This window comes from Streptomyces zhaozhouensis (assembly GCF_900230195.1).
Lineage (GTDB): Bacteria > Actinomycetota > Actinomycetes > Streptomycetales > Streptomycetaceae > Streptomyces > Streptomyces zhaozhouensis.
The window spans coordinates 169348-398082 of sequence record NZ_OCNE01000002.1 but is presented as its reverse complement, the minus strand read 5'-3'; the positions used below and the strand labels follow the sequence as shown (position 1 = coordinate 398082).

At 73.5% G+C, this 228735-nt stretch carries 189 protein-coding genes, 1 tRNA gene, 3 pseudogenes and 1 riboswitch (2 of these 194 cut by a window edge); of the genes and pseudogenes, 101 read left to right on the top strand and 92 right to left on the bottom strand.

Translation table 11 applies throughout. The features are described 5' to 3' along the window. Positions 1–701, bottom strand: the 5' portion of a protein-coding gene (locus tag CRP51_RS04940) for a D-2-hydroxyacid dehydrogenase (protein WP_097229730.1). The gene continues 271 nt to the left of window position 1, outside the view; 701 of the gene's 972 nt are visible here — the first part of the coding sequence; the start codon lies at positions 699–701; the stop codon falls past the left edge of the window. A gap of 170 nt (positions 702–871) precedes the next feature. Between CRP51_RS04940 and CRP51_RS04935 the strand changes: the two genes are divergently transcribed. Next, complete coding sequence (locus tag CRP51_RS04935) at positions 872–1786, top strand: maleate cis-trans isomerase family protein (RefSeq protein ID WP_097229729.1); 915 nt, start codon at positions 872–874, stop codon at positions 1784–1786. Between the two features lie 8 nt (positions 1787–1794). Continuing rightward, the gene (locus CRP51_RS04930; RefSeq protein WP_097229728.1) at positions 1795–2529 is read left to right on the top strand and encodes a maleate cis-trans isomerase family protein; all 735 of its coding nucleotides are present in this window, start codon (positions 1795–1797) and stop codon (positions 2527–2529) included. Positions 2530–2731: 202 nt separating this feature from the next. Here CRP51_RS04930 and CRP51_RS04925 read toward each other — a convergent pair whose 3' ends face one another. Next, on the bottom strand, positions 2732–3133 hold the full coding sequence (locus CRP51_RS04925) for a site-specific integrase (RefSeq protein WP_097229727.1): 402 nt from the start codon (positions 3131–3133) through the stop codon (positions 2732–2734). A gap of 125 nt (positions 3134–3258) precedes the next feature. Beyond that, on the bottom strand, positions 3259–5010 hold the full coding sequence (locus tag CRP51_RS04920) for a putative bifunctional diguanylate cyclase/phosphodiesterase (RefSeq protein ID WP_097229726.1): 1752 nt from the start codon (positions 5008–5010) through the stop codon (positions 3259–3261). Positions 5011–5359: 349 nt separating this feature from the next. Here CRP51_RS04920 and CRP51_RS04915 point away from each other — a divergent pair, with 349 nt between their 5' ends. After that, positions 5360–6577: a M6 family metalloprotease domain-containing protein gene (locus CRP51_RS04915; RefSeq protein WP_245880370.1), complete on the top strand. Its 1218-nt coding sequence runs from the start codon at positions 5360–5362 to the stop codon at positions 6575–6577. A 61-nt stretch (positions 6578–6638) separates the two neighbouring features. Here CRP51_RS04915 and CRP51_RS04910 read toward each other — a convergent pair. The 3 genes from CRP51_RS04910 to CRP51_RS04900 form a co-directional block, all read right to left on the bottom strand. After that, positions 6639–6712, bottom strand: a tRNA-Lys gene (locus tag CRP51_RS04910). A gap of 128 nt (positions 6713–6840) precedes the next feature. Further along, positions 6841–7197 (bottom strand): DUF8844 domain-containing protein, encoded by a 357-nt coding sequence (locus CRP51_RS04905; protein WP_097229725.1) that lies wholly within the window; start codon positions 7195–7197, stop codon positions 6841–6843. 20 nt (positions 7198–7217) lie between these two features. Continuing rightward, entirely contained in the window at positions 7218–8150 is a 933-nt protein-coding gene (locus tag CRP51_RS04900; RefSeq protein WP_097229724.1) for a phosphatase PAP2 family protein, read from the bottom strand. A gap of 181 nt (positions 8151–8331) precedes the next feature. On the opposite strand from CRP51_RS04900, the gene CRP51_RS04895 reads away from it, so the two are divergent. Beyond that, positions 8332–8937 (top strand): histidine phosphatase family protein, encoded by a 606-nt coding sequence (locus CRP51_RS04895; protein WP_097229723.1) that lies wholly within the window; start codon positions 8332–8334, stop codon positions 8935–8937. Between the two features lie 23 nt (positions 8938–8960). Here the strand turns inward: CRP51_RS04895 and CRP51_RS04890 are convergent, their stop codons facing one another. Then, a complete protein-coding gene (locus CRP51_RS04890; protein ID WP_097229722.1) occupies positions 8961–10367 on the bottom strand; it encodes an NsdA family TPR-like regulatory protein in 1407 nt (468 codons plus the stop codon). Positions 10368–10541: 174 nt separating this feature from the next. Between CRP51_RS04890 and CRP51_RS04885 the strand changes: the two genes are divergently transcribed. Together CRP51_RS04885 and CRP51_RS04880 are read left to right on the top strand one after the other, a co-directional pair. After that, positions 10542–10916, top strand: coding sequence for a hypothetical protein (locus CRP51_RS04885; RefSeq protein ID WP_097229721.1), 375 nt, complete (start codon positions 10542–10544; stop codon positions 10914–10916). 84 nt (positions 10917–11000) lie between these two features. Next, positions 11001–11864, top strand: a complete 864-nt coding sequence (locus CRP51_RS04880; RefSeq protein WP_097229720.1) for a spermidine synthase — start codon at positions 11001–11003, stop codon at positions 11862–11864. 322 nt (positions 11865–12186) lie between these two features. Here CRP51_RS04880 and CRP51_RS04875 read toward each other — a convergent pair whose 3' ends face one another. Genes CRP51_RS04875 through CRP51_RS04860 form a run of 4 tightly spaced genes read right to left on the bottom strand, consistent with a single transcriptional unit; the run spans position 12187 to position 16950 of the window. Continuing rightward, a complete protein-coding gene (locus CRP51_RS04875) occupies positions 12187–13605 on the bottom strand; it encodes a GH1 family beta-glucosidase (protein ID WP_097229719.1) in 1419 nt (472 codons plus the stop codon). A 57-nt stretch (positions 13606–13662) separates the two neighbouring features. After that, complete coding sequence (locus tag CRP51_RS04870) at positions 13663–14586, bottom strand: carbohydrate ABC transporter permease (RefSeq protein ID WP_097229718.1); 924 nt, start codon at positions 14584–14586, stop codon at positions 13663–13665. Then, a complete protein-coding gene (locus CRP51_RS04865) occupies positions 14586–15611 on the bottom strand; it encodes a carbohydrate ABC transporter permease (protein WP_097229717.1) in 1026 nt (341 codons plus the stop codon). The genes CRP51_RS04870 and CRP51_RS04865 overlap by 1 nt, the downstream gene beginning before the upstream one ends. Positions 15612–15624: 13 nt before the next feature. Continuing rightward, complete coding sequence (locus tag CRP51_RS04860; protein ID WP_097229716.1) at positions 15625–16950, bottom strand: ABC transporter substrate-binding protein; 1326 nt, start codon at positions 16948–16950, stop codon at positions 15625–15627. Between the two features lie 237 nt (positions 16951–17187). Between CRP51_RS04860 and CRP51_RS04855 the strand changes: the two genes are divergently transcribed. The 3 genes from CRP51_RS04855 to CRP51_RS04845 all read left to right on the top strand — a co-directional run bounded on the left by CRP51_RS04855 (position 17188) and on the right by CRP51_RS04845 (position 22150). Beyond that, positions 17188–18225: a LacI family DNA-binding transcriptional regulator gene (locus tag CRP51_RS04855; protein WP_097229715.1), complete on the top strand. Its 1038-nt coding sequence runs from the start codon at positions 17188–17190 to the stop codon at positions 18223–18225. A gap of 238 nt (positions 18226–18463) precedes the next feature. Next, on the top strand, positions 18464–19519 hold the full coding sequence (locus CRP51_RS04850) for a WD40 repeat domain-containing protein (protein ID WP_141514549.1): 1056 nt from the start codon (positions 18464–18466) through the stop codon (positions 19517–19519). A 36-nt stretch (positions 19520–19555) separates the two neighbouring features. Next, positions 19556–22150: a PQQ-binding-like beta-propeller repeat protein gene (locus CRP51_RS04845; RefSeq protein ID WP_097229713.1), complete on the top strand. Its 2595-nt coding sequence runs from the start codon at positions 19556–19558 to the stop codon at positions 22148–22150. A 210-nt stretch (positions 22151–22360) separates the two neighbouring features. Here the strand turns inward: CRP51_RS04845 and CRP51_RS04840 are convergent, their stop codons facing one another. After that, a complete protein-coding gene (locus CRP51_RS04840; protein WP_097229712.1) occupies positions 22361–23755 on the bottom strand; it encodes a glycoside hydrolase family 6 protein in 1395 nt (464 codons plus the stop codon). Between the two features lie 583 nt (positions 23756–24338). On the opposite strand from CRP51_RS04840, the gene CRP51_RS04835 reads away from it, so the two are divergent. After that, a complete protein-coding gene (locus tag CRP51_RS04835; protein ID WP_097229711.1) occupies positions 24339–26411 on the top strand; it encodes a glycoside hydrolase family 48 protein in 2073 nt (690 codons plus the stop codon). 326 nt (positions 26412–26737) lie between these two features. On the opposite strand, the gene CRP51_RS04830 is transcribed toward CRP51_RS04835, so the two are convergent. After that, the gene (locus CRP51_RS04830) at positions 26738–27565 is read right to left on the bottom strand and encodes an SCO2400 family protein (RefSeq protein ID WP_097229710.1); all 828 of its coding nucleotides are present in this window, start codon (positions 27563–27565) and stop codon (positions 26738–26740) included. 235 nt (positions 27566–27800) lie between these two features. Here CRP51_RS04830 and CRP51_RS04825 point away from each other — a divergent pair, with 235 nt between their 5' ends. The 6 genes from CRP51_RS04825 (at position 27801) to CRP51_RS04800 (ending at position 32952) form a co-directional block, all read left to right on the top strand. Further along, on the top strand, positions 27801–28619 hold the full coding sequence (locus CRP51_RS04825) for an SOS response-associated peptidase (protein ID WP_097229709.1): 819 nt from the start codon (positions 27801–27803) through the stop codon (positions 28617–28619). A 356-nt stretch (positions 28620–28975) separates the two neighbouring features. Then, positions 28976–29623, top strand: a complete 648-nt coding sequence (locus CRP51_RS04820; protein WP_170970439.1) for a sigma-70 family RNA polymerase sigma factor — start codon at positions 28976–28978, stop codon at positions 29621–29623. Next, positions 29620–29943, top strand: coding sequence for a mycothiol system anti-sigma-R factor (gene rsrA, locus CRP51_RS04815; RefSeq protein ID WP_097229707.1), 324 nt, complete (start codon positions 29620–29622; stop codon positions 29941–29943). The genes CRP51_RS04820 and rsrA overlap by 4 nt, the downstream gene beginning before the upstream one ends. A 251-nt stretch (positions 29944–30194) precedes the next feature. Then, positions 30195–31187, top strand: a complete 993-nt coding sequence (locus CRP51_RS04810) for a tetratricopeptide repeat protein (RefSeq protein ID WP_097229706.1) — start codon at positions 30195–30197, stop codon at positions 31185–31187. Between the two features lie 129 nt (positions 31188–31316). Further along, complete coding sequence (gene def, locus CRP51_RS04805) at positions 31317–31940, top strand: peptide deformylase (protein WP_097229705.1); 624 nt, start codon at positions 31317–31319, stop codon at positions 31938–31940. A 277-nt stretch (positions 31941–32217) separates the two neighbouring features. Continuing rightward, entirely contained in the window at positions 32218–32952 is a 735-nt protein-coding gene (locus CRP51_RS04800; RefSeq protein WP_097229704.1) for a D-Ala-D-Ala carboxypeptidase family metallohydrolase, read from the top strand. 138 nt (positions 32953–33090) lie between these two features. On the opposite strand, the gene CRP51_RS04795 is transcribed toward CRP51_RS04800, so the two are convergent. The 6 genes from CRP51_RS04795 to CRP51_RS04770 form a co-directional block, all read right to left on the bottom strand. After that, on the bottom strand, positions 33091–34140 hold the full coding sequence (locus CRP51_RS04795; RefSeq protein WP_097229703.1) for a ribonucleotide-diphosphate reductase subunit beta: 1050 nt from the start codon (positions 34138–34140) through the stop codon (positions 33091–33093). Next, positions 34137–36524 carry a ribonucleoside-diphosphate reductase subunit alpha gene (locus CRP51_RS04790; RefSeq protein WP_097229702.1) on the bottom strand — a complete coding sequence of 796 codons (2388 nt, stop codon included), beginning with the start codon at positions 36522–36524 and terminating at the stop codon, positions 34137–34139. Before CRP51_RS04790 ends, CRP51_RS04795 begins: the two co-directional genes overlap by 4 nt. 127 nt (positions 36525–36651) lie before the next feature. Next, positions 36652–36758: riboswitch (adenosylcobalamin-variant (AdoCbl-variant) riboswitch) on the bottom strand. 167 nt (positions 36759–36925) lie between these two features. Further along, a complete protein-coding gene (locus CRP51_RS04785; protein ID WP_097229701.1) occupies positions 36926–38347 on the bottom strand; it encodes a DUF2079 domain-containing protein in 1422 nt (473 codons plus the stop codon). Positions 38348–38457: 110 nt separating this feature from the next. After that, positions 38458–38664, bottom strand: coding sequence for a YbdD/YjiX family protein (locus CRP51_RS04780; RefSeq protein ID WP_097229700.1), 207 nt, complete (start codon positions 38662–38664; stop codon positions 38458–38460). After that, positions 38661–40835, bottom strand: a complete 2175-nt coding sequence (locus tag CRP51_RS04775) for a carbon starvation CstA family protein (RefSeq protein WP_097229903.1) — start codon at positions 40833–40835, stop codon at positions 38661–38663. The genes CRP51_RS04780 and CRP51_RS04775 overlap by 4 nt, the downstream gene beginning before the upstream one ends. A 225-nt stretch (positions 40836–41060) precedes the next feature. Then, the gene (locus tag CRP51_RS04770; RefSeq protein WP_097229699.1) at positions 41061–41822 is read right to left on the bottom strand and encodes a GntR family transcriptional regulator; all 762 of its coding nucleotides are present in this window, start codon (positions 41820–41822) and stop codon (positions 41061–41063) included. A 274-nt stretch (positions 41823–42096) separates the two neighbouring features. On the opposite strand from CRP51_RS04770, the gene CRP51_RS04765 reads away from it, so the two are divergent. From CRP51_RS04765 to CRP51_RS04745, 5 genes are all read left to right on the top strand, one after another. Beyond that, entirely contained in the window at positions 42097–43356 is a 1260-nt protein-coding gene (locus CRP51_RS04765) for an extracellular solute-binding protein (protein ID WP_097229698.1), read from the top strand. A gap of 73 nt (positions 43357–43429) precedes the next feature. Next, on the top strand, positions 43430–44413 hold the full coding sequence (locus CRP51_RS04760; RefSeq protein WP_097229697.1) for a carbohydrate ABC transporter permease: 984 nt from the start codon (positions 43430–43432) through the stop codon (positions 44411–44413). Continuing rightward, on the top strand, positions 44410–45222 hold the full coding sequence (locus CRP51_RS04755; RefSeq protein WP_097229696.1) for a carbohydrate ABC transporter permease: 813 nt from the start codon (positions 44410–44412) through the stop codon (positions 45220–45222). Before CRP51_RS04760 ends, CRP51_RS04755 begins: the two co-directional genes overlap by 4 nt. A gap of 6 nt (positions 45223–45228) precedes the next feature. Beyond that, positions 45229–46800 carry a glycoside hydrolase family 3 protein gene (locus tag CRP51_RS04750; protein WP_097229695.1) on the top strand — a complete coding sequence of 524 codons (1572 nt, stop codon included), beginning with the start codon at positions 45229–45231 and terminating at the stop codon, positions 46798–46800. A gap of 117 nt (positions 46801–46917) precedes the next feature. Beyond that, on the top strand, positions 46918–47970 hold the full coding sequence (locus CRP51_RS04745) for an SIS domain-containing protein (protein ID WP_097229694.1): 1053 nt from the start codon (positions 46918–46920) through the stop codon (positions 47968–47970). A 21-nt stretch (positions 47971–47991) separates the two neighbouring features. On the opposite strand, the gene CRP51_RS04740 is transcribed toward CRP51_RS04745, so the two are convergent. Beyond that, positions 47992–48747, bottom strand: coding sequence for an SDR family oxidoreductase (locus CRP51_RS04740; RefSeq protein WP_097229693.1), 756 nt, complete (start codon positions 48745–48747; stop codon positions 47992–47994). A 105-nt stretch (positions 48748–48852) separates the two neighbouring features. On the opposite strand from CRP51_RS04740, the gene CRP51_RS04735 reads away from it, so the two are divergent. Both CRP51_RS04735 and CRP51_RS04730 read left to right on the top strand, forming a co-directional pair. After that, complete coding sequence (locus CRP51_RS04735) at positions 48853–49485, top strand: TetR/AcrR family transcriptional regulator (protein ID WP_097229692.1); 633 nt, start codon at positions 48853–48855, stop codon at positions 49483–49485. 293 nt (positions 49486–49778) lie between these two features. Further along, positions 49779–51272 (top strand): sensor histidine kinase, encoded by a 1494-nt coding sequence (locus CRP51_RS04730; RefSeq protein WP_097229691.1) that lies wholly within the window; start codon positions 49779–49781, stop codon positions 51270–51272. 258 nt (positions 51273–51530) lie between these two features. Here the strand turns inward: CRP51_RS04730 and CRP51_RS04725 are convergent, their stop codons facing one another. Continuing rightward, positions 51531–51788: a WhiB family transcriptional regulator gene (locus tag CRP51_RS04725; RefSeq protein ID WP_019433310.1), complete on the bottom strand. Its 258-nt coding sequence runs from the start codon at positions 51786–51788 to the stop codon at positions 51531–51533. A 335-nt stretch (positions 51789–52123) separates the two neighbouring features. Beyond that, on the bottom strand, positions 52124–53092 hold the full coding sequence (locus CRP51_RS04720; RefSeq protein ID WP_097229690.1) for a diacylglycerol/lipid kinase family protein: 969 nt from the start codon (positions 53090–53092) through the stop codon (positions 52124–52126). A gap of 60 nt (positions 53093–53152) precedes the next feature. Between CRP51_RS04720 and CRP51_RS04715 the strand changes: the two genes are divergently transcribed. Further along, complete coding sequence (locus tag CRP51_RS04715) at positions 53153–53584, top strand: hypothetical protein (RefSeq protein WP_097229689.1); 432 nt, start codon at positions 53153–53155, stop codon at positions 53582–53584. Positions 53585–53596: 12 nt separating this feature from the next. Here CRP51_RS04715 and CRP51_RS04710 read toward each other — a convergent pair whose 3' ends face one another. The 3 genes from CRP51_RS04710 to CRP51_RS04700 all read right to left on the bottom strand — a co-directional run bounded on the left by CRP51_RS04710 (position 53597) and on the right by CRP51_RS04700 (position 55690). Further along, positions 53597–54481 (bottom strand): RNA polymerase sigma factor SigF, encoded by an 885-nt coding sequence (locus CRP51_RS04710; RefSeq protein ID WP_439333123.1) that lies wholly within the window; start codon positions 54479–54481, stop codon positions 53597–53599. Between the two features lie 47 nt (positions 54482–54528). Next, complete coding sequence (locus CRP51_RS04705) at positions 54529–54942, bottom strand: ATP-binding protein (protein WP_097229902.1); 414 nt, start codon at positions 54940–54942, stop codon at positions 54529–54531. Between the two features lie 271 nt (positions 54943–55213). Further along, positions 55214–55690, bottom strand: a complete 477-nt coding sequence (locus CRP51_RS04700) for an NUDIX domain-containing protein (RefSeq protein ID WP_097229687.1) — start codon at positions 55688–55690, stop codon at positions 55214–55216. 210 nt (positions 55691–55900) lie between these two features. Here CRP51_RS04700 and CRP51_RS04695 point away from each other — a divergent pair, with 210 nt between their 5' ends. After that, on the top strand, positions 55901–58330 hold the full coding sequence (locus CRP51_RS04695; protein WP_097229686.1) for a HelD family protein: 2430 nt from the start codon (positions 55901–55903) through the stop codon (positions 58328–58330). Positions 58331–58430: 100 nt separating this feature from the next. Here CRP51_RS04695 and sodN read toward each other — a convergent pair whose 3' ends face one another. Continuing rightward, positions 58431–58826: a superoxide dismutase, Ni gene (gene sodN, locus CRP51_RS04690; RefSeq protein WP_097229685.1), complete on the bottom strand. Its 396-nt coding sequence runs from the start codon at positions 58824–58826 to the stop codon at positions 58431–58433. 233 nt (positions 58827–59059) lie between these two features. On the opposite strand from sodN, the pseudogene CRP51_RS29315 reads away from it, so the two are divergent. Beyond that, a pseudogene (locus tag CRP51_RS29315) lies at positions 59060–59266 on the top strand (S24/S26 family peptidase); the annotation flags it as partial. Positions 59267–59352: 86 nt separating this feature from the next. On the opposite strand, the gene CRP51_RS04680 reads toward CRP51_RS29315, so the two are convergent. Then, entirely contained in the window at positions 59353–60021 is a 669-nt protein-coding gene (locus tag CRP51_RS04680; RefSeq protein WP_245880369.1) for a CGNR zinc finger domain-containing protein, read from the bottom strand. Between the two features lie 111 nt (positions 60022–60132). Between CRP51_RS04680 and CRP51_RS04675 the strand changes: the two genes are divergently transcribed. Continuing rightward, positions 60133–60891, top strand: coding sequence for a class I SAM-dependent methyltransferase (locus CRP51_RS04675; protein ID WP_097229683.1), 759 nt, complete (start codon positions 60133–60135; stop codon positions 60889–60891). A gap of 52 nt (positions 60892–60943) precedes the next feature. On the opposite strand, the gene CRP51_RS04670 is transcribed toward CRP51_RS04675, so the two are convergent. Further along, positions 60944–62143 carry an NAD(P)-dependent malic enzyme gene (locus CRP51_RS04670; RefSeq protein ID WP_281259632.1) on the bottom strand — a complete coding sequence of 400 codons (1200 nt, stop codon included), beginning with the start codon at positions 62141–62143 and terminating at the stop codon, positions 60944–60946. A 610-nt stretch (positions 62144–62753) separates the two neighbouring features. Here CRP51_RS04670 and CRP51_RS04665 point away from each other — a divergent pair. The 3 genes from CRP51_RS04665 to CRP51_RS04655 are packed head-to-tail and all read left to right on the top strand — an operon-like array spanning position 62754 to position 65503. Further along, on the top strand, positions 62754–63704 hold the full coding sequence (locus tag CRP51_RS04665) for an ABC transporter substrate-binding protein (RefSeq protein WP_097229682.1): 951 nt from the start codon (positions 62754–62756) through the stop codon (positions 63702–63704). 31 nt (positions 63705–63735) lie between these two features. Then, positions 63736–64716, top strand: a complete 981-nt coding sequence (locus tag CRP51_RS04660; protein WP_097229681.1) for an amino acid ABC transporter permease — start codon at positions 63736–63738, stop codon at positions 64714–64716. Positions 64717–64750: 34 nt separating this feature from the next. Further along, positions 64751–65503: an amino acid ABC transporter ATP-binding protein gene (locus CRP51_RS04655; RefSeq protein ID WP_097229900.1), complete on the top strand. Its 753-nt coding sequence runs from the start codon at positions 64751–64753 to the stop codon at positions 65501–65503. A gap of 170 nt (positions 65504–65673) precedes the next feature. Here CRP51_RS04655 and CRP51_RS04650 read toward each other — a convergent pair whose 3' ends face one another. Continuing rightward, positions 65674–66213: a GNAT family N-acetyltransferase gene (locus tag CRP51_RS04650; protein WP_097229680.1), complete on the bottom strand. Its 540-nt coding sequence runs from the start codon at positions 66211–66213 to the stop codon at positions 65674–65676. Positions 66214–66453: 240 nt separating this feature from the next. Between CRP51_RS04650 and CRP51_RS04645 the strand changes: the two genes are divergently transcribed. After that, positions 66454–67416, top strand: coding sequence for a zinc-binding dehydrogenase (locus CRP51_RS04645; protein WP_097229679.1), 963 nt, complete (start codon positions 66454–66456; stop codon positions 67414–67416). A 200-nt stretch (positions 67417–67616) separates the two neighbouring features. On the opposite strand, the gene CRP51_RS04640 is transcribed toward CRP51_RS04645, so the two are convergent. The 3 genes from CRP51_RS04640 to CRP51_RS04630 all read right to left on the bottom strand — a co-directional run bounded on the left by CRP51_RS04640 (position 67617) and on the right by CRP51_RS04630 (position 69792). Continuing rightward, positions 67617–68537, bottom strand: a complete 921-nt coding sequence (locus tag CRP51_RS04640; RefSeq protein WP_097229678.1) for a PadR family transcriptional regulator — start codon at positions 68535–68537, stop codon at positions 67617–67619. Position 68538: 1 nt separating this feature from the next. Then, the gene (locus CRP51_RS04635; RefSeq protein ID WP_097229677.1) at positions 68539–69399 is read right to left on the bottom strand and encodes a DUF4097 family beta strand repeat-containing protein; all 861 of its coding nucleotides are present in this window, start codon (positions 69397–69399) and stop codon (positions 68539–68541) included. A gap of 210 nt (positions 69400–69609) precedes the next feature. Beyond that, positions 69610–69792, bottom strand: a complete 183-nt coding sequence (locus tag CRP51_RS04630) for a DUF6104 family protein (RefSeq protein WP_097229899.1) — start codon at positions 69790–69792, stop codon at positions 69610–69612. Between the two features lie 311 nt (positions 69793–70103). Here CRP51_RS04630 and CRP51_RS04625 point away from each other — a divergent pair. From CRP51_RS04625 to fxsT, 8 genes and pseudogenes are all read left to right on the top strand, one after another. Then, positions 70104–70493, top strand: a pseudogene (locus CRP51_RS04625) (CU044_2847 family protein); the annotation flags it as partial. Between the two features lie 20 nt (positions 70494–70513). Next, positions 70514–72610: a VMAP-C domain-containing protein gene (locus CRP51_RS04620; protein ID WP_097229675.1), complete on the top strand. Its 2097-nt coding sequence runs from the start codon at positions 70514–70516 to the stop codon at positions 72608–72610. Between the two features lie 129 nt (positions 72611–72739). Then, entirely contained in the window at positions 72740–73813 is a 1074-nt protein-coding gene (locus tag CRP51_RS04615; RefSeq protein ID WP_097229674.1) for an AAA family ATPase, read from the top strand. 6 nt (positions 73814–73819) lie between these two features. Next, positions 73820–77113 carry an SAV_2336 N-terminal domain-related protein gene (locus tag CRP51_RS29910; protein ID WP_097229673.1) on the top strand — a complete coding sequence of 1098 codons (3294 nt, stop codon included), beginning with the start codon at positions 73820–73822 and terminating at the stop codon, positions 77111–77113. Between the two features lie 169 nt (positions 77114–77282). Next, a complete protein-coding gene (locus CRP51_RS04605; RefSeq protein ID WP_097229672.1) occupies positions 77283–77483 on the top strand; it encodes an FxSxx-COOH-like cyclophane-containing RiPP peptide in 201 nt (66 codons plus the stop codon). A 156-nt stretch (positions 77484–77639) separates the two neighbouring features. After that, positions 77640–78818: an FxsB family cyclophane-forming radical SAM/SPASM peptide maturase gene (locus tag CRP51_RS04600; RefSeq protein ID WP_097229671.1), complete on the top strand. Its 1179-nt coding sequence runs from the start codon at positions 77640–77642 to the stop codon at positions 78816–78818. Continuing rightward, the gene (locus CRP51_RS04595; RefSeq protein ID WP_245880368.1) at positions 78815–80173 is read left to right on the top strand and encodes an aKG-HExxH-type peptide beta-hydroxylase; all 1359 of its coding nucleotides are present in this window, start codon (positions 78815–78817) and stop codon (positions 80171–80173) included. The genes CRP51_RS04600 and CRP51_RS04595 overlap by 4 nt, the downstream gene beginning before the upstream one ends. A 113-nt stretch (positions 80174–80286) precedes the next feature. After that, entirely contained in the window at positions 80287–83301 is a 3015-nt protein-coding gene (gene fxsT, locus CRP51_RS04590; protein WP_097229670.1) for an FxSxx-COOH system tetratricopeptide repeat protein, read from the top strand. Between the two features lie 18 nt (positions 83302–83319). Here the strand turns inward: fxsT and CRP51_RS04585 are convergent, their stop codons facing one another. Together CRP51_RS04585 and CRP51_RS04580 are read right to left on the bottom strand one after the other, a co-directional pair. Beyond that, on the bottom strand, positions 83320–83754 hold the full coding sequence (locus CRP51_RS04585; RefSeq protein WP_097229669.1) for a VOC family protein: 435 nt from the start codon (positions 83752–83754) through the stop codon (positions 83320–83322). Positions 83755–83877: 123 nt separating this feature from the next. Then, positions 83878–84792 carry an AraC family transcriptional regulator gene (locus CRP51_RS04580; RefSeq protein ID WP_097229668.1) on the bottom strand — a complete coding sequence of 305 codons (915 nt, stop codon included), beginning with the start codon at positions 84790–84792 and terminating at the stop codon, positions 83878–83880. A 75-nt stretch (positions 84793–84867) separates the two neighbouring features. Here CRP51_RS04580 and CRP51_RS04575 point away from each other — a divergent pair, with 75 nt between their 5' ends. Then, complete coding sequence (locus tag CRP51_RS04575; protein WP_097229667.1) at positions 84868–85872, top strand: SDR family NAD(P)-dependent oxidoreductase; 1005 nt, start codon at positions 84868–84870, stop codon at positions 85870–85872. Positions 85873–85979: 107 nt separating this feature from the next. On the opposite strand, the gene CRP51_RS04570 is transcribed toward CRP51_RS04575, so the two are convergent. The 6 genes from CRP51_RS04570 to CRP51_RS04540 form a co-directional block, all read right to left on the bottom strand. Continuing rightward, positions 85980–89732, bottom strand: a complete 3753-nt coding sequence (locus tag CRP51_RS04570; RefSeq protein WP_097229666.1) for a multifunctional oxoglutarate decarboxylase/oxoglutarate dehydrogenase thiamine pyrophosphate-binding subunit/dihydrolipoyllysine-residue succinyltransferase subunit — start codon at positions 89730–89732, stop codon at positions 85980–85982. A 340-nt stretch (positions 89733–90072) separates the two neighbouring features. After that, positions 90073–91122 carry a sensor histidine kinase gene (locus CRP51_RS04560; RefSeq protein ID WP_097229897.1) on the bottom strand — a complete coding sequence of 350 codons (1050 nt, stop codon included), beginning with the start codon at positions 91120–91122 and terminating at the stop codon, positions 90073–90075. Between the two features lie 43 nt (positions 91123–91165). Beyond that, positions 91166–92005 (bottom strand): response regulator transcription factor, encoded by an 840-nt coding sequence (locus CRP51_RS04555; protein ID WP_097229664.1) that lies wholly within the window; start codon positions 92003–92005, stop codon positions 91166–91168. 132 nt (positions 92006–92137) lie between these two features. Further along, on the bottom strand, positions 92138–92872 hold the full coding sequence (locus CRP51_RS04550; RefSeq protein ID WP_097229663.1) for a spermidine synthase family protein: 735 nt from the start codon (positions 92870–92872) through the stop codon (positions 92138–92140). Between the two features lie 43 nt (positions 92873–92915). Then, the gene (locus CRP51_RS04545; RefSeq protein ID WP_097229662.1) at positions 92916–93812 is read right to left on the bottom strand and encodes a lysozyme; all 897 of its coding nucleotides are present in this window, start codon (positions 93810–93812) and stop codon (positions 92916–92918) included. A gap of 288 nt (positions 93813–94100) precedes the next feature. Further along, positions 94101–94898, bottom strand: a complete 798-nt coding sequence (locus CRP51_RS04540; protein WP_097229661.1) for a protein phosphatase 2C domain-containing protein — start codon at positions 94896–94898, stop codon at positions 94101–94103. Between the two features lie 274 nt (positions 94899–95172). On the opposite strand from CRP51_RS04540, the gene CRP51_RS04535 reads away from it, so the two are divergent. Both CRP51_RS04535 and CRP51_RS04530 read left to right on the top strand, forming a co-directional pair. After that, positions 95173–97869 carry a sensor histidine kinase gene (locus CRP51_RS04535; RefSeq protein WP_170970432.1) on the top strand — a complete coding sequence of 899 codons (2697 nt, stop codon included), beginning with the start codon at positions 95173–95175 and terminating at the stop codon, positions 97867–97869. Further along, positions 97866–98387, top strand: a complete 522-nt coding sequence (locus CRP51_RS04530) for a roadblock/LC7 domain-containing protein (protein WP_097229659.1) — start codon at positions 97866–97868, stop codon at positions 98385–98387. Before CRP51_RS04535 ends, CRP51_RS04530 begins: the two co-directional genes overlap by 4 nt. A gap of 59 nt (positions 98388–98446) precedes the next feature. Here CRP51_RS04530 and CRP51_RS04525 read toward each other — a convergent pair whose 3' ends face one another. From CRP51_RS04525 to CRP51_RS29905, 3 genes are all read right to left on the bottom strand, one after another. Further along, positions 98447–98863 (bottom strand): type II toxin-antitoxin system death-on-curing family toxin, encoded by a 417-nt coding sequence (locus tag CRP51_RS04525; protein WP_212615835.1) that lies wholly within the window; start codon positions 98861–98863, stop codon positions 98447–98449. A gap of 21 nt (positions 98864–98884) precedes the next feature. Next, a complete protein-coding gene (locus CRP51_RS04520; RefSeq protein ID WP_097229657.1) occupies positions 98885–99082 on the bottom strand; it encodes a hypothetical protein in 198 nt (65 codons plus the stop codon). A 245-nt stretch (positions 99083–99327) separates the two neighbouring features. After that, positions 99328–99894 carry a TetR/AcrR family transcriptional regulator gene (locus CRP51_RS29905; RefSeq protein ID WP_097229656.1) on the bottom strand — a complete coding sequence of 189 codons (567 nt, stop codon included), beginning with the start codon at positions 99892–99894 and terminating at the stop codon, positions 99328–99330. Between the two features lie 99 nt (positions 99895–99993). Between CRP51_RS29905 and CRP51_RS04510 the strand changes: the two genes are divergently transcribed. Next, complete coding sequence (locus CRP51_RS04510) at positions 99994–100737, top strand: alpha/beta fold hydrolase (protein WP_097229655.1); 744 nt, start codon at positions 99994–99996, stop codon at positions 100735–100737. Between the two features lie 75 nt (positions 100738–100812). On the opposite strand, the gene CRP51_RS04505 is transcribed toward CRP51_RS04510, so the two are convergent. The 4 genes from CRP51_RS04505 to CRP51_RS04490 all read right to left on the bottom strand — a co-directional run bounded on the left by CRP51_RS04505 (position 100813) and on the right by CRP51_RS04490 (position 104118). Continuing rightward, positions 100813–101871, bottom strand: coding sequence for a C40 family peptidase (locus tag CRP51_RS04505; protein ID WP_097229654.1), 1059 nt, complete (start codon positions 101869–101871; stop codon positions 100813–100815). A 108-nt stretch (positions 101872–101979) separates the two neighbouring features. Then, on the bottom strand, positions 101980–102315 hold the full coding sequence (locus CRP51_RS04500) for a DUF8847 domain-containing protein (protein WP_245880367.1): 336 nt from the start codon (positions 102313–102315) through the stop codon (positions 101980–101982). A 32-nt stretch (positions 102316–102347) separates the two neighbouring features. Then, entirely contained in the window at positions 102348–103076 is a 729-nt protein-coding gene (locus CRP51_RS04495) for a TetR/AcrR family transcriptional regulator (RefSeq protein ID WP_097229653.1), read from the bottom strand. A 103-nt stretch (positions 103077–103179) separates the two neighbouring features. Further along, positions 103180–104118 carry an AurF N-oxygenase family protein gene (locus tag CRP51_RS04490; RefSeq protein WP_097229652.1) on the bottom strand — a complete coding sequence of 313 codons (939 nt, stop codon included), beginning with the start codon at positions 104116–104118 and terminating at the stop codon, positions 103180–103182. A 247-nt stretch (positions 104119–104365) separates the two neighbouring features. Here CRP51_RS04490 and CRP51_RS04485 point away from each other — a divergent pair, with 247 nt between their 5' ends. After that, positions 104366–104884, top strand: coding sequence for a GNAT family N-acetyltransferase (locus CRP51_RS04485; RefSeq protein ID WP_097229651.1), 519 nt, complete (start codon positions 104366–104368; stop codon positions 104882–104884). A gap of 16 nt (positions 104885–104900) precedes the next feature. On the opposite strand, the gene CRP51_RS29095 is transcribed toward CRP51_RS04485, so the two are convergent. Next, a complete protein-coding gene (locus CRP51_RS29095; protein ID WP_212615826.1) occupies positions 104901–105152 on the bottom strand; it encodes a tetratricopeptide repeat protein in 252 nt (83 codons plus the stop codon). Positions 105153–105230: 78 nt separating this feature from the next. Here CRP51_RS29095 and CRP51_RS04475 point away from each other — a divergent pair, with 78 nt between their 5' ends. Then, positions 105231–105944 carry a TetR/AcrR family transcriptional regulator gene (locus CRP51_RS04475; RefSeq protein WP_097229650.1) on the top strand — a complete coding sequence of 238 codons (714 nt, stop codon included), beginning with the start codon at positions 105231–105233 and terminating at the stop codon, positions 105942–105944. Beyond that, on the top strand, positions 105941–106840 hold the full coding sequence (locus CRP51_RS04470; RefSeq protein ID WP_245880366.1) for an alpha/beta fold hydrolase: 900 nt from the start codon (positions 105941–105943) through the stop codon (positions 106838–106840). Before CRP51_RS04475 ends, CRP51_RS04470 begins: the two co-directional genes overlap by 4 nt. Before the next feature lie 99 nt (positions 106841–106939). Here CRP51_RS04470 and CRP51_RS29090 read toward each other — a convergent pair whose 3' ends face one another. Then, positions 106940–107098: a hypothetical protein gene (locus CRP51_RS29090; RefSeq protein WP_212615824.1), complete on the bottom strand. Its 159-nt coding sequence runs from the start codon at positions 107096–107098 to the stop codon at positions 106940–106942. Between CRP51_RS29090 and CRP51_RS04465 the strand changes: the two genes are divergently transcribed. From CRP51_RS04465 to CRP51_RS04435, 7 genes are all read left to right on the top strand, one after another. Beyond that, positions 107075–107440, top strand: a complete 366-nt coding sequence (locus CRP51_RS04465; RefSeq protein WP_212615822.1) for a TetR/AcrR family transcriptional regulator C-terminal domain-containing protein — start codon at positions 107075–107077, stop codon at positions 107438–107440. The two genes, CRP51_RS29090 and CRP51_RS04465, sit on opposite strands and share 24 nt — an antisense overlap. A 203-nt stretch (positions 107441–107643) precedes the next feature. Continuing rightward, positions 107644–108405 (top strand): DeoR/GlpR family DNA-binding transcription regulator, encoded by a 762-nt coding sequence (locus tag CRP51_RS04460; protein ID WP_097229648.1) that lies wholly within the window; start codon positions 107644–107646, stop codon positions 108403–108405. Further along, the gene (gene pfkB / locus CRP51_RS04455) at positions 108402–109361 is read left to right on the top strand and encodes a 1-phosphofructokinase (protein WP_097229647.1); all 960 of its coding nucleotides are present in this window, start codon (positions 108402–108404) and stop codon (positions 109359–109361) included. The genes CRP51_RS04460 and pfkB overlap by 4 nt, the downstream gene beginning before the upstream one ends. A gap of 76 nt (positions 109362–109437) precedes the next feature. Beyond that, positions 109438–111591, top strand: coding sequence for a PTS fructose transporter subunit IIABC (locus CRP51_RS04450; protein ID WP_097229646.1), 2154 nt, complete (start codon positions 109438–109440; stop codon positions 111589–111591). A 46-nt stretch (positions 111592–111637) separates the two neighbouring features. Continuing rightward, positions 111638–111901 (top strand): HPr family phosphocarrier protein, encoded by a 264-nt coding sequence (locus tag CRP51_RS04445; RefSeq protein ID WP_097229645.1) that lies wholly within the window; start codon positions 111638–111640, stop codon positions 111899–111901. 2 nt (positions 111902–111903) lie between these two features. Further along, a complete protein-coding gene (ptsP, locus tag CRP51_RS04440) occupies positions 111904–113562 on the top strand; it encodes a phosphoenolpyruvate--protein phosphotransferase (protein WP_097229644.1) in 1659 nt (552 codons plus the stop codon). Between the two features lie 496 nt (positions 113563–114058). Continuing rightward, complete coding sequence (locus tag CRP51_RS04435) at positions 114059–115132, top strand: glycoside hydrolase family 5 protein (RefSeq protein ID WP_097229643.1); 1074 nt, start codon at positions 114059–114061, stop codon at positions 115130–115132. A 31-nt stretch (positions 115133–115163) separates the two neighbouring features. Here the strand turns inward: CRP51_RS04435 and CRP51_RS04430 are convergent, their stop codons facing one another. Then, positions 115164–116345 carry a site-2 protease family protein gene (locus CRP51_RS04430; protein WP_245880365.1) on the bottom strand — a complete coding sequence of 394 codons (1182 nt, stop codon included), beginning with the start codon at positions 116343–116345 and terminating at the stop codon, positions 115164–115166. 127 nt (positions 116346–116472) lie between these two features. Here CRP51_RS04430 and polX point away from each other — a divergent pair, with 127 nt between their 5' ends. Continuing rightward, positions 116473–118194: a DNA polymerase/3'-5' exonuclease PolX gene (polX, locus tag CRP51_RS04425; RefSeq protein ID WP_097229642.1), complete on the top strand. Its 1722-nt coding sequence runs from the start codon at positions 116473–116475 to the stop codon at positions 118192–118194. A gap of 73 nt (positions 118195–118267) precedes the next feature. On the opposite strand, the gene CRP51_RS04420 is transcribed toward polX, so the two are convergent. The 3 genes from CRP51_RS04420 to CRP51_RS04410 form a co-directional block, all read right to left on the bottom strand. After that, entirely contained in the window at positions 118268–119542 is a 1275-nt protein-coding gene (locus CRP51_RS04420; RefSeq protein ID WP_097229641.1) for a phosphoribosyltransferase, read from the bottom strand. A 171-nt stretch (positions 119543–119713) separates the two neighbouring features. Further along, positions 119714–121015: a histidine--tRNA ligase gene (gene hisS / locus CRP51_RS04415; protein WP_097229640.1), complete on the bottom strand. Its 1302-nt coding sequence runs from the start codon at positions 121013–121015 to the stop codon at positions 119714–119716. A gap of 349 nt (positions 121016–121364) precedes the next feature. Continuing rightward, positions 121365–122258 carry an alpha/beta fold hydrolase gene (locus tag CRP51_RS04410; protein WP_097229639.1) on the bottom strand — a complete coding sequence of 298 codons (894 nt, stop codon included), beginning with the start codon at positions 122256–122258 and terminating at the stop codon, positions 121365–121367. A gap of 94 nt (positions 122259–122352) precedes the next feature. Between CRP51_RS04410 and CRP51_RS04405 the strand changes: the two genes are divergently transcribed. Then, complete coding sequence (locus tag CRP51_RS04405) at positions 122353–124035, top strand: hypothetical protein (protein WP_245880364.1); 1683 nt, start codon at positions 122353–122355, stop codon at positions 124033–124035. Between the two features lie 257 nt (positions 124036–124292). Here CRP51_RS04405 and CRP51_RS04400 read toward each other — a convergent pair whose 3' ends face one another. From CRP51_RS04400 to CRP51_RS04370, 7 genes are all read right to left on the bottom strand, one after another. Next, complete coding sequence (locus CRP51_RS04400; protein WP_097229638.1) at positions 124293–126317, bottom strand: ATP-binding protein; 2025 nt, start codon at positions 126315–126317, stop codon at positions 124293–124295. Positions 126318–126387: 70 nt separating this feature from the next. Then, positions 126388–127218, bottom strand: coding sequence for a transferase (locus tag CRP51_RS04395; RefSeq protein WP_097229637.1), 831 nt, complete (start codon positions 127216–127218; stop codon positions 126388–126390). Then, the gene (locus CRP51_RS04390; RefSeq protein WP_097229636.1) at positions 127215–128480 is read right to left on the bottom strand and encodes a glycosyltransferase family 4 protein; all 1266 of its coding nucleotides are present in this window, start codon (positions 128478–128480) and stop codon (positions 127215–127217) included. Before CRP51_RS04390 ends, CRP51_RS04395 begins: the two co-directional genes overlap by 4 nt. A 362-nt stretch (positions 128481–128842) precedes the next feature. Further along, a complete protein-coding gene (locus CRP51_RS04385; RefSeq protein ID WP_439333116.1) occupies positions 128843–131281 on the bottom strand; it encodes a phosphoketolase family protein in 2439 nt (812 codons plus the stop codon). Beyond that, positions 131278–131682 (bottom strand): ChaB family protein, encoded by a 405-nt coding sequence (locus tag CRP51_RS04380; protein WP_097229635.1) that lies wholly within the window; start codon positions 131680–131682, stop codon positions 131278–131280. The genes CRP51_RS04385 and CRP51_RS04380 overlap by 4 nt, the downstream gene beginning before the upstream one ends. Positions 131683–131790: 108 nt before the next feature. Next, positions 131791–132096, bottom strand: coding sequence for a helix-turn-helix domain-containing protein (locus tag CRP51_RS04375; RefSeq protein ID WP_097229634.1), 306 nt, complete (start codon positions 132094–132096; stop codon positions 131791–131793). Positions 132097–132691: 595 nt separating this feature from the next. Further along, positions 132692–133828 carry a Fic family protein gene (locus CRP51_RS04370; RefSeq protein WP_097229633.1) on the bottom strand — a complete coding sequence of 379 codons (1137 nt, stop codon included), beginning with the start codon at positions 133826–133828 and terminating at the stop codon, positions 132692–132694. Between the two features lie 153 nt (positions 133829–133981). Between CRP51_RS04370 and CRP51_RS04365 the strand changes: the two genes are divergently transcribed. The 3 genes from CRP51_RS04365 (at position 133982) to CRP51_RS04355 (ending at position 136293) form a co-directional block, all read left to right on the top strand. After that, the gene (locus CRP51_RS04365) at positions 133982–134353 is read left to right on the top strand and encodes a hypothetical protein (protein ID WP_141514547.1); all 372 of its coding nucleotides are present in this window, start codon (positions 133982–133984) and stop codon (positions 134351–134353) included. A gap of 235 nt (positions 134354–134588) precedes the next feature. Beyond that, positions 134589–135188 (top strand): hypothetical protein, encoded by a 600-nt coding sequence (locus CRP51_RS04360; RefSeq protein WP_141514546.1) that lies wholly within the window; start codon positions 134589–134591, stop codon positions 135186–135188. Next, a complete protein-coding gene (locus CRP51_RS04355; protein WP_097229630.1) occupies positions 135181–136293 on the top strand; it encodes a DUF262 domain-containing protein in 1113 nt (370 codons plus the stop codon). The genes CRP51_RS04360 and CRP51_RS04355 overlap by 8 nt, the downstream gene beginning before the upstream one ends. 120 nt (positions 136294–136413) lie before the next feature. Here the strand turns inward: CRP51_RS04355 and CRP51_RS04350 are convergent, their stop codons facing one another. Beyond that, positions 136414–137850 (bottom strand): glycoside hydrolase family 30 protein, encoded by a 1437-nt coding sequence (locus CRP51_RS04350; protein ID WP_097229629.1) that lies wholly within the window; start codon positions 137848–137850, stop codon positions 136414–136416. A gap of 485 nt (positions 137851–138335) precedes the next feature. Between CRP51_RS04350 and CRP51_RS04345 the strand changes: the two genes are divergently transcribed. The 10 genes and pseudogenes from CRP51_RS04345 (at position 138336) to CRP51_RS04300 (ending at position 150302) form a co-directional block, all read left to right on the top strand. Then, on the top strand, positions 138336–138944 hold the full coding sequence (locus CRP51_RS04345) for a TetR family transcriptional regulator (protein ID WP_281259628.1): 609 nt from the start codon (positions 138336–138338) through the stop codon (positions 138942–138944). Between the two features lie 289 nt (positions 138945–139233). Then, a complete protein-coding gene (locus CRP51_RS04340; RefSeq protein WP_439333115.1) occupies positions 139234–141663 on the top strand; it encodes a PQQ-dependent sugar dehydrogenase in 2430 nt (809 codons plus the stop codon). A 5-nt stretch (positions 141664–141668) separates the two neighbouring features. Next, a pseudogene (locus CRP51_RS04335) lies at positions 141669–143048 on the top strand (ThuA domain-containing protein); the annotation flags it as partial. 258 nt (positions 143049–143306) lie between these two features. Beyond that, complete coding sequence (locus CRP51_RS04330; protein ID WP_097229626.1) at positions 143307–144428, top strand: inositol-3-phosphate synthase; 1122 nt, start codon at positions 143307–143309, stop codon at positions 144426–144428. Further along, entirely contained in the window at positions 144425–145282 is an 858-nt protein-coding gene (locus CRP51_RS04325; RefSeq protein WP_097229625.1) for an SCO3242 family prenyltransferase, read from the top strand. Before CRP51_RS04330 ends, CRP51_RS04325 begins: the two co-directional genes overlap by 4 nt. Then, on the top strand, positions 145279–146157 hold the full coding sequence (locus CRP51_RS04320; RefSeq protein WP_097229624.1) for a sugar phosphate isomerase/epimerase family protein: 879 nt from the start codon (positions 145279–145281) through the stop codon (positions 146155–146157). The genes CRP51_RS04325 and CRP51_RS04320 overlap by 4 nt, the downstream gene beginning before the upstream one ends. Continuing rightward, the gene (locus CRP51_RS04315) at positions 146157–146783 is read left to right on the top strand and encodes an EboA domain-containing protein (protein WP_097229623.1); all 627 of its coding nucleotides are present in this window, start codon (positions 146157–146159) and stop codon (positions 146781–146783) included. Before CRP51_RS04320 ends, CRP51_RS04315 begins: the two co-directional genes overlap by 1 nt. Then, positions 146783–147640: a TatD family hydrolase gene (locus CRP51_RS04310; RefSeq protein ID WP_097229622.1), complete on the top strand. Its 858-nt coding sequence runs from the start codon at positions 146783–146785 to the stop codon at positions 147638–147640. The genes CRP51_RS04315 and CRP51_RS04310 overlap by 1 nt, the downstream gene beginning before the upstream one ends. A gap of 11 nt (positions 147641–147651) precedes the next feature. Next, entirely contained in the window at positions 147652–148836 is a 1185-nt protein-coding gene (gene eboE / locus CRP51_RS04305) for a metabolite traffic protein EboE (protein ID WP_097229621.1), read from the top strand. Between the two features lie 83 nt (positions 148837–148919). After that, positions 148920–150302, top strand: a complete 1383-nt coding sequence (locus CRP51_RS04300; protein ID WP_097229620.1) for an alkaline phosphatase family protein — start codon at positions 148920–148922, stop codon at positions 150300–150302. 145 nt (positions 150303–150447) lie between these two features. Here CRP51_RS04300 and CRP51_RS04295 read toward each other — a convergent pair whose 3' ends face one another. The 3 genes from CRP51_RS04295 to CRP51_RS04285 are packed head-to-tail and all read right to left on the bottom strand — an operon-like array spanning position 150448 to position 153771. Continuing rightward, entirely contained in the window at positions 150448–152877 is a 2430-nt protein-coding gene (locus CRP51_RS04295; protein WP_245880362.1) for an ATP-binding protein, read from the bottom strand. Further along, positions 152874–153509, bottom strand: a complete 636-nt coding sequence (locus tag CRP51_RS04290; RefSeq protein ID WP_099459285.1) for a DUF6879 family protein — start codon at positions 153507–153509, stop codon at positions 152874–152876. Before CRP51_RS04290 ends, CRP51_RS04295 begins: the two co-directional genes overlap by 4 nt. After that, positions 153502–153771: a hypothetical protein gene (locus tag CRP51_RS04285; RefSeq protein ID WP_097229619.1), complete on the bottom strand. Its 270-nt coding sequence runs from the start codon at positions 153769–153771 to the stop codon at positions 153502–153504. The genes CRP51_RS04290 and CRP51_RS04285 overlap by 8 nt, the downstream gene beginning before the upstream one ends. Before the next feature lie 242 nt (positions 153772–154013). Here CRP51_RS04285 and CRP51_RS29300 point away from each other — a divergent pair, with 242 nt between their 5' ends. After that, a complete protein-coding gene (locus tag CRP51_RS29300; protein ID WP_245880361.1) occupies positions 154014–154736 on the top strand; it encodes a barstar family protein in 723 nt (240 codons plus the stop codon). Positions 154737–154750: 14 nt separating this feature from the next. Here the strand turns inward: CRP51_RS29300 and CRP51_RS04275 are convergent, their stop codons facing one another. Continuing rightward, positions 154751–155401 carry a response regulator transcription factor gene (locus tag CRP51_RS04275; RefSeq protein WP_170970430.1) on the bottom strand — a complete coding sequence of 217 codons (651 nt, stop codon included), beginning with the start codon at positions 155399–155401 and terminating at the stop codon, positions 154751–154753. After that, positions 155392–156537 (bottom strand): sensor histidine kinase, encoded by a 1146-nt coding sequence (locus CRP51_RS04270; protein ID WP_245880360.1) that lies wholly within the window; start codon positions 156535–156537, stop codon positions 155392–155394. The genes CRP51_RS04275 and CRP51_RS04270 overlap by 10 nt, the downstream gene beginning before the upstream one ends. 213 nt (positions 156538–156750) lie before the next feature. Between CRP51_RS04270 and CRP51_RS04265 the strand changes: the two genes are divergently transcribed. Continuing rightward, positions 156751–157368, top strand: a complete 618-nt coding sequence (locus CRP51_RS04265) for a DedA family protein (protein ID WP_097229618.1) — start codon at positions 156751–156753, stop codon at positions 157366–157368. 103 nt (positions 157369–157471) lie between these two features. On the opposite strand, the gene CRP51_RS04260 is transcribed toward CRP51_RS04265, so the two are convergent. Next, positions 157472–158467 (bottom strand): arabinan endo-1,5-alpha-L-arabinosidase, encoded by a 996-nt coding sequence (locus CRP51_RS04260; RefSeq protein WP_097229617.1) that lies wholly within the window; start codon positions 158465–158467, stop codon positions 157472–157474. A 203-nt stretch (positions 158468–158670) separates the two neighbouring features. Between CRP51_RS04260 and CRP51_RS04255 the strand changes: the two genes are divergently transcribed. From CRP51_RS04255 to CRP51_RS04235, 5 genes are all read left to right on the top strand, one after another. After that, positions 158671–159342, top strand: coding sequence for a helix-turn-helix domain-containing protein (locus CRP51_RS04255; RefSeq protein WP_245880359.1), 672 nt, complete (start codon positions 158671–158673; stop codon positions 159340–159342). A gap of 97 nt (positions 159343–159439) precedes the next feature. After that, positions 159440–160174, top strand: coding sequence for an HAD family hydrolase (locus CRP51_RS04250; protein WP_245880358.1), 735 nt, complete (start codon positions 159440–159442; stop codon positions 160172–160174). An 80-nt stretch (positions 160175–160254) separates the two neighbouring features. After that, positions 160255–162696, top strand: a complete 2442-nt coding sequence (locus CRP51_RS04245; RefSeq protein WP_097229885.1) for a glycoside hydrolase family 65 protein — start codon at positions 160255–160257, stop codon at positions 162694–162696. A gap of 252 nt (positions 162697–162948) precedes the next feature. Beyond that, positions 162949–164148 carry an AAA family ATPase gene (locus CRP51_RS04240; RefSeq protein ID WP_097229614.1) on the top strand — a complete coding sequence of 400 codons (1200 nt, stop codon included), beginning with the start codon at positions 162949–162951 and terminating at the stop codon, positions 164146–164148. Further along, on the top strand, positions 164145–164813 hold the full coding sequence (locus CRP51_RS04235; RefSeq protein WP_097229613.1) for a DUF4276 family protein: 669 nt from the start codon (positions 164145–164147) through the stop codon (positions 164811–164813). Before CRP51_RS04240 ends, CRP51_RS04235 begins: the two co-directional genes overlap by 4 nt. Positions 164814–164829: 16 nt before the next feature. On the opposite strand, the gene CRP51_RS04230 is transcribed toward CRP51_RS04235, so the two are convergent. The 4 genes from CRP51_RS04230 to CRP51_RS04215 form a co-directional block, all read right to left on the bottom strand. Further along, a complete protein-coding gene (locus tag CRP51_RS04230) occupies positions 164830–165720 on the bottom strand; it encodes a universal stress protein (RefSeq protein ID WP_097229612.1) in 891 nt (296 codons plus the stop codon). Between the two features lie 156 nt (positions 165721–165876). Further along, positions 165877–166263 (bottom strand): nitrite reductase small subunit NirD, encoded by a 387-nt coding sequence (locus tag CRP51_RS04225; protein WP_097229611.1) that lies wholly within the window; start codon positions 166261–166263, stop codon positions 165877–165879. After that, positions 166260–168812, bottom strand: a complete 2553-nt coding sequence (gene nirB / locus CRP51_RS04220) for a nitrite reductase large subunit NirB (protein ID WP_439333122.1) — start codon at positions 168810–168812, stop codon at positions 166260–166262. Before nirB ends, CRP51_RS04225 begins: the two co-directional genes overlap by 4 nt. Before the next feature lie 226 nt (positions 168813–169038). Beyond that, positions 169039–170295 (bottom strand): NAD(P)/FAD-dependent oxidoreductase, encoded by a 1257-nt coding sequence (locus CRP51_RS04215; protein ID WP_097229609.1) that lies wholly within the window; start codon positions 170293–170295, stop codon positions 169039–169041. A 535-nt stretch (positions 170296–170830) separates the two neighbouring features. On the opposite strand from CRP51_RS04215, the gene CRP51_RS04210 reads away from it, so the two are divergent. Next, complete coding sequence (locus CRP51_RS04210) at positions 170831–171367, top strand: GNAT family N-acetyltransferase (protein ID WP_097229608.1); 537 nt, start codon at positions 170831–170833, stop codon at positions 171365–171367. A 22-nt stretch (positions 171368–171389) separates the two neighbouring features. Here the strand turns inward: CRP51_RS04210 and CRP51_RS04205 are convergent, their stop codons facing one another. Then, positions 171390–172274: an NmrA family NAD(P)-binding protein gene (locus tag CRP51_RS04205; RefSeq protein ID WP_107500832.1), complete on the bottom strand. Its 885-nt coding sequence runs from the start codon at positions 172272–172274 to the stop codon at positions 171390–171392. Positions 172275–172354: 80 nt separating this feature from the next. Between CRP51_RS04205 and CRP51_RS04200 the strand changes: the two genes are divergently transcribed. Together CRP51_RS04200 and CRP51_RS04195 are read left to right on the top strand one after the other, a co-directional pair. Continuing rightward, entirely contained in the window at positions 172355–173299 is a 945-nt protein-coding gene (locus CRP51_RS04200) for an AraC family transcriptional regulator (protein WP_097229607.1), read from the top strand. A gap of 30 nt (positions 173300–173329) precedes the next feature. Beyond that, complete coding sequence (locus CRP51_RS04195; RefSeq protein ID WP_097229606.1) at positions 173330–173833, top strand: GNAT family N-acetyltransferase; 504 nt, start codon at positions 173330–173332, stop codon at positions 173831–173833. A 49-nt stretch (positions 173834–173882) separates the two neighbouring features. Here the strand turns inward: CRP51_RS04195 and CRP51_RS04190 are convergent, their stop codons facing one another. The 4 genes from CRP51_RS04190 to CRP51_RS04175 form a co-directional block, all read right to left on the bottom strand. Next, entirely contained in the window at positions 173883–175346 is a 1464-nt protein-coding gene (locus CRP51_RS04190; RefSeq protein WP_245880357.1) for a bifunctional phosphatase PAP2/diacylglycerol kinase family protein, read from the bottom strand. Positions 175347–175487: 141 nt separating this feature from the next. Beyond that, a complete protein-coding gene (locus tag CRP51_RS04185; protein ID WP_141514545.1) occupies positions 175488–176786 on the bottom strand; it encodes a hypothetical protein in 1299 nt (432 codons plus the stop codon). A 200-nt stretch (positions 176787–176986) separates the two neighbouring features. Beyond that, positions 176987–177355 (bottom strand): cupin domain-containing protein, encoded by a 369-nt coding sequence (locus tag CRP51_RS04180; protein ID WP_097229603.1) that lies wholly within the window; start codon positions 177353–177355, stop codon positions 176987–176989. Positions 177356–177416: 61 nt separating this feature from the next. Continuing rightward, positions 177417–179564, bottom strand: coding sequence for a molybdopterin oxidoreductase family protein (locus tag CRP51_RS04175; protein WP_097229602.1), 2148 nt, complete (start codon positions 179562–179564; stop codon positions 177417–177419). Between the two features lie 182 nt (positions 179565–179746). On the opposite strand from CRP51_RS04175, the gene CRP51_RS04170 reads away from it, so the two are divergent. The 4 genes from CRP51_RS04170 to CRP51_RS04155 all read left to right on the top strand — a co-directional run bounded on the left by CRP51_RS04170 (position 179747) and on the right by CRP51_RS04155 (position 184370). Next, on the top strand, positions 179747–180475 hold the full coding sequence (locus CRP51_RS04170) for a sirohydrochlorin chelatase (protein WP_097229601.1): 729 nt from the start codon (positions 179747–179749) through the stop codon (positions 180473–180475). Positions 180476–180509: 34 nt separating this feature from the next. Further along, a complete protein-coding gene (locus CRP51_RS04165; RefSeq protein ID WP_097229600.1) occupies positions 180510–181805 on the top strand; it encodes a deoxyguanosinetriphosphate triphosphohydrolase in 1296 nt (431 codons plus the stop codon). A gap of 142 nt (positions 181806–181947) precedes the next feature. Next, complete coding sequence (locus CRP51_RS04160; RefSeq protein WP_097229883.1) at positions 181948–183315, top strand: NAD(P)/FAD-dependent oxidoreductase; 1368 nt, start codon at positions 181948–181950, stop codon at positions 183313–183315. A 59-nt stretch (positions 183316–183374) separates the two neighbouring features. Beyond that, positions 183375–184370 carry an Acg family FMN-binding oxidoreductase gene (locus tag CRP51_RS04155; RefSeq protein WP_097229599.1) on the top strand — a complete coding sequence of 332 codons (996 nt, stop codon included), beginning with the start codon at positions 183375–183377 and terminating at the stop codon, positions 184368–184370. A gap of 464 nt (positions 184371–184834) precedes the next feature. Here CRP51_RS04155 and CRP51_RS04150 read toward each other — a convergent pair whose 3' ends face one another. Next, positions 184835–186577 carry a pyruvate dehydrogenase gene (locus CRP51_RS04150; protein WP_097229598.1) on the bottom strand — a complete coding sequence of 581 codons (1743 nt, stop codon included), beginning with the start codon at positions 186575–186577 and terminating at the stop codon, positions 184835–184837. Between the two features lie 193 nt (positions 186578–186770). On the opposite strand from CRP51_RS04150, the gene dnaG reads away from it, so the two are divergent. Then, positions 186771–188720 carry a DNA primase gene (dnaG, locus tag CRP51_RS04145; RefSeq protein WP_097229597.1) on the top strand — a complete coding sequence of 650 codons (1950 nt, stop codon included), beginning with the start codon at positions 186771–186773 and terminating at the stop codon, positions 188718–188720. 86 nt (positions 188721–188806) lie between these two features. Beyond that, positions 188807–189913, top strand: a complete 1107-nt coding sequence (locus CRP51_RS04140) for an RNA polymerase sigma factor (RefSeq protein WP_097229596.1) — start codon at positions 188807–188809, stop codon at positions 189911–189913. 129 nt (positions 189914–190042) lie between these two features. On the opposite strand, the gene CRP51_RS04135 is transcribed toward CRP51_RS04140, so the two are convergent. From CRP51_RS04135 to CRP51_RS04125, 3 genes are all read right to left on the bottom strand, one after another. Continuing rightward, entirely contained in the window at positions 190043–191467 is a 1425-nt protein-coding gene (locus CRP51_RS04135; protein ID WP_097229595.1) for an FGGY family carbohydrate kinase, read from the bottom strand. A gap of 166 nt (positions 191468–191633) precedes the next feature. After that, entirely contained in the window at positions 191634–192851 is a 1218-nt protein-coding gene (locus CRP51_RS04130; protein WP_097229594.1) for a cation:proton antiporter, read from the bottom strand. A 149-nt stretch (positions 192852–193000) separates the two neighbouring features. After that, a complete protein-coding gene (locus CRP51_RS04125) occupies positions 193001–193480 on the bottom strand; it encodes a cation:proton antiporter regulatory subunit (RefSeq protein WP_097229593.1) in 480 nt (159 codons plus the stop codon). A gap of 176 nt (positions 193481–193656) precedes the next feature. Between CRP51_RS04125 and CRP51_RS04120 the strand changes: the two genes are divergently transcribed. The 4 genes from CRP51_RS04120 to CRP51_RS04105 all read left to right on the top strand — a co-directional run bounded on the left by CRP51_RS04120 (position 193657) and on the right by CRP51_RS04105 (position 197966). Further along, a complete protein-coding gene (locus CRP51_RS04120) occupies positions 193657–194487 on the top strand; it encodes an ArsR/SmtB family transcription factor (protein WP_342749002.1) in 831 nt (276 codons plus the stop codon). Next, complete coding sequence (locus CRP51_RS04115) at positions 194484–196046, top strand: MFS transporter (RefSeq protein WP_170970429.1); 1563 nt, start codon at positions 194484–194486, stop codon at positions 196044–196046. The genes CRP51_RS04120 and CRP51_RS04115 overlap by 4 nt, the downstream gene beginning before the upstream one ends. Before the next feature lie 87 nt (positions 196047–196133). Then, the gene (locus CRP51_RS04110; RefSeq protein WP_097229591.1) at positions 196134–197318 is read left to right on the top strand and encodes a sensor histidine kinase; all 1185 of its coding nucleotides are present in this window, start codon (positions 196134–196136) and stop codon (positions 197316–197318) included. A 3-nt stretch (positions 197319–197321) separates the two neighbouring features. Beyond that, positions 197322–197966, top strand: coding sequence for a response regulator transcription factor (locus CRP51_RS04105; RefSeq protein ID WP_212615820.1), 645 nt, complete (start codon positions 197322–197324; stop codon positions 197964–197966). Between the two features lie 41 nt (positions 197967–198007). On the opposite strand, the gene CRP51_RS04100 is transcribed toward CRP51_RS04105, so the two are convergent. Continuing rightward, complete coding sequence (locus CRP51_RS04100) at positions 198008–198814, bottom strand: phytanoyl-CoA dioxygenase family protein (RefSeq protein WP_097229590.1); 807 nt, start codon at positions 198812–198814, stop codon at positions 198008–198010. A gap of 253 nt (positions 198815–199067) precedes the next feature. Between CRP51_RS04100 and CRP51_RS04095 the strand changes: the two genes are divergently transcribed. From CRP51_RS04095 to CRP51_RS04080, 4 genes are all read left to right on the top strand, one after another. After that, positions 199068–199787: a FadR/GntR family transcriptional regulator gene (locus CRP51_RS04095; protein WP_097229589.1), complete on the top strand. Its 720-nt coding sequence runs from the start codon at positions 199068–199070 to the stop codon at positions 199785–199787. 96 nt (positions 199788–199883) lie between these two features. Further along, complete coding sequence (gene dgoD, locus CRP51_RS04090; protein WP_097229588.1) at positions 199884–201029, top strand: galactonate dehydratase; 1146 nt, start codon at positions 199884–199886, stop codon at positions 201027–201029. Positions 201030–201117: 88 nt separating this feature from the next. Next, on the top strand, positions 201118–201750 hold the full coding sequence (locus tag CRP51_RS04085; RefSeq protein ID WP_097229587.1) for a bifunctional 4-hydroxy-2-oxoglutarate aldolase/2-dehydro-3-deoxy-phosphogluconate aldolase: 633 nt from the start codon (positions 201118–201120) through the stop codon (positions 201748–201750). Beyond that, entirely contained in the window at positions 201747–202715 is a 969-nt protein-coding gene (locus CRP51_RS04080; RefSeq protein WP_097229586.1) for a sugar kinase, read from the top strand. The genes CRP51_RS04085 and CRP51_RS04080 overlap by 4 nt, the downstream gene beginning before the upstream one ends. Before the next feature lie 34 nt (positions 202716–202749). On the opposite strand, the gene CRP51_RS04075 is transcribed toward CRP51_RS04080, so the two are convergent. Then, a complete protein-coding gene (locus tag CRP51_RS04075) occupies positions 202750–203415 on the bottom strand; it encodes a TetR/AcrR family transcriptional regulator (RefSeq protein WP_097229585.1) in 666 nt (221 codons plus the stop codon). A gap of 124 nt (positions 203416–203539) precedes the next feature. On the opposite strand from CRP51_RS04075, the gene CRP51_RS04070 reads away from it, so the two are divergent. Continuing rightward, complete coding sequence (locus CRP51_RS04070; RefSeq protein ID WP_097229584.1) at positions 203540–204472, top strand: SDR family NAD(P)-dependent oxidoreductase; 933 nt, start codon at positions 203540–203542, stop codon at positions 204470–204472. Between the two features lie 731 nt (positions 204473–205203). Here the strand turns inward: CRP51_RS04070 and CRP51_RS04060 are convergent. The 3 genes from CRP51_RS04060 to CRP51_RS04050 all read right to left on the bottom strand — a co-directional run bounded on the left by CRP51_RS04060 (position 205204) and on the right by CRP51_RS04050 (position 212428). Beyond that, a complete protein-coding gene (locus CRP51_RS04060) occupies positions 205204–208248 on the bottom strand; it encodes an alpha-mannosidase (protein ID WP_097229582.1) in 3045 nt (1014 codons plus the stop codon). 168 nt (positions 208249–208416) lie between these two features. Beyond that, positions 208417–210612: an ROK family protein gene (locus CRP51_RS04055; RefSeq protein ID WP_097229581.1), complete on the bottom strand. Its 2196-nt coding sequence runs from the start codon at positions 210610–210612 to the stop codon at positions 208417–208419. Positions 210613–211126: 514 nt separating this feature from the next. After that, the gene (locus tag CRP51_RS04050; protein ID WP_097229580.1) at positions 211127–212428 is read right to left on the bottom strand and encodes a YeeE/YedE family protein; all 1302 of its coding nucleotides are present in this window, start codon (positions 212426–212428) and stop codon (positions 211127–211129) included. A 353-nt stretch (positions 212429–212781) separates the two neighbouring features. Here CRP51_RS04050 and CRP51_RS04045 point away from each other — a divergent pair, with 353 nt between their 5' ends. Then, complete coding sequence (locus CRP51_RS04045; RefSeq protein ID WP_097229579.1) at positions 212782–213198, top strand: DnaJ family domain-containing protein; 417 nt, start codon at positions 212782–212784, stop codon at positions 213196–213198. 282 nt (positions 213199–213480) lie between these two features. On the opposite strand, the gene CRP51_RS04040 is transcribed toward CRP51_RS04045, so the two are convergent. Together CRP51_RS04040 and CRP51_RS04035 are read right to left on the bottom strand one after the other, a co-directional pair. Next, positions 213481–214296, bottom strand: a complete 816-nt coding sequence (locus CRP51_RS04040; RefSeq protein ID WP_097229578.1) for an LAETG motif-containing sortase-dependent surface protein — start codon at positions 214294–214296, stop codon at positions 213481–213483. 198 nt (positions 214297–214494) lie between these two features. Further along, positions 214495–215877 carry an MFS transporter gene (locus CRP51_RS04035; RefSeq protein WP_245880390.1) on the bottom strand — a complete coding sequence of 461 codons (1383 nt, stop codon included), beginning with the start codon at positions 215875–215877 and terminating at the stop codon, positions 214495–214497. A gap of 450 nt (positions 215878–216327) precedes the next feature. Here CRP51_RS04035 and CRP51_RS04030 point away from each other — a divergent pair, with 450 nt between their 5' ends. Further along, positions 216328–216783, top strand: a complete 456-nt coding sequence (locus CRP51_RS04030; protein ID WP_170970428.1) for a MarR family winged helix-turn-helix transcriptional regulator — start codon at positions 216328–216330, stop codon at positions 216781–216783. A gap of 15 nt (positions 216784–216798) precedes the next feature. On the opposite strand, the gene CRP51_RS04025 is transcribed toward CRP51_RS04030, so the two are convergent. Together CRP51_RS04025 and CRP51_RS04020 are read right to left on the bottom strand one after the other, a co-directional pair. Beyond that, complete coding sequence (locus CRP51_RS04025) at positions 216799–217608, bottom strand: alpha/beta fold hydrolase (RefSeq protein WP_097229575.1); 810 nt, start codon at positions 217606–217608, stop codon at positions 216799–216801. A 94-nt stretch (positions 217609–217702) separates the two neighbouring features. After that, positions 217703–218224, bottom strand: coding sequence for a DinB family protein (locus CRP51_RS04020; RefSeq protein ID WP_097229574.1), 522 nt, complete (start codon positions 218222–218224; stop codon positions 217703–217705). A gap of 271 nt (positions 218225–218495) precedes the next feature. Between CRP51_RS04020 and CRP51_RS04015 the strand changes: the two genes are divergently transcribed. The 5 genes from CRP51_RS04015 to CRP51_RS03995 all read left to right on the top strand — a co-directional run bounded on the left by CRP51_RS04015 (position 218496) and on the right by CRP51_RS03995 (position 223733). Next, positions 218496–219443 (top strand): carbohydrate ABC transporter permease, encoded by a 948-nt coding sequence (locus CRP51_RS04015; RefSeq protein WP_097229573.1) that lies wholly within the window; start codon positions 218496–218498, stop codon positions 219441–219443. Between the two features lie 12 nt (positions 219444–219455). Continuing rightward, positions 219456–220370 carry a carbohydrate ABC transporter permease gene (locus CRP51_RS04010; protein ID WP_097229572.1) on the top strand — a complete coding sequence of 305 codons (915 nt, stop codon included), beginning with the start codon at positions 219456–219458 and terminating at the stop codon, positions 220368–220370. A gap of 37 nt (positions 220371–220407) precedes the next feature. Then, entirely contained in the window at positions 220408–221784 is a 1377-nt protein-coding gene (locus CRP51_RS04005; RefSeq protein ID WP_097229571.1) for an ABC transporter substrate-binding protein, read from the top strand. 93 nt (positions 221785–221877) lie between these two features. Further along, positions 221878–223101 carry a sensor histidine kinase gene (locus CRP51_RS04000; protein WP_245880356.1) on the top strand — a complete coding sequence of 408 codons (1224 nt, stop codon included), beginning with the start codon at positions 221878–221880 and terminating at the stop codon, positions 223099–223101. After that, positions 223089–223733, top strand: coding sequence for a response regulator (locus CRP51_RS03995; RefSeq protein ID WP_097229570.1), 645 nt, complete (start codon positions 223089–223091; stop codon positions 223731–223733). Before CRP51_RS04000 ends, CRP51_RS03995 begins: the two co-directional genes overlap by 13 nt. Before the next feature lie 85 nt (positions 223734–223818). Here CRP51_RS03995 and CRP51_RS03990 read toward each other — a convergent pair whose 3' ends face one another. Further along, a complete protein-coding gene (locus tag CRP51_RS03990) occupies positions 223819–224901 on the bottom strand; it encodes a GlxA family transcriptional regulator (RefSeq protein WP_245880355.1) in 1083 nt (360 codons plus the stop codon). 70 nt (positions 224902–224971) lie between these two features. Between CRP51_RS03990 and CRP51_RS03985 the strand changes: the two genes are divergently transcribed. Next, positions 224972–226279 carry an MFS transporter gene (locus tag CRP51_RS03985; protein ID WP_245880354.1) on the top strand — a complete coding sequence of 436 codons (1308 nt, stop codon included), beginning with the start codon at positions 224972–224974 and terminating at the stop codon, positions 226277–226279. A gap of 115 nt (positions 226280–226394) precedes the next feature. On the opposite strand, the gene CRP51_RS03980 is transcribed toward CRP51_RS03985, so the two are convergent. Further along, complete coding sequence (locus CRP51_RS03980) at positions 226395–227945, bottom strand: tryptophan halogenase family protein (protein WP_097229568.1); 1551 nt, start codon at positions 227943–227945, stop codon at positions 226395–226397. 200 nt (positions 227946–228145) lie between these two features. Beyond that, on the bottom strand, positions 228146–228735 hold the 3' portion of the coding sequence (locus CRP51_RS03975; RefSeq protein ID WP_097229567.1) for a TetR/AcrR family transcriptional regulator. The gene runs 151 nt beyond the window's last position; 590 of the gene's 741 nt are visible here — the last part of the coding sequence; its start codon lies off the right edge, out of view; the stop codon is at positions 228146–228148.

The window sequence follows — 228735 nt, the reverse complement described above, 5'->3', positions numbered from 1 at the left end:
ACGTGCGCGCCCCGGCCGATGTTGATCAGGTGGGCGGTCGGCCGCATCAGCGCCAGGGTCCCCGCGTCGAACATGCCGGTGGTCTGCGGGGTGAGCGGCGCGGCGCAGATCACCCAGTCCGCCTCGGGCAGCAGTTCGGGGAGTGAGTCGGCGGCGTGCACGCGGCCGAAGGCCGGGTCCCGCTCCCTGGCGCGCCGGCCGACCAACTCGACCGTCACGCCCAGGGTTTGGAGCAACGCCCCGATCCGCCGCCCGATCGGGCCCGAGCCGACGACCAGGGCGTTGCTGCCGTAGACCTTTGCCGTCTCCCGGTGAACCCAGCGGTGCTGGTCCTGCGCGGCCCAGGTTCCCCGAAAATCCTTTGCCAGAGCCAACACCAAACCGGCGACATATTCGGCGATGGGGCGATCGAAGACACCACGGGCGTTCGTGATCACGGTGTCGGATTCCAGCAGTTCTGGAAAGAGCAGCCGGTCCACTCCGGCGCTTGCCGTGTGCACCCAGGTCGGGCGAGGGCCCGGCCCGGGCCAGGCGTGTCGAACGGCGTCGGACAGGAAGTCCCAGACGAGCAGGACGTCTGCCTCCGGCAACCGTGTGGCCAGCGACGGCGCGTCGCTGATCAGCACCTCGGCACGGCCTTCGAGCCGGTCGAGGCGGGGTGGTGGATCGTCGTCGAGAACCAGGACACGAGGTGCGGTCATGAGGGAGAAACCGTTCCGAAACGAATGGCTGTTTGATTGGCATGGCGAGGATTGACCACGCTAGGAACCGGAACTACCTTCGTCAACGAAGGCATCTGCGAAAACCAGTATCCCGGCCGGGGTTTCCCCCTCCCCCAAGCCGCCCCTCCGTTGTGAATCGGGGTCCCGACATGGATGTCTCCTTTTTGGGCGGGCCGCAACCGCAGCGCGGTGTCGGAGTCGTCGCACCCTTTGATTTCGCCCTCGACCGCGAGCTGTGGCGTTGGGTTCCCGACGACGTCTCGCTCCATCTCACCCGTACCCCGTTCGTCCCCGTCGAGGTCAGTCTCGACCTCGCCCGGCTGGTCAGCGAGCACGAGACGCTCCGCGAGGCGGTGCGCGCGCTGATCGCCGTCAGCCCCGAGGCCGTGACCTACGCCTGCACCTCGGGCAGCTTCGTCGGCGGCCTCGCCGGGGAGCGCGCGATGGCCGAGGCCATGACCCAGGCGGGCGACGTACCGGCGTGCACGACCTCGGGCGCGCTGCTCAGCGCGCTGCGCGAGCTGGGCGCGAAGCGCGTCGCCGTGATCACCCCGTACACGAAGTCGGTCACCGACGCGCTGGAGGACTATCTGCGGGAGGCCGGCATCCAGGTCTGCGGGCGCAGCTATCTCGGTCTGACCAGGGAGATCTGGCGGGTCGGCTACCGCGACGTGGTGGACATGGCGCGCGAGGCGGTGCACGAGGCGCCGGACGCGCTCTTCATCAGCTGTACCAACCTCCCCACCTACGACGTGATCCCGCAGCTTGAGGCCGAGCTGCGGATGCCGGTGGTCTCGGCCAACCAGGTGACCATGTGGGCCGCCCTGCGCCAGCTCGGCAAGGACGCGGTCGGCCCCTACCAGGCGCTGCTGGATCCGGCCGCGCGGCGCGGCCCCGCCTCGATGGCGCCGCTCCCGCCCGTCGTGGACGGCGCGCTGCCGGGCACGGCGCTCCCCGAGCCGGCCCTGGCCGAGGCGGTGGAGCCGCCGCAGGGCTACCAGGAGGGCTTCCCCGATCCGTTCGGCGACGCGCTGCCGGACGTCTTCCCCGACGACGAGAGGTGAGGTGACGGATGGTCGCGAAGGTTGGCTTCCTGTACCCGGGGTACTCGGCCGAGGACGACTTCCCCCGGCTGGAGGCCATGCTGAACGAGGCGGGCGCCGACGTGCGGCTGCCGCTGGTCCACACCGACATCGGCACCGACGCGCACCGGGTCGACGCCCTGCTGGAGATGGGTTCCGTCGACCGGCTGACGGCGGTGCTGGGCGAGTTGACGGAGGGGCGGGGCGTCGACGCGGTGGTGTGGGCCTGCACGTCGGCCAGCTTCGTCTTCGGCTTCGAGGGCGCGCGGGAACAGGTGCGCCGGCTCTCCGCGGCCGCCGGGCTGCCCGCCTCCTCGACCTCCTTCGCGTTCGCCCGCGCGGTCGCCGCGCTGGGAGTGCGGCGGGTGGCGGTGGCCGCCACCTATCCGGAGGACGTGGCCGGGCTCTTCGCCGACTTTCTGAAGGCGGCCGAGATCGAGGTGGTCGCGACGCGCGGCAGTGGGATCATCACGGCAGCGGAGGTCGGCACGTGGGGGCGCGAGGAGGTGCTGCGGCTCGCGCGCGCCGGTGACGACCCGGGCGCGGAGGCGGTGCTGCTGCCGGACACCGCGCTGCACTCGGCGGCCTGGGTGGCCGAGCTGGAGGCGGAACTGGGCAAACCGGTGCTGACGGCGAACCAGGTCACGGTCTGGGAGGGCCTGCGCCTGCTGGGCCACCGCCCGGTCTGCCCGCCCCTCGGCACGCTGTTCGCCGCGCGGGGCTGAGGCCCGCCGGGTCTCAGGGGCGCGGGGAAGGACACGGCGCGTGGGTGGGCGGGGGTCGGTCGACCACGGCGCCGGCCGGTTTCGGCGGGGTGTCGGACGCGGCCCGACGCCTGGTCGCTCGCGCGGTTCCCCGCGCCCCTTGTGGGGGGCGGCGTTCGCGGCCGTGCGCCGGTGACCATGGGTTGGTGGCGGGCCCCGGTCCTCACGCCCCTTCGCGGTGCCGCTTGCCGGCCGTGCGGAAGGCGTGGATGGCCTGGCCGTGCTCCTGCGCGCCCCGCACCGCCTCCTCCCAACTCAGCGCGCGTAGACGTTCGTTGCCGGCCCCGAAAAGCGGCCCCGTGGCGCGGTCGGCCATCAGCGGCGCGAGCAGCGCGAGGGAACGCGCGCCGAGCGCGACCGGCCCCGCCGTGCTCCCCGTTCCGGTCCTGACGATCCGGCCGCCGGCGAGGTCGACCTCGCGCACGTCGAGCGAGAGCAGGTCGAGCACGCGGATGTCCGTCTCCCACAGCAGTTGCCAGAGCGCGCGGTGCAGTACGGGGATGGAGTCGTCCGCGAGGAGGGCGTCGCATCTCTCCGGGGTGATGCTTTCGGCCATGATCTTCATGGATGGGCAGTATTCCGCCATCGCCCGGCCCCGTACAGGGGTTGGGGCTGGCGTACTCCCGCCCTGGCGCGCGCCCGGCGCCGGCGGGCGTCCGGTGCCGGCGGGCGTCCGGTGCCGGCGGGCGCTCAGCGGCCCGCCAGCATCGCCGCCAGATGCTCCGGCGGCAGCGGCCTGGCGTAGTGCCAGCCCTGGCCCGTGTCACAGCCGATGCGCCGCAGCCGTTCCGCCTGGGCCGGGCCTTCGACGCACTCGGCGGTCACCGTGAGGCCCAGTTTGTGGGCGAGCTGGACCAGGGAGGTCACGATGGTCTCGTCCGCCGGGTTGAGATGGCGCGCGGTGCGGAAGCCGCGCACGAACGTGCCGTCCAACTTCAGCGCGCGCACCGGGAGCCGGCTGAGGTAGGCCAGGTTGGAGTAGCCGGTGCCGAAGTCGTCGATGGCGATCCGCACGCCCATGTCGGAGAGCGCCTGGAGTGCCTGGAGCGGACGACCGGCGGAGCCCATCACGTCGGACTCGGTCAGCTCCAGTTGGAGGAGCCCGGACGGCAGTCCTGACTCGCGCAGCGCGCAGGCCACGTCGTTGACCAGGTCGGAGTCCCAGACCTGCCGGACGGCCACGTTGACGGAGACGAAGAGCGGCGGTCCCGGGTGCTCAAGCTGCCAGCGGCGCGCCTGGCGGCAGGCCTCGTGGAGCACCCAGCGGCCGAGCGGGACGATCGCGCCGTTCTCCTCCGCCAGGCCGATGAAGCGGTCCGGGCTCAGCGTGCCGAACTGCGGATGCCGCCAGCGCACCAGCGCCTCCGCGCCGCGCACGATGTCGTCCGCGAGCCCCACGATCGGCTGGTACTCCAGGGTGAACTCCTCGCGCTCCACCGCGTGGCGGAGAGTGGAGGAGAGCGACTGGCGGGTCATCCGGTGCGCGTTGCGCTCGGGGTCGAAGAGCGTCCAACGGGCCTTGCCGTCGGCCTTGGCCCAGTAGAGCGTGGTGTCGGCGGCCTGCATCAGGTCGGTCGGGGTCGTGGTGGCGCATTCTCGCTCCACGACGCCGATGCTGGCCGAAACCGCCAGGCGCTGGCCGGCCAGGTCGAAGGGGTGCTGGAGCGCGGCCAGCATCGCGCTGGCCAGCACGGTCAACTGCTCGGTGCTGGTCGAGCTCTCCACCAGCACCGCGAACTCGTCCCCGCCGAGCCGGGCCACCAGATGCCCCCCGGCCCCGCTGGCGCACTCGGTCAGCCGCTGGGCCGCCGCGCTCAGCAGCTGGTCGCCGACCCGGTGGCCCAGGGTGTCGTTGACGGCCTTGAAGCCGTCCAGCCCCAGATAGCACAGCCCGATCCGGCCGGTGGCCGAGTCGGCGAGGGCGTGGGTGAGCCGTTCGAAGAAGAGGGCGCGGTTGGGCAGCCTGGTGACCGGGTCGTGCATCTGGATGTGGCGCAGGCGTTCCTTCAGCTCCCGGCGTTCGCTGATGTCCGCCACCGTCAGCAGCGCGACGGTGCGGCCGCCGCCGGTGGGGGTGACGGTGATGTCGGCCCAGAGCGTGTGGCCGTCGGTGTGCTTGATCCGGCGGGTGCAGCGCAGCAGCTCCCGGTGGCCGGTGAGCACCGCGCGGTAGGAGCCCTGGGTGCGGTCGTCGATGCCGATGCCGGCGAGCGCGTCCGCCGAACGCCCCGCCAGCTCCTCGGGCCTGACGCCCAGCAGCGCGCCGAGCGCGGGGTTGGCGGAGATGATCTGCCCCGATCTGCCGAGAAGCGCCATCGGCAGCGCGGCGATGCGGAAGACCGCCTGATAATCCCTATGCGCCTCACTCTCCGTAATGGCATGGGGAGTTGCGGCGAGGCCGCCTCCGGGGATCTGGCCCGGTCCTTTGGGGGGTCCGTTCACCGCTTGCTCCGGAAGGGGATGGGGCGCCCGCGGACGGTGCCTTCGGGCACTCCCCGGCTGCCCGCATGGCGTATCCGCGCTGGAAATGTGCCGATCATAGAGGTTCGGGAGTGGGCTGAGCCAGTGCCCGACGGGCCTGTCTCGATTCCCAGAAAGTGCCTCCCCGACAAGTTTTCGACCAGTTGATCGTTTCTGCTCGGCGGCTTTCTTTCAACGATCATTCGGGACTGTCGTTCACGTGGAGTAATCGAAACTCCGTTACCTGACCGGGCTAGCGAAACAGGGCGAACCACTCCAAAAACAAACAAGGTGGACTCGGCGTACCACAACGGCACGACGGGAGGTCGCAGTGCGCCGTGACCATCGCCGCCCAGCGGCCGTCCTGACCGCGCTCGCCGCCCTGCTCGCCACCACGATGACCGCCGCCCCCGGAACCGGGGCGCTCGCCGACGAGCCGTGCGGGCTGCCGCGCTCGGCCGCCGTCCACCACTCGCTCGGGCTGGACAGCTGGAACGACGACTATCCGCGCCCGGTGGGCACCGTCCGCGCCGTGATGCTGTTCCTTTCCTTCCCCGACACCGAGCCCCGACTGAGCCCCGGGCGCATCGCCGAGGACTACTTCCCGGCCACGACGGAGTACTTCGACCGCTCCTCCTACGGAAGGCTCTCGCTGGAGACCGAGGTCGTGGAGGAGTGGCTGGAGATGCCGGCCGACTCCGTCGACTACGGCATACAGCGCGACTGGCCCGCCGAGCAGCGCGCCGACTACCTGCACGACGCGCTGTCGGTCATCGCCCCCGCGACGGATCTGGCGGCCTACGACGTGGTCTACCTGGTCGCGGACCCGGACGCGCCGGGCGTCGACTCCGACGCGACCAAGGTGGTCAACTTCAACTCCCCGATCACCGTCGGGGAGGCCGAGATCCGTCGTCTGGTGACCGTCTTCGAAAACCGCCGCCCCGACCGCAACGTGCTGGCGCACGAGACCGGCCACGTCTTCGACCTGCCCGACCTCTACAACCGGCCGACGGAGGGCAGCGGCGACTGGGACACCCATGTGGGGGACTGGGATCTGATGGGCAGCCAGTTCGGACTCGCCCCCGACCTCTTCGGCTGGCACAAGTGGAAGCTGGGCTGGCTGGACCCCGAGCACGTCGCCTGCGTCCGCTCCTCCGGCACCAGCCTGCACACGCTCCAGCCGCTGGGCGCCCCGCTGGACGAGCGCGACCCGGCCGCCGACACCCGGATCGCCGTGGTGCGCACCGGCCCCTCCGAGGCGCTGGTGGCCGAGGCGCGGACGCCGATCGGCAACGACAGGTCGCTGTGCACCAGGGGCGTCCTGCTCTACCGGGTGCGGGGCGACGTGGCCTCCGCCGAGGGCCCGGTGCGGGTGATCGACGGGCACCCGGAGTCCGACGCCTGCCACGGCACCTCGGTGCACCCCCGGCTGGCCGACGCGCCGCTGGAGACCGGCGAGAGCTATGTCGACGCGTCGTCCGGGGTGCGGATCGAGGTGGGGGAGCGGACGTCGAGCGGCGGCTGGCACATCAGGGTGGACAAGGAGTGAGCGCCGGACCCCGAGCATGGGGAAGGCCCCCCGGTCTGTCGACCGGAGGGCCTTCATCAGGTGCGCCGCCAGGGACTCGAACCCCGGACCCGCTGATTAAGAGTCAGCTGCTCTAACCAACTGAGCTAGCGGCGCCTGCTGACGTCGTAGACATTAGCACTCCGAACCGGTGAAGCAAAAATCGGTTCCCGAGCCGGCCCACGAGACGTTTGCCCAGCCCACGGGGGACGCCGCCGCAGCGGCCCGCACGGCACCCGTCGGCCTCACGCCCGCCGTCCCCGCAGCTTCCGACCGAACTCGATCATCTTCACCGCGTAGTCCTCGGTCCAGCCCGCGCGGTCGGCGATCGCCGCCGCGTTCCACGCGTCGAACCGGGCCGGGTCGGCCAGCTGCGCGGCGGCCAGCGCCTGGTACTCCACCGAGCGGTCGGCGGCCTGCTGGAAGGCCGTCGCCAGCTCGGTGGAGCGGTCGAGCAGCTCGCGCGGGTCGCTGATCGACTCCAGCGAGAAGAAGTGCTCCTCGTCGGCACGCTCGTCCGGCGGCTCGAAGAAGAGGGCGGCGGGACGACGGTACCGGGGCGGTGTGCCGGAGGGCTCGCGGCCGGGGCCTGGGTCGGACATGCGGCGATCAGCCTCCTGGTTCAGGACGGCGGAGTCAGATGGCGTTCCTGTGCGGTCGACGATCCATTGTGCCGCGCCCTGGGGATCGCCGACGAGACTCCGGGGGCGCTCGCGCCGGCCTGGTCGTCCGTCTCACGCCGGCGCGGGCGCCGGGCGTCCTCGTCGATCGTGGGCAGCGTGCCGTAGTCCGGGGCGCTCTCGCCCCGGTCCCAGCCGAAGCGGGCCCGTATCCGTGCCGACACCAGCAGCGCCGGACGGGCCAGCAGCAGCCCGGCCACCATCACCGTCACCCCGGCGACCGCGTCCAGGAAGTAGTGGTTGGCCGTGCCCATGACGACCATGACCGTGATCAGCGGATAGCCGACGGCCGCGGCGCGCAGCCACCGCGAGCGCCGCCCGTAGTGCCAGAGCGCCACCCCGCACCACACCGCCCAGCCCACGTGCAGGCTCGGCATGGCCGCGTACTGGTTGGTGAGGTCGCCCATCCCGCTGGGCGCGCTCGCGTCGTCCGCCCACCAGCCCCAGTCGCTGTACTGCGCCAGGCTGTCCACGAAACCGTGTCCGCCGGGCAGCAGCCGGGGCGGGCTGGTCGGCATCAGCGTGAAGCCGACCAGGCCCATCATGGTCGAGATCAGCAGCCAGGTCCGCATCAGCCGGTAACGCGCCGGGCGCTGGTGGTAGAGCCACAGCAGCACCAGCGGGGTCACCAGGTAGTGCAGGGAGGCGTAGGCGAACGAGGAGGGGATGCCCAGCCAGGGCTCCTGGGTGAACAGCTCGTTGAGCGGCTCCTCCGCGTGCAGCCACAGCGCCCGCTCCAGCCGTAGGATGCTGAGGCCGTTCTCCACGGCCGTCGTGACGTCTCCCCGCGCCAGCAGTCTCGCTCCGGAGTAGGCCCCGTAGGCCACCAGGATCAGCAGCAGCTCGGTCCACCAGCGTGGCCGCTGTTTGGGCATCGGCGGGAACTCCGGATCATCTCGTCTTCGACTGTTGGACAGACGTGCGTCAGTTAACCGTAAGGCGAACCGCTACGGGAGAGACGCCGAGGAGCTCTTCCCGGTTGCGTGAGGAATGATGTGAGACGTGTGGGACGTGAGCGCTCGCGTTCCTCCGCACCCGCCCCACGAGAGGAACTCCATGGCCCCGCGCATCCTGTTGGTCCGACACGGGCGGACGGCCTGGTCCGTCTCCGGACGGCACACCGGACTGACGGATGTCCCCCTGCTCGACGAGGGGCGCGCGCAGGCCAGGGCGTTGGGCGAACGGCTCCGGCGCGCGCCGTGGGACGGCCTGCCGGGGGCGGAGGTCCGCACCAGCCCGCTGAGCAGGGCCGCCATGACCTGCGCGCTGGCCGGCTTCGGCGACCGGGCCACCGCCTGGGACGCGTTGCGGGAGTGGGACTACGGGCAGGAGGAGGGCCGCACCACCGAGGAGATCGCCCGGGACCGCGGTGGTGACTGGGTCATCTGGCGCGACGGCGTGCGCGGCGGCGAGTCCATGGCGCGGCTGGCCGAGCGCGCCGACGAGGTGGTCGCCTGGGCGCGCGGCGTCGAGGGGGACGCCGTGGTCTTCGCGCACGGGCACATCCTGCGCGCGGTGGCGGCCCGTTGGCTCGGCCAGGAGGTCGACTTCGCCGCCCGGCTGAAGCTGGACGCGGCGGCGCTCTCCGTTCTCTCCCTGGCCTACGGCGAGCCCGCGCTGGAGAGGTGGAACGACACCGCGCACCTGACCGGATCCGACTGAGGCGACGAGGCGCCGCCGGGGCCCTACGCGCCGACGGCGCGCTGCCGTTCGATGAACGGGGCGACGGCCCGCTCCCTGCGCGCCGGCCTCAGCCGGGTCGCCGTGTCGGCGAGCAGTTCGGTGATCCGGGTGGAGCGGACCCCGGACATCAGGTCGAGGGTCCGCTGGCCCGCGGCCGCGGCCTCCTCCGGCCGGCCGGACCTGGCCAGGAAACCGGCCAACTCGGCCGAGTAGAGCGCGATGTTGCGGGCGAAGTGCGGGTCGCTCAGGGCCACCCGCACCGCGCGCCCGGCGCACTCGGCGGCGCGCGCCCAGTCGCCGAGCAACGCCCAGCACTGCCCCTCCAGACTGGCGAACTCGCCGTCGCCGAAGAACGACATCCACTCCGGGGTCATCGCGACCGACCCCCGGGCGTAGGCCTCCCCGGCCCGCTCGATCGCCTGCCGCACGTCGGCGCGCTCCCCCATCCCGGCCCAGCCGGCGGCCTCGCGCAGCGCCAGCAGGGAGCGCAGGCGCTCCGAGCCGACCACCTCGGCGGCGCGCGCGCCGGCCTGAGCGGCGCGCACCGCCTCGCGCGGGCGCCCCGTGTCCCTGGCGAGAAAGGCCAGATTGCAGAACGCGTGCGCCTCCAGCGCCGGATCACCGCTCACCCGCGCGGTCGCCAGCGCCTCCCCGTAGTAGGAACGGGCCTCCGCCCAACGGCGCGAGTCGTGCGCGAGCCAGCCGACGGAGAGGGCCAACTCGCCCGTGTTCGAGTGGAGTTCGTCGTTGACCGAGGAACGCCTCGCGCCGAGGTCCAGCAGCTCGTAGGCGGTCCGCAGCGCCTCGCCGGCCGGCCGGTAGAGCGCCAGCGCCCCGTGCTGGTCGTCGAGCAGCCGGATGTCGCGCACGGCCTCGCGGACCCGGGCGACCTCGGCGGTCCCCGGCCGGGTTCCGGCGGCTGAGGCAGGGGGCGCCGGGCCCAGGCCCGCGAGGGACGCGATGGCGGCGGTGCCGCCCGTCATGAACGCACGACGCAGCACGTCGCTCTCCTCCGTGTCGTGGGTGTGCCCGCCCGGGGGCGTGCCCTCGCGCCCGCGCGCGGGCGACGGTGGGGCGGCTGTGGGGGTGGTGTTCGGCTCGGCACGTGGTGGGGGGACGGCGCGCGCACCGCGTCCTCGGACCGTCTGGCGTGGCGCGAAACCGAGGTCGGTCAGGGTGCGTCCCGGGAACATATGAAGAAATACCCGTTCGTACGCGTAGTTAGGGCACCGAATCTCGCCCGCTTCCACACGTCCCACATAGCGCGCGTCGCAGGAGACCCGCTCGCCGATCTCCCGCGCCGCGCGCCGCACCGCCGCGGCGAACTCGCCGGGGGAGAGCCCGCCGCGCAGCCGGCGGAACGTCTCGTTGGGGGTGGCCGACCGGGACGGGGGTGATGACCTCGCCATGACGGCGAAGGTACCGGCTGTAGCGGTACGGGCACCGGGAGTTGGGGAGTGGCGTCACCCGCGCTCGTGGATCTGCCATGAACTGCCATCCAAAGGAGGGGATCCCGGCCGTAGCCGTTGACAGGGGTCCGCCGTTAGACATGCGCACCCGACAGCACCCCTGGAGGAGGACCCATGGCGGACACCGGCGACGCGGCCTGCGACGTGGTCACGGTTCCGGCGCGGCAAGGACTGGAAGCCGTCGACCTGCTGCGCCTTCGGCACGGGGTGGGCCCGGTGCTGCACGACCGGGAGAGCGACACCCTGGGCTTCCTGGTCCCCCCGGGCACCGCCGCCCGGTGGAACCTGCCCGGCAGCGCCTGCACCAGGGCGGGCGCGGCGGCCCCCGTCGCCGGCGGCCGGCCCTGGGCGAGGGGCAGCGGCTGGCTGGTGCCCCCGGAGGGCGCCGTCGCCCGCTCCACGGAGCCCGAGCGGCTGCGGGCGGCCATCCACGAGGCGGTCAACACGCTGGCGGTCGTGGACCGTTGCGGCGGCACCGCGCACCACTGAGCCGAACGGCGCGCGGCCGGCCCGCGCGCCGGGCGTGCGCGCCCCCGGTATCAGGACCCCCGGTTCCCGGGGGAGACTGGGGCCGTGGCGGGAAGACGAGCGCGGCGGTCGGCGGACCGGGGACAGGTGACCGAGACGGTGGACGGCGGCGAGGCCCGCCTGGTCCCCGACCCGGACCGGGAGGACGCCTGGGAGCTGCTGATCGACGGCGCCCCCCAGTCCCATGTCGACCTCGCCGACCCCACCCGGCTGGCGTTCGAGTACCAGCGCAGGCTCGGCCATCTCGTCGACCTGCTCGCGCCGCCGGGACGGCCGGTGCGGGTGCTCCACCTCGGTGGTGGCGCGCTGACCCTGGCGCGGTACGTGGCGGCGACCAGGCCGCGCTCCGGCCAGCAGGTGGCCGAGCCGGACGCGCGGCTGACCGCGCTCGTGCGCGGGCGGCTGCCGCTACCGGACGGCGCGCGGGTGCGGGTGCGCGCCCTTGACGCCAGGGAGGCGCTGGCCAGGGTGCCCGAGGGCTGGGCCGACCTGGTCATCACCGATGTCTTCGCCGACGCCAGGACCCCTGCGCACTGCGCGAGCGTCGAGTTCCTCGACGCCGTCAGGACGGTGCTGGCCGCGGGCGGTTGGTACGCCCTCAACTGCACGGACGGGCCGCCGCTCGCCCACCTGCGGGGGCAGGCGGCGACGCTGCTCGCCAGGTTCCCCGAGGTCTGCCTGATGGCCGAGCCGGCGGTGCTGCGCGGCCGGCGCTTCGGCAACGGCGTGTTCTGCGCCGCCGACCACCCGTTGCCGGTCGCCGAGCTGACCCGCAGGTCCGCGGGCGACCCGTACCCCGCGCGGCTGCTCACCGGGCGTGAGCTGGTGGACTTCACCGGCGGCGCCGCCGTGGCCACCGACGCCACGGCCCGGCCGTCACCGCCCCCGCCGGACGGGGTCTTCCGCTGATCCACCGCTGGTCGGGGGCGGTCGGGCGGGCGTTGTCAGACCCTCGTGTCACAGTGTGTGACCAGATGGCGTGTGACTGCGACAGGGGTGGGACATGGGCGCGTGGAGCCTTGACGGGATGCGGCGGGCGTGGCGCCGGGGGAGGCGGCCGCTGCCGCGGAGGGTCCGCCCCGCGCGGACGTGCGGCGGCCCCCGGCCCGGCCGCGCGGGGCGCGGCGCGGGGCCGGGGGCCGGTGTCCCCCGCCCTCCTTCCCGAGGGGAAGGCATCCGGGGTGGGCGGGGGAGGCGCGGCGCCGTCCCCGGCGCCCGCTCCGGGCCGGCGTCAGCCGGCGGCCGGCAGCCGGCCGGAGCCGACCACCTCGGCGTACCAGCGGGCGCTCGCCTTCGGGGTGCGGCGCAGCGTCTCGAAGTCCACGTGCACGACCCCGAAGCGCTTGCTGTAGCCGTACGCCCACTCGAAGTTGTCCAGCAGCGACCACAGGAAGTACCCGCGGACGTCGACGCCGAGCCCGATGGCCTGGTGCACCGCGTCCAGGTGCCCGTGCAGGTAGCCGATCCGGTTCGGGTCGTGCACGGCGCCGTTGGCGTCCACCTTGTCGTCGAAGGCGGCGCCGTTCTCCGTGACGTAGAGCGGCAGGTCGGGGCGCTCCGCGCCGAAGCGGCGCAGCAGGTCCGTCAGGCCGGTCGGGTCGACGACCCATCCCATGTCGGTGCGCTCGCCCGCCGCCAGGTGGAACTCGACGGACTCCGACCCCACCCAGGGCGAGTGCTCGGACGCCCCGTGGCCGTCGTTGCGCGGCGCCTTCCGGCCCCCCACGGGGGCCGAGACCACGGTCGGGTTGTAGTAGTTGAGCCCGAGGAAGTCGATCTCCTGGTGGATCGTGGCCTCGTCCCCGTCCCGCACGAAGGACCAGTCGCTGATGTGCGCGGTGTCCTCCCTGAGGTCCTCCGGGTAGGTGCCGTGCAGCAGCGGGTCGGTGAAGATCCGGGTGTGCAGCGCGTCGATCCGCCGCGCCGCGTCCAGGTCCTCCGGCGCCTCGGTGCGGGCCCTGATCACGCCGGGGTTGACGGTGATCCCGACCTTCGCGTCCGCGGGCAGCGTGTCGCGCAGCGCCCGCACGCCGAGGCCGTGCGCGAGGTTGAGGTGGTGGGCCGCCTTCAGCACGGACTCCGGCTCGGTCCGGCCGGGCGCGTGGACGCCGGAGCCGTAGCCGAGGAAGGAGCTGCAGAAGGGCTCGTTGAGCGTGGTCCACATCGAGATGCGGTCGCCCAGCGCCGAGGCCACGAGCTGGGCGTACTCGGCGAAGCGCTCGGCGGTCTCCCGCGCCGGCCAGCCGCCGGCGTCCTCCAGCTCCTGGGGCAGGTCCCAGTGGTAGAGGGTGATCGCCGGGGTGATCCCGCGCTCCAGCAGCCCGTCGGCCAGCGACCGGTAGAAGTCCAGCCCGCGCTGGACGGCCGGGCCGCGGCCGGTCGGCTGCACCCGGGACCAGGAGACGGAGAAGCGGTAGGCCTTCAGGCCCAGCTCGGACATCAGGTCGAGGTCGTCGGCCCAGCGGTGGTAGTGGTCGCACGCCACGTCGCCGGTGTCCCCCTGGAAGACCTTCCCCGGCGTCCGGCAGAAGGTGTCCCAGATGGAGGGCGTGCGGCCGTCCTCGTTGGCGGCCCCCTCGATCTGGTAGGACGCGGTCGCCGATCCCCACAGAAAGTCGGCCGGGAAGACCCGAGGTTGTTTTTCAGACATGGAAGCGCTCCCATTCTTGCTCGTGGAGAGGGTGTCGAAGCGGGGCTGGCGGGGTGCTCAGCCCTTGAGTGCGCCGTGCATGATGCCGCCGACGATCTGCTTGCCGAACAGCACGAAGGCGACCAGCAGGGGCAGGGTGCCGAGGAAGGCCCCCGCCATGATCACGCCGCGGTCGGGGACGTAGCCCTGGCCCAGCCCCGTGAGGGCGACCTGGACCGTCGGGTTCTGCTGGGTGAGCGCGATGATCGGCCAGAAGAACTCGTTCCACGCCGCCACGAAGGTCAGCATCCCGAGCACGGCCATCGCCGGCCGCGCCGCCGGGAAGACGACGTGCCAGACCACGCGCAGGCTGTTGGCGCCGTCCACCCTGGCGGCCTCGATCAGCTCGCTCGGCAGCGCCTGTACCAGGTACTGCCGCATGAAGAAGACGCCGAAGGCGCTGACCATCGTCGGCAGGATCACGGCCTGGAGCTGCCCGGTCCACTCCAGCTCGGCGATCGCCATGAAGAGCGGGACGACGGTGAGCTGGGGCGGAACCATCATGGTGCCGATGACCAGCAGGAGCAGCAGGTTCTTCGCGCGGAACCTGAGTTTGGCGAAGGCGAAGCCGGCCAGGGTGGCGAAGAGCACGGTGGAGACGGTGATGGTGCCGGCCACGAAGATCGTGTTGATCATGGCCGTGCCCATGTGGGCATCGGTCCAGGCCGTCTCCAGGTTGCTGAAGAGCCGCCCGCCGAACCAGAAGGGCGGGGTCGGCTCGGCCAGCCGTGCGTTGCTGTGCGACGCGGCGATCGCCGACCAGAGCAGCGGCAGCACCGAGCCGAGCGCGAAGACGGCGAGGATGACATAGGACAGCCAGCCGGCGCGCAGATGGCCGCCGGCGCGGCCGGCGCCGCCGCCGCGCTTCCGGCCGCCGCGTCCGGGCGGCGGCGGGTCCAGCTCTTCCGCCGTGTCCGGGGTGATGACGGGTGCCGTGGCCATCACGCCTCCTCGCCGTTGCTCTTGCCCACCAGCCGGGTGAGCACCCAGTAGAGAAGCCCGATGACGATCAGCAGCAGGAACATCGTCCAGGCGATGGCCGCCGCGCGACCGAGATGGAGGTTGAACCAGCCGGTCTCGTACATGTAGAGACCGAGCGTCTGGTACTGACTCTGCGCGCCACCGTTCTCGCTGCCCGCCAACAGGTAGGGCTCACCGAAGAGCTGGGTGGCGCCGATGGTGGACACCACCACGGTGAAGAGGATGGTCGGCCGCAGCGCCGGGATGGTCACATGGCGGAACTGCTGCCAACGCGAGGCCCCGTCCAACGAGGCGGACTCGTAGAGGTCGTTGGGCACCGCCTGCATCGCGGCCAGGTAGATCAGGGTGTTGTACCCGGTCCAGCGCCAGATCACGATCGTCGAGATGGCGAACTGCGAGGTCCAGGTGCCGGCCTCCCAGTTCACCGGGTCGATGCCCACCAGGTCGAGCGCCCAGTTGATCATGCCGTAGTCGCGCCCGTAGAGCATCGCGAAGACGAGCGTGGCCGCCGCCACCGAGGTGGCGTAGGGCGTCAGCATGGCCACCCGGAACGCCATGCTGCCGCGCATCCGGTAGTTGAGGACGTGCGCGAGGCCCAGGGCCATCAGCAGCTGGGGCACCGTCGAGATGATCCCGATGGTGAAGGTGTTGCGCAGCGCGTTCCAGAAGAACTCGTCGTTCCAGAGACGGGAGAAGTTGTCGAAGCCGACCCACTCCATCTCGTTCGGGTTGACCATCGACGCCTGGTGCAACGCCGCCCAGCCGGTGTACAGCAGGGGAAAGAGTCCGAAGGCGGCGAAGAAGAGGAAGAAGGGGGAGATGAAGGCGTATGGGCTGAACTTGAGGTCCCACCGGTACCAGCGCGAGCGGCGTTCGATCCGCTTCCGCTCCTGGGGGGACGGCCCTTCGGCCTTGCCGGAATCGGGGCGCGGGGCCGCGCCCCCCGTGGTGGCGGGGGGCGCGGCCGCGGCGTGCTCAGTGGTCATCTACCTGTCCAGGTCATTCCGCGAGGGCGTTGTCCAGCTGGCTCACGACGCCGCTCCAGGCGTCGTCGGAGGAGAGCCCCTGCTGTTCCAGCGCGACCAGACCGTTGGTGATGTTCTCCTGGATCACCTGGTCCTGCGGGCCGATGACGGTCGTCGGGATCTCGGCCGAGGCCTGCGTGAAGATCTCGCCGATCGGGGCGTCCTGGAAGTACTCGTGGGTGGCCTCCAGCACCTCCGGCAGCTCGTGCGCCGCGGCGGAGCTGGGGAAGCTGCCGCGCTCGGTGAAGAGCTTGGCCTGCTGCTCGGGCGCGGTCAGCCAGGCGGCGAGCTTGACGGCCTCTTCCTTGTTGTCACCGGCCTCGGGCACGCCGATGAAGGAGCCGCCCCAGTTGGAGGGCGCGGGGGACTGGGCGACGTCCCAGACGCCGGCGCCGTTGTCGCCCGCCTCGGACTGGATGTAGCCGAGCATCCACGCGGGGCAGGAGGCGACGGTGGCGAACGCGCCGTTGGCGAAGGCGGTGTTCCACTCGTCGCTGAACTGCTGCTGCTGGTCGGTCAGTCCCGCCTCGGCGGCCTGGACCGACAGGTCCCAGGCGGTCTGGACGGACGCGCTGTCCTGGTAGTTGACCTCGCCGTCGGCGCTGTAGTAGCGCTCCTCGTAGGCGTTGACCACGGCGTTGAACATGCCGCCGGCGCCGTCGAGATAGGCCACGTCCTCCGGCCCGTTGGCGGCGAACTCCTCGCCCACCTCCAGATAGGACTCCCAGTCGGCGAAGAGCGCGCTCACCTCCTCGCGGTCGGTGGGCAGCCCGGCCTCCTCGAAGTAGTCGGTCCGGTAGCAGATGCCGGTCGGGCCGATGTCGGTGCCGAGTCCGATCACCCGGCCGTCCTCGGTGGTCGCCTGGTCCAGCTTCCAGGGCAGGAAGTGCTCGGTGTCCACGCCCTCGTGCTCGGAGAAGTCGACCCAGCGGGCGTTGAGGTCGCCGGTCATCTCGGCGATGTTGCCGACCTCGATGGCCTGGATGTCCATCAGCCCGCTGTTCTGCGCGAGGCGGGTGCGGAGCTGGGCTATGTAGTCGCCGTTCTCGGTGATCGAGTCCTGGGTGATGGTGACGCCGGGGTTCAGCTCCTCGTACTCCTCGTACAGCCCGGCCTCCTCGAAGCCGAACTGGCCGAAGACGCCGATGCTGATCTCCACGTCGCCGTCGCCACCCCCGTCCCCGTCGTCGCTGCCGCAGCCGGCGAGGAGGCCGGTGGCGAGGGTCGCGGCGGCGCCGAGGGCGAGCACCCTCGCGCTTCGGCGAAGTGGCCGGTGAGTGGTGCGTGCTCTGTCGCGCATGACGGATCGTCCTCCTGGCGCACACATGACGTTGCCTCCCCGGCCGGTGCTGCGCTTGTGGGGGTCGGGCCCGGGCTTGGAACGTGCGGGTTCTTGTAATGTTTCGGGCGCGTGGGAGCGCTCCCAGTTGTGATGGGTTGAAGGCTTCCTGAGCCCTCGGCGAGTGTCAAGTCATAGAACAGGTCGCTTCGGTATCCGTGATGTAGTTGGATTCCGGGGCGCAAACGGGAGGAACCGATGGCAGTGACAAGGCGCGGCATGGGCCGCGACGGAAGGCCGACGCTGGAACAGGTCGCCGCCCGCGCCGGGGTGGGACGGGGCACGGTCTCGCGCGTGATCAACGGGTCACCGCGCGTCAGTGAGCGCACGCGCGCGGCCGTTCAGCAGGCCATCGCCGACCTGGGGTACGTGCCGCACCGCGCGGCGCGGGCGCTGGCCGCCAACCGTTCGGACGCGATCGCCCTGGTCGTACCCGAGGCCGAGACCCGCCTGTTCGCCGAGCCCTACTTCTCCGGGATCATCCGGGGCGTGAGCGCCGAGTTGGCCGACACCGACATCCAGCTGCTGCTGACACTGATCCGCACCCCGAAGGAGCGGCAGCGGTTCTCGCAGTACGCGGCCAGCCACCGGGTGGACGGCGTGCTGCTGGTCTCCGTCCACGGAGACGATCCGATGCCCGACCAATTGGCCGAAATGGGCATCCCCGTGGTGATGAACGGACGGCGTTCCTCGGACGAGCTGGTGCCCCACGTGGACTGCGACAACGTCGGCGGTGCGCAACTGGCGGTGGAGCACCTGCTGGGGCGGGGACGCTCCACGGTCGCCACCATCACGGGCCCCTCGGACATGTACGTGGCCAGGTGCCGGGTCGACGGCTACAAGGAGGCGCTGCGCGCCGCCGGGCGGGACCCGGACGAGGACCTGATCGCCAAGGGGGACTTCTCCGAGGAGAGCGGGCACGCCGCCATGCACAAGCTGATGCGCCGCAGGCCCGAGCTGGACGCGGTCTTCTGCGCCTCCGACCTGATGGCCATCGGAGCCCGTCGCGCCCTGCGTGAGCTGGGCCGTTCCGTTCCGGGTGACGTCGCGCTCGTCGGATTCGACGACTCCTCGCTGGCCCGCCACATGGACCCGGCGCTCACCAGCGTGCGGCAGCCGATGGAGGGCATGGGCCGCGCGATGACCAGGGCGCTGCTGGCGGAGATCGGCGACTCGGGCCCCGACCGGCCCCGGCTGGTGCTCCCCACCGAGCTGGTGCGGCGGGGCTCCTCCTGAGGCGGGCGCCGCGCGAGCCACGGTCCCAGGGGCGGCGTCGCCGCGTGGCCGGCCGGCCCGTCGGCGGTCCCGTCGTGCGCGTGGCGCCGAGGCGTCGTGCTGGCCACATCCGTGCGGTGACGTTGCGATGGCACCGCTCCCACGCAGCACTTATCGGCCATGTCGGGGCCGTTGCCGGTAGCCAGAAGGTTGTGCAAGGGGGCATCGACTGTCGGTGCCTCGGTCTATGGTCCCTTGCATGGCTGTTCGACAACTCTGTGCGCCCGGCGATCTCGATCTTCGCCGGCCGTTGCCCGGGCGGCCCGCCGCGGCGCAGCGGGTCACGGCGGTCGCGGCCACGTCCGGGCTCTCCCGGGTCGCGGTGGCCACTTCGGCGCCCTGGTTCCCGGGCCTCGCCGAGCTGATGGTGCTCGCCCCGGACGAGGGCGGCCCGCCGTTACGTCTTCCCATGGCCCGCCGGCCGCGTGGCGCGGTGGTGCGGGATCTGCTCTTCAGCCGTGGCGGCCGGGCGCTGACGGTCTCGCTCGGCGGCAGCGAGGAGCAACAGCTGGGCCAGTTGGCGCACTTCACGCTGGAGCCGACGCCGGTCGAGCGCTGGCGGCGCGCGCTGAGCCGGCCGGTCTACGCCGCCTTCGGCGAGTGCGGCGGTCTGCGGCTCGCGGTCAGCGGGGACGGCGAGGTGGTCGCGGGCTGCGACCAGGCGAGCCGTTCCGTGCTGGCCTGGTCGGCGACCGACGGCTCCCGGCTGGTGGACGGCGCCGCCGAGCCGCCCCCGGTCGGCGGCAGCGAGGCGGTCGCGGTCGACACCGACGGCTCGCGGCTCGCGTTCCGGCTCTGCCGGCCCTACGAGCGCGCCCCGGACGGCGGCGTCGCCGTACTCACCCAGGACGGCGGCGCGTTGCGGGTCCTGGCCACGGGGCTCGACTGGTGCGCGGGGCTGGTCTTCGCGCCCGACGGCACGCGGCTGATGGTGGTCGGCACGGCGGACGGCACGGCGGAGGCCGTGCTCCTCGACCCGGCGCTGCCTCCCGGCGCGGAGGTGGTCGAACGGCGGCGCCTGGCCGCGCTGCCCGCCGAGGCCGCCCACCAGACGCTCCGCCCGGTCTGGGGCGCGGCCGGCCCCAGGGCGGCCCTGCGCGTCGACCGCACCGTCACGGTCTGGGACCTGGCCGGCGGCGGCCCGCTCCGTTCCGTCTCCGACCTGGGCCGTTCCACGGCCTGGGCGCTCACCCCGGACGGCCGCGCCCTGGTCGTCGCCTCCCCGGCCGAGATACGCGGTCACGACCTCGGCTGACCCCTGACTTCGCCCGCCGAACCAAGGACGGACGTCATGAACGCCTCCGACCCCCCACCGCCCACCACCCCCCGCTCCCGGGCCGAAGGCCCCGAGGGGCACGGCACCTCGAAGGCTCCGCCGGAGGAGGCCGTGCGGGCGCTGCTGGCCGAGCGGCCGAGCGAGCGGACCTGGTGGGAGGTCTGCCGGCTGCTGGAGCTGGTGCCGCCGGAGCGGCTGGCCGCGCTGCGCGCCGAGGCGCTGCGGTGGCCGGCGGCGCAGCGCCCGATGCCGGACGCCTGGTGGGCGCGGTGGACCTCGGGGGACATCCGCCCGCACCACGCGTTCGCCGGCACCCGCGCGCTGGGGCGCCTCGACCACGTGGAGACCGGCACGGTCGACCACCCGGTGGCCGAGGACTGGGCGGAGGAGGACGATCCGGCGACGGCGCCCCCGGTGGTGCTCCCCCCGGCCCACGCCGCCGACCAGCCGGGGGACGAGGCGCGCACGGCGTACTTCTACAACGGCGCCAGCGCGGTCGCCGCGCCCGCCGGGCTGCGCTGGCTGGCACTGGCCGCCGCGGCCGAGTGGCATCACAACGGCGGGGACATCGCCCGCTGGGAGACCACGCGGGACGCGCCGCTGGTCTGGTATCTGGACGGCACGCAGTTCCACGACGAGTGCTACGACCTGCAACTCTCCCCGGACGGACGCCTCCTGGTGGCCGCCGTCGAGGGCGCCTGGCACGCCTGGTCGGCGGCGAGCGGCGAGCGGCTGTGGCGGGTCAGGCCGCACGCGGCCGAGGGCGCCGAGCACGCGGAGGAGGGCCCGGCCCCCGAGGAGGCCGAGGTCAGCATGGACGACCTGGTCCGCTTCGGGTTCTCGGCCGACGGGCGGCGGCTCGCCGTCGGCACCGGCAGCTCGGACGTGGTCGCCGTGCTGGCCGCGGAGACGGGCCGGGTGCTGCTGCGGCTGGCGGGCGACGACGCGTTCGGCCCGGTCGCGCTGGACGCCGCGGGCGAGTTGCTGGCCCACGCGGCGCCGGCGGGGCGGGTGGTGCTGCGATCCGTGCCGGACGGCAGGGTGCTGGCCGTCGCCGACACCGGCCTCAGCTCGATCGCCGCGCTGGCCCTGGCACCGGAGGGCGAGGGGCTCTTCGTGGTCGGCGGCGTGGTGGGCGGCGCTCCCGAGCGCGCCGGCATCGGGACGACGGCCCGGCCGGCGGCCCGTCGGCTGACCGTGGAGCGGGACGGCGACCGTTTCGCGTTGGTCGGCCAACCCCTGCTGCGGCCCGGCGAGTTCACCGAGGGGCTGGACGCGGACTCGCCCGCGGCGGCGATCTCCGCGCGGGCCTGCTGGACGCCGGGCGGCCCCTACGGCTTCGTCGGGGCCGACTTCGGCTCGCTGCTCTTCGACGGCGCCGGCCGCACGCTGTGGGCCGATCCGGGCAACGCCATCGGGGCGTTCACCCCGGACGGCCGCGCGCTGGTGGTGGTGCAGGAGGAGATCGACGTCTGGTTCCTCGCCGGTCTCGAACGGCCGGAGGAGGAGGTGCCGGCGGAGGAGCCGGCGCCCGGCCGGGTGCTGCTCGCCGGACTGCCGCCCGCGCTCGCGGGCCCGGTCCCGGCCGGCGCCGGCGAGCCGGCCGAGCTGCCCTGCTCCCACTGGTCGGTGCGGGTCGCCGCCGTGGCGGACGGGGCGCGGGCGCTGGCCTTCTGCGCCAAGCTGGACCGGGACTCGGTCGGCCGGCCGCAGGTGCTGTGCCGCTGGCCGGCCGGCGACGCGGGTGAGGGCCCGCCCAGCATCCGTCTGCTGCCCGAGGTCCCCGGCTCCTCCTACCTCTCCGACCTGGCCTTCGCCCCGTCGGGCGAGGTGCTGGCCCGCGGCCTGCTGGGCGACGAGTCGGCGCTGGCCCTCGACGAGGTGGACACCGGCACCACCCGCTGGGTGTACGCGCTGCCCCCGGACTCCTGGGACGAGGAGGAACGGCTGCGCGTCGCGTTCAGCGCCGACGGCTCGCGGGTGGCGCTGGCGGCCCATGTGACCGGCCGTGTCGTGGTGTTGGACGTGCGGGGTGGGAAGCCGCTGCTGTCGCTGACCGAGTCGGCCAGGGAGACGGTCTCGTGGCGGGGCGCCCGGGTGGACATGGCGGCGCTGGACGCCCCGGGGGAGCGGGTCGCCTTCGGCGTGCGGGACGCGGCGAGCCGGGTGGTGGTCCGCGAGGTGGCAGGCGGCGGCGCCGTGCCGGTCACAGCTCCGGCCGGGTTGCGGCAGGTCACGGGGCTGGCGTTCGCGCCCGACGGCCGGACGCTGGCCGTCGCCGGCGCGACCCACAGGGGGCACGCGGGGCTGTGGCTGCTGGCCGTCGGGCCGGGAGCGGGCGGCGCGGCGGTGCCGCCGGTGACCGCGGTCCGCGACCTGCCGATGTTCGACCAGCCGGACGGTCAGCTGGTCTGGTCGGCTGCCGGGCCCCGGGCGTACTTCCCGGGCAGTCACGGCTGGGGCGCGGTCTGGGACGCGGGGGCGCGGCGGACGTGGGCGGAGATACCGTTCGGCTGCGCCGACGGCGGCGTGGCCCTCTCGCCGGACGGCGGGACGCTGGTGACGGTGACCCAGTTCGGCGCCCGCCGGTGGCCGTCGCCGCCGTCCTGAGCCGGCGGGCGCGTCCGCGGAAACGTTCACCTTCTGAAGCCGAGGAGCCCGCGACGCGCCGGGACGCACCGCGCCCCCGCTGCCGGCAGGGCAGCGGGGGCGGGCGCGTGGGGGGCTCTCGGTGGTGTGTGCGCCACCGGGACCCGGGGGGCCGGTCAGTCACCGGGCCGGACCCCCGGGGCATGGGTCACACGGTGATCGACGGGTCGATCACAGCGGGGGGTAGGCGTTGGCCAGCAGCTCCTGGAACTGCGCGGAGAACCAGTGCCCGGAGATCGGGGCGTCCGCCAGGGCACCCGACATGTTGTTGTTGTTGCGCGGGTTCCCCTCGTAGGTGGGGTCGCACATCCGGTCGAAGCCCTTGCCCTCGTCGTTCGGGATCTCCTCGCTGGAGCCGTCCGACTCACCCGGGGGCTTGACCCACACGTAGGCGTCGATGCCCGCGGCGGGCGCGACCTCGGGACGCTCGCCGATGCCGGCACCGGCCTGGTTGCACCAGTTGCCGGCGTGGATGCGCTGGTCGACGCGGCTGCCCTCGACATACGCGTTCACGTCGGTCTCGGGACCGGGCCCGCTCGGACGGTCAGGACCGCCCCAGCCGCTGCGCGAGGTGTCGATCAGCATCCCGATGTCCGAGTTGAAGCCCTGGGAGACCAGTTCCTCGCGGAAGCCCTGGGCGAAGGACTGGTTGTCGACGTAGTAGTTCCAGTCGACCCAGTCGCTCTCCCGCACCGTGGTGCCGTTGATGGTGTCGTCGATGCTGTAGTACGGCTCGACCGTCGGGCCGAAGTTGGCCGTGTTGACGATGAAGCCGTGCACGTCGTCGACGGTGGCGCCGCCGGTGGTGGCGGCCTCGGCGAAGAGCTGGGCCGAGGGGCCGAAGTTGTTGTCCCAGCCGAGCCAGCCGTAGTGGCCGGCGTCGACGTAGTTGTAGACGTTCTCGATGGCGCCCAGGGTCTCCAGCGCGTACGCGACGCCGTTGACGTAGTTGCCGTTGGCCAGCATCTCGTCGCACTCGGGCGTGGCGGTCTCGCGCGGGCTGACGTTGGTCACCAGGTTGGGCAGCGAGTCGATCTCGATGACCGTGACGATCCGCAGGTCGGCGTAGGCCGGGTCGCCGATGATCTCGGCGATCGGGTCGATGAACTCCGACTGGTAGCGGTCGAGCTCGTCGGGTCCCAGCTCGCCGTTGGAGGCGAGCGCGGAGCAGTCGCGGCCCGGCAGGTTGTAGATCACGACCTGGAAGACGAAGTCGTCGTGGCCCTCGGCCTGGACCAGCGCGTTGTCGAGGTGCTCGCGCAGACCGGTGCTGTTGCCGGCCGAGCCGCCGTCGATCGCGGCGATCCGGTCCAGCCAGACGGCGGTCGGCTGGTCGGCGATGGCCTCGCCGCCAGGCTCGGAGGCGGCGTTGGCCGACCAGTCGGGGTTCACGTAGACACCGGCGCCCTCGTACGGGTTGTCCACCCGTTCGAGCGGCCGGGCGTCGTCGTCGGCATTGGCCGTGCCGAGCGTGCCGAGCGTCATCACTCCGGCGCCCAGCAGGGCGCCCGCGACGAGCGCGGTCCGCTTCCTGGCGCGGTGACGTGGGGGGTTGGTGCGGCTCATTGCGGTGCTTCCTCCAGATGGTTGCGTCGGCCCGACCGAGGTGCGGGTCGTGCCGTCGTGCGTCAGGTAAGGAAGGGCGAACCGGTGGGCTCACCGGACCCGTGCCGTGTCGGCGGGAACGGTCGCCGGACGACGTGTTCAGGGCGCCGCCGGGACCCGTGCCCGTCGCACGCCCACGTGTCCTCCCGGTGAGGCCGGTCGGAGGGCCGAAGGGGACCTCCGCTGTGCCGCCGCCCGCCGGGGGCGGGTCGGCGACGGATGGCCGAACACTCGTGGTGGCTGGTGGGGTGGTGGGGGACAAGGGGGTGCACTCGGAAGCGGCTCCAGTTCGTCCGGCGCCCGTCCTCGGCGCCTCGATCGGCTTGGGACCGCTCCCACTGGTTGAAGGGACCGTAGGGCAATCAACCCCCTCTCGCCAAGGGGTCGTTCAAGAATTCGCCGCTGACCTGCCGCTTCATCATGGGGTTTTCCCGGGGGGTTGACGTGTTCAGGTAATGCTCGGATTCTTGGGAGCGCTCCCACTGGCCTGTGCGCGTCACCCCGACGGGCACCTTCTTCCCCCTCCGAGCCGCGAGGAGGTTCGATGCGAATCCACCGTGGATCTCCCATCGGGACTTCAACAAGAGCGAGATCACGCAAGAAGAGCCGCCGCCTCTGGGTCGCGGGTGCCGTGGCCCTGTCCCTGCCGCTCGGGCTGACCGCCGCGGGCAACAGCAACGCCAGCCCGTCGGCCGCCGGGGACGGCGTCGGCACGACGCAGTACGAGGACGAGTTCCTGGAGTTGTACGAGAAGATCAAGGACCCGGCCAGCGGGTACTTCTCGGCCGAGGGCATCCCCTATCACGCGGTCGAGACGCTGATCATCGAGGCCCCGGACCACGGTCACGAGACCACGTCCGAGGCCTACTCCTATCTGATCTGGCTGGAGGCGCAGTACGGCCAGGTCACCGGCGACTGGGGGCCGTTCAACGACTCCTGGGCGCTGATGGAGGAGTACATGATCCCCGGCGCCGCGGATCAGCCGACCAACAGCTTCTACGACCCCTCGTCCCCGGCGACCTACGCGCCGGAGTCCAACGACCCCTCGAACTACCCGGCGCCGTTGGACCCCAACGTCCCCGTCGGCGAGGACCCGTTGGCGAACGAGCTGTCGTCCACCTACGGCACGGACGACATCTACGGGATGCACTGGCTCCAGGACGTGGACAACGTCTATGGCTACGGCAACACCCCGGGCGACCCGTGCGGCGGCAACGCCGAGGGGCCGTCGTTCATCAACACCTTCCAGCGCGGTCCGCAGGAGTCGGTGTGGGAGACCGTTCCGCACCCGTCCTGCGACGACTTCAGCTTCGGTGGCGAGAACGGCTATCTCGACCTGTTCACCGACGACGCGGCGTACGCCACCCAGTGGCGGTACACCAACGCGCCGGACGCCGACGCCCGCGCCGTGCAGGCGGCCTACTGGGCCAACCAGTGGGCCTCGGAGCAGGGCAACCAGGCGCAGGTCGCCGAGACCGTGGAGAAGGCGGCTCAACTGGGCGACTATCTGCGGTACTCGATGTACGACAAGTACTTCAAGCAGGTCGGTGACTGCGTCGGCCCGACCGAGTGCCCGGCAGGCAGCGGCAAGAACAGCTCGCAGTACCTGATGTCCTGGTACTACGCCTGGGGCGGCGCGCTGGACACGTCCGCCGGCTGGTCCTGGCGGATCGGCTCCAGTTTCAACCACTTCGGCTACCAGAATCCGCTCGCCGCCTACGCGCTCTCCTCGGACGAGGCGCTGGTTCCCGACTCGCCGAGCGCGGGCGAGGACTGGGGCGCGAGCCTGGACCGGATGGTCGAGTTCTACCGCTGGCTCCAGTCCGCCGAGGGCGGCATCGCCGGTGGCGCCAACAACAGCTGGGACGGCGCCTACGGCGAGCCCCCGGCCGACACCTCGACGTTCTACGGCATGTGGTACGACGAGGACCCGGTCTACCACGACCCGCCGTCCAACGAGTGGTTCGGTATGCAGGCGTGGTCGATGCAGCGCCTGGCCGAGTACTACTACGAGTCGGGCGACGAGCTGGCCGGCGAGGTGCTCGACAAGTGGGTCGCCTGGGTGCTGCCCGAGGTGACCGTGGGCAACGGCGCGGACTTCGCCATCCCGGCGACGCTCTCCTGGTCCGGCCAGCCGGACACCTGGGACCCGGCGAACCCGGGCGACAACGCCGGCCTGCACGTCGAGGTCGTCGGGCACTCGCAGGACGTGGGCGTGGCCGGTTCGTTGGCGAACGCGCTGGCCTTCTACGCCGCGGCGAGCGGGGACACGGCGGCCCAGGAGACGGCGGCCGGGCTGCTGGACGCGCTGCTGGCCAACTCCGACGACATCGGGGTGGCCACCGAGGAGACGCGGGAGGACTTCAGCCGCTTCGGCGACGAGGTGCACATCCCGTCCGACTTCAGCGGCACGATGCCGAACGGCGACGTGATCGAGCCGGGCGCGACCTTCGAGTCGCTGCGTTCCTTCTACCAGGACGACCCGGACTGGCCGCAGGTGGAGGAGTACCTGAACGGCGGCGAGGCGCCGACGTTCACCTACCACCGCTTCTGGGCGCAGGCGGACATCGCGATCGCGCTGGCCACCTACACCAACCTCTTCGGCGAGGAGGCGTAGCGGAGCGCGGCGGGCCGCGGGCGCCCGCGGCGGCGTCCGGAGCGACCGGGTACGTCGCGGTCCGAGCGCGGTAAGTCGCCGAACGGAGCGGGTAAGTGACGGAACGAGGCATGAACCGGCTCCGAGCGGCGTAGCCTCTCTGACGGAGGTGTAGCCGGCGGGGGACGGGACGCGCCCGCGTGCCCCGGTCCCCACCGGCTCCACGTACCACCGAGGGCCCTGGTGAGAGCGCACCAGGGCCCTCGGCCTCGCGCACCAAAGCGGGGGCGCGCGCCAACTGGCGCGCGCCCCCGCTTCCTTCGCGCGGCGCTACGGGCGCCTCGGTGTCACCAGCACCACCACAGGACGCAGGAGTCGTCGTCCTCGCCGCCGCCCTCACCCGGGTCCTCGCCGCCGTCGTCCGGGGGCGTGGTCGGGTCGGGTTGCGGGGGAGTCGGGTCGCCGTCGCCCTCGCCCGGGTCGCCGGGGCCGGGGTCCTCGGGGGCGTCGGTGGGGTCGGTCGGCTCGACGGTCCCGCCGTGCTCGGTCGGGGGCGGCTCCTCCGACTCCTCCTCGCTCTCCTCACCGGGCTCCTCGGCGGCGGTCCGCTCCTCTTCCTCGTCCTCGTCCCGGCTCTCGGTGGCGTCCGACGCGGCGGCGTCGATGGTGGCGTCCTCCGTCCCGCCGTCCGCGGGACCGCCGGCCTCGGGGCTCGACGGGTCGTCGTCCGGCGCGGACTCCGACTCGGAGGCCGACGGCGAGTCCCGCGCCTCCACCTCTTCCCGCTCGGACTCGCTGGTCGGCATCACCACCTCGCCGACCTCGGCCACGGCCACGCCCAGCACCACCAGGCCGAGCACGCCGGCTATCAGATAGCGGCGGCGCCCCGGGCCGCTGGCCGCATGGCTCGCGCGCCGGCGCGGGCGCCCTGCGGGCGCGCCCCCGGCCTCCTCGCCGGCGGCGGTGGGCGGCGCGGCGGTCTCGCCGCCGGCCCGCGCGCGTTCGCGCCGCTCCCGGCGCCCGCCGGTCGCCGGCGGGACGGCGGCGGGCTCGGTGGCGGCGGCGCGGTCCGCGCCGGCCTCGTCCGCCCTGCCCGGCCACGCGGCCAACTCCCCGCAACCGGGGCAGATCAGCGCGCCGTTGATGTGGCGGCGACACGTCTCGCAGTAGTCCATGGCTCCCCGTTTCGTTGCGATGGACCAGTGGGGGTTTCGAACACCCTAGCGTCGTGGAAGCGCGTCCACGGGACGGCGACGAAACGGCCACGCGAGCCCCCTCAGCCGTCAACTCCTTCTCCGCATACCGCCGTTCTCCGCGTCCCGCCGCGCAGGCCGGTCGCCGCCCACCCTCCGGGGGCGGTCCAGGGCGCCCGGGACCGATTGTCGGACCCCGCCGCTACCCTTGGGCGCCATGTGTGGACGGTATGCGGCGAGCCGACGGCCCGAGGACCTGGCCGGCCTCTTCGACGTGGGGCTGGTGGACCCGGGCGAGCCCCTCCCGGCGGACTGGAACGTGGCGCCCACCAAGGAGGTGTACGCCGTCCTGGAGCGTCCGGTGCGCGAGCGCGGCCCCGAGCCGGTGCGCCAGTTGCGCAAGCTGCGCTGGGGGCTGGTCCCCTCCTGGGCCAAGTCCCCCGAGGGCGGCGCCCGGATGATCAACGCCAGGGCCGAGACCGTCCACGAGAAGCCGTCCTACCGCCGCCCCTTCGCCGCCCGCCGCTGCCTGCTCCCGGCCGACGGCTACTACGAGTGGGTGACCGGTGACGCCGAGCGCACGGAGGAGGAGAAGGGGAAGCGCAAGCGCCCGCGCAAGCAGCCGTACTTCGTCACCCCGGTGGACGGGGCGGTCATGGCGCTCGCCGGGCTCTACGAGTTCTGGCGGGACGGCACCCTGCCCGACGACCACCCGTCGGCCTGGTGGGCGACCTGCACGGTGGTGACCACGGAGGCCGAGGGCGCCCCGCTGCCGGGCCGCGCCGAGGGGGACGAGGGGCCCCGCACCCTGGCCGACATCCACCCCAGGATGCCGCTGGCCCTGCCGCCGGACCGCTGGGACGCCTGGCTGGACCCGGCCGCCAGGGAGCCGGAGGCGATACGCCCGCTGCTGGCCCCGCCGCCGCCCGGCTCGTTCCGCGCCTACCCGGTCTCCACGGACGTGAGCAACGTGCGGAACAACGGCCCCGAGCTGGTCGCAGAGCTGCCGGGCCCCGAGGAGGTCACCCTCTTCTGACCCGCGCGGGCCGGCGACGCGCGGGTCAGTGACGCGCGGGGCAGGCGAGCCGCGCGGGCCGGGCGGGGGCGGTCCCGTCCGGGGCCGCGGAATACCCCGGGCGGGTTCGGCGTTGACGTGCGGGACCGACCGCACCCGAGCCTCGCCCGAGGGCGAGAGAGGGAGACCGCCAGATGGGTTCCATCGCCTGCCCGTCACGTCCCGCCGAGCAGCGCACCCCGCGCGCCAGCGAGGTCGACTGGGCGACGCTGCGGCTCGCCGCGGAAGGGGCCTCCGCGTCGGCGGATGGACCGGTTCGTCGTCTATCCTCCCAGTCGGGCGAGCCCGCGTTCGGGCTCGGCGCCTACACGAGGGAGGTGGGTCAGGTCACCGGCACCGACGACGGCGTGTCCCGGGAGACAGCGGCGGCCGAGGAGTCCGAGGCCGAGCGTAACGCGCGGTTCGAGCGCGACGCCCTCGGCTACCTGGACCAGATGTACTCGGCGGCCCTGCGCATGACGCGCAACCCGGCCGACGCCGAGGATCTCGTCCAGGAGACCTACGCCAAGGCGTACGGCTCGTTCCACCAGTTCCGCCGGGGCACCAACCTCAAGGCGTGGATGTACCGCATCCTCACGAACACCTTCATCAACTCCTACCGCAAGAAGCAGCGCGAGCCGCAGCGCAGCGCGGCCGAGGACATCGAGGACTGGCAGCTGGCCAGGGCCGAGTCGCACATGTCGACCGGCCTGCGCTCCGCCGAGTCCCAGGCCCTCGACCACCTGCCGGACTCGGACGTGAAGCAGGCCCTCCAGGCGATCCCCGAGGAGTTCCGCATCGCGGTCTATCTCGCGGATGTCGAGGGCTTTGCGTACAAGGAGATCGCCGACATCATGGGTACCCCCATCGGCACGGTGATGTCCCGGCTGCACCGTGGCCGGCGACAGCTGCGCGACATGCTCCAGGACTACGCGCGGGAGCGCGGCCTGGTTCCCGCCGGGGCGCAGAAGGGTTCGGAGTCATGACCGGCGAGGAGCCGCGTCCCTCGGACTGCTCGGAGGTGCTCGACCACCTCTACGAGTATCTCGACCACGAGATGCCCGACGGGGACAGCGACAAGATGCGCGAGCACATCGACGACTGCTCTCCGTGCCTGGAGAAGTACGGACTGGAGCAGGCGGTCAAGCAGTTGGTGAAGCGCTGCTGCGGCCAGGACGACGTGCCCTCCGATCTCCGGGCCAAGGTGCTGGAGCGGATCGACGCCATCAGGGACGACGAGCGGCGCGCGGCGGAGCCGGACGGGGAGCCGGACTGCCGGGAGGCCCAGAACCGCCAGGAGGCGTAGCCCCCGGTCCGAGGCCCCGAGACCCTTAGATCCCATGCCCGCCCGGGGCGCGCACGACCGCGCGCCCCGGGCGGGCGGCGTTCGGTCCCGGTCACCCCGCTGGACTTCCGCCCCCCTGCGCCGTCTCGCGCGAGACCGCTCGCTGACCCATGCTGTGAGCAGGCGGCACTCCCCCCATGGTTGGATGCGGTGCGGGACGGACAGGAGAACTGTGAAGTGCAGGCTACGAGGCGGGAATCAGGCGGGACACCGTGAGGATCTTCGGCAGGGTGCGGCAGCGTCCGTCCACGGACTGGCGGCTGGCCACCAACCGGGCTTTCACCCTCATCGACGACGGTCGTTACGAGGACGCGGACGCGCTGCTGACCCGCGCCGCCGACCTGGAGCCGTGGCTGTCGGAGTCCTGGTTCAACCTCGCGCTGCTCCACAAGTTCCGCCACGACTGGGAGCAGGCCCGCTCCGCCGGGCTGCGCGCCGTCGCGCTGCTGGAGCGGGACGCGGGCGCTCCTGACTGGTGGAACGTGGGCATCGCCGCGACCGCGCTCCAGGACTGGCCGCTGGCCCGCCGCGCCTGGCAGGCGTACGGGCTGCCGGTGCCGGCCGGCTCGTCCGTCGCCGACGAGCCGCGCGGGATGGAGCTGGGCGGCGCCGCCGTGCGGCTCTCGCCCGAGGGCGAGGCCGAGGTGGTCTGGGGCCGGCGCCTGGACCCGGCCAGGATCGAGGTGCGGAACATCCCGCTGCCGTCCTCCGGCCGCCGCTGGGGCGAGGTGGTGCTCCACGACGGCGTGCCGCGCGGCGAGCGGACCACGGGGGTGGGCGGCGGCTCGGCCGTCTTCCCCGTCTTCGACGAGATAGAGCTCTGGGCGCCCTCCGCCGTCCCGACCTGGGTGGTGCTGATCGAGGCGGCCACCGAGGAGGACCGGGACGCCCTGGAGCGGCTGGCCGCCGACGCGGGATACGCGGCCGAGGACTGGTCGTCGTCGGTCCGGCTGCTGTGCCGGTCGTGTTCGGAGAGCCGGATGCCGAGCGAGGAGGGCGACGGCATGGCCCAGCACGACCCGCACGACCACAGCGTTCCCGGCCGCCCCGGGCCGCTCGGCCACACCGGAGCGGGCGCCCTGTGGTCGCCCGAGCGCGAGTGCGGGATCGCCGCGCCCAGCGGTCTGGTGCGCGGGCTGCTGGACGGCTGGGTTAACGACCGGCCGGAGGCGCGGACCTGGCGGGATCTCGAAGAGGTCTGCTGAGCCCGCCCGTTGGGACGCTCCCGCCGCCCGTCCCGGGGAGCGGAGCGGCACCGTCCCGCGCGCCGTAAGCTTGTCCCGGCAGTGCGGGGGAGGGCCCCGCGGGCGACACCGAGAGGCGAACGGCGGACCATGGCGGAGCAAGAGACCGACGAGCGCGAGTTCATCGACGACACCCAGGACGCCGGTGAACGCGAGCGGGCGCACCGGGAGCGGGGGACGGTCCGGCCCATCACGGTGGTGGGGAACCCGGTGCTGCACCGCGAGTGCGCCGATGTCACCGAGTTCGACGAGGGTCTCGCCGCGCTGGTCGACGACATGTTCGCCAGCCAGCGCGCCGCGTCGGGCGTCGGCCTGGCCGCCAACCAGGTGGGGGTGGACCTCAAGGTCTTCGTCTACGACTGCGAGGACGACGAGGGCGTGCGCCACGTCGGCGTCGTCTGCAACCCCGTCCTGGAGGAACTGCCCGCCGAGCGCCGGGTGCTGGACGACAACAACGAGGGCTGCCTCTCGGTCCCGACCGCCTACGCCGAGCTGGCCAGGCCGGACTACGCGGTGGTGCGCGGCCAGGACACCAGCGGCAAGCCCATCCTGGTGCGCGGCACGGGATACTTCGCCCGTTGCCTGCAGCACGAGACGGACCACCTCTACGGCCGGCTGTACCTGGACCGGCTCTCCAAGCGGGAGCGCAAGAACGCCCTGAAGCAGATGGCCGAGGGCACCCCCCGCTACGAGACCGTGCCCAACGAGAGCTGAGCGGCCGAGAACTGAGCTGGCCGAGAGCTGGGCTGGCCGAGGGCCGGGCGGCCGAGAGCCGAGTGGTGCCCCGCGTCGGACGCGACCGGCGCGGCGCGCGCGGTGGCGTCCTGAGGGGGCGGAACGGGACTGATCGGGGGGCTTCGGGCGGTACCGTTCCTTCCGCTTCCGGGGCGTCCGCGGTTGTTCAACCATCGGCGCCCCGGAGGGAGTTGACGCGCGTTGACCGCTGGGGCACTCTCGTTGCGTCTCTCCACACTTCCTTCTCGGAGGCAGCATGTTCAGACGCATGGTGAGAGTCGTTCTCACCGTTGTCATGATCGCATCAGCAGCGCTGGTCGGTACCGTGGCGACGGCCGGAACGGCGCAGGCCGACGGCTGCTACACCTGGAACCGCACCCTCAGCCAGGGCAGCAGCGGCGAGGACGTCCGACAGCTCCAGATCCGCGTCGCCGGATACCCCGGCTACGGCTCCGTCCTGGCCATCGACGGCGAGTACGGCCCGGCCACGGCCGCCGCCGTCACCCGCTTCCAGCAGGCGTACGGCCTGGGTGCCGACGGCATCGCCGGCAACCAGACCTTCAGCAAGATCTACTCGTTGCAGGACAACGACTGCACCCCCATCCACTTCACCTGGGGTGAGATGAACCGGTGCAACTCCGACTGGTCAGGCGGCGCGGTCAGCGCCAGCGCGGCCAGGAACAACGCGCTCCAGGCCATGTGGAAGCTGGAGGCCCTGCGCCACGCCCTCGGCGACCGCCCGCTGAACACCAGCAGCGGTTTCCGTTCCTACGCGTGCAACAGCGCGGCCGGCGGCGCCTCCAACAGCAACCACCTCTACGGTCGTGGCATCGACCTGGTCGGCTCGCCGACCTTCTGCCAGATCGTGCAGCAGGCGCGCTACCACGGCTTCAACGAGATCCTGGGCCCGGGCTACCCCGGTCACAACGACCACGCCCACCTCGGCACCCAGAGCGGCCGCTTCTGGTCGGCTCCCAGCTGCGGCATCTGAGCCACGCCGCGCCCCGAGGGGCCCCGGCGGGCCGACGGGACGAGAACGGCCGTGCGGCCGGCGTGACCTCACGCCGGCCGCACGGCCCGTTCGACGGTCGGGGCTCTCCGAGGCCGGGGTCCTCGGAGGCCGGGGTTCTCAGAAGTCGTCGTCGAAGGAGACGTTGCCCTCCACGGCGACCTGGTAGGCCGAGGGGCGCCGCTCGAAGAAGTTGGTCAACTCCTGGACGTCCTGCAACTCCATGAACGAGAACGGGTTCCGCGAGCCGTAGATCGGCTTGAGCCCCAGCCGCGCCAGCCGCTGGTCCGCCACGCACTCCAGGTACTCGCGCATCGACTCGGTGTTCATCCCGGCCAGCCCGTCGCCGCACAGGTCACGCGCGAACTGCAACTCGGCGTCGACCGCCTCGCGCAGCATCTCGGTGACCTGCTCGCCCAGCTCCTCGTCGAAGAGGTCCGGCTCCTCCTGGCGCACGGTGTCCACCACGGAGAACGCGAACTCCATGTGCATACTCTCGTCCCGGAACACCCAGTTGGTGCCGGTGGCCAGCCCGTGCAGCAGGCCGCGCGAGCGGAACCAGTAGACGTAGGCGAAGGCACCGTAGAAGAACAGCCCCTCGATGCAGGCCGCGAAGCAGATCAGGTTGAGCAGGAAACGCCGTCGGTCCGCCTTGCTCTCCAGCCGCGTCAGGTCGTCCACCGAGTCGATCCAGCGGAAGCAGAACTCCGCCTTCTCCCGGATCGACGGGATGTTCTCCACCGCGGCGAACGCGGCGGCCCGCTCGTCCGGGTCGGGCAGATAGGTGTCCAGCAGCGTCAGATAGAACTGGACGTGCACGGCCTCCTCGAAGAGCTGCCGCGACAGGTACAGCCGCGCCTCCGGGGAGTTGATGTGCTTGTAGAGGGTGAGCACCAGGTTGTTGGCGACGATCGAGTCACCGGTCGCGAAGAACGCCACCAACCGCCCGATCAGGTGCTGTTCCCCCGGCGAGAGCTTGGCCAGGTCGGCCACGTCCGAGTGGAGGTCGACCTCCTCCACCGTCCAGGTGTTCTTGATGGCGTCCCGGTAGCGCTCGTAGAAGTCCGGGTAGCGCATCGGGCGCAGCGTCAGCTCGAAGCCGGGGTCCAGCAGGTTCTTCCGGCCGGCGGCCGCGTTCGGCTGTTCGGGGTTCTGGGTGGGGACACTCACTGGCACGCCTCGCAGGACTCGGGGTTCTCCAGGGAGCAGGCGACGGCCTGCTCGGGGACGGGAAGCGGGTCGCCGCCGGCGGCGGCGACCGGGGTGGGCGGCGGGGCCGTCGTGGCGGCGGAACGCGCGGACTGCGCGATCCGGGTCGCCGGCCGCGACCGCAGGTAGTAGGTGGTCTTCAGGCCGCGCTTCCAGGCGTACGCGTACATCGAGCTGAGCTTGCCGATGGTCGGCGAGGCCATGAAGAGGTTCAGCGACTGGCTCTGGTCCAGGTACGGGGTGCGGTCGGCCGCCATGTCGATCAGCGCGCGCTGCGGGATCTCCCACGCCGTGCGGTACAGCTCCCGCACCTCGTCGGGCAGCCCCGGCACCTCGGCCACCGAGCCGTTGCCGGCGCGCAGCGCCTGCCGGGTCGCCTCGTCCCAGCGGCCCAGCCGCTTCAACTCGGCGACCAGGTAGGTGTTGACCTGGAGGAACTCGCCGCTGAGCGTCTCGCGCTTGAACAGGTTGGAGACCTGCGGCTCGACGCACTCGTAGACGCCGGCGATCGAGGCGATGGTGGCGGTCGGCGCGATCGCCAGCAGCAGCGAGTTGCGCATCCCCACCCGGCCGATCCGCTCGCGCAGCGCCTCCCAGCGCTCAGGCCAGCCGGCGCTCGCGTCGGCGTAGTGGTCCGGGTGCAGCACACCCCGCGCGGTGCGGGTGTCCTCCCACGCCGGGTGCGGGCCGTGGCGCTCGGCCAGCTCGGCGGAGGTCTCGTACGCGGCGAGCATGATCCGTTCCGCGATCCGGGTGGACAGCTCGCGGGCGGCCGGTGAGTCGAACGGCAGCCCGAGCCGGAAGAAGACGTCCTGGAGGCCCATCACGCCCAGGCCGACCGGCCGCCAGCGGGAGTTGGAGTTCTCCGCCTGCTCGGTCGGGTAGAAGTTGATGTCCACCACGCGGTCCAGGAAGAGCACCGCGGTCCGCACGGTGGCGTCCAGCCGCTCCCAGTCCATCCCGCCGTCGTCGCCGAGGTGCGCCGCCAGGTTGACGCTGCCCAGGTTGCAGACGGCGGTCTGGTCGTCGTCGGTGACCTCCAGGATCTCGGTGCACAGGTTGGAGCTGTGCACCACGTTGCCCGGCCTCGCGGTCTGGTTGGCGGTGCGGTTGGCGGCGTCCTTGAAGGTCATCCAGCCGTTGCCGGTCTGCGCCAGGGTCCGCATCATCCGCGCGTACAGCTGCCGCGCCGGCACCTGGCGCTGCGCCAGCCCCTTCGCCTCGGCCGCGCGGTAGGCGGCGTCGAACTCCTCGCCCCACAGGTCCGTCAGCTCCGGCACGTCCACGGGGGAGAAGAGCGACCAGTCGGCGTCGGCGTCGACCCGCCGCATGAACTCGTCCGGGATCCAGTGCGCCAGGTTCAGGTTGTGGGTGCGCCTGGCCTCCTCGCCGGTGTTGTCGCGCAGTTCGAGGAACTCCTCGATGTCCGCGTGCCAGGTCTCCAGGTAGACGCAGGCCGCGCCCTTGCGCCGGCCGCCCTGGTTGACGGCGGCGACCGAGGAGTCCAGCGTGCGCAGGAACGGCACGATGCCGTTGGAGGCGCCGTTGGTGCCGCGGATCAGCGAACCGCGGGCGCGCACCCGGGTGTAGGAGAGGCCGATGCCGCCGGCGTGCTTGGAGAGCCGGGCGACCTGGTGGTAGCGCTCGTAGATCGAGTCCAGCTCGTCGGCGGGGGAGTCCAGCAGATAGCACGAGGACATCTGCGGGTGTCGGGTGCCGGAGTTGAACAGCGTCGGGGAGGACGGCAGATACGCCAGCGAGCTGGTCAGCCGGTACAACTCGGCGACCTGCGCCAGCGCGTCGGCCGAGTCGTCCGGCGCCAGGCCGCAGGCGACGCGCAGCAGGAAGTGCTGGGGGGTCTCGATCACCTTGCGGTGCAGCGGGTGGCGCAGCAGGTAGCGCGACTGGACGGTGCGCAGCCCGAAGTAGCCGAAGCGGTCGTCCGCGCCCTCGGCCACGGTGCGGGCCAGCAGCGCGTTCAACTCCTCGGCGTGGGTGCGCACGAACGCCGCGGTGGTGTCCCCGATCAGCCCCTCCCGGTGGCCGACCGCCACCGACTCGGCGAAGGTCACCGCGCCCTGGCCGGCGGCCTCCTCGCGGATCGCGAGGGTGAGCAGCCGAGCGGCCAGCCGGGAGTACGAGGGCTCCTCGGCGATCAGCCCCGCCGCGGCCTCGATGGCCAACTCCCGCGACTCGGCCGCGTCGGAGCCGGGATGGCGGCCCCGGGCGACGGCCGCGTCGACCCGCGCGGGGTCGGTGGCCGGAAGGTCGGCGGTGAGGTCGGCCAGGGTGCGGGTCAGTGCCGCTGAGGCCGGCTCTGCGGGGGCGGCGGGTGCGATGGTCACTCGGTGCTCTCCCTCGGATCGGTTGGCTCCGCGGGAGGGACGAGCGACATGCGGGCACGGCTGTGCCAGGCATGGCTCAACCGCACCGCGTCCCTCGGCCCAGCCCTCGGGGCTTGGACGTGATCAGCCGTCGGCAGGCACTCGGACTCGTCAGGGCAGCACGAAGCAGGCCATGACACACCGTTGCGGGACAGTTCCGGATTCGCACCGGATTCCCCTGCGTGACAGCGAGGTCGAGCATACATCTTGTGTCGCGTTCAACGAGCAGCCCCATATGTTGTGTTGTCTGTCTCGTTGCAACGGTGAGTTCCCTGCGAACGCTCGGGCCGCTCCGTGCCGCCCGGGCGCCGGGCGGCGTGTGCGGTTGCGACGGGCCGCGCGGGCGACACGCCGGGGCCGGGTCACTCCCGCCGGAGCACGAAGTACCCGGCGCCCTCGGCGAGCACGGTGTAACGGGCCTCCGGGTAGAGCTGCGCGGCCCGTCGCACCATGCCGTCCCCCGTCCTGCCGGGGTCGTGGTACGCCAGATACTCGGGCGCGGCGACGCCGGGGTCGCCGATCCAGAAGACCCGGCAGCGCCCGGTGAGTCGCGCGATCGGCCGGACGTTGGCCGCCACCTCCGCGCCGTCGGGCACCGCCCGGAGCACCCGGTCGCCCTCCTCGGCCACCGCGCCCGGGCGCCAGGTCTCCGCCTCGGTCAGCTGCGCGGCCGGCAGCGAGGGCAGCAGCGCCAATGTCGCCCCCAGCAGCCCCGCCGGCAGGAAGCGCGCGTAGTCCCGCAGCCAACGCGTCGGCGCGCCCTCCACCGAGGCCAGCGCGTCGACCAGCGCCAGGGCCAGCACGGGCATCAGGACCGCGCTGTAGTGGAAGTCCGTGCCCCAGTAGTGCGCCTCGTGCGAGACGAAGCGCCAGCCCAGCGTCGGCAGCGCCACCAGCAGCAGCGGGGAGCGCAGCGCCAGCAGCCCGCTGGTCGGCAGCAGCAGCCACAGCAGCGTCTCCGCCTTCGTGCCGGCGCCGGCCCACAGCGCCGCCCACGGGCCGCCCCCGCCGCCGTCCTCGCTGAGCTTGGTCCAGTAGTCGTAGCCGCCCAAGGTGTTGAACGAGGGGATCAGCACCCCAAGCGTCAGCGCGCACAGCGCCGCGCCGAGTGCCGCCACCCCGCACGCGGCGCGCGCCGCCCGGGGCGCCCGCCCGCGCGCCCGCCACGCGACCACCAGCGCGATCGCGGCCGTGGTGAGCCCGAGGTCCTCCTTCACCAGCACTAGCGGCAACGCGTACAGCAGCGCCGCCCGCCACCGCTCGCGCAGCAGCGCCTCCAGCGAGAACGCGATCAGCGGCACCGCGAAGCAGATCTCGTGGAAGTCGAAGTCCACGGCGCGCTGCACGCCCCAGGAGAGCCCGAAGACCACGCCGACGGTCAGCCCGCGCACCCGGCCGAGCAGCCGGACGCCGGCCCTGGTCACCGGCACCGCGGCGAGCGCGAAGAGCGCCGCCTGCGCCACCAGCAGCGTCACCGGGGACGGGAAGACCCGGTAGAACGGGGCGAGCAGCGCGGTGACCGGGCTGAAGTGGTCGCCCAGAATGAGGAAGTCGGCGCCCTTGAGGTCGGCCACCGGCCGCCGCAGCTCGGCGTAGGACCGCACGGCCTGCTCGAATATCCCGAGGTCCCAGGAGCGGGTGCGCAGGTCGCGGTAGCGGCCGACGGAGAGCACCGCGTAGACCGCGAAGAGCACGCCGGCCAGCACGTACGGGTCACGTGCGCCCGCCCGCGCCGGCCGCTCCGCGCCGACCGCGTCCGCCCGTTGCCGCTCGATGGTCGCCATGCCCGTTCCCTCGCCCTCCCGATCCCGCCAGGACGAACGCTAGGACAGCGGGGGCCCCGCGCGCGCCCCGGCCCCCGGACCGGGGCGGTCCGGGGGCCGGGCGGGCCGGGTCAGCAGCAGCCGTGGTGCGCGGTGGGGTCCGCGTACTTGCGGTCCGTCCGCCACTTCTCGAACTCGCGGCGGCTGAGCACCTTCGCCCCCGGGTCCTCGCGCTCGGCGCGCTCCCGGTAGCGCGCGTAGGCGTTCTCGCCGGTCAGCTCGGTGACATACCAGCGCACCCAGGACAGCGCCCGGCGCGGAACGGCCAGCACACTCATCGCCCGTCCTCCCTCGTGTCCGCGCGCCCCGTGCCGGCGCCTCCCGTTCCGCCGTCCTCGGCGTCCGGCGCGTCCCCGGCGGGCTCCGCGGGGAAGCCGCCGCCAGGACCGAGGCCGGCGCGCGCGAGCTCGGCCTTCTCCTCCCTGGTGGCGACGAGTTCGGCCGGCGCGACCAGCCGGGACCTCACGTAGGGCGCCTCGTGCAGCCGCACCGTCTCCGGCGAGCTGACCGCCTTCAGCGCGACCCGGAAGGCGTCGAGGAAGACGACCACCACCAGCAGCGCCAGCGTGCCGGTGAGGACGGCGTCGAGCGTCGCGTTGTTGACGATGGTCCGCATCTCGCCCATGTCGGAGGCGCCCGGCAGCAGCTGACCGGAGTCGATGCCCTCCTGGTACTGGTCGCGGCGGGCCAGGAAGCCGACGGCCGGGTCGCCGGAGAAGACCTTCTGCCAACTGGCCGTGAGCGTCACCACGGCCACCCACGCCATCGGCACGGCGGTCACCCAGGCGTACTTCAGCCGGCCGGACTTGATCAGCAGCACCGTGCACAGCCCCAGCGCCAGCGCGCCCAGCAACTGGTTGGAGATACCGAAGATCGGATAGAGCGTGTTGATGCCGCCCAGCGGGTCGTTGACGCCGACCCACAGCAGCCAGCCCCACAGGCCCACCACCGCCGCGCTGGTCAGCAGGATGCCGGGCAGCCAGCCGGTGGAGCGGAAGCGGCTCATTTTCGGGTGGGTGCTCGCCAGCGCGTCCTGGAGGATGAAGCGGCCGACCCGGGTGCCGGCGTCGATGGCGGTCAGGATGAAGAGCGCCTCGAACATGATGGCGAAGTGGTACCAGAAGCTCATCATGGCCTCGCCGCCGAGGATGTCCGAGAAGATCGCGGCCAGGCCGAGCGCCAACGTGGGCGCCCCGCCCGTCCGGGAGAGCAGCGAACCCTCCTCCACGGACTCGGCGGCGGCGGTCAGTTGTTCGGGTGTGACCACGAAGCCCCAGGACGTGATCGTCTCCGACGCCGCCTGCACGGTGTCCCCGATGACCGCCGGGGGCGCGTTCATCGCGAAGTAGACCCCCGGGTCCAGCACGCAGGCGGCGGTGATCGCCATGACCGCCACCGAGGACTCCATCAGCATCGCGCCGTAGCCGATGCTGCGGACCTGGGTCTCCTTCTGGATCATCTTGGGCGTGGTGCCCGAGGAGATCAGCGCGTGGAACCCGGAGAGCGCGCCGCAGGCGATCGTGATGAAGACGAACGGGAAGAGCGAGCCGGCGAAGACCGGCCCCTCCCCGTTGCCGGCGAAGTCGGTGACCGCCTCCATCTGGAGCGTCGGCAGCGTGAAGACCAGGGCCAGCGCCAGCAGCCCGATGGTGCCGATCTTCATGAACGTCGACAGGTAGTCGCGCGGCACCAGCAGCAGCCACACCGGCAGCACCGAGGCGGCGAAGCCGTAGATCACCAGCCAGACGACCAGGGTGCGCGGCGACAGGGTGAACGTGTCGGCCATCCCCGAGTTGGCGACCCAGCGGCCGGCGACGATGACGAACAGCAGCAGCGAGACGCCGACGACGGTGACCTCCGAGACCCGCCCGGGGCGCAGATAGCGCAGGTAGACGCCCATGAAGAGGGCGAGCGGGATGGTCATGCCGACCGAGAACGTGCCCCACGGCGACTCGGCGAGCGCCTGCACCACGACCAGCGCCAGCACCGCCAGCAGAATGATCATGATGCTGAAGATGGCGACGACCCCGGCCACGCCGCCCACCGGGCCGATCTCCTCGCGGGCGATCTGGCCGAGGCTCTTGCCGTCCCTGCGGGTGGAGAAGAAGAGCACCACCATGTCCTGGACGGCGCCGGCGAAGATCACGCCGACGATGATCCAGATCGTTCCCGGCAGATAGCCCATCTGCGCCGCCAGCACCGGACCGACCAGCGGTCCCGCGCCGGAGATCCCGGCGAAGTGGTGGCCGAGCAGCACCCGCCGGTCGGTCGGCTGGTAGTCGAGCCCGTCCTCCAGCCGTTCGGCCGGGGTGGCCCTGGTGTGGTCGGCCCGCAGCACCCGGCGGAGGATGAAGCGGGAGTAGAAGCGGTACCCGATCGCGTACGAGCCGAGCGCGGCGGCCACCATCCAGGCCGCGGAGACGTCCTCCCCGCGGGCGAGGGCCAGCATGGCCCAGCCGATCGCGGCGACGACGGAGACGACGCTCCAGATGACGATCGAACGTGGTCGCGCCTGGCGCGCCGCCTGCCTGAGGAGTTGCACGTTTACTCTCCCGCGTCTACCGGCCGGTTCTGCCTGACTGATGCGGGAATCTAGGCCACGCGAGCCCCGTTGACCATGGGGTGTGCGGCGCTCCGTGCGCGTCCGTGCGGGCGGCGCGCGGGCGCGGGCGGCTCAGGAGGGCGTCGGGCGCTCCAGGTTGGCGACGAACTTGTAGCGGTCCCCCCGGTAGACGGAACGCACCCACTCGACCGGCTCACCGCCGGTGTCCCGGGAGTGCCGCGAGAGCATGAGCATCGGCAGCCCGACGTCCGTGCCCAGCAGCCCGGCCTCGCGCGGGTTGGCCAGCGAGGTCTCGATGGTCTCCTCGGCGTGCGCCAGATGGACGTCGTAGACCTCGGCGAGCGCGGTGTACAGCGAGGTGTAGCGCACCAGGCTCCGACGCAGCGCGGGGAAGCGCTCCTGCGAGAGATGGGTGGTCTCTATGGCCATCGGCTCGCCGCTGGCCAGCCGCAGCCGCTCGATCCGCAGGACACGCCCGCCCTCGGGTAGACCCAACAGGCGGCTCAGCCGCTCGTCCGCGTTGATGTAGCCGATCTCCAGCAGCTGGGAGGTGGGCTCCAGGCCCTGTGCGCGCATATCCTCGGTGTAGGAGGTGAGTTGCAGGGTCTGCGAGACCTTGGGCTTGGCGACGAAGGTGCCCTTGCCCTGGATGCGTTCCAGGCGGCCCTCCACCACCAGCTCCTGCAAGGCCTGGCGCACGGTGGTCCTGGAGGTGTCGAACTCGCTCGCCAGTGAACGTTCCGGCGGCACCGGAGTGCCGGGTGGCATGGTCTCCGTCATCTGCTGAAGATGACGCTTGAGGCGGTAGTACTTCGGGACGCGTGCCGTCCGAACCCGGTCGGCGGCGTCCGTCGCACCCGGTTCGCTGGCCATGTCCCACCCCTCCGACGCGTTGTTTTCTGCCGTCACCGGCTCCTCCGAAAGATCGCAGCTGACATCGTGGCACGGGCCGGTCCTAGCCGCCGCCCCAGGGCAGATGTCGGTCCGGTAACGGACCCGCCCGGGGGGCCGTCGGCCCTTGACACCCTTCCTGGTCTGGTCCAGGCTCCGGTCAACTGGTCTAAACCTCTTGTCTACACCACTATCGCGACGGCCGCCCCGCGCCACCACCATGTGTACGGGTTCCGGCACTGAGAAGGAGGGTGACGTGAAGCGCAAGCTGATCGCTGCTATCGGCGTGGCCACCATGGCGGCCACGGTCGCCGCCTGCGGTTCCGGCGACGACGGCGGAGGTGGCGGCAGCTCCGACGCCATCACCGTCTGGCTCATGGACGGCTCGGCCCCCGAGGAGTGGGTCGACGAGCTGAACGCCGCCTTCGAGGAGGAGCACGGCGTCACCGTCAACGTCGAGATCCAGCAGTGGGACGGCATCCAGGACCGGGTCACCACCGCGCTCTCCGAGGACGGCACCGTCGACGTGCTGGAGATCGGCAACACCCAGACGGTCGGCTACGCCAACACCGGCGGCCTCGCCGAGCTGGGCGACCTGGCCGGCGAGCCGTGGAACGAGGCGATGCTGGAGTCCGCCGAGGTGGACGACACGCTCTACGCGGCACCGTGGTACGGGGCCAACCGCGTGGTGATCTATGACAAGGGCATCTGGGAGGAGGCCGGCGCCGAGGTGCCCACCACGCGCGAGGAGTGGATCACCGCGCTGGAGACCCTCCAGGAGAACACCGATGCGGAACCGATCTACCTGCCAGGACAGAGCTACTACGTGATGGGCGGATTCGTCGCCGACGAGGGCGGCAGCTTCGCCGTCGAGGACGGCGACGGCTGGGCCGGCGCGCTGGCCACCCCCGAGGCGCAGGCCGGCATGGAGTTCTACGCTCAGCTCCAGGAGTTCTCCAACGCCCCCGCCGAGATCGACGAGGCCGAGCCCCAGCAGTCCGTCGACATCGTGCCCAACGGCGAGGTCGCCTCCTGGATCGGCCTCGGCTGGGAGGCCGCCGGCGCCGTCGCGGCCATCGAGGAGCAGGGCGGCGAGGCCGACTTCGGCTACTTCCCGATCCCCGGCGAGACCGCCGACCAGCTGGGCCACGTCTTCCTCGGCGGCTCCAACCTCGCCGTCTCCGGCCGCGCCGGGAACTCCGAGATGGCCAACGAGTGGCTGGCCATGGCCACCTCCCAGGAGTGGGCGCAGAAGTTCGTCGACGCCAACGGCGGCGGCGTGGTGCCCAACCGCACCGACGTCACCGCGACGCCCGAGGAGGGCAGCTTCGCCGAGGCCATGGTCGCCTCGGCCGACGTCGGCTACCTGCCGCCGCTGACCACCGGGTGGGCCAACGTCGAGACCGACCCCAACCCGATCAAGGAGCTCATGACCAAGGCGCTCAACGGCGAGGACTACCAGGCCGCCGCCGGCGAGGCCGACTCCGAGATCACCGACCGCATCAACCGCGAGTAAGCCCACCCCAGGGGGTGCCGTCGTCCGCCGACGGCACCCCTCGCCCTTGTTCGCCACCCGAGGGAAGACACGCATGACCGTGCACATCGAGGAAGCACCGGCACCACCACCCCCGGTCAAGGGCACCCGGGGCTCCGGGGATGACCGCCGCCCCCCGCGCCGGAGAGTGCCCTCGGGCCTGGTGCCCTACCTGCTGCTCGCCCCCGCAGTGATCGCGATCCTCGCGGTCCTCGGCTACGCGCTGTTCAGAAACGTGCTGATCTCCCTCCAGGAGTTCGGCCGGAAGCAGCTGATCTCGCGCACCACCGAGTGGACCGGGCTGGACAACTACAAGGCGGTCCTGGAGAACGAACGTTTCTGGGACTCGCTGGTCCGCACGTTCCTCTTCATGGCCGCCAACGTGGTCCTGATCATGATCATCGGCACCCTGCTGGGGCTGCTGCTCAACGCGCTCGGCAAGAAGATGCGCCTGGTCCTGGCGGTCTCACTGGTCGCGGCCTGGGCGATGCCGGTCATCGCCACCACCACGGTCTTCCGCTGGCTCTTCGACACCCAGTTCGGCGTCGCCAACTGGCTGATGCGCACCCTCGGCTTCTCCGGCTACGACCAGCACAACTGGTTCGGCAGCGGCTTCTCCACGCTGACCATCGTCACCCTGCTGATCGTCTGGACGTCCGTCCCGTTCGTCGCCCTCAACCTCTACGCGGGGCTGACCACCGTCAGCGGCGAGATCTGGGAGGCCGCGCGGATGGACGGCGCCTCCTCGACGCGGATCTTCTGGTCCATCCTGCTGCCGATCATGCGGCCCTTCTTCATGATCACCACGTTCCTGGAGATCATCTGGGTCTTCAAGGCGTTCGCGCAGATCTACGCGATGAACGGCGGCGGACCCGACCGGCAGTCCGAGACGCTTCCCGTCATGGCCTACGTCGAGGGCATGGGGCAGAACCAGTACGGCATGGCCGCCGCGATCTCGGTGCTGACGCTGGTGATCCTGATGATCGCCATGTCCTTCTACTTCCGGCTGATCCTCAAGCAGGAGAAGGAGAACTCATGAGGAAGCTCTGGCTCAACGGCACGGCCCTGGTGCTGTCCGTGCTGTTCATCTTCCCGGTCTACTGGATGCTCAGCACCTCCTTCAAGGACAACTCCCAGGTCCTCACCAAGGACCCGGTCTTCTTCTTCACGCCGACCTTCGACCACTACTCGACGGCCACCGGCGTCGACCTCTTCTGGACCTACGTCGCCAACAGCTTCGTGGTCACCGTCGGCGCCGTGCTGCTGGCCCTCCTGGTCGCGCTGGCCGCGAGCTTCGCCATCGCCCGGATGGAGTTCCGGGGCCGCCGGGGCATGGTGATCGCGGTGATGATGGCGCAGATGGCCCCCTGGGAGATCCTGATCATCGTCGTCTACCTGAACGCCAGGGACGCCGAGATGCTCAACAGCCTGGTCACCCTGACGCTGATCTACTTCGTCATGGCGCTGCCCTTCACCATCTGGACGCTGCGCGGCTTCATCGCCGCCGTGCCGAAGGAACTGGAGGAGTCGGCCATGATCGACGGCTGCAACCGTGCCCAGGCCTTCCTCCGGGTCATCTTCCCGCTGCTCGCCCCCGGCCTGATGGCCACCTCGCTCTTCGGCTTCATCGCGGCGTGGAACGAGTACGCCATGGTGCTGGTGCTCAACAAGTCCCCCGAGGCCGCCACCCTCCCGCTCTGGCTCACCCAGTTCCAGACCAACTTCGGCAACGACTGGGGTGCCACCATGGCCGCCTCCACGATGTTCACCGTCCCTGTGCTGATCGTCTTCCTTGTTCTCCAGCGACGGGTCACCGGCGGGCTCTCCGCCGGGGCCGTGAAGGGATAACGCTCCATGACCACCGTGGTACCCGACTCCGACACCCTCACCAGGGACGCGCTGGCCGTTCTGCAACCCACCTTCGCCGGTACCCACCGCGCGCCCGACTGGCTGCTGGCCCAGCTGGAGAACGGGATGACCGGCGTCGGGCTCTTCGGCAGAAACGTGGTCTCCACCGAGCAACTCGCCGAACTGACCGCGCACCTGCGCGAGGCACGCCCCGACGTGCTGGTGGCCGTCGACGAGGAGGGCGGGGACGTCACCCGTCTCGACGTGCACGGCGGCTCCTCCGTGCCGGGCAACCACGCGCTGGGCAGCGTGGACGACCCGGACCTCACCCGCGAGGTCGCCGCCGAGATCGGCCGCAGGCTCGCCGCCTGCGGGGTCAACGTCAACTGGGCGCCGTCGGCCGACATCAACTCCGACCCGGAGAACCCCGTCATCGGCGTCCGGTCCTTCGGCGAGGAGCCGGGCCTGGTCGCCCGGCACACCGTCGCCTACGTGGAGGGACTCCAGTCCGCCGGCGTCGCCGCCTGCGTCAAGCACTTCCCGGGGCACGGCAACACCAACGTCGACTCGCACCACGCGCTGCCGCGCATCGACATCGACCTGACCACCCTCCACGAGCGGGAACTGGAGCCCTTCCGCGCGGCGATAGCCGCCGGCAGCCGCTGCGTGATGAGCGCCCACATCCTGGTGCCGGCGCTCGACCCCGACCGCCCCGGCACCCTGAGCCCCGCCGTGCTGGGCGGCCTGCTGCGCGCCCCGGTCGCCGAGGGCGGCCTCGGCTTCGACGGGCTGATCTACACCGACGCCATCGAGATGCGGGCCGTCGCCGGCACCCACGGCCTGGAGCAGGGCTGCGTCCTGGCCGTCGCGGCCGGCGCCGACGCGCTGTGCATCGGGGGCACGCCCTCCGACGAGGCGGAGGTGCTGCGCCTGCGCGACGCCCTGATCAACGCCGTCCGCTCCGGCCAACTGCCCGAGGAGCGTCTCCACGACGCGGCCGAGCGCGTCCGCGCCCTCGGCCGCTGGACCGCCACCGCGCGCGCCCACCCCGCCGCCGCCCCGGAGGTGAGCGGCATCGGGCTGACCGCCGCCCGCCGCGCGGTGCGCATCAGCCGGGCCGAGGACGGCCCGCTCCGGCCGCTGACCGGGCCGGCCCACGTGGCCACCCTCAGCCCGGCGGCCAACATCGCCGTGGGGGAGGAGACCCCCTGGGGCCCCGGCGCCGAACTGACCCGACTGCTCCCCGGCACCACCGTCAGCGCCCACGCCGCCGCCGACGCCCAGCGCGCCGGCTCGGCCGGGCTGGCCGAGGAGGTGCTGGCGGCGGCGGGGGAGCGTCATCTGGTCGCGGTCGTCAGGGACCGCCACCGGCACACCTGGATGGCCGACACCGTGACCGAACTCGTCGCCGCCCGCCCCGACACCGTCGTCGTGGAGATGGGCGTCCCGCACGCGGCGCCCGTCGGCGCGACCCATCTGGCCACCTACGGCGCGGCCCGCGTCTGCGCCCAGGCCGCCGCCGAGGCCCTGACCGGTCACCGACCCGACCAGGAGACGCCCTCGGCCCTGCCCGGTTAGGCCCCGCACGCCCGGCAGCCGCTGCCGCCCCCGCGCCCCTGCTCCAGGGCGCGCGGGGCGCCGCCCCCTGCCCTTCCCGCACTCCGTCCGCACCACTCCGGCTGGGAGAACCACACGATGTCCGCGACCGAGCCAGGCCGGCTGATGCTCGCCGAGATGACCGAACAACCCGCCGTGCTGCGCCGCCTGTTGCAAGACGGCGCACCCCGCATCGCCGAGGTGGCGCGGGACATCGCGGCGCGTCGCCCGCGCTTCGTCCAACTCACCGGGCGTGGCACCTCCGACAACGCCGCGCTCTACGCCAAGTACCTCCTGGAGATCGAACGGGGACTCCCCTGTGGTCTCACCTCCATGTCCACCACCACCGCCTACGGCGCCAAGCCGGACCTGCGCGACGTGCTGGTGATCGCCGTCAGCCAGTCCGGCGGCTCGCCGGACCTGGTCGCCTCCACCACCGCGGCCCGCGAGGCCGGGGCCATCACCCTCGCCGTCACCAACAACCCGGACTCCCCGCTGGTCGCCGCCAGCGAGTACGCCATCGACGTGCTCGCCGGACCTGAGAAGGCGCTTCCCGCCACCAAGACCTACACGGCCGAGCTGCTGGCGCTCCATCTCTTCGTCACCGCCCTGGGCGGCGATGACGGCACCCTGGCCGCGGCCCGGCTGCCCGAGCTGGCCGAACGGGTCCTCGCCCGCCAGGACGAGGTGCGCTCGCTCGCCGCCCGCTACCGCTTCGCCGAACGCATGGTCCTCACCTCCCGCGGCTACGGCTATCCGACGGCCAGGGAGGCCGCGCTCAAGCTGATGGAGACCAGCTATGTGCCGGCCCTGGCCTACTCCGGCGCCGACCTGCTCCACGGCCCGCTGGCGATGGTGGACAACATCTTCCCGGTGATCGCGGTGGTCCCCGACGGCCGCGCCGGCGAGGCGCTGCGCCCCGTGCTGGAGCGGCTCACCGACCGGGGTGCCGACCTGATGGTGGTCGGTCCCCGGAAGGCGCTGACCGGGGCGTCGGCCGGCTTCGCGCTGCCGACCGACGACCTTGCCGAGGAGCTCCAGCCGATCCTGGAGATCATGCCGCTCCAGCTTCTCGCCTACGAGGTGACCCGGGCCAGGGGCCAGGACCCCGACGCCCCTCGCGCCCTGGCCAAGGTCACCGAGACCCACTGACCCGGCCTGCCCCGGGAGGAGTCACAGCAGCGTCCCTCCGGTGGCGTCGATCGACTGGCCCGTCACCCAGCGGGAGTCGGCCGAGGCGAGAAACGCCACCACGTCCGCTATGTGTGCCGGGCTCCCCACCTCGCCGAGCGGCGACAGCTCCGCGATCGCCGCTCGGCTCGACGGGTCGTCCAGAGCGAGCCGTGCGTTCATCTCCGTGTCGACGATGCCGGGGGAGACCGCGTTGACCGTGATCCCTCGCGGGCCCAACTCCCTTGCCAGGGCAGCCGTCAGGGCCTCGACGGCGGCCTTGGTCATCGTGTAGGCGACCAGGTCGGGCATCATCCCGGGGCGCTGGGCCGCCCCGGAGGAGAGGGTGACGATCCGGCCGCCGTCCCGCAGCCGGGAGAGCCCCTGCTGGATGACGAAGAACGGGGCCCGCACGTTGACCGCGTGCAGCCGGTCGAACTCCTCGCGATCGGTGCCGGCGATCCCGGCCGTGCCGGCGATACCCGCGTTGTTCACCAGGATGTCCAGACCGTCGGCCTCCTGGTCGAAGGCGGCCCAGAGCGCCTCGGCGTCCCCCGGCTCCCCGAGCCGGGCGCGCAGCGCGAACGCGCTGCCGCCCGCCGCCTCGATCGCCGCGACCGTCTTCTCTGCCGCCTCCTTCCGCTCCCCGTAGTGGACCGCGACACGCGCCCCGTCCCGTGCCAGCCGCTCGGCGATGCCCCGTCCGATGCCCCGGCTGCCCCCCGTGACCAGTGCCGTCCTGCCCTTGAGCGTGCTCATGAGACACACCTCTCCCCTGGAATCCCGCTACCTGGAAATAGCTAGTGATCGCTACAGAAAGAACCGTAGCAGCACTTCTGGAAGAGGCGCTATAGAATTCGGCGCATGGTCACCCGATCGCGTGGACGCCCCCGCTCCTTTGACCGCGACACCGCGCTGGAGCGGGCCACCCATGTCTTCTGGCGGCACGGCTACGGGGCCACCTCGATCTCCGACCTCACCGCCGCCCTCGGCATCGGGGCCCCCAGCCTCTACGCGGCGTTCGGGGACAAGCGCACCCTCTTCGAGGAGGTCGTGGCGCACTACGTGGAGACCTACGGCTCCTTCGTCGGTCAGGCCATGGCGGAGGAGCCGACCGCCCGCCGGGCCGTGGAGCGGGTGCTGCGCCGGGCGGCGGACGAGTACGCCGTGCCGGGCCGCCCCGCCGGCTGTCTGATCATCTCCGCCGCCACCAACTACCAGGACTCCGACCGCGAGATCGCGGAGAAGCTGCGCGTCGTGCGCGAGGGGAACGCCCGCGCCTTCAGCTCCCGGATCAGGGTGGACATCGCCGCCGGCGTGCTGCCCGAGGACGTCGACGCCGACGCGCTCGGCCGCTACGCGGGGGCCGTGATGCAGGGGATGAGCCAGCAGGCGCGGGACGGCGCGGGCGCCGAGGAGCTGCGGTCGGTGGCGGAGCTCGCGATGCGCGCGTGGCCGGCGGAGCTGCGGGAGGAGCCGGAGACGCCGGCGGGGTGATGCCCCGGGGCCACCCACGGGCCGCGGCACCGAAGAGGGACCCTCAACCCTCTTGGCACCGCAGCCCGGAGCGATATGGGCCCGGGACGCCGTCAGGGCAGAGAGCGCCGGGCCCCGCTCTGCCCTCCTGTGCGGGGAGGACAGAAGTCCGAGGTTCCCTCATTCTGGACCGCGCGGCTCCCATGTGTCCATGCTCTGAACGGACTTCCCGCCCGTTTTCGTCGTTCCCCGTCACAAGTTGATCACAAGGCGCATCCGAACCGTCTCAAGGCGTACGCCGGTAAGCTCCAGGTGTGCCCTCCATGAACGATCTCGTACGTCAGCACACCGACCTGGGGACCGGAGACCTGGAGTGGCTGCACCTCCTCGTCTCCGAGTGGCAGCTCCTCTCCGACCTCTCCTTCGCGGACCTGGTCCTGTGGCTGCCGACCGAGGACGGCACCCGCTACGTCTCCGTCGCCCAGATGCGTCCCAACACCGGTCCCACCTCCTACCAGGACGACATGGTCGGCCACCTGGTCCCCAGGGGCCGGCGCCCGCTGCTGGACGTCGCGCTGGACGAGGGACGGATCGTGCGCGAGGGCGATCCGGAGTGGCGCGAGGAGGTGCCGGTGCGCGTGGAGTCGATCCCGGTGCGCAGGGAGGGCCGGGTGCTCGGGGTGATCGCGAGGAACACCAACCTGCTGACCGTGCGCACCCCCAGCCGGCTCGAACTCACCTACCTGCAGAGCGCGTCCGACCTCGCGCAGATGATCGCCGGCGGCGCGTTCCCGTTCCCCGGGCAGCAGGTCGGGATGGACCGGGCGCCCCGGGTCGGCGACGGCTTCATCCGGCTGGACGCCGAGGGCACCGTGCAGTACGCCAGTCCCAACGCGCTCTCCGCCTACCACCGGCTGGGCCTCGCCGCCGACCTGGTGGGGCTGCCGCTCGGCCCGACCACCGCGGACCTGGCCCCCACCCGGGGGCCGGTCGACGAGTCCCTGGTGAAGCTGGCCAGCGGCTGGGCGCCTCGGGAGACCGAGATCGAGGGCGCCGACTGCGTGATCCAACTCCGCGCCATTCCGCTCAAGCCGAAAGGCGAACGGATCGGTTCGTTGATACTTCTGCGCGATGTGACCGAGTTGCGGCGCAGGGAACGCGAACTCATCACCAAGGACGCGACCATCCGGGAGATCCACCACCGGGTGAAGAACAACCTGCAGACCGTCGCCGCGCTGCTGCGCCTCCAGGCGCGCCGCATCGGCGCGGCCGGGGACTCCAACGCGCGGGCCGCGCTGGAGGAGGCGGTGCGCCGGGTCGGCTCGATCGCCATCGTGCACGAGACGCTTTCACAGAACCTCGACGAGCGCGTGGAGTTCGACGAGATCGCCGACCGGGTGATCGCGATGGTCGCCGAACTCTCCCCCGAGGGACGGGTGGTGGGCCGCCGCAGCGGGCGTTTCGGCATTCTGGACGCGGAGACCGCCACGCCGCTCTCCATGGTGCTCACCGAGGTGCTGCAGAACGCGCTGGAGCACGGCTTCGGCCCGGGGGAGCGGGGCGCCATCGACGTGCTGGCCTCCCGCACCGACGTGCCGCGCGGACCGAGCCGACTGCTGGTCACCGTCGAGGACGACGGCCGGGGGCTGCCGGAGGGGTTCGACCCGCGGGGCGGGGGCAACCTCGGGCTCCAGATCGTGCGGACGCTGGTCGAGGGGGAGTTGGGCGGCCGCTTCGACATGCTGCCGGCCGAGGGGGGCGGCACCCGGGTGATCCTCGATCTGCCGCTGCAACCCGAGAAGCGCTGAAGGGTGAAGATCCGGCGCCGAGTTGACGAGGCGCCGCGTTGACGGTTTCCGGTGGCGCCGCGTTGACGGTCGCCGGGGCGCGTGGAGTTGACGTGGCGTCGGATTCGTCCGTCCGGGGATCGCGCGGGCAGCACTAAGCCCCGGCGTCCTGGCCGGTGTTCGGCCGGACGCCGGGGCTCATCACGTCCTACGCGATGTGCACCGACGGTGGTGCGGGTGCTGCGGCTCGCGGCAGCGAAGGTGGTGGCGGTGAGCCTGTCAGGCGGTGGCCTTACGCGCCCGGTTGCGAGCGGCGCGACGCTTCATCGCACGGCGCTCGTCCTCGCTCATGCCGCCCCAGACGCCGGAGTCCTGACCGGACTCCAGAGCCCACTGCAGGCACTGCTCCATCACGGGGCAGCGGCGGCAGACGGCCTTGGCTTCCTCGATCTGCAGCAGCGCGGGACCGGTGTTGCCGATGGGGAAGAAGAGCTCGGGGTCTTCCTCGCGGCAAACGGCGTTGTGACGCCAGTCCATGTCTGCTCCATCTCCTGCATGTGGCAGTTACATTGCTTGTGAATGTGAACGCTTTCACGAATCCCCCCACGAGGGAAGAGTGTCGACAAACGTCACTCTGGGTGAGGGCCTCACTGCGATCCCGAAGGACGAGGAGGAAGGATTCGGGCTCTCAAGGGGGCCTTGGGGTTTGGCCGTCCCGATCGCCATGAAGAGACTCGCAAACCTCGGCGGCGGATACAACCCCTTCCGAGAAGTTTTTTTTGAATCCTTGGTGTCGCCTAGCTCACAACCCTAATTCCCTTGGGTGGAGTCTGCGCTAAACGTTCGACTACAAGGACTTTTGGCGCTTCCGCTCACACAATCACACGCAGTGCACGGCGCACGCCTGTGAAGGAGACGCTGTTTCGCAGTCCCAGGTGGTCACCATCAAGCTGAAACGGCAGTGGCACCTGCGATTGCAAGGTGAACTCCGTTTCGTCATGCAACGACACCACATGTCGGCCATGTGGGCCTCGATCCGGGCTTGAGCGCAGGAGCTGGGTGCCGTAGCGGGTGACGGCGGCGGAGGAGAGGCGGGAGAGGCCGAGGACGTCGAGCGCGGTGTCGAACGACGCGCGGGGGGCCGCGTACATCGGCTTGTTGCCCAGGAAGGTCCAGGGCGCCGTGTTGCAGACTATCGACAACACCAGTCCCTCCACCGGCTCCTGGCCCTCCCGGCGCAACACGATGCTGCCCTGGGTGCGTTGGCGGTCGCCGAGGAACTGCCGCATGGCCTGGCGCACGTAAAGGGCGTGTGTGGAACGTTTGCCGCGCTCGCGCTGCCCCTCCACGCGGCCGATCACCCCCGCGTCGAACCCGTACCCGGCACAGAAGGTGAACCAGCGGCTCGGCACCTCCGCGTCCCGCGTGCCCGGTGTCCCGCCGGCGAGGCCGAGGCCGATGGTGCGCTCGGAGCCGGCGTGCAGCGCGTCCAGCAGCGCCCCCGTGGCCTCCACCGCGTGGTTGGGCAGGCCGAGGGCGCGGGCGAAGACGTTGGTCGAGCCGCCGGGTACCACGGCGAGCCTCGGCAGGTCGCCGTCGGGGTCCGGCCCGTTGTGCAGCAGGCCGTTGACCACCTCGTTGACGGTGCCGTCGCCGCCGAGCGCGATCACCACGTCGGTGCCGGCCTCCGCCGCCTCGCGGGCCAGCCGCCGCGCGTGGCCGCGGTACTCGGTCGCGGCCACGTCCAGCTTGAGATCGCTGGCGAGCGCGTGGGTGAGTACGTCTCTGGTCCGCGCGCTGGTGGTGGTGGCGACCGGGTTGACCACGAGAAGAGCGCGCATGGGTGCAGGGTACCCAGGTCGCGCCCCGGGCGCGGCGCGGGTGCCTTATACCCTGGCCGGGTGAGCGAGACGAGCGCGCGGGACACGGAACGGACGGACGCCGAACGGCCACGCAGGGTGGCGGTCGCCGCCGCCGTCTGCGGGGCGCAGGGGGCGGTGCTGGCCGCGGTGGGGGCGGTGATCCTGGTGCTGGCGATCGTCGGGGACCCCGGAGACCTCACCCAGGCGATCGGCGGGTCGGTGACGCTGCTGGCGCTCGCCGTGGTGCCGCTGGTCGCCGGCCACGGACTGTGGCGGCTGCGCAGGTGGAGCCGGGGGCCTGGGGTGATGGCGCAGCTGCTGGCGCTGCCGATCGCGTTCACGCTGCTCGGCAGCGGCGGGGGCTGGGTGCTGGCGGCGTTGCCGCTGGCGGCCTCGGCACTGCTGGTGCTCGGCTGTCTGCTGAGCCCGACGGCGACCGAGGCGCTCGGCGTGGGACCGCGCTCCGCCTGAGGCGGGCGGCGCCTACTCCTCCACCAGGAGCTTCTCCCGGAGCTGGGCCAGGGTGCGGGCCAGCAGCCGGGAGACGTGCATCTGCGAGATGCCGACCTCCTGGGCGATCTGCGACTGGGTCATGTTCCCGAAGAAGCGCAGCAGCAGGATCTTCTTCTCGCGGGGCGGCAGCTGCTCCAGCAGCGGCTTGAGCGACTCGCGGTACTCCACGCCCTCCAGGGCGTCGTCCTCGGCGCCCAGCGTGTCGGCGACCGCGGGGGACTCGTCGTCGGTGTCGGGGACGTCGAGCGAGAGGGTGCTGTAGGCGTTGGCCGACTCCAACCCCTCCAGGACGTCCTCCTCCGAGATGTTCAGCCGCTGGGCCAGCTCGTGCACCGTGGGGGCGCGCCCGTGCTGCTGGGACAGCTCGGCGGTGGCCTGGCTGAGCGACAGGCGCAGCTCCTGGAGCCGGCGCGGCACCCGCACCGCCCAGCCCTTGTCCCGGAAGTGGCGCTTGATCTCGCCGACCACGGTGGGGGTGGCGTAGGTGGAGAACTCCACGCCGCGATCCGGGTCGAAGCGGTCGACCGACTTGATCAGGCCGATGGTGGCGACCTGCGTGAGGTCGTCCAGCGGCTCGCCGCGGTTGCGGAAGCGGCGGGCCAGGTGCTCGACCAGCGGCAGGTGCATCCGCACCAGGGTGTCGCGCAGCTCGGCGCGCTCCGCCGAGCCCTCGGGCAGGGTGCGCAGCTCGACGAAGAGGCCGCGCGCCGCGCTCCGGTCGTGGGGGTCGGGCGCCACCCTGCGGCGCGCCGGCTGCGACGCCTCGACGTGCGTGCGCGCGTGCTCGACATCGGTCTGGCCCGGAATGGTCGCGCCGGCCGGCTCCTGGCGTGCCGCGCGCGCTGTCTGCTCCAGCTCGTTCACCTCGGCCTCCTCGTCCCGTGGCGGCCCCTGGGCGCCGGTCACGGCGCTCCGGGGGCGGCGCCGCGCTTCTTGTGCAGGCTGATGCTGACCGTCCTGTCCTCGGCGACGGCCGACTCGACCTCGCCGGCGAGCGCGGTGAGCACCGTCCAGGCGAACGTGTCGCGCTCCGGGGCGTGGCCCTCGGTGGTCGGGGCCGAGACCGTCACCCGCAGGGCGTCACCGACGAGCGTGAAGACGCAGTCGAGAACGCTGCCGGGGATGGCCTGCTGGAGCAGGATGGCGCACGCCTCGTCCACCGCGATGCGCAGGTCCTCGATCTCGTCGAGGGTGAAGTCCAGCCGGGCGGCGAGCCCGGCCGTGGCCGTGCGCAACACCGACAGATAGGCACCAGCGGCCGGCAGCCGGACTTCGACGAAGTCCTGCGTTCCGGGCTCACCTGGGAATGGGGACACCCTCACCTCCACAGAGACTCACAGTTCGTGGGCGTTCCCGGGCACCGTCCGGTGCCCTGGCCGCCCTGCGACGCTACCGCGATCCACCGCGCGCTGTCGCCTGCCAGGGAACGCGGCCGACCGACCTGACCACCTCAGCGGCATCACTCATCGTAGTGCGCTCGGTGCGTAGTGTGCCCGGTGAGGCGGCGTCAAATCCCCTGTCGGCGACAGATGTTGTGCGTGATCATCACGGTGGTCGTTGATCGTACTGCCCCGCCGGGGCGCCGTGTCACGCCCACCCGAGCTGGGTGAGCCCCACCCCGCCGCTCAGGCAGCGCTCGATGACGCGGTCGGAGCGGAAGACCATCTCCTCCGGCAGGGCGCGGGTGTCGACCCAGCGCACCTCGGAGTGCTTGGCGGGTTCGACGTTGCGCGCCTCGCCGCTCCAGGTCTCGGTCAGGAAGATCACGGTGAGGAAGCCGTTGGGCGCCTCGGCCCCGCGCGCGGCGTGCAGCACGTGCGCGATCCGCAGCGACGACTCGTCCACGACCAGCCCGGTCTCCTCGTGCAACTCCCGCACGGCGGCGGTCGCGACGGGCTCGCCCGGGTCGCACTTGCCGACCGGGAGGTCCCACTCGCCGGGCGCGAACTTGGCGTGCGGTCCCCGCCGCAGCAGCAGCACCCGCCCCTCGGCGCGGTCGTGCACGAGAACGGCGGCGGCGAGCATCGTCATGGACTGGACGGCGGGCGGCAGGGGCTGCGACATGCGCCCACAGTAGGGCGCGCGGGCGGCCGGAGGGGAGCGGTTATCCCAGGCCGGGGCGGCCTGGGGGGAACAAAGGGAGGAACGAAGGGGGAACAGAAAAGCCGCCCCTTGCGGATGCGGCGAATTCCTCGCTATATTGCGTCGTTTGGTGTGCTCGCATTGCGGACACATGTCAACTCCCGAGGAAATTCTAGCGAATAGGGGGTCGCTTTGTCAAGCGACGCGGAAAGCCCGGAGATCGCGGCGGAACAGGCTTATGTCGACGGCCTCTATCTCCGCCTCGACACCCTGCGGAACGAGACGGCGGAACGCCTCGACGCGACCCTGGCCAGCACCGGTCTCACCCATCAGGGCCTGGCCGAACGCGATCTGCGGGCAAGCGAGTTGGCCGCCGGGCTGGCCCGGCTCGACGCCGTCGAGAGCGGGCTGTGCTTCGGTCGGCTCGACCTGGCGGACGACGAAGGCACCGGTTCGTCCGGCACCGCGACCGAGGAATCCGCGGCCACGGACAAAACGGGGGCCGCCGGCGCACACGGAACCGCGCACCCGGCCTCCGGCGAAACCCGCGCGGAATCCGTGCCGGTCAGGGAACGGCGTTATGTCGGCCGCCTCGGACTTCGCGCCGACGACGGCGAGTTCACCCCGTTGCTCATCGACTGGCGCGCCCCCGCCGCGCGGCCGTTCTACGTGGCCACCGCGCTGCACCCGGACCGGGTGCGCAGACGCCGGCACATCCGCTCGCGCGGGCGGCGGGTGACCGGTGTGTGGGACGAGGACTTCTCCGGCGGCGCCTCCGAGGTCAACGGCGACGCGGCCCTGCTGGAGGCGCTCACCGCGGCCAGGACCGACCGGATGAGCGACATCGTGCCCACCATCCAGGCCGAGCAGGACGAGGTGATCCGCGCCCACCACGCCGGGGTGCTGGTCGTCCAGGGCGGCCCCGGCACGGGCAAGACCGCCGTCGCGCTGCACCGGGCGGCCTATCTGCTGTACACCAGGCGCGAACGGCTGGCCAGGAGCGCGGTGCTGGTCGTCGGGCCCAACCCCACGTTTCTCTCCTACATCGGCGACGTGCTGCCCTCGCTGGGCGAGACGGGCGTGCTGCTGGCCACCGTCGACCGGCTCTTCCCCGGGGTGACGGCCCGGCGGACGGAGTCCCCGGCGGGTGCGGTCACCAAGGGGCGGCTGGCGATGGTCGAGGTGCTGGCCTCGGCCGTCGCCGACCGGGGGCGACCGCCTGGGGAGGACCGCGTGCTCCTCGTCGACCGGCAGCCGCTGACCGTCCCGGCCGCGCTGAGCGCCCGGATCGCCGCGCGGGTGCGGGAGTCGGGGCTCCGGCACAACGAGGCGGCGCCGTTCTTCCGGAAGCTGCTGCTGGACGCGTTGGCCGAGCGGGTCGCCGCCCGCTACGGCCGGGACGTGTTCGACGACGCGCCGCTGCTCACCGAGGCCGACCTGGTCGAGATCCGCGCCGAACTCGCCGAGGACGCCGACGTGACGGCGCTCGCGGACGAGCTGTGGCCCACGCTCACCCCGACCGCGCTGCTGGCCGGGCTCTACGCCTCCGAGGAGCGGCTGGCCGCCGCCGCGCCCGAGCTCTCGGCCGCCGAACGCGCGGCGCTGCACCGGCCGGAGGCGCCCGCCGGCTGGACGGCCTCGGACGTTCCGCTGCTGGACGAGGCCGCCGAGCTGCTGGGGCCCGTGCCGCCGGGCGCCCCCGACCCGGCGGAGGCGGAACGCGCCGAGGCGGTGCGGCTGGCGCGGGAGGCGCTGGAGGTCGCCTACGGCTCGCGCGAGGCCCAGTCGGAGAACGCGGACGAGGCCGAGGAACTGGCCGCCTGGGACGTGGTGGACGCCGAGGCGCTCGCCGAACGGCAGGCCGAGACCGACACCAGGAGCGCGGCGCGGCGGGCGGCGACGGACCGCACCTGGGCGTTCGGGCACGTGGTGGTGGACGAGGCCCAGGAACTCTCGCCGATGGCGTGGCGGCTGCTGATGCGGCGCTGCCCCACGCGGTCGATGACGCTGGTCGGCGACATCGCCCAGACGGGAGAGGCGGTGGGCGCGCCCTCCTGGGACGCGGTGCTGGCGCCGCACGTGGGGGAGCGCTGGCGGCTGGCCGAGCTGAGCGTCAACTACCGGCTGCCCGCCGAGATCGCCGAGGTCGCGGCCGGGGTGCTGGCCAGGATCGACCCGGCCCGCCGCGCGCCGCGCGCCGTGCGGTCCGGCGGCGAACGGCCCTGGTGGCGGCGGACCGGGGACGCCACGCCGGCCGGCCTGGCCGCGCGCGGCGCCGCGCTGGCGGCGGCGGAACACGCGGCGCTGCCCGAGGGGCGCGTCGCGCTGCTGGTGCCCCGCTCGCTGCTGCCGGTGACGCGGCGCGCGGTGGCGGCGCTGGCCGGGGCGGGGGAGGTGGCGGTGCTCGATCCGGGCACCGCGAAGGGGCTGGAGTTCGACGTGGTCCTGGTCGTCGACCCCGAACGCATGGTGGCGGAGTCCCCGCGCGGACTCAACGACCTCTATGTCGCCCTCACCCGCTCGACCCGCCGCCTCGGGCTCCTCCACCCGGTCCCGCCCGGGGCGCCCGCCACCGCGCCGGCCGGCCTGACGGGGCTGACGGAGGTGCGCGACGGGGAGTGAGGACGCGCGGCCGTCCCACGGGGTGCGGGCGGGGCCCGGAAACGCCCGCACCCGGCGCGCGGACGCGGGCCGGGTGCGGGGGTGGGAAGGCGTGGGGCGGTCAGCCCTTCTTGGTCTCCCAGAAGATCTTGTCGATCTGGGCGATGTAGTCGAGCGCCTTCTGGCCGGTCGCCGGGTCGGTGGAGCCCTTGGCCGCGCTGAGGGCCTTCAGGGTCTCGTTGACCAGCTGGTGCAGCTCCGGGTACTTCTCGAAGTGCGGGGGCTTGAAGTAGTCGCTCCACAGCACCGAGACGTGATGCTTCGCCAGCTCGGCGCGCTCCTCCTTGATGACGGTGGCGCGGGCGCGGTAGTGGGGGTCGTCGTTGGCCTGGTACTTCTCCTGGACGGCCTTGACCGACTCGGCCTCGATGCGGGCCTGGGCCGGGTCGTAGACGCCGCACGGCAGGTCGCAGTGCGCGCTGACGCTGACCTTGGGGGCGAACAGGCGGGAGAGCATAGAGCTGTCCTTCCTCGTGATCGTCTTCTCCCGGGCGAGGTTACTCCGTGCAGGGGCGGTTTTCTCGGCCGACCCGATCCGCGCGGTGGGGCCTAGGCCGAAAGTCCGGGGCCCGCCGGGCCCCGGGGCGGAGGGTGGCGGCGCGTGACGGGAGGGAAGGATGGGGGCGCGGTGGACATGCGATCACCGGAGGCAGCGGGGACCATGGCTCAGGAACGACGAGTGAGGACGCGATGAGGCTTGGGCTGGCGGAGGTCTACAACCCTTCGATGCTGCCCACCCTGTATCCGGGCGACCAGTTGCTGCTCGCCTACGGTGCGCGCGTGCGGCCCGGACACGTGGTGGTGCTCCGTCACCCGTTCCAGCACGATCTGCTGATCGTCAAGCGCGCCGCCGAGCGGCGGGACGCCGGGTGGTGGGTGCTCGGCGACAACGCGTCGGTGACCAACGACAGCCGGGAGTTCGGAGCCGTTCCCGACGGGCTGCTGGTGGCCAGGGCGGTGCTGCGGCTGCGTTCGCCGCTGGCTCAGCGCTCGCCCGCCGGGCCGGAGGTCTCCGCGCCGGCGGTGGGGCGCGTGGGCGCGTTGGCCGGCGCGTTGGGGCGGTTGCCCTCGGCGGTGCGCCCGCTGACGGCGCGTTCGCGGCGTTTGCGCGCCCGGTAGGCGGCGACGTTGGCGCGGGTGGCGCAGCGGTCGGAGCAGTAACGCCGGGAACGGTTGGTCGATGTGTCGACATAGGCGTTGCGGCAGGGGTCCCCCTCGCAGATGCCGAGGCGGTCGGCGCCCAGCTCGGTGAGCTGCACGGCGAGGCCCATGCAGGCGGTCGCCGCGTAGCCGGCGGTGGCGTTCGACGGATGCTCGGCCAGGTGCAGGTGCCAGCGCGGGCGGCCGGTGTCGTCGAGGAAGTCGTGGCCCGAGATCTGCGGGCTGACCGGGTACTCCAGCAGCAGCGCGTTGAGCAGGTCGACCGCGCCCCGCTCGTCGCCGTCGGCGGCGGTGGTGAAGACCGCGCGCAGCCGGGTGCGTACCCCGCGCAGCCGGGTCACGTCCGCCTCGGTGGCCCGCCGCGCGGCCTGCCGGGCCTCGCCGAAGAGGTCGCGCACGGCCTCGACCGAGGTCAACGCGTCGGCGCCGCGGTGCGGCTGCTCGGTGTTGACGAGGCGGACGGCGAAGTCGGAGTAATGGGTCAGTTCCAATTGTGTTCCTTACCCGGCGAACCTATAGTCGTGATCGGCCATGGTAATGGGTCGCCTCCGAAGTCGGCCCTTACCGCTGGCCTCAGCCGTCCACGGCCTCAGGGAGGGGCGATGACCGACTGGTCGATCTGGCAGAAGAGTTGGGACCGGCAGCAGGAGTGGTACCTGCCGGACCGGGAGGAGCGCTTCCGGGTGATGCTGGACGCCGTCGAGGCGCTGGTGGGCGACCGGCCCCGGGTGCTCGACCTGGCCTGCGGCACGGGCAGCATCACGGCGCGGGCGCTGCGCCGCTTCCCCGGCGCGGTCAGCGTCGGCGTGGACCTGGACCCCGCGCTGCTGGCCATCGCCGAGGGCACCTTCGCCGACGAGCCGCGCGCGACCTTCGTCACCGCCGACCTCACCGACCCCGACTGGGCGCGGGCGCTGCCGCACGACTCCTACGACGCGGTGCTCACGGCGACGGCGCTGCACTGGCTGACCGAGGAGCCGCTGCGCGCGCTCTACGGGCGGCTCGCCACGCTGGTGCGCCCCGGCGGTGTCTTCCTCAACGCCGATCACATGCCGCACCGCGAGGCGCCCGCTATCGAGGCGGCCGTCGCCGCGTACGAGTCGGCCAGGCGGGAGCGGGAGAAGGCCGACGGCAGGGACGACTGGGCCGACTGGTGGGCGCGGGCGGCCGCGGCCCCCGAGCTGGCGGAGGCGACGGCCGCCCGCTTCCGGATCTACGGCGACCCGGCCCGGGGAGATCACGCGGACGGGCGGATGTTCCCGCTGGAGTGGCACGTGCGGGTGCTGCGCGAGGCCGGCTTCCGTGAGGCGCGGGCGGCGTGGGCCTCCCTCAGCGACATGACGGTGCTGGCCTTGCGGTAGCGGTCCGCCGCCGCGTGTCCCCCGGCCCGGCCGGGGGACACGCGGAACGGCCTCAGAGCCGCGCCACACCCTCGGCCCGCGCCGCGTCGGCCACGGCCGCGGCCACCGCGGGGGCCACCCGCTCGTCGAACGGCGAGGGGATCACCCGCTCCGGGCTCAGCTCGTCCGCGACCACCGCGGCCAGCGCCTCGGCCGCCGCCAGCTTCATCCCCTCGGTGATCCTGGTCGCCCGCACCTGGAGCGCCCCGGCGAAGATGCCGGGGAACGCCAGCACGTTGTTGATCTGGTTCGGGAAGTCGCTGCGCCCGGTGGCCACCACCGCCGCGTGCCGGGCGGCGACCTCGGGGTGCACCTCCGGATTCGGGTTGGCCATGGCGAAGACGAACGCGCCGGGCGCCATCGTCGCCACCGCCGACTCGGGGACGGTGCCGCCGCTGACCCCGACGAACACGTCGGCGCCGGCCAGCGCGTCGGCGAGGGAGCCGGTGCGGCCGTTCGGGTTGGTGGTCTCGGCCAGCTCGCGCTTGATCGCGGTCAGGTCCTCCCGGTCGCGGGAGACCACGCCGCGCCGGTCGCAGACCACGACGTCGTCGACCCCGGCGCCCAGCAGGATGCGGGCGATGGCGACGCCGGCGGCGCCGGCTCCGGAGATCACGACGCGCAGCGCGGCGAGGTCACGGCCGGTGAGCCGGACGGCGTTGCGCAGCGCGGCGAGGGTCACCACGGCCGTGCCGTGCTGGTCGTCGTGGAAGACCGGGATGTCCAGCCGCTCCTGGAGCCGCCGTTCGATCTCGAAGCAGCGGGGCGCCGAGATGTCCTCCAGGTTGATCCCGCCGAAGGAGGGCGCCAACCGCGCGACGGTCTCGACCAGTTCGTCCACCTCGCGGCAGTCCAGCGCCACCGGCACCGCGTCCACGCCGCCGAACTGCTTGAAGAGGATGGCCTTCCCCTCCATCACCGGCAGCGACGCCTCCGGGCCGATGTCGCCGAGGCCGAGCACCGCGCTGCCGTCGGTGACCACGGCGACCGTGCCGGACTTCCAGGTGTAGTCGTCGACCAGCTCGGGTCGTTCCGCGATCGCCTCGCAGACCCGGGCGACGCCCGGGGTGTAGGCGAGGGAGAGGTCGTCGGCGTCGCGCAGCGGCACCGTGCCCGCGACCTCCATCTTGCCGCCGCGGTGCAGGGCGAAGACCGGGTCGAGTCCGGGCTCCGGCAGCTCGTCGGCGGGCGGTCGCGGGGAGACGCGCGGCAACTGCCCGCGCGGGTTGATGAGCTCCGATGTCACTTCGGGTAACCCCTTTGTCCAACGTCATCGTCTGAGGGCGGCCGCTCTCCGGTCGGAGCGCGGGCGGGCACCGCGTCCGCCGTGCGCCCCGGCAGTTGGCTGTCGGCGCGGCCGTGGTGCGGACGCCGGGCGCTTCGCACAGGCGCCCAGGTCCCCGGGTGAGGGGTGTACCGCACGGTTCTACCCGATCAGGCGGCGCACCGACGAACACTTTCGCTTTCCGCTGGAAAACGTCGTGGAAGCGAGGGTGGTTGCGGCGCGCGTCCGTCGGGCGACCGGATGGCGTCCGAACCCTGGTGGGGACTGATCAACGGGGTCCTCGCGTGACGCATGTCTCAGTGGTCGTCGAGCCGGAACGGGAGGCGGCACAAGCGACCTTCAGTGAAGCGAAGTTGTCCTTTTCCGATCACCGGTGTTCATTGTCCGTTATCCGATCTTGATCTACCGACCGGTTCCGTTTCGGATTCGGATGGCAAGATGTCCTGTCACTGAACGCGCGACCGGCGCTCAGACTGTCGTGACACCCGACGACGCGTGCCCGGCCCCCTCGGTACCCCCGCTTCAGGAGGAACACGCCATGACCGCTCGCCTTACCCGTCGCTCACGTCTGGCGGCGGCCGGAGCCGTCGCGGCGGCCGGCGTACTGCTCCTCGGCGCCTGCGGCGACCAGACCGACGACGCCGACAGCGGCTCCGGCGGCTCCGGCAGCGGTGGCGGCGGCGAGTCGGGTGAGGCGGCGGGCGAGCTGTTCGACCTGCTCCCGCAGGACATCCAGGACGCCGGCGAGATCAAGGTCGGCTCCGACATCGCCTACGCGCCCATCGAGTTCATCGACGAGAACGACGAGATCGCCGGCATCGACCCCGACATCGGCGCCGCGCTCGGCGAGGTGCTCGGCGTCGACTTCGTCTTCGAGAACGGCACCTTCGACGGCCTGATCCTCGGCCTCAACAACGGCCGCCACGACGTCATCATGTCCGCGATGACCGACACCGCCGAGCGCCAGCAGGGCGTCAGCGAGGACGCCGAGGGCGGCGCGGACTTCGTCAACTACTTCCAGGCCGGCTCCGCCCTCCTGGTCGCCGCGGACAACCCGGAGGGCGTCGAGTCCGTCGACGACCTCTGCGGGCTGAGCGTCGCCGCGCAGCAGGGCACCGCCAACGAGGCCGTGATCGAGGCCGCGCAGGAGAACTGCGACGAGCCGATCGAGCCGGTGATCAACGAGGTCGACAGCGAGTCGATCACCGCGCTCCAGAACGGCCGCGCCGACGTCGTCGTCACCGACTACCCGGTCGCGCTCTACAACGAGCTGACGGCGGGCGGCGGCGACCTCTTCACCGTGGTCGGCGAGCAGATCGACGCCGCGCCCTACGGCATCGCCGTCTCCAAGGAGAACACCGAGCTGCGCGACGCGCTCCAGGCCGCCGTCCAGGAGATCATCGACAACGGCGCCTACGCCGAGGTCCTGGCCGAGTGGAGCGCCGAGGCCGGCGCCATCGAAGAGGCCACCGTCAACGCCGGCGAGTGACCGCGACCGACAGCCAGCGAGGGCGATCCCCGTGTCAGATTCGCACGACAGCCTGTCCAAGAAGCCGGCGGACGAGCCCGGTTCGGGTGGCGGCGGCGTGAAGGAGCGGGTGCCGCCGGAGGCCATCCGCGCGGTGCCGGTGCGCCACTGGGGCCGCTGGATCGGCGTGGCGGTGGTGTTCGCACTGCTCGCCGCGCTCTTCCAGGCGTTCCGCGGCGCCGACATCAACTGGGACGTGGTGGGGGAGTTCCTCACCTACGACACCATCATCGAGGGCGCCGGCAAGACGCTGTGGATCACGCTGCTCTCGATGCTGCTCGGCGTCGTCCTCGGCGTGGTCCTGGCGATCATGCGCCTCTCCGGCAACCCGGTGCTCTCCGGCGTCGCCTGGGGGTACATCTGGTTCTTCCGCGGCACCCCGGTGCTGGTCCAGCTCTTCCTCTGGTACAACCTGTCGTTCGTCTTCGAGACCGTGAACCTCGGTTTCTACAAGGACGAGATGAACGACTTCATGACGCCGTTCCTCGCGGCCCTGCTGGGCCTCGGGCTCAACGAGGCGGCGTACATGGCGGAGATCGCCAGGGCCGGCATCCAGTCCGTGGACCGGGGGCAGACCGAGGCCGCCCACGCGCTGGGCATGAACAACGGCAGGACGCTGCGGCGGATCGTGCTCCCGCAGGCGATGCGGGTCATCATCCCGCCGACCGGCAACGAGTTCATCAACATGCTGAAGACCTCGTCACTGGTCTACGCGATCCAATACACCGAGCTGTTCCGGGCCGGCAACACGATCAGCACCCGAAACCTCGCGGTCATGGAGATGCTGATCGTCGTCACGGTCTGGTATCTGATCCTGACCACGGTGTTCAGCATCGGTCAGTACTACTTGGAGCGGTACTTCGCCAGGGGCAACGAACGGGTGCGGCCCCCCACCCCGCTCCAGCGGGCCCGCGCGTGGCTGACCGGCCCGCGCCGACAGCGTCCGGGCCGCGGCCCGGCCGGAGGAGTGTGAGCCGATGGGCACGACGACGAACTCCTCGTCCCCGATGGTCAAGGCCGAGCGGGTCTACAAGAACTTCGGCCCCGTGCAGGTGCTCAGGGGCATCGACCTGGAGGTCAGCCCGGGGGAGGTCTGCTGCGTGGTGGGGCCCTCGGGCTCCGGCAAGTCCACGTTGCTGCGCTGCGTCAACCACCTGGAGAAGATCAACGCCGGCCGGCTCTGGGTCGACGGCGAACTGGTCGGCTACCGCCAGCGCGGCGACAAGCTCTACGAGATGCGCGAGCGCGAGGTCGCGGCCCAGCGACGCGACATCGGGATGGTCTTCCAGCGCTTCAACCTCTTCCCGCACATGACGGCGACCGAGAACGTCATGGAGGCGCCCGTCCAGGTCAAGGGCCTGAAGCGGGCCGAGGCGCGGCAGCGCGCCGAGGAGCTGCTGGCCCGGGTCGGGCTCGCCGACCGGATGGCCAGCTACCCCTCGCAGCTCTCCGGCGGCCAGCAGCAACGCGTCGCCATCGCACGGGCGTTGGCGATGGACCCCAAGCTGATGCTCTTCGACGAGCCCACCTCCGCGCTCGACCCCGAGCTGGTGGGCGAGGTGCTCGACGTGATGCGGGCGCTGGCCGAGGACGGCATGACCATGATCGTGGTGACCCACGAGATGGGCTTCGCCAGGGAGGTCGGCGACACCCTCGTTTTCATGGACGACGGCATGGTGGTCGAGGCCGGCGACCCGCGCGAGGTGCTGGCCAACCCGCGTCAGGAACGCACCAGGGCGTTCCTCTCCAAGGTGCTCTAGGGGCAAGGCGCTCTGAACGCGCGGTGCTCCGGGCGCGCGGTGCCCTGAACGCGTGGTGGTCCGGGCGCGCGGTTCCGAACGGCGCCCGGTAGCGGGCCGTGCGCGGCCCCGGGCGCCGGCGCGCCGCTCGTTCCGGGGCCGCGCCCCACGGGGCGCGGGCCGTCGGCGACTCAGCCCAGCGGGATCGCCCACGCCGCCAGCGCGGCGCCGTCCGGCGGGGTCAACTCCCCGGCCTTGCTCCAGCCCAGTGACGGCAGCGCGCTGAGCGCCAGCCCGTTGCCCGGCTCCACCAGGAGCAGCGCGACCGAGGCCGAGACGCGGGAGAGCAGCTCCCGCTGCAGTCGCCCCGCCAGGCCCTGGCCGCGCCGCCTGGGGTGCACCAGCAGCTCGGTCACCACGAAGATCCGACGGTGCTCGGCCAGTTGCGGCAGCGCCTCGGGGCGTTCCCGGAACCGGTCCCACCAGTCGTCCTCCCGCTCCGCGAGAAAGCCGTAGGCGCAGCCGGCCGGCCCCGGGTCGCCGGCCAGCATCAGGTCGAACTCGGGGCGCTGGACGTCGTGGTCGACGAAGCGCCGCAGAAAGCCGGCGCGGTCCGGCGGCGCGGCGTCGGGCGACGGATCGCGGTGGGCGGCGGCGTACAGATCCGCGATCTGCTCGCGCTCCGTCTCGGCCTGCCACCGGCTCAACCGGCGCAGAAACAACGTGCCCATCTCGGTCCCCCTGATTCTCCCCGGGCCACAGAAGTCCTCGGGGCCCACGGAGTCGACGCGGGTTACGCGTCAACGGTCCGCGCGTGCGCGGGGCGCACGGGCGGACACCGGAAAGCCAACGGAAGGAGCCATCTTCCCACCGTACGGCGGCGACGGGAACGGCGACCGCGCCCGACGGCCCCGGGCGCGACCGGCGTGTGGGGGCTGGTCCCCCGCGCGCGCGGCGGCTAGCGTGCGGGCATGTTCGCCGCCTATGCCGCCGACTTCGACGCCGACCGACCGCTGAACGCGCTGCGGTTGGGGGAACGCCCCCGCCCGGAGGCGCGGGAGCACTGGGCGGTGGTGCGGGTGGCCGCCGCCTCCCTCAACCACCACGACCTGTGGACGCTGCGCGGCGTCGGCCTCCGGCGGGAGGCGCTGCCGATGATCCTCGGCTGCGACGCCGCCGGCGTCGACGAGGACGGCAACGAGGTCGTGGTGCACTCGGTGATCGGCGCCACCGGCCACGGCGTCGGGCCCGACGAACGCCGGTCGCTGCTCTCCGAGCACTACCAGGGGACGCTGGCCGAGTATGTCGCCGTGCCCCGCTGGAACCTGCTGCCCAAGCCGCCGGAGTTGACCTTCGCCGAGGCGGCCTGCCTGCCCACCGCCTGGCTGACCGCCTACCGGATGCTCTTCAGCCGCGCCGCGGTGCGTCCCGGCGACAGCGTGCTGGTCCAGGGCGCCGGCGGGGGAGTGGCCACGTCCGCCGTGATCCTGGGCGCGGCCGCGGGGCTGCGGATGCTGGTCACCAGCCGCGATCCGGCGAAGCGGGAACGGGCGTTGGCGCTGGGCGCCGAGGTCGCGCTGGCACCGGACGAACGCCCGCCGCACCGGGTGGACGCGGTGCTCGAGACGGTGGGCGCCGCCACCTGGCGCCACTCGGTGCGCGCGCTGCGACCGGGCGGCACGCTGGTGATCTCCGGCGCGACCTCGGGGCAGGCGCTGCCCGAGTCCGAGCTGAACCGCGTCTTCTTCCTTGAACTGCGGGTCGTCGGCTCCACGATGGGCGACCGTGACGAGCTGGCGGGCCTGCTGAACTTCTGCCGGTCCAAGGGCGTCAGGCCGCTGATCGACTCGACCCTGCCGCTGGACCGCGCGGACGAGGCGCTGGCCCGGATGGAGCGAGGCGAGCTCTTCGGAAAGCTGGTCCTCACCGTCTGAACCGTGCCTCGGAACCGTGCCTGAGCCGTGCCCGAACCGCGCCTGGACCGCCTCCGCGCCGAGGCGCCGATAGAACCGTGCGGTCTCGGAGCCCGGGCCGCCGGGGCCGGCAACTCGCTTCGGGGCGCGGTGCGTTGCGTGTCTCGGGACGTTAGGCTGGAAGGGCCCGGTCGGGAGGGGCAGCGGCCCGAAGGGATCGGCTAGCCGTGCGGGGAGCGCAGCAGGGCGGCCAGGTGGGCGGAGGCTATCGAGAGCTGGTGCCGCGCCTCGCGCAACTGCTCCTGGCTGACGCCGTGGTCCCTGGCAGCGTCCCGCACATCGTCCCGGAAGCGGTCCAGCAGCCGCTCCAACTCCCGCGCGGGATCGGCGACGGCCTCCTCGCCCCCCTCGGGCGAGGCATCCTCGGCTCCGGGCGTCCCGGCGGACCAGCCTCCGGCGGGGGCCCACGTGGCGCGCGGCTCGCCGGGGCTCTTCCAGCCGGAGAACTCGGCGCTCAGCCCGTCCAGCCCGGCCCGCACCGCGCCCGGCCAGTCGCCCGCCGTGGCGCGGGAGCGCACCCGCTCCTGGATGCGGCGGGCCGCCCGCTCGAAGTGCTCCTGGCCGACCTGCCCCGGCCACTCCGCCCCGCTCGGCGCCTCGGACTCCCGGCCCTCGGGCGTCGCGCGGGCCTCCTCGGCACCGGTCGTCGCGCCGGCGCCCGCGCGACCCGGGCGGCTCCGCCGTCCCCCGGCGGCGAACTCCTCGGCGCCCGCCCGACCGACCTCGGACCGCAACTCGCGCACCGAGTCGCTGACCTCCTCCCTGAGGCCCGCGGCCAGCGCGCTCAGCGAGTCCCGCAGCTCACGCTCCAGTGCCGTCAGCTCCTCGGTGCGGCCGGCCAGCTCGCGCTCGCCCTCGGGGGTCAGCGAGTAGACCTTCCGTCCGCCCTCCTCGGTGTGGCTGACCAGCCCCTCCGAGGCCAGCTTGGCCAGCCGGGGGTAGACCGTGCCGGCCGAGGGCGCGTAGAGCCCCTGGAAGCGTTCCTCCAGCAGCCGGATGACCTCGTAGCCGTGGCGGGGCGACTCCGCGAGCAGCTTGAGGAGATAGAGCCGGAGCCGGCCGTGGCCGAAGACGGGGGGCATCTCAGACGTCCTTACGCAGGGAGGAGGGGGCGGAGGGCTCGGGAGCGAACCCGGGGTGGCGCAGCAGCGTGATCCCTCCGGAGAGGGAGGCCAGGCTGACCGAGCCCGCCCCCGAGCCGATCCGGCCGGAGAGCGATCTGGTGCCGCGGGACCCGCCTCGCAGTCCCGGCAGGGCGCAGGTGACCGCGCCGCTCAGGGTGCTGCCGGTGACCGTGGCGCCGGGCTGCTCGGGGAGCCGCAGCGCTATCCGCCCCGACATGGTGCTCAACCTGATGTCGGGCGGGGTGGTGGCGCTGGCGTGCTCCACCAGCAACTCGCCACTGACCGTGTCCGCGCGCACCGAGGGGCAGGTGCCGTCGACGACGGCCAGCGAGCCCGAGACCGACTGGGCGCGCAGCGGGCCGCTCAGCCCGAGCGACTCGACGGCGCCCGAGACCGTGTCCACGCTGACCCGGCCGGAGAGCCCGACCAGGGTCGTCTCCCCGCTGATGGTGCTCACCGAGACCGGCCCGGCCAGCCCGCCGAGCGTCACGTCCGCACTGACCGAACCCGCCGTCAGCCGGCAACCCCTGGGCAGCGAGAGGGAGACCACCACGGAGCGGCGCCCCCGCCGGTGCGCCAGCCAGGGCAGGAAACCCTGCCACGGAAGGTCGTGATACCCCACCACCAGCCGCTCGCCGTCCAGCCTGACCAGCAGCGGCGGGCCGGAGACCGCGCCGACCTCGACCCGGGCGACCGGATCGTCCGTGCCCACCACGTTGACCGTGCCGCCCATGACGCGCAGCTCCACCTCCGCGACCGGGTCGTCGCTGAAGGAGAGCGTCCTCGGCTCGGCGATGGACCACTCGTCGTTCCGCGCCATCGCGCCTCCCCGCCTCGGTCCGGCCCACGCGAACGGGCCGATATATCGCATTCCTCCGAAGACGATATATCGCGTGTGGGGAACGTCAAGGGGCGGACCCGCCTTTCCCGGCCTTCACGAGGGCGGACGGTTGCGCGCGCCTGCGTGTGCGCCGGGCGCACACCACGGGCAGTCGTGTCGTCCGCCCGTCCGCCCCCCCCCGCGGCGCGTCTACGCGTCGTCGTCCTCGTCGTCCAGCCGGGCCAGCCAGGTCGCCAGCCGCTCCACCGGCACCTCGAAGTCCGGGTTGAGGTCCACGAAGGTCCGCAGCTGGTCGGCGAGCCAGTCGAGGGTGACCTCCTCGCCGCCGCGCCGCTGGGCGAGTTCCTCGATGCCTCGGTCGGTGAAGTACACGTCGTGCTCCAACTCCAGGGTTCCGTCGGGTGAGCGGGTGGGTCCGCCGGGGAAAGTCTGCGACAGCGCGGCGGGGTGGGGGTGAGCGGGGTCTCGCTTCCCGGGGAGGGCGGCTTGGCGCCGGGGCGGTCGTGGTGGGGAACCGCCCGCCGGCCCATGGGTGTTCGCGCGGCCCCCGCGCCCGTGGCGGGGGCGGGCGGGCGCGGTGCGTCCCGCCGGTGCCGGCCCGGAGGGGAAGGCGGTTGTCCAGGATAGGCAACTGTCGGTGGCAGCCGGTAACCTGCCGGCACACGAAGTGACGGGGGGTCAGCATGAGCGGCGAGGTCACCAGGGTCACACTCCCGGACGGGACACCGGTGTGGGCCCGGATCTCCCCCGGCGCGGGCGCCGGCGCGGAGCCCGCGGCCGTGCCCGAGCAGCAGCCGCGCGGCGGCTATGTCGACACCGGCTTCGTCGACAGCGGCTTCGCCCAGCGCGCGGCGGCACAGGCCGCCGCACAGATGGACAGCCTCCGCGACCTGATCGGCGGCGTCGCCGCCTCCGTCGCCGACGGGCTGCGGGACGCCAGGCCCGACGAGGTCAGCGTCAGCTTCGGCATCGAGTTGACGGCCAAGGCCGGTCGGATCGTCGGACTGTTGGCCGAGGGGGAGGCCAAGGGCGCCCTCACGGTCACCCTCACCTGGCAGGGCGCGCCCCCGCCGCCGCGTGGCCGGGACGCCACATGACATGGGGGGACGAGGGGGGCGCACGGCACCACGACGAGAACGCCTTCGAACTCCTCGCGCCGCTCGTCGCCGCCGCCACCGTACGCATCCATCCACCGCCGACCGGGTATGCCGAGGGCGAGCCGCTGCCTCCCCCGTGGGGCAGCGGGTTCTTCGTCGCTCCCGAGTGGGTGCTCACCTGCGCCCATGTGGCCCTCTCGGGAGGAGGCGCCCAGGGAGGGAGGCGCGAGGTGGGGCTGACCTTCAGAGGTGTGGACCGCCCGGTGCCCGGCCGTGTGGAGTGGGCCCGGCCCGAGGCGGCGCCGTGGGAGGGCGGGATGTGGCCGGCCCCCGACCTGGCCCTGGTCCGGCTTCACGCGCCGCCGCCCCCGCCGCCCGAGGGGCCGGGCTGCGTCTGGCTGAGCGAGCGCACCGCCCGGCTCTTCACCCGTGAGGAGGTCGCCTTCTTCGGGGCCGCGGAGGTCGCGGGCCAGGTGGTGGACGTCAGCGGCCGGTGCACCGTCAAGGGCGAGCTCGGCTCCGAGGGACTGCTGCGCCTGGGCAACGAGGACGAGGTGCTGCGCGGGATCTCCGGCGGCCCGCTGGTCGACCTCGCGCGCGGCGAGGTGATCGGCGTGGTCAAGGGCCGCAGGGCCGGGCAGGACGGCGGGCTGGCCACCTCGGTCATCCAGCTGCGACGGCTGCCGGCGCCGGCCGGACCCGTGCTCGGGGTCGGGGACGACCTCTACCAGGCCGTCGTCCACGGCCACGACGCCCACCACGCCGAGCGCCATCTGGGCGCGGACTCGGGCCAGCCCACCTGGACCGACGCGCAGAACCAGCTGCCCGGTGCCCCCGGTGTCCTCACCCCGGGACAGCGGGTCAAGCTGCTCGGCCTGTTGGCGGCGCTGCCGCCGCCGGTCTCGACGCCCCGGCTTGACGCGCTGGTCGGTGAGCTGCGCGGCCGGCCGTACGAGGGGGCGCTGCCCGCGCCGCGTGGCTGGCGGGACGGGTTCGGCCTCCTCCACGAGCTGCGGGGCGAGTTCGCCGGGCTGGAGGCGGTGCTGCGCTACGCGCTCCACGCGGCCACCGACGAGCGCCCCTACCCGGCGAAGCCCGGCACGGAGAAGCGGCTGCTGGAGTGGGTGCACGCGGTGGCGGAGGACGCGCCCTCGCTGCCGCGCCGGGTCCGCACGCGGCTGCGGCTGGAGGAGGAGGCCAGGCTGGCCCGCGCGGACCCCTGGTCGGCCACGCTCCAGCCGTTGGACGTGGACTGGCTGGACGCCGCCGCCCCGGTGGTGCGGCTGGACTCGCTCGCCGTGCTGGAGCTGGACTCCCGTTTCTGGGAGGCGAACGGCTACGACTGGCGGGTCTGCGCCAGGCCGAGCGGTCGGAACGACCCGATCGACGGGGCGACCGAGGTGGGCGACCTCAGGCGGCCCCCGGAGCGGCTGCTCGCGGCGCTGGTCGAGGCGTTCAGGCGGGGCGACGAGCCGGGCTCGCCGGTGCCGCTCCAGGTGGCGGTGCCGTACTCGCTGCTCCAGGTCCCGTTCGACCAGTGGCGGTTGACGCCGGACGGGCCGACCCTCGGGGAGGTCAGGCCGGTGGTGGTGCGCTGCACCGACCCGATGCCGGGCGCCGAGGACGGGGAGGAGCTCGCGACGCTCCGGCGGGCGCGCTGGGCCGCGGCGCACGAGGGGCGGCTGGTGGCGGACGTGCTCGACTGCCACGGCGGGCTGCCGCGCGCGCTGCCCGAGCGGGCGGCGCTGCTGGGCAGGGAGTTGACGACGGTTCCCGTGCTCTGCCGGGCGCCGGCGGTCGGCGGCGAGCCGGCCGCGCTGCACCGGGTCATGGCCAGCGGGTTCAACGTGATCCTGTGGCAGCGCGAGCTGGCCGCGCGCGATCCCTCCTGCGAACACCTCCACGGCTCGCTGACGAGGTTGGTCGGCGGCGGGGCGTGTGACCGGCTGCTGGAGAGCCTCTGGCGGATGCGCGAGGCGGCCGGGACCGCTCCGGACGGGGTGCCGTCACCCTCCTGGATGAGCGACCTCGCCCTGCTCTACGGCGAACCGGAGGGCGAGATGCCCGAAGAGGATTTCCTGGAGGCGCCGTGACGGCCCGGCGGGCGAGGTTGACGCGAACCGGTCGCATCCCCTGGGCGCGGCCCCCCGCCCCGGCTACGGTCGGGAGCGTCGGAGGCCGGGCGATCAACGACACGGCCCAGTACCGACGAGGAGGACGCGGTGGCAGTCTCTGAAACCAACGGTCAGGAAGGTCCCGCCGGACGCGAGTCGGCGGGCGGCGAGTGGCTGATCTACCGGGGCACGGGCGAGCGACACGAGGGCATCCGCGCGCTGCCGAAGCCGCCCCCGTGGCGTGACTTCGACGGTGGCGGCCACCCGTTGGTCGCGCCGGGACCGGACACCGACAGCGTCTCGGCCCGCCGGCTGGGCGCGTTCCGCCATCTGGCGGAGATGCACCGGCCGAGCGCCGAGGAGCTGGAGATCATAAACGCGGCGCTCTATCTGCGCCGCCCCCTGCTGGTCACCGGAAGCCCGGGCACGGGCAAGAGCACCCTGGCCCACTCGGTCGCGTTCGAGCTGGGGCTGGGCCGGGTGCTGCACTGGCCGGTCGTCAGCCGCAGCCGGCTGGAGGACGGGCTGTACCACTACGACGCGATCGCCCGCCTCCAGGACGCCCAGATCGCGGCGAGCGGACGGGCCGCCGGGCTCTCCTCGGCCGCCGTGCCCGGCGGCATCGGCAGCTATCTGCGGCTGGGCCCGCTCGGCACGGCGCTGCTGCCCACGGCGAAGCCGCGGGTGCTGCTCATCGACGAGCTGGACAAGAGCGACATCGACCTGCCCAACGACCTGTTGAACGTGTTGGAGGAGGGGGAGTTCACCCTTCCCGAGCTCCAGCGGATCGCGGAGCGCGAGCCGGAGGTCGAGGTGCTGACCGACGACGGCGCCAAGGTCACCGTCCGGGAGGGCAGGGTCCGCTGCCACGCCTTCCCGTTCGTCGTGCTGACCAGCAACGGCGAGCGGGACTTCCCGGCGCCGCTGCTGCGCCGCTGCATCCCGCTGCGGTTGGGCCGGCCCGACCACGAGCGGCTGGCCACGGTGGTCAGGGCGCATCTGGGGGATGACCTGACCAGGGTCGGGGAGGATCTGATCAGCCGCTTCCTCGAGCGGTCCCGTACCGAACAGCTCGCCACCGACCAGTTGCTGAACGCCATCTACCTCACCCACCACGCCGAGCTGCCCACCCGCGACCGACTGGCCGACATGCTGATCCAGCGCCTCGACCAACCCAGGTAGGCACCCATGTCCCACGCGGCCCGCCCCGACCGACTGGCGTCCCTGGTCGCCGCCCTGCGCGGCGCCGGGTTCGACCCGACGTGGAAGGACCTGTCCGACGCGCTCTGGCTGGCCCAGTACACCCGGGGCGGCGCCGAGGAGGCGCCGGGGGACCCGGGGGACGGGTGGAGTGCGCGCCACGGGCACGAGCCGGCGCGCGAGCGGGCGCGAACGGAGGCGGAGGAGCGCACGACGGAGAACGAGCGCCCGTCGGAGGCCGGGGAGGAGGAGCGGCCCGCCGGCCCCGGCCGGCCGCCGCGCGCCGACGACGAGACGGTCTCGCTCTACGCGGACCCGGGGGAGCCCGCCCGCCGGGACGCGGCCCGGCCGCGCGGCGAGGCGCTGCCCGTCGGCGTGCCCGAGGCCAGGGCGCTGCCGGGACTGCTCGCCATGGAGCGCGCGCTGCGCCCGCTGCGCCGCTACACCCCGCCGACCGGGCCGCCGCGCCGCCCGCACCGGGGGCTGGTGCTCGACGAGCCGGAGACGGCGCAGCGCACCGCGCGCGCCGGGGGGCTGCTGACGCCGGTCTTCCGCGCCGAGCCGCGCGGGCACACCGAGCTCCAGTTGCTGATGGACGCCGCGCCCGCGATGCGCGTCTGGCAGCGGATGCTGGGCGAACTGGCCGAGGTCTTCGGCAGGTTGGGCGCGTTCCGGGACATCCAGGTGCACTATCTGCACCGTTCGCCCGACGGCAGCCCGGCGGTCAGCCGCAGGTTCGACCCGGAGGGCGCCGCGCTGCGCCCCGCCAGGCAGCTGGGCGACCCGACGGGCCGGCGGCTGACCGTGGTGGTCAGCGACTGCGCCGGACCGCTGTGGCGGGAGGGCACGGCGCACCGGCTGCTGTACGGGCTGGCGCGGCACGCGCCCGTCGCGGTGGTGCAGCCGCTGCCCCAGCGGCTGTGGCCGCGCACCCGGCTGCCCGCCAGCAGCGGCACGCTGCTGCGCGAGCCGGGGCCGGCCGGCTCGGTCCGGCTGCGCTTCCTCGCCGAGGGGCTGTCCGCCGCCCGCCCGGTCCCCGCGCGCGCCGTGCCGGTGCCGCTGCTGCCGCCGACGGCCGCGGCGCTCGGCGCCTGGGCCGGGCTGCTGGCCGGCACGGGCCCCGGCCGGGTGCCGGCCGCCGTCGGCTGGGCCCGCGCCGACCAGCCGGCGGCCGGCCGACCGCGCGCCCCCGGCGGGGGCCGGTCGGCGGCCGAGGCGCTGGCGCGCTTCCGCGCCTCGGCCTCGCCCGGCGCGGTCAGGCTCGCCGTCTATCTGGCGGCGGCGCCGCTCTTCCTGCCGGTGATGCAGCTGATCCAGCGCACCATGCTGCCCGACTCCGGCCCCTCGGAGCTCTCCGAGGTGCTGCTCGGCGGGCTGGTGCGCCGGCTGGACGAGCCGCCGCCCGGCTCGCCCTCGGACGGGCTGTGGTTCACCTTCGTCGACGGGGTGCACGAGGCGCTGCTGACCGAACTGGGCCACGACGAGGCCCTGCTGGTGCTCAAGCACTGCTCCGGCTATGTCGCCAGGCGCTTCGGCGACGCCGGGCCGAACTTCCCGGCCCTGGCGCTGGCCCAGTTGTCCGGCGCGGAGAGCGGGGAGGCGCGCGCCCTCGCCGAGGCGGCCGGGGCGGACGAGGAGGGGGCGGCGCTGCCCCGCCCCTTCGCCGAGGTGGCGGCGAAGGTGCTGCGCCGCTTCCTGCCGGTCGCCCCGCTCCCGCCGCGCGAGGAGGGACGGGAGCGGGAGACGCCGTCCCGGGTGGTCGGCCGCGCCAGGGAGCTGACCGCCGCCTACGAGGAGGACGGCCAGGTCCGCCATCTGCTGGCGGCCGTCGGGTTGTTGCGGCACGCGGTGACGGAGCGGCCGGATCCGGAGCTGTGGGCCGACCTGGCCGAGGGCCTGCTGCGGCTGTGGCGGGTCCAGCGCGACGGGGAGCTGCTGGCGGAGGCGGAACGGGCGGCGCGCACGGCCGCCGCACACGCCGGCTCGCACCGGGGGCGCACGGTGCTGGCCCGGGTGCTGCACGCGGCGGCCGGGCGGCGGCGGGCCGCCGGGGACACCAGGGGCGCGCTGGAGCTGTGGCGGCTGGCGGACCGGGAGTTCGCCGCGGTGCAGGCCACGCCGGGGCTCGACCGGGAGGCGGCGCTCGGCGTCACGCTGGACCGGGTCGAGGTGCTGACCGCGCAGTGGCGGCTCGGAGGGGACAGCGCGCTGTTGCAGGAGAGCGTGGGCATCGTGGAGGCGGTCGCCGACGCCTGGCCGGCGGACGAGCCGCAGCCCAGCGGGCTGTGGCTCGCGCACGGCCGGGCGCTGCTGCTGCTCGCCGACGCGGCGCGCGGCGGGGAGCGGGTCGGGGTGCACGCCGGTCAGGCCGCCGACTCGCTGCGCCAGGGCTGTCGGGCGTTGGAGAGCGAGCGCGCGCCGGCGCGTGTGCGGGTGCGCGCGCTGCTGGACCTGGTGGACGCGCTGCTGCGCACCGACCAGGAGTGGCGCGAGGCGGACGGGGTGATCCAGGCGGCGGAGCGGCTGGCCGACGACCCGGCGACGCGTTCCGCCTGTCTGACCCGGGCGGGGCGGCTGGCGATCCGCGCCTTCGAACGGGACGGACAGGTCGCGGAGTTGGAGGCGGCGGCGGCCAGGTTCGAGAAGGCGGGCCGGCTGGTCTCGCGCGACCGCCCGGAGTACAGCGCGCTGATCGAGGAGTGGGGCGCCGCGCTGCTGCGCCGCGCGGACCGGGAGGACGGCGCGCCGTTCGTCTCGCGCGCGGTGCGGGTGCTGCGGGACTGCCGGATGGAGACGGCGGCCGACGATCCCCGGCTGCCGGCGCGACTGCTGCTGCTGGGGCGGGCGTTGACGACCCGGTACCGGGACGCGGTGGACATGGTCGACCTGCGGGAGGCGGAGCACCTGTTCCAGCGGGCGGCCCGGGGGGCCGGCGAGCCGCTGACCAGGGCGCGCGCGCTGCTGGAGCTGGGGGACACCCACCGCCGGGTGTTCCGGCACACCCGGGGCTTCGAGCGGCTCGACCTGGCGGCCGAGGCGTATCGCGCGGCCGCCTCCGCGGCCCGCGCGGCGGAGGCGGACGCGGTCGACCCGGCGGAGCCGGTGCGGCTGGCGGCCACCGCGCTCCACCAGCGCGGCGCCGTCTTCGAGACGGCCCGCCGGCCGCTGGCCGCCGGCGACGCCTACCGCGCGGCGCTCCAGCAGTGGCGCCGGCTGCCGGACGAGGAGAAGTCGGGCGCGGAGACCGTCGCCCGGCTGGAGGCCCTGCTGCGGGAACGCTGAGCCAGCCCGCCGTCTCCGTTCCGGCCCGCTCCGCGCCCCGCTCGTGCGCCCGGCGCGCGCCGCGACCACCCGCCGTGCCGCGCGCCCCGCGCCCGGCCCGTTTCCTCCGCCGGGCGCCGGGGAATCCCCGTTGGGGGGTCCGGGCGTGGCAGAGGCGTGGGGAGGCGGCATGGCGACGGGTGCGCGGGAGGCGGTGGCCTCGGGGGGACTGCCCGAGTTGCCCGATCTGTTGGCGTTGAGCCTGGCCGAGGTGCGGCGGATGGATCATCCGGTGCTGGAGTCGCTCCTCGCGGAGCTGCGCGAGCGGCTGGCCCATCCTCGCGAGACCCTCTGGGACTTCGACGAGGCGCCGAAACGGCAGGACTGGTAAGTTCGCTCGCTTTCGGTCCACTTGCGACCGTTGCCCGACCGGAAACGACCGGTGGGGTTTTTGTTCTGCCCTCCCTCGGAAGGGTCTTCCTCCAGGACGGGAGGCCGGTACGGACGAGGCCCGGAAGGGCACGAGGCCCGGAGGGAAGGGACGCCCATGGAGGCCACGACCCGGGCCCCCGGCCCGGCGGAGCGGGAGCCCGCGCCCTTCCGCCAGTTCGTCGTCAAGGTCAACAGCCGCTGCAACCTGGCCTGCCGCTACTGCTACATGTACTTCGCCGCCGACGACGGCTGGCGCCGGCAGCCCGTCGGCGCCTCCCCCGAGACCCTGGACCGGACCGCCCGGCGCGTCGCGGAACACGCGGCGACCCACCGGCTGCCCGCCGTCTCGCTGGTGCTGCACGGCGGCGAGCCACTGCTCACCGACCCCGCCGAGCTGGGCCGGTTCGTCGACCTCGTCCGCGCCCTGGTCCCCGCCGGCTGCCGGGTGCTCGCCACCGTGCAGACCAACGGCACCCTGCTGACCGCCGAGCGGCTGCGGGCGCTGGCCGCCCACCGGATCGCCGTCGGGCTCAGCCTGGACGGCGGACGCGCGCACCACAACCGGCTCCGCGTCGACCACGCCGGCCGCCCCGCCTGGCCCGCCCTGCGCCGCGCCGCCCGGCTGCTGGCCGCGCCGGAGCACCGGCCCGGCTACGCCGCCGTGCTCAGCGTGATCGATCCCGAAAGCGACCCGATCGAGGTCTACCAGTCGCTGCTGGCGCTCGACCCGCCCGCGCTGGACCTCCGCCTGCCCCACGGCAACTGGACCGCACCGCCCCCCGGACTCGAAGGCGCCCGTCCCGACACCGCGCGCCCCACGCCCTACGCCGACTGGCTGATCGCCGTCTTCGACCGCTGGTGGGCGTCCGACCGCCGGGTGCCGATCGCCCTCTTCGACGAGTGCCTTGCCGCCCTCCTCGGCCAGCCCACCTCCGGCGGCCTGTTCGGGCTGCACCCGTTCAGCGCCGTGGTCGTCGAGACCGACGGCTCCATCGAGCAGATCGACGCGCTCAAGACCGCCTACCAGGGCGCCGCCGGCACCGGACTCCACGTCGCCACCGACCCGTTCGACGCCGCCCTGCGCCACCCGGGCGTCGCGGCCCGCCAGTCGGGACCCGACGCGCTCGCCCCGAGCTGCCGCGCCTGCCCGCTCCTCGACGTCTGCGGCGGCGGCAACCACGTCCACCGCTACCGCGCGGGCCACGGCTTCGCCAACCCCTCGGTCTACTGCGCCGACCTGGCCCGCCTGATCCGGCACGTGGCCGACGCGCTGCACCGGGCGGTGTCCCCGTGACCGGGCCCGCGCCCCTGGACGGCGACCAGTTGGCGCAGCTCGGCCGCACCGAGGGCGCCCCCACCACCCTCGCCGCCCTCGCCGCCGGCCAACACACCCACCGGATGCTGCTGTTGCGCGTGCTGCTCGACGCGCTGCCCGCCGCGCCGGCGCGCGCCGCCACGCTCGCCGGGGAGCACGCCGCGCTCCTCGAAGGCGCCGAGCGGGCCGCGCCCGAGGCCGCCCGCCGCGTGCTCTTCTACCCGCTGACCGGCAGCTGGGCGGAACGCTGCGCCCACCGCCTGGCCACCGGCGCCGGCCGGGACGCCACCCGCGACCTCGCCCACCTCGGGGGCCTGGCGGCCGCCGCCGCGCTCCGCGCCGGGCTCGACTTCCGCGTCCGCGTCTCCGTCGACGGCGGCCGGCTCGCGCTGCCCACCCTCGGCGCGCTCGACACGCCCACCTCAGGCCACGCCGAACTGGCCGCCCGCCACGACCGGTTGACCGTCCGACTCCCCGGCGAGGCCCCCGTCGTCCTCCGCCCCGACCCCGCCGGCCACTGGCGCTCCACCGACCCCCGCTGGCGCGCCCTGCACACCCTGGACGGCGGACCCCGCCCCGTGCTGCTGGACGACCTCGACCCCGGGCGTCCCGCGCCCGCCCGCGCCGCCCTCCCCGAGGACGGCCCGCCGCGCCACGCGCTGCGCCCCGCAGAACGCGACCACTGGTCCCGGCTGTGGCACGAGGCGCTGCCGCTGCTGCGCCTCGGCGGGGCGGCCCGCGCCGCCGAACTCGCCCTGCTCAGCTGCATCGTTCCGCTGCTGCGCCCCACCGGCGGCCACGGCGGGCACACCAGCTCCACCAGCGCGGGCGCGTTCGGCGCCGTGCTGGCCAGCACCCCGCCCAGCGCCGCGCTGCTGGCCGCGGGGCTCACCCACGAGTTGCAGCACGCCAAGCTCGCGGCCGTCGGCGCGCTCAACCCGCTGCACCACCAGGACGACACCCCCCGCCACTGGGCGCCGTGGCGCCCCGACCCCCGCCCGTTCGACGGGCTGCTGCACGGCGCCTACGCGCACCTGGCGCTCGCCGGCTTCTGGCAGTCCCTCGCCCTCGGTCTTGAGGAACCGGGGGCGCGCGACCGGGCGTGGGCCGCCTACTGCCGCTGCCACACCCAGGTGGGCGCCGTGCTTCCCACGCTGCGCGCCGCCCGCCGACTCACCGACGACGGACGGACGTTCCTGGCGGCGATGGCCGAACGGCACCGGCGCCTGGCCTCGCCGGAGCCGCCCCGGGGCCATCTGGTGCGCGCCAGGGCGTACCTGGAGACCGCGTGGGCCGTCTGGTCCCGGCAGCACGCTCGTGGCACGGTTACCTGACAGTCCGGCGGTGTATGTTTCCACGGGGGAGCTGACGAGGCGTCGGGCGACCCCGGACACCACCAGTCGTCAGCAGCGTGCGGGTCGGTCGGGCGACCGCCGAGGGAGGTTCCGTGCAAGGTTCGGCTCGTGTCACGCCCCCGCAGGCGGAGGACCGCCGCATCACCATCAGCCACGCCGGGTACAACCGCGCCTGGGCGGTGTGGATCGCCGACCGGCTGGAGCGCTACGGCTGGCAGGTCGCGTTCCAGCGCTTCGACCTGCCGTCGGGGACGCCCGTCCACGAGGCGCTCAACGACCTGCTGTTGGTCCAGGGACGCATCCTGGTGGTGCTCAGCGACTGGTACTTCAAGCTCGGTCCGCGCACCGACCAGGAGTGGAACGAGGCGCTGCGCGCCGTCGTCGCCCCCAACTCGGCCCGTTTCCGCGCCGTCTCCGTCTCCACCGCCCCGATGCCCACCGCCTCGGCCGCGTTCGGCGGCACCACCGAGCTGTGGGGCCTGGGCGCCAGGGAGGCCGAGCGACGCCTCGCCCAGCTGGTCGGCGTGATCGAGGCGCGCGACCCGGCGCTCGACACCCTCAGCGGCGCGCGCTCCCCGCGCTTCCCGATGGAGCTGCCCCGGGTCTGGGGCGGCGTCCCCCGCAGGAACACCCGGTTCACCGGCCGGGAGCGGCTGCTCCAGGCCATCCACGACCAGGTGCAGGGCGCCGAGCCCGGCGCCGGGGTCGTCACCCTGCTCGGCCTCTCCGGCGTCGGCAAGACGCAGGTCGCCGCCGAGTACGTGTGGCGCTTCTCCTCCGCCTACGACCTGGTGTGGTGGGTCCCCGCCGACCAGCGCGGCACGCTCCGCCAGCGGCTCGCCGAGCTGGCGCCCGCGCTCGACCTCACCACGGGCCACGAGTACGGCGAGCGGCTGCGCGCCGTCGGCGACGCGCTGCGCAGGGGTGACCCGCACTCCCGCTGGCTGGTCGTCCTGGACGGCGCCGACCGCCCCGACACCATCGACGACCTGGTGCCCGCCGGCCCCGGCCACGTGCTGATCACCTCGCAGAACCGCGAGTGGGGCGCGTACAACAACACCCATCTGCTGTCCGTCCCCGTCTACGACCGCGAGGAGTCCGTGGCGTTCGTCCGCCGCCGGGCGCCCCGCATCGGCGGCCAGGACGCCAACCTGCTCGCCGAGGCGCTCGGCGACCTGCCGCTGGCCCTCGACCAGACGGCCGGCTGGCTCAGCGACTCCACCATGACCGTCCAGGAGTACGTCGGCCTGCTGCGCGACGACGAGGACATCGAGGCCGGGCTGCGGGTCGCCGTCGACTTCGACGTCACCTATCCGACGACCTTCTCGATAATGCTCAACAAGCTGCGGGAGGCCGTCCCCGAGGCCGTCGAGCTGCTGCGGCTCTGCGCGTTCTTCGCCCCCGGCGCCATCCCCGTGCAACTGCTGCGCGACATCCCCACCGAGCATCTGCCGGAGCAGCTGTCCGGGATGATGTCCGACCCCCTCCGGTGGAACACGGCGACCAACAAGCTCGTCCAGTACTCGGTCATCCAGTGGGACCCGCCCAACACGGACGAGAACCCAGAGGCCGCCGGCACCATCCATCTGCACCGCATGGTCCACAAGACCGTCCGCTCCGGGATGTCGGAGGCGGACCGCGAGGTGTTCTCCCGCGCCGTGCGCCGAGGGCTGGCCAACGCGGACCCCGCCGTCCCCTCCGACACCCGGCACTGGGCCAGGTACGCCAGGATCGTGCCGCACCTGGACGCCTCGGGCGCGCTGCACAGCCGGCACGGCGAGATGCACCGGCTCATCGCCAACTGCCTGCGCTACCTGTACCTGGCCGGCGAGTACACGGCCGGCATCCAGCTCGCCGAGCGCACCGAGCGCGCCTGGCGCGAGGTCTACGGCGACGGGCACGAGCTGCTGCGCGAGCTCGCCTCCCAGCACGCCACGCTGCTGCGCGCCACCGGCGAGTACGCCCGCACCGAGCGGATCAACCGCGGCCTGCTGCAACGCCTGGAGCGGGAGAACGCGGGCGACGCGCTGGAGGTGCTGCGCGTGCTGGAGGGCCTGGGCGCGGACCTGCGCGGCCTCGGCCGCTACGAGGAGGCCCTGGAGGCCAGCGAGCGGGTGCTCGCCGGCCGCGTGCAGATGATCGGCGAGGAGGACTTCCGCACCCTCAACTCCCGCAACAACCTGGCCGTCACCCTCCGCCTCCTCGGCCGGTACAAGGACGCGCTCCGCGAGGACCGCCGCACCCTCCAGGTCCGCCGCGAGGTGCTGCGCGCCAGGAACAGCTCGACCCTCTCCTCCGAGACCAACCACGCCATCGACCTGCGCCTCCTCGGCCGGTACGCGGAGGCCCAGTCGGTCCAGGAGCCCAATGTCGAGATGCAGCGGGTCGTGATGGGCCCCGACCATCCGCAGACGCTCGGCGCCGAACTCAACCTGGCGCTCTGCCTGTTGCGCTCGGGGGAGCGCGAGGTCGCCAACGAGCGGCTGGCCGACCTGCTGGAGCGCGCCGAGCGGGTGCTCGGCGAGGTCTCGCCGGCGACCCAACGGATCGCCGTCTGCTATGCGTTCGTGCTGCGCGCCCACGGCCGGCTCGACCTGGCGCGCGCCATCGGCGAGCGCGTCGTGGACCGCTACCGCGCCGCGCTGGGCCCCGACCACCCGTACACCATCGGCACCCTGGCCAACCACGCGCTGCTGCTGCGTGCCGCCGGCGAACGGGAAGAGGCGCTGGCCCTCAACGAACAGTGTCTGATCCGGATCACGGAGGCGCTGGGCCCCGACCACCCCTGGCGGCTGGGCGTCGCGCTCAACCTCAGCGCCGACCGGAACCTCGCGGGCGACGTGGAGAGCGCCGCCGACCTCAGCCGCGACACGGCCCGCCGGGCCGCGGCCCACCGCTCGCTCGGGCGGGACCACCCGCTGACGCTCTCCTGCAAGGTCGCCCACGCGACCGACCTGCGCAACCTCCGGCAGCGCGCCGACGCCGACCGCACGGAGCAGGAGGCGCTCTCCGGGCTGATCAGCAGCCTCGGTTCGCAGCACGTCCACACGGTCAGCGCCCGCGCGCGGGTCCGCCCCTTCTGGGACTTCGAGCCGCAGCTGACCTGAGCCCGGGGGCGCCCGACGTCAGTCCAGACAGAACTCGTTGTCCTCGATGTCCCGCATCACCAGGCACGACTCGTTCTCCTCGTCGGCCTCCAGCAGCCGCACGCGCTCGGCGCCGAGCGGGAGCAGCCGGGCGCACTCGGCCTCAAGCGCCGCCAGCCGCTGCTCGCCGACCAGCCCGGTGCCGACCCGCACGTCGAGATGGAGCCGGTTCTTGGCGACCTTCTCCTCGGGCACGCGCTGGAAGAACAGCCGCGGCCCCGCGCCGGTCGGATCGACGCAGGCGAACGCCGCCCCCCGCTGCTCGGCCGGCAGCGACCGGTCGTACGCGTCCCACGACGCGAAGCCCTCGGGCGGGGGCGGCACGACGTATCCCAGCACCTCGCACCAGAAGCGCGCGACGCGCTCGGGCCGCGCGCAGTCGAAGGTGATCTGTACCTGTCTCAGCGTTGCCATCCGGCCATCGTAGGGATCCGACGGGCGGCCGTGCCGGGGGTTTTCCCGGCCGGGACATCGCTCGGCACCGCCGGCCGCCAGCCGCCAGCCGTGAGCCGTCAGCCGCCAGGCGCCCGCCGCCCGTCAGGCGCCGCTCCCGCGCCGGGCGTGCGCGCGGTAGCGCAGTGGCGGCTCGCCGACCTCGCGGCGGAACGCGGTGCTGAAGGCGCTCTCCGACGCGTAGCCGAGGGAGGCGGCCAGGGCGCCCACCGACTCCTCGCCCTCGCGCAAGGCACGCCGCGCCAGCAGCATCCGCCAGCGGACGAGATAGGTCAGCGGCGGCACCCCCGCGACCTCCCGGAAGCGGGTGGCGAACGTGGTCCTGGACATGGCCGCCGCCCGCGCCAGCGTCTCCAGCCGCCACGCCGTGCCCGGCTCCGCGTGCATCAGCCGCACCGCGGGCAGCAGCCGTGCGTCGGTCAGCAGCCGGGGCCAGCCCGGGGGCAGCGCCGACCGGCCGAGATGGACGCGCAGCAGGTCAAGCACGAACAACTGGGCGTGCTGGCGCAGCGCGAACGCCGCGCCGAGCTGGTCGGCCGTCATCTCCGCCAGCAGCAGGTCGAGCCGGGCGCGCAGCGGGACCGCCGTCGACGCGGCCCTGATGTGCGCCACCGGCGGCAGGGCCTGGCCGAGCAGCGAGCGGCCGATCGCGTTGAGCGCCACATGGCCGCCGAGGAGCGTGTCCGCGCCCTCCTCGGCGACGGGCGCGTGCCGCGGGTCGGCGACGTCGATCTCGCGGGGGACGCCGTCCGCCGGGCCGCCCCGCATCACGAGGCGTCCCGGGCCGTTCAGCACCGCCACGTCGCCGGCCCCCAGCACGAGCGGCGCGTCCGCGCCGTCCGCCGTCAACTCGACCCGGCCGCGCGCCAGCGCCACGAACTTCAGGATCTCGCCGAACTCGCCCCGCGCCACCCACGCGCCCCGGGCGGTGAAGCCACTGGTCATCACGGCCTGGACCGCGACCAGGTCGAGCACCTCGGACATCGGGTCGCTCCGCATGGCCCGAACGATCGCGAAGAAAAGGTGAACTGTCAATTATTCACAGTCCGTCGCGCGTTTTCTAGCGTGAGGGACATGAGTGAGAAACAGCGCCCTCTGGGCTCCGGCTTCACCCCCGCCTCCACGGCCCGGGAGGTGCTCGCCGGTGTCGACCTGGCCGGCCGGAACGTCGTGATCACCGGTGGCCACGCGGGCATCGGGCTGGCCGTCACCACCGCCCTCGTCGAGGCCGGCGCCTCGGTGACCTCCGTCTCCCGCGACCCGGACCGCGCCGCTCGCGCCCTCGCGGGCCTCGGCGGCTCCCTCGGCGACGCCCCCGGCACGGTCGCGACCGACCGGCTCGACCTCCTCGACCCGGCCTCCGTCGACGCGTTCACCGGCCGCTGGCTCGCCACCGGCCGCCCGCTGCACATCCTGGTCAACGGCGCGGGCGCCCCGGGACCGCCGGAGCGCACCGTCGACGCCCGGGGGTACGAGGTGCAGTTCGCGACCAACCACCTCGGCCACTTCCAGCTGACCCGGGGCCTGCTGCCCGCGCTGCGCGCCGCGCGCGGCGCCCGCGTCGTCAACGTCACCTCGGGCGCCCAGCGGCTCACTGGCATCCGCTGGGACGACCCGCACTTCACCACCGGCTACGAGGCCCACCTCGCCTACGCCCAGTCCAAGACGGCCAACGTGCTCTTCACCGTCGAACTGGACCGCCGCTGGGCGCCCCACGGCATCCGTGGCTACGCGCCGCACCCCGGCATCGTGGTCGGCACCGCGCTCAACGGCGCCGCGGGCGAGGAGAGCCTGCGCGCCATGGGACTGATCGACGCGGAGGGCCGCCCGATCATCGACCCCGCCAGGGAGCGCAAGACGCCGGAGCAGGGCGCCGCCACCATCGTGTTCGCCGCCGCCAGCCCGCTTCTCGCCGGCGTCGGCGGCGTCTACCTGAGGAACAGCGACATCTCCGAACTCGACGACGAGGACCGGCCGTTCGACCCGGTCGAACCCGTCTCCACCGTGATGTCGCGCTCCCTGGACCCCGAGTCCGCCCAGCGGCTGTGGGCGTTGAGCGAGCAACTGACCGCCGCGTGACCTGAGCCGCCGCCACCCGGGCGGGGACCACGGAGAACGCGGAAGGGGGCCACCGCCGATCGGCGGTGGCCCCCTTCCGCGTGACTCCTACGCGGCCGTGGCGCCCGTCAGAGGTCGAAGACCTCGTTGACCAGGGCCTGCTGCTCCGCCTGGTGACGCTTGGCCGAGCCGACAGCGGGCGAGGACGAGGCCGAGCGGGTCACCGGGCGCAGCCGGCCGCCGGGGATCTCGACCTGCTCCGGCAGGTTGAGGGCGACGAACGGCCAGGCGCCCTGGTTGGCCGGCTCCTCCTGGGCCCACACCACGCTCTCGACGTGCGGGAAGCGGGCCAGCTCGGCGCGCAACTCGTCGCTGGGCAGCGGGTAGAGCCGCTCGAGCCGGACCAGCGCCACCTCGTCCGCGTTCCGCTTCTCCCGCTCGGCGGCCAGGTCGTAGTGGACCTTGCCGGCCGACAGCACGACCTTGGTGACCCGCTCCGGGGCCGCCACGTCGTCGCCGATCAGCGGACGGAACCCGCCGCTGGTGAACTCCTCGGCGCGGGAGGCCGCCGCCTTCAGCCGCAGCATGGACTTCGGGGTGAAGACCACCAGCGGCTTGTGGTGCGGGTTGTGCACCTGCCAACGGAGGAGGTGGAAGTAGTTCGACGGGAGGGTCGGGGCCGCCACCGTCATGTTGTTCTGCGCGCACAGCTGGAGGAAGCGCTCGATCCGGGCCGAGGAGTGGTCCGGGCCCTGGCCCTCGTAGCCGTGCGGCAGCAGCAGGGTGACGCCCGAGGTCTGGCCCCACTTCTGCTCCGCCGACGAGATGAACTCGTCGATCACCGTGGAGGCGCCGTTGGCGAAGTCGCCGAACTGGGCCTCCCACATCACCAGCGCCTCGGGCCTGGCCAGCGAGTAGCCGTACTCGAAGCCCATCGCCGCGTACTCGCTCAGCAGCGAGTCGTACACGTTGAACCGCGCCTGGTCGGGCGCCAGGTAGAGCAGCGGGGTGTAGTCCTCGCCGGTCTTCCGGTCGATCAGCACCGCGTGCCGCTGGCCGAAGGTGCCGCGGCGGCTGTCCTGGCCGGCCAGCCGGACCGGGGTGCCCTCCATCAGCAGCGAGCCGACGGCGAGCAGCTCGCCCATGGCCCAGTCGATCGCGCCCTCCTCGACCATCGCCGCGCGCCGTTGCAGCTGCGGCAGCAGCCGGGGGTGGACCGTGATCCGCTCCGGGATGTTGACCTGGGACTCGGCGATCCGCTTGACCACCTCGGCGGAGACGCCGGTCTCCACGGACACCGGGAACTCGGGCATCGGCACCGGGACCTCGGCGGGGGCCGGGGCGTCGGTGGCGTCCCGCACCTCCTTGAAGACCTTCTCCAACTGGCCCTGGAAGTCCTGGAGCGCCTGCTCCGCCTCCTCCAGCGTGATGTCGCCCCGACCGATCAGCGACTCGGTGTAGAGCTTGCGCACCGAGCGCTTCTTGTCGATCAGGTCGTACATCAGCGGCTGGGTGAACGACGGGTTGTCCGTCTCGTTGTGCCCGCGCCGCCGGTAGCAGACCAGGTCGATCACGACGTCCTTGTTGAACGCCTGCCGGTACTCGAACGCGAGCCTGGCCACCCGGCAGACCGCCTCCGGGTCGTCGCCGTTGACGTGGAAGATCGGTGCCTCGATCATCCGCGCCACGTCGGTGCAGTACGTCGAGGAACGCGCGGCGGCGGCCGTGGCCGTGTACCCCACCTGGTTGTTGATCACCACGTGGATGGTGCCGCCGGTGCGGTAGCCGCGCAGCTGCGACATGTTGAGCGTCTCGGCCACCACGCCCTGACCGGCGAAGGCCGCGTCACCGTGGATCAGGATCGGCAGCACGGTGAAGTCCTTGCCGCCCCGCCCGATGATGTCCTGCTGGGCCCTGGCCACGCCCTCGACCACCGGGTCGACGGCCTCCAGGTGCGAGGGGTTCGCGGTCAGCGAGACCTTGATCTGCTCGCCGGAGAGACCGGTGAAGGTGCCCTCGGTGCCCAGGTGGTACTTCACGTCGCCCGAGCCGTGCATCGACTTGGGGTCGAGGTTCCCCTCGAACTCGCGGAAGATCTGCGCGTAGGACTTGCCCACCACGTTGGCCAGCACGTTCAGCCGGCCGCGGTGCGCCATGCCGATGACGGCCTCGTCCAGCTTGTCGCCGGCGGCCTCGTCCAGCACCGTGTCGAGCAGCGGGATGACCGTCTCGCCGCCTTCGAGCGAGAAGCGCTTCTGGCCGACGTACTTGGTCTGCAGGAACGTCTCGAACGCCTCGGAGGCGTTCAGCCGGCGCAGGATGCGCAACTGCTCCTCGCGCTCCGGCGCGGTGTGCGGGCGCTCCACCCGGTCCTGGATCCAGGTGCGCTCGCGCGGGTCCTGGATGTGCATGTACTCGATGCCGGTGGTCCGGCAGTACGAGTCGCGCAGGACGCCGAGAATGTCCCGCAGGGCCAGCACCGACTTGCCGGCGAAGCCGCCGACCGCGAACTCGCGCTCCAGGTCCCACAGGGTGAGCCCGTGCTCGTTGATGTCCAGGTCGGGGTGGCGGCGCTGCTTGTACTCCAGCGGGTCGGTGTCGGCCATCAGATGGCCGCGGACCCGGTAGGAGTGGATCAGGTCGAAGACCCGGGCCGCCTTGGTGACCTCGTCGTCGTGGTTGACGTCGATGTCGCGGTTCCACCGGATCGGCTCGTACGGGATCCGCAGGGCCTCGAAGATGTTGTCGTAGAAGTCGTGCTCGCCCAGCAGGAGCTGGCTGATCTGGCGGAGGAACTCGCCGGAGGCCGCGCCCTGGATGACCCGGTGGTCGTAGGTGCTGGTGAGCGTCATGACCTTGGAGATGCCCAGGCGGTTGAGCGTCTCCTGGGAGCTGCCCTGGAACTCGGCCGGGTACTCCATGGCGCCCACGCCGAGGATCACGCTCTGCCCCGGCATCAGCCGCGGCACCGAGTGGACGGTGCCGATGCCGCCGGGGTTGGTCAGCGAGGCGGTGACGCCGGAGAAGTCCGCCATCGTCAGCTTGCCGTTCCGCGCCCGGCGCACGATGTCCTCGTACGCCTGCCAGAACTCGAAGAAGGTGAGCGTCTCGGCCTTCTCGATGCCGGCGACGACCAGCTGGCGGTCGCCGTTCTCCTTGACCAGGTCGATGGCCAGGCCCAGCTTGACGTGGTCGGGCTTGACCAGCGTCGGCTTGCCGTCCTTCTCGGTGTACGAGTGGTTCATGGCCGGCATGGCCTTGATCGCCTGCACCATCGCGTAGCCGATGAGGTGGGTGAAGGAGACCTTCCCGCCCCGGGCGCGCTTCAGGTGGTTGTTGATCACGATGCGGTTGTCGAAGAGCAGCTTCACCGGGACCGCGCGGACGGAGGTGGCCGTCGGCAGGTCGCGGGAGGCGTTCATGTTCTTCGCGACGGCGGCGGCGGGGCCGCGCAGCGTCACCAGCTCGGGGCCCTCGGCGCCCTCGGCCGCGGGCTGGGCCGGCTTGGCGGCCGGCTTGCTCGCGGCGGGCTTCGCCGGGGACTGCTTCGCGGCGGGCGCGGGCTTCGCGGGCGCGGGCTTCGCGGGCGCGGGCTGGGCCGGCTTGGCGGCCGGCTTGGCCGCGGCGGGCTTCGCCTCGGCCTTGGGCCGCTCGGGGGTGGCCGAGCCGTCACCGGTCGACGGCGCCGCAGAGGTGTCGCCTCCCGGCTTGTAGTCGGCGAAGAAATCCCACCAGGCACGGTCCACGGAGTTCGGGTCCTGGAGGTACTGCTGGTAGATCTCGTCAACGAGCCATTCGTTGGCTCCGAAACCGGACGCGGAGTTCTTCCGCTCTTCCGGGTCGGCGTCAACGCTTGAGGTGTTCGGGGACTGTGGCGACACGGCGGCAACCGCCCTCTTCCGCTTCGCAAGGTCATGGACAGCGGAAATCAAGGCTACGCCCCCCCGTGCCCGTGGCGCAGTCCGCAGCAGCCAGACGTGGCCTACACCACACGGAAACCCGTGTTTCGCGTCAAGAAAGCACGGGAATTGCATCAGGTTTGGTGGGAACAGGCAACAAAATGGCAACGACCCGACCCGGGTCGAACAGGAGCACGGAGACCCCGCGCTCAACTGCGGCAACGCCGCCGCACGCCGTCGCGCGCCGGGTGGCGCACGCCGAGCACACCCGGCGCGCCCGAGGTGAACGGGCACCCCGGGGGGCGTTCACCGCGACCCTACGTCAATTATTTGCCTGCGCGTTACCCGGCAGGGTGAGTCGAATGTGACAGCCCCGGCGGGACTCGGCGACGCCGATCGTCCCGCCGTGCAGGTCGACCGCCCAGCGGGCGATCGCCAGGCCGAGGCCGGTGCCGCCGTCGTGGGCCTGGACGCCGTCGATGGTGCCCCGGCCGAAGCGCTCGAAGACCAGGTCCCGCTGGTCCTGCGGGATGCCGGGACCCTCGTCGCGCACCTCGAGCACCAGCCCGCCGCTGCCGCCGCCGGGGCGGGCCACCACGGTCACCTGGCCGCCCTGGGGGCTGTGCTTGACCGCGTTGTCCACCAGGTTGGTCACCACCTGGTCCAGCCGCTCCGGATCGGCCGTGGCGCGCAGTGAGCCGGGGGACACGTCGAGCCGCAGCCGGACGTCGGTGCGCGCGTGGCCGCGGCCGAACGACATCCGCGCGTCGGCGAGCACGGTGGTCAGATAGGGCTCCACCCGGAAGTCCCTGGCCTGGAGCGGCACCACGCCGTTCTCCAGCCGGGACAGGTCGAGCAGCTGTTCCACGAGCCGGCCCAGCCGCTCGGTCTGGCGCAGCGCCGTCCCCATGGTCTCGGGATCGGCGTCGGAGACCCCGTCGACCACGTTCTCCAGGACCGCGCGCAGCCCGGCGATCGGGGTGCGCAGCTCGTGCGAGACGTTGGCCACCAGCTCCTTGCGCTGCCGGTCGGCGGCCTGGAGGTCGGCCGCCATCCGGTTGAAGGCGTGCGCCAGGTCGCCCAGCTCGTCCCTGCGGGCCACCCGCACCCGGCGCTCGTACTGGCCGCGCGCCATCGCCCTGGCCGCCGAGGTCATCTCCAGCACCGGGGAGGCCAGGCCCTGCGCGACGAACTGGGTGACCAGCAGCGACGCGATGATCGCGATGATCGCGATCACCTGGAGACCGATGTCCGACCGATACGCCAGCAGCAACAGAACGGTCGTGATCCCGACCGAGATGATCACCAGGCCGCCAAGCGCGGCCTTCACCGATCGGAAAGGGTCGAGCGGGCGCAGCACCCGCCACAGCATGTGGCCGTAGCGCCGCGCGGTCGACTCACGCTGCACGCTCAGGTCAGCCCTCCGCGGCGGCCTGGCCGCGCGGGCTGCCCTCGCCGGCGAACCCGGGCGGGGTCTCCAGCGCGTAACCGACGCCGTGCACGGTCCTGATCCGCTCGGCCCCGATCTTCCGGCGCAACGCCTTCACATGGCTGTCCACCGTGCGCGTCCCCGAGGCGTCCGCCCAGTCCCAGACCTCGGCCAGCAGCTGCTCCCTGGTGAGCACCGCGCGGGGGGAGCGCGCCAGGCACATCAGCAGGTCGAACTCGGTCGGCGTCAGATGGATGTCCTTGCCGGCGGCCCTGACCCGGCGCTGGGTGCGGTCGATCTCCAGGTCGCCGAGGCGGACGCTGCCCGGCCTCGGCGTGGTGGCGGCGACCGCGGCCCGCTCGATCCGGCGCAGCAGCACATGGGACCTGGCGACCAGCTCCCGCATGGAGAACGGCTTGGTCATGTAGTCGTCGGCGCCGACGCCGAGCCCGACCAGCATGTCGGTCTCGTCGTCCCGCGCGGTCAGCATCAGCACGGGGACGGGGCGTTGCGACTGCACCCGGCGGCAGACCTCCAGGCCGTCGAAGCCCGGCAGCATCACGTCGAGGATCAGCAGGTCGGGGTGCCAGGCGCTGGCGGTCTCCACGGCGGCGGGGCCGTCGGCCGCGGTCTGCACCAGGAAGCCCTCGGCGCGCAGCCGGGCCGCGATGGCCTCGACGATGGTGGGGTCGTCCTCGACGACCAGCACGCGCCGCTGTGCCCCCGGGGTCGCCACGGTCGCTTGGTGGGGACCGCTCCGCTCCGCCGTCTCCGGCTCGGTCGGGCCGCCCACGGGCGACGGCTTCTCCTGGTGCTCTCGGTCCATCGGCGCAGTCCTGGTTTCTGTTGGAGTCATCTGTCCCGCCCCCGGGAATCGCGTGATGCCAGACGGCTGGTTACTGGCGGTTCGCCCCCTGAGGGGCTGCACAGCAGCGTAAAGCGGAAACTCGCGCCCCGGCTACGCGGACCGGCTGGCGGATTGATGGCTGGCGAGAAACAGCACGTCGGGAACACCTCGGGCAACGGGCACCTCTTCGGTGCCGACCCGATCGAATCCGGCCATTCGCAACCTGTCGGGAAAAGTCGGCGAGTCTTGTGCGGACCACACAACGAGCACCCCGCCCTCGCGCAGCGCGGCGCGGCAGGCGGCCAGCCCCGCGGGGGAGTAGAGGCCGTCGTTGTCCTCGGTGACGGTCCAGTCCGGACCGTTGTCGATGTCCAGACAGAGGGCGTCGTAGCGCGCGGGGTGCTCGCGCAGCCGCGTCAGCAGGTCGCTCTCGACGAGGGTGACCCGAGGGTCGTCGAGCGCGCCGGCCGAGTGGGCGGCCAGCGGGCCCGCGCGGTGCCAGTCGACCACCGCGCGCTCGCGTTCCACCACCTCGATCGCGGCCCAGCGCGCGTCGGCCGCCGCCTCGGCGAGCGAGAAGCCCACGCCCAGGCCGCCGATCAGCAACCGGGGTGCGGGCGGCGGCGCTTGGCGGCCGGCCAGCTCGTCGAGGGCGGCGCGCACCAGCAGCCGCTCCGAGGCACCGTCCGAGGTGTCCATCAGGAAGCAGCCGTTGGCGATGATCTGGAGCAGGTCCCCGTGGCGGCGCAGTACCACCTCGCCGTGCGGCCCTTCGCGCCGCTCCAGCACGACGGGCCGGTCGTCGGCGCCGCGCGGGGCGCCCGGGGGGACGGGTGTGGGTGCCATGCGGGCCATGATCCCGCACGGCACCCACCCGGTGCGTGGCCGGTCAGCCGTCGGCCAGCGCCTGGAGCCGGTCCATCGAGCCGTTGAACTGGTTGTGGTCGCCCACCGTCGGGCCCGTCGAGGTGTACTGCCAGAACGTGTGGAAGTCCCAGCCGGCCGGCAGCGTCCCCGGGGTCGAGGCGTACCTGGCTATCCACAGCGGGTTGGTCGCGCCGAAGCCCGCGTGGTCGCCGGTGCACTGCTTCCACCAGTCGGTGGTGGTGTAGATCACCACGTCCCGGCCGGTGTGGGAGCGGTAGGTGTCGCTGAAGTCCCTGATCCAGTCGACCATCGCCGAGTGGCTCAGGCCGTAGCAGGCCGAGCCGTACGGGTTGTACTCGATGTCGAGCACGCCGGGGAGCGTCTTCCCGTCGGCCGACCAGCCGCCGCCGTTCGACGCGAAGTACTCCGCCTGGTCGGCTCCGCCGGAGGCGTTGGGCAGCGCGAAGTGGTACGCGCCCCGGATCATCCCGACGTCGTGGGAGCCGTCGTACTGCTGCCCGAAGTACGGGTTGCGGTAGCCGGTGCCCTCGGTCGCCTTGACATAGGCGAAGCGGACACCGCTGTCCCAGAGCGTGGACCAGTCCACGTCGCCCTGGTGGCTGGAGACGTCCACGCCCTCGACGGTGGCCGTCGGGCTCACCTCGGGCGGCGCGAAGGTCTGCTGGTCGCCCTCGTGCGCGAGCAGGGTCGAACCCATCGAGGCGGACCCGAAGTCCGGGTGCGCCTGCGGGTCCTCGTCGTGGGCCGCCGCCGGTCCCGGCGCGGCCAGCAGCAGCGCCAGCGCGACGCCGAGCGCGACCGCGAGGGACAGGAGGGGGGTGCGGGTGGGGTGGGGGATGGGGGAGGAGGAGCGGCGGCGGGCGGACCCGCCGTGCGCCCCCGGGTCGGTCAGGGGCATGAATGTGCCTTCCGAGAACCGTGCGAAGGGGGGACAGAGGGAGCGTCAACGGCCCTGCGCTGTGGCCATGTCAACGTCCCAATTCGACGGTAACGCGGGTAGATCGGGTCAGGAAGGGAAAACCGGCGCAGCTCTGCCCCGGGGGCGCTGAACGACGTGAAAGCCGGTGCGTGGTCCGTGTCGCCGGATCAACTTGCCACGGACGCGCCCCCGTTGGCGCCGCGCCCACCCCGGGCCGTGCCGCGCGTCGGAACGCCGTGGCCGTCGGCCGCCGGTCGTCGGCCGCCGTCAGAGCGTCAGCAGGACGGCGGTGGCGTCGTCGTGGGCCTTGCCCCGGGGGAACGCGGCGCCCTCCGGGTCGGCGGACTCGGCCGCGCGCACCTCCTCGATCACGCCCCCGGGGCCGCGCGCCTTGAGCGACGCGAGCAGCGCCGCCCAGTCCCCCAGCCGGAAGGTCTCGGTCCAGCGGCCCACCCCGTCGGTCAGCGCGGCCAGCGTCCGCACCTCGTGCCTGGGAGCGGCGCCCACCACCGCGTGCTCGGCGACGGCCGGGTCGGCGGCGGCGGTGAAGAAGCCGCCGGGCGCGTTGCGCAGCGACTCGACGAACGCGGCGCGCTCGCCCCGGGGCAACGCGCGCGCCCGGGGCCGCACCTGGTCCAGCCGGGTGTCAAGTACCGGACGCACGAGGCCCGTTGGCGCCTCGACCAGCAACGCGGAGTCGGAGAGCACCAGATGCTCGACCCGCGTCGCGTCCCAGCGCGCGCACACCACGGTGGCCTGCGGTGTACGTCGGTGAGAAAGGTCACAGGTGCCCCGGTGGGCGTCCGCGGTGCGGGAGATGGACTCCGCCAGCGCGTCGCGCAACGTCGGGGCCGGAGTGCGGGCGAGGGCCCGCAGCAGCGTGCCCCCGAGACGCGCGGAGAACCACGCGACCCCGTGTGCGCACCCGAAATCCCCCCGGGGCGCCGTCACGCCGTCCAGCACCACCAGCGCCCCCTCGCCTGCCTCGGTGGGCATGGCCACGGCGGCGAAGTCCTCGTTGGGCTGTCCGGGGGTGCCCGGCTCGGTGGCCGACTGGATGCGCATGTCCAACAGTCTGCCGTAGAGTGGCATTTGCTGGTGTTTGGCGGGAGATGAGCCGATAGACGCCCAGGCGAAGCTGATCTTGCCAGGAGCGCGGGAGGAACACCAGCGAAAACCAGCCGAAGTCATCGAGCGGGTGCCCCGACCAGGTGACGTGAGCTTGTCCGCCAACTCCGGGGTGTTGTTCACTCCTTCGGGTGGCGGGGCCGGTGGGGCCGCCTCCGCCCCGGTCGGCGCTGGCAGGGTCGGAGCCGAAGTGACAGGAATGCGAGCACAGGTGCGGAAGACGACATCGCGGGACGAAGGTGGTTCTGCCCCTTCCACACTCCCGGCCGCCGGCCAGCGGTCCCACGCCGCCCGCCGCCGTCGCGCCCGGGTGCGCACCCGGCTGTTGATCGCCCTGCTGCTGACCGCCATCGCCGTGCTCCTCGCCGGCGCCCCGGCGGTGACCGACCGGGTCCAGGCGCTCGACGAGGGCCAACAGCTCCTGGACGACTCGGCGTTGGGCGAGCGCGCCCTCTCCCTCTCGCACATCCTGGCCGACGAGCGCGACGCCCTGGTGGTCGCCGCCGCCGGCGAGCAGGCCGACCGTGACGCCGCGCTGACCGACGACGCGGAGGCCCGTGCCGACCGCCGGGTGGCCGAGCTGCGGGACGCCGTGGACCCGGAGCTGGGCGAGCACCTGGACGCGCTCCCCGGGGAGCGCGAGCGGGCGCTCGCCGGCGAGTCCACGCCGGTCGAGATCCACCGCGCCTACACGGCGGCCGTCGAGGGCCTGGACGGGATGCTGCGCGCCGTCAGCCGTTCCGCGCCGTCCGACGCGGTCAGCCCGACCAGTGACGCCCTGCCCGACCTGGCCCGCGCGGTGCACGCCGCGTCGGCGACCAGGGGCCTGCTGCTCGCCGCCCTGGTGGGCGACGGCGAGCAGGGTGAACTCACCGGTCTCGCCCAGCGGGAGAACGTCTCCGAGACCGCCGCGCTCGCCGACTTCCTGGCCATCGCCGACCCCGAGGGCGGCGACGCCTACCGCTCCACGGTCGCCGGCGGCGACAGCGAGGCGGCCGAGGAGTACCTGGCCGTCCTCACCGACGCCGCCACCCTCGACGCCGCCGACCGCGCGCTCGACCCGGCCGAGGTCGACGAGGCGCTGATGGCGCGCGTCGGGCTCCAGCGCGGGGTGCTCGCCTCGCTGGTCACCGAGCACACCGAGGCCGTCGAGACGCTGCGCGACGACGAGTTGACGTCCTTGCTGGTCACCTCCGGAGTGGTGGCGGTCGCGCTGCTGCTGGCGCTGGCGGTGAGCGTGCAGTCGGCGCGTTCGCTGACCCGGCCGCTGGCCGCCGTGCGGCTCGGCACCCGGCGGGTCGCCGCCGACCCGGTGCACCAGGAGCCGGTCCGCTACACCGGCAGGGACGACGAGTTCGCCGAGGTGGTCGCCTCCGTGAACGCGCTGCGCGAACGGGCCGGTGAGCTCCAGCGGCAGGCCGCCCAGGCCGAGCGGTCCAGCGGCGGGCTGCGCGCCGAGCGCGACCGGCTGCTGGCCGAGCAGCGCGAACTCACCGCCAGGATGGCCGCGTTGCACGGCGCGGTGCACGGCATGTTCGCCCACCACGCGCAGCGGCTGCTGGACCTCGTCGAGGAGCAGCTCTCGGTGATCGAGGGGTTGGAGGAGCACGAGACCGACCCCGACCAGCTGGCGGTCCTCTTCTCCGTCGACCACCTCGCGGCCCGGATGCGGCGGCACAGCGAGAACGTGCTGCTGCTGGCCGGCGCCGAGCCGGTCCGGCTGCTGACCGCGCCGATGCCGCTGATCGACGTGGCCAGGGCGGCGGTCAGCGAGATAGAGCGCTACGACCTGGTGGAGACCGTTCCGCCGCCGCCGACGAGGATCGCCGCGCACGCGGCCAGGGACATCAGCCATCTGCTGGCCGAGCTGTTGGACAACGCGGCCGTCTCCGCCCCGCCCGGCACCCGGGTGCGGCTGGCCGGCCACTGGCAGGCCGACGAGCTGCTGCTGACCGTCGAGGACGAGGGCCGGGGCCTGACCGAGGTCCGGCTGGCCGAGTTGAACGCGCGGCTCGCCGACCCGGTGACCCCGCCGCCCGGCGCGGACGGCGGGAACGGCCAGCACATCGGCATGGGGCTCTACACGGTGGCCAGGCTCGCGGCCCGGCACGGGCTGCGGTGCCGGCTGGTGGCGCGCCCGGCGGGCGGGACCACGGCCGAGGTGCTGGTGCCCGGCGCGCTGGTGCACTCGGTGACCGAGTCGACGGGCTTCCCCGCCGACTCCCTGGCCGGTCCGGCCAGCGGCGCCCACCCGACCATCCCGGCGGCCAGGACCGGCGCGACGCCGGTCGTCGTCCCCGAGGCCGACACCGGCGCCCACCCGACGCTCCAGCCGGGACCGACCGCGTCCACCACCGGTCAGCACCCCCTGGCCGGCCACCCCGACGCCGGCTACGGCGAGCGTGCGCCCTACGGCGACCGGACGGGGTACCAGGACGGGCCCGGCTACGGGCAACGTCCCTACGGCGACGCCGGGTTCGGCGAGCAGGGCCCCGGCGACCCGACGGCGAGCGGCCAGTGGCCCGTCGGCCGGGTGCCCGAGGGACCCGCCACCGGCGGCCTGCCGGTGCGCGGCGCGGCCCCTGGCGCCCCCGAGCACACCCGCGCGCCGGACTCCGCGCCCGTGGTGACGGGCAGCGGCCTGCCGGTCCGCACCCGCGTCGCCTCGGCCGGCAACGGCGGCCAGGACACCGGCAGGAACCGCACGGTCGACCCCGACGAGCTGCGCCGCCGCCTCGGCGGCTTCCAGCGCGGCGCCAGGGAGGGCCACCGCGACGCGGCCCTGGAGGGGCCAGGCGAGTTGGGCGGGGAGGGTCCCGCCCCGGTCGGCCACCCCGATCAGGGGGCGGGGCCGGCGGAAGGACCCGGCGAAGGGCCCGGGCGCTACGGAGAGGAACAGCCGTCATGAGCTCGGGGACCGGAACGCGGCAGCAGGAGGACGTCAGCCGTGGCGGGCGCGACCTGCGGTGGCTGCTCGGCAAGTTGGTGGACGAGGTGCCGGGCGTCCGTTCCGTCGCCGTGGTCTCCACCGACGGACTGCCGCTGCTCTCCTCGGAGTCGGAGGCCGACGGCGCTCCCGCCACGTTCGGTTTCACCGGCCCGCCGACCCCGCGCTGGCCGGGCGGCACCCCGAGCGGTGCCGCCGCCGACCTGGCCACCGTCGTCTCCGGCCTCGGCTCCCTCACGGGGGGTGCCGCCGAGCTGATGGACGGCGGGCAGGTCAAGCAGACGCTTGTCGCCATGGAGACGGGGAACCTGCTGGTGATGGCGATCTCGGACGGTTCGCTGCTGGGCGTCTACACCGACCCGACCGTCGACATCAGCGTCGTCACCTACCAGATGGCCCGCCTGGTCGGCCGCGCCGGCCACCTCCTCACCCCCGAGGTCCGCGCGGAACTCCGCCAGGCCACCAGCCCCCACCGGTAGCGGGCCGCACCCGGACCGGGCGGGAGCGACACGTCACGAGGCGGCGCGGGCGGACGGCGTCAGTCCGTCGGCCCGGCCGGGACGCCGGCCGGCGCCGACGCGTCGCCCTCGTCGAGCGCGAACCGCCTCAGGCGGGAGGCGATCGCCGGATTCGACAGCTCGGCTTGCGCGGCGGCCAGCACCAGTTCCTCGGCCGCGTCCTCGTCCAGCGGCTCCGCCAGGGGGTGGCCGTTGAGGTCCAGGAAGTCGATGGCGGAGGCCCAACCGGTCCGCTTGTTGCCGTCCACCAGGCTGTAATTACTGGCGAGGGAGTGCAGGAGTGCCGCGGCCTTCTCGAACGGCGTGGGGTATGCGTCCTCGCCGAACACGCTGGACTGGGGGCGGGCCACGGCGCTCTGCAGCAGCCCCCAGTCGCGCACGCCGACGGGGGTGCCGTAGCTGATCCGCGCGATGTGGAGGATGTCGTCGGCGTCCAGGTACTCGGTGATGACGCGTCCCTACTTGGTGGCGAGGCGCTCGTTGAGCCCGGCGGAGATGCGGGCCGTCCTGACGGCGGCGGCGGTCACCCTGCGCCGGTGGGTCTCCGCGAGGACGGCGTCGTGCACGAGGGTCTTGAGGCTGACGTTCTCCCTCGCGGCCTGCCTCCGGAGAGCGGCCATCTCCTCTTCGGTGAAGGTGATGTTCAGCGCCGGCATGGTCCGCGCTCCTCTCCGGTACCTGTGACGGTACCTTTCCAGGTCCCCGGCTACACCGCCTCCCCGAGCGGTGCCACGCTGGCGGGGCGAGCCCGTGCGCGGCAGCGCGGGAGCGACACGTCACGAGGCGGGGCGGGCGGACGGCGTCAGTCCGTCGGCCCGGCCGGGACGCCGGCCGGCGCCGACGCGTCGCCCTCGTCGAGCACGAACCGCCTCAGGCGGGAGGTGCGGTCTCCGCGCGCCCCTCACCGCCGGTGGGCGCTTGTGCCGCCCGGTGGCGGGGTGAGCCCCGTGCGCAGCAGCGCGAGATAGCCGGCGGTGGCGGCGGGGCGGCGTTCCTCCGGGTGTTCCCCGACCGCGTGGATGAGTCCGCAGAGCAGCTTCAGCAGGTTCTCGCCGGTGAGGGCGGGGGCCGGGTCGAGGCGGGCCAGGAGGCGGGAGACCGCCGTGGCCAGGTCGATCTTGGCCTGGTGCAGCGACTCGGTCTCGTCGTCCCCGGTGATCAGCACGTCCATCAGCCCGGGGCGGTCGAGGGCGGCCGTCAGCGCCGTGTCGAGGAAGTCGATGAGCGCGTCGGCCGGGTCGGGGCGGGTCTCCGCCTCGGCCGCCGCGCTCAGCAGCGCGCGGACGGACTCCTCGAACACCGCCTCCCGCATGGCCCGTTGCGTCGGGAAGACCCGGTAGACCGTGCCGACGCCGACGCCGCAGCGGCGGGCGAGTTCGTTCAGGGTGACGGCGGTCTCGCCCTCGGCGACGGCGTGGCAGGCCTCGGCGAAGATCCGCTGCCGGTTGCGGGCGGCGTCGGCGCGCATGGGTCTCCTCGTGGACGGAAAGCGCAAGTGGATAGCGTATCGGTTTGCTGGTACGGTGAAACGGATAGGTAATCTACTTCACTGATCCCTGGAGCTTCCATGACCGTCGTGTTGGTGCACGGAGTACCGGAGACCCCATCCCTCTGGAACGATATCCGGGCGCGGATCGGCCGCCCCGCCACGGCTCTGCGGCTGCCGGGCTTCGGCTGCGGGCATCCGCGGGAGCTGGCGGACAAGGACGCCTACGCGGACTGGTTGGTCCGGGAGCTCCGCGCCCTGGAAGGCCCGCTGGACCTCGTCGGCCACGACTGGGGCGGCCACCTGGCGATGCGGGTGGTCTCCGCCCACGACGTCCCGGTGCGCAGCTGGGTCTCCGACGTGGCGCACGGCTGGCACCCCGACTACCGGTGGCACGAGGCCGCCACGCTGTGGCAGCGCAGCCCGGAGGGCGAGGAGTCGCTGGCCTCGCTGCGCGTCGACTCGCCGGGGCCCACCCTCGGCGACCACCTCACGCTCCGGGGGATGAGCCCCGAGCTCGCGAAGGAGGTCGATGAGGTCCACGACCCGGGGATGAGCGCCGCCGTGCTGGCGCTCTACCGTTCGGCCACGCCCAACCTGCACGCCGACTGGGGCCGCGCGTTCGACCGTCCCGCCGCCGCGCGGGGGCTGGTGCTGGTGCCCACCGAGGACCCCATGGCCCGGCCGGACCTGGACGGGGAGGTGGCGGAGCGGGTCGGCGCCGAGACCGTGGAGCTGGACGGCCTCAGCCACTACTGGATGCTCCAGGACCCCGCCCGCGGCGCCGACGTGCTGAAGCGCTTCTGGGCTTCGCTCGACGACTGAACGGCGCGCGCGTGAGGGCCGCGTCGCGGGCCCCGGTCGGCGGTCGCTCGCGCGGCCGCGTCCCCCGCGCGGTGCTCAGCCGGCCTCGGGGCGCACCGCCCCCTTGACCGGCGCGTGGGCGAGCGGGGTGACCGCGATGTCGCGGCCGGGGGCCGGCGGGTGGACCACGGTGCCGTCGCCCGCGTAGAGCGCGGTGTGGCTGGCGTCCTCGTGGTAGATCACCAGGTCGCCGGGGCGCAGCTCCTCCAGCGGGACGCGGGGCAGCAGTTGCCAGCTGCGGGCGCTGGTGCGGGGGACGGTCACACCGACGTGTTCCCAGGCGCGCAGCGCCAGCCCCGCGGGGTCGAACGCGTCGGGTCCCGCGGCGCCCGCCTCGTAGGGTTTGCCCCGCTGGTCGAGCGCCCACGCCAGCGCCCGCGCGCCCGGCGAGTCCGCCGCGCCGTCCGGGGCGTCCCCGTCCTCCGCCGGCCGGTGGGCGGCGAGGAACTCGCGCTGCCCGGCGGCGGTCTCGCGTTCCTCCCACGCGGACAGTTCGCTCCGCTGCTCCCCGCTCAGGCCGGCGAGCAGCCCGGCCACCTCGTTCATCCGCTCGTGGGCCGCGTCCCTGCGGTCGCGCTGCTCCTCGGCGAGCCGGCGCTCCTCCTCCCATGCCTCGTCGGCCTCGGCGGCCAGGGCGTCGGCCTCGTGCTCGGCCTCGGCGAGCCGGCGGACCTCCGCCAGTTGCCCGGCGGCCGCCCGGCGGGCCACCGTGGTGTCGTGCAGGGCCCGCGCCGGCTCCTCGTCGGTGAGCAACAGGCGGAGCACGGGCGGCAGTTCGGGCGAGCCGCCGGTGCGGTACTCGGCGGCGGCCAGCCTGCCGGCCGTGCGGCGGGCGCCGGCCAGCTCGCCCCGGGTGTCGGCCAGCCGGGCGGTGAGGCGTTCCACCTCGGCGCGCTGCTCGGCGAGGCGTTCGCCGGTCTCGTTGTACGCCTCGGTGGCGGCGCCGGCCTCGTGGTAGAGCTCGCGCAGCTCGGTCAGCAGGGCGGCGGCCTCGGCAGGCTGGCCGGGCGGCCGCTCGGCCGCCGCGGCGGGGCCGGTCGCCAGGGCGGTGGCGGCCACCAGCAGCGCGGCGCTCACGACGGTCCCTCGGGGCATCAGGCCACTCCTCTCGCCGTCGCGCCACCCTCGGGCGGGATCGGCGCAGCGATGGTGTGCATGGCCTCGCGCCCCGCGCACGCCGGGAGGCGCGAACGGGTGGTCGCGCTACTCCGGGGTGCGGTCCGAGCCCGGGTGCCCGCCCTCGACATCCCCGGTGTCGCCCTGCCCGCCGGCGCGCAGACGTCTGCGGTAGGCGCGGGAGGGAACGCCGTCCGGGTCGTGGACATAGCGCCAGCCCTTGGGCAGCCGCAGCCGGCGGGTGTGGCCGGCCGCTTCGAGGTGGTAGACGTGCACCGCGCTCAGCGCGCCGTCGTCCCCGCCCTCGTCGGCGGGAACGGGCACCTCGTAGACCTTCGGCGGGCGGCCCGTCGCGCCCACCAGCACCGGAAGCGTCTCGCCGTCCAGCGGCCCGCCGACAAAGGAAGTCTCCACAGCTCGCACCGGGGCAGCCTATGCCCCGGCGCGTCCCCGGCTCAGGCGCCGGTGGGTTCGGCGGCCACCGCGTGGGCCGCGCGTTCCAGCAGGGTGGCCACCCGCCCGTCCGGCGGCTCCAGCGCGGCGGCCGAGCGCAGCACCCGGGCGGTCTGCCGGTCGTGCGCCGAGGTGACCACCAACTGCCCGACCAGCAGGTCGACCAGGTAGTCGCGCAGCTCGGCCAGGCCCAGTTCGCCCTCGTCCAGGGAGATCAGCGACATCGCCTCGACCGAGCTGATCCACGCCCGCACGGCCACGCGCAGCCACGGCCCCGGCCGGCTGACGTCCATGTGTCCCAGCACCGCCTGCGCCGCCGCGCGTCGCACGCCGTCCACGATCGCCGTGGTGTGCGCCGTCTCCACCACACTGCCGCCGCGCAGCAGCGCCGAGAAGCCCTCGCCGTGCTCGCGGACGAACGCGAGATAGCGGTCGAGGCCGTAGCCGAGCCGTTCGCTGAGCGGACCCTCGGCCGGCACGTCGAAGCAGGCGGAGAGGCGCTCCGCCGCCTGCTGCAACGCCGCCTCGTAGAGCTGCTGCTTGCCGCCGGGGAAGTAGCGGTAGACCAACGGGCGCGAGACCTCCGCCAGTTGGGCCACGTCGTCGAGCGAGACCTCCTCCGGCGCGTTCCGCGAGAAGAGGCGTAGCGCGGTCGCTATCAGCTGAGCGCGGCGCTCGTCCACGGTCAGGCGGCGGTAGGCCGGCACGTGTGGTGGGTGAGGGCCGCTCATGCTCCGCAGGGTAACCGGCCCGTCGTCGGAAGCGCTTCAACGCCCGTCGGCGGGACGCCGGTTCAGGCCAGGGTGGTGCCGATCCCGGCCGGGCGGGCGCGGTTCAGGCCAGCAGGCCGGAACTACGCCACATCCGGCGCGCCGCTCCGCGCATGACGCCGATGTCGTCGAGGAAGTCCGTCAGCCGCCGCGCGCCCTCTCGCATCACCTCGCGCCGGTGCGCGCTCGCCCGCGCCTGGGCGACGGCCTCGCGCCGGTCGAGACCCACGTTGGTGTACACCTCGGGGTTCACGAACGCGACCGAGAAGACGCGGGCGAACTCGCCGCTGGTGAGCCGGGTCAGTTCCCGTTCCCAGCGCGGTGCCGAGAGCATCTGGCGGCGCAGCTCCTCCCTGGCGTACCGGACATGGCGCGCCTCCTCCACCACGTGGATGCGGGTGACACCCCGGATCAGCGGCTGCACCCGCTCGTCGGGGAAGGTCAGCCGCTGCATCCAGTCCAGCACCTCCTCGCCGAGCAGCGTGGCGACGAAGGAGCCGGGGGTGGTGGAGACGGTCTTGAAGACGCGCGCCAGATTGTGGTGCAGCGGCCCCGGCGGGTAGTTCGGGGTGCCGCCCTGGGAGATCACCCGCGCGAACATCATCGAGTGCCGGCACTCGTCGGCGATCTCGGTGAGCGCGTAGCGCACGTGGGCGCTGGTCGCGGACTTGTCGTAGATGTGGCGGACCAGCAGCTGCATCAGGATCAGTTCGAACCAGATGCCCAACGAGGCCAGCGCCGCCGCCTCGTGACGGGAGAGCGCGACGCGCTGCTCCTCGGACATCCGGTACCAGAGCGGGGTGTCGTAGAGCGAGACCAACTCGGGCGGCCAGAACCAGAGTCCGTCCTGCCAGGGCTGGTCCCAGTCGAGGTCTCGGTCGGGGTCGAAGGAGTGTCGAGCCGACGCCGCGAGCAGTCGCTCGGCCACCTGCTCGCGGTCCTTGAGCGCGCCGAGCGCGTCCCGCGGCGTCGTGACGTCGGCCAGGTCACCGGAGGAAGTCATGACTTTATGAGACTGGCCGTCAACAAGCCCGTCAATGGTGCGCGCGTGACTTGTTACGCACGGGTAGCCGCCGGCGCCATGTGGGACGGCGGTCCTCGCGCTCGGCGGCTTTATCGACCTGACGGGGGCGGGCGTCGCTCTTATGCTGTTCGGCGCGCTGGTGGTGACGGTCTTCGCCGACCTGGAGTTCCTCGCCCACCGGCGCGCCGCCGCGTCCGCCTGACCCTCGCCCCCGAAACGGAGCCCCGTGAACGACGACGCCTGGACCACTCGCCCGGAGACCCCGTCCGACGCGGAGGAGGTCCGCCGGATCAACCTGGCGGCGTTCCCCACCGCGGGCGAGGCCGACCTGGTCGAGGCGCTCCGCGCCGACGGGGAGGCGTGGCTGCCGGGGCTCTCCTGGCTGGCCGAGGCGGCGGACGGCACGGCCGTCGGTCACGCACTGCTCACCCGCTGCCGGGTGGGCGGCGCGCCCGCGTTGGCGCTGGCGCCGGTCGCGGTGCGGCCCGAGTGGCAGCGCACGGGGGCCGGTTCCGCGGCGGTGCGGGCCGCGTTGGCCGCTGCGCGGGAGCGCGGCGAGAACCTGGTGGTGGTCCTCGGCCACCCCGAGTACTACCCCCGGTTCGGCTTCCGCCGTGCGTCGGAGCGCGGCGTGCGGGTCGCGTTCGACGTCCCCGACGAGGCGCTGATGACCCTGGCGCTCCGCCCCGAACTCCCCGCCCCCGCCGGGACGGTCACCTACCCGCCGGCGTTCGGGGTCGCCTGAGCGCCCGGCGCCCGTCTCAGGCCGGCTCCTCGTCGAGGAGCCGTCGGTAGAGGGAGACGTTCCGGAGGCGGAGGACCGTGTCCGGATGGTCCGGCCCCAGGGTCGCTTCCAGGACCGCCACCCATCGCTCGGCCATCGCCAGGGCCTCGACGCGGCGGCCCAACGCCCAGTGCGTCGTGGCGAGGTTGCTCAGGCACGCGCCGGTCGTGGGGTGGCCGGGGCCGAGTGTCGCCTCGGAGACGGCCACCGCGCCCGGGGCGGTGGTCACGGTGCGCTGGTCGACGCGCGCGCCGTCCCCGAGACGGCCACGCCCGTGTCGTCCCCGACATGCTTTAGGATACGGATCGTGTCGTATCGAAATGAGGAGCCCGGCCGTCCCCGGCGTGGCCGGCCGCGTGACGAGGGCCTGGAGCAGCGCATCCTGGCGGCGGTCGTCGAAATGCTGGGGGAGTCGGGGTACGAGGGCGTCACCTACGAGGAGGTCGCGCGGCGCTGCGGGGCCTCCAAGGCGAGCCTCTACCGCCGCTGGCGGCACAAGCGGGAGATGGTGGTCGCGGCCCTGCGCTCCGGCCCCGCCCGGGAGGGCGCGTCGCGGCCGATCGACACCGGAAGCCTGCGCGGGGACCTGCTGGCCCTCTGCCGCCGGCTCGACCGCACGATGCGGGCGGCGGACAGCGGGACCGCGATGCTCCTGCTCCAGGCGGGACTTGAGGACCCCGAGCTGTGCGAGGCGATCGAGGAATCCGTCGGCCCCACCGGCGCGCGGTTGCCCCGGCGGGTCGTGGACGCCGCCGTGGCCCGGGGCGAGCTGCCGGAGGGCACCGACCCGTTCCCCTTCGAGGAGGTCGTCGGCGCGGCCCTGCTGCTGCGCCGGGTCAACGGGCTGCCGGCCGGCGAGGACTACCTCGCCGCGCTGGTCGACACGGTCGTGCTGCCGGCGCTGCGGGCGACCGCGACCGCCGGAGGCCCGCTGCCCGCCGGAATCTTCTCCGGCGCCCCGGCCCCGCATGTCCCCCGGGCGCCCGCGCGCCCCACCGAGAGCAACGAGGAGCACCCGTGACCACGGACCCCGGGCCCACCGCCCTGACCATCGAGGGATTCGACTACCGCGACCTGCCGGGAGCCGACGGCGTGCGGCTCAACGTCGCGGTCGCGGGCGAGGGGCCCGCCGTGGTGCTGCTGCACGGCTTCCCCCAGACCCACTACATGTGGCGGCACGTCGCCCGCCGGCTCGCCGCGGAACACACCGTGATCGTCCCCGACCTGCGCGGCTACGGTGCCAGTGACAAGCCGTCCGGCGCCGACCCCGACACCTACGCCAAGCGCACGATGGCCCGCGACATCGTGGGCGTCGCCGCCGCGCTGGGCTTCACGCGCTTCGGCCTGGTCGGCCACGACCGGGGCGCGCTCGTCGCCGTCCGCGCGGGCCTGGACCACCCCGAGGCCGTCGCCTTCCTCGGCATCCTGGACGTGCTGCCCACCCTGGACACCTGGGCGGTGCTGCGCGGAGTGGACGCCAAGGTCGCCTGGCACCTCTACCTGATGGCGCAGCCCGTGGGGCTCCCGGAGAAGATGATCCGCGCGGTCGCGCCCGAGTTCTTCGCCTCGTTCCTCGACGCGTGGGACCCCGCCGGGACGACGTTCACCGCGCGGGAACGCGCCCACTACGTCGACAGCTCCGTCGCCGCCGTCGACTCCATCGTGGCCGACTACCGCGCCACGGCCGGCGTGGACCTGGAGACGGACCGCGCGGACCGCGAGCGCGGCGCCGGGCTGGCCATGCCGGTGGCCGTGATCTCGCAGGACTGGGGCGCGCGGCTGGGCTTCGACGCCGCCTCCCTGTGGGGGAGCTGGGCGCCCGACCTGACCTACCAGGCGACCGGTTCCGGCCACTTCATGGCGGAGGAGAACCCCGAGGAGATCGTCGCCTTCGTCCGGGACCTGGCCGCCCGCTGAGCCCTCCGGGGGCGGGGCGCGCGACCACGGCTCCCGCCGGTCCGGTGCGCCCCGTCGTCCGCTGGGGGTGCCCTGCGGGTGCGTGCCCCGTGCCCCGCCTCAGGACCGCACCTCCTCGGCGTCGGCGCCGTCGACCGGCGCGGCAGCCGCCGTCCGGGGCCGCGCCGGCCCCGGCGGCAGGGGGATGGTCAGCAGGGGCACCAGCGGCACGGCGCCGGACAGCCAGAACGAGCGGTGCAGTCCCTCGGTAACGCTCACGGCGGTCCGCACGACCAGGGTGACCACGGCGACGACGACTCCCGCGCCCTGCGCCGCCTGCCGTACGCCGAGGTCGGCCGCTTCCCCGAGGTGGTGGAGCTGGTCGGCGCCTACGGTCCGCACCGGGTGGTGCGCGCCCTGGCCGACCCGCTCGGCCGGCTCACCCTCGCGGGGCGGCTGGCCGCCGACGAACCGGCCCTGGCCGCCGAGCAGTTGATGGCGCTGCTGATCGGCCCGATGGAGGCGCGCTCCCGGATGGGCACGCGGGTCGTCCCCGGCGACGAGTCGCGCGAGGTCGCGCGGGCGGCGGTGGCGACCTTCCTCCGCGTGTACGGGCGGTAGCCCGCGCCGCGCGCGCCGTCGGCCACCGGGCGGGCGCGGCCGCCGTCGGTCCGGTGTGCGCCGGGTGGGCCGTCCCCGGCCGGCGGCGGGTCGCGCCCCTTCCCGGCCGGGGTGCGATGTCCGAGTCTGTTTACTTTCCCGGTGTCGAGGCGTACTGTCGCCGACACCAACAGACTCAGGCATGGAAGCGGGCGCAAACCCACATGTACGCAGCGGAGCGTCAGCAGGAGATCCTGCGCCTCGCCGAGCAGGCGGGGCGGGTCGACGTGCTGTCCCTGGCCGAGGCGTTCCAGGTCACGGCCGAGACCGTGCGGCGTGACCTGAAGGTGCTGGCCGGGGCCGGGCTCGTGCGGCGGGTGCACGGTGGCGCCATTCCCGCCGGCGGGCTGGACATCGAGCCCGACCTCGCCGCGCGCGACACCGTCTCCGTCGCGGAGAAGGACCGCATCGTCCGCGCCGCGCTCGCCGAACTCCCCGCCGAGGGCAGCGTGATCATCGACGCCGGCACCACCACGGTGCGGCTCGCCGCCGCGCTGCCGGGCGACTGCGCGTTGACCGTGGTCACCCACGCCCTGCCGCTCGCCGCCCGGCTCGCCGACCACCCGGGCATCGCGCTGCACCTGGTCGGCGGGCGGGTCAGGCACCGCACGCGGGCCGCCGTCGACGCCTGGGCGCTGCGCGCCTACTCCGAGATCAACGCCGACCTGCTGCTGCTCGCCACCAACGGCTTCTGCCTCGACGGCGGCCTGACCACCCCCGACCTCGCCGAGGCCGCCGTCAAGCGCGCCATGGTCGCCGCCGCCGGGCGCACCGTGCTGCTGGCGGACTCCGCGAAGTTCGGGCAGCGCCACTTCGCCCGCTTCGGCGGCCTCGGCGACGTCGACCTGCTGGTCACCGACGGCGGCCTCGGCGACGCGGACGCCGCCGCCATCGAACGAGGGGGAACGGAGGTGGTCCGCGCGTGATACTCACCGTCACCCCCAACCCCAGCCTGGACCGCACCTACGAGGTGCCGGCGCTGCGCAGGGGCGGCCTGCTGCGCGCCGAGGGCGACCGGGTCGAGCCCGGCGGCAAGGGCGTCAACGTCGCCCGCGCCGTCGCGGCCGGCGGCGGCGCGACGACGGCGGTGCTGCCGCTCGGCGGCGCCGAGGGCGCGCTGCTGGCACGGCTGCTCGACGGGCGCGGGATCGACGTGGTGGGCGTGGAGCTCGCCGGATCGACGCGGGTCAACGTCACCCTGGTCGAGCCCGACGGGCTGCTCACCAAGGTCAACGCCCCCGGCCCGACGCTGAGTCCTGCCGAGGCGGACGCGCTGCTGGAGACCGTGCGGGCCCGATCGGCCGACGCCGAGTGGATCGCCTGCTGCGGCAGCCTGCCGCGCGGCCTGGGCCCCGCCTGGTACGCGGAGCTGGTCGCCCGCGCCCACCCGGCCGGCGCCCGGATCGCGTTGGACACCTCGGGCCAGGCGCTCGTCGCCGCCCTCGCGCACCGCCCCGACGTGGTCAAGCCCAACGTCGACGAGCTGGCCGAGACCGTCGGCCGACCGTTGCGCACGGTGGGGGACGCGGCGGACGCGGCGCGCGAGCTGCGCGCCCGGGGCGCGGGAGCGGTGCTCGCGAGCCTGGGCGCGGACGGGCAACTGCTGGTCGAGGCCGAGGGCACGTACTGGGGGCACGCGCCGGTCGCCGCCGTCCGCAGCGACGTCGGTGCCGGCGACGCCTCGCTCGCCGGGTTCCTGGCGGCGGGCGGCCGGGGCCCCGGGGCGCTGGCGGCGGCGGTCGCGCACGGAGCGGCGGCCGTCGGGCTGCCGGGCAGCGCGATGCCGACGGCGGCCGACCTCGCGCCCTCGGCCGTGGTCACCACGGCCGACGTGCCCGTGGACCGGCCGCTGACCGCCGGCCAGGGCGGGGGAACGACGTGAACGAGGCCCCGGTGAACGGGATCGCGCTGAACGGGGTGCGGAAGTCCGAGCACGACAGCGAGCAGAGGAGCCCGCGATGGCCGAGTTGATCGTTCCCGAGCTGGTCGAACTGTCCCTGACGGCCGACAGCGGCCAGGCGGCGGTACGCGCGCTCGGCACCCGGATGGCGGAGGCGGGGCGGGTCGCCGACCTGGAAGCGTTCCTCGCCGACGTGGCCGCGCGCGAGGCGCGGATGCCCACCGGCCTGGAGGGCGGGATCGGCATCCCGCACTGCCGCAGCTCCCAGGTCTCCGAGCCGACGCTGGCGTTCGGCCGCAGCCGGGACGGGATCGACTTCGGCGCCCCGGACGGGCCCGCCGACCTGGTCTTCCTGATCGCGGCGCCGGTCGGCGGCGACCGCGACCATCTGGCGATCCTCGCCGAGCTGGCCCGCCGCCTGATGCGCCCGGAGTTCACCCGGGCCCTGCGCGAGGCGACCGACCCGGCCGCCGTCGCGGCCCTGATCCGCGGCGAGCGCCCGGGGGAGCGGGACGCGGGCCCGGGGGAGGGAGACGGCGACGCCGGGAACGGGACCCGGCCGCCGGAGATACCGGAACGTGCCGAGCCACCGCGCCCGCCCGCCGACAGCGAAACCGCCGCGTCCGAGGCCAAGCCCGGTCCCGAGTCCGCGTCCGCGCCCGGCGCGGGAGACCCGTCCGCGCCCGGCGCGGGAGAGCCGTCCGCGTCCGAGGCCGCCTCGGACGCATCGCGCCCGTTCCGGATCGTGGCCGTGACCTCCTGCCCCACCGGCATCGCCCACACCTACATGGCGGCCGAGTCCCTGGAGCGGGCCGGCCGGGAGGCCGGGGTCGAACTGGTCGTGGAGACCCAGGGATCCGGCGGCTTCACCCGGCTCGACCCGGCGCTGATCGCCGGGGCAGACGCCGTGATCCTCGCCCACGACGTGGAGGTGCGGGAACGGGAACGGTTCGCCGGGAAGCCGACCGTCGATGTCGGCGTGAAGGCCGCCGTCAACCGCGCCCCCCAGCTCGTCGAGGAGGCGCGCGCCGCCGCCGCGCGCGAGGGCAGCGGCGCACGCGCCCCCGAACCCGCCGCGCGCCCCGCGCTCGCGCCCGGCGCGGGCGAGGGCTTCGGCTCCCGGCTGCGCCGCTATCTGATGAGCGGCGTCAGCTACATGGTCCCGTTCGTCGCCGCCGGCGGCCTGCTGATCGCGCTCTCCTTCGCGATCGGCGGCCACGAGATCGCCGACGCGCCCTCCGTCGCCGACCACTTCTCCTGGCTGGAGGGCGACAGCTGGGCCGCGCTCTTCCACCAGATCGGCGGCGCCGCGTTCGGCTTCCTCGTCCCCGTCCTCGCCGGCTATATCGCGTTCGGCATGGTCGACCGACCCGGTCTCGTCCCCGGCTTCGTGGGCGGCGCCATCGCCGTCACCATCGAGGCCGGCTTCCTCGGCGGCCTCGTCGCCGGCCTGCTCTCCGGCCTGGTCGTCATGGGCGTCCAACGCGTCGGCGTCCCCCCGTCGTTGCGCGGCGTGATGCCCGTGCTGGTGATCCCGCTCGTCGGTTCCGCCGTCGTCGGCTTCCTGATGTTCGTCGTGGTCGGCGAGCCGCTCGCCGCCCTCCAGCGCGAGCTGACCGACTGGCTCGACGGCCTCTCCGGCTCCAACGCGGTGCTGCTCGGCGCGGTCCTCGGCGCCATGATGTGCTTCGACCTGGGCGGACCGCTCAACAAGGTCGCCTACGCCTTCGCCGTCGGCGGCCTCGCCGAGGCCGGGGACGGCAACCTGCGGGTGATGGCCGCCGTCATGGCCGCCGGCATGGTGCCGCCGCTGGCGATGGCGCTGGCCACCGTCGTCCGGGCCCGGCTGTTCACCCGCACGGAACGGGAGAACGGCAAGGCCGCCTGGGTGCTGGGCGCCTCGTTCATCACCGAGGGCGCCATCCCGTTCGCCGCCGCCGACCCGCTGCGGGTCATCCCCTCGGCGATGGCCGGCGGCGCCCTGACCGGTGCCCTCTCCATGGGCTTCGAGGCCACGCTGCGCGCCCCGCACGGCGGCGTCTTCGTCGTCCCGCTGATCGGCTCGCCGTTCCTCTACCTGGTGGCGATCGCCGCCGGCACCGCGCTCAGCACGGCACTGGTCGTGCTCCTCAAGTCCCGCCGTTCCCCGACCGGTTCACCCGTCGCCGAGACCGAGGCCGCCCGCCCCGAGGCGGTGCCTGAGACCGCGTGACCGCACCCCGGGGCCGCGCCCCGGGCCCCGACCCAAGGAGTGAGAGATGCCCCAGCGCACCGTGGCGATAGGCGCCGCCGGCGGCCTGCACGCCCGCCCCGCCGCCCTGCTGGTCCAGGCCGCCGCGAACCAGCCGGTCCCCGTCACCCTCGCCCGCGAGGGCGGCGACCCGGTGGACGCCCGCAGCCTGCTCTCCGTGCTGGCGCTCGGCGCCGGGCACGGCGAGCGGGTGGTGCTCGCCGCCGAGGGCGAGGGCGCCGAGGCGGCGGTCGAGGCGCTGGCCGCGCTCGTCGCGGCCGGGGACGAGTGACCGTGGCACGCGTCATCCCGGGCGTCGGCGTCGGCGGCGGAACGGCCGAGGGGCCGGTCGCCAGGATGGCCGCCCCCCGGCTGCCGCCGCCGCCCCGCGCCGTGCCGCCGGAGGAGGCGCCGGCCGAGGCCGCGGCCGTGCGCGCCGCGCTCCGCGACGTCGCCGCCACGCTGGAACGGCGGGCCGCCCCGCTGACCGGCGCCGCAGCCGAGGTGCTCGAAGCGCAGGTCATGATGGTCAACGACCCGGCCCTCGCCGACCTGGCCGAAGCCGAGGTGCGCGCCGGCTCCGACGGGACGCGCGCGCTGACCGCCGCCTTCGGCTCGTTCCGCGCCGCGCTGGAGGCCGCCGGCGGGCTCTTCGCCGAACGCGTCGCCGACCTCGACGACCTCCGCGACCGCGCCGTCGCCGCCCTCCTCGGACTGCCGGTCCCCGGCCTGCCGAGCCCGGGCCACCCGCATGTCCTGGTCGCCACCGACCTCGCCCCCGCGGACACCGCGCTGCTCGACCCCGAGCAGGTCCTCGCCCTGGTCACCGAGGAGGGCGGGCCCACAGGACACACCGCCATCCTCGCCCGGGGACTGGGCGTGCCGGCCGTCGTCGCCTGCCCCGGCGCGAGCGAGCTGACCGAGGGGCAACGCGTCCTCGTCGACGGCGGCGCCGGCACCGTAGAACCCGACCCCGCGCCCGCACGCGTCGCCGAGGCCGCCGCCCGCGAACGGCAGCGCCGCCGGACCGCCACCGCACTGAGCGGCCCAGGCCGCACCGCGGAGGGGCACCGGGTGGCGCTGCTGGTCAACGTGGGCGCGCCCCGCGAACTCCGGGCCGCGGCCGAGGCCGACAGCGAGGGCGTGGGTCTCTTCCGCACCGAGTTCCTCTTCCTCGACCGCGCGCAGGCGCCCTCCGTCGAGGAGCAGACCGCCGCCTACGCCCGGGTCTTCGCCGCGTTCGCCGGTCGCCGTGTCGTCGTCCGCACCCTGGACGCGGGCGCCGACAAACCGCTGCCGTTCGCCACCGCGCCCGACGAGCCCAACCCGGCGCTCGGCGTGCGGGGGCTGCGCACCGCGACCCGCGACCCCGGGCTGCTGGACGACCAGTTGACCGCGCTGGCCAGGGCGGCCGAGGCCAATACCGCCGAGGTGTGGGTCATGGCCCCCATGGTCTCGCTGCCCGCCGAGGCCGCCGCCTTCGCCGCCCGCGCCCGCGCGTACGGGCTGCCGACCGCCGGAGCGATGGTCGAGGTGCCCGCCGCCGCGCTGCGCGCCGAACTCCTCGCCGCCGACTGCGACTTCCTCAGCATCGGCACGAACGACCTCGCCCAGTACACCTTCGCCGCCGACCGCACCCTCGGCGGCCTCGCCGAACTCCTCGACCCCTGGCAGCCGGCGCTGCTGGACCTCGTCCACCGGACGGCGACGGCCGCCGGGCGGCTCGGCCGCCCGGTCGGCGTCTGCGGCGAGGCGGCGGCCGACCCGGCGCTCGCGCTGGTCCTGACCGGCCTCGGCGTCACCAGCCTCTCGGCGGCGCCGGCCGCGTTGCCCGGCCTGCGCGCGGCGCTGGCCGGGCACACCCTGTCCGACTGCCGCGAGCTGGCCGAAGCGGCCCGCACCGCCCCGGACGCGGCCACGGCCCGCCACCACGTGCACGCCGCGCTCGGCTGACCGGCGCGCCCCCGCCCGGCAGGGGCTCCGCGCCCCCAAGCCGTCCGCCGGCCCGAAAGGGGCGCGGGGAACTGCGCGAGCAACTGTCCACATGCCCGCGGTCGAGTACTCACCGCGCCCGCCCGCCACGGTGGTCGCCCCCGCCCCGCCCGGCAGGGGCTCCACGCCCTCAAGCCGCCCGCCGGCCCGGAAGGGGCGCGGGGAACTGCGCGAGCAACCGTCCACATGCCGGCAGTCGAGTACTCACCGCGCCTGCCCGCCACCGTGGTCGCCCCCGCCCCGCCCGGCAGGGGCTCCGCGCCCGCCCGCCACCGCTGTCGCCCCGGCCTAACCCCGTAGGGCCCCCGCCGTGAATGCACCGTTAGCACCCGGTACGCCACCCGTCGAATCCATTCGACGGTTTCCGGCGCCTTGACACCGCGTCAGGCCCGATGGCGTGATGGACGACGCGCATGGGAGCGCTCCCAGTCCCCGATGACTCGATGAGGAGACGACCATGAACAGCAGCAAGGCAAGTAGCAAGGCAAGTAGCAAGGCAAGTGCCAAGGCAAATACCAAGGCAAGTACCGCGAGGCGCGTCGGAGTCGCCCTCGCCGCCGGCGTCGCCGTCACCCTGGGTGCCGCGCTCTCCGTGCAGCCGGCCACCGCGGACGAGCCGGGCGCGCGGGCCGTCGGGCTGCACGTCGAGAACGGCCGGCTGGTCGAGAGCACCGGCAACGACTTCGTGATCCGGGGCGCCAACCACGCGCACGCCTGGTTCACCGACCAGCTCGGCGCGTTGGGCGACATCAAGGAACTGGGCGCCAACACCGTGCGGGTGGTACTCAGCAGCGGCCACCAGTGGGAGCAGACCACCCCCGACCAGGTCGCCGGCATCGTCTCCGAGTGCAAGGCCAACCGGCTGATCTGCGTGCTGGAGGTCCACGACACCACCGGCTACGGCGAGCAGTCGGCGGCCGTCTCGCTGGACGCCGCCGCCGACTACTGGGTCAGCGTCCTCGGTGAACTCCAGGGCGAGGAAGACCACATCATCGTCAACATCGGCAACGAGCCCTTCGGCAACACCGGTTACGAGGCGTGGGCCGCCGACACCACCGCCGCGATCGGCAAGCTGCGCGACGCCGGGTTCGAGCACACGATCATGGTGGACGCCCCCAACTGGGGCCAGGACTGGACCGGGACGATGCGCGACGGCGCCCAGGACGTCTACGCCTCGGACCCGACGGGCAACACGATCTTCTCCATCCACATGTACGGGGTCTACAACGCGCCGGGCGTCGTCGAGGAGTACCTGAACGCGTTCGTCGACGCCGGACTGCCCATCCTGGTCGGCGAGTTCGGGCACAACCACTCGGACGGCGACCCGGACGAGGACGCCATCATGGCGACCGCAGAGCAGTTGGACCTGGGCTACCTGGGCTGGTCCTGGAGCGGCAACAGCAGCGAGGTCGGCTATCTCGACCTGGTGAACGACTTCGACCCCGCCCAGCTCACCGAGTGGGGCGAGCGGCTCTTCCACGGCGAGAACGGTGTCGCGGCGACGGCCGAGGAAGCCACGATCTACAACTGAGCGACCGGGGCCGCGGCGGCGCGGCGCGCCATCAGCCGGCCGGTTGCCGGCGCCCGCCGGTGGTGAGCCGGCTAATGGTGCGGTTGACGTCGGAGGGCGAGACGATCCCGAGCAGCCGCGGCGCACGCCCGTCGCCGCCGTCCGGCCGCCCGTTCCGGTCGATGACCAGCACGCGGTGCTCGGGGCCCGGGTCGAGGCTGGGCAGCAGTTCGGCGAGGTCGCCGTCGGGCGGGGTGGTGCGCACCTCGTCCAACGGGACCATGATCTCCGCGACGGTCAGGGCCCGGTGCTTCTCGACGGGCACGTTCCGCAGCATCTCCCGGGTGACCAGGCCGACGGGCGTGCCGTCCCGGCCGACGACCGGCAGCGCCGGGTGGTCGAGCGCGGGCCCGGTCTCCGACAGCAGCCCGCCCACGGTCTCGTCCGCCGGCACGGTCGTCGGGCCCGGCGTCATGCTCTCCCGCACCGGCACCCCGGCGAGCAGTTGCCGCGTCCGCGACGCCTGCCCCTCCAACGCGGCGGCGCCGGCCACGAACCAGCCGACCAGCGCCAGCCAGACCGCGCCGAACGCGCCCGTCCACAGGAACACCACCAGCCCGACGATCACCAGCAGCCAGCCGAACGCCTGCCCCGCCGTGCTGGTCTGGGAGATGGCGCGCGGCCGGTCGCCCGAGCGACGCCAGAGCGCGGCGCGCAGCACCCGGCCGCCGTCGAGCGGGGCGGCGGGAAAGGCGTTGAAGAGCGCCAACAGGAAGTTGATCACCGCGAGCCAGGCCGTGACCTCCACCAGCGGCCCGGCGTCGGCGGCCACCAACACCCAGGTCAGCACGGTGAAAAGCACCCCGAGCGCCAGGCTGGTCGCCGGCCCCGCTGCCGCGATGCGGAACTCGGAGCCCGGGTCCGGCGCCTCCCGCCGGGTGCGGGTCGCGCCGCCGAGCAGCCACAGCGTGATCTCGTCGACCGGCACCCCGGAACGCCGCGCCACCAGGGCGTGCGCCAGTTCGTGGACCAGCAGCGACGCCCAGAACAGCAGCCCGGCCAGCAGCGCGAGCAGCGTGTAGCCGAGCGGGCTCCGATCGGGGTAGGCATCGGGCAGCCGCTCCGCGCCCAGGCCGAGCGCGATCACCGCGAAGAGCACGGCGACGCTCCAGTGCACCCCGACCCGCACGCCGGCGATCCGGCCCAGCCAGAAGGTGGCCCGCACCTCGTTCACCCGCCTCACCGTGTCCGCGAACGTCAGGTCGGCGCGCCGAGTACCCGCCCGCGCCCCGGTCATGCGCGGTGCCAGGCGCGGGCCGTTCGCCGTGCCGGTCGGCTCGGGGCTTCCTACACTCGACGGTATGGCCCGTGCCAACGACGAGGTCGAGGCGCTGCTGCGGGAGTACGCCGACCTCCTCGCCATCACCGGCGGAGGCGCGTTCAAGCAACGCGCCTACGAACGCGCGGCCCGCGCCGTCGGGGGGCACACCGGCGACATCGGCGCGCTGGACGCGGACGGCCTGCGGGAGATCCCCGGCGTGGGCGCCTCGATCGCCGACAAGATCGAGGAGTATCTGCGCACCGGCCGGGTCCCGGCCGTCGAGCGGGCCAGGTCGTCGGTCCCGCCGGGCGTGCGGGCGCTGCTCGACGTGCCGACGCTCGGACCGAAGAAGGCGATGACCCTCTACCGCGAGCTGGGCGTCTCCTCCGTGGACGAGCTGGCGGCCGCCGTGCGCGAGGACCGGCTGGCGGGACTCGCCGGCTTCGGCCCGAAGGCGCGGGCGAACCTCGAACGCGGGCTCGCGGTGCTGCGCGCCTCCGGCGGGCGGATCGCGCTGGACGTGGCGCTCGCCGTCGCCGAGGAGACGGTCGCCGCGCTCGGCGCGGCGCCGGGCGTCACGCGCTGCGCCTACGCCGGCTCGGTGCGGCGGATGCGGGAGACCATCGGCGACGTCGACGTGCTGGCCGCCGCCGAGGACCCCGAGCCGGTGATGGCGGCGTTCGTCGAGCTGCCGCTGGTCGCCGAGGTGGTGGCGCGCGGCCGGAAGAAGACCACGGTGCGCACGGTCGACGGCCTCCAGATCGACCTGCGGGTGCTGGGCGAGGAGTCCTGGGGCGCGGGGATGATCTACTTCACCGGTTCCAAGGCCCACAACATCCGGCTGCGCGAGAGCGCCGTCCGGCGCGGGCTGAAACTCTCCGAGTACGGGCTCTTCGACGCCGAGACCGGGCGGCGGCGGGCCGCCGCCGACGAGGAGGAGGTCTACCGGCGGCTGAGGCTGCCGTGGATCCCGCCGACGCTGCGCGAGGACCGGGGCGAGATCGAGGCGGCGGGGCGGGACGCGTTGCCCCGGCTGGTCACCGAGGCGGACCTCAGGGGCGACCTGCACAGCCACACCGACCTGACGGACGGTGTCGCCCCGCTCGCCGAGATGGTCGCCGCCGCCGCGCGGCGCGGCCTGCGCTACTACGCCGTCACCGACCACGCGCCCCAGCTGCGGATGCAGCGCATGACGCTGGAGAAGGCCCGCGCCCAACGCGAGGAGCTGCGTCAACTGGCGGGCCGGCACGGTCGGTTGAAGCTGCTGCACGGCACGGAGCTGAACATCGACCCGGAGGGGAACGTGGACTGGCCGGCCGAGGTGCTCGCCGAGTTCGAGGTGTGTGTGGCCTCCATCCACTCGCACTTCGACCTCGACCGGGACGCCCAGACCCGCCGCCTGCTGCGGGCCTGCGAGAACCCGCACGTGCACATCATCGGCCACCCCACGACGCGGAAGTTCGGGCGCCGCACGGGCGTCGACGTGGACCTGGACGCGGTCTTCGCGGCCTGCGCCCGCACCGGCACGGCGCTGGAGATCAACAGCCACCCGAACCGGCTGGACCTCGACGACGCGCACATCCTGCGCGCGCGGGAGCACGGGGTGCGTTTCTCGATCGACTCCGACGCGCACGCGCCGGCGCACCTGGGGCATGTCCGGTTCGGCGTCGCGCAGGCCCAACGGGGGTGGCTCACGCCGGACGACGTGATCAACACCTGGCCCCTGACCCGCCTCCGCGGGTTCCTGCGCGGAGGGCGTTGACGGGAGCGACCCGTCACGTGCGTGGCGTGGGTGGGTTGTCGGGTGGGCCCGGTCCTCGCGTCCCTTCGGGGGTTCAGGTGCCGCCCGGAGGGCCGAGGTGGGTGAGGAACCAGTCCCTCGCCAGGGCCGTCACCTCGGACAGCGCGCCCGGCTCGGGGAAGAGATGGGTCGCGCCGGGGACCACCTCCAACCGGTGCGGGCAGCTCAGCGACTGCTCGGCCGCGCGGTTCAGCTCCAGGACCCGTTCGTCGTTGCCGCCGACCACCAGCAGCGTCGGGCAGCGGACCTCGGACAGCCGACGGTCGGCCAGGTCGGGGCGTCCGCCCCGGGAGACCACCGCGCCCACGGGCGACGCCGGGTCCGCCGCCGCCCACAGCGCCGCGCCGGCGCCCGTGCTGGCGCCGAAGTAGCCGACGCGCAGCCCGTCGTGGGGCGCGCCGTGGGCCCGCACCCAGTCGGTGGCGTGCGCCAGCCGTTCGGCGAGCAGGCCGATGTCGAAGACGTTGGCGCGGTCGGCCGACTCCTCCTCGGTCAGCAGGTCGAGCAGGAGGGTACCGAGGCCGGCCTGGGCGAGGGCCTCGGCGACGAACACGTTGCGCGGGCTGTGCCGCCCGCTGCCGCTGCCGTGCGCGAAGACCACCACGCCGCTGGCCCCGGCCGGCAGGGTCAGCTCGCCGGGCAGCGTCACCTCGCCGGCGGGGATCTCCACCGCACGCGCCCCGCCGCGCCGCAGCAGCGCGACCACCTCCTCGTCGGTGGTCTGCGCGAAGTCCGCGTAGAACTGGCCGACGGACAGGAAGTCGTCCACCGCCTGCGGGCAGACCAGCTCGTCGGCCGCGTCACCGATCCGCCGCGCCCAGTCGGCCGGCGCCACCGGCACCGCCAGCACCACCCGGGCCGCGCCGCGCTCCCGCGCCGCGTGGCACGCCGCGCGGGCGGTCGCGCCGGTCGCGAGCCCGTCGTCGACGACCACGACGGTGCGGTCCGCGACGGAGATCCGGGGGCGGTCGCCCCGGTAGGCGTGGGCGCGCCGGTCGAGTTCGCGGCGTTCGGCGGCCTCGACCTCGTCGAGCGTCCGCTCGTCGATGTGGGCGCCGCCCACCACCTGCTCGTTGACGACCCGGGGCCCGTCCTCGGCGACGGCGCCCATCGCCAGTTCCGGCTGGGCCGGCAGGCCGAGCTTGCGCACCACGGCCACGTCCAGCGGGGCGCCCAGCGCGGTGGCGACCTCGGCGGCGACCGGCACGCCGCCCCTGGGCAGCCCCAGCACCACGACGTTCCGCCCGCGCAGTGCCGCCAGCTCGCCGGCCAGCCGTCGGCCCGCCTCCCGCCGGTCAGCGAAACGCATCCCTCCACCTCCTCGGTCGCGGGGAGTCCCGTTCCCCCATCGAACCGCGTGACCACCTCCGGCGCCCGTCAAACGCCGTCAGCCGGGGGAGACCGCGCCCGAGGCGCCGGCCAGGAAACGACGAACTCCCCGCGTTCGGCGGGGAGTTCGTCCGGTCTCGACGCGCGGGGCCTACGGCGCGGGGGAGGCCAGCACGGCCGTGACCCGGTCGGCCAGCTCGGCCACCGGCACCTCGTGCTGCTCACGGGTGGCGAGGTTCTTGACCAGCACCGCCTCCCTGCGCCACTCGTCCTCGGCGACCACCACGGCGACCCGCGCCCCCAGGTGGTCGGCCGCCGACAGCTCCTTGCTGAGCTTCCGCGGCTCCAGCGGCGTGGTGGTGCGCACCCCGGCCCGGCGCAGCACGCCGGCCATCCGCCGGGCCTCGGCGGTCAGCGACTCGCCCAGCGGGATCACCACCGCGTCGGCCTGCGGCCTCGGGGCGGGCAGCAGCCCGTGGGTCTCCAGGAAGTCCTGGAGCGTCACGTCGCCCACCGCGAACCCGATGCCGGGCACCTGCTGCCGGGTGAAGAGCCCCGCCAGGTCGGCGTACCGGCCGCCGCCGAAGAGCGCCCTGCGGTTCTCCGGGTGCAGGTCGAAGACCTCGAAGACGGTGCCCGTGTAGTACTGGAGGCCGCGCACGATGAACGGGTCGAACGTGACCAGCTCGCGCGCCTCGCTGTTGAGCAGCCGCACCACGTGGGAACGCTCGGCCACCTCGGCGGGCACCGCGCGCAGCACCTCGTCGCCGCTGCCCAGCGTCTCCGCCAGCAGGTCGAACTGGGCCGACGTCAGCGACAGCTTCTCCGCGTCCTCGGCCAGCTTCTCGCGGGGGTACTTCTCCCAGCGGTCGACCAGCGAGGACACCTCGGCCAGCCGGTCGCCCGGCACCTTGACGATGTCCCGCAGGATGCTCTCCAGCAGCACCCGGTCGCCGACGCGCAGCGCCCACATGTCCCGGGTGGCGCCGAGGGCACCCATCATGTCGTGGATCAGCTCGAACAGCTCGATCTCGCTGTTGACGCTGTCGGAGCCGAAGATGTCCACGTTGATCTGCCAGTGCTCGCGCAGCCGGCCGCGCTGGGGGCGCTCGTAGCGGTGGCAGATGACATGGCTGTACCAGCGGACGGGGAGTTGGAGGCTGCCGAGGTTGCGCGCGATCATCCGGGCGGCCGAGGGCGTCATCTCCGGGCGCAGCGCCAGCCGCCGACCGCCGCGGTCGGTCAACGCGTACAACTGCTGGTTGGCGATCTCCTCGCCCGACTTCGCCTCGTAGATCTCGGCCGGCTCCAGAATGGGGCCGTCGTAGCGCCCGAATCCGTAACTCTCGATAACCTCGAAGAGCGGATGGAAGAACTGCTGCCTGACGGACATCTGCTGCGGCAGAAGATCTCTGGTACCGCGATAGGGGGTGGTCGGGAGCAGGTCCGTCACCGCACGATCCTTCCAGGGTGAGTTGAGAAGTCTCACGCTAGCAGACCGGACGGGCGCCCACGAAGTCGCTTCCGGCCGCCCCCTCCCCGGCCCCGCAAGGCCGGGGAGGGGGCCGGTCGGCCGTCTCGGACACCGGACCCCCGGGCGGCGGCCGGCCCCGGGAAACGGCCCGGGAAACCCGCACGGGAATGCCGTGCCGGAAAGCCGTTGCGGAGCGGTTTCGGAACGCCCGCGGAAACGCCCGCGGAAACGCGTGCGGAAACAGGTGCGGCGATGTGCGCGGAAACGCCTGTGGTGCGTCCGGTGAATGAATTCCGGAATTCCCTTCGGCCGCGGAACAAGACTGAGCTCAGTGCGTCTCGGTGAGGATTTCGTTCTCCCGTAGAAAGGAAGTCACGGCGGCGGCGAGTTCGGCCGGCGCGTCGTCGTGCACCCAGTGGCCGGCGCCGGGGAAGTCGACGCGGGTGGTGTCCGGGCGTGCCGCGACCATCGCGTCAGCCAGCGCGGACGGCAGCAGCGAGGAGGCGGTGCCGTGCAGCAGCAGCGCCGGGCAGTCCGAGCCCCGCCAGTCGGCGGTCCAGTCGCCGACCCCGCCGGCCTGTACCTCGGTCATCACGTCCCAGTCGAAGAGCAGCCGCCAGCCGTCCCCCTCGGGGTCCGGCTCCGCGCTGCGCAGGAAGTACCCGGCGTCCGGCACCCCGCGCCGTTCGATCGCCGCGCCCAGCTCGGCCCTGCTCGCGGCCCGGCGCGGCCAGCCCGCCACGTCCAGCGCGGGGTGCGGCACCTCGGGGCGCCGCATCAGGTGGCCCACGTCCTCCACCACCAGCGCCTTGACCAACTCGGGGTGACGCGCCGCGAGTTGATAGGCGGTGATGCCGCCGAGCGAGTGGCCGTAGAGCACCACGGGCCCCACCCCGAGCGCCCGCACCAGGGCGGCGGCGTCCGCCACGAAGGCGTCGCGGCCGTAGCCGTCGGCGACGGGTTCGCTGTGGCCGTGCCCCCGCTGGTCGGGAGCGACCAGCCGCACCCGGCCGGCGAGGTCGGCCGCCAGCCGGGTGAACTCGGCGCCGCGGCCGAACGTGCCGTGCAGCGCGACCAGCACCGGCGCCCGCGCCGGCCCACCGGAGTCCACGACCGGCACCCGCCGGCCCCCCACGTCGATCGTCCCCGTCGTCCCCGTCGTCCCCGTCGTCCCCGTCGTCCCCGGCGTTCCCGTCGTCTTCTTCGTCTCCGTCGTCCCCATGCGCTCACGGTAGTCCCCGGCGGTCCGCGCCTCGGCGGGGCCCCGATTGGCTAACCTTGCCTCCGCCTCGCAGCCGTCCCATCGGAGCCCCGCCGTGTCCTTCCTCCGCGCCGCGTCGCGCCGCCGTGCGCCCGCGCGGCAACAGGCGGGCCCGGTCGAGGTGTTGGGCGTGGTGCGCAACCTGACGTCGGCGACCAGGCTGCTGGACGTGCTGCCGCTGCTGCGCGCCGAGGACGGGATCACCGTCTCGTTCACCGTCAATCCGGGCTCGACGTTCGACGGCGGGCTGGCCGAGTATCTGACGCGGCAACGCGGCACGGTGCTGCCGTGGCGGGAGGCGACCCGCCGTCGCTTCGACCTCGTCGTGGCGTGCGCCGTCAACCGTTCGATGCGGCGGCTGAGTCGGCCGCTCGTCGTGCTGCCGCACGGCGCCGGCTACAACCGGCTGACGCACCGTTCCACCGGAGACGCCACCTCGTCCGCCGGACTCTCGCCGCGCGAACTGCTGCACCGGGAGCGGGTGGTGCCCGACGTGATCGGGCTCTCCCACGAGGAGCAGTTGACCCGGCTGGCCGTCAGCTGCCCGGCGGCCCTGCCCCACGCGCGCGTCGTCGGGGACCCCTGCTTCGACCGGATGCGCGCCAACCTGGACTGGCGCGACCACTTCCGCGAGCCGTTCGGCGCGACCGGCGGGCGGCGGCTGGTGGTCATCAACTCCACCTGGGGCCCTCACTCGTTGATCCGCCGCCACCCCGACCTGCCGCTGCGGCTGACACACGCGCTGCCGGTCGACGAGTACGTGGTGGCGCTGGTGCTGCACCCCAACGTCTGGTCCGACGACACGCCGTTCGGCGTGGACCGCAGGTTCCGTGCGGCGCGGGACGCCGGGCTGCGGCTGGTCAGCCCGGAACGCGGCTGGCAGGCCGCGCTGATCGCCGCCGACCTGGTGGTCGGCGACACCGGCTCGGTCAGCTTCTACGGCGCCGGACTCGGCCGGTCCACGCTGCTGGCCGCCAGCGGCGAGGAGGAGTTGGACCCGCGCTCGCCGATGCACGCGTTCGGCGCGGCCGCGCCCAGGCTCGACCCCGAGGGCGATCTGCTCGCCCAGCTGAGGGATGCCGAACGGGCCGAGGGAGCCAAGGAGTTGCTGCCGGTGACGGAGCGGGCGTTGGGACTGACCGACCGTTCGGCGCCGGCGCTGCAACGCCTCTTCTACGAGCTGCTGGGTGCCCGCGTCGTCCCGCCGGCCGACGATCCGCGCCCCGCCCGCTACCCGGACCCGACGCCGGACGGCGGGCCGGGACCGACGGCCTTCGACGTGGTGGGCCGGCTGGTCGGCGACGACGTGGTGGAGGTGGCCCGCCACCCGCTCGACCCGGCGCGCGTGGGGGCGCGCGGCTTTCTGGCCGTGCTGGCGGAGGAGGGCACGCGCTCCCCGGCGGCGCAGACCGCGGAGGTGGCGGCGCGCCGCCAGCCGCACGGCGAGCTGCCACCGGAACGTTGGCTGCGGGAACGGTTCGCCGCGCAGCCGTGGCTCTCGGTCGCGGTGGCGGCGCTGGGGCCGGGACGGCATCTGTTCCGGCTGCGGGACGGCACGTTGGCCGAGGCGCGGGCCGTCGGCGGCTGGGCCGCGCCCGACCCGGTGCTCGACCCGCTGCTGCTGGGCGCGGCGCTCCAGGTGGCGCTGGAGGCGGGGCGCCCGCCGGCACGCTGGGTCGAGGGGCTGACGCTGCGCACCGGCGACGCGGAGACGCGGCTCGCGTTCCGCGGTCTTTAGCCGTGGCCCGGGTGGCGGTCTGAGGGGCGCGGGGAACGGCGCGGTGCATTTGTGGCGGGGGTTGGTCGACGACGGTGCTGGCTGGTCCGGGTGGGTGGTCGGACTCACCCCGGTGGTGGGTTGCTCGCGCAGTTCCCCGCGCCCCTTCCGGGCCGGTGGGCGGTCTGAGGGGCGCGGGGAACGGCGCGGTGCATTTGTGGCGGGGTGCGGACGACAGCGAAAGTGGCACCGACGCGGCGGGTGGTCGCCCCCGTTACTCAGCCCGGCGGCACGCCGGCCCTGCGGCTCGCCTCGGCCAGCCGCGCCGCGACCCGCGCGGCGGCCTCCGGCCCCCGCGCCAGCTCCGCGAGCGTCAGCAGCGCCGCCCGCGCCTTGGACCACAGGCCGAGGCGTTCGGCGAGGCCGGCCGCCGCCTCCAGCGCGGCGGCGGCCTCCGTCGCCCGCCCCGCCGCGCGCAGCGCCTCGCCCCGCACGATGCCGATCCGCGCGTGCAGCGCGGCGTTCCGTTCGCCGGGCACCCGGGCCAGCGCCTCGTCCAGCTCGGCGAGCGCGGCTTCCGGCCGGGCCAGGTCCAGCAGCGCGCCGGCCAACTGGTAGCCCTGCACGGCCATGCCGCGCTCGTCGCCCGCGTTGGCGTCCTTCGCGGCCCGGAAGTGCGCCGCCGCCTCGGCCGGGCGCCCGACCGCGCGGGCCAGCACACCCCTGGTCTCGTGCAGCACGCCGCGCAACTGCCGCTGCGGAACCGCCGTGAGCAGCGCCTCCGCCGGCTCCAGGGTCTCCTCGGCCGCCGCGTACTCGCGCAACTCGACGCGGGCGCGCGCCAGTTGATTGATCATCCGCAGCTCGGCGTCCGGCCGTCCGGCCCAGCGGGCCGCCACCACGCCGAGCCGGTGGGACTCGATCCAGTCCCCGTACGGCTTGCGGCTGTGGTAGTACGCCCACAGCGCCTGGCACATCAGCCACACCCGCTCGTGGCGCCCGTCCTCGGCCGCCGCACGCAACAGCGCCAGCACGCCGGCGTGTTCGCGTTCCATCCAGGCCAACGCCGCGCCCGACGTGGACAGTTCGGGGAGGACGGCCACCTCCGGGCGTGGCTCCTCGCCGGTCAGCCGGAGCCGTTCGCCGAGCACCGCGCGGTCGACCAGTTCGCAGACGGCCAAGGCGAAGGCGGAGCCCGCCTCCCGCACCGCCGCCCGCTCACCCGCGTCCGGCAGCGTCGCCGCGTGCGCCCGCACCTCGTCGTGGAACGCGTAGTGTCCCGGCGCCCGTTGGCTGACCAGCCGCGCGGCCTCCAGCGCCGCCAGACCCGCCGCCGCGTCCTCGCCACCGAGGCTCAGGGCCAGCTCGCGCGGGAACGTCGGCCCCGGCAACGCGCCCAGCAGCCGGTAGAGCCGGCGCGTCGCGGGCGGAAAGCTCGCGTGGACCCGGTCGAACGCGTCCCGCATCGTGGTCCGCCCTCCCTCGCGGGTCAGCTCGGCCACCACCCGTTCCACGCCGGCGCCGGAGCCGTCCAACAGCCGTTCCCCCACCGCCCGCAGCGTCAGCGGGCGGCCCTCGCACACCCGCAGCAGCCCGCCGAGCGCCGCTTCGCCGACCTCGCTCTCGTCCAGCCAGGAACGCACCAACTCCCGGCAGGCCGCCGCGTCAAGACCGCCCACCGGTACCGGGCGCGCGCCGTCCATCCGCAGCGTCCCCAGCGGGCGGCGGCTGGTGACCAGCACCATCCCGTGGCGCGGCAGCAGGGCGCGGACCTCGGAGGCGTGCTCCGCGTTCTCCAGCACCAGCAGCAGCCCGTGGCGGCCCGCCGTGGCGGAACGGTAGACGGCGGCGCGCCCGGCCGGGTCGGCCGGCACGAAGTCGGCGCCGACGCCCAGCCGCCGGGCCAGGCCGGCGGCCACCGAGCCCAGGTCCACGGCGCCGCCCCGGCGGGCGTCGGCGAGGTCGACGTGCAGCTGCCCGTCGGGGAACCTCTCGACCCGCCGGGCCGCCCACTCGTAGCTCAGCGCCGACTTGCCCATCCCGCCGTCTCCCGAGAGCACCAGCAGCGTCGGGCCGCCGGCGCCCTCCCGGCCCCGCGCCAAGGCGGCATCGAACGCGGCGTCCAGCGCGGCGAGTTCGGCGGTCCGGTTGACGAAGCCGTGGGCGGGCCCCGGCACGTCCCGGGGGACGGGTGGCCGTTCGCGGTGCACCACGGTGAGCTGCTCGACGACCCCGGCCTGGATGTGCGGCCCGAACACCGTCCCGCTGCTCTGGTTGTGGACCCGCCCGTCCCCGCCGCTCATCGCCGCGCCCTCCCCTTCGTCGATGCCGTCCGCCGGACGCCCGGCGGGAGCCTTCCCGTCCCACAGGGTGTCAGTCGCCGGGCGACACCTGGATCGACAGGTCGTTGTCGATCGTGAAGTACGGCCAGAACACGGACGAACCCAGCGTCGCCTCCGGGTAGACGAAGACGGCCTTGCGGTCCGCGACATCGTCCAGCAGCCGCGCCGCCCGCACCGGGCGGGCGTCGGCGGCCGGCCGGACGAAGACGTTCCACACCGCCGTGGCGCCCGCCTCGGTCGGCAGCGCCCGGTAGTCGGCGGTGAACGTGAACGTGCCGTCCTCGCCCGGCTCCAGCGCCGCCTCCCGCTCCGGGCCCTCCTTGCCCCGGCGCCGCAGCACGGCGGCGGCCCCCGGCCCGAACTCGGCGCCCAGCAGCCGCCCGCGCACCGTCACCCCCTCCGGCGTCGGCCGCACCTCGTCCACCTCGGCGTGCCCGGCGCGCTGCCAGGCACGTACCGCGAGAAAGCCGTCCTTGGTGCGGTAGGGCAGCCGCACCCGCAGCACGCCGTCCGACAGCAGCGGCGCGACGGGCGCCGTCGGCGCCAGCGCGCGCAGGTCACGCAGCCCGGGAAGCAGCCGCAGCCGGGGCCGTTCGGCGTCGGCCAGCACATAGGCGTCCCAACGGCCCTCGCGCAGCCGGGGGTTGGGACCGATCTCGGCCCGCCAGCGGCCGGGCGTCTCCTCGACCTCGACCAGCTCGACGGCGTGCCCCGTGGTCTCCTCCTCGCCCTTCTTCGGCCGCAGCCGCAGCAGCAGTTGGGGCGCGGTGGCCTCGGGCAGTTCCAGCTCGAAACGGAGCCGGCCCTCGCCGTCGACCCGGCAGTCGACGCGCGGCGCTTCCTCGACGGTGGCCTGGCTCAACGGTTGCTCCTTCGAACGGTGCGCATGGTGGAGACCGCGGCGGCGAACGCGGCGTCCCTGACCAGATGGCCGCGGTTGACCAGTCGCGCGCCGACCCTGGCGCCCAGGGAGGCACGTCGCCGGCCGCTCGCCTTGACCTCGTGCAGCTCGGTGAAGAGCCGCTCCGCCTGCTCGATGATCGGAACCGGGTCGTAGCGCCGCGAGTTGACCAGTGCGCCCTGGCTCATCGAGGCCCGCAGCTGGTCGTTCTGGACCAGGTCGAGCAGCGCCTCGCCGAGCGCGTGCTGGTCACCCACCGGTACCAACCGGCCGTCCTTCCCCGGGGTGATGATCTCCGCCGGCCCGTGCGGGCAGTCGGTGCTCACCACGGGCAGCCCGCAGCGCATCGCCTCCACCAGCGTCATCCCGAACGGCTCGAAGCTGGAGGTGGAGGCGCCGATCGAACCCTTCACCCACTCGGCCTCCATGGCGGGCGCGGCCCCCATCAGGAAGACGTTGTTGTACAGGCCGAGTTCGTTGATCAGGGCGCGCAGCCGGTCGCGCTCCTCGCCCTTGCCGTAGATCCGCAGCTGCCAGTCGGGCCGCTCGGCGGCGACCCGGGCGAACGAGCGGATCAGCAGGTCGTAGCGCTTCACCCGGACCAGCCGCCCGGCGGCGACCACGATCTTCGCGTTCGGGTCGGCGGGCGGCAGCGCCGGCGGCGGCACGCTGTTCGGCAGCGCCTCGACCCGCACGCCTGGCAGCCGCATCTTCCGCTGGTAGGTGGCGGCGTCGGCGTGGGTGACGGTCGTCAGGGCGTCCAGCCGCGGATAGACGCGGCGCATCTCGTTGCGCAGGCCCGGCGGGTGGTTGTCGAGCGTCAGATGCTCCTGGCCGACCAGCACGGCCTCGCGCGGCCCCTGGAGCGCGAGATGCACGTTGAGCCCCGGGCGGGTGCCGATCACCACGTCCGCTTCGAGCGTGGCGAGGCAGTGGGCGATCCGCTCGTCCGTCAGGGCGCTGTACTGGCTGTAGCGGTACTCGGCGGCCGGGAAGACCCGGGCGGGTCTGAGGTGCCGTGGATCGTCCCGTTCGGTACGCAGGTCGACCAGCGGGCGCAGGCGCACCCGGGGGTCGAGCGAGAAGTTGGGCTCCTCGCGGTGGCGGAGGATGGAGATGATCTCCACCTCGTGGCGCGGGACAAGGGCCTCGGCCAGGTTGAACGTCGTCCTGATCGTGCCCCCGATCCCGTACGCGTTGTGCAGCAGGAACGAGATCCTCATACCGGGTTCGACCTCCTGAGAAGCCTCGTGGGTTGCCGGTGACGGAGTGACGCTCGTCACGTGCCGCGTGCCCGCGTGCGGCGAACGGTTCACCGGGACGTTTTCGCGAACTCATCAACGAGCGCCCCGCCCCGAAGATGCGCCCCCGCCGGGGGCTTAACCGGAACGACGCCCGTCTGACCCGGGGCACCGTTGTCGTCTTTCCCTCGCCGTGGACGCACCGCGCGGTTCCCCGTGCCCCCGGGCCGCCCACCGGCGGTGAAGGGGCGCGGGGAACCGCGCGAGCAACCGTCCACGGACTGACACCCGACAACCCACCGTGCGGTCCGGGCACCGCTGTCGTCCGCCAGCCGCCCGCAGGGCTACAGCGCTCCCCAGCGCCAGTCCGCGACCTCCGGCAGGTCCGTCCCGTGCTCCGTGACCCAGCGCCCGTGCCGGAAACGGGCCTCCGCCATCCGCTGCCGCAGCCGCGCCGCCCGCACCGCGAGGCCGGGAACGCGGTCGATGACGTCCATCACCAGCCGGTACCGGTCCAGGTCGTTGCGGACCACCATGTCGAACGGCGTGGTCGTCGAGCCCTCCTCCAGATAACCGCGCACATGCAGCTGAGGGTGGTTGTCCCGGTGGAAGGTCAACCGGTGGATCAGCCACGGATAGCCGTGGTACGCGAAGATCACCGGCCGGTCGCGGGTGAAGAGCGCGTGGTAGTCCCGGTCCGACATGCCGTGCGGATGGTCCTCCGGCGCCATCAGCCGCGCGATGTCCACCACGTTGACGACCCGCACCGCCAGCTCCGGCAGATGCCGCCGCAGCAGGTCGGCCGCCGCCAGCACCTCCTGCGTCGGCACGTCGCCCGCGCACCCCAGCACCACGTCGGGCTCCCCGCCGCCCGCGCCCCCGCCGCCGGCGGAGCCCTCCGTTCCGGCCCACTCCCAGATCCCGGCGCCCGCCGCGCAGTGCGCCCGCGCCGCCTCCAGGTCCAGCCAGTCGTAGCAGGGTTGCTTGCCGGCGACCACCACGTTCACGTAGTCCCGGCTGCGCAGCACGTGGTCGGCCACGGCCAGCAGCGTGTTGGTGTCCGGCGGCAGATAGACCCGTACCACCTCGGGCGCCTTGTTGAGCACCTGGTCGACGAAGCCGGGGTCCTGGTGGGAGAAACCGTTGTGGTCCTGCCGCCAGACGTGGGAGGTCAGCAGGTAGTTCAGCGATGCCACCGGCCGCCGCCAGGGCAGCCGGCGCGCGGTGCGCAACCACTTGACGTGCTGGTTGGCCATCGAGCCGACGATGTGCGCGAACGCCTCGTAGCTGGAGAACATCCCGTGCCGGCCGGTCAGCAGATAGCCCTCCAACCAGCCCTGGCAGAGGTGTTCCGAGAGCACCTCCATCACCCGGCCCTCGTGGGACAGGTGCTCGTCCACCGGCAGGATCGCCGTCTGCCAGGTCTTCTCCGTCGCGCGGTAGACGTCCTGGAGCCGGTTGGACGCCGTCTCGTCCGGGCCGACCAGCCGGAAGTCGCGGCGTTCCGCGGTCGCCGCCATGACCCGGGCGAGCAGGCCGCCCAGCACCTTCGTCGGTTCATGGCTGCCCGCGCCGGGCGACGCGACCTCGACCGCGCACTCCTCCAGCGCGGGCAGCGGCAGCGCGCGCAGCAGCAGTCCACCGTTGGCGTGCGGATTGGCGCCCAGCCTGCGCTCCCCGGTGGGAAGCCCCGACAGCACGGCCGCCGTCGGCCCGCCCTCCTCGTCGAACAACTCCTCGGGACGGTAGGAACGCAGCCACTTCTCCAGCTCCGCCAGGTGCGCCGGGTTGCCCCTCGGGTCGGCCAACGGGATCTGGTGCGCCCGCCAGGTGCCCTCCACGGGCAACCCGTCCACCTCGGCCGGCCCGGTGAACCCCTTCGGCGTGCGCAGCACGATCAGCGGCCAACGGGGCCGTGCCCGCACGCCCTGATGGCGCGCCGCCCACCACACGTCGGCGATCCGGTCCAGCGCGGTGTCCAGCGCAGCCGCCAACTCCCGGTGCACGACGGCCGGTTCGTCGCCCGCCACATAGAGCGGGTCGTGCCCGACGCCGCGCAGGAACTGGTCGAGCTCCGGCTCGGGGATCCGGGCCAGCACCGTCGGGTTCGCGATCTTGTAGCCGTTGAGATGCAGAATCGGCAGCACCGCGCCGTCGTGCACCGGGTCGAGGAACTTGTTGGCGTGCCAGGACGCGGCCAGCGGCCCCGTCTCCGCCTCGCCGTCCCCGATCACGCAGGCCACCAGCAGGTTCGGGTTGTCGCAGGCGGCGCCGTACGCGTGGGCCAGCGAGTAGCCCAGCTCGCCGCCCTCGTGGATGGAACCCGGCGTCTCCGGCGCCACATGGCTCGGCACCCCGCCGGGGAAGGAGAACTGCTTGAACAGCCGCGCCATACCCGCCGCGTCCCTGGTCACGTCCGGGTAGGTCTCGGTGTAGCTGCCGTCCAGCCAGGAGTTGGCCAACGGCGCCGGCCCGCCGTGCCCCGGGCCCCAGACCGCGAGGGCGTCCAGGTCCCGTTCGACGATCGCCCGGTCGAGATGCGCGTGCACCAGGTTCAGCCCGGGGGTGGTGCCCCAGTGGCCGAGCAGCCGGGGCTTGATGTGCTCGGGCCGCAGCGGCTCCCGCAGCAGCGGGTTGGCCAGCAGATAGATCTGGCCGACGGAGAGGTAGTTCGCGGCCCGCCACCGCGCGTCCAGCGCGGCGAACGTCTCCTCGTCCGGCAGCGCCACCGGGGCGTGCCCCCCGGCGGGCGCCTCCCGCCGGGCGGCCTCGCCGGTGGTCAACGGGACCTGGCCTGGCGGGTCGCGCGCCGGTTCGCCGCCTTGACGGCGTCCAGCAGCTCGCGACGGTCCATCCGGGAGCGCCCGGGAACGTCCAGCCGCTTGGCCATCTCGTACAGGTGCGCCTTGGTGTCCTTCTCGTCCACGCCCTGCCCGCTGCGCCCGCCGACCTGACGGGGCCTGGCGGACCGCGGGTCGGACGGCGCCTTCCGGCCGCGCTCCTTGCGCTCCCAGTGGTCGCCGACCTTCTCGTGCGTGTGCTTGAGCGCCCCGTAAGCGACCCGCTGGGCGCGCTGGCCCCTGCCGTACTCCTTGATCGCGTTGTCGTGCGCCTTCACCCAGGTGCGCTGCGCGCTGTCCGGGGAGCGCTCCAGCGTCGAGGGCATGTCCTTCCGTCCCGGCATGGCCGATCACCTCCTGGTACGGGCCCGGTCCTCGTGAGGACCTGGCACGGGCCGGCGCCGGGTACCCGCGACGGGCGGAACGAAACGGGTCCGCCGCCGCGGGCGGCGTCAGGTGGCGTGCGGGGTGAGCGTGATGCGCGAACCGTTCGCGTCCAGGGAGACGTTCAACACGCCGTCCAGCGCTCTCACCAGCCGGTGCAGCGGTTGCAGCGTGGGCAGGGACCCCCCTCCCTCGATGCGGGCCACCTGCGGCGGCGTCATCTCGGCGCGCTCGGCCAGGTCGGCCCGGGACAGGCCGAGCTCGATCCGGCGGTCGTGGATCAGCCGACCGAGCTCGGTGGCGAGGAGGGCGTCCAGTTGCTGCTGGTCGTACTGGGCCGGGTCGGCCGCTGGCGGCCCCTGGCTCTGGCTCATTCCGTCTCCCCTGTCGGCCGTCCGAGGCACCCGATTCCCGGGAACCACGGAGAGACGATGCCTCCGCCCGCATCCCTTCCTCCAGCCTGCCCGGCGAGATTCATCCGTTCGGACTGCGGACGGCACACGGGCGGTGACGGCGGCGGGGCGCCTTTCTGCGCCAGGGCAGGCAGCGCGGGGCTACCGTCGTGCCCACGGGGCCGCGCCTTCGCGGCCCTGACAGCCCGGGGAGGGAGCCTCTTGTGTACACGGACGCCGCCGGCGCCGTTGAGCGAGCGGACGGTGAACAGGCCGCGATCTCCCAGGTGGACGCCTCGCTGCCGCTCGGTTTCCTCGGAACGGAGGACGCGCCGAGGCAAGGGACTTCTCTGCGTACCTTGACCGAGGCCGCGCACTTGCTCGCGCCGCTGCGCTGGCACGCGGCGGTGGAGTTGGGAGTGGAGGACGAACTGGGCTTCGACGAAGACTCCCTGCTCAGCACCCTGTGCACCGGCGTGTTCCGTCGGCGTCAGGTGAGTGATGGTTCGTCGTGCCCGGACGGCGAGTGCGATGCAGGCGTCCCCTCGTCGTCGGCGCCAGCGGCCTTGCGGCCGACTCACCGCCGGTACGGGTACACGAACGGCTCGGTGGATCGCCGTACCGATTCCTGGACGGCGCGGGTCCTCGGTCCCGCTGTGTAGAACCGCCCCCGTGCCTCGCCGTGTTGTTCCAGCCAGTCCGTACGGACCAGTTCACGTATGTCGCGCGTGGACTGTTGCAGACTGAGTTCCGCGTCGGACTGGTAGACGGGGCGTCGAACGCGGCTGCCGAGAAAGGCCGGCAGCAACGCGACCGCCACTCGTTCGTCCAGCCCCGCCTTCTGCGCTTCCTCGGTCAGCGCCTGCCACGCCCGGGTGTAGAGGTCCAGGCGCCGTTTTGCCTGCTGTGCCTGAACGTGGTGCCCGGTGAGACAGAACTTGATCCATGCGGAGGTGTCCGCCCGCGGACTCCACTCAGGGCCACCCGTCTGCCGCAATACCTCGTAGTACCCATAGGTGTTCTGACCGTGCCCGAGCCATTCCTCGATAGACGAGAACTCGGCTGGCATCAGCTCCTCGCGGGAGAAGACAAGCGTGGACAGGGCGCGCGACATGCGCCCGTTTCCGTCCGCCCACGGATGGATCTTGACCAGGTTCAGATGAGCCATGGAAGCCCGCACATGCACGGGCAGATCCAGGTCCCCCTCGTTGAGCCAGGCGATCAACTCGTCCATCAGTTGCGGCACCTGTTCACTCGCCGGTGCGGTGTAGATGGGGACGAGTTCGTCTTCGGGGCTGGAGACGTAGACCGAACTTCTCCGCAGTCGTCCGGGACGCTTCTGGGCATGGTGCTCCTGGACCATGTAGTGCAGGCCATTGATGAGGCCGAGGTCGTAGCGGAACTCCGCGTCCGCGTCGGACAGGGCGAGGATGTACGTCATCGCCCTCTGGTAACCGTCCAGCTCCCTGCGGGTGGCGTCGCTGGTCTCCAGGGGTTCCTCTCCCGCCATCAGATCCTCGACGTCGTCGACTGTCGCCGCGTAGCCCTCGATGGTGTTGGACCCCGCGATGGCGCGGGCGGTGAGATTCCGACGCAACTGCTTGGACCACCTGCGCGGCGTGCGCAGCAGATGGCGTAGTTCATGGCGCATCTCCGCGATGTCGTCCAGGGCTCGCCGGTCGGCGTCGTCGAGAGCGGGGGGACGGTAGAGCACGGTTCGATGACACCATGATTGTGTCATCGAGGCAATATGGCGTCCCTCACCCCGTGTCGCCCCTGCCTTCCGCGACGCCGCCAGCTGGCGCCGGTTGCGGTATCGCGGAGCTCTTACAGTTGCTGTGCGGAGTCCATCGAGTGAGGCGGCGGCGTGCCCCGACGAACCAGCGGAAGGGCGGTCCGCCGCCCCGTCGGCATCTTTGTCGCGGACGTACGGGTGCTCCGCCTCTACCCGGACGGCACGGTCCTCGACGTGCTGGTCAAACCGGCCCCCGGGCCCGGTCAGGCCGCCGCTATCGCGCGGTGGCTGCGCCCGGACAACCCCATGCGCGGCGTCCACCGCGGCACGTACAGCCTGCGCGGCAAGCGACTGTCGTTCACGACGCGCGGCCATCTCCACGACGGACCCGTCACGGTCAACGGCATGTGGCGCGGCGACGAGCTGCTGCTCGACATCACCGACGGTGGGCGGACGGTGAAAGCGCGCCGCTTCCGGCGCATCGACAGCGGGTCGCTTCGCTGAGACGGATCCTGCCTCTCTCCAAAGCTGCCCACCTGCGGTGTTGCGGAGAGGGAGGGGGTAGCCGAGTAGATCAGACCCGCGAAGTGATGAGACCGGCTAGGATCTTTGCGCGATTGGCAGGGGGTACGGCGATCGCGCGGCCGAGGCGATGGTTGCCGATTCATTAATCTCGATCAGGACTGCGCAGGTGCTGGGTCATGGCATGTGCATGTTTCAGACTCGCCGAGGGGGCGCAATGGATCATGTTTCGGGGTTACCTGAATTTTGGAAGGAATTCAGTTCTCTGGGGCAGGAAGTCGACTACTTTGTGACTGCCCGACTGTTCGACGGAACGCCCGCGGTCTGGCCTCAAGAGCTCAGCTATGTCAAATGGCGGCATCTGGTCGCGACCGAGCTCGGTGTGGACCCGATGGCCGTTCAGCTGGTGGGAAGTGCTCGCCTAGGATACTCAATGAACCCTAGGAAGGGCTTTCGCAAGTTTAATTCCCGCTCTGACCTGGACATCGCGATAATCTCGCCAGAGTTATTTGACAAGGCGTGGCGTGAGCTTCGGGTCATCATCGAGGACGAGGTCTTCTCTGGGCAGAAGAGCTATCTTCGCAAGCTGGTGTTCGAGGAGTGCATCGCCCTTGACGTCGTGTTGCCGCGGCTTTCCTTTGGTGAGCAGTGGTCACGCTCCAGAGATCTGTTCGTGCAAGATCTCGGTGGGGCTTTCAGGGGGCGCGAAGTGAACTACCGGCTCTACCGCAACCACGGGGCTCTGAGGAACTACCAGGTCAAGAGTGTGAACATCGCGCGTGATCGCGCGATCGAGGAGGGCGTACACCATGGCTGATCACGGTCTGAAGTTCGAGATCGAGTCGAAGACGGTGGCGGAGTTCCGGTCGTTGGACAAGTCTGGAGAGCTGATTCTTCAGCCGGAGTACCAGCGTCAGGCCGTTTGGCCTGAACGAGCCAAGGTGTCCCTGATGGAGACCATCCTTCTGGGGTACCCGATTCCGGAGATCTACCTCTCGTATGAGACGTCTCCGGAAGGAGAGCAGACTGCTTCCGTTGTCGACGGTCAACAGCGCCTCACCTCCCTTCTGGGGTTCTTGAACAACAAGTTCCCGTTGGACGGGCTGGAGGACGAACAGCTGCGCGAGAAGTTCGAGGGCAAGTTTTTCAAGGAGCTTCCCGACGATGTGCGCCAAGAGTTCTTTCAGTATCGTTTCCCGATTCGACGCCTGTCCAACCTGGCGGACGAGTTCGTCCGAGCAGTCTTCGCTCGCGTCAACAGGGTCAACATGGTGCTGACCGAACAGGAGCTCAGGAACGCTCTGCTGCCGGGGCCGTTCAATGATTTCCTCAAGGACTGCTCGGCCCACGAGATCAGTTCGCTGTCCGGTGTTTTCAGCGGGGAGCGCCGCAAGCGGGGAGGTGACCTGGAGTTCTATGCGGAGGTCTTCGGCACCTGCATCTTCGGGCTGTCCAACAAGAAGGCCGAACTCAATGAAAGATACGACAAGATCTCTTCGGACTTTGAGGACTACCGGGATCGTGCCGCGGAGTTTCTCAAACTCCTGACGTATCTCGGTGACACTGTCAAGTGGGTGGGCAGAACGCGATGGTCCAACATCGTCGACATGTTCACGCTACTGCACTCCTCATGGGGGCTGCGCGAAGATCTTTACGGTGCTGGCCAGGGTCGGGCAACACAGGTCCGTGAGCTTCTCGATCTCTTCCAACGTGCGGTCTCGGTGAGGAAACGGAAAGGGGAGAACGGTGAGGCCGCGGGTCTCCTGGAGTCTCTTGCGGCCATGACCGGCATAACGGTCACAGAGGCCGAGAGCGTCGTGGATGACTATACGTCCGGAATTCGGAATTCGTCTGATCTCGGGTCACGTCGCGTTCGTTCTCAACAGCTGACGTTTCTTCTCTCCAAGAAGCTCGCCAGCTGACGCCTGGAACGCCCGATGGCTTGCCCCCACCCCAGGCGGGGGGTGGGGGCGCCGGTCGCGTCGGACCGTTCGGGTCTCGGTCAGATCCTCCCTGCGTAGGTCAGGTCGCCCGGGTGCCGGTCAGAGCGTCCAGGTGTAGGTCGCCACCGCCCCCGCCGGGAGGGCGTCCGTGAGGGAGGCGCCGTCGTCCGTCAGGGAGAAGTCGCGGGCGGTGCCGCTCGTGTTGACGACATAGGCGACGCGGGTGCCGTCGGGGTTCTCGAAGACCACGTTCTGGAGGCCGCCGGGTCCCTCGCTCGTGGAGTCGAGGCGGCGGGCGCCGGGGTCGAGGAACTTGGTGAGGTGGCCGAGGACGTAGAACTCGGCGTTGCGGGTGACCTGGTCGCCGGCGATCTCGACGACGCCGTTGCAGCGGGTGTCGCAGTGGCCCTGATGAGGGCCGCCCCGGGCGTCGAGGGCGAGGTTCCAGGTGATGACGGTCTCGCCGCCGTGGCGCATGTTGCGGACCACCAGGTTCTCGGCCTGCCAGCGCAGCGTGTCCGCGAAGGTGGCGGACGGGTCGTCGCTGTCGGTGCCCGAGCACTCGGTGAAGAAGACGCGCTCGCCGGCCGCCACCAGCTCGCCCTGGGCCTCGGGCTGCCCGCCGTAGCAGTGGAACGCGGCGCCGGCGACCCGGTCGAGGTCGGAGGTCGCGCCCAGCACCTCCAGCGGGTAGCCGGGCTCGTCCCAGTTGTGGTCGTAGGCGAAGACACGGGTCGGCAGCCCCGCCTCGGTGAGCGCGCCGTCCAGCACCCGGAGGAAGTCGGCCTGTTCGGAGGCGCTCATGGAGGTGGACGGGTAACTGGTGGCGAAGAGCGGTTCGTTCTGCGCGGTCAGGTCGCTCAGCTCGATGCCGGCGTCGCCGTAGGCGCGCACCGCCTCGACCAGGTAGTCGGCGTAGTCCTCGTAGTGCTCGGGGAGCAGCGTGCCGCCGTTGAGGGAGCCGCCCGACTTCATCCAGGCCGGCGGGGACCAGGGGCTGCCCATCAGGCGGATCTCCGGATTGCGGGCCAGCGCGTCGTTCAGCACCGGGATGATCAGCTCACGGTCGCGGTCGATCGAGAACTGCCCTGGGGTGTCCTCGTAGGTGTAGAAGTCGCCCGCGTTGAAGTCGGTGCTGCCCAACGGCTGGCGCAGATAGCTCAGCCCGATGCCGTCGCCGTCCCGGGAGAAGAGCGCGTCCAGCAGCGCCTCGCGCTCGCCGTCCGGCAGCGACTGGACCAGGCCGGCCGCGGCCTCGGTCACCGAGGCGCCGGCACCGCTGAACTCCTGGTGACGCTGGCGGCCGTCGACCCAGATGTCGGTGGCGGCCGGCTGGTCGTCGAAGGCGAGTTCGCCGCGGTCGGCGAGCCGGTGCTGTCCGTCCGGCGTGGTCAGCCACGCCCGGGCCGTGCTCGGCGCGGCCTGCGCCGAGGTGCCGGCGACCACGCCGAGGCCGCCGGCCAGCAACGCGCCCGCGGTCAGCCCCAGCAGGCCGACGCGCAGTGGTGAACGGTGTCGTGCGAGGGCGGTTCTCATGTGCGGCTCCCTGAGGTGGACCCGGAGGTGGGGGTGGGGGATCGTGGCGGGGCGTCGGCCCGATGCCTGAGGCCCCGTTGTCGAGGCCCCGTGCCTGAGGGCCGATGCCGGGTGGCAGGGCGGTGGACAGCTGGCAGCTGACCGGTCGGTGGACCAGCCGTCCCCGTGGTAGCGACCACTGGCAGCGACCACAGCGTCCAACCACCGCGACTGACCACTGACCACCGGTACCGACCACCGGTACCGACCATCGGCACCAACCACCGGTACCGACCACCGGTACCAACCACCAACCACCGCAACTGACCACTGGCACCGACCAGTCGGCGCCCCGTCAGCAGAGAGGTAAGCAGACTGACTGACCAGTTGGTAGGTCCGCAACAGGATCCGGTGGTTCCGGAACCTGGGTGCGCCGCCCGGCCGGTCGTAGACTGCGGACGCCCGACCCGGGGCCCGGAGCGAGAACCCCAAGGCAGGAGCCGGTCATGTCCTCAAGCGCGCCCGCCCGCGCCCAGGGTGCCCAACGGCGGGACGACATTTTGCGCATCGCCATGGAGACCTTCGCGACACGCGGCTACCACAACGCCTCGCTGGCCGAGATAGCCGAACGCTCCGGCCTCACCCAGGCCGGCGTGCTGCACCACTTCCGCACCAAGGCCGGCCTGCTGACCGGGGTGTTGGAGCTCCGCGACAAGTCGGACATCGAGGCGCTGGGCGACGGCCGTCCCCGGGGTCTTGGGATGCTGCGACACCTGGTCGACACCGCGCGGCTGAACGCCGAGCGCGCCGGGATCGTGCGGCTCTACACCGTGCTCTCGGCGGAGAGCGTGACGGAGGGCCACCCGGCGCAGGAGTACTTCCGCGGCCGCTACACGGGGCTGCGCGCCATCGTGGTCGCCGCGCTGCGGGAGGCGGTGGACGCGGGGGCGGTCGCGCCGACCCTGCCGGTGGAGAGTGTGGCCAACGGGATCATCGCGGTGATGGACGGGCTCCAGGTCCAGTGGCTGCTGGACCCGGGGGCCGTGGACATGGTGGAGACCACGGAACGGGTGATCACCGCGCTGATCGGGGTGCGGCTGCCACCCGAGGGGTGAATTCCCCCGCGCGCGGGGGAGATACGGGGTGTACGCGCTCATAGCGGGGGCGCGCGCCTCGCCCTGCCCGCTTACTTTGTCCGGCACGTGGATGAAGTTGTGCCAGCTTGTTTCAAAGGGGTTTCCAGTTAGGGAGAAAGTCGTTACCGTCCCTGTGGTGTACCGGTCAACTACGAACAGCGCGGTCGTCCCCCTCACCTGACGGCCGCACCGTTCACCTGGCGCGACGGCGCGCGCCTGTGCGACAGCCTCACCCCCCACCCCCGTGCGCTCTAACGGAGGAACGCTCGTGCACAGGAGACTCAAAGCCGTACTCGCGACCGTGGCGGGCATGACGCTCGCCTCGGCGGGTGTGGTGATCAGCCAGCAGACGGCGACGGCGGCCGAGCCGCCGCCGCTCGAGGAGTTCCAACAGGTCGAACTCGCCAAGGGCGAGGCCGAGATGGGCGAGCCGATGACGCTCGCCGTACTGCCCGACACGTCCGTCCTCCACACCTCCAGGGACGGCACGCTGCGGCTCACCGACGCCAACGGACTGACCCGGGTGGCGGGCGAGATCCCGGTCTACAGCCATGACGAGGAGGGTCTCCAGGGCGTCGGGGTCGACCCCGACTTCGAGCAGAACCGCCACATCTACCTCTACTACGCGCCGCCGATGGAGACCCCCGCCGGCGACGCCCCGTCCGACGGCACCGCCGAGGACTTCGCCCCCTACGACGGCGTGAACCGGCTCTCCCGCTTCACGCTGAACGAGGACGGCACCCTCGACAACGGCAGCGAGGTCGAGATCCTGGACGTGGCGGCCAGCCGCGGCCAGTGCTGCCACGTCGGCGGCGACATCGACTTCGACGCCGAGGGCAACCTCTACCTGACCACCGGCGACGACACCAACCCGTTCGCCTCCGACGGGTTCAGCCCGATCGACGAGCGCGCCGACCGCAACCCGGCGTTCGACGCGCAGCGTTCCGCCGCCAACACCAACGACCTGCGCGGCAAGCTGCTGCGCATCCACGTCGAGGACGACGGCAGCTACACCATCCCCGAGGGCAACCTCTTCCAGGAGGGCACCGAGGGGGCGCGGCCCGAGATCTACGCGATGGGCTTCCGCAACCCGTTCCGGATGAGCGTCGACCAGGCCACGGGCGACGTCTACGTCGGCGACTACGGTCCCGACTCCGGCACCGCGGACCCCGAGCGCGGCCCGTCCGGGCAGGTGGAGTTCAACCGGGTGACCGAGCCCGGCAACTTCGGCTGGCCGTACTGCGTCGGCGACAACGAGGCGTACATCGACTACGACTTCGAGACCGGCACCTCCGGGGAGTCCTTCGACTGCGCCGCCCCGGTCAACGACTCGCCGCACAACACGGGCCTGACCGAGCTGCCGCCCGCGCAGCCCGCCTGGATCCCCTACGACGGCGACTCCGTCCCCGAGTTCGGCGACGGCTCCGAGTCCCCGATGGCGGGGCCGGTCTACCGTTACGACGCCGACCTGGACTCCGAGCGCAAGTTCCCGGAGTCGCTGGACGGCACCTTCTTCGCCGCCGAGTTCGGCCGCCAGTGGATCAAGGCCGTGGAGCAGGACGCGGACGGCAACGTCTCCGGCATCCACGACTTCCTCTGGGAAGGCACCCAGGTCATGGACACCGCCTTCGGCCCCGACGGCGCGCTCTACGTCCTGGACTACGGCACCGGCTACTTCGCCGGCGACGAGAACAGCGCCCTCTACCGCATCGACTACACCGCGGGCGTCAGCGCGCCGGTGGCGAGGGCCAGCTCCGACGTCACCTCCGGTCAGACCCCGCTGGAGGTCGCGTTCAGCTCCGAGGGCTCGACCGACCCGGACGGTTCCGAGCTGACCTACGCGTGGGACTTCGGTGACGGCGGCACCTCCGAGGAGGCCAACCCGACCCACACCTTCGAGGAGGCGGGCACCTACAGCGTGGTGCTGACGGTGACCAACGCCGCGGGCGCCACCGGCAACGCGTCCGTGCAGGTCGTGGCCGGCAACACCGAACCCGAGGTCAACCTGCTGCTGCCGGGCGACGGCGCGCTGGTCGACTTCGGCGACGCGGTGCCGTTCGAGGTGGAGGTCACCGACGCCGAGGACGCGGAGATCAACTGCGAGGACGTGACCGTCACGTTCATCCTCGGCCACGACTCGCACGGCCACCCGCAGACCTCGGCCAACGGCTGCTCCGGCACCCTCCAGACCCTCGCGGACGGCGAGCACGACCCGAACGCCAACATCTTCGGGGTCTGGAACGCCGAGTACACCGACGCCGGTTCCGGCGACGCCCCGCCGCTGACCGGCAGCGACGAGGTCGTCACCCAGACCAGGCAGCGCCAGGCCGAGCACTTCGGCGAGGCCGAGGGCCCGACCGCGGTGAGCGTCGAGGCCGCCCACGGCGGGCGCGCGGTCGAGGTCACCGACGGCGGCTGGATCTCGTTCGAGCCGTACCTGCTGGACAACGCGACGGAGTTCACCGCCCGCGTCGCCTCCGACGGCGGCAGCGGCACCGTCGAGGTGCGCGCCGGAGCCCCCGACGGCGCGCTGCTGGGCAGCGTCGAGGTCGGCGACACCGGAGGCGCGGAGACGTTCGAGGACGTCACGACGGAGCTGGCCGACCAGCCGGCCGAGTCCACCACGCTCCACCTGGTTTTCACGGGTGGCACGTTCAACCTGGACGACTTCACCTTCAGTACCGGAAGTGAGGAGTGAGAGCGTTGAGTGACACGACCCGCACCACCCGGTTGCGACGAGCCGGCTTCCTGCTCGTCGGGGGCGCCCTGTGCGCCACCGCGCTGCCCGCGATGTCGGCCGGGGCCGCCGAGGCCCCCGACCGCGCGGGGCAGGAGACCGCGGCCGATCCGTTCGACGTACTGGTCTTTTCCAAGACCGCCGGGTTCCGGCACGACTCGATCGAGACCGGCATCGAGACGATCACCGAGCTGGGCGAGGCCAACGACTTCACGGTGACGGCGACCGAGGACTCGGCGCTGTTCACCGAGGAGAACCTGGCCCAGTACGAGGCCGTCGTCTTCCTGTCCACCACGGGCGACGTGCTCGACGACGCGCAGCAGACCGCGTTCGAGGGGTACATCAACAACGGCGGCGGCTACGTCGGCGTCCACGCCGCCGCCGACACCGAGTACGACTGGGAGTGGTACGACGGCCTGGCCGGCGCCCTCTTCGACAGTCACCCGCAGATCCAGCAGGCGACCGTCAACGTCGAGGACCACGACCACCCGGCGACCGCGCACCTGGGGGACACCTGGGAGCGCACCGACGAGTGGTACAACTACCGCACCAACCCCAGGGAAACCGCCCGCGTGCTGGCCTCGCTCGACGAGTCCTCCTACGAGGGCGGCAACATGGAGGGCGACCACCCGATCGCCTGGTGCAAGGAGTACGACGGCGGCCTCGCCTTCTACACCGGCGGCGGCCACACCATCGAGTCGTTCGCCGAGGAGGACTTCCGCCAGCACCTGCTGGGCGGCATCCAGTACGCCGCCGGCCAGACCGACGCCGACTGCTCCGTCGAGGGCGAGAACCCGGAGGAGCCCGAGTACACCTCGATCTTCGACGGCACCTCGACCGAGGGCTGGACCCAGGCCGGGCCCGGCGGGTTCGAGCTGGACGCCGAGGAGGGCACGCTGACCAGCGTCGGCGGCATGGGCCTGTTCTACTACGAGGCCGAGGCGTACGAGAACTTCTCGCTGCTGCTGGACTGGCGCCAGATCGGTGACTCCAACTCCGGGATCTTCCTGGGCTCCCCGGTCTCCGACGACCCGTGGGACGCGGTGGACCAGGGCTACGAGATCCAGATCGACGACACCGACGTCCCCGAGCGGACGACCGGCTCCGTCTACACGTTCCAGTCGGCCGACATCGAGGCCAGGGACGCCGCGCTCAACCCCAACGGCGAGTGGAACACCTACGAGCTGCGGGTCGAGGGCGACCATCTCCAGATCTTCCTCAACGATGTGCTGATCAACGACTTCACCTCGACCGAGGAGAACCGTAGCCTGGCGGGACACATCGGGCTCCAGAACCACGGCGACGAGGACACCGTGCAGTTCAGGGACGTCCGCGTCGCCGAGCTGACCGCCACCGACTGCCAGCACTGATCCCCCAGATCCGACCAACCGGTACCCCGACTGGCACCACCCCACGACTCCGTCCACCGCCGCGAGGGGCGGCGGGGACGGAGGCCGGCCCCGCGCGGGCCGGAGGGTGACGGCAGGGGCGGAATCGCCGAACCCGCCCCGCGCCGCCGCCTCGCGCGTTGCCCGGTCACGCCGCACACGTGGCCGGGCACCGCGCGCCCTTGCCCCTTCCGCAGCTGCACAGAAAGCCGCGACATGACAACAGAACCCCTGAAACGCGTCGGAGTCTGGCTGATCGGCGCCCGGGGCTCGGTGGCCACCACCACCGTGGCCGGCCGCGCCGCCCTCGCCGCCGGACTGCACCCACCCACCGGACTGGTCACCGCAGGGCCCGCGTTCGCGGGGGCCGGCCTGCCCCCGCTGGAACAGCTGGTGTTCGGGGGCCATGACACCCACCCCACCCCGTTGCCCAAGCGCGCCGAACAGCTCGCCGAGGCCGGGGTGCTGCCGCACGGGCTGCCGTCGGCCGTCGCCGACGAACTGGCGCGCGTCGACGCCGAGATCCGCCCCGGCGGCCCCCAGCCCGACGACCCGCGCTCCGACGAGCAGCTGGTCGACGCGTTCGCCGCCGACATCGCCGCCTTCACCACGGGCCACGGGCTGGCCCGCACCGTCGTGGTGCACCTGGCCAGCACCGAGCCGATGCCGGCCGCCGGCGACGCCCGCGCCCCGGCCAGCGCGCTCTACGCCGCCGCCGCGATCACCGCCGGCGCCTCCTACGTCAACTTCACCCCCGCCACCGGGATGCACGCCGAGGGGCTCGCCGCCCGCGCCGCGGCCGCCGGGCTGCCGCACGCCGGGCGGGACGGCAAGACCGGGCAGACGCTGCTGCGGGCCGTGCTGGCACCGATGTTCGCCCAGCGGGAGCTGGCCGTGCGCGCCTGGTCCGGCAGCAACCTGCTGGGCGGCGGCGACGGCGCCACCCTCGCCGACCCCAGGGCCGCCGCCGCCAAGAACGCGGGCAAGGCCAGGGCGCTGGCCGACAACCTGGGCAGCGAGCCCGAGGGCGAGACCCACATCGACCATGTGCCGGCGCTCGGCGACTGGAAGACCGCCTGGGACCACGTCGCGTTCGACGGGTTCCTCGGCACCCGGATGGTGCTCCAGACCATCTGGCAGGGCTGCGACTCCGCGCTCGCCGCCCCCCTCGTCCTCGACCTGGCGCGGCTGCTGGCCCGCGCCCACGAGCTGGGCCACGCCGGGCCCGTGCCAGGTCTCGGCTTCTTCTTCAAGGATCCGGACACCGATCCGCCGGGGCTCGCCGAGCAGTACCGCGAGCTGCTGGCGCTCGCCGACCGGCTGGCTGGCCGCTCGTGACCGGCGGCAGGGCCCGCGCCTGGGTGGAGCTGGTGCGCGGGCCGGCCGCGCTGACCGTGCCGGGCGACGCCCTGGCCGGCTCGGCGGCCGGCGGGGCGCCGGCCCGCAACACGGCGCTGGCCATCGGGAGTTCCGTCTGCCTCTACTGGGCGGGCATGGCGCTCAACGACTGGGCCGACCGCGCCGAGGACGCCCGCGACCGGCCGCACCGGCCGCTGCCGTCCGGCCGTGTCGCGCCCGCCGCCGCGTTCGGCGCCGCCGCCGGCCTCACGGCCGCCGGCCTGGCGCTGGCCGCCGCGGGCAACCGCGCCCAACTGGCCACCGCCTCCGCGCTGGCCGCCACCGTCTGGGCCTACGACCTCAAGCTCAAGCACACCGCCGCGGGCCCCGCCGCCATGGGCGCCGCCCGCGGCCTCGACCTGCTGCTCGGCGCCGCGGGCGCCGGCCGCGTCGCGCCCGCCGCGCTGCCCCCGGCGGCGCTGCTCGCCGCCCACACCACCGCCGTCACCCATGTCTCGCGGAACGAGGTCGACGGCGGCGACCGGACCGCGCCGCTGGCCGCGTTGGCCACCACGGCCGGCGTCGCCGCCGTCGTCAGCCGCCCCGGGCCCGAGGCCGGCACGGCCCGCGGCTGTGCCGCCAGCTACCTGCTGACGGCCGCGCCCGCGCTGACCCGCGCCGCCGGCCGGCCCACCGGCGAGCACACCAAGGCCGGCGTCGTCGCCGGCCTCCAGGCGCTGGTGCCGCTCCAGGCCGGCCTCGCCGCCCGCGCCGGCGCCCGCGCTCCCGTTCCCGTGCTGCTGACGCTGCTGGGCGCGGCGCGGCGGCTGTCCAGAAAGGTCAGCCCCACATGAGTCCCGGCTTCCGCCTGGCGTACGGCACCAACGGCCTCACCGACCTGCGCCTGGACGACGCCCTCGCCCTGCTGGCCGACCTCGGCTACCGGGGCGTCGCGCTGACCCTCGACCACATGCACCTCGACCCGCTCGCCCCCGACCTGGCCCGCCGCACCGAGGCCGTCGCCGCCAGGCTGGACCGGCTCGGCCTCGCCGTCGCCGTCGAGACCGGCGCCCGCTACGTCCTCGACCCGCGCCGCAAGCACAGCCCCAGCCTGCTCGACCCCGACCCGGAGGCCAGGGGCCGGCGGATCGCGATGCTCACCGACGCCGTGCGCGTCGCCGCCGACCTCGGCGCCACCGCGCTGCACTGCTTCAGCGGCCACCGGCCGGAGGAGACCCCCGAGGAGGTGGCCTGGAGCCGGCTCGCCGACTCCTTCGCCCCGCTGCTGGACGCCGCCTCCGGGGCCGGCGTCCCGCTCGCCGTCGAGCCCGAGCCGGGGCACCTGCTGGGCGACCTCGCCGGCTTCCACCGGCTGCGCCGCCGCCTCGACTCGCCCGAGGCGCTGCGCCTGACCCTGGACATCGGCCACTGCCGCTGCCTGGAGCCGGCGCCCGTCGCCGACTGCGTCACCGAGGCGGGTCCGTGGCTGGCCCACGTCCAGATCGAGGACATGCGGCGCGGGGTGCACGAGCATCTGCCGTTCGGCACCGGGGAGATCGACTTCCCGCCGGTGCTCGCCGCCCTCGCCGGCACCGGCTACACCGGGCTGGTCTCCGTGGAACTGCCACGTCACTCGCACGCCGGACCCCAACTCGCGGCAGAATCGATCCAGTTCCTGGAAGCCGCGCTCACCGACACCCGGATGAGCAGTCGTTCGGAGGTCCCCTGATGGACTCACCCACCCTGCCGCAGGCCCTGGCCGCGCTCCGCGCCGAGCTGGTCGAGGCCGTGCCCCACGAGGCCGCCGAGTGGCTGGAGGCGACCCTCGGCTGGGCCGCCGACGCGGACTGGGAGTCCTCGTTCTCCGTCGCCACCCGCCGCGTCGGCCGCGCCGCGCTGCCCGGGTCCGGGATGCCGGCCGCCGACGCGGCCCGGGTGCTGCTGCTGCACGCGGCCGACGCCGACCTGGCCACCGTCACCCGCCTCTACCAGCAGGGCGACGCCGCCGAGCGCCGCGCCGTGCTCCAGTCGCTGTCCTATCTGCACCTGGGGCCCGAGGCCGTCCCGCTCGTCGAGGACGCCCTGCGCACCAACGACACCCGGCTGATCGTCGCCGCCGTCGGCGACTACGCCGCCGCCCACCTGGACCAGCACCAGTGGCGGCACGCCGTCCTCAAGTGCGTCTTCACCGGCGTCCCGCTGACCGCCGTCTCGGGCCTGGCCACCCGCACCGACGCCGAGCTGCTGCGGATGCTCGCCGACTACGCCGCCGAGCGCGAGGCCGCGGGACGCCCCGTCCCCGAGGACGTGCGCGAGGTCCTCGCCGCCCAGCCGCCGCACCCCCAGGAGCCCTGATGCGCATCTTCGACCCGCACATCCACATGTCCTCCCGCACCACCGACGACTACCGCGCCATGCGGGACGCGGGGGTGCGGGCGCTCGTCGAGCCCGCGTTCTGGCTTGGCCAGCCGCGCACCAACGTCGGCAGCTTCCTGGACTACTTCGACGCCCTCCTCGGCTGGGAGCCGTACCGGGCCGCGGAGCACGGCATCACCCACCACTGCGCGCTGGCCCTCAACCCCAAGGAGGCCAACGACCCGCGGTGCGTCCCCGTGCTGGCCGAGCTGGACCGCTATCTGCGCAAGGACAGCGTGGTCGCGGTCGGCGAGATCGGCTACGACTCGATGACGCCCGCCGAGGACGAGGCGCTGGCCGCCCAGCTCCAGCTCGCCGTCGACCACGAGCTGCCCGCCCTGGTCCACACCCCGCACCGCGACAAGGTCGCCGGCGTGGCCCGCACCATCGACGTGGTCAGGGAGTCGGCCCTGCCCACCGACCGGGTGCTGCTGGACCACCTCAACGAGACCACGGTCGCCGCCGCCAAGGACAGCGGCTGCTGGCTGGGCTTCTCCGTCTATCCGGACACCAAGATGGACGAGACCAGGATGGTCCGGTTGCTGCGCGAGTACGGGCCGGAGAAGGTGCTGGTCAACTCGGCGGCCGACTGGGGCAACAGTGACCCGTTGAAGACCAGGAAGGTCGGCGAGGCCATGCTGGCGGACGGCTTCAGCGACGACGAGGTGGACCTGGTGCTCTGGCGCAACCCGGTGGCGTTCTACGCTCTCAGCGGGCGCCTCGACCTCGGCGAGCGGCCCGAACGCGACGACTACGCCGGCAACGTGCTGCGGCGCGGGGCGCCCGCCGACAGCTGAGAGGGACACCTGTGCGCTTCCGACACCCCAGTGGTGGGCTGATACACCTCGCCTACTGCACCAACGTCCACCCCGCCGAGACCCTTGACGGGGTCCTCGCCCAGCTCAGCGAGCACTGCGCACCCGTGCGCCGTCGGCTGGGACGGGAGCGCCTCGGCATCGGCCTGTGGCTGGCCGCCGACGTGGTCAAGGCCCTGAGCCGCGACCCGAAGGCGCGCGCCACGCTCACCGAGGCGCTGCGCCGGGAGGGCCTTGAGGTGGTCACCCTCAACGGCTTCCCGTACCGGGGCTTCGGCTCGGCGAAGGTCAAGCACCGCGTTTACCAGCCGGACTGGACCACGGACGCCCGTCGGGAGCACACCCTCCAGCTCGCGTGTCTGCTCGCCGGGCTGCTGCCCGACGACGTCACCGAGGGCACCATCTCCACCCTGCCGCTGGCCTGGCGCACCCCCTACGACGCGGCGGCGGAGGCGGCCGCCGTCCAGCAGCTGAACCGGCTCTCGCGCGAGCTGGACCTGCTGGCCAGCGGCAACCGCCGGCAGATCAGGGTCGCCCTGGAGCCGGAGCCCGGCTGTGTGATCGAGACCACCGACCAGGCCGCCCGGCTGCTGACCGGTTCCGAGGCGCCGCCCACCGACCGGATCGGGCTCTGCCTGGACACCTGCCATCTGGCCACCGCGTTCGAGGACCCGGACGAGGCCATCGACCGGCTGGTGCGGCAGGAGGTCCCGATCTACAAGGCGCAGCTGTCGGCGGCCCTGCACGCCGAGCACCCGGAGCGGCCCGAGGTGCGCCGGGCGCTCGCCGAGTTCGTCGAGGAGCGCTTCCTGCACCAGACCAGGGAACGCGCCCACGACGGCACCGTCACCGCCCGTGACGACCTGGACCTGGCGCTGGACGGCGAGAAGCCGCTGAGCGCCTCCGGGCCCTGGCGGGTGCACCATCACATCCCGCTGCACGCGAAGCCGCCGGCCCCGCTGTCCACCACGCTGCCGGTGCTGCGGCAGTCCCTGGCCAGGCTGGTCGGCGGGCGGCGGCCGCTCACCCGGCACCTGGAGGTGGAGACCTACACCTGGCAGGTACTCCCGCCCGAGCTGCGCCCCACGGACGCCGACCAGCTGGCCGACGGCATCGCCGCCGAACTCTCGCTGGCGCGCGACCTGTTGACCGATCTCGGCCTGAAGGAGGAGGCGTGAGCCGCGGCCGGCGTCCCCACGCCGGCTGATCTCCCCGGAGCCGTCACGCACCGAGCCGTCACGCACCGAAAGGAAGTGCTGCCATGAGCCGCCGACTGGTGGTCATCGACGTGGTGGGACTCACTCCCGAACTGCTCGACCACATGCCCACGCTCAAGGCGGTCGCCGCCGCCGGCTCCCAGGCGCCACTGGGCACCGTCCTCCCGGCGGTGACGTGCTCCGCGCAGGCGACGTTCCTCACCGGCGAACTTCCCTCGGGCCACGGCATCGTCGGAAACGGCTGGTACTTCCGCGAGTTGGGCGATGTGCTGCTGTGGCGGCAGCACAACGCCCTCGTCGGCGGCGAGAAGATCTGGGACGCCGCGCGCAGGGTCGATCCCGAGTACACGGTGGCCAACGTCTGCTGGTGGTACGCCATGGGCGCCGACACCGACTACACCGTCACGCCCCGGCCGATCTACCACGCCGACGGCAAGAAGGACCCCGACTGCTACACCAGGCCGCCCGAGCTGCATGACGAACTCACCTCCCGCTTCGGCGAGTTCCCGCTCTTCACCTACTGGGGGCCGACGGCGGCCATCGACTCCTCGCGGTGGATCGCGCACGCCGCCCGCCGCATCCTGACCACCCGGCAGCCCGACCTGACCCTGGTCTACCTGCCGCACCTCGACTACGACCTCCAGCGCTTCGGCCCCGACTCCCCGCAGGCCAGGGCCGCCGCGGCCGAACTCGACGGCGAGCTGGCCCCGTTGCTCGACGCGGCGCGGGCGCAGGACGCCACGGTGGTCGCGCTCTCCGAGTACGGCATCACCCCCGTCAGCCGCCAGATCCACATCAACCGCAGGCTGCGCGAGGCCGGGCTGCTCGAGGTCTACACCCAGGCCGGGATGGAGTACCTGGACCCCTGGGTCTCCCGCGCGTTCGCCGTCGCCGACCACCAGGTCGCCCACGTCTACGTGCGCCGTCCGGAGGACCTGGAGCCGGCCCGCGAGGCGCTGAAGGACCTCCCCGGCATCGCCGAACTCCTCGACGACGAGGGCAAGGCCGCCCACGGCCTGGACCACCCGCGCGCCGGCGACCTGGTCGCGGTCGCCGACGAGGACTCCTGGTTCACCTACTACTACTGGCTGGACGACGCGGACGCGCCGGACTACGCCCCCACCGTCGAGATCCACCGCAAGCCCGGCTACGACCCGGCGGAGCTCTTCCTCAACCCGGAGGACCGCATGGTCAAGGCCCGCGCCGGGGCCGCCCTGGTCCGCAAGAAGATCGGGATGCGCTACCGGATGAACGTCATTCCCCTCGACGGCGCCCAGATCCGCGGCAGCCACGGCCGCCTCCCCACCGACCGGCGCCACCAGCCGGTGCTGATCTGCTCCGACCCCGAGGCGCTGAACGGCGACGAGGTCGCGGCGACCGAGGTCAAGTCGCTGCTGTTGCGGCTGGCGGGGGTGGACAAGGAGTAACGCGCGGCGCGTCGGCGGTCGCGGCCGCCTCCCACTCGGCTGAAGGCGGCCTCGGGGCGGCCGGCGCGGCCTCCGGCCGGTCGGCGTCGATCAGCAGGGCAAGCCCGCGGTGCCGGCCGACCGTGATGAAGGCGCTGCCGGCCGGCTACCCCGACTCCGGCGCCACCCGCGCGCGCAGCTCCCGGGCGCGGGGGTCGTCGAAGGCGGCGGTCAGCCGCAGCACTTCGGTCCGGCAGTGGTGGGACTCCTCGGGGTGTGCGGCGTCCAGGGCCGCGGCCAGCCCCTCCAGGGCCAGGGCCTCGTGCCAGGCGTCGCCCAACTCCCGGTGGGCGGCGGCGGCGCGGCGGTGGAAGGCGGCGGCGTCCTCGGGGCGTTCCATCCGCGCGTAGACACACCCGGTGCCGTGCCAGGCGAGGGCCTCGCGGCCCCGGTCGCCGAGCCGGCGGTGGAGCACCGCCGAGCGTTGGTAGGACTCCAGCGCCGGCCCGTACGCGCCGAGGGCGCGCTCCGCGGCGCCGAGCGCGAGCAGCCAGTAGGCCTCCAGCGTGTGGTCGCGCAGCTCCAGCGCGATCTCCACGGCCTCCCGCGCCGCGTCCAGGGCCGGCCCGGGCTCGTCGCGGTCGAGGTGGACGGCGCTGAGGACGGACAGCGCGTCGCCGACGCTCGCGGCGCGGCCCCCGGCGCGGTGCGCCGCGAGGGCCGGGCCCACGTCGTCGGCGGCCGCGCCGAGCAGGCCGGCGTCCCAGCGGGCCCTTCCCCGGTTGGCGAGGAGGATCGACTCCCAGCGTTCGTCGCCTACCTCCCGGAACACGTCCAGGGCGTGGTGGAACGCCCGCTCCGCCTCCGCCAGTCGCCGCCCGCGCAGCTCCAGCAGGCCGAGCAGGTTCCACGACAGGGCCTCGCCGCGTGCGTCACCCAGCTCGCGCCAGACGGCGAGCGCCTCGCGGTGCCGGGCGCGGCTCTCCTCGGGCCGGTTGAGGCGCCGGCAGGCGGTGCCCAGGCTGTCGAGGAACCATGCCTCGCGCGGTCGGTCGCCGGCCCGCCGGGCGGCGCCGAGGCCGAGCGCCCCGACGGGCAGCCAGTCGGCGGCCGGCGCGGACGGCGGCTGCGCGTCGTACCACACGGCCGCCAGCCGCCAGGCGAGGCCGTGCCATCCGGCTTCCCCGGCGGACCGCACGGCGGCCGGGACGTTGGCCCGCTCGCGTTCCGACCACTCCACGGCCTGGTCGTAGGTGGTAAAGACGAGTGGTCGCGCCGCGTCGTCGCACGGCGGCAGGGGGACGGGTGCCTCGTCCGGCTCGATCCATCGGCGAGCCGACTCCGCCGTGTGCAGATACCAGTTGACCAGTCGACGCAGGGGGTCGGTGGACGCCTCGTCGACCGGTTCCTCCCGCTCCTCGCGGGCCAGGCCGGCCGCGTACACGCGCAGCAGATCGTGGAACGCGTACCGGTCGGGCCCGGTCTGCTCGACCAGGTGCGCGCCGACCAGCACGTCGAGCGTCTGCCGCGCCCGGCGCACCGGGAGGTCGGCCAGCGCGGCGACGGCGCCCGCGCCGAAGTCGGGCCCCGGATGCAGACCCAGCAACCGGAAGACCCGGGAGGCGTCGGCCGGCAGGGCACGGTAGGACCAGGCGAAGACCGTCCGCACCGCTTCCGCCTCCTCCTCGTCGCCGGAGCTGAGCGCGTCCCACAGCGCCGAGCCGTCCCGCAGCTCGTCGATCAGCTCCTCCAGCCGCATGTGGGGGCGGCTCGCCGCCCGTTCCGCCGCGATGCGCAGCGCCAGCGGCAACCTGGCGCACAGTCGCGACAGTTCGGCGAGTGCCTCCTCGCCGTCCTGCCGCCGGAACCCGGCCGTCACCACGCGCAGCAGCGCCACGGCCTCGCTCTCCGGCAGCATCCCCAGCGTGAGGCGGTGCGCGCCGTCCCTTATGGCCAGCCCGGAGAGCCGGTTGCGGCTGGTGACGACCGTCAGGCAGTGCTCCCCGCCGGGCAGCAGCGGACGCACCTGGCCGACGGTGGCGGCGTTGTCCAACACGACCAGCACCCGGCGGTCCGCCAGCAGCGACCGGTAGAGGTCGGCCGCCGCCTCGCCGTCGGACGGGACGGCGTCGGCGGGAACCCCCAGCGCGGGCAGAAAGCGCCGCAGCGCCTCCTCGGCCGTGACGGGTTCGCGGGGGTCGTAGCCGCGCAGATTGATGTACAACTGCCCGTCGGGAAAGCGCTCCTTGACCCGGTGCGCCCAGTGCAGGGCGAGCGAGGTCTTGCCCGCGCCCGCGGTGCCGGCGATCACCCAGACGGAGACGGCCGTCGGCTCGCCGTCCCGCTCGGGCAGGACGGCGTCCAACTGCCCCAGCTCGTCCGCTCTGTTGACGAACCCCCTGACGTCCCCCGGCAGTTGGCGCGGGGCGGGGGCGCCCCGCGCGCGTTCGTCGTGTTCACGGTGGCTCTCACGGTGGCCGTGGAAGTGCACGCCGCCACTGACGCTCCCCGCCTGCACCGTGTCGCGGGAGGTCCCGGAGAGTTCCGCGTGGGTGTCGCGGCGGGGCGCGCTCTCGCCGTGCGCCGGCTCGTTCACCCCTGTCCCTGCTCGGGGAAGGGCGAGGGGAGGTGGGCCACATAGCGGTCCACGTAGGAGACCACGTCCTCGCCCTCCTCGTAGAGCCCCTGGATGAATGCCGTCCAGCGCCCGATCAGTTCGGGGTCGGTGTAGCGGCGGCAGCCGTCCAGCACCCCGGCGTCGGTGTAGAGCACCTCGTAGAGCACCAGGTCGCCGAGGACGACGACCTCGGGAAGCGGGCCGGCCGGCTCCCACTCCCGCACCCGGTCCGCCCCGATGACCCGGATGCCCTTGCCGGCCTTCGCCTGCACCCGCAGCGCGTGCGACTCCCACTGCATGTAGGGGGTCAGGGGCTCCTCCACCACCCGGACGCGGTGGAACGGGGCGCGGCGCTCCTCCTCGCGCCGCGCCGCGGCGAGCCAGTCGTCGTGCTCCGCCTCCAGCAGTCGCAGCGCGTCCTCCCAGCGGCCCTCGGTGAGCGCGTCCCGGCTGGGGTCGTCCTGCTCCTCGAAGTGCTGGAGGCGTTCGAACTTCCAGGAGGAGCGGTCACGCACGGCGTTGTCGATTTCCGCGAAGTCGGCGCGGTAGGGGTCCAGGGCCAGACGCGTCCCCAGGGCCGGGTCGAGGCGCAGGTCGGAGGAGTCAGTCATCGGGGATGTCCTTCTTCGCCAGCCGCATCATGCGGCCGGGGATGATCACGAGGCGTTCGTCCGAGGCGACGGCCACCCCTTCGGGGAGGCGCGCGCGGTAGGTCTCGGTGTGGTCCCGGCCTATCACCGCGACGTCCCCGTTCTCCAGCTCCCAGATGTCCGGGCAGCCGTTGTGGTCCTTCGAGTCGCCCGTCTCCGCCGCCGAAACGCCTAACCGGCGCGCGAACCCCGCTGACGTGTCGACTTCCCACCCTCGGTCCATGACCGTCTCCCCGCCGTCGCCATCGTTGCCGTCGTTGTCGTCGATGCCCGTGTCCGTACGGTAGCGAGCGCTTTCGGGGGCGACAACGTGTGAAGTCGGCCATCGGGAGGAGGCAGGTGACCTGTGCATATGCCAGATGGGCCGCGCCTCCGGAGGCCCTCGAACTCACGCCCGGGAAGTATGCGTTGACGTGTCTGATTGACGCGTGCGGCGTCGGCCGCCGAGCCGGCAGAATGAGGCGCATGTGTGCGTTGGCCGTGCGGCTGAGGGACCCGGGGACCGGGGCGGCGTGGGTCGAGGCCGGTGCGGTCGAGGGGCTGTTCGAGGCGGGGGCGGCGGGCGGTCGCGGCGGGGAGCGGGAGCTGTCGCTGCGCGGGGTCGTCGGGCCGGTCGTCGGGCCCGGCCGGCTGGGGCCGGCCGAGGTGGCGCTGCTGGACGACGCCGGCGCGGTCCTCGGCGCCTACCCCGTCGAGGCCGTGACCGTCGGCCCGGTCGACGGCCGTGACGCGGTGGTGCGTTGTTCCTTCCACCGGTTCCCGCACCCGGCCGCCGGCGCGGTGTGGCAGGAGTGGGCGCGCGCGTTCCCGTCCGCGCCGGGGGGCTGGGCGACGGGCGGCGCGGAACACCGCGCGGGGTGGCTGGAGGTGGCGCGGCTGCACGCGGCCACGCCGGGGGCGCGCGCGGGGGAGCGCGGCGGCGGGACATACGGCCTCGACGGCCGCGCCCTCGTCGACCGCGCCGCGCTCTACTGCGCGCTCGGCGAGGCGGTCAAAGGCCCCGGCGGCTACTACGGCGCCAACCTCGACGCCCTCCACGACTGCCTGACCGGCGGCTCCGGCCCGCGCCCCCCGTTCACCCTCCGTTGGCACCACGCGGCCGTGGCCCGTGCCCACCTCGGCGAGGAGTACGCCGACGCCTTCGCCGCCACGCTGCGCGAGGCGGGCGTGGAGCTGGCGCGGGGCTGAGCCCGTCCCGGCGGTCAGGCGCCCAGATAGCGGAGCACCGCCAGGACGCGGCGGCTGTGGGTCGCCGTCGCCGTGTCGGTGAGGCCGAGTTTGGTGAAGATGGCGTTGACGTGCTTCTCCACCGCGCTGCGCGAGACGAACAGCCGGGCGGCGATGGCGGCGTTGGTGTGGCCCTGGGCCATCTCCGTCAGGACCTCGCGTTCGCGGGCGGTCAGGGCGTCGAGGGAGCGCTGCTGGCCGCCCCTGGCCAGCAGTTGGCGGACCACCTCGGGGTCGAACGCGGTGCGGCCGTCCGCGACCCGGGCCAGCGCGTCGAGGAACTCCTCGATCTCCACCACCCGGTCCTTCAGCAGATAGCCGACGCCCTCCGGCGCACCCGTCAACAGCTCGGTGGCGTAACGGCGTTCGACGTACTGCGAGAGCACGAGCACCCCGACCTCCGGCCAGCGCGCGCGGATGGCGAGGGCGGCGCGCAGCCCCTCGTCGCGGTGGTCGGGCGGCATCCGGACGTCGATCACCGCGACGTCGGGGGGTTCTGCGGCGACGGCCGCCAGCAGGGCGTCGGCGTCGCCGACGGCGGCCAGCACGTGGTGGCCCTCGTCGGCGAGGAGCCGGGCCAAACCCTCGCGCAGCAGCGTCGAGTCGTCGGCGAGTATCAGTCGCATGGCAGCTCCGCGGTGATGACGGTGGGCCCGCCGGGCGGGCTGTGGACGTCGAGCCGGCCGTCGAGCGCGGCGACCCTGCGGGCCAGGCCGAGCAGCCCGCCGCCCGCCGGGTCGGCGCCGCCGCGCCCGTCGTCGGCGACCCGCAGCGTGAGCGGTTCCGCCGCGCCGCCCGTGACGGTCACGGTGACCTCGGCGGCGTCGGCGTGCTTGACCGCGTTGGTGACCGCCTCGCAGACCACGAAGTAGCCGGCGGTCGCCACCGGGCGCGGGGGCTCGGTCACCGGGGTGTGGCGGAGCCGGACCGGCAGCGGACAGCGTTCGGCGAGGGTCTCCAGCGCGGCGCCGAGGCCCGCCTCGTCCAGGACGGTCGGATAGACCCGCCAGGCGACCTCGCGCAGCTCGGCCAGGGCGAGGGCCGCGTCCTTCCTGGCCTGGCCGAGGTGCTCGGCGGCCCGCTCGGGCGAGCGCTGGGCGCGGCTGAGCGCGAGGCCGAGGGCGACCAGCCGCTGCTGGACGCCGTCGTGCAGGTCGCGTTCGATACGGCGGCGTTCCTCCGTGATGGCCTCGACGACTCCGGCGCGGCTGTCGGCGAGTTGGGTGATCCGGTGGCGCAGCGCCTCCCGCTCGCTCGGCCCGAGGAAGTGGTGGGCCAGCCGCGTCTCCACCCCGACCAGCGCCGACACGCCCAGCACGGTCAGCGACGCCAGAAAGGTCCCGCCGATCCCCGAGGGAACCGTCGCCAGCGGGGAGCCCAGCGCCCACCCCCACAGCAGCAGCGATCCGTAGCCGAGGCCGATCACCAGCGTGGCCAGCGTCAACGCGCCCAGCACCGCGAGCCCGACGCGGCAGCTGAGATAGGGCAACGCGCGGTGGGCGGGCCAGCTCCCGGCGATCTCGGCGCCCAGGAAGCGGATCAGCCGGGCGCGTTCCAGCCGGGCGGCGCGGACGGTCAGCGCGGTGAACGGGGGAGTCGCCGTGCCGCGACGGGCGCGTCCCGCCCAGCCGAGGAGGACGACGGGCACCAGCGCCAGGCCGGTGACGACGCCGGTGGCGACGCCGGCCAGCTCCCCGAGCAGGCGACGCGACCGTGAGCGTGACCGGGGACGTGACAGGGTGGGTGGGCGCTTCTCTCGCACCCCTGGACGGTAGGCGAAGCGGGGCGTGGCCGGTACTGCGGAGAACCACACGGTGATCGCGGAGAACCACACGGTGAGTCATGGGGTGGTCCGCGTGGCGTTCCGGGTCGGGGGACTTGTAGCGTCTCCCATGTGATCGTATCCTCCGCAACTCACCAACTCGCTTCCTCGGCCGAGGACCCGGGCGGCATCGCCGGGTGGGCCACCGACCTGATGGAGGCGATGGGGGCCCCGGGCGCCGGCCTGGCCATCGCCCTGGAAAACCTGTTTCCTCCGCTGCCCTCCGAGATCATCCTGCCGCTGGCCGGCTTCACCGCCAGCCGGGGCGACATGGAACTGTGGGCCGCGCTGCTGTGGACGACGATCGGCTCGGTGGTGGGCGCCGTGGCGCTCTACTGGGTGGGCGCGGCGCTGGGGCGTGACCGGTTGATCGCGATCGCCGAGAAGCTGCCCCTGGTGAAGATCGCCGACATCGAGAAGACGGAAGCCTGGTTCGCCAAGCACGGCAACAAGGCGGTCTTCTTCGGTCGGATGATTCCCATCTTCCGAAGTCTGATCTCCATCCCGGCCGGGGTGGAGAAGATGCCGCTGCGCACGTTCCTGGTGTTGACCACGGTCGGCAGCGCCATCTGGAACAGCATCTTCGTGGTCGCCGGCTACCACCTGGGCGAGAACTGGGAGGAGGTGACCGACTTCGTCAGCGTCTACTCCAAGGTCGTCCTCGTGGCGGTGGTGTTGGGGCTGATCGGTTTCATCGTCTACCGGTCCACGCGCCCGGGTGGCGGCAGGCGCCGGGCCAAGGCCGGGCAGGAAGCCGGCCAGGACGACTGACGGCCGACGTCCTCTCGCGGGAAGCACGCGGTGTGGGGTGTTCGCCCCGGGAGAAACCCGGGACGGACACCCCACGCGTGTGCCAGGGGCCCGGTCGGGGGCGTCAGTAGGCGACGGGCCAGCCGCTGCTCCAGTCCAGCAGGTTGACGCCGAGCTTGGGGGCGCCGTTCTCCTGGCCGTCGTAGTAGTGGTAGACGAGCAGGTCGCCGTCGGAGTCGTTGAGCACGCTCTGGCCGCCGGGGCCGATCCACCCGTCGTGGCTCTCCAGCACGAACGTGCCGCCGCCGTCGCGCAGGTCCACGCCGTCGGCGTCCAGATAGGGGCCGGTCGGGCTGGTCGCCCTGCCGACCCGGACGCGGTATGTGCTGTCGGTGCCGGCGCAGCAGGTGCCGTAGGAGTTGAACAGGTAGTAGTAACCGTCCCGTTTCACCAGCGCGGGCCCCTCGATGCCGCCGTCGGCCGAGGCGAGGCTGTGCAGCGCGGTGTCGCCGGGGAACTGTTTGCCGGTCGCCGGATCGATCTCGATCAGCTTGATACCGGTCCACCACGATCCGAAAGCCAGCCACCAACGGCCGTCGTCGTCCACCATCAGACTCGGGTCGATCGCGTTGTAGTCGTCACCGGCGTCGGTGCGGTGCACCATGCCCTGGTCGTCCCAACTGCCGGGCAGCCCCGTCGGGCTGGTGGCCAGGCCGATCGCCGAGGTGTTCTCGCCGAAGTTGGAGATCGCGTAGTAGAGGTGGTAGCGGCCGTCGTGGTACGAGACGTCCGGCGCCCACGGGTTGCGGTCCGGGGAGATCTCGCCCCACCAGTCCTCGGGCGCGGTGAACGCGGAGCCGGCGTCGGTGAACGCGGTCCGGTCCGTCGAGATCCGCGCCTCCAGGAGCTCGTTGGAGCCGTAGACCACATAGCCCTGGTCGGTGCGGACCATCGACGGGTCGTGGATGCCGACGTCACCGGTGACCAGCCCGGGCGGCGGGTAGGCGGCGGAGGCCGTCGGCTGCCACAGCAGCAGCGCGCAGGCGAGACCGAGCAGTGCGGCGAGGGCGGCGCGGGTCGCGCGGGTCGCGCGCCCTGCGCGCGTGGTGGGGAAACGCACGGGGTCTCCTTGTCCGGGTGGAGGTGCGGCGCCCTGTGGTCGCTCCCGCGACGGAGAACGTTGCCGGGCGGGTGTCGGATGTGACGGCCGTCACAGTTCCGCCCGGCGGATGGTCGCTCGCGCCGTCCCCCGTGCCCCTTCCGGGCCGGTGGGCGGTCCGTGATCAACGAGCGGTGGAGGCCGGTTCCGGGGAGGCTGAGGGGGTGGAGAACCATCGCACGGACGTCGGGCGCAGGATCGCGCTGCGGCGCGAGCAGCTGGGGCTCGACCGCTCCGCGGTCGCCGAGCGGGCCGGGGTCGCTCCCGAGTACCTGCGGTATCTGGAGGAGCGGCCGGCCTCGCCGAGCTACGCCTCGTTGACCAGGGTGGCCCGCGCCCTGGAGACCACGGTCGCCGAGCTGATCGGCGGCCCCCCGCCGAGCGGCGCCGCCCCGCCGGAGGTCAGCAACCGGGACGCGCTGGCCGAGTTGGACGAGGCGACCTGCTGGGAGCTGCTGGCCGGTCACACCGTCGGCCGCGTCGCCGTGGCGACGGACGGCGGTCCCGCGATCGTGCCGGTCAACTACGCGCTGGACGACCACACCCTGGTCTACCGCACCGCGCCCGAGACCTCGCCGGCGCGTGCCGCGGAGGCGGAGGAGCTGGCGTTCGAGGTGGACCACCTCGACGAGGCGCAGCGCGTCGGCTGGTCCGTGCTGCTGGTGGGGCCGGCGCGGCGGCTGGCCGACCCGGGCGAGGTCAGCGCGTTGACCGAGCGCCTCGCCGCGGCCGGGGGCGACCCGGCGGGGACCGAACCCTGGGTCGGCGGGGAACGCGACCTGTGGGTGCGGCTGACCCCGCACCGGGTCACGGGCCGCCGCGTGACCCTCGTCTGACGCCGGGGCCACCCGTTTGCGGGGCCGCCGCCGGCGGGTTCCCATGGAAGGAACGCCACGGCGCTGCCGTGGCCGACCAGGGAGGCGGTGGTGCCCGGTGACTGCGACCGTGCCGGACCTGTGGGAGTGCCATGCGGTCATCTTCGACACCGACGGGGTGATCACCGACTCGGCCTCGGTGCACGCCGAGGCGTGGAAGGAGGCGTTCGACGAGGTCCCCGGCGTGGACCCGCCGTTCGACGCCGAGGAGGACTACCGGCGCCACGTCGACGGCAAGTCCCGGCTGGACGGCGCCGCCGCGTTCCTCGCCGCGCGCGGCATCGAACTGCCGGTGGGCGACGTGGAGGACCCGCCGGGCACCGAGACGGTCTGCCAGGTCGCGGCCCGCAAGGAGGAGGCGTTCATGCGGCGCCTCCACGCGCGCGGCGTGGACGTCTTCGCGGGCACCGTGCGGCTGTTGAACAAGCTGCACGAGGCGGGCGTGCCCTGCGCCGCCGTCTCCTCGTCGCGGCACGCCCGGGACCTGCTGGCCAGGGCGGGCGTCCGCTCGCTGCTGGGCACGGTGGTCGACGGCAACGACATGGCGCGCCTCGAACTGCCCGGCAAGCCGGACCCCGCGCTCTTTCTGGAGGGGGTGCGCCGGCTGGGCTGCGACCCGGCGACGGCGGCCGTCGTCGAGGACGCCCTGGCGGGGGTGGAGGCCGGGCACCGGGGCGGCTTCGGGCTGGTCGTCGGCGTCAACCGCACCGAGACCGAGGGCGGCGCCCACGAGCTGAGCGAGCACGGTGCCGACCTGGTCGTCGACGATCTCGCCCGGCTCGTGCGGAGGTGACCGGCGTGGCGAGCGGCATGGACGCGCGCGAGCCGCACCGGTCCAGGGGGCCGGAGGAGCGGACCGGACCCACCGAGCCGATGGACCGCTGGGCCGCCTGGTCCGAGGAGGAGCGGCAGATCGACGGCTGGGAGTGGGAGTACGAGGGCTACGACCCGCGCGAGGAACGGCTGCGCGAGGCGCTCTGCACCCTGAGCAACGGCTACTTCTCGACGCGCGGAGCCGCCCCCGAGACAGCGGCCGGCCCCGCCCACTACCCGGGTACCTACGCCGCCGGCCTCTACAACCGGCTGACCTCCACCCTCGCGGGCCGCCGACTGGTGCACGAGGAGATCGTCAACCTGCCCAACTGGCTCCCGCTGCGCTTCCGCGTCCACCCCGACGAGGGCGCGACCGGCGAGTGGTTCACGCCGGACCTGTACCCGGAGGGGCTGCTGCGCTATCACCAGTCGCTCGACCTGCGACGCGGGGTGCTCACCCGGGAGATGCGGCTGCGGGACCCGCACGGCCGGCACCTGAACGTCACCCAGTCCCGGCTGGTCTCCATGGCCGACCCCCATCTGGCGGCGCTGCGCACGGAGTTCAGCGCCGAGGACTGGACGGGGTCGATCGAGGTGGAGTCCGCGATCGACGGGCTGGTCGGCAACACCGGCGTCGCCCGTTACCACGATCTCGCCGGCCACCATCTGACCGAGCTCGGCACCGGCGCCGAGGAGCCGGACGTGGTGTGGCTGCGCTGCCGCACCAGCGCCTCCGACGTGCGGATCGTGCTGGCCGCCCGCACCCGTGCCACCCCGCAGGGGCCGCCGGAGGCGACGCACGACCGGCTGACGGACTTCCGCGCGGCGCAGCGCGTGATCCTGCCGCTGGGCCCCGGACGGCCGTTGACCGTGGAGAAGGTCGTGGCGCTGCACACCTCGCGGGACCGGGCGATCGTCGGACCGCTGCCGGCCGCGTTGGAACGGGTGCGCCTGGCGCCCGACTTCGACGGGCTGCTGGCCGACCACGCGGCGGCCTGGGCGCGGCTGTGGCGGCGCGCGGACCTCCAGGTGCCGGGGGAGCCGGGGCATGTGCTGCGGGTGCACATGTTCCACCTGTTGCAGACGCTGTCGCCGCACAGCGCGGAACTGGACGTGGGCGTCCCGGCGCGGGGGCTGCACGGCGAGGCGTACCGGGGGCACGTCTTCTGGGACGAGCTGTTCGTGCTGCCCTATCTCAACCTGCACTTCCCCGAGCTGTCGCGGGCGTTGATCGGCTACCGCCACCGGCGGCTGCCGGCCGCGCTGCGGGCGGCGGCGGAGGCGGGGCGCGAGGGCGCGATGTACCCGTGGCAGTCGGGTTCCGACGGCCGCGAGGAGACGCCCGAGGTCCATCTCAACCCGCGCTCCGGCCGCTGGCTCCCCGACAACTCGCGCCTCCAGCACCATGTGGGCTCGGCGGTCGCGTACAACGTGTGGCGTTACGGGCAGGCCACCGGCGACACGGAGTTCCTGCACACCGAGGGCGCCGAGATGCTGACCGAGATCGCCCGGTTCTGGACGGCGATCTCCGAGTTCGACCGGGGCGAGGGCCGTTACCGCATCCGGGGCGTCGTCGGGCCCGACGAGTACCACGAGGCGTACCCGGACGCCGAGCGCGCCGGCCTGGACGACAACGCCTACACCAACGTGATGGCCTCCTGGACCCTCGCCCGCGCCGCCGAGCTGCTGCGCACCATGCCGGTCTCGCGCCGCGCCGAACTGGCCGACCGCGTGGGGCTGTCGGACGCCGAGCCGGAACGCTGGGACGAGGTCTCGCGACTGCTGCGGGTCCCGTTCCACGAGGGCGTGATCAGCCAGTTCGACGGGTACGGCGAGCTGGCCGAGCTGGACTGGGAGGGCTACCGCCGCCGTTACGGCGACATCAGGCGGCTGGACCGGCTGCTGGAGTCCGAGGGCGACTCCGTCAACCGCTACCAGGCGTCCAAGCAGGCGGACGTGCTGATGCTCGGCTATCTGCTGACGCCGGGCGAACTGACCGAGCAGTTCGCCCGGATGGGATACGAACTGACCGAGGAACGGTGGCGCGCCACCGTCGACCACTATCTGCGGCGCACCAGCCACGGCTCGACGCTCAGCGGAGTCGTGCACGCCTGGGTCCTGGCCAGGGCGCGGCACGCGGACGCGTGGTCGTTCGTCAAGGAGGCGCTGGCCAGCGACGTCGCCGACATCCAGGGCGGCACCACGGCGGAGGGCATCCACCTGGGCGCGATGGCCGGCACCCTCGACCTGGTGCAGCGCGGGCTGACCGGACTGCGTTCCGAGGACGGCGCGCTGTGGCTCGACCCGTCGCCGCTGCCGCAACTCCAGGAGTTCGGCTTCTCGTTGCGCCACCGGGGGGTGGGGCTGCGGTTGCGGATGCGGCCGGGACAGCTGTGGGTCGGGGTCCCGCCGTGGGAGGAGTACCCGGTGCGGTTGGTGCTCCCCGACCGCACGGTCGACGTCGCCCCCGGCGAGGACACGGCCATCCGCCTGCCGGACTGACGCCTGCCGGACTGACGCCTGCCGGACTGACGCCGGCCGCCGGCCGCTGGGGCCGCTGCCGCGTCGTCGTCCGCGGCCCGTCACCGAGCACGCGCGGCTTCCCGCGCCCCTCGGCCGGCACCGCGGTCCACTGGGGTGAACGGGGGCGCGGAGAACCGTCCGCCGGCTGACCGGCAAGCCCTACGATGTTGATCAGCAGGCTCAGCGGTGTCACCGTTGGGGGTTCGGCCACGAGCATGACGAGGAGCTTCCATGCGGCCACCCGTGATTGAGTCGATCAAGGTCGAGAACTACCGGGTTCTTCAGAGCGTCGAGATCAAGAAGCTGAAGCCCTTCACGGTGCTGGTGGGTCCCAACGGGAGCGGGAAGTCGACGCTCTTCGACGTGTTCGCCTTCATGGAAGCCTGTTTCACCTCCGGAATCCGTCATGCCTGGGACAAACGAGGTGGGGCGCGCCAGTTGCGTTCCCGTGGCGCGAAGGGGCCCATCGCGGTTCAGATCTCCTATCGCGAGCAGTCGGACAGCAAGCTGCTGACCTACCGTCTGGAGATCGACGAAGAGCGCGGCCGGCCGGTGGTAGCCCGAGAATTCCTGCGCTGGACTCGGTCGGCAGGGCCGGGGCGTCCCAGTCACATCCTCGACTTCCGGCAGGGCGCCGGATACTTCGCGGACGACGAGACCGGGGTGAGAACCCAGGAGCATCTCGACGGGCCGGACAAACTCGCCGTGAACGCGTTGGGGCAGTTCAAGTCTCATCCCCGAGTTGCTGCGCTGCGCCGGTTCATCTCCGGTTGGTATCTCTCGTATCTCTCTGTCGCCGAGGGGAGGAAGTCTCCTGCCGCGGGGCCGCAGGAAAGGCTGTCGCAGTCGGGGGACAACATCAGCAACGTTCTGCAGTATCTGAGTGAGAATCACCCCGAGCGGCTGCGGTCGGTCACGGAGGCCCTGCGGGACACGGTGCCGGCGCTGGAGAGCGTCGAGTACCGGACGTCACCGGACGGGAGGCTGGTTCTCTTCGTCAAGGACGCGCCGTTCGACGAGCCGGTCCTGGCCAGTAACGCCTCCGACGGAACTTTGAAGCTGCTGTCCTATCTGACGCTGCTGTACGACCCCGACCCGGCGCCCTTCATCGGCATCGAAGAACCTGAGAACCACCTGTATCCCTCGGTGCTTTCCGGCCTGGCCCACCAGTGCCGCCAGTCCAGCGAGCGCTCGCAGGTGTTGGTCACCACGCACTCGCATGACTTCATCAATTCGTGTCGGGCCGACGAGGTGGTCGCCCTCTACCGCGGCGCGGACGGATACACGCGTGTGGTGCGCCCCGACGCCATTCCGTTGGTGAACGACATGCTGGAGCACGGAGCGCTGTTGGGCTCGCTGTGGCAGGAGAACTACTTCGACGAGTTGCCAGAACCGCGTACCCCCGTCAATGACCTCGGCCCGCAGTCATGAGCCGCAAGGCATCGGGTCCCTCCCGGAGCCGCAGGTCGCGCTCTTCTCTGCTGCTCGAAGTCCTAGTGGAGGAGGAGTCGGCAAGTGAAGCCCTGAAGCCGCTCCTGTCCAGAATTCTGGCGGGATGGGAAGTGCGAGTCAGGGTGCATCCGTTTCGGGGGAAGCCGGATCTCCTGAAGAAGCTTCCGAACAGGCTTCGGGGATATGCCGCGGCGCGTCGGCGCGGGGAAGACATCCGCGTGGTGGTTCTCGTGGACAAGGACGGCGACGACTGTAAGGCACTCAAGCAGCAGTTGGACGTGATAGCCCGAAAGGCGGGTCTGGTGCCACGGGTGGCGAAGGGGGCTGACGGCGCGTTCCACGTGCTGAACCGCATCGCGTCACGCGAGCTGGAGAGCTGGTACTTCGGGGACTGGGATGCCGTTCGCGAGGGGTTCACGAAGGTACCCGCCGAGCCTCCCAGGGCCTACCGGGGGAACCCGGACGTGCCGGCGGGGAAGTGCTCCGATGCCTTCGAGCGGGTGCTCCGTTCATGCGACACGCGGATCGCCTCCAAAACGGAGTGGGGGAGGCGGATCGGTCCTCATCTGGACTGTGCGGGGAAGAACAGGTCGCCCAGCTTCCGCGCCTTCGTGGACGGCGTCCGCGACATCGTCTCCCGCTGACCACCCGGCGGCGCACTCAGTCCCCGTGGGGCACCACCGCCACCGGGGTGCGGGCGTGGTGGATGGCCGCGTGGGTGACGGGGCCGGCGCGCATCGCCAGCAGGGGGCGGCGCGTGCGGCGGCCCGTGACCAGCAGCGCCGCGTGGAGGGAGCCCGCGTCCAGCAGCACCTCGGCCGCGTTGCCGTAGCGCACGTGCTCGATCACCGGCACGCCCGGGTACCGCGCCCGCCAGGGCGCCAGCACCCCGACCAGTTCCTCGCCGCGCTGCGCCTGGAGGTCCGTGTGCTCGCGGGTGCCCTCGAACTCCTCGGGCGGCGTGGAGCCGAAGAGCGACGGCGTGCCCCAGGCCCGCACCGCGCGCACGGCCGCGCCGCGCGCCGAGGCCATCGAGAAGGCGAACTCCAGCAGCGTGGCGGCCGGTTCGCCCAGGTCCTTGAGGCCGACCACGATCTCGTCGCCCTCGGTGTCCTCGGCGGGCGCCAGGTCGTTGGGCCCGTCGTCGGGCCCGGAGCGGACCAGCACGACGGGGCGCGTGGTGTGGGTGATCACCGGCAGCCCGACGGAGCCGAGCAGGAAGCCGGCGACCGGGCCGTGCCCCCGCGTGCCCAGGACCAGCAGCTCGGAACCGGCGGCCTGTTCCACCAGGCCGGCGGTGGCCATCTCCGGCAGCAGCTCCGTGGTGATCGTCAGCTCCGGGTGCCGGCCGGCGACCTCGTCGCGGTGGTCCTGGAGCAGCCGCTGGGAGGCGGGCTCGTCGGGAACGGGCGGCGCGTACAGCGGTTCGTTGATCCAGGCGTGCACCAGGTGCAGGGGCAGTCCGCGACGCACCGCCTCGCGGGCCGCCCACTCGGCGGCGGCCCGGCTGTGCCGGGAGCCGTCCACGCCGACGGTGATGGGGCGGGTCATGGCGTACCTCGAATCTCGCCTGTTGCGACGCATCTCGCCTCGGTCACGGCAGCGGCGGCGGGCCCACGGCGGGTACCCGCCCTCCGTGCCACTCTCCCGCGCCGCGCCGCGCGGGGCGAGCCGGGCGGGTCCGCCCGGGGCACACCGGCCGCCGCGTCAGCGCAGCCGCACCGGGTGGACGGGCAGCGCCAGCGCCGGGTCGTCGGGGGCGTCGAGGCAGACCCCGGTCGCCAGGTCGAAGCGCTGCTTGAGCAGCGGCGAGGCGACGAAGGGCCGCCGTTCCGCGCCCGCCGAGCCCAGCAGGCCCCGGGAGATGACGTAGGCGCCGGTGAACGGATCGCGGTTGCCGACGGCGTGCGCGTCGCCGTGCCGGTCGACGAAGACGGCGGCCTGCTCGCCGTCCGGCAGCAGCACGGCGACGCCGCGCCCCGGGACCAGCGCGCCCGGCGCGCAGACCGGGACCCACGCGCCGGCGTGGCCGATCTCCAGCAGGGGCGACGGGGCGGGATGCGAACGGGTGAGGGGCGCGAGGGCGGTGGTCATGACGGGTTGCTCCCTTCGAGGGTGCGGACCGGGAGGGTGGGCCCGGCCAGCACGGTGAGGTCCGGCTTGTGCTGGTCCCGTTCGGGAACGAACCGGACCGAGGGGTCGGGCGTGCCGGGCGCGTTGACGAACGAGACGAAGCGCGCGAGCTTCTCCGGGTCCTCCAGCGTCCGCGCCCACTCGTCCCGGTAGGCGGCGACGTGCGCGGCCATCTGCGCCTCCAACTCGTCGCAGATGCCGAGCGAGTCGTGGACCACCACGTCCCGCACGTGCTCCAGCCCGCCGCCGATCCGCTCCAGCCACACCGAGGTGCGCTCCAGGCGGTCGGCGGTGCGGACGTAGAACATCAGGAACCGGTCGATCAGCCGCACCAGTTCCGCGTCCGACAGGTCGCGGGCCAGCGATTCGGCGTGCCGGGGGCTGGCGCCGCCGTTGCCGCCGACGTACAGGTCCCAGCCGCCGGCGGTGGCGATGATCCCGAAGTCCTTGCTCATCGCCTCGGCGCACTCCCGCGCACAGCCGGAGACGGCCGACTTCAGCTTGTGCGGTGCGCGCAGCCCCCGGTAGCGCAGCTCCAGGTCGATGGCCATCCGCACGCTGTCCTGCACGCCGTAGCGGCACCAGGTGGAGCCGACGCAGCTCTTCACGGTGCGCAGCGCCTTGCCGTAGGCGTGCCCCGACTCGAAGCCGGCCTCGACCAGCCGGGCCCAGATCGCGGGGAGCTGATCGACGCGGGCACCGAACATGTCGATCCGCTGGCCGCCGGTGATCTTGGTGTAGAGGCCGAAGTCCCTGGCCACCTCGCCGATGACGATCAGCTTCTCGGGGGTGATCTCGCCACCGGGGATCCGGGGCACGATCGAGTAGGAGCCGTTCTTCTGGAGGTTGGCCAGGAAGTGGTCGTTGGTGTCCTGCAACGCGGCCTGCTCCCCGGCCAGCACATGCCCGTCGGCGCCGATCGCGGGCGCCAGCGAGGCGATGATCGAACCGACCGTCGGCTTGCACACCTCGCACCCCTCGCCGCCGCGCGCCTCCGGCCGGCCGTGCGCGTCGAGCAGCGCGCGGTGCGAGGTGAGCCGCAGGCTGGCGACGATCTCGAAGAGCTCCTGGCGGGTCTGGGCGAAGCAGCCGCAGAGCCCGTTGTCCACCGCGATCCCGCCCGCCGCCAGCTCCGCGTCGACCAACTGGCCGACCGCGCGCACGCAGGAGCCGCAGCCGCTGCCGGCCCCGGTGCACGCCCGCACCTCGGCGACCGAGGCGCGGCCCTCGTCGGCGACGGCCGCCACGATCGCGCCCTTGGTGACGTGGTGGCAGCTACAGACGACGGCGTCGTCCGGCAGCGCGGCCGGACCCAGCGCGGTGGCCGGCGTCAACCCGGCCGGCAGCACGAGCTGTTCCGGCGGGGCCGGCGGCACGGAGCCGGTCAACGGGCGCAGCAGCCCGTAGGACTCCGCGTCGCCCACCAGCACCCCGCCCAGCAGCGTGCCGTCCGCCCCGACCACCAGCTTCTTGTACACGCCGGCGCGCGAGTCGGCGTACACCACGTCGAGCGCGCCCTCGGTGCGGCCGTGCGCGTCGCCGAAGCTGGCGACGTCCACGCCCAGCAGCTTCAGCTTGGTCGAGGTGTCGGCGCCGTGGAACGGGCGGCCCGCCCGGCCGGCGACCAGGTCGGCCGCCGTGGCCGCCATCGCGTAGCCCGGGGCGACCAGCCCGTAGACCACGCCGTCGCTGGCCGCCGCGCACTCGCCGATGGCCAGCACGTCCGGGTCGGAGGTGCGGCAGTGCTCGTCGACGGCGACGCCACCGCGTGCGCCGACGGCGAGCCCGGCCGCCCTGGCCAGCTCGTCGCGCGGGCGTATCCCGGCGGAGAAGACCACCAGGTCGGTCTCCACCCGCGAACCGTCCGACAGCACCACCCCCTCGACCGCGCCGCGCGCGTCCACGGTGATCTCCTGGCCGCCGACGCCGGTGTGCACCACCAGGCCCAGCTTCTCGACCGTGCGGCGCAGCGCGCCGCCGCCCCCCTCGTCGACCTGGAGCGCCATCAGCCGGGGGCTGAACTCCACGACGTGCGTGGTCAGGCCGAGGTCGCGCAGCGCACCGGCCGCCTCAAGACCCAGCAGCCCGCCGCCCACCACGAGGCCGGTGCGGGCGCGGGCGGCGGCGTCCCGGATCGCCTCGACGTCGTCCAGCGTGCGGTAGACGAAGCAGCCGTCCGCCTCCCGTCCCGGCAGCGGGGGGACGAACGGCGCGGAGCCCGTCGCCAGCACCAGCGTGGTGTAGCCGACCACGGCGCCGGAGCGGGTGGTGACCGTGCGGGCGGCGCGGTCGATCGCCGACGCCGGGTCCTCCAGCCGCAGTTCGACGCCGTGCTCCTCCAGGAAGCCGTCCGGCACCAGCGACAGCTCCTCGGCGCTCGTCCCGCCGAACCACGAGGTCAGATGGACCCGGTCGTAGGCCGGCCGGGACTCCTCGGCGAGCACCACGACCCGGGCCCGCGCGGTGACCCCGCGCGCGGCCAGCTCCTCGACGAAGCGCTGACCGACCATCCCGTGGCCGACCACCACCACCGTCGGCCTCGGTGAGCGTCCGGACACGTCACGGCCCTCCATGTGTCAACCCTCCGTCGTCGGTCAGTTCGGTGTCACCGGTCAGTTCGGTGTCGTCGGTCAGTTCGGTGTCGGCGGTCAGCGGGTGTCGTCGACGAGCAGCTGTCGCCGGTCAGTTCCCTGTCGCCGGTCACTTCGGCGTCACCGGTCAGTTCCGCGTCACCGGTCAGTTCGCTGTCGCCGACGAGCAGATGTCGTCGGTCAGCAGGTGGAGCAGCGGGGTGTCCGGCAGCGGCTCGTCGCCCTCCCAGGCGCGGGCCAGCGTGCCGACGCCGCCGAGGTCGCCGACGAGCACCCCGCCGCGCAGCCGGTCGCCCCGGACCACGACCTTGCGGTAGGCGCCCCGGGTGGCGTCCGCCAGCCGCACCTCGTCGTCGCCGGGCGCGGCCTCGGGCAGGCCGAAGGCGGCCAGGTCGAAGGCGTCGCCCGCCGCCGAGGTGAGCGTCAGGCGGGTCAGCGACCTGGTGCCCCGGTAGTGGGCCCGGCCGCCGGTCAGCACGTCGGCCAGCACGTCCGCCTGCTCCTGCGCGGGCACCGCCAGGCCGTAGAGCCGGCCCGCGTGCGCGGCGCAGTCGCCGAGCGCGTACACGTCGGGGGCCGAGGTGCGCAGCCGGTCGTCGACGGCGACGCCGCCGCCGGCGCCGAGGGCGAGCCCGGCGGCGCGCGCCAGCGCGGTCCTGGGGCGGACCCCGCCGGCCGCCACGACCAGCTCGGCCGGGTGGTCCGCGCCGTCCCCGCCGACCACGCCGGCGACCGCGCGACCCCGGCCGTCCGGCCGGGTGCGCAGCGCCCGCACCGGGTGGCCGGTGCGCACCTCGACGCCGGCCCCGGCGAGTCGGTCGCGAAGCAACGCGGCGGCGCTGGCATCGAGTCGGCCCGGCAGCAGACGGTCGGCGCGTTCGGCGAGCAGCACGGCGCAGCCGCGTGCGGCGAGCGCGCCGGCCGCCGTCACGCCCAGCGGGCCGCCGCCGACGACCACGGCGCGGACGCCGGGCCCCGCCGCCTCGGCGACCGCCAGGGCGTCGTCCAGGGTGCGCAACGTGTGTACGCCCCGCGTCGCCCCGCCGGTGCCGTCCTCGGCCGGCGGGGCCGGCTCCGGCGCGGCACCGGTGGCCAATACCAGTGCGTCGTAGGGAAGTTCGGCGCCGTCGGTGCAGCGCACCCGTCGGCGTTCGGGGTCCAGCTCCCGCGCGCGGGTTCCGGCGCGCCAGTCGACGGCGGGGGCGGGCGCCGGCAGGGTGATCGTCTCGGCCGGGTACCGGCCGGCGACGACCTCGGCCAGCAGCACCCGGTTGTACGCCGGGCGCCGCTCCTCGGCGACCACGGTCACCGCGGGCCCGTCCGGCGCGGAGCCGAGCGCGCGTGCCAGCCGTGCGCCGGCCATCCCGCCGCCGACGATCACCACCCGGCTTCGTTTCGTCATGGTTCTCAGTATCGAGGCGGCTGTTACCCGACCGCATCGCCGTCGTTTCCCCGGCGCAACGCTGCCCTCAGCGGCGCCGCCGCCCGGCTGTGAGCCGGCACCCCGGGCAGGTGGGGCCTTCGGGGCCGCGGGCACCTCGGGCCGGTGGGGCCTTCGGGGGCAGGCACCTCGGGCCGGTGGGCGGCTTGGGGGTGAGGGGAACCGGCGGGCGTCGCCACGGCCCTGCGCACCCGCGGGCGGTTCCCCGCGCCCCTTCGCCGCCACTGCGCGGTGCGTTCACGCCCGGGTGCGGACGACAGCGGCGGCGCGCCGGCCAGGTGGGTGGTCGGCCGCTCAACCCCCGGAGGGAATCGCGCTCTTCTCCCGGTCCCGCCGATGATCCACAATGAACTATCACCGGGCACACCGGCCCCACCGTGCACAGCGCGGGACCTGACGACACGGCGCCACCACCACGCGCCGGCCGGCCCGCCGAGGGGCACGCCCGCCCCAGGCGACCTGCCGCGACGCGGGTGATGGCTGCGAGGACTGACACATGACCGAGCTTCGGACCGCCCACACGGCCGACCTCGACACCGGCACCCTGGCCGCCGCCAGAGCCCTGCTCGACACCGTCTTCGGCGGGGACATGACCGACCAGGACTGGGAACACTGCCTGGGCGGGGTGCACGCCCTCGTGTGGGAGGGCGCGGAGCTGATCGGCCACGCCGCGGTGGTGCAACGGCGCGTGCTCCACGGCGGACGAGCCCTCAGGACCGGCTATGTGGAGGGCGTGGTGGTTCGCGCCGACCGCAGGGGCCGGGGCCACGGGGCCTCCATGATGGCCGAGTTGGAGCGGGTGGTGAGGGGCGGCTACGAGTTGGGCGCCCTGTCGGCCTCCGAGGAGGCGTTGGACTTCTACGCGGCCAGGGGCTGGCAGCGTTGGCAGGGTCTGACGTGGGCGCTCACCCCGCTGGGCATCGCCCGCACGGAGGAGGACGACGACGGCGTCTTCGTGCTGCCGCTGCCCCAGGTGGCGATCGACCTCACCGCCGAGCTGGTGTGCGACTGGCGCGACGGCGACGTCTGGTGACCCCGGACGGCCCGGCCCCGCCTCAGCCGGCCGCCGGCGCCCAGGCGCCTGCCGCGGCGGCGCGGCGGGCGTAGCGCGCGAAGTCACCGGCCGGGCGGCCCAGCACGGCGGGGATGTCGTCCGTGACCCGGCTGTTGCGCCCGTCGAAGACCTCGACGAAGAGCCGGGTCAACAGTCCGGCGTGCGCCTCCGGCAGCCCGCCGGCGACCAGCGTCTCGCGGTATGCCTCCGGCGTGACGTGCCGGTGCGTCACCGGTCGGCCGATCGCCGCGGACAGCGCCTCGGCGGTCTCCGACAGGGTCAACGCGCGCGGCCCGGTCAACTCGTAGACGCGGCCCGCGTGTCCGGAACGGGTCAGCACCGCGACCGCCACCTCGGCCAGGTCGTCGAGGTCGACGAACGGCTCGGCGGCCGTGGGCGGCACCGGCAGGGTGAACGTGCCGCCGCGCACCTCGTCGACCAGGAACTCCTCGCTGAAGTTCTGCGCGAACCAACTCCCGCGCAGCACCGTCCACTCCAGGCCGGACGCGGTCACGGCGCGTTCCGAGTCGGCCGCCCACGGCATCCCGCGCCCCGACAGCAGCACGAGCCGGCGCGTCCCGAGGCGGGCGGCCAGCGCGGCGAACGCGGCCAGGTTCTCCGCCGCGCCCGGCGCGGCCACATCCTCCGGATAGCTGAGATAGACGGCCTCGACGCCGGCCAGCGACCCCGGCCAGGTGTCGGGGCGATGCCAGTCGAAGGCCGGGGCGCCGGAGCGCGAGGCGATCCTGGCGCCCGGCAGCAGGGCGGCGATCCGCCGCCCCGTCTTGCCGGTGCCGCCGGCGAGCAGCACCCGTTCGGCGGGGATCTGGTCGCCGGCGGCGCGTGCGGGGGACGAGGGGCGGGGCGTGGAGGTCTCCGTGTTCATGGGGCCAGTCCACCGCGTGGCCCGGACGCACACCATCGTCGTCCGCCTCGGTGCCATAAGCGAGCGTCTAGGCTGTCCTTATGGACCCGTTGACCAGTCTTCTGGAGGGCCCCAGGGCCCGGGACGCCTTTCTGTTGCGTGCCCTGCTGAGCCCGCCGTGGTCCGTGCGGGTGCGGGACCAGGCCCCGTTGACCATGCTCTGTGTCGTGCGCGGCACCACCTGGCTGCTGCCCGACGGCGGGGAGCCGCGGCAGTTGACGGCCGGCTCGGTCGCGCTGCTGCGCGGCCCCGAGGCGTACCGGGTGGCCGACGATCCCGGCAGCGCCACGCGGGCGGAGATCCTGCCGGGCGGGTGCAGCGTCGATCCGGACGGCGGCGACCTGTGCGAGACGCTCTCGCTCGGCACCCGCACCTGGGGGAGCGGGCCCGACGCCCCCAACGAGCTGCTGATCGGCACCTATCCGCTGGCGACGGAGGTGACCGGCGGCCTGCTGCGCGCCCTGCCGCCGGTGCTGTCGCTGAGCCCCGCCGAGTGGGACTGCCCGCTGATGGCGCTGCTGGCCAACGAGATCGACCGCGAGGCCCCGGCCCAGGACGTGGTCCTCGGACGGGTCCTCGACCTGCTGCTGATCTCCGTGCTGCGCGCCTGGTTCGAACGGCCGGACACCGAACCGCCCGCCTGGTACCGGGCCCACGGCGACCCCGTCGTCGGCCCCGCCCTGCGGCTGCTCCACGAACACCCGGCGCACGGCTGGACGGTGGCCTCGCTCGCCGCCAAGGTCGGCGTCTCGCGCGCCGCGCTGGCCCGCCGCTTCAGCGAGCTGGTCGGGCGGCCCCCGATGGCCCATCTCACGGACCGCCGCCTCGACCTCGCCGCCGAGCTGCTCCGCGACCCCGACCTGACCGTGGAGGCGGTGGCCCACCGCGTCGGCTACGGCAGCGCGTTCGCGTTGAGCACCGCGTTCAAACGGGAACGCGGCATCACCCCCAGCGACCACCGCGGCGTCGCCCTCGCCGGTGGCTGACCGCGCCGGCCCCCACGAGAGGAGTCCCCGATGACCCGCGCGACCCCGCGGCCGCGTCCCGCCGCCGCGGCCGACGCCGACTTCCTGCTCGACATCCTCTGGGAGGCGTTCCACTGGGACGGCAGGACCGGGTTGACCCGCCGGCAACTGCTCGAAGACCCCGCGACGGCCCGCTATCTGGCCGGTTGGCCGGCGCCGGGCGACTTCGGCGTGGTCGCGGAGGACCCCGGGACCGGCGCGCCGCTCGGCGCCTGCTGGGCGAGGACGCTGCCGGCCGAGAACGCGGGCTACGGCTTCGTCGCCCCCGACGTGCCGGAACTCACCCTCGGTGTGCTGCCGGACCACCGGCGGCGGGGCCTGGGCGCCGCGCTGCTGGACGCCGTGCTGGCCATGGCGGGGCAACGCGGCGTCGCCCGGCTCAGCCTCAGCGTCGAGGACGGCAACCCCGCCGTCGCCCTCTACCGCTCCCGGGGCTTCGTGCCGGTGGGGCGGGAGGGCGGGGCGGACACGATGGTGCGCGAACTGACGCGCTGAGCACGCCGGTTCGGCGTCCCCGCGGGCTCCCGCCGGCGCGCCGAACCGGTCAGGCCGGGCGGTAGACCGTCAGCGGCGCCGGGTGCTTGTCGATCAGCAGCTCGCCGGGGGCCGGGCCCGCCTCGCCGTCGTAGGCGAGGGAGGCGTCCCCGGCCAGCCCGCTCAGCCGCAGCCTGGGCAGCCGGGCCGCCGCGTAGACGCCCGAGTTGTCCAGCGTGCCGGTGAGCGCGGCGAGCACCACCCGGGTGCGGGCCAGCCTGCGGTCGGCCCGCACCACGCGGACGTCAAGCAGCCCGTCGTCGAGCTGGGTGCGGTGCGCGGGCGCGAACCCCTCGGGCGAGTAGAGGCCGTTGCCGGCGAAGAGCAGCCACAGCTGCTGGCGGTGGCCGTTGACCTCCACCTCGATGGGCTGCCCGGTGCGCATCAGCCGCACCATCGCCACCACGGCCGAGGGCCACTTGCCGATCCGGCCCTCCAACCGCTCGCGGGCGCGGACCAGTTCGGGGTAGAGGCCGACGCTGAACGTGTTGACGAAGTGGGTGGTGGGGCCGTCCGCCGCGCCGACCGGGCGGACCCGCGCCAGGTCGACCGCGATCGCCCGGCCCTCGCCCAGCGCCGCCGCGGTGTCGTCGAAGGTGTGTATCCCGGTGTCCAACGCGAAGTGGTTGAGCGTGCCCCCGGGGAAGACCGCCAACGGCAGCCGCCGCTCCACCGCGCGGGCCGCCGCCGCGTTGACGCTGCCGTCCCCGCCGCAGACGCCCAGCGCGCCGCCGCGCTCCGCCGCCCGGTCGGCGGCGGTGTCCAGCAGCGTCAACAGGTCCTGGTCCTCGCCGCGTTCCAGCACCTCGGCCTCGGGCAGCAGGACGCGCAGCCGCTCCGCGTCGGAACCGCCCTGGCCCGCGCTCTCGTTGACGACCACCACCAGCCCGGCGCCGTCGGGGAGGGCCGGCGCGTGGGCGGCGTGGTGCTGCAACCGGGTGTCGGCGGGGCGCCGCGGCCACCAGCGGTGGGTGATCAACGCCGCGCCCACCCCGAGGGCGCAGCCGGCCACCACGTCCGCCGGGTAGTGCACGCCGACGTAGACCCGGGAGGCGGCGACGGCGGCGGCCACCGGTGCCACGACGGCGCCCACCGCGCCGGACTCCAGGGCGGCGCCGGTGGCGAACGCGGCGGCCGAGGCGGCGTGCCCGGAGGGGAACGAACTGGTCCGCGGCGCCCGCGCCAGCCGGCGGGCCAGCGGCACACCGTCGATCGTCGGGCGCTCCCGGCGGGCCGCGTACTTCACGAAGACGTTGCTGGTCAGCGAGGCCAGGGCCAGGGCGGCGAGGCCACGGGCGGCGGCCCGCCTGCCGGGCCGGCCGCCGACGGCCGCGATCCCGGCGGCCGAGGCCAGCCAGAGGCGGCTGTGGTTGGCCGCCCGGCTCAGCCGCGGCAGCACCGCCTGCACGAGGGGAGGCTCCGCCTCGGCCACCCGCGCGAAGATCTGCCGATCCCACCGTCCCCACGTGCTCACCGAGTCACGCTCCTCCCGCATCGACCGACGTCACCGCGAGCGAACGTACCCGCTTCGGTGCGGTTCACCGCACTCCGGGGTGCGCCCGACCACCCGCCTGGCCGGCGCGGTCGCGGGAAACGGCCACCGCCCGCGCCGCCCCTACGCGCCCCGCCCCACCAGGTCCAGGCGGCGCCGTCTCGTGTGGCCGTCGTTCACCGAGGCCAGCGTCGTGATCAGCAGCACCGAGCCGCCGACGCCGCCGAACCCGGCCGGCAGGGCCAACGTGGGGACCTCCCGCGCGGGGGCGACCCGGTCGCGCGGGTCGTAGTAGAGCGGCAGCCGGTCCCCGATTCCCTCCCTCTCGCAGCTCGCCAGCCGCTGGGAGAGCAGACGGCCGTCGTCGACCAGCCGCACCTCGCAGGTGGTGCCGCCGCGCGCCGGGCTGCGTTTGCTGACGATCTCGGCGGTGGCCCACTCGCCGCGGTCGCGAAGCGCCAGCTCCTGGTGGCCCTGCCAGCCCATGATGGCCACACAGATCCCGCCGAGCACGAAGAGCACCAGAAAGCCGGCGCGCGACCCGTAGTGCACGATCTCCAGGAGCAGCAGCAGCAGGAAGCCGGCGGTCAGCGCCAGCAGCGGCCACACCAGGAGGTCGTCCGAACGCCGGGGCAGCACGGCGGCCAGCAGGGCCAGACCGCAGCCCACCAGGCACAGCAGCGCGGAGAGCAGCAGCACCCCCCACCGGGACAGGCCGCCTATCCATCGGCTCGCCCGCGCGCTGAGCCGGCTGAGGGCCCAGGGCTCCGCGGTGGAGCGGTAGTTGGCGTAGAGCTGCCGGCGGCGCCCCTCGGGGCTGTCGGGCGGCGGCAGCGCGCTCTCGACGGGCGGCTGGCCCGACGCCCAGCCGGCGGGCGGCGGCACCCAGCGCGGACGCCGGTGGCGGAGCGCCCGCACCAGGCCGGGCACCGACCAGGCCAGCGACAGCAGGCCCCAGACGATGAGGGCGGCCGCCACCAGCCCGTCCCCCGGCTCGCCGTCCGAACCGGCGAACGCCTCCCGCGCGCCGGCGCCCAGGCAGACCAGGGTGAACAGCAGCCCGAGCACCGACACCGCGCCCCACAGCAGCCGGCGCCCCGGCATCGACGGCGCCGCCAGCGGGGCGGCCCGCAGCAGCGGCGTCAGCTCGGCGGCGGCCCGATGGCCGGAGCGCAGCAGCAGCGCCAGCAGCCAGGTGGCCACGGCGAGCGCCGGAAGGCCGACGAGCAGCCCCGTCCTGGCGTCGTCCGTCTCGCCGTCGGCGCTGAACTCGACGCTGCTGAAGAAGACCGCGGAGACCAGCGCGAAGCCGACGGCCAGCGTCATATGCCCCAGCAGCCGCAGCGGTGACAGCAGCCTCCCCAGCAGCAGCTCCGCCCGCGCCGCCGTCTCCGGGGGGACGGCGTGCGGATCGGTCGGCAACGGGGGAGGCCAGAAGGGAGGTTCGCCGCCGCCGCGCCCGCTCGTCCGCTCGTCCACTGGTGCGCCCCCCCGCCGAAGTAACCCTGGCGTTTCAACCCGTCGCTCGCCGTCACCTTAGCGGGCGCCTATGACAGTGGCCCATCCCCCCTGACGGCGCGGGCCCACCCCGAGCCGGCGTCAACGGGTCGGCGACGGGTCCTTCACTCCGCCCCCGGCGTCCTCCGGGTGTCGGTGACCACGACCGGTTCGCCCGTCGCCGTGACCGAGGTCAGCAGCACCACCGCGTCGCTCACCGCCGTCAGGTCGTGGCGCTCCCTCGGCACCCGCGCGAGCTGCCCGGCGCGCAGCGTCAGCTCCGACTTCGCCGAGTGCATCCGCACCTCACCGCGCAGCACCTGGAGGCTGGCCGCGGGCGGCGCCTCGTGCTCCTCCAGCCGGGCGCCGCCGGCGAGCGCGATCACGCTCTGCCGCAACGGGCCGTCCCGGAGGAAGAGATGAGCGCTGCGGCCGTGCTCGGCCCCCAGCGCCGCGGCGAGGTGCTCGTCGGCCAGGCGGGTCAGGTCGTCCATGCCCTCCATGCTGCCCGCGCCGCCCGCCGCCGCAACCGGGCCGTACGGGCGGTGGCGCCGTTCATCCGTTGACGGCGCGTTCCACCCGCACCGCGCAGACCTTGAACTCCGGCATCCGGGAGGTCGGGTCGAGCGCCGGGTTGGTCAGCGTGTTGGCCCGCCCCTCACCCGGCCAGTGGAACGGCATGAAGACCGTGTCCGGCCTGATGCCCGCGCTGATCCTGGCGGGCGCGACCGCCCGCCCGCGCCGCGAGACCACCGCCAGCCGTTCCCCCTCCGCCACCCCCAGGCGTCCCGCCAGCCTCGGGTGGAGCTGCACGAAGGGACCGGGCGCCGCCTCGTTGAGCCGCGCCACCTGGCGGGTCTGCGCCCCCGACTGGTACTGCGCCAGCACCCTGCCGGTGGTCAGCAGCAGCGGGTACTCCGCGTCCGGTTCCTCGGCGGCGGCGCGGTGCAGCACCGGGGCGAACCTGGCGCGCCCGTCCGGGGTGGCGAACCGGTCCAGGAACAGCCGGGGCGTCCCCGGGTGCGGGGCGCCGTCCGGCGTCTCGGGGCACGGCCAGAAGACGCCGTCCTCCTCGGCGATCCGCCGGTAGGTGATCCCCGAGTAGTCCGCCTTGCCGCCCGCCGAGGCGCGCCGCAGCTCCTCGAAGACCTCGGCCGGGTCCGTCGGAAAGCCCTTCTCCCAGCCCAGCCGCGCCGCGAGACCGTTCAGCACCTCCAGGTCCGTCCGGCAGCCGGGCGGCGGGGCGAGCGCGCGGCGCCGCAGCAGGACGCGGCCCTCCAGGTTGGTCATGGTGCCGGTCTCCTCCGCCCACTGGGCCACCGGCAGCACCACGTCGGCCAGGCGCGCGCTCTCCGAGAGCACCACGTCGCAGACGGCGAGGAAGTCCAGCGCCCGCAGCCGTTCCTCGACGTGCGCCGCCCTCGGCGCCGAGACCACCGGGTTGGAGCCGAGCAGCAGCAGCGCCCGCACCCCGTCCGGCGTGTCCCGGCCGAGCGCGTCCAGCAGCTCGTAGGCGCTGCGCCCGGGGCCCGGCAGCGTCGCGGGGTCGACGCCCCACACCCCGGCGACATGCTCCCTGGCCGCCGGGTCGGTCAGCATCCGGTAGCCGGGCAACTGGTCGGCCTTCTGCCCGTGCTCCCGCCCGCCCTGCCCGTTGCCCTGCCCGGTCAGGCAGCCGTAGCCGGAGAGCGGGCGGCCGGCGCGCCCCGTCGCCAGGCACAGGTTGATCCAGGCGCCGACCGTGTCGGTGCCCTTGGCCTGCTGCTCCGGGCCCCTGGCCGTCAGCACCATCGCCTCCCGGGGCGCGCAGAACAGCCGCGCCGCCTCGCGGAGCCGGGGGACGGGCACCCCGGTGACGCGTTCCACCAGCTCCGGCCAGTGCGCCATCGCCCCGGCCCGCGCCTCCTCCCAGCCGGTGGTGCGGGCGGCGACGAACTCCTCGTCCACCCGGCCCTCGGCCACCACCAGGTGCAGCAGCCCCAGCGCCAGCGCCAGGTCGGTGCCGGGGCGCGGCGCCAGATGCAGGTCGGCCTGCTCGGCGGTGCGCGTGCGGCGCGGGTCGACGACGATCAACGTGCCGCCGTTCGCCCGCAGTTCGGTGAGGTAGCGCAGCGCCGGCGGCATGGTGTCGGCCGGGTTGGAGCCGACGAGGATCACACAGCCGGTGCGCGGGATGTCGGCGAGCGGGAACGGCAGCCCCCGGTCCAGGCCGAACGCCAGGTTCCCGGCCGCGGCGGCCGAGGACATGCAGAAACGGCCGTTGTAGTCGATCTGCGAGGTGCCCAGCACCAGCCGCGCGAACTTGCCCAGCGCGTACGCCTTCTCGTTGGTCAGCCCGCCGCCGCCGAAGACGCCCACCGCGTCGGCGCCGTGGTCGCGGCGGGTCCCGGCCAGCCCCTCGGCGACCCGCGCCAGCGCCGTCTCCCAGTCGGCGGGCACCAGCGCGCCGCTGCCCGGGTCGCGCACCAGCGGCTCCGTCAACCGCAGCCCGCGCGCCAGCGTCTCCGGCGCGGCCCGGCCCTTGCCGCACAGCGCGCCCCGGTTGACGGGGAACGCGGCGCGCTCCGCGACGCCGACCCCGCCGGCCGCGCCGGGGTCCGGCACCAGCCGCATCCCGCACTGGAGCGCGCAGTAGGGGCAGTGGGTGTCGACGGCGCTGCCCGCCTCTTCCGTCGGGTGGGCGTGGGGTGTGGTGCGGCTCATGCGGCCATCGTCGTCGGCGCGTGTTACGGAAGCCAACGCGGGCCGTTACGGGGTCCGTTGCGAGGTGTTACCCGCCGGATGCGTTCCGCTCAGCGCGCGCCCCGGGCGGCGGTGAGGAACGGCGCGCGGGGTCGTGACGCCGGCGCAACACGGCGGCAATCCGCCGGGCGCAGGCTTGCCCCATGAACGACCGCCGTCCGCCCACCCTCGTCGCCGTCGCCCACGGTTCGCCCGACCCGAGGGCCGAGCCCGCCGTCCGCGCCCTGCTGCGGCTGGTCGGCGCGATGCGGCCCGGGGTGCGGGTGGCCGTCGGGTATCTGGAGAGCGACCGGCCCACGCTGGCCGAGACCCTGGCGGGGCTCGGCGGCTCGGCGGTGCTGGTGCCGCTGCTGTTCAGCCGCGGCTACCACGTCAAGCGCGACATCCCCGGCACGCTGGCCGCCGTCGACGACCGGCTGCGGGCCACCGTCGCCGGCTCGCTCGGGCCGCATCCGCTGCTCGCCGAGGCGCTGCACGGCCGGCTGGTCGACGCCGGCTACCGGAGCGGCCCCGTGGTGCTGGCCGCGGCCGGCTCCCGGGACCCGGAGTCGGCGGCCGGCACCGGCTACACCGCGGCGATGCTCGCCACCCGGCTCGGCGGCGTGCCGGTCGTCCCGGCCTACGCCTCCGCCGACTCCCCGACGGTCGCCGAGGCCGTCGAGGCGCTGCGCGCCCGCGGCCACCGCGAGGTCGCCGTCGCCTCCTGCTTCGTGGCGCCCGGACGGTTCGCCGAGCGCTGCGCCGCCGCCGCGCCCGGCGTCGCCGCCGACCCGCTGGGCAACCACCCGGCGCTGGCCAGGCTAGTGCTGCACCGCTACGACCAGGCGCGCCGCCACTGGCACGAGCCCGCGCTCGCCGCCACGGCCGGCTGAGGCCCGGCGCCGGCGGGCGCGTTACCGTCAAGGCATGGTCGAGTACAGGGACGTCGAGGGCGGCTACGAGCCGCACGCCGCCGAGCGGTTCGACGCCGAGCCGGACAAGCGCCCGGGGCGCACCGCCTTCCAGCGGGACCGCGCCCGGGTGCAGCACTCGTCCGCGCTGCGCAGGCTCGCCGGCAAGACGCAGGTCGTCACGCTCGACGAGGCCGCCGCCCACCAGGACTGGGACGCGGCGCCCCGCACCCGGCTGACGCACTCCCTGGAGTGCGCCCAGATCGGGCGCGACCTCGGCGCCGCCTTCGGCTGCGACACCGACGTCGTGGAGGCCGCCTGCCTGGCGCACGACCTGGGGCACCCGCCGTTCGGCCACAACGGCGAGCGGGTGCTGGACCGGGTCGCCGCGGACGCCGGCGGGTTCGAGGGCAACGCGCAGTCCCTGCGGCTGCTGACCCGGCTGGAGCCCAAGCGGCTGACGGAGCCGGGCGACGCGGGCGCGCCGCGCTCCTTCGGGCTCAACCTCACCCGGGCCACCCTGGACGCGGCGACCAAGTACCCCTGGGCGCGCGGCGGTCACCCCACCGACCCGGACTCGCCCAAGTACGGGGTCTACGACGACGACCTGCCCGTCTTCGCGTGGCTGCGCCGGGGCGCGCCCGCGGGCAGGCGGTGCTTCGAGGCGCAGGTGATGGACTGGGCGGACGACGTGGCGTACTCCGTCCACGACGTGGAGGACGGGCTGCACGCGGGCCATCTCGACCCGGCCGCGCTGACCGCCGCCCCGGAGCGCGCGGCGGTCTTCGAGGTGGCGGCCCGCCGTTACGCGCCGCCCGGGGTGACCGGGGAGGAGCTGGCCGAGGCGCTGGACCGGCTGCTGCTCCAGGAGTGGTGGCCGCACGGCTACGACGGGGGCGCGCTGGCGCAGGCCCGGCTGAAGGACGCGACCAGCCAGCTGATCGGCCGGTTCTGCCTGGCCGCCGAGCACGCGACCAGGGAGGCGTTCGGCACCGGCGCCCTGCGCCGCTACGGGGCGGACGTCGTGGTGCCGCGCGCCACCCGGCTGGAGTGCGCGGTGCTCAAGGCGGTGGCCGACGTCCACGTGATGCAGCGGCCTGAGCACTCCCAGGCGCGCGGTGAACAGCGCGAGCTGCTCGAGGAGTTGTGCGACGCGCTGCTGCGGCGCGCGCCCGAGGGGCTCGACCCGCAGTACCGGGCGCTGTACGCGGCGGCCGGGGACGAACGGGCCGCGCTGCGGGTGGTCGTCGACCAGGTCGCCGCCCTCACCGACGCGGCGGCCCGCGCGCGCCACGCGCGACTGCGCCGCTGACCGCCCCCTTCCGGTGTCGCCCGAGGTGGGGCAGGCTCCATGGGGGTGAACGGGCGGGAAACACCCCGTGCGCACGGGGCACGCGCAGGCCGTGCGCGCGCGGGGAGCACCGCAGGACAAGGCCGGTCTGGGAGGCAGGCGCGTGGACGGGACACAGACGTATCTGATCATCGGCGGTGGGCTCGCGGGCGCCAAGGCGGCGGAGACCCTGCGTGCCGAGGGGTTCGGCGGGCGGGTGATACTGCTGGGCGACGAACACGAACAGCCCTACGAGCGGCCGCCGTTGTCCAAGGACTACCTGGCGGGGCGCGCCGACCGGGGCAGCGTCTTCGTCCATCCGGCCGGCTGGTACGCCGCGCACCGGGTCGAACTCCACCTGGGCCAGCCGGCGGTGGCCATCGACCGGCGCCGCCGCGAGGTCCGGTTGGGCGACGGCACCCGGCTGCCGTACGACCGGCTGCTGCTGGCCACCGGCGCCGAGCCGCGCCGGCTCGGCATCCCCGGCACCGAACTGGCCGGGGTGCACCACCTGCGGCGGCTCGCCCACGCCGACCATCTGCGGGGCGCGCTCACCGCGCCGGGCCGCGAGGGCGACCCGCTGGTGATCGCGGGCGCCGGCTGGATCGGCCTCGAAGTGGCCGCGGCCGCCCGCACGTTGGACGTTCCCGTGGTGGTGGTCGAGCCGGAGCCGACGCCGCTGCACCGGGTGCTCGGGCCCGAGTTGGGCGAGGTGCTGGCCGGGGTGCACGCCGAGCGGGGCGTCACGTTCCGCTTCGGCGACCGGCTCGCGGCGATCGAGGGGCGCGACGGCATCGTCTCCGGCGTGCGCACCGAGGGCGGCGCGCGGCTGCCGGCGCGCGCCGTGCTGGCCGCGATCGGCGCCGCGCCGCGCACCGCGCTGGCCGCCTCGGCCGGCCTCGAACTGGCGGACGAGGGCGTCGGCGGCGTCGCCGTCGACGCGGCGCTGCGCACCAGCGACCCGCGGATCTTCGCGGCCGGCGACGTCGCCGCGCAGGAGCTGGGCAGCGGCAGCGACCGGCGCCGCGTCGAGCACTGGGCCAACGCGCTGCACGCCGGCCCGGCGGCGGCCCGCGCGATGCTCGGCCGGGACGTGGTCTTCGACCGGGTGCCGTACTTCTTCTCCGACCAGTACGACCTGGGCATCGAGTACTCCGGCTGGGCGCCGGCCGGCGACTACGACCGGGTGGTGTGGCGCGGCGACCCCGAACGGCGGGAGGCGGTCGCGTTCTGGCTGCGCGGCGGCCGGGTGCTGGCCGGGCTCTCGATGAACGTGTGGGACGTCACCGAGGCGGTGCAACGGCTGGTCCGCTCCGGCCGCGAGGTGGACCCGGCGGCGCTGGCCGACCCGGACGTGCCGCTGGCCGGGCTCCTCGACGGCGAGTCCGCCGGTGCGTCGGTCGGAGAACCGGTCGGAGAACCGGTCGGAGAACCGGTCGGTGAGCCGGTCGGGGACTCTCTCGGGGAGGCGAGATCGGGACAGGGGGGTTAGAAAGGGGGCAGGGAGCCCCAAGGCCCCACGACGTTCGAAGCGCCCGGCCGGGAGGTGCGGTGCCCACCGACAGCCCCTCGCGGGGCACCGTCACCCGGCTGGTGGAGGCCGCGACGGCGGCGCCCTCCCTCCACAACGCGCAGCCGTGGCGCTTCCGCTACGCGGCGGACGGCGGGGTGCTGGAGCTGCGCGCCGCGATGGACCGCTGCCTGCCGCACTCCGACCCGCACGGGCGCGCGCTGCACATGGGCTGCGGCGCGGCCCTGCTCAACCTGCGGGTCGCGGCGGCCGACGCCGGCTGGTGCGCCGCGTTCCGGGTGCTGCCCGACCCCTACGACCCCCGGCTGCTGGCCGCCGTGCGGCTGCGCCGCGTCCCCGAGGAGGAGTCCGCGGGCGACCCCGACGGCGCGTCCGAGGCGGCGGCCCTCGCCGAGCTGGCCGCGCAGATCCCCCGCCGCCACACCAGCCGCCGCCCCTACGCGGCCGACCGGGTGCCCGACCCGGTACGGGCGCGGCTGCGCGCGGCGGCGGAACGGGAGGGCGGGCAGCTGCTGTTCGCCTCGCCCTGGCACGCCACGGCGGTGCTGCGGCTGGCGGTGGACGCGGAGGGGCGCGACTTCCACGACCCGGGGCGGCTGACGGAGCTGGCCCAGTGGACCGACGTCGAAGAACGGCCCGCCGCCGCGACCGGCGACCCGGGCCACCGCCCGGCCCCGTTCCGCGACTTCGCCGGCCGTCGCGCCCCCACCGGAGGGATGCCGGGCGCCGAGGACGGGCCCCCGCCGCAACTGGCGCTGCTCTCCACGATGGAGGACCGGCCGGCCGACTGGGTGCGGGCCGGGCAGGCGCTGGAACGGGCGCTGCTGGTCGCCACCGCGCACGGGCTGTCGGCGGCGGTCAGCTCCGAGTCGCTGGCCTGGACGGAGCTGGGTTGGACGGTCAACGACCCCCTCCTCCCCGCGGGGCAGGTCCATGCCGTCCTGCGCCTCGGCTACGGCGCGGAGGCGCCCGCCACGCCCCGGCTCCCCCTCCACCAGGTCCTCGACCTCCGCTGACACGCTGCCGCTCGGCTTCCGGGGTTTTGTACCCGCGCCCCGGTGGTGGGTTCCTCGCGTCCCTTCATGCCAGGTGGGTTGTCGTCTGCGGCCCGGTGGTGGGCTGGTCGCGCAGTTCCCCGCGCCCCTTCCGGGCCGGTGGGCGGTTTTGGGGTGCATTCGTGGCGGGGCGGGACGACGACGGTGCCGCACCGGCCGGGTGGGTTGTCGTCTGCGGCCCGGTGGTGGGTTGGTCGCGCAGTTCCCCGCGCCCCTTCCGGGCCGGTGGGCGGTTCTGGGGTGCATTCGTGGCGGGGTGCGGACGACCACGGTGCCGCACCGGCCAGGTGGGTTGTCGTCTGCGGTCCGGTGGTGGGTTGGTCGCGCAGTTCCCCGCGCCCCTTCCGGGCCGGTGGGCGGTTTTGGGGTGCGTCCGTGGCGGGGCGCGGTCGACCACGGTGCCGCACCGGCCGGGTGGGTGGCCCTCAGGGACGAGGCACGTTGCGCAGGTTGCTGCGGGCCAGTTGGGCCATGCGGCCCACGCCGCCGTCGAGGACCATCTTGCCGGCGGAGAGCGCGAAGCCCGTCACCATCTCGGCCTTGATCTTCGGCGGGATGGACAGCGCGTTCGGGTCGGTCACGATGTCGACCAGCGCCGGCCCCCTGTGGCGCAACGCGCCACGCAGCGCCTTGCGCAGCTCCTTCGGCTTCTCCACCCGTGTCGCGTGCACCCCGACCGCCTCGGCCAGTGCCGCGAAGTCCGGGTTGCGGTAGCCGGTGCCGAACGCCGGCAGGCCGCCGACCATCATCTCCAACTCCACCATCCCCAGCGAGGAGTTGTTGAAGAGGATCACCTTCACCGGCAGGTCGTACTGGACCAGCGTCAGGAAGTCGCCCATCAGCATCGTGAACCCGCCGTCGCCCGACATCGAGACGACCTGCCGCCCCCGGTCGAGGAACTGCGCGCCGATGGCCTGCGGCAGCGCGTTGGCCATCGAGCCGTGCCGGAAGGAGCCGATGACCCGGCGCTTCCCGTTGGGCGTGAGATAGCGCGCCGCCCACACGTTGCACATCCCGGTGTCCACCGTGAAGACCGCGTCGTCGGCCGCCTCCTCGTCCAGCACGTAGGCCGCGTACTCGGGGTGGATCGGCGTGTGCCGTTCGACCTTGCGGGTGTAGGCGTGGACCTTGCCCTCCAACGCCTCGACGTGCTTCTTCAGCATCCGGTCCAGAAAGCGCCGGTTGTTCTTCTCCTTGACCCTGGGCGTCAGGCAGCGCAGCGTCTCGCCGACGTCGCCCCAGACGCCGAGGTCCAGCTTGGAGCGGCGCCCGAGGTGCTCCGCGCGCACGTCGACCTGGACGATCCGCACGTCGTCGGGGAGGAAGGCGTTGTAGGGGAAGTCGGTGCCCAGCAGCATCAGCAGGTCGCACTCGTGGGTCGCCTCGTACGCCGCGCCGTAGCCCAGCAGCCCGCTCATCCCCACGTCGAACGGGTTGTCGTACTGGATGAACTCCTTGCCGCGCAGCGCGTGCCCCACCGGCGCCTTGACCCGTTGCGCGAACTCCATCACCTCGTCGTGCGAGCCGGCGACCCCGCCGCCGCAGAACAGGGTGATCCGCCGCGCCTGGTCGACCATCTCGGCCAGCTGGTCGATCTGCGTCTCCGAGGGCCGGACCATGGGGCGCGCGGTGACCAGCGCGTGCTCCTCGGCCTGCTCGGGCACCTGCTCGGCCGCGATGTCGCCCGGCAGCGCGACCACGCTGACGCCGCCCCTGCCGATCGCGTGCTGGATCGCGGTCTGGAGCACGCGGGGCATCTGCCGGCGGTTGGAGATCAGCTCGCAGTAGTGGCTGCACTCCACGAAGAGCCGCTCGGGGTGGGTCTCCTGGAAGTAGCTGGTGCCGATCTCGGCGCTGGGGATGTGTGAGGCCAGCGCCAGCACCGGGGCCATGGAACGGTGCGCGTCGTAGAGGCCGTTGATCAGGTGCAGGTTGCCGGGGCCGCAGGAGCCGGCGCAGGCCGCGAGCACGCCGGTGAGCTGGGCCTCGGCGCCGGCGGCGAAGGCCGCGGTCTCCTCGTGGCGCACCTGGACCCAGTCGATGTTCTTGGTCCTGCGCACGGCGTCGACCACCGGGTTGAGGCTGTCGCCCACCACCCCGTACAGCCGTCTCACGCCGGACCGCACCAGCGTCTCCACCAGCTGCTCCGCCACCGTCTGCTTGGCCATGGCCACCGACCACCTCTCGGATGTTTCCTGCCGACCCCGGGAAACTTATCCCGTAATGTCCGTAACGCCTGTCTCATCGCCGTTCCGTTCGGCCGCCCCGGGATCATCCGGGTGAAGCCGGGCGCAGGGGGCAGGGGGCGGCCCGGTCGCGACCCCGGGGCCGGGTGTCGGTGGGCGGTCGTAGACTGCGAGCGTGGCGGGCAGGATCAACGACGACGACGTGAAGGCGGTCAGGGACGCGGTCCCGATCGACGCCGTGGTCGCGGAGTACCTCCAGCTGCGCCCCGGCGGCGGGGGGAACCTCAAGGGCCTGTGCCCGTTCCACGACGAGAAGTCCCCCTCGTTCCACGTCAGTCCGAGCAAGGGCCTCTTCCACTGCTTCGGCTGCCAGGAGGGAGGGGACACCCTCGCCTTCGTGATGAAGATGGAGCATCTCTCCTTCTCCGAGGCGGTCGAGCGGCTCGCCGCCCAGGCCGGCATCACCCTCCGCTACGAGCAGGGCGGTTACACCCCGGGCCGGCAGGCGGGGGAGCGGACCAGGCTGCTGGAGGCGCACCGCGCCGCCGCCCGGTTCTACGCGGAGAGGCTCGCCTCGCCCGAGGCCGAGATCGGCCGGGTCTTCCTGCACGAGCGCGGCTTCGACCAGGCGGCCGCCGAGCACTTCGGCGTGGGGTACGCGCCGGCCGGCTGGGACCACCTGACGCGCTATCTGCGCGGCGCCGGCTTCAGCGACAAGGAGCTGCTGCTGGCCGGGCTCGCCCAGGACGGCAGGCGCGGCCCCATCGACCGCTTCCGCGGCCGGCTGATGTGGCCGATCAGGGACATCACGGGCGAGGTCGTCGGCTTCGGCGCCCGCCGTCTGCGCGAGGACGACAACGGCCCCAAGTACCTGAACACGCCGGAGACCCCGATCTACCGCAAGTCCCAGGTGCTCTACGGCATCGACCTGGCCAAGCGGGACATCGCCAACAACAACACGGCGGTCGTCGTCGAGGGGTACACCGACGTGATGGCCTGCCATCTCGCGGGGGTCACCACCGCCATCGCCACCTGCGGCACCGCGTTCGGCGGCGAGCACGTCAAGATCCTGCGCCGGCTGCTGATGGACAGCTCGGCCTCGCACCGCGCCGGCGAGGTGGTCTTCACCTTCGACGGGGACGCGGCGGGCCAGAAGGCCGCGCTGCGCGCGTTCGAGGACGACCAGAAGTTCGCCGCCTACACGTTCATCGCCGTCTCGCCCGGCGGGATGGACCCGTGCGACCTGCGGGTGGCCCAGGGCGACGAGGCGGTCAGGGAGCTGGTCGAGGCGCGCGCCCCGCTCTACGAGTTCGCCGTCCGTTCCCTGGTCAACCGACACAACCTGGAGACGGCGGAGGGCCGTTCCGCCGCCCTGGAGCACGCGGCGCCGCTGGTCGCGCAGATCAAGGACCCCGCCATCCGGCACGAGTACGCGGTCCGGCTCGCCGGCCTGGTCGGCATCCCCGACGAGCGGTTCGTGCTGCGCAGGGTCGCGCAGTTGGCGCCGTGGAGCCGGCAGCGCGGCGAGCGGAACGGGAGCCTCCCGCGTGACGGCGGCGCGCGGGGCGCGGCGCACGCCCCGCCGTCGGCCGTGGCGCCCCCGTTCGGAGGGCCCTCCGGGGGCCCGGCGCTCAACCTGCGCAACCCGGCCCATCTCGGCGAGCGCGAGCTGCTGAAGCTGGCCCTCCAGTTCCCCGAGCTGGTCTCCCCGGCGTTCGACGCCTACGGCGAGGACGAGTTCACCGCCCCGCCCTACGCCATGGTCCGCCGCCTCATCATGGAGGCCGGCGGCGTCGCCTCCGCCGATTCCTCCTATCTGGGCCGGGTCAGTGAGGCGGCCCCCGACGACGCGGTGCGGGTCCTGGTCAACGAGCTGGCGGTCGAGCCGCTCCAGGTCGGCCGCAAGCGGCAGCGCGAGATGGACTCCTACGCCGGCTCCCGGCTGGTCCAGGTGCGGCTGGCGGCGGTCAACCGCCGCGTCCAGCAGTTGGAGTCGGACGCCCGCCGCGCCGAGGCCCAGTCGGGGAACACGACGGCGGCCGACGTCCGCCAGGAGCTGTGGACGCTCAACCAGTACGCCAGGGCGCTGCGGGAGCGCGGGGTGGCGGCGCTCTACGCGGTCTGAAGGCCGCCCGGCGGCGCGGCGGCGGCCCGGGCGCGGCTCGAAGTCGGTCAACTTCCCGGTGACCGGAGAAAATTGTCGCCGCACGCATCTCGTGGCCGGAGTCAGGTGTACCTCACACTGGGGAACGGTGCCGCTCCGCTCCCGCCGCGACCCTCCTGGAGGTCGTCCACGTGCAGACCCCGACACTCAAGCGTGCGGCTCCCGCCGCCCCCACCCCGTCCGCGACCGAGGAGCAGGAGGAGCGGTCCCTCGCCGTCACCACCAGGGCGGAGCCGGGCGGTGGCACGGCCAACGACCTCTTCCGCCAGTATCTGCGGGAGATCGGCCGGATCCCGCTGCTCACCGCGGCCGACGAGGTGGAGCTGGCCAAGCGGGTCGAGGCGGGCCTCTTCGCCGAGGAACGACTCAGCGGCACCGCCGAACTGGACGAACGCCTGGCCCTCGACCTGGACCGGCTGGTCGTCAGGGGCCGGATGGCCAAGCGCCGGCTGATCGAGGCCAACCTCCGGCTGGTGGTCTCCGTCGCCAAACGCTATGTCGGCCGCGGCCTGACCATGCTCGACCTGGTCCAGGAGGGCAACCTCGGACTGATCAGGGCCGTCGAGAAGTTCGACTACACCCGCGGCTTCAAGTTCTCCACGTACGCGACCTGGTGGATCCGCCAGGCGATGTCCCGCGCCATCGCGGACCAGGCACGCACCATCCGCGTTCCGGTCCATGTGGTCGAGCAGATCAACCGCGTCATCCGGGTCCAGCGCCGGGTGCTCCAGGAGCGCGGCTACGAGCCGCCGCCCGAGGAGGTCGCGGCGCTGCTGGGCCTCACGGCCGCACGGGTCGGCGAGATCCTGCGGCTGGCCCAGGACCCCGTCTCGCTCCAGACGCCGATCGGCGACGAGGACGACGTGGCGCTCGGCGACCTGATCGAGGACGTGGACATCCCCTCGCCGGCCGAGTCCGCCGCGTTCCTGCTGCTGCGCGAGCAGTTGGAGGCGGTGCTCTCCACGCTGGGCGACCGCGAACGCCGGGTGGTCGAGCTGCGCTACGGACTGCTCGACGGGCGGCCGCGCACCCTGGAGGAGATCGGCGGCCTCTTCGGCGTCACGCGGGAACGCATCCGCCAGATAGAACACAAGACCCTCGGCAAGCTGCGCGACCACACGTACGCGGAGCAGTTGCGCGGCTACCTGGACTAGCGGCTGGCCGCCGGGGCGTGGCGCGTCACCCCGTACGGGGCGCGGGGAGGCCCGCGAGCGACCGCCCGCCCCGGCGCGGTCGACGGCCCGCCCGGCCGGCGCGGCCGGTGGTCTTCCGGGGCCCGCCGGTCAGGTGATCGCCCCGGGGTGGATCTCGTCGCGCACGGCCGCGTACTGGAGGCGGACGGAGGAGCCGACGGCCGGCTGGTCCTCGTCCGGCTCGAACCGTTCGCCCCGCGCCGGCGCCCACTCCGGCGGCGCGTCCGCCGTCAGGCGCCCCTCGTCCACGCCCAGCGCCCACGCCGCCTGGCGGGCGGCGCCGATCGCGGTGTAGTCCGCCGGCTCGGGGACCACGACCGTGGCGTTCAACATCGCCGGCGCCAGCTTCCGCACCGCCGGCAGGGTCGCCACCTGGCCGAGCAGGAAGACCCGGTTGATCGCGACGCCCCGCCGGCGCAGCATGTCGGCGGCGTCGGCCAGCCCGCAGAGCATCCCCTCGAACGCGGCTCTGGCCAGGTGCTCCGGCTTCATCGACTCGCGCCGCAGCCCGGCCAGGGTGCCGGCGGCGTGCGGCAGGTCGGGCGCGCGTTCGCCCGCCAGATAGGGGAGCAGGACCAGGCCGTGCGCGCCGGGGGTGGAGGAGAGGGCGAGTTCGGACAGTTCGGACAGGTCGCGGCCGAGGAGTTCGGCCGTGCCGCGCAGCACCCGGCTGGCGTTGAGGGTGCGCACCATGGGCAGATGGTGCCCGGTCGCGTCCGCGAAGCCGGTGATCGTGCCGGTCGGGTCGGTCAGCGCCTCGTGGTGCACCGCGCAGACCGAGCCGGAGGCGCCGAGCGCGATGACCGCGTCGCCCCTGCCCACGCCGAGGCCGAGGGCCGCGGCCATGGTCTCCCCGGTGCCGGCCGAGATCAGCAGTCCCTCGGGGGTGCGTCCGGCGGCGTCGGCCGGGCCCAGCAGCTCGGGCAGGCTCACGGGATGGCCGATGGCCAACTCGGCGAGTTCGTGGCGCCAGTTGCCGGAGACCGCCGACCAGTAGCCGGTGCCGGAGGCGCCGCCGCGGTCCGTGGTCCAGCGGTTCGGCCGGCCCAGCAGCTGCCACACCAGCCAGTCCTGCGGCTGGAGCACGGTCGTGGTGCGCCGGGCCGCCTCCGGCTCCTGGCCGGCGAGCCAACGCAACTGCGCGACCGGGTGCGTCGGCTGCGGCACCGAACCGACGGCCTCGGCCCACGCGGCCCGCCCGCCCAACGCGTCCACCAGCGCGAACGACGCCGCGCGCGCCCGGTCGTCCGCCCCGGCCAACGCCGGGCGCACCGGCTTGCCGTCCGCGTCTATCGGGACCACGCTGTGCGGCTGGGAGGCGACTCCGATCGCCGAGACCTCGTCGAGCATCCCGCCGTCGGCGGCCTCGCCGAGGGACAGCAGCCATGACTCAGGCGCCGCCTCGCCGGACGGGTGTTCCGCGTGCCCCTGGCGCAGCACCTCACCGGTCTCGGCGTCGCAGACGACGATGCGGGTGTAGGCGGACGAGCTGTCGAGACCTGCGACGATTCCCATGGGTCCGAATGATGCCTCATCCGTTGGCCACGGGTGGACGGGCCCCGGAAACGGTGGCGCACCCGGGAACGGGCCTCGCGGGGGAAGGACCCCGCCGGGGAACGGGCCTCGCGGGGGGAGGGGCCTCGGGCCCGCGCGCTCCCCGATGCGCGGGCCCGAGCGCCACCTACGAGCCGGCCTCGGTCGCCGGCCGCACGTCGGTCATCACCGCGGAGCCCGCCTGCTTGGCGGCGCGGCGTTCCATCAGGTTGCGGGCGACCGGTTCCGTCCAACGGGCGGCCAGCGGGCCCACGATGACCATGATCAGCACATACGCCGTCGCCACCGGCGCGATCCGTGGTTCGGTCGCCGAGGCGAGACCGGCGATCACGATGGAGAACTCGCCGCGCGCCACCAGGGCGCCGCCGGCCCGCAGCCTGCCGCGCGGCCCGATGCCCGCACGACCGGCCGCGTACCAGCCCGTGGCGATCTTGGTGAGAACGGTCACCACGGCGAGCAGCAGCGCCGGAACGAGCACCGGCGGTATGTCGCTCGGCGTGGTGGAGAGGCCGAAGAACACGAAGAAGACCGCCGCGAAGAGGTCACGCAGCGGCATGAAGAGCCGGCGGGTGGTGTGCGCCACCTCGCCGGAGAGGGCGATGCCCACCAGGAACGCGCCGACGGCCGCCGACACCTGGAGCTTCTGCGCGATCCCGGCGACCAGCAGGGTCAGGCCGAGGACCACCAGCAGCAGCATCTCCGGGTTGTCCGAGGAGACCGTCTTGCTGATCCACCGGCCGTGACGCAGCGCGACGAAGAGCGCGATGCTGGCGGTGCCCAGCGCGATCGCCAGCGTGACGCTGCCGCTGACCAGCCCCACGCCGGCCAGGACGGTGGAGAGCACCGGCAGGTAGACGGCCATCGTCAGGTCCTCGATGACCAGGATGCCCAGGATCACGGGGGTCTCCCGGTTGCCGAGGCGGTTGAGGTCGGTGAGCACCTTGGCGATCACGCCGGAGGAGGAGATGTAGGTGACGCCGGCCAGCGCCAGCGCGCCCACCGGGCCCCACCCCAGCAGGAACCCGGCGAGTGCCCCGGGCGTCGCGTTCAACAGCAGGTCGACCGCGCCGGACGGGTACTGCGTCTTGAGGCTGTCCACCAGTTCGGGCGCCGTGTACTCCAGGCCCAGCATCAGCAGCAGCAGGATGACGCCGATCTCGGCGCCCACCTCGATGAAGCCCTCGGTGGTGTTGAGCGGGAGCAGTCCGCCGTGCCCGAAGGCCAGGCCGGCCAGCAGGTAGAGGGGGATGGGGGAGAGACCGAGCCGGCCGGCCAGTCGTCCGACCAGGCCGAGGCCCAGGACGACCGCCCCCAGTTCGATCAGCATGATGGTGGTGTCGTGCAAGAGTCACCGCACCTTTCAGTTCGCCCTGCCGCGCCCGGGCGCCGCATGTGTCGTCGGTGTTCGAACCCGGCGTGCGGCAACCCGCGCGGGGGCGTGCGTGACGCCGGGTCCCAGCGCTGTGGCGGTCCCGGACGTACGGACCGCGCTGATCAGCCGCCGGCGATGATGTCGGAGAGGTCGTCGACGCCCTCGCGGGTGCCGACCACCACCAACGTGTCTCCCGCCTCAAGGCGGTAGTCGGGACTGGGGGAGGGGTGCGTGCTGGTCCTGCGCAGCACGGCGACGATGGAGGCGCCGGTGCGGGTGCGGGCCCGCGTGTCGCCCAACGGCCGCCCCCGGTAGGGGGAGTCGGGGCCGATGGGGATGCGCTCGGTCACCAGGTCGAAGCCGAGTTCGCCGCCGGGGAGGGCGTGGTCCGCGAGGTCGGGCGCGATGATCGAGGCCAGCCGGGCCGCCTCCTGGGCGTCCAGCGGCACGGTGCCCTGGCAGGCGTCGGGGTCGTCCGGCGAGTAGAAGGCGATGAACCGCCGACCGTCCTCGTGCGCGACCACCGAGATGTGTCGACCGTCCCGAGTGGCGAGGTCGTACTGGGTGCCGACGCCCGGCAGTGGCGTGCGTCGCGTCACCATGAAAACGCCCTCCTCAGGCGGGGGTTCGTGCTGAGCATAACGTCAAGAGGAAACCAGCCTGTTTCCGCAGTCAAGAAAAACCCTGGCAAAGCGAGGCATGGGAACGGTAAAGAGGGCATGTCAGGGGAGTGCCAACATCTCTTTGCAAAGAAGTGTTGGCGGTTTATGGTGGCCGGGTGACCGACACTCCACGCGATGGCGGCGCTCCGACGGAACGCCCCGCTCAGCCGCTCGCCCACCTGACGGATCCGCCCGTCTCGCACATCGAGCTGGACGCGCGCGGACTGCGCGCGCTGGCCCATCCGGTGCGGGTCAGACTGCTCGGACTGCTCCGCGTCCACGGGCCGGCCACCGCCACTCTTCTGGCCCAGCGCATGGAGCTGACCAGCGGCGCGACCAGCTACCACCTGCGCCAGTTGGCGGCGGCCGGCTTTGTCTCCGAGGACACGGAACGCGGCAACGGACGCGAACGCTGGTGGCGTTCGGTGCACCAGGCGACCGCCTTCCGTGACATGGACCTGGTGCGGCGGGAGATGGACGCGACCCTCGGCTATCTGCGGTCGATCCTCGCCTCACACACGCTGATGGCCCAGCGGACGCTCAACGAGCTGGAGACCATGCCTCGGGAGTGGGGCGACGTCGTGGAGTTCAGCGACGCGCTGCTGCGGCTGACCCCGGAGGAGGCGAAGGAGCTGCGGCGCGACATCTCCGGCGTGCTCAACCGCTACCGCCGCTACGCCCCGGACCAGCCGACCGCCCCCGAGGGCGCCGAACGGGTAACGCTCGTCCTCCACATGCTGCCCGGCCTCGACGACACTGACGGCGCGGCGCCGGAGGCGGGCGCCGGTGCGTCCGCTGCGGGCGACGCCTCCGCTGCGGGCGACGCCTCCGTGGCCGGTGACGCCTCGGTCGCTGGTGACGCCTCGGTCGCCCATAGCGCCTCGGTCGCCCGTGACCGGGCCGCCGCGGGGGAGGGTGTCGCGGGGCGCTCCGACGGTGCGTCATGAGACGGGCGACGAGGGCTGCGGAGAACCGACTCCGGCCGCTGGTCGGCGTGTTGACGGCGATGGGCATCGCCTACACCGGAAGCCGCGTCGCCGCCATCGCGCTTCCGTGGTTCGTGCTCACCTCCACGGGGAGCGCCGCCCAGACCGGGCTGGTGGCGTTCTGCGAGATGACGCCGTATGTGCTGGTCAAGGCACTCAGCGGACCCGTGGTCGACCGGATCGGGCCGCGTGTCGTGTCCTGGACGACCGACCTGTTCAGCGCGGTGGCCATCTGTCTCGTCCCGCTTCTGCACGCCGCCGACGCGCTTCCGCTCTGGGCACTGCTGGTGCTGGTCGCGCTGGTCGGAGCGTCCCGGGGGCCGGGTGACCTGGCCAAGGAGGTCATGATCCCGGAGGCGGCCGAACGCGGCACGCTCCCCCTGGAACGCGCCACCGGCGCCGCCGGGGTGATCGAACGGCTGGCCACCACGGTCGGGCCGCTCGCCGGTGGCGGACTGATCGCGCTGGTCGGGCCGTTGGCCGGGCTCTATGTGAACGCGGCCTGCTTCGTGACCGGGTCCCTGGTGATCGCGCTGACCCTGCCCCCGGGGATGGGGCGCCCCGTGCCGCCCGAGGCCGTGGAGGGCGGGACGGGGGCGCCGGCTTCCGGTTACTGGCGGCAGATGGCCGAGGGCTTTCGTTTTCTGAGCGGGGCGCCGCTGTTGCTGGCGTTGATGATCACCATCGCGATCACCAACCTGCTGGACGCGGCGTTCAGCTCCGTCCTGCTTCCGGTCTGGGCGGAACGCAGCGGCGCGGGCCCCTCGGCGCTCGGCGTGCTGGTGGCGACGTTCAGCGTCGGCGCCGTCGTCGGGAGTCTGATCGCGACGGCCCTGGCGCACCGACTGCCCCGCCGGCCCGTGGTGCTGATCGGCTACACGGTGTGCGGTCTGCCGCGCTATCTGGTCATGGCGCTCGCGTTGGACGGGCACGCGCCGCTTCCCGTGGTGGCCGTGGTCTTCGTGTTGGGCGGCCTCGGGGCCGGCTTTCTCAACCCGATCATCGGGGCGGTGATGTTCGAACTGATACCCCGCCGGCTGCTGGGCCGCACCAAGGCGCTGTCCACCTCGCTGGCCTGGTCGGGCATCCCGCTGGGCGGGCTGCTCGGCGGCCTGGCGGTCACGGCGGCCGGGCTCGGCCCGACGCTGCTGGTCGTCGGCTCTCTCTATCTGCTCACCACCACCATCGCCGGACTCCGGCCGGAGTGGCGGGAGATGGACGCCTCCCGCCGCGGACGCCAGACTGCCGGTGCCGACAGCCCCGGAGCTTGCGACCCGGCCACCGGGGATCCCGCGCCCGACGCCCCAGGAGCGGAAGTTTCCGGTGCCGGCGACTGCGGAGCCGGCGACTCAGGAGTCGGCGACTGCGGTGCCGGCGCGTCCAGGGGCTCCGCGCCCGAGAAGGCCGTGGCCGCGTCTGTCGAGGTCGAGGTCGAGGCCGGGAGCGATGCCGAGGCCGGGAGCGATGCCGGCGTCGGCGCCTCGCCAGCCGACGAGAGGTCGGGGCGGCCCGTCCCCTGAGCCTCGGCGGCCCCCGGGAGGAGGTCCGACTCCTCCCCTGGGACGACCCGGCCGGTCCCCGGCCCGGCTAACGTCGTCACCGTGCGGATGAGCTGGCTCACCGATGCGGTGAGGGACCGGAGGGGGCCGGTGCGGCTGGTACCCGCGCTGCTCGCCCCCGGCTGTCTGCTGCTGGTCGGCAGCGGCGAACCCACCTCGGCCGACTGGGCGTTCGCCCTGGTCGCGGCGCTCGCTCTCCTTCCCGGTGGCTGTCTGCCGCTGTCGGTGGTCTTCGTCGAGGCCGCGCTGGTGGTCGTCGCCGGTGCCGTGGCCGACGCCCCGCCCGCCGTCGTGAAGGTCGCCGCCTGCCTCGCCATGGTCGAACTCGCCGCCCGCCGACCGCCCAAAGCCGCGCTGTTCGGCGGGGCGGCCCTGGCGCTGGCATACCTGGTGGTGTACCTGGAGTGCGGCGAGTGCGCGGACGCCGTCGGGCTCGGCTACCTGCTGGTGGTGCTGGTCGCCGCGCCACTGCTGCTGGGGTGGTGGCTTCGTGCCCTCAGCCAGAATCTGGCCCAGGCCCAGGCCAGGGCGCGCGAGGCCGAGGAGCGCAAGGAACTGGCCGCCCTCGGCGCGCGGTTGGCCGAACGCGCCGAGCTGGCGCGGGAGGTGCACGATCTGGTCGCTCACCATGTCGCCTCGATGGCGCTGCGGGCCGGGGTGGCCCGGGAGGTCCTGCCCGATCTCGACCCGCGGGTGCGCACCGTGCTGGACGACGTGCACGGCTCGGCCACCACCGCGCTCGTCGATCTGCGCCGGCTGGTCGCCGTGCTCCGCGACCCGGCATCGGTCACCGACCCGACCCGTTCGCTGCTGGTCGAGCCGGCCGAACTGCCCGCCGCCCTCGCGTCGGTGGTGGAACGCTCCGGCCGTAACGGGCTGCTGCTGGAGAGCCAGGTCGACCCCGAGGTCGCCGGCCTGGACGCGCTGCGCGGGCTCGCGGTGCTGCGGGTGGTGCAGGAGGGACTGACCAACGTCGCCAAGCACGCGGGGGTCGGCGCCCGCGCACGGGTCTCGGTGGCGCTGGCCGACGACGCCGTCCTCGTCGAGATCAGCGACGGAGGGGACGGTGCCCCGGCACCGGAACGGCTGCTGGTCGACTCCGGCTACGGCATCGAGGGGCTGCGCGAACGCCTCGCACTGCTCGGCGGTACCGTCACCGCCGGGCCCGAGGGCCGGGGCTGGCGGCTGCGGGCGACGGTGCCGACCGACGCCGCCCGGGTGGCGAGGAGGTGAACCGTGACGACAGGGGTACTGCTGGTCGACGACCAGCAACTGGTCCGCGCCGGGCTGCGGATGCTCTGCGACTCCACGGAGGACATCAGGGTGGTCGGTGAGGCGGCGGACGGCGAGGAAGCGGTGCGGCTGGTCGCCTCGGCCGCCCCGGACGTGGTGTTGATGGACCTGCGGATGCCGGGGATGGACGGCACCGCGGCCACGGCGCGGGTGCTCGCCGACCGTCCGGAGACCAGAGTCGTCGTGCTGACCACCTTCGATGACGACGACCATCTCTACCCCGCGCTGGCCGCCGGGGCCTGTGGCTTTCTGGCGAAGGACGCGACGCCGGGCGAACTTCTGGACGCGGTCCGCCAGGCGGCGGCCGGCGGCAGCCCGTTCAGCGGGCCGGTGCTGGCCCGGCTGGTGGGCCAGGCGACGAGCGCGTGGCGCGCGGAGCGCCCGCCGGAGCCGCCTCCGCTGACCGCCCGCGAACGCGAGGTGCTGGCCTGCGTCGGCGCCGGGCTGAGCAACGGGGAGATCGCCGACCGGATGCGGGTCGGGATGACCACCGTGAAGACCCACGTCGGCAGCCTGATGCGGAAGACGGACAGCCCCAGCCGGGTACGGCTGGCGATCTTCGCCATCCGCCACGGTCTGGCGGGCTGATCCCGGGGCTCCGTGGCCGCCCCCCGACGGCGCGGCGTGGCTCAGTCGTCGAGGCCGAGGCCCAGCCGGACCGCCGCCTCCACCGGCGAGTAGCCGCCGTCGGCCCGCGCCAACTGGAGCGGCGCCACCGGCTCCAGCGGCGGCTGCGCGATGATCCTCGGCCGGCTGCCCCGGTGCGGCTGGGCGGCGTGCACCAGGAAGGGATGGCACAGATACACGTCGCCGGCCCGCCCCGTCGCCAACGCCTCCGGGCGGTCCGCCGCGTCCAGCCGGCCGGCCTCGTCCATCGCCCCGCACAGCTCGAAGAACTCCCGCCCCTCCTCCCCGGCCTCCGCCAGGAACGGCGGTACGTCGCGGTGTGAACCGACCTTGATCCTGGTCGGCGCGTCGTCCTCGCCGACGTCGGTGAAGAGAAACAGCATCAGCAGAGCCCGACCCCGCGAACGCAGATTGATCCGGGGCTCGGTGCCGTCCGCTCCGCCGGCGAAGCTGGCGTCGAGATGCCAGCCGGCGTCGCCCGGCTGCTCCGGGTGGGGAAAGCGGATGGGAAAGGTCCCCAGACCCAGCCGCGGCAACCACCTGCCGACGCCCACCAGTTGGTCGAGTGCCCTCCGCAGCCGCTCCGTGTTGGCCGCCTGCCGGAACGGCTCCGCCGCCGAGCCCTCGATGCGGATCAGCGGCCCCGGCCAGCCGGCGGGATCGTCCGGGTCGACCTCCGCCATCCGCCACAACTCCGCCTGTCCCGCCTCCGCCACGGACCGGGGAAACGCCTCCGGCACCCGTACGAAGCCGTCGCGCACGAAGCCCTCGACCTGGTCCTGGGTCAGTGTGTCGTGTGGGTTGGCCATGGGCGTCGATGGTGAGGCACGAGCGTCCGGCGGGGCAATCCCTTTTGACGGGGCGCTCCGGTACAGGCAACCCCAGCAACCGACGCACGCGCGACGGAACTCCCGCAAGCCATCGCCTGGCCCTGCGCACCCCTCGGCCTCCCGTCTTTCCTTCGTTGGGAAACTCATTAATTAGTAAGAATTGTTGACACCGGGCCGGAGGCGGCGCAGGCTGTTCCTCGGACGGGGGACGACGATCGGGGGGAGGCGGGCCATGGAGCCCTACGCCTCCCGAGGCGTCCACGGCCAGACCGTCGAGGTGCTGGCCCACCGGCTGCTGGGCGGGGAGTGGCCGGAGGGCGGCACGCTCGACCTGGTCGCCCTCCAGGCGGAGTTGGACGTCAGCCTCACCGCGCTGCGGGAGTCTCTCAAGGTGCTCGCGGCCAAGGGGCTGGTCGACGCCCGGCAACGTCGAGGGACCTTCGTCCGGCCGCGGTCCCAGTGGAATCTGCTCGACCCCGACGTGATCCGCTGGCGACTCGCCACCGCGCCGGCCGACGGGGGAGCCGGCGCGGCGCTTCACCGGGATCTCGGCGAGGTCCGCGCCATCGTGGAGCCCGCGGCCGCCCGGCTCGCCGCCGAGCGCCGCGGCCCCGACGACCTCGCCGCCCTGGACGACGCCCTGGCCGCGATGGGGCGCGCCGTCTCGCCCGCCGAGGCCGCCGCGGCGGATATCGCCTTCCACCGGGCGCTGTTGGCCGCCACCCACAACGAGCTGCTGGTCCGCATGGAGCTGGTCATCGAGTCCGGACTGGAACGCCGCGACCTGCTCGTGCACAGCTCCGCGGCCGCCGGCGACCCGGTGCCCCACCACGAGGCCGTCCTCGTGGCGGTGCGTGCGGGCGATCCCGACGGCGCCGAGGCGCTGATGCGGGCGCTGCTCGACAAGGCCGCCCGCGACCTCGACCGCGTCAGCCGGCCGGAGCCCGACTAGCGCCGCCCACCGCCCGTACACCCGGCACCTTCCTTCGCGGGCCACGACCGCGCACCACGCACCCACCGCACGGAAAGCACGCACGAGGCACCCCACATGAAGATCACCCGCATCGAGACGTTCCTCCTCCCGCCGCGTTGGCTCTTCTGCCGGGTCGAGACCGACGAGGGCGTCGTCGGCTGGGGCGAACCCGTCGTGGAGGGCCGCGCCGAAGTGGTCCGCGCCGCCGTCGACGTGCTCGCCGAGTACCTCGTGGGGCGCGACCCGCTGCGCGTCGAGGACCACTGGCAGGTGCTCACCAAGGGCGGCTTCTACCGGGGAGGACCGGTACTCTCCAGCGCTGTCGCGGGCCTCGACCAGGCGCTGTGGGACATCGCGGGCAAGCACTACGGGGCGCCCGTGCACGCCCTGCTCGGCGGCCCGGTGCGGGACCGCGCCCGGGTCTACGCCTGGGTGGGTGGCGACGACCCCAGCGAACTCGCCGACCAGGTCGCCGCCCAGGTGGACGCCGGCTTCACCGCCGTGAAGATGAACGCCGCCGGGGTCACCCGTCCCCATGCCAGCGTCGCCGAGATCGAGGGCGTCGTGGCGCGGGTCGCCACGGCCAGGGAGGTCCTCGGCCCCGAGCGGGACATCGCGATCGACTGCCACGGGCGCTTCAGCGCCGCCAGCTCCCGACGACTCCTGCACGAGATAGCCCCGCTCCACCCGCTCTTCGTGGAGGAGCCGCTGCCGCCCGAGCAGAACCATGTGCTGGCGGGTCTCGTGGAGGCCGGCCCGGTCCCGATCGCCACCGGCGAGCGGATCTACGACCGCTCCGGCTTCCTGCCCGTGCTCCAGTCCGGGGTGGCCGTCGTCCAGCCCGATCTCTCCCACGCGGGCGGCATCTCCGAGGTGCGCCGCATCGCCTCCCTCGCCGAGACCTTCGGCGCCCACTTGGCGCCCCACTGCCCGCTCGGCCCCATCTCCCTCGCCGCCAGCCTCCAGGTGGTCTTCGCCACACCGAACTTCCTGATCCAGGAACAGAGTCTGGGCATCCACTACAACCGCGAGGCCGACCTGCTCTCGTACGTCCTCGACACCGAGCCCTTCCGCTTCGTCGACGGGCACGCCACCCGCACCGAGCTGCCCGGGCTCGGGGTCACGGTCGACGAGGCGGCGGTCCGGGAGGCCGACCGCACGGGGCACGCCTGGCGCAATCCGGTCTGGCGCCACCCCGACGGCGGCTTCGCCGAGTGGTGAGACGAGGAGCCCCCGGATCGTGGCCCAGGGCGATCTGCGAGGCTTGTGCCCAGGACACCGGCCCGTGACCTTTGAAGAAGGCTGATCGATGAACCTGCTGGAATCGCTGCGCGCCAGGCGGCTGCTGGCCATCGTGCGCGGCTCCGACCCGGACGCGTCGCTGCGCGCGGTGCGCACCCTGGTCAGCCAGGGCGTGAGCCTGGTCGAGATCTCCCTGAGCGGGCGCGACGCCCTGGACGTCATCGCGGCCGCCCGCGCCGAGCTGGGCCCGGAGGCGCCCCTGGGCGCCGGCACCGTGCTCACGGCGGAGGACGCCACGGCCGCCCACGCGGCCGGTGCCGACTTCCTTGTGACCCCGGGACTCGGCGCCGGGCTCGACGAGGCCCACCGCCTCGGCCTGCCCACCCTGGCCGGGGCGTTGACGCCCAGCGAGATCATCGCCGCCCGCAGCGCGGGCGCCACGGCGATCAAGATCTTCCCCGCGGACGCGATGGGCGGACCGCGCTATCTGCGCGCGCTGCGGGGGCCGTTCCCCGGTGTGCCGCTGGTTCCGGTCGGCGGGGTGGACGCCGAGGCCGCCAGGGCGTATCTGGAGGCGGGAGCGGTCGCGGTCGGCGTCGGCTCCCCGCTGCTGGGGGACGCGGCCGACGGGGGAGCGCTCGACACCCTGGCCGAGCGGGCCGGGACCTATCTGCGGCTGACCGAGGAGGCGTCGGCATGAGTGAGACACCCGAGGTCGTGGTCTGCGGTGAGGCGATGAGCCTGCTGCTGGCCGAGCCGGGCGTGCCGCTGGAGCACGCCACCACCTTCCGGCGCTCCATCGCGGGCGCCGAGAGCAATGTCGCGGCGGGGCTCGCCAGGTTGGGCCACCGCACCCGCTGGCTGGGCAGGGTCGGCGACGACCCGGCCGGGCGGGCCGTGTTGGCGAAGCTGCGTTCCGATGGCATCGACACCTCCTACGCGGTCGTGGACTCCTCGGCACACACCGGGATGCTGGTCAGGGACAGCCATCCGGCGCGCGCCATCGACGTGCAGTACTACCGGGCCGGCTCGGCGGCCTCCCGTATGACGCCGGAGGAGGTGGGGCTGGAGGCGCTGGCCGGGGCGCGGCTGCTGCACGTCACCGGGATCACCCCGATGCTCTCCGAGTCCACCCGGGCCGCGACGGAACGGCTCTTCGACCTGGCGGTCGAGGCGGGGGCGTTGGTCTCCTTCGACCCCAACATCCGGCTCAAGGTGGGGCCCGCCGAGCGGTGGCGCGAGGTGGTCGGACCGCTGATGGGCCGGGCCGACCTCGTGCTGACCGGCGAGGACGAGCTGGAGCTGCTCTGTCCCGAGGAGACGCCCGAGGCCGCGGTGGAGCGGATGCTGGCAGCGGGGGCCCGGGCCGTGGTGATCAAGCACCGGGACAAGTCGGCCGGCTGCCACACGGCCGAAGGTGCCTGCCGCCAGTCGGCGTTCACCGTGCCGGTGGCCGATCCGGTGGGAGCCGGCGACGCCTTCGCCGCGGGCTTTCTCGCCGGCTGGCTGGCGGAACTGCCACCGCGTCGCGCGCTCGAACAGGGCGCAGCGACCGCGGCGTTGGTCGTGCAGTGCGCCAACGACACCGACGGGCTGCCGGACCGGGCCGGGTTGGAGAGGGCGCTGCTGTCCTTCACCCAGGACACCGAGGCCGTCAACCGCTGATCGTAGGCCGATCGGGGCCGTGCGTGCTCCCTCGTCATCCGGTACCTCCCGGGGCGCCGACGTCCTCGCGGCCCTCCGTCGCCCCCTCGGGGGTGTCGGGGGCGCGCAGGCCGTCGAGGGCGGTCCGCACCACGACGTCGACGTACTCCCCGGTCAGCGGGCCGTCCCGGTGGAGCCAGCGATTGCGCACCGGGCCCCAAATCATTTCCACGGCGACATCGAGATCCAGCTCTGAGGAGAGCTGGCCCGCCTCCTGCGCGCTGCGCAGCCGGCGCCGCTTGACCTCGCGGATCGGCTCCTCCAGCCGCTGCTGGTAGTCGGCGGCCAGCTCCGGGTCGACCAGGACCTCGACCGTCAGCGCCCGCATCGGCTCGCTGTAACGCGGGTCGTTCAACTCGTCGGCCGTGGCGCGGAGTACCGCCCTGAGGTCGGACTCCAGGTCTCCCGTGTCGGGCAGCTCGCCGGGGCCGCCCTCGGGGCCCTCGGAGAGGGAGAGGAGCGCGTCGAAGAGCACCGCGCCCTTCGACGGCCACCAGCGGTAGATCGTCTGCTTCCCCGCGCCCGCCCGGGACGCTATGCCCTCGACGCTCAACTTCGCGTAGCCGACCTCGCCGACCAGCTCCAGCGCGGCGTTGAGGATCGCCTTGCGGGTGGCCTCGTTGCGACGGGTGTTGTCGGGTGCTCTGCGTGAGGGAGTCATGCGGGCAGCGTACCCCATGGCGAGACGAGACGCACCGTCTTGTTTTCTCCTCGGGTTGTGTGTAAGGTTCCGGGGTGAGTCGAGACGGGCCGTCTCGTCTCGGGATTCGTCGAAAGGACGCGCCATGACCACGGCTTCCTCCCGCCCCGCTTCCGCCGCCCCCGCCTCGCACGTGACAGTCGCCGCCCGGGCGAGGGCGCAACGCGAGGGTCGCGTGTGGCTGATCACCGGTGCCAGCCGAGGGCTCGGGCGGGCCTTCGCGGAGATCGCGCTCGCCGCCGGCGACCGGGTGGTGGCCTTCTCCCGCACCGTCGGCGCCATGGACGACCTGGCGGCCGCCCACCGCGACCGCCTGCTGGCCTTCGCGCTGGACGTCACCGACCGCGCGGCCGTCTTCGCGGCCGTGTCCGAGGCCGTCGCCCGCTACGGTCGGCTCGACATCGTGGTGAACAACGCGGGCTTCCTCACCATGGGCATGGTCGAGGAGTTCACCGAGGAGCAGGCCCGCGCCCAGTTCGAGGTCAACTTCTTCGGTGCCCTCTGGGTGAGCCAGGCCGTCCTCCCCACGCTGCGCGCCCAACGCTCCGGCCATCTCGTCCAGATCTCCAGCGTCGGCGCGCTGGTGGGCCATCCCCTCACCGGCCTGTACAGCGCGAGCAAGGCGGCCCTGGAGGGGATGAGCGAGGCGCTGGCCGCCGAGATCGCCGACTTCGGGGTCAAGCTCACCATCGTGGAGCCCGGCGGCTACTGGACGGACCTCTACACCTCGGGTCTGGTAGCCGCCGAGCCACGGCCGCAGTATGCCCCGCTCCGCGCTGAGATGGAGCGCCGCTACGCGGAGGGCTCGGTGGACAGCCCGCCCGATCTGGCGGCGCGGGCGCTGCTCACCCTGGTCGACTCGGAGGATCCACCGCTGCGCCTGCTGCTCGGCAGCCTGGTCTACGACCTCGCTCTCGACGTCTGCCGGGACCGGATGGAGACCTGGGCGGCCTGGGAGGAGGTCAGCCGGGCCGCCGAACGAGCGGTCCCCGCCCCTGCTCCGGCTCCGGCGCCGTGAGGGAGGGAACCGCCCGCTGGGCGGCCCGGTTCCTCCGCCGTGGGGCGGCATCGGGGCGCCGTCCCGTTGTTCGTCGGAGCCGTCGCCATGGCGCTGTCCCGCGCGGGCGAGGGAGGTTCGGGCAGGACGGTCGAGGGGCGCGGGTGGTGCGGAACGCTGCCCGCCGCTTCGGGGGAGTGCTTCCCGCGTTCGGAGGACGGCACCTTCGTGGCGGCGGCCCTCCGCGCCCCGCAGCGGGCGGACGCGCAGCGTTTCGGACGCGCCCCGCGGCCCGCGGAGAGGTGCGCCGGCGGGGGTGGTGGCCCCGGGCGGTCCTTCCGGCAGGTAAAGGGCCGCCCGGGGGATCACGAGACGGTGGTGGTTCGCGGGGGCCGCTCGGTGCGGCGGGACCGCTTCGGCGCGTCGTGGGCTCCGCGCCGCGGATCGGCGTCCACGCGACCTTCCGTGGCCTTGGCTATCTCGTTCCCGGCCTCGTCCCCGCCGAACATCGAAACCCGCCGAGCCCGCGCGTCGGCGCGCGCGGTGTGGTGCGACACCCGCGTCACACGCTGGGCGCGCGCCCCGGTGAACTCAACCGTCCGGTCCCGGCGTTGTTCCGGCCGGGCCAGCGGCGTTCTGATGACGCGGCCCCCGCGTTCGCGACGCCCCCGGTGCTTCCGTCAGCGCCGTCCCGCCCGCCGGCCCCGGGCTGGGGCGACGGGCGGGGACGGGCCCGGGGCGTGGAGCCCGCGTCAGTGCGCGGCGGGCGTCAGCCGGAGGGTACGGATCTCGAACGGCCGCAGGCGCAGTCGCTCCAGGTCAGGCGGCGTCGGCTGGTCGGCCAGCGGGCGCTCCAGCAGGTCGGTCACGGCAGCGCCGGCCAGCGGGAGGTCGCAGTCAAGCCGTGCGGTGGCGCGCCCGCCGAGCGATTCGTAGAGCCGTACCACCAGGTCGCCGGAGCCGTCGTCCGCCAGTTTGACGGCCTCGATCACCACGGCGTCGTTGTCGACGGAGACCAGCGGCGTGACGGCGCGATCGCCGGGCACCCGGCGTTCGGCGAGGTTGAAGTGGTAGCCCTCCCGGATGGCGTCGCCCAGCGAGGCGTTCACCACCAGCCCGTAGCGGAGCCGGTGTTCCCCCAGGTCCGCCTCCGGATCGGGGAAGCTCGCCGCGCGCAGCAGGGTCAGTCGCGCCGTGGTGGTGGAGCCGCCGTCGGGCCGCACGTCCCTGGTCACCTCGTGGCCGTAGGAGGAGTCGTTGACCAGCGCGACGCCGAAGCCAGGCTCCTCCAGATGCAGCCACCGGTGCGCGCAGAACTCGAACTTGGCCGCCTCCCAGCTGGTGTTGCTGTGCGTGGGGCGCGGGGTGTGTCCGAAGGGGATCTCGCCGCGCGAGGTCTCGGCCCGGATGTCGACGGGGAAGGCCACCTTCAGCAGCTTCTCACGCTCCCGCCAGTCGACCCGGGTGTCCACGTCCAGCCGCCGCGCCCCGGCCGGCAGGGTGAGTACCTGCTCGATCCGGGAGGCGCCGACGGTCCGCACCACCCGCACCCCGCCTTCCGGGGTGGCGGACACCTCGTCCGCCTCGGTCAGGTCGGTGACGGCGTTGCGGTAGAAGGCGTCGATGTCCCAGGCGTCCCACTGGTTGGGGAAGTCCTGATGGAGCTGGAGCAGGTTGGCGGCCGCGCCGGGAGCGACGGTCTCGCGTTCCGCCTCGACGTCCCAGATCGAGGTGACCAGGCCGCGTTCGTCCACGGTGACCCGGACCAGCCCGTTGTCCAGGAGGAGCGGCGCCTCCCCGGACGGCTCCGCGGCCGCCTCGGGGGCGACGGTGTCGAGCGGGGCGGCGCCCAGGGCCGGCACCCCGCCGCGCGCGTGCGGGGCGGCGTTGAAGACGACGGTGCCCGACCCGTCGCCGGCCAGGGCCCGTTGTGCCTCGTCGACCAGAGCGGTCAGTTCGGCCAGGACTCCGGCGTAGGTCTCCTCGGCCTCCTGGTGCACCCAGGCGATGGAGGAGCCCGGCAGGATGTCGTGGAACTGGTGCGTCAGCACCGTCTTCCACAGGCGGTCGAGCCGCTCGTAGGGGTACGTCGCTCCGGTGCGCAGGGTCGCCGTGGCGCACCAGAGTTCGACCTCGCGCAGCAGGTGTTCGCTGCGGCGGTTGCCCTGCTTGGTGCCCAACTGGCTGGTGAGCGTGCCTCGGTGCAGCTCCAGGTACAGCTCACCGACCCATACGGGCGCCTGGTCGCCGTACTCCTCGTGCGCCTTGGCGAAGAAGGCCTCGGGGCCCTCGATCTCCACCCTGGCCGAGCCGCCCAGATCGCCCAGCCGGGCGGCGCGCCCCAGCATCTCCCGGGTGGGGCCGCCGCCGCCGTCGCCGTAGCCGAAGGGCACGAGCGAGCGGTTGGCCAGGCCCTTGTCGCGGAAATTCCGCTCGCTGTGGGCCACTTCGGCGCCGGAGAGCTCGGCGTTGTAGGTGTCGACGGGCGGGAAGTGGCTGAAGACCCGGGTGCCGTCGATGCCCTCCCACCAGAACGTGTGGTGGGGGAAGTCGTTCGTGGTGTTCCAGGAGATCTTCTGGGTGACGAACCACCGGACCCCGGCCAGCTTCATCAGCTGGGGGAGGGCCGCGTTGTACCCGAAGGTGTCCGGCAGCCACATCTCCCGGGTCTCCACCCCGAACTCCTCAAGGTAGAAGCGCTTGCCATGGACGAACTGCCGCACCAGCGACTCGCCGCCGGTGATGTTGGTGTCCGGCTCCACCCACAGACTGCCGGTCGGGAGGAACTGCCCGGTGCGTGCCTTCTCCTGGGCGCGGGCGTAGACCTCCGGCCGGTGTTCCTTGAGCCAGGCCAACTGCTGGGCCTGGGACATGACGAACTGGAAGTCGGGGTGTTCGTCCATGAGCGCGGTGACGTTGGAGACGGTGCGCGCGACCTTGCGTACGGTCTCGCGCAGCGGCCACAGCCAGGCGGTGTCGATGTGGGCGTGTCCCACGGCCGATATCCGGTGCGCCCGTTCACCGGCCGGCACGGCGAGCGCGGGGGCGAGAAGCTCCCTGGCCGCCGCGGCGGTGCCCGCGATGTCGTGCAGGTCGACGGCGTCGAGGGCGCTCTCCACGGCGCGCAGCAGTTGCCAGCGTCGGGTGTCCTCCTCGGGCAGCTCGGCCAGCAGGCCGCCGAGCACGTCCAGGTCCTGGGTCAGCTCGAAGACCTCGCGGTCGAGGACGGCGAGGTCGGCCCTGGTCAGCCGGTAGATGGGGTCGCCGGCCTCGCCCCGTCCGGTCAGCCAGGAGGCGCGGTCGCCCGAGCGGGTGGGCAGGAACGAGATGCCACCGGGACCGTCGTCCAGGATCACCGGGTTGGCGGCGGCCTCCACGTAGTAGGTGAACTCCTCGCCTCCGACGGCCTCTTCGGCGACGGTCACCCAGGCGTTGCGCGGGTTGAGCGCCTTCACGGCGGTGCCGTCGGCTCGGTAGACGAGTCCCTCGGCGGCGAAGCCCGCCTTGGTCGCGTCGAAGCCGAGGTCGAGCACGGCCTCGACGCGGCTGCCGGCCCACGCCTCGGGCACCGTGCCACTGATCCGGAACCAGCAGGTGGACCAGGCAGGGCCCCAGCGATGTCCGACCGCTGTCGGCCGGTACTCCGCCGCCAACCCCTCGGCGACGGGGACCGGTTCGCCGCTGACGGGCCACACCCCGACATCGAGCGGGATGCCGTGCGCGTGCACGGCCGGAAGCAGGCGCTGGGTGAGCACGCGGTGCAGGCGTCGCTCGATGAGAACGGGGTCACGATGCATGGCTGTCATGAAAAGCCAATGGATGGAGTAAGTCAACGGTCCGCCGCCTCGGGGAGCAGGTCGACCGACGCGCCGGATGCTGTGCTCTCTCTGCCCGACCCTGCTGGCGGGGACGGAGATCAAGTGATGGGTGGCGTGGGTGTCCCCGTAGCTGGGGAGCCAAGAGATTTACTTGACGAACTGTGCGGTGTCCGGGAAGTCATCTGCCGGATGAGTGCGCAGTCGAGGAGCGAAGGCGGCGTGGAAGACGCTGGACGCGGCGCCGACGGCAGCGGCCGACTCGTTGAGCAGCGAGGGCGCCACCCGGACCCGACGCACGGCGCGGGCCGCGGCGAAACGGCTGACCGCGTCGTCGATCTCCGCGAGGTAGATCCCGGCGATCTCCGGCCGTACCGCCGGCCCACCCACGATCAGCAGGGTGGTGTCCAGCAGATCCGTCACCCCCACGGCCCCGCGCGCGACCACGTGCGCGACGGAGCGCAGCAGGGAGACCGCCTCGGGGTCCCCGGCGAACGCGGCGCGGCAGACGCGTTCGTAGGCGCCCGGGTCCTCCTCGGTGACCAGTCCCGCCGCCGCTGCCCTGCGCACCACGGCCGGTATCGGTGCGCACTCCTCCACGGTCCCCGGCCCGCCGCCCTCGACGCGGTGGCCGACGCCGAGGGCGCACAGCGCGCCGAACTCTCCGGCGTTGCCGGTGCGTCCCCGGTAGACGTCCCCGTTGAGAAAGGCGCCGCATCCGGCGCCCGTGCCGAGGTAGAGGTAGACGAAGTCCCCGGCGCGTTCCGCGGCGCCCAGCCATCGTTCGCCGATCGCCGCCGCCGTGACGTCCTTCTCCATGAGTACCGGCAGGGCGAGCCGCCGGGACAGCTCCTCGCGCAGGGGCACGTCCTGCCACCCCTCGAAGAGCGGTGGGTTTCTGACCACTCCGGCCTCGGCGTCCAAGGGGCCCGGCACCGCGATCCCCACCCCCAACGGAAGCGCGGCGCCGGCGGCCTCGGTCGCCTCGGCGACCATCCGCGCCACCAGCCCCATCACCCACTCGGGGTCGCTTCGCTCACGCAGCGAGACCTGACGCCGCGCCACCACCCCGCCGCAGAGGTCGACGACGACCTGGGTGACCATCTCGGGGTCCAGATGGATCCCCACCGCGTGCGAGGCGTCGGCACGCAGCCGCAGCGGGACCCGGGGCTTGCCCTTGCCCACCTGTCTGTGGGTGTCCTCCACCAGGAACGCGCTGGTCAGCAGGTTCCGCGTGATCCGCGACACGGCCTGCGGGGTGAGCCCGGTGCGGGCGGCGATCTCCACCCTGCTCAGCGCTCCGGCCTCCCTGATGGTCTCGATGACCAGCTTCTCGTTGAACGAACCGAGCGCCAGTTGGTCGAAGGCGCGCGGGGCGCGCGGCGGAGGGCCCGGGACGGGAGCATCGTCCGGTCGACGCCACCGCGTTCCCCTCTCCGCCGTCTCGCTCCGGGCTGCCCCGCCGCGCAGTGCCGCCAGCAGCGAGTCCAGTACCGGGCGGGCGGTGAGCGGGGAGTCGAGCAGTTCCAGCGAGCAGAGGACGCCGAGCGTGGCCTGCCAGCCCATGGAGTCGGGGGCCCGGTGCCAGCTTTCCTCGTCGCTCGGCGGTCCCGGATCGATTTCCCCGGCCGGATCCCAGAGCAACACCCGTGGCGGACCGCCGAGTCGCGGGGTGGACGCGAGCGCCCGCAGGAGCGCGGTCAGTTCCGCGCGTCCCTCGGCCGTGACCGTGTCCCCCGCGCTCTCGCGGGGCGACGGCAGTGCGGCGCGGAGCGCGGCGCCGAGCGCCCTGCGTTCGGCGGCCGGCGCCGCCTGCCCCGTCCACTGCGGTCCGGTCGGCGCCTCGGCGATCACCAGCGCGACCGCCCGCCCGTGGGACCACAGTCCGAGAAGCAGCGGCCGTCGGCAGGTCAGTGGGGGGTTGGTGGGCAGGGTGAGGGGCGTATGGGATTCCCCGTCCACGCCCCAGCGGCGCCACACGGCACCCAGCGCGGTGTGGGAGATGCCCAGGTGGTCCGCGAGCGCCCGCGCCGACCAGGCGCGGCGCGGCGCCGGCGGACCGGCGAGCGTCGCGGCCACGACGTCGGCCTCGTCGATACGCGGCGGTCGCCCGCTGCGCGGACGGTGCGCGAGTCCGGCGAGCCCGTTCTCCGCGTAGCGGCGGCGCCAGGAGGACACCGTCGGGCGGGAGACGCGCAGCGCCCTGGCGCTGTCCGAGACGGAGACGCCGTCGGCGGCGTCCCTCACGATCCGCGCACGCACCTCGCGCTCCGGCCGGCCCGCGGCCCAGGCGCGCAACGCCTCGCGGTCCGCCTCGGTGAGCGAGATTGCCGGCTGGTCCTGCATGGGCCCATCCAACACCCTCCTCGACCGGGCGTAAAAGTACTAAGTGTCCACCGAGTCGAGGGCCGGGAGGGCGCCCACGCGGCGCGGTCGTCCCCGGTGTGGCCGAGGGCGCTGACCGGGGGACCGGCGAGCTGTCCCCACCCTGCCCCTCACCTTCACCCTCACCCGAGGCGGTGGTCGCCGGCCGGCCCGGGAGTCCCCTCCCCGAGGGCTTCGGGTACGACCATGTGGACGGGGAGTCGGGACGGCCCCACGGAGGAGCAGCGGGTGCTCGACGGCGCCCGAGAGGCACGGAACGGCATGGACCTCGCGCTTCTGGAGCGCCATCCGGTCCGCGTTGACCGCGGGGTTGAGGAGGGATGTCGGCGGGACGGGTTCGGAGTCGGGTGGGCCGCACCCGGCGGGGTCTTCGAGGCCGGTGACGAGATCGTCGTCGCGGAGTCGCGGACGCGCCGCGCCGACCGGGGCCGCGCGGCGTGCGACGGCCTCGAAGCCCCGGTCCTGGCGGAGGCGTTCAGCAGACGCCGTCGCTGGGCTTCGGGTTGGCCAGGCCGAAGAGCGGCCGCAGCCGCAGCCCCGCCCAGGTGCCCAGCAGCGCGGTCGCGCCCCACAGCCAGCCGCTCAGGCTGCCGGAGGCGATGCCCGCCAGGTAGGCGCCGATGTTGCAGCCGCCGGCGAGCCGGGCGCCGATCCCCATCAGCACCCCGCCGAGTACGGCGGCCACGCCGGTGCGCCACGGCACCCCGCGGTGCAGCGCCCAGGTGCCGCCCAGCGAGGCGGCGACGGCGGCGCCCACCATGATGCCGATGTCGGTGAGGCTGTTCTTGTCGGTGAGCACCGGGCCGGCCAACATCTCGGCGTTGCCCGGCTGTTGCCAGAAGCTCCAGCTCTCCGGGTGTCCGCCGAGGACGCCCACCAGCTCGCTGCCCCACAGCGCGAACGCGCTGGTCACGCCCCAGGCCCCGCCCGAGACCAGCAGCACGCCCGCGCCCAGCACCGCCAGCACCACCGCGCCGGCCGCCAGCGGCCAGGAGCCGCGCAGCGCGCGCCGGGCCGCCCCCCGCGTCGTCGGGACCGCGCCGGTGGGCGGCGGGGTGCGGCGACGCTGGATGGCGCGGGTCAGGGCGTAGATCCCGGCCAGGGCCAGCAGGGTGATGCCCCAGGAGCCGAACCAGCCGACGTGGTCGGAGAGGACCACCGGGTCGAACGCCGGCAGGTCCTTCCACAGGTCGAACTGCCAGGCCATGAGTGTCGATCCGAGGATGAACCCGCCGAGCGTCAGCACGATGGACGTCTGTCCGCTGCCGACCGCGAAGAGGGTGCCGGAGGCGCAGGCGCCGCCGAGCTGCATTCCGATGGCGAAGACGAACGCGCCGACCAGCAGTCCGATCCCCAACGAGCCGGCCGAGGGCGCGGGTTCCGATCCGAAGAGTCCGCTGCCGGTGCCGATGATCAACGCGAAGAGGGTGGCGGTCGTGCCCAGCAGCAGGGTGTGGGCGCGCAGCCCGGCCCCGTTGCCGACGGCTATCAGCTGCCGCCAGGCGGAGGTGAAGCCGAACCGCGAGTGGAAGAGCGCGAAGCCGAGGCCCAGCCCGAGGAGCAGGAGCACGCCGGGCTTGGCGCCGTGGCGGGCGAAGACATAGGCGTCGAGGCCGGCGCCGAGCAGCAGCGCGAAGGCCAGCGGTCCGCGCCGCACCGGCGGCGCCTCGGGCGCCTCGGGCGGCGGCACCCGGGTGGGCGCCGGTGCCAGCCAGGAGACGGCCGGCCCGGCCGTGGCCCGTGGTGCGGGCGGTGGAGTCGGGGAGACGGTGGTCATGGGTGTTCTCCAACGGGGACGGACGCGCCCGGGGCGGGCGGGCCGTGCGGGGATGTGCGGGAGGGGAGCGGTCACGCGGAGCGGCACGGCACGTCGGTGTGCCGGCGGGGGCGTGCGGAAGGGGCGGCAGAACGCGGTCAGCGGCGACAGAGGCCGTCATCGACACAGCAGGCCGACCCCGCGAAGAGCGCGAGGCAGAGAAGGCGACCTGGTGCGAACACGCCGCCATCCTAAATGTCCCTCCTGCCCGGCGGTACCCCCGGGCCGCCCGCGCTTCTCCATCCCCTCCGCAGCCCCGACCGGGGCGGTCCGCCCGTGGAAGAATGGAACGGGGAGAGCACCGGGAGGCGAGGATGACCGAACGGAAGCCGCCGGGGACGACCTTCGAGTCCTGGGTGGACAAGCAGATCCGGGAGGCCGAGGAGCGCGGCGAGTTCCGCGATCTCCCCGGTGCGGGCAAGCCGCTGCCGCACGCGTCCGAGCCCTATGACGAGCTGTGGTGGGTGCGCGAGAAGATGGCCAGGGAGGACCTGTCCGTCATGCCGCCCAGCCTGCTGCTGCGCAAGGAGGCCGAGGACGCCCGTGCCGCGGCGCTGGCCGCGCCGACCGAGCGGGCGGCGCGGCGGATCGTGGCGCGGGCCAACGAGCGGATCAGGCGCGGGCTGCGCGATTCCCTGGAAGGGCCGCCGGTCAATGTGGCGCCGTTCGACGAGGAGGCGGTCATCGCCGAGTGGCGGGCCGGAGTCGCGGCCAGGCTCCGCCGCTCCTGACCGGCCACGCCCCGCCGTCGCTCCTGACCGGCCGGGCGGGCGCGCGAAACGGTTCCCACGCCCCCGCGCGGCCCGGCCCCACCCCGACCGCCCCACCCCGACCGCCCCGCCCGCCCGCGCAGCCGCCCCGCACCACCCGACCGCGCCACCCGGCCGCCCCGCCCGCGTGTGCCGAGTCGGCGTCGGGACCCTGGACGAACGGCGAGGGCCGTACCCCGGAACGCGGGTACGGCCCTCGTCAAGGTCGCGCCCGGCGGAGGCCGCCGTGCGCGGGGGGACGCGTCAGGCGCGGGCGCGGCGGGCCAGCAGCACCGCGCCACCCCCGGCGACCAGCACCGCGCCGCCGACGCCGGCGACGACGGGCGTGGCGGACGAGCCGCCGGTCGCCGCCAGCGCCGGCTCCTCGGTGTCACCCTGCGGGGCCGGCGAGCCGGGCTCGTCGACCGGGGCCACCGCGCCGGGCTCCGCCGGCTCCTCCTCGCTGGGGGTCTCCTCGCCGGGGGCCTCCCCACCCTCGGCGATCAGCGCCCACTCGACCTCGTCCTCGCCGCGGTAGCAGGTCTCGGCGATCTCCTCGTCGTAGTGACGCACGCTGGCCCACGCCTCGAACCAGCCCGGCCGGTCCTGGTCGGCGCGCGTGCGGATCTGGGCCTCGGCGGTCTCGCCCGGCGCCAGCTCCTCGATCAGGCCGAAGTGGCCGTCGGCGCTGTCGCTCTCGAACGGCACGGCGCGCCACTCGCCGTCCACGTTCCACTGAAGGTCGAACGGGAACGCGGCGTCGGAGCCGTCCGACGCGTTGTACCAGCCCTCAAGCTTGGCGTAGACGTCGCTGACCGACTCCTCGCCGCCGTTGGTGACGGTGAAGGTGAACTCGGTCCACTCCGTGGGAGAGACCCCTTCCTGCGGGACGCCCTCCAGCCAGACCGAGACGTCGGAGTCCTGGACGTCTCCGCAGTAGGGCAGTTCGCCCATCGAGCCGATCGGAGCGATCGGCAGCCCCGCTGCCTGTGCCGCCGGTGCCGTGGCCAGCAGCAGTGCGGGCAGGGAAACGGCGCCGGCCGCCACGGCGGCCAGGGTACGACGCTGGGAACGCTTCACGGAACGTTCACTCCTCTGGATCGGGTACGGGGTTGTACGCGTACGGAAGAGCGCTTCTCGCGCTCGTCCGACACGGGTTTGACGGAGGCGGCGCGTTGCGGGTTGCCGTTCTCTGTCACAGGAGTGTCACCAGAAACGGAGGGTTCCGTTCACCATTGATCGTTCCGTGACCATCCTCCGTCAACCCGTCCCGCCCGTTCAGGGCTTGGCCCCCTCGGCGGCCAACGGGGCCTCCTCCGCCGGCTCGGCGGGCTCCGCCGGGGCGTCCGCCGCGCGGACCGGGATCAGCGCGGCCACGGCCGCCGCCGCCAGCGCGACACCGGCGCCGATCACCATCGCCACCCGGAAGCCGTTCTCCGACGGCAGCGGGAACCCGCCGAACTCCGTCGTCATCTGGGCCAGCACCACACCCACCACCGCGGCGGCCACCGAGGTGCCCACCGAACGCATCAACGTGTTGAAGCTGTTGGCCGACGCCGTCATCGACTGCGGCACCGCGCCCATGATCAGGGTCGGCATCGCGCCGTAGGCGAGCCCGACGCCGGAGCTGGCGACCAGGGTCACCAGCAGCAGGCCCCACGTCGATCCCAGGAGCGGCAGGGAGAGCGCGTAGCCGCAGGCGATCACCACGCTGCCGACGGCCAGCGTCACCTTCGGCCCCCTGGCCGCCGAGAGCTTGGCGCCGAGCGGCGAGAGCACCATCATCATCAGCCCGCCGGGCGCCATCCACAGGCCCATCGCCATCATCGACTGGCCCAGCCCGTAGCCGGTCTCCTCGGGCAGTTGGAGCAGCTGCGGAACGACCAGCGACTGGGCGTACATCGAGAAGCCGACCAGCACCGACGCCATGTTGGTGAAGAGCACCTGGGGGCGGGCGGCCAGCCGCAGGTCGACCAGCGGCTCGGCGAACCACAGCTCCCAGCGCCCCCAGGCCGCCAGCAGCACGGCGGCGCCGGCGAAGAGCCCCAGCGTGGTGGTGCTGCCCCAGCCCCAGTCGGAACCCTTGGAGACCGCGAGCAGCAGACAGACCAGCCCGCCGCCGAGCCCCAGCGCGCCGACGCCGTCGAACCTGGCCCGAGCGCCCGCCGTGTCGCCCGCCGGGACGAACACCCAGATCAGCACGCCCACCAGGGCGCTCAGCCCGGCGGCGACCCAGAACAGCGCGCGCCAACTGCTGTTCTCGGCGACGGCCGCGGAGAACGGCAGCCCCAGCGCGCCGCCGACGCCCATCGAGGCGCTGATCAACGCGATGGAGGTGCCGAGCCGTTCCGGCGGCAGCACGTCCCGCAGCAGGCTCAGGCCGAGCGGGACCACGCCCATGCCCAGGCCCTGGAGTCCGCGGCCGACGATCATCGGGAGGACGGACGAGGAGAGCGCGCAGACCACCGAGCCGATGACCAGCGGCGCGATCGAGATCAGCAGCATCCGCCGCTTGCCGTACATGTCGCCGAGCCGCCCGGAGACGGGCGTGGCCACGGCGGCGACGAGCAGGGTGGCGGTGACCACCCAGGAGGCGTTGGACGCCGAGGTGTCCAGCAGCGTCGCCAGCTCGCCGAGCAGCGGCACCACCAGGGTCTGCATGAGCGCCGCCGTGATGCCGGCGAACGCGAGGATGCCGACGACACCGCCGGGCGGGGCGGGACGCGGGGGAACGGACACGGCGGTCCTCTCTTCGTGCGGTTCTTCGCACTCTCGGTGAGACGGGCTTTCGGTGAGACGGTCTCTCGGTGAGACGGGCTCTCGGCGAGACGGTCTCTGGTGTGGCTGTCGTTCGGTACGGCTGTCGTTTCGGTGCGGCCGTCGTTCGGTGTGACGGCCCCTCAGCGAGACGGTCTCTCGGCGAGACGGCCCCTCAGCGAGACGGTTGTGCGGACGGGCAATGTGCAGGATACACATCGTATGCATGATGCACGCGAGATGTATCGTGCACATTGCCCGTGGTATACCTGCCGTGGAAGCACGCGGGAACGAACCGGCGCCCCGCGCACGTCGGACGCGGCCGCGAGCGGCCGGAAGCAGGAGGACGCGCCCGTGGACGAGCCCATCCGCCGGCTCGAATTCGAGACGATGCTGCTGACGCGCCACTCCGACCTGTTCAACGCGCAGGCCAGGCGCGCCAGTCGGCGGCTGGACCGCAGCGCCTACGTACTGCTCAGCCGCATCGAGCTCGACGGGCCGATGTCGATCGGCCAGCTCGCCGACGCGTTCGGACTCGACTCCTCGACGCTCAACCGCCAGACGGCGGCCATGCTGCGCGCCGGGGTCGTCGAGCGCATCCCCGACCCCGAGGGCGGGATCGCGCGCAAGTTCAGCATCACCGCCGAGGGGCGGGAACGGCTCCTGGACGACCGCCGGCGGAACCACGCGTCGCTGGCGCGCATCCTCGACGACTGGGAGCCGGAGGAGGTGGCCGACTTCGTGGCCATGGTGCACCGCTTCAACGAGGGCATCGAACGGCTGGAGGGCCGCCCCTGGCCCCGGCCCTAGCGTCCCCGGGGCCCCTCAGCCGCGGGCGGCCAGAAGCGCGAGCAGCGCCTCCGCGGTGGCCGCCGGCTGTTCGAGGGGCAGCAGATGGCCGGCGTCCGGCAGGACGAGTGCCCGGGAGTCGGGGATCGCTGCGGTCAGCCGTGCCGCCTGGACGCGGAAGTCGTCGAGGTCGGCGCCGCCGTGGGCGATCAGCGTCGGCACGCGCGACTCCCCGAGCCCGCCGAGCAGTTCGGCCAGCTCGCTGGTCCCGAACCGGTCCGTGAGGTGCTGGTGGGACAGCGCCGTCCGCATCGGGCCCCGCACCGCGTGCGCGTGGGCCCGCAGGCGGTCGTCCCACTCCCGCCGGGGGCCGCGCACCCACATGTCCAGGTTCAGCGAGACCGCGAGGTCGAGGTCGCCGCGTTCCAGCGCGGCCTCCTCCGCCTCCGCGTAGTCGCGCATCGCGGCCGACCAGTCGTGGTCGGGAAGCGGGGCGGCCAGCAGGCCGAGCGCCGAGACGCGCGCGGGGTGCCGCAGGGCGAACTCCAGGGCGACCCGGCCTCCGTAGGAGTTGCCGACCACGGCCGCCCGTTCCACGCCCACCGCCGTCAGCACGGCGGCCAGGTCCTCCGCGTCGTCGTAGGGGGCCGAGGGCGGCCGCGAGTCGCCGAAGCCGCGCATGTCGTGGCGGACCACCCGGTAGCGCGCCGCCAGCGCCGGCACCACCCCGTCCCAGCTCGCGCGGTCGGCCACGCCGGCGTGCACCAGCGCGACCGTCCCGGCGTGCGCCCCGCCCGTCGTCTCGACCGTCAACCGCCCGTGCGGCACCGGTACTTCCTCGATCACCTCGGTGTGCTCCCCTTCGCCCTCCGGTCAGGCCGTCCGGCACCCTACGCCGCGCGGTCCCGGGAGTCGTGGGCTTTTCCGGCCCGCCGCCGGCCTACGCCCCCACCGTGCCGTCGATCGCCTCGCGCAGCAGGTCGGCGTGGCCGTTGTGGCGGGCGTACTCGTGGATCAGGTGGAGCATCACCAGCCGCAGCGACACCGGTTCACCGGTCTTCGCGTGCGGCGCGGTCACGTCGAGCGAGGGCGCGGCCTCCTCGATCCGCCGCGCCGCCTCGACCTCGGCCTCCCACGCGGCGAACGCCGCCGCCCGGGTCGCGGAGGAGGCGTCGTACGCCTCCTGGAAGTCGCCCCGCTCCGACCAGACCAGCGGCACGTCCTCGCGGTCGATCGTCCGCCGGAACCAGGCGCGTTCGACCTCGGCCATGTGCCGCACCAGCCCGAGCAGCGTCAGCGTCGAGGGGGGTGACGCGGCGCGGCGCAGCTGCTCGTCGGTCAGGTCGGCGCACTTGAGCGCCAGGGTGGCGCGGTGGAAGTCGAGATAAGCGCGGAGCATGGTGCGTTCGTCCGCGACCAGGGGCGGGCCGACGCGCCCCCGCGCGGCGTCGTTCTCAGGCATCCCGGCAGCCTACGCGAGGCGGTCGGGCGACGGCGTCCCCCGTGACGGCCGGCTCAGGGCGGGTCACCGCCGGTGAAGTGCGTGATCAAACGCTTGACATGGACCGCTCCAGCGACAACATTTCCGCTCACCTCCAAACAGTTCGACGCCACGAACGCCAGCCCACCACCCGAACACGCCCGCTCGCACCCGAACACGCAAGCCCGCACCCGAACACAGCCTTCCCGCACCCGAACGCGCTCGACTGCTCCACCTCACGAAGGAGTGAGCGATGGCAACCGCCGCCCCCACCGCGCCCGCCGCGGCCGGAGACGACGCCCCCGCCCCCGTCGACAACCCCAGACCCCGCTGGCGCGGCGGGGAGACCCGCGCCGCGCTGCTCTTCGTCGCGCCGGCCATGGTCGGCTTTCTCGCCTTCTTCGCCTGGCCCACGCTGCGCGGCCTCTACCTCAGCTTCACCGACTACGACCTGCTGACCTCCGCCGATTTCAGCGGCCTGGACAACTACCGCAGGCTGCTGGAGGACGAGGTCTTCTGGAACTCGCTGTGGGTGACGCTCAAGTACGTCGCCATCAACATCAGCGTCCAGACCTTCGCCGCGCTGCTGCTCGCCGTCCTGATCCACCGGCTGACCCGTTCCGTGGTGCTGCGCGGGATCATCCTGCTGCCGTACCTGATATCCAACGTGGTGGTAGCGCTCCTCTGGTACTGGATGGCCGACTACAACCTCGGCGTCATCAACGAGATGCTCGGCTGGGTCGGCTTCGACCCCGTCGCCTTCTTCGGTGACGAGAGCTGGGCGATTCCCACCATCGCGATGGTCAACGTCTGGCGACATCTCGGCTACACCGCCCTGTTGATCTTCGCCGGGCTCCAGATGATCAACCGCGACGTCTACGAGGCCGCCGCCGTCGACGGCGCCGGCGAGGTGCGCGTCTTCTTCCGGATCACCCTTCCGCTGCTGCGTCCCGTGATGGCGCTGGTGATGGTGCTGACCGTCATCGGCTCCTGGCAGATCTTCGACACCGTCGCCGTCACCACCCAGGGCGGGCCCGTCGACGCCACCCGCGTCGTCCAGTACTACATCTACGACCAGGCGTTCAACCGCTTCGACTTCGGCTACGCGTCGGCGATCTCCGTGGTCCTGTTCCTGATCCTGGCCGGCGTCGCCCTGGCCCAACTCAAGCTGCTGCGGGCCGACGAGTCCGACCAGTCCTGAAGGAGGAGCGAGATGCGCACCACGTCACGCCCCCGAGGCTCGGGCGCCGTTCGCCGGTGGAACGTCGGACGGCTGCTGGCCTGGGTGGCCCTCTTCGTCATCATCGTGATCACCCTCGCGCCGTTCCTGTGGATGGCGCGCACCGCGCTGTCCAACAACCGGGTGCTCTTCACCGAGCCAGGCTCCTGGCTCCCGGTCGACTTCACCTGGGGCCCGTTCGAACGGGTGCTGGGCTCGGCCAGCACCGAGGAGGCGCAGGCCGAGGGCGGCTCGGGCGCCTCGCTGCGCTTCTGGGCCTACCTGCGGAACTCGGTGATCGTCTCCACCCTGATCACCCTCGGCCAGGTCTTCTTCAGCGCCATGGCCGCCTACGCCTTCGCCCGGCTGCGCTGGCCGGGCCGGGACAAGGTCTTCTTCGTCTTCGTCACCGCGCTGATGGTGCCGCCGGTCTTCACCATGCTGCCGAACTTCGTGCTGATCAAGAACCTGGGCCTGCTCAACACCTACCCCGGGATCATCGCGCCGTTCTTCTTCATGACGCCGTTCGCGGTCTTCTTCCTGCGGCAGTTCTTCCTCGGCATCAGCCGCGAGGTCGAGGAGGCCGCGATGATCGACGGCGCCGGCTACTTCCGGATCTTCTTCCGCGTGATCCTGCCGATGAGCTCCGCGCCGCTGGCCACGCTCGGCGTGCTGACGTTCATCAACGCCTGGAACGAGTACTTCTGGCCGCAGCTGGTCGGCCAGGAGGAGAGCGTGCGGGTGCTGACCGTGGCGCTCAGCGCGTTCCACTCCTCCACGCCGCAGACCGGGCCCGACTGGGCCGGACTGATGGCGGCGACGCTGATCGCCGCCGTGCCCACGATGCTGCTCTTCCTGGTGTTCGGGCGGCGGATCGTCAACTCCATCCAGTTCACCGGCGTGAGGTGAGGTCACCGTGCACCACGAGAGGGGAGGCGCACCCGCCATGCGCACCACCACACCACGACGTTCCGCTCCGCGACATTCCGTTCCCCGGCGCCTGGTCGCCGTCGCCGGCTGCCTGTCGCTGGGCGCGCTGCTCTCCGGTTGCGGCAGTGCCCTGGGCGACGACCGGAACACCGTCGACTACTGGCTCTGGGACGCCAACCAGCAGCCTGCCTACCAGGAGTGCGCCGACCGCTTCGAGGAGGACAACCCGGACCTGGAGATCCGCATCGAGCAGCGCGGCTACGACGACTACTGGAACGGGCTGGCGCTCGGCTTCGTCGCCGAGTCGGCGCCCGACGTCTTCACCAACCACCTCTCCAAGTACCCCGAGTACGTGACGCGCGACCTGCTGCTGCCGCTGGACGAGTACGTGGAGCGCGACGACGTGCCGCTGGACATCTACGAGGAGGGCCTGGCCGACCTGTGGGTCGGGGAGGACGGGCGGCGCTACGGGCTGCCCAAGGACTGGGACGCGGTGGGCGTCTTCTACGACCGAGCGATGCTGGCCGAGGCCGGCGTGGACGAGTCGACGCTGGACGAGCTCACCTGGAACCCGGACGACGGCGGCAGCTACGAGGAGCTGATCGCCCGCCTCACCGTCGACGTCAACGGGGTGCGCGGCGACGAACCCGGCTTCGATCCGGACCGCGTCGAGACCTACGGGCTCTGGCTGGAGATGACCGACGGCTTCAACCACGGCCAGACCCAGTACTCGATGTACGCCTACGCCAACGGCTGGGAGGCTACGGACCGCAACCCGTGGGGGCGGGAGTTCCACTTCGACGACCCCGCGTTCCAGGAGACGATCACCTGGTGGCGCGGGCTGATCGAGAAGGGCTACATGCCGAGCTTCGCCGCCCAGCGCGGCGTCCAGTCCAGTGACCAACTCGCCGCCGGCAACGCCGCGATGGTCACCAACGGCTCCTGGATGACCGGCACCTTCTTCTCCTACGAGGGCCTCGACGTGGGCGTCGCCCCCAACCCGATCGGGCCGACCGGCCAACGGGCCACCATGTTCAACGGCCTGGCCGACTCCGTCTACCGGGACACCGACAACCCGGAGGCGGCCTGGCAGTGGGTGCGTTATCTCGCCTCCCCCGAGTGCCAGCGGATCGTCGGCGCACACCATGTCGTCTTCCCCGCGATCACCGAGGCGTGGGAGATCGCGCGCGAGGAGTTCGCCGCCGACGGCATCGACGTCACCCCGTTCACCCGGCACGTCGAGGAGGGCACCACCGAACTCTTCCCGATCACCGACCACTCCTCGGAGATCGCGGCCCTGATGCAGCCCGCGCTGGAGGCCGTGATGTCCGGGCGGGCGCCGGTCGAGTCGTTGAACGAGGTGAACGAGGAGATCAACCGGCTCTTCGAGTAGCGGGGCCCACCCCGGTACGGGGGCCGCGCCCCCGTACCGGGAGTACGGCCCACCGTAGTGTGCCCGCGCGGCGGCTGCCGCAGACTGACGTGCGTGCGATGGACGAATGTGGGGCGTGACGCCCGGTACGCGTGGGTGGGGCTGGCCTCGGCGCTGGCCATGCTGCCGTTGTTCCCGATGTTGTTGGCCGGCTTCGTGCTGGTTTCGGTGGGGATCGGCCTGTGGCTGCTGCCCTGGATGGTGATCGGCACGCTGCGGTGGGCCGACGCCGAACGGGGCCGCGCCGCGGCCCTGTTGGGGGAGCCGAGTCAGCCGCGCCGGCCCGCGGTGCCGGAGGGGCTGGTCGAACGGTGGCGCTGGGTGGCGACCCACCGCGAGGTGCGCCGGGTGCTGCGCTGGGTGCCGCGCTTCCTCGGCGGCGGGCTGGCGCTCGGGCTCTTCGGGGTGCTGTGCGTGGGCGGGATGCTCGGCACGGTGGTGACCGTGGTGGGCTGGCCGCTGCTGCCGGACGACACCAGCATGTTGGGCATACGGGTCGGCAACTGGGGCCTGGCGCTGCTCCTCGGCGTGGTGCAGTTCGCGCTGCTCGCCGCGCTGACCAGGTGGGTGCTGCCCGGCTTCGTGCGCTGGCAGGCCCGCGACACCCTCACCGCGCTGACGCCGTCCGCCGAGGAACGGCTCGCCGAACGGGTCGACGAGCTGACCGAGAGCCGCGCCGACGTGCTGGACGCGCACGGCGCGGAACTGCGCCGCATCGAACGCGACCTGCACGACGGCACCCAGGCCCGGCTGGTCGCCATCGCGATGCGGCTCGGCGTGGCCAGGGAGGAACTTCCCGAGGACTCCGGCGCGTTGGGCAGGCTGCTGGCGGAGGCCCAGGAGGGCGCCGAGGACGCCATGACGGAGCTGCGGGAGGTGATCCGCTCGATGTACCCGCCGATTCTCGCCGACCGGGGCCTGGAGGGCGCGCTCGCCGCGGTCGCGGCCGGCTCGGCCGTCGAGACCGACCTCGACCTGGGCGAGCTGGGCCGGCTGCCGGCGGCGGTGGAGGCCGCCGCCTACTTCGTGGTCACCGAGGCGTTGACCAACGTGGCGAAGCACAGTGGGGCCGAGCTCGCCAGGGTCCGGCTGGAACGGAAGGAGAACCGGCTGGTGGCCGAGGTCTGGGACGGCGGAGTCGGCGGGGTGGACGAGAGCGGCGGCTCGGGCGTGGTCGGCATCCGCCGCCGCGTCGCCGCGCTGGACGGCACGGTGACGGTGACCAGCCCGGCCGGCGGACCGACCGTGGTGCGGGCGGAGTTGCCGTGCGGGTCGTGATCGCCGAGGACAACGTGCTGCTCTCCGCCGGGCTGCGGCTGGTGCTGGAGACCAAGGGCATGGAGGTGGCGGAGATCGTCACCGAGGGGCCCGCGCTGCTGACGGCCGTCGCCGAGCACCGCCCCGACGTGGTGATCGCCGACGTGCGGCTGCCGCCGACGTTCCGCGACGAGGGGGTGCGCGCCGCGGTGCGGCTGCGCGCCGAGCGCCCCGGGCTGCCGGTGCTGGTGCTCTCCCAGTACGTGGAGAAGGTCTACGCCAGGGAGTTGCTCTCCGACGGGCGCGGCGGCGTCGGCTATCTGCTGAAGGACCGGGTCAGCCGGGTCGGGGAGTTCCTGGACGCGCTGCGCCGGGTGGCGGGCGGGGGCACCGTGATGGATCCCGAGGTCGTCGCCCAGTTGATGGCCTCCACGGCGGCCCGCCCCGTCGACCGTCTCACGCCCAGGGAGCGGGAGGTGCTGGCCCTGATGGCCCAGGGACTCACCAACCCCGAGATCGCCGAGCGGCTGGTGATCACGGACAACGCGGTGCAGAAGCACGTGGGCAACATCTTCAACCGCCTCGACCTGCCGGCCGAGGACGGCGGTCACCGCAGGGTCCTCGCCGTCCTGACGTTCCTCGACAGCAGGTAGCCCGGCCGGGGGCGGAGGGGCGGAGGGGCGGAGGAGCGAAAGGCGCAGGGAGTGACCGCCCGGCTGCCGCGCGGGCGCTCCGTGCTCACCCGCGGCCGCGGAACGTGGCGCGGTAGGCGCTCGGCGAAAGGCCGAGCGCGGCGTGGAAACGCTGGCGGAGGTTGGCCGCCGTGCCCAGCCCCGACCGTTCGGCGACCCGGTCCACGGACAGGTCCGACTCCTCCAGCAACTCCCGCGCGAAGCGCAGCCGTTGCTCCGTCAGCCAGGCCATCGGCGCCATCCCGACCTCCGCGCGGAAGCGGCGCGTGAAGTGGCGCACGCTCATCGACTCGCGCGCGGCCAGCGCCGCCAGCGTGATCGGTTCGCCCAACCGTCGCAGCGCCCACTCCCGGGACGCCGCCGTGCCGGGCGAGGCCGGCTGGGGGACCGGTTCCCTGATGAACTGGCACTGGCCGCCCTCCCGGTGCGGCGGCACCACCGTGCGGCGGGCGACGTCGTTGGCCACGGCCATCCCGTGGTCGGCGCGGATCAGATGGAGGCACAGGTCGATCCCGGCCGCGCAGCCGGCCGAGGTCAGCACCGCGCCGCCGCTCCCGCCGCCGCCCTCGCCCCCGCTCCCGCCCCCGTTTCCGTGCGTGGGGATGTCGTCACCGCCGTCCGTGTAGAGCACGTCCCGGTCGAGGGTGACCCGGGGGAAGAGCCGCGCGAAGGACTCCGCGTGGCGCCAGTGCGTGGTCGCCCGCCGCCCGTCGAGCAGCCCGGCCGAGGCCAGCACGAACGCGCCGGTGCAGATGGAGGCGACCCTGGCGTCCGGCCGCAGCCGCGCGAACGCCCGCGCCAGCGGCGGTGTCAGCTCGGGCCGGTCGAGCGTGTAGTCGTCGGGGGAGGAGAGCACCAGCACGGTGTCCGCCTCGGCCAGCGCCTCGGGACCGTGGCGCACGGTCAGCGTGAAGTCGCCGTCGGTGGGCAGCTCTCCGGGCTCGGTGGCGCAGGTCAGCACCTCGTAGAGCGGTGCGCCCTCGGGGTCCCCGCCCGCCCTGGCCTGGCCGAGGAGCTGGTGGACGATGCCCAGCTCCAGGGAGAGCAGGCGCGGGCGGACCAGGACGGCGACCCGGTGCCGGGGCGCGGCCCCGGCGGGCGGGGGAGGGAAGGCGGTGCGAGGGGTCATGGCCCGATTGTTGCGCATCCCGTCGTTCCGGCCACTGGGCGGGGCGGTGGCCCGAGGCGAGGCTGAACCCATGACCTGCGACAACGCCACGCCGGCGGCCCTCACCCCGTTCCCCGTGCCCCGGCGACGGACCCTTCCGCACCGCGCCTGGGGGATCGCGGCGGTGGCCGCCGTCGCGATCGTCACGGCCGGCGCGTTCGCCACCGTGCCGGGGCTGCTGGTGACGCCGCTGGAGAACGAGTTCGGCTGGGAGCGCGGCCAGGTGTCGCTGGCGACCGCCGTCAACATGGTGCTGTACGGGCTGACCGCGCCGTTCGCGGCCGCCGCGATGGGCAGGTTCGGGGTGCGCCGGGTGGTGCCGGTGGCGCTCGTGCTGGTCGGCGCGGGGGCGCTGCTCACCTCGGTGATGACGGCTGCCTGGCAACTGACCCTGTACTGGGGCCTGTTGATCGGGATCGGCACCGGCAGCCTCACCACGACGTTCGCCGCGACGGTCACCGCGCACTGGTTCGTGCGCCGCCGTGGAGTGGTCGTCGGAGGGCTCAGCGCGGCCGGCCACCTGGGGCAGTTGCTCTTTCTGCCGCTGCTGGCCACCGGCGTCGACCGGCTCGGCTGGCGCCCGCCCGTGGTCACCCTCGCGCTGGTCGCCCTGGCGGTGGCGGCCCTGGCCGCGTGGGCGCTGCGCGACCACCCGGCCGACGTCGGGCTCGCGCCACTCGGCGGCGCGCGCCCCGTGCCCAGGCCGGCGCGCGCCGGGGGCGCGGCGGCGCACGGGGTGCGGGTGCTGGGGCGCGCGGCGCGCACCGGGACGTTCTGGCTGCTCGCCGGGGTCTTCGCGATCTGCGGCGCCTCCACCAACGGGATCATGTGGTCCCACTGGGTGCCGGCCGCCCACGACCACGGGGTGGGCGCGACGGCGGCGGCCTCGATGCTCTCCCTGATCGGGATCTTCTCGGCGCTCGGCGCGCTGGCCTCGGGGTGGCTGACCGACCGCGTCGACCCGCGCCGGCTGCTGGTCGTCTACTTCGGGGTGCGCGCGCTGACCCTGCTCGCGCTGCCGCAGGCGCTGGGCGCCGGCGCCGGGCCCGCGCTGGTGGCGTTCACCGTCGTCTACGGGCTGGTGGACATCGCGACCGTGCCGCCGGTCATCGCGTTGGCCAACGACCGGTTCGGCGCGGACGGGCCGATCGTCTTCGGCTGGGTCAACGCCGCGCACCAACTCGGCGCCGGGCTCGCCGCGTTCCTCGCCGCCGGGGCGCGGGAACTGCTGGGCGGCTACGACCCGGTGTGGCTGGTGCTCAGCGCCGCCTGCCTGGTCGCCGCCGTGCTGGCGCCGGTGGTCGAACCGGCGGGCGCGGCGCGCGCCGACGGCCGGTGAGCGGGGGCGCGCGCCGACGGCCGGGGAACGGGGAACGGTGAACGCGCCGCCCGGTGAACGGGGAACGGACCGACCCCGGGAAGGCGGGGTCGGCCCGTCGGGGGAGGGGCGGGGCTCAGTCCAGCCGGGTGAAGTAGTCGTAGGCCTTGGGCAGGACCTTCGTCAGACCGGACGCCTTCTCCTGGATCGCCGCGAACTCCCGCCGCGCCGCCGCCGTGTCGCTGAGGTCGAGGCCGGGCGAGTGGTGCAGGTCGATGCCCCCCATGCCGAGCAGGATGCACATGTAGGAGTACGGCGGCAGCCCGTGGTAGTAGGGGAAGACGTTCTCCGAGTCGGGCAGGACGCGCTTCCAGTTCTCGATGCGCTCGGCCAACGCGTCGGGGATGACCCGGGTGTTGGTGTCCTTCCAGTACGGGGTGTCGTTCCGCTTGGCCGCCACGTAGTGCAGCACCAGGAACTCCCGCACGCCCTCCATCACATGCTCGACCGAGCGGTTGTAGAGGTCGCGGTGGACGTCGCTCCACTCGTCACCGGGGAAGTTCTTCACCAGCTGCTCGATGGCGTGGTGGATGAAGAAGATGCCGGTGGACTCCAGCGGTTCGACGAAGCCGCTGGAGAGGCCGATCGCCACGCAGTTGCGCTCCCAGGAGCGCTCGCTGCGGCCGATCCGCATCCGTATGTGGTTGGCCTCCGCGTCGGCGGCGGCCGGGCCGACGAACTCGCGCAGGGTCCGCTCGGCCTCCTCGGGGGAGAGGTAGTCCCTGGCGTAGACGTACCCGGTGCCGACCCGGCCCGTCAGCGGGATGGTCCAGATCCAGCCGGCGTCCTGCGCGGTGGAGGTGGTGCAGGGCAGGATGCCGCGCCGCTCCATGTCCATCGGCACCTGGAGCGCCACCGCGCTGTCGTTGGGCAGCGTGTCCTGGAACGAGATGAACGGCACGTCGAGCGCCTTGTTGAGCAGCATCGCGCGGAAGCCGGTGCAGTCGATGTAGAGGTCGCCGGTCAACTCGCCGTGCTCGGCGGTGCGGACGCCGCTGATCCAGCCGCGTTCGTCCAGCTCGACGTGGTTGACGTCGTCGACGATGTGCCGCACGCCCCGGTCGGTGGAGTAGCGGGTGAGGAACTTGGCCAGCAGCGCGGCCTCGAACTGGTAGGCGTAGGGGAACTGCGTCTTGCCCTGGTGCTCGGACATCGTCAGCCCCTGCATCTCCTCCGCCTCCTCGTCGAAGGGCTGGTCGATGAGGCGGCCGTCGGTGTGGCGCGGGCTCAGCCCGGCGTCGATGATCGACGGCATCACGAAGCAGTCGGTGTCGAAGCGCGCGGACGGCTTCTCCTTGAGCCACCAGTCGGTGAGCGGGAAGCCGTTGACCGAGCGCATCTGCTCGAACGGGTGGTAGAAGTGGTGGCCGGGCTCGCGCCAGTTCTCGAACCGCACGGCCAGCTTGTACGTGGCGTTGCAGGCCGGCATCCAGTCGGACTCCTTCAGCCCCAGGAAGGCGAAGAAGTGGCGGATGTCGCTGAACGTGGCCTCACCGACGCCGATGGTGCTGACCCTGTCGGACTCCACGAGCGTGATGTCGATCCGGTCGGCGAACGCGGCCTTCAGATAGGAGGCCGTCATCCAACCCGCCGTGCCGCCACCCACGATGACCACTTTGTTGACCACTGCGACTCCTGTTCGGTCGTTCCGGGCGTAGGCGACGACCCGGCGCCGCCGCTGGCGACTCTAGGGGCGCGCGGAACGGGCGGCACAGGTCGTTAAGTGGTGGGTGAAACACGCACGTTGCCCCGCGCCGACCTGCGAAGAAGCCGCTCCCGCCGCGGTCGGCCGCGCCCCGGAGGGCGGCCGTTCGCGGCCGGCCGAGGTCAGTCGCTCCCGGTCGTCGGCTCCCCGGTCCGCTCCCCGGTCGGCGGGGGGAGGCCGACGGAGCGGCCCAGTCGGGTCGCCGCGTGCTCGAAGAAGCGCTCCCGCGCGGTGACCGCCCCGTTGAACTGCCCGAAGAGCTCCGTGCTCACCAGCCCCAGCAGTTGCGCCCACGCGGCGAGGACCGCCGCCAGTGTCTCCGGGCTCAGCCCGGGGACCTGCTCGACTGTCAACGGCGCGAGGTCCTCCCGCACCTCGTCCGGGAGCGGGCCGCCCTCCGGCGGGCCGAGCCGGCCGGCCCGGTCGGCCTCCCGGACGATCACGGTCAGCGCCAGCGGCAGTCGCACCCCGGGGACCATGGTGTCGTCCGGGGCGGCGTAGCCGGGCACGGGCGTGCCGTAGAGCAGCGCGTACTCGTGCGGATGCGCCAGCGCCCAACGGCGCGCGGCGTGGCAGACGCCGACCCACCGCGCGCACGGGTCGGCGTCCGCGCGCCGCTCCAGGGCCTCGTCGACGGCGTCGCCGAGCGCGTTGTAGGAGTCCACGATCAGCGCGGTCAACAACTCGTCGCGGCTCGGGAAGTAGCGGTACA

What these genes read in the sequence shown, in the direction of transcription:
- CRP51_RS04935 (WP_097229729.1), top strand. Translation starts at nt 872, where the DNA reads ATGGATGTCTCCTTTTTGGGCGGGCCGCAACCGCAGCGCGGTGTCGGA.
- CRP51_RS04930 (WP_097229728.1), top strand. Translation starts at nt 1,795, where the DNA reads ATGGTCGCGAAGGTTGGCTTCCTGTACCCGGGGTACTCGGCCGAGGAC.
- CRP51_RS04925 (WP_097229727.1), bottom strand. Translation starts at nt 3,133, where the DNA reads ATGAAGATCATGGCCGAAAGCATCACCCCGGAGAGATGCGACGCCCTC.
- CRP51_RS04905 (WP_097229725.1), bottom strand. Translation starts at nt 7,197, where the DNA reads ATGTCCGACCCAGGCCCCGGCCGCGAGCCCTCCGGCACACCGCCCCGG.
- CRP51_RS04900 (WP_097229724.1), bottom strand. Translation starts at nt 8,150, where the DNA reads ATGCCCAAACAGCGGCCACGCTGGTGGACCGAGCTGCTGCTGATCCTG.
- CRP51_RS04895 (WP_097229723.1), top strand. Translation starts at nt 8,332, where the DNA reads ATGGCCCCGCGCATCCTGTTGGTCCGACACGGGCGGACGGCCTGGTCC.
- CRP51_RS04890 (WP_097229722.1), bottom strand. Translation starts at nt 10,367, where the DNA reads ATGGCGAGGTCATCACCCCCGTCCCGGTCGGCCACCCCCAACGAGACG.
- CRP51_RS04885 (WP_097229721.1), top strand. Translation starts at nt 10,542, where the DNA reads ATGGCGGACACCGGCGACGCGGCCTGCGACGTGGTCACGGTTCCGGCG.
- CRP51_RS04875 (WP_097229719.1), bottom strand. Translation starts at nt 13,605, where the DNA reads ATGTCTGAAAAACAACCTCGGGTCTTCCCGGCCGACTTTCTGTGGGGA.
- CRP51_RS04870 (WP_097229718.1), bottom strand. Translation starts at nt 14,586, where the DNA reads ATGGCCACGGCACCCGTCATCACCCCGGACACGGCGGAAGAGCTGGAC.
- CRP51_RS04865 (WP_097229717.1), bottom strand. Translation starts at nt 15,611, where the DNA reads ATGACCACTGAGCACGCCGCGGCCGCGCCCCCCGCCACCACGGGGGGC.
- CRP51_RS04860 (WP_097229716.1), bottom strand. Translation starts at nt 16,950, where the DNA reads ATGCGCGACAGAGCACGCACCACTCACCGGCCACTTCGCCGAAGCGCG.
- CRP51_RS04855 (WP_097229715.1), top strand. Translation starts at nt 17,188, where the DNA reads ATGGCAGTGACAAGGCGCGGCATGGGCCGCGACGGAAGGCCGACGCTG.
- CRP51_RS04850 (WP_141514549.1), top strand. Translation starts at nt 18,464, where the DNA reads ATGGCTGTTCGACAACTCTGTGCGCCCGGCGATCTCGATCTTCGCCGG.
- CRP51_RS04845 (WP_097229713.1), top strand. Translation starts at nt 19,556, where the DNA reads ATGAACGCCTCCGACCCCCCACCGCCCACCACCCCCCGCTCCCGGGCC.
- CRP51_RS04840 (WP_097229712.1), bottom strand. Translation starts at nt 23,755, where the DNA reads ATGAGCCGCACCAACCCCCCACGTCACCGCGCCAGGAAGCGGACCGCG.
- CRP51_RS04835 (WP_097229711.1), top strand. Translation starts at nt 24,339, where the DNA reads ATGCGAATCCACCGTGGATCTCCCATCGGGACTTCAACAAGAGCGAGA.
- CRP51_RS04830 (WP_097229710.1), bottom strand. Translation starts at nt 27,565, where the DNA reads ATGGACTACTGCGAGACGTGTCGCCGCCACATCAACGGCGCGCTGATC.
- CRP51_RS04825 (WP_097229709.1), top strand. Translation starts at nt 27,801, where the DNA reads ATGTGTGGACGGTATGCGGCGAGCCGACGGCCCGAGGACCTGGCCGGC.
- rsrA (WP_097229707.1), top strand. Translation starts at nt 29,620, where the DNA reads ATGACCGGCGAGGAGCCGCGTCCCTCGGACTGCTCGGAGGTGCTCGAC.
- def (WP_097229705.1), top strand. Translation starts at nt 31,317, where the DNA reads ATGGCGGAGCAAGAGACCGACGAGCGCGAGTTCATCGACGACACCCAG.
- CRP51_RS04800 (WP_097229704.1), top strand. Translation starts at nt 32,218, where the DNA reads ATGTTCAGACGCATGGTGAGAGTCGTTCTCACCGTTGTCATGATCGCA.
- CRP51_RS04785 (WP_097229701.1), bottom strand. Translation starts at nt 38,347, where the DNA reads ATGGCGACCATCGAGCGGCAACGGGCGGACGCGGTCGGCGCGGAGCGG.
- CRP51_RS04780 (WP_097229700.1), bottom strand. Translation starts at nt 38,664, where the DNA reads ATGAGTGTGCTGGCCGTTCCGCGCCGGGCGCTGTCCTGGGTGCGCTGG.
- CRP51_RS04775 (WP_097229903.1), bottom strand. Translation starts at nt 40,835, where the DNA reads ATGCTGGCCCTCGCCCGCGGGGAGGACGTCTCCGCGGCCTGGATGGTG.
- CRP51_RS04770 (WP_097229699.1), bottom strand. Translation starts at nt 41,822, where the DNA reads ATGGCCAGCGAACCGGGTGCGACGGACGCCGCCGACCGGGTTCGGACG.
- CRP51_RS04760 (WP_097229697.1), top strand. Translation starts at nt 43,430, where the DNA reads ATGACCGTGCACATCGAGGAAGCACCGGCACCACCACCCCCGGTCAAG.
- CRP51_RS04755 (WP_097229696.1), top strand. Translation starts at nt 44,410, where the DNA reads ATGAGGAAGCTCTGGCTCAACGGCACGGCCCTGGTGCTGTCCGTGCTG.
- CRP51_RS04750 (WP_097229695.1), top strand. Translation starts at nt 45,229, where the DNA reads ATGACCACCGTGGTACCCGACTCCGACACCCTCACCAGGGACGCGCTG.
- CRP51_RS04745 (WP_097229694.1), top strand. Translation starts at nt 46,918, where the DNA reads ATGTCCGCGACCGAGCCAGGCCGGCTGATGCTCGCCGAGATGACCGAA.
- CRP51_RS04740 (WP_097229693.1), bottom strand. Translation starts at nt 48,747, where the DNA reads ATGAGCACGCTCAAGGGCAGGACGGCACTGGTCACGGGGGGCAGCCGG.
- CRP51_RS04735 (WP_097229692.1), top strand. Translation starts at nt 48,853, where the DNA reads ATGGTCACCCGATCGCGTGGACGCCCCCGCTCCTTTGACCGCGACACC.
- CRP51_RS04725 (WP_019433310.1), bottom strand. Translation starts at nt 51,788, where the DNA reads ATGGACTGGCGTCACAACGCCGTTTGCCGCGAGGAAGACCCCGAGCTC.
- CRP51_RS04720 (WP_097229690.1), bottom strand. Translation starts at nt 53,092, where the DNA reads ATGCGCGCTCTTCTCGTGGTCAACCCGGTCGCCACCACCACCAGCGCG.
- CRP51_RS04700 (WP_097229687.1), bottom strand. Translation starts at nt 55,690, where the DNA reads ATGTCGCAGCCCCTGCCGCCCGCCGTCCAGTCCATGACGATGCTCGCC.
- sodN (WP_097229685.1), bottom strand. Translation starts at nt 58,826, where the DNA reads ATGCTCTCCCGCCTGTTCGCCCCCAAGGTCAGCGTCAGCGCGCACTGC.
- CRP51_RS04675 (WP_097229683.1), top strand. Translation starts at nt 60,133, where the DNA reads ATGACCGACTGGTCGATCTGGCAGAAGAGTTGGGACCGGCAGCAGGAG.
- CRP51_RS04665 (WP_097229682.1), top strand. Translation starts at nt 62,754, where the DNA reads ATGACCGCTCGCCTTACCCGTCGCTCACGTCTGGCGGCGGCCGGAGCC.
- CRP51_RS04655 (WP_097229900.1), top strand. Translation starts at nt 64,751, where the DNA reads ATGGTCAAGGCCGAGCGGGTCTACAAGAACTTCGGCCCCGTGCAGGTG.
- CRP51_RS04650 (WP_097229680.1), bottom strand. Translation starts at nt 66,213, where the DNA reads ATGGGCACGTTGTTTCTGCGCCGGTTGAGCCGGTGGCAGGCCGAGACG.
- CRP51_RS04645 (WP_097229679.1), top strand. Translation starts at nt 66,454, where the DNA reads ATGTTCGCCGCCTATGCCGCCGACTTCGACGCCGACCGACCGCTGAAC.
- CRP51_RS04640 (WP_097229678.1), bottom strand. Translation starts at nt 68,537, where the DNA reads ATGCCCCCCGTCTTCGGCCACGGCCGGCTCCGGCTCTATCTCCTCAAG.
- CRP51_RS04635 (WP_097229677.1), bottom strand. Translation starts at nt 69,399, where the DNA reads ATGGCGCGGAACGACGAGTGGTCCATCGCCGAGCCGAGGACGCTCTCC.
- CRP51_RS04620 (WP_097229675.1), top strand. Translation starts at nt 70,514, where the DNA reads ATGACATGGGGGGACGAGGGGGGCGCACGGCACCACGACGAGAACGCC.
- CRP51_RS29910 (WP_097229673.1), top strand. Translation starts at nt 73,820, where the DNA reads ATGTCCCACGCGGCCCGCCCCGACCGACTGGCGTCCCTGGTCGCCGCC.
- CRP51_RS04605 (WP_097229672.1), top strand. Translation starts at nt 77,283, where the DNA reads ATGGCGACGGGTGCGCGGGAGGCGGTGGCCTCGGGGGGACTGCCCGAG.
- CRP51_RS04600 (WP_097229671.1), top strand. Translation starts at nt 77,640, where the DNA reads ATGGAGGCCACGACCCGGGCCCCCGGCCCGGCGGAGCGGGAGCCCGCG.
- CRP51_RS04585 (WP_097229669.1), bottom strand. Translation starts at nt 83,754, where the DNA reads ATGGCAACGCTGAGACAGGTACAGATCACCTTCGACTGCGCGCGGCCC.
- CRP51_RS04580 (WP_097229668.1), bottom strand. Translation starts at nt 84,792, where the DNA reads ATGCGGAGCGACCCGATGTCCGAGGTGCTCGACCTGGTCGCGGTCCAG.
- CRP51_RS04575 (WP_097229667.1), top strand. Translation starts at nt 84,868, where the DNA reads ATGAGTGAGAAACAGCGCCCTCTGGGCTCCGGCTTCACCCCCGCCTCC.
- CRP51_RS04560 (WP_097229897.1), bottom strand. Translation starts at nt 91,122, where the DNA reads ATGCTGTGGCGGGTGCTGCGCCCGCTCGACCCTTTCCGATCGGTGAAG.
- CRP51_RS04555 (WP_097229664.1), bottom strand. Translation starts at nt 92,005, where the DNA reads ATGGACCGAGAGCACCAGGAGAAGCCGTCGCCCGTGGGCGGCCCGACC.
- CRP51_RS04550 (WP_097229663.1), bottom strand. Translation starts at nt 92,872, where the DNA reads ATGGCACCCACACCCGTCCCCCCGGGCGCCCCGCGCGGCGCCGACGAC.
- CRP51_RS04545 (WP_097229662.1), bottom strand. Translation starts at nt 93,812, where the DNA reads ATGCCCCTGACCGACCCGGGGGCGCACGGCGGGTCCGCCCGCCGCCGC.
- CRP51_RS04540 (WP_097229661.1), bottom strand. Translation starts at nt 94,898, where the DNA reads ATGCGCATCCAGTCGGCCACCGAGCCGGGCACCCCCGGACAGCCCAAC.
- CRP51_RS04530 (WP_097229659.1), top strand. Translation starts at nt 97,866, where the DNA reads ATGAGCTCGGGGACCGGAACGCGGCAGCAGGAGGACGTCAGCCGTGGC.
- CRP51_RS04520 (WP_097229657.1), bottom strand. Translation starts at nt 99,082, where the DNA reads ATGCCGGCGCTGAACATCACCTTCACCGAAGAGGAGATGGCCGCTCTC.
- CRP51_RS29905 (WP_097229656.1), bottom strand. Translation starts at nt 99,894, where the DNA reads ATGCGCGCCGACGCCGCCCGCAACCGGCAGCGGATCTTCGCCGAGGCC.
- CRP51_RS04510 (WP_097229655.1), top strand. Translation starts at nt 99,994, where the DNA reads ATGACCGTCGTGTTGGTGCACGGAGTACCGGAGACCCCATCCCTCTGG.
- CRP51_RS04505 (WP_097229654.1), bottom strand. Translation starts at nt 101,871, where the DNA reads ATGCCCCGAGGGACCGTCGTGAGCGCCGCGCTGCTGGTGGCCGCCACC.
- CRP51_RS04495 (WP_097229653.1), bottom strand. Translation starts at nt 103,076, where the DNA reads ATGAGCGGCCCTCACCCACCACACGTGCCGGCCTACCGCCGCCTGACC.
- CRP51_RS04490 (WP_097229652.1), bottom strand. Translation starts at nt 104,118, where the DNA reads ATGACTTCCTCCGGTGACCTGGCCGACGTCACGACGCCGCGGGACGCG.
- CRP51_RS04460 (WP_097229648.1), top strand. Translation starts at nt 107,644, where the DNA reads ATGTACGCAGCGGAGCGTCAGCAGGAGATCCTGCGCCTCGCCGAGCAG.
- CRP51_RS04450 (WP_097229646.1), top strand. Translation starts at nt 109,438, where the DNA reads ATGGCCGAGTTGATCGTTCCCGAGCTGGTCGAACTGTCCCTGACGGCC.
- CRP51_RS04445 (WP_097229645.1), top strand. Translation starts at nt 111,638, where the DNA reads ATGCCCCAGCGCACCGTGGCGATAGGCGCCGCCGGCGGCCTGCACGCC.
- CRP51_RS04435 (WP_097229643.1), top strand. Translation starts at nt 114,059, where the DNA reads ATGAACAGCAGCAAGGCAAGTAGCAAGGCAAGTAGCAAGGCAAGTGCC.
- polX (WP_097229642.1), top strand. Translation starts at nt 116,473, where the DNA reads ATGGCCCGTGCCAACGACGAGGTCGAGGCGCTGCTGCGGGAGTACGCC.
- CRP51_RS04420 (WP_097229641.1), bottom strand. Translation starts at nt 119,542, where the DNA reads ATGCGTTTCGCTGACCGGCGGGAGGCGGGCCGACGGCTGGCCGGCGAG.
- CRP51_RS04410 (WP_097229639.1), bottom strand. Translation starts at nt 122,258, where the DNA reads ATGGGGACGACGGAGACGAAGAAGACGACGGGAACGCCGGGGACGACG.
- CRP51_RS04400 (WP_097229638.1), bottom strand. Translation starts at nt 126,317, where the DNA reads ATGAGCGGCGGGGACGGGCGGGTCCACAACCAGAGCAGCGGGACGGTG.
- CRP51_RS04390 (WP_097229636.1), bottom strand. Translation starts at nt 128,480, where the DNA reads ATGAGGATCTCGTTCCTGCTGCACAACGCGTACGGGATCGGGGGCACG.
- CRP51_RS04380 (WP_097229635.1), bottom strand. Translation starts at nt 131,682, where the DNA reads ATGCCGGGACGGAAGGACATGCCCTCGACGCTGGAGCGCTCCCCGGAC.
- CRP51_RS04375 (WP_097229634.1), bottom strand. Translation starts at nt 132,096, where the DNA reads ATGAGCCAGAGCCAGGGGCCGCCAGCGGCCGACCCGGCCCAGTACGAC.
- CRP51_RS04360 (WP_141514546.1), top strand. Translation starts at nt 134,589, where the DNA reads ATGGATCATGTTTCGGGGTTACCTGAATTTTGGAAGGAATTCAGTTCT.
- CRP51_RS04355 (WP_097229630.1), top strand. Translation starts at nt 135,181, where the DNA reads ATGGCTGATCACGGTCTGAAGTTCGAGATCGAGTCGAAGACGGTGGCG.
- CRP51_RS04350 (WP_097229629.1), bottom strand. Translation starts at nt 137,850, where the DNA reads ATGAGAACCGCCCTCGCACGACACCGTTCACCACTGCGCGTCGGCCTG.
- CRP51_RS04345 (WP_281259628.1), top strand. Translation starts at nt 138,336, where the DNA reads ATGTCCTCAAGCGCGCCCGCCCGCGCCCAGGGTGCCCAACGGCGGGAC.
- CRP51_RS04330 (WP_097229626.1), top strand. Translation starts at nt 143,307, where the DNA reads ATGACAACAGAACCCCTGAAACGCGTCGGAGTCTGGCTGATCGGCGCC.
- CRP51_RS04320 (WP_097229624.1), top strand. Translation starts at nt 145,279, where the DNA reads ATGAGTCCCGGCTTCCGCCTGGCGTACGGCACCAACGGCCTCACCGAC.
- CRP51_RS04315 (WP_097229623.1), top strand. Translation starts at nt 146,157, where the DNA reads ATGGACTCACCCACCCTGCCGCAGGCCCTGGCCGCGCTCCGCGCCGAG.
- CRP51_RS04310 (WP_097229622.1), top strand. Translation starts at nt 146,783, where the DNA reads ATGCGCATCTTCGACCCGCACATCCACATGTCCTCCCGCACCACCGAC.
- CRP51_RS04300 (WP_097229620.1), top strand. Translation starts at nt 148,920, where the DNA reads ATGAGCCGCCGACTGGTGGTCATCGACGTGGTGGGACTCACTCCCGAA.
- CRP51_RS04290 (WP_099459285.1), bottom strand. Translation starts at nt 153,509, where the DNA reads ATGACTGACTCCTCCGACCTGCGCCTCGACCCGGCCCTGGGGACGCGT.
- CRP51_RS04285 (WP_097229619.1), bottom strand. Translation starts at nt 153,771, where the DNA reads ATGGACCGAGGGTGGGAAGTCGACACGTCAGCGGGGTTCGCGCGCCGG.
- CRP51_RS29300 (WP_245880361.1), top strand. Translation starts at nt 154,014, where the DNA reads ATGTGTGCGTTGGCCGTGCGGCTGAGGGACCCGGGGACCGGGGCGGCG.
- CRP51_RS04275 (WP_170970430.1), bottom strand. Translation starts at nt 155,401, where the DNA reads ATGCGACTGATACTCGCCGACGACTCGACGCTGCTGCGCGAGGGTTTG.
- CRP51_RS04265 (WP_097229618.1), top strand. Translation starts at nt 156,751, where the DNA reads ATGGAGGCGATGGGGGCCCCGGGCGCCGGCCTGGCCATCGCCCTGGAA.
- CRP51_RS04245 (WP_097229885.1), top strand. Translation starts at nt 160,255, where the DNA reads ATGGACCGCTGGGCCGCCTGGTCCGAGGAGGAGCGGCAGATCGACGGC.
- CRP51_RS04240 (WP_097229614.1), top strand. Translation starts at nt 162,949, where the DNA reads ATGCGGCCACCCGTGATTGAGTCGATCAAGGTCGAGAACTACCGGGTT.
- CRP51_RS04235 (WP_097229613.1), top strand. Translation starts at nt 164,145, where the DNA reads ATGAGCCGCAAGGCATCGGGTCCCTCCCGGAGCCGCAGGTCGCGCTCT.
- CRP51_RS04230 (WP_097229612.1), bottom strand. Translation starts at nt 165,720, where the DNA reads ATGACCCGCCCCATCACCGTCGGCGTGGACGGCTCCCGGCACAGCCGG.
- CRP51_RS04225 (WP_097229611.1), bottom strand. Translation starts at nt 166,263, where the DNA reads ATGACCACCGCCCTCGCGCCCCTCACCCGTTCGCATCCCGCCCCGTCG.
- nirB (WP_439333122.1), bottom strand. Translation starts at nt 168,812, where the DNA reads ATGGTCGGTCAGCGCTTCGTCGAGGAGCTGGCCGCGCGCGGGGTCACC.
- CRP51_RS04215 (WP_097229609.1), bottom strand. Translation starts at nt 170,295, where the DNA reads ATGACGAAACGAAGCCGGGTGGTGATCGTCGGCGGCGGGATGGCCGGC.
- CRP51_RS04210 (WP_097229608.1), top strand. Translation starts at nt 170,831, where the DNA reads ATGACCGAGCTTCGGACCGCCCACACGGCCGACCTCGACACCGGCACC.
- CRP51_RS04205 (WP_107500832.1), bottom strand. Translation starts at nt 172,274, where the DNA reads ATGAACACGGAGACCTCCACGCCCCGCCCCTCGTCCCCCGCACGCGCC.
- CRP51_RS04200 (WP_097229607.1), top strand. Translation starts at nt 172,355, where the DNA reads ATGGACCCGTTGACCAGTCTTCTGGAGGGCCCCAGGGCCCGGGACGCC.
- CRP51_RS04195 (WP_097229606.1), top strand. Translation starts at nt 173,330, where the DNA reads ATGACCCGCGCGACCCCGCGGCCGCGTCCCGCCGCCGCGGCCGACGCC.
- CRP51_RS04180 (WP_097229603.1), bottom strand. Translation starts at nt 177,355, where the DNA reads ATGGACGACCTGACCCGCCTGGCCGACGAGCACCTCGCCGCGGCGCTG.
- CRP51_RS04175 (WP_097229602.1), bottom strand. Translation starts at nt 179,564, where the DNA reads ATGAGCCGCACCACACCCCACGCCCACCCGACGGAAGAGGCGGGCAGC.
- CRP51_RS04170 (WP_097229601.1), top strand. Translation starts at nt 179,747, where the DNA reads ATGAACGACCGCCGTCCGCCCACCCTCGTCGCCGTCGCCCACGGTTCG.
- CRP51_RS04165 (WP_097229600.1), top strand. Translation starts at nt 180,510, where the DNA reads ATGGTCGAGTACAGGGACGTCGAGGGCGGCTACGAGCCGCACGCCGCC.
- CRP51_RS04150 (WP_097229598.1), bottom strand. Translation starts at nt 186,577, where the DNA reads ATGGCCAAGCAGACGGTGGCGGAGCAGCTGGTGGAGACGCTGGTGCGG.
- CRP51_RS04135 (WP_097229595.1), bottom strand. Translation starts at nt 191,467, where the DNA reads ATGGGAATCGTCGCAGGTCTCGACAGCTCGTCCGCCTACACCCGCATC.
- CRP51_RS04125 (WP_097229593.1), bottom strand. Translation starts at nt 193,480, where the DNA reads ATGGTGACGCGACGCACGCCACTGCCGGGCGTCGGCACCCAGTACGAC.
- CRP51_RS04115 (WP_170970429.1), top strand. Translation starts at nt 194,484, where the DNA reads ATGAGACGGGCGACGAGGGCTGCGGAGAACCGACTCCGGCCGCTGGTC.
- CRP51_RS04110 (WP_097229591.1), top strand. Translation starts at nt 196,134, where the DNA reads ATGAGCTGGCTCACCGATGCGGTGAGGGACCGGAGGGGGCCGGTGCGG.
- CRP51_RS04100 (WP_097229590.1), bottom strand. Translation starts at nt 198,814, where the DNA reads ATGGCCAACCCACACGACACACTGACCCAGGACCAGGTCGAGGGCTTC.
- CRP51_RS04095 (WP_097229589.1), top strand. Translation starts at nt 199,068, where the DNA reads ATGGAGCCCTACGCCTCCCGAGGCGTCCACGGCCAGACCGTCGAGGTG.
- dgoD (WP_097229588.1), top strand. Translation starts at nt 199,884, where the DNA reads ATGAAGATCACCCGCATCGAGACGTTCCTCCTCCCGCCGCGTTGGCTC.
- CRP51_RS04085 (WP_097229587.1), top strand. Translation starts at nt 201,118, where the DNA reads ATGAACCTGCTGGAATCGCTGCGCGCCAGGCGGCTGCTGGCCATCGTG.
- CRP51_RS04080 (WP_097229586.1), top strand. Translation starts at nt 201,747, where the DNA reads ATGAGTGAGACACCCGAGGTCGTGGTCTGCGGTGAGGCGATGAGCCTG.
- CRP51_RS04075 (WP_097229585.1), bottom strand. Translation starts at nt 203,415, where the DNA reads ATGACTCCCTCACGCAGAGCACCCGACAACACCCGTCGCAACGAGGCC.
- CRP51_RS04070 (WP_097229584.1), top strand. Translation starts at nt 203,540, where the DNA reads ATGACCACGGCTTCCTCCCGCCCCGCTTCCGCCGCCCCCGCCTCGCAC.
- CRP51_RS04060 (WP_097229582.1), bottom strand. Translation starts at nt 208,248, where the DNA reads ATGCATCGTGACCCCGTTCTCATCGAGCGACGCCTGCACCGCGTGCTC.
- CRP51_RS04055 (WP_097229581.1), bottom strand. Translation starts at nt 210,612, where the DNA reads ATGCAGGACCAGCCGGCAATCTCGCTCACCGAGGCGGACCGCGAGGCG.
- CRP51_RS04050 (WP_097229580.1), bottom strand. Translation starts at nt 212,428, where the DNA reads ATGACCACCGTCTCCCCGACTCCACCGCCCGCACCACGGGCCACGGCC.
- CRP51_RS04045 (WP_097229579.1), top strand. Translation starts at nt 212,782, where the DNA reads ATGACCGAACGGAAGCCGCCGGGGACGACCTTCGAGTCCTGGGTGGAC.
- CRP51_RS04035 (WP_245880390.1), bottom strand. Translation starts at nt 215,877, where the DNA reads ATGCAGACCCTGGTGGTGCCGCTGCTCGGCGAGCTGGCGACGCTGCTG.
- CRP51_RS04020 (WP_097229574.1), bottom strand. Translation starts at nt 218,224, where the DNA reads ATGCCTGAGAACGACGCCGCGCGGGGGCGCGTCGGCCCGCCCCTGGTC.
- CRP51_RS04015 (WP_097229573.1), top strand. Translation starts at nt 218,496, where the DNA reads ATGGCAACCGCCGCCCCCACCGCGCCCGCCGCGGCCGGAGACGACGCC.
- CRP51_RS04010 (WP_097229572.1), top strand. Translation starts at nt 219,456, where the DNA reads ATGCGCACCACGTCACGCCCCCGAGGCTCGGGCGCCGTTCGCCGGTGG.
- CRP51_RS04005 (WP_097229571.1), top strand. Translation starts at nt 220,408, where the DNA reads ATGCGCACCACCACACCACGACGTTCCGCTCCGCGACATTCCGTTCCC.
- CRP51_RS03990 (WP_245880355.1), bottom strand. Translation starts at nt 224,901, where the DNA reads ATGACCCCTCGCACCGCCTTCCCTCCCCCGCCCGCCGGGGCCGCGCCC.
- CRP51_RS03985 (WP_245880354.1), top strand. Translation starts at nt 224,972, where the DNA reads ATGACCTGCGACAACGCCACGCCGGCGGCCCTCACCCCGTTCCCCGTG.